Annotated in this window: 214 protein-coding genes and 6 tRNA genes (2 of these 220 running past the window's edge); 104 read left to right on the forward strand and 116 right to left on the reverse strand. The window is 64.3% G+C overall.

From position 1 onward, the window contains the following. The 13 genes in view from NDK18_RS10805 to NDK18_RS10865 are tightly spaced (at most 53 nt apart) and all read left to right on the forward strand, a layout consistent with a single transcriptional unit that may run on beyond the window. Positions 1-905, forward strand: partial view of an FAD-dependent oxidoreductase gene (locus NDK18_RS10805; protein ID WP_250627786.1) — the 3' portion only. Its footprint begins 478 nt before the window's first position; 905 of the gene's 1383 nt are visible here — the last part of the coding sequence; its start codon lies off the left edge, out of view; its stop codon occupies positions 903-905. After that, positions 892-1302, forward strand: coding sequence for a DUF3293 domain-containing protein (locus NDK18_RS10810; RefSeq protein ID WP_250623526.1), 411 nt, complete (start codon positions 892-894; stop codon positions 1300-1302). Before NDK18_RS10805 ends, NDK18_RS10810 begins: the two co-directional genes overlap by 14 nt. Before the next feature lie 48 nt (positions 1303-1350). Further along, positions 1351-1989 carry a cytochrome c biogenesis heme-transporting ATPase CcmA gene (gene ccmA, locus NDK18_RS10815; RefSeq protein WP_425600643.1) on the forward strand — a complete coding sequence of 213 codons (639 nt, stop codon included), beginning with the start codon at positions 1351-1353 and terminating at the stop codon, positions 1987-1989. Then, the gene (ccmB, locus tag NDK18_RS10820; RefSeq protein WP_250623529.1) at positions 1986-2669 is read left to right on the forward strand and encodes a heme exporter protein CcmB; all 684 of its coding nucleotides are present in this window, start codon (positions 1986-1988) and stop codon (positions 2667-2669) included. Before ccmA ends, ccmB begins: the two co-directional genes overlap by 4 nt. A 38-nt stretch (positions 2670-2707) precedes the next feature. Beyond that, entirely contained in the window at positions 2708-3463 is a 756-nt protein-coding gene (locus NDK18_RS10825; protein WP_250623531.1) for a heme ABC transporter permease, read from the forward strand. After that, complete coding sequence (gene ccmD / locus NDK18_RS10830) at positions 3460-3639, forward strand: heme exporter protein CcmD (RefSeq protein WP_250623532.1); 180 nt, start codon at positions 3460-3462, stop codon at positions 3637-3639. The genes NDK18_RS10825 and ccmD overlap by 4 nt, the downstream gene beginning before the upstream one ends. Beyond that, the gene (gene ccmE, locus NDK18_RS10835) at positions 3636-4103 is read left to right on the forward strand and encodes a cytochrome c maturation protein CcmE (protein WP_250623534.1); all 468 of its coding nucleotides are present in this window, start codon (positions 3636-3638) and stop codon (positions 4101-4103) included. The genes ccmD and ccmE overlap by 4 nt, the downstream gene beginning before the upstream one ends. Then, the gene (locus NDK18_RS10840; protein WP_250623535.1) at positions 4100-6064 is read left to right on the forward strand and encodes a heme lyase CcmF/NrfE family subunit; all 1965 of its coding nucleotides are present in this window, start codon (positions 4100-4102) and stop codon (positions 6062-6064) included. Before ccmE ends, NDK18_RS10840 begins: the two co-directional genes overlap by 4 nt. Next, on the forward strand, positions 6061-6603 hold the full coding sequence (locus tag NDK18_RS10845; protein ID WP_250623536.1) for a DsbE family thiol:disulfide interchange protein: 543 nt from the start codon (positions 6061-6063) through the stop codon (positions 6601-6603). Before NDK18_RS10840 ends, NDK18_RS10845 begins: the two co-directional genes overlap by 4 nt. Then, the gene (locus NDK18_RS10850; protein WP_425502719.1) at positions 6603-7052 is read left to right on the forward strand and encodes a cytochrome c-type biogenesis protein; all 450 of its coding nucleotides are present in this window, start codon (positions 6603-6605) and stop codon (positions 7050-7052) included. The genes NDK18_RS10845 and NDK18_RS10850 overlap by 1 nt, the downstream gene beginning before the upstream one ends. Then, entirely contained in the window at positions 7049-8083 is a 1035-nt protein-coding gene (locus NDK18_RS10855; RefSeq protein WP_250627789.1) for a tetratricopeptide repeat protein, read from the forward strand. The genes NDK18_RS10850 and NDK18_RS10855 overlap by 4 nt, the downstream gene beginning before the upstream one ends. Then, positions 8083-9180 (forward strand): homoserine O-acetyltransferase MetX, encoded by a 1098-nt coding sequence (gene metX, locus NDK18_RS10860; RefSeq protein WP_250627790.1) that lies wholly within the window; start codon positions 8083-8085, stop codon positions 9178-9180. The genes NDK18_RS10855 and metX overlap by 1 nt, the downstream gene beginning before the upstream one ends. Positions 9181-9233: 53 nt before the next feature. Continuing rightward, positions 9234-9812 carry a cysteine dioxygenase family protein gene (locus NDK18_RS10865; RefSeq protein ID WP_250623542.1) on the forward strand — a complete coding sequence of 193 codons (579 nt, stop codon included), beginning with the start codon at positions 9234-9236 and terminating at the stop codon, positions 9810-9812. Positions 9813-9840: 28 nt separating this feature from the next. Here the strand turns inward: NDK18_RS10865 and NDK18_RS10870 are convergent, their stop codons facing one another. After that, positions 9841-10329, reverse strand: coding sequence for a hypothetical protein (locus tag NDK18_RS10870; RefSeq protein ID WP_250627791.1), 489 nt, complete (start codon positions 10327-10329; stop codon positions 9841-9843). Between the two features lie 166 nt (positions 10330-10495). Between NDK18_RS10870 and NDK18_RS10875 the strand changes: the two genes are divergently transcribed. Continuing rightward, a tRNA-Leu gene (locus tag NDK18_RS10875) sits at positions 10496-10582 on the forward strand. Positions 10583-10866: 284 nt separating this feature from the next. Here the strand turns inward: NDK18_RS10875 and NDK18_RS10880 are convergent. Continuing rightward, positions 10867-11610, reverse strand: coding sequence for a class I SAM-dependent methyltransferase (locus tag NDK18_RS10880; protein ID WP_250627792.1), 744 nt, complete (start codon positions 11608-11610; stop codon positions 10867-10869). 300 nt (positions 11611-11910) lie between these two features. On the opposite strand from NDK18_RS10880, the gene NDK18_RS10885 reads away from it, so the two are divergent. The 3 genes from NDK18_RS10885 to NDK18_RS10895 all read left to right on the forward strand — a co-directional run bounded on the left by NDK18_RS10885 (position 11911) and on the right by NDK18_RS10895 (position 14154). Beyond that, positions 11911-12888 (forward strand): hypothetical protein, encoded by a 978-nt coding sequence (locus NDK18_RS10885; protein ID WP_250627793.1) that lies wholly within the window; start codon positions 11911-11913, stop codon positions 12886-12888. Positions 12889-12931: 43 nt separating this feature from the next. After that, the gene (locus NDK18_RS10890; protein WP_250623546.1) at positions 12932-13174 is read left to right on the forward strand and encodes a hypothetical protein; all 243 of its coding nucleotides are present in this window, start codon (positions 12932-12934) and stop codon (positions 13172-13174) included. A gap of 62 nt (positions 13175-13236) precedes the next feature. Beyond that, positions 13237-14154 carry a hypothetical protein gene (locus tag NDK18_RS10895; protein WP_250623547.1) on the forward strand — a complete coding sequence of 306 codons (918 nt, stop codon included), beginning with the start codon at positions 13237-13239 and terminating at the stop codon, positions 14152-14154. Positions 14155-14159: 5 nt separating this feature from the next. On the opposite strand, the gene NDK18_RS10900 is transcribed toward NDK18_RS10895, so the two are convergent. Further along, a complete protein-coding gene (locus NDK18_RS10900) occupies positions 14160-14954 on the reverse strand; it encodes an SDR family NAD(P)-dependent oxidoreductase (protein WP_250627794.1) in 795 nt (264 codons plus the stop codon). Positions 14955-15083: 129 nt separating this feature from the next. On the opposite strand from NDK18_RS10900, the gene tmk reads away from it, so the two are divergent. The 3 genes from tmk to NDK18_RS10915 all read left to right on the forward strand — a co-directional run bounded on the left by tmk (position 15084) and on the right by NDK18_RS10915 (position 17327). Continuing rightward, a complete protein-coding gene (tmk, locus tag NDK18_RS10905) occupies positions 15084-15761 on the forward strand; it encodes a dTMP kinase (protein WP_425600637.1) in 678 nt (225 codons plus the stop codon). A gap of 17 nt (positions 15762-15778) precedes the next feature. Further along, positions 15779-16864, forward strand: a complete 1086-nt coding sequence (locus tag NDK18_RS10910; protein WP_250627795.1) for a sensor histidine kinase — start codon at positions 15779-15781, stop codon at positions 16862-16864. A 226-nt stretch (positions 16865-17090) separates the two neighbouring features. Then, the gene (locus NDK18_RS10915; protein ID WP_250623552.1) at positions 17091-17327 is read left to right on the forward strand and encodes a hypothetical protein; all 237 of its coding nucleotides are present in this window, start codon (positions 17091-17093) and stop codon (positions 17325-17327) included. A gap of 6 nt (positions 17328-17333) precedes the next feature. Here the strand turns inward: NDK18_RS10915 and NDK18_RS10920 are convergent, their stop codons facing one another. Together NDK18_RS10920 and NDK18_RS10925 are read right to left on the reverse strand one after the other, a co-directional pair. Then, positions 17334-17624 (reverse strand): hypothetical protein, encoded by a 291-nt coding sequence (locus tag NDK18_RS10920; protein WP_250627796.1) that lies wholly within the window; start codon positions 17622-17624, stop codon positions 17334-17336. A 71-nt stretch (positions 17625-17695) separates the two neighbouring features. Continuing rightward, a complete protein-coding gene (locus NDK18_RS10925; RefSeq protein ID WP_250627797.1) occupies positions 17696-18880 on the reverse strand; it encodes a BaiN/RdsA family NAD(P)/FAD-dependent oxidoreductase in 1185 nt (394 codons plus the stop codon). A 70-nt stretch (positions 18881-18950) separates the two neighbouring features. On the opposite strand from NDK18_RS10925, the gene NDK18_RS10930 reads away from it, so the two are divergent. Then, positions 18951-19433: a YajQ family cyclic di-GMP-binding protein gene (locus NDK18_RS10930; protein ID WP_250623555.1), complete on the forward strand. Its 483-nt coding sequence runs from the start codon at positions 18951-18953 to the stop codon at positions 19431-19433. Here the strand turns inward: NDK18_RS10930 and NDK18_RS10935 are convergent. The 4 genes from NDK18_RS10935 to NDK18_RS10950 form a co-directional block, all read right to left on the reverse strand. Beyond that, on the reverse strand, positions 19430-22456 hold the full coding sequence (locus NDK18_RS10935) for a ligand-binding sensor domain-containing diguanylate cyclase (protein WP_250627798.1): 3027 nt from the start codon (positions 22454-22456) through the stop codon (positions 19430-19432). The genes NDK18_RS10930 and NDK18_RS10935 overlap by 4 nt on opposite strands. After that, positions 22443-23876 (reverse strand): putative bifunctional diguanylate cyclase/phosphodiesterase, encoded by a 1434-nt coding sequence (locus NDK18_RS10940; RefSeq protein WP_250623558.1) that lies wholly within the window; start codon positions 23874-23876, stop codon positions 22443-22445. The genes NDK18_RS10935 and NDK18_RS10940 overlap by 14 nt, the downstream gene beginning before the upstream one ends. A 73-nt stretch (positions 23877-23949) precedes the next feature. Beyond that, the gene (locus NDK18_RS10945) at positions 23950-26010 is read right to left on the reverse strand and encodes a S9 family peptidase (RefSeq protein ID WP_250623560.1); all 2061 of its coding nucleotides are present in this window, start codon (positions 26008-26010) and stop codon (positions 23950-23952) included. 66 nt (positions 26011-26076) lie between these two features. Beyond that, entirely contained in the window at positions 26077-26361 is a 285-nt protein-coding gene (locus tag NDK18_RS10950) for a GNAT family N-acetyltransferase (protein WP_250623562.1), read from the reverse strand. Between the two features lie 137 nt (positions 26362-26498). Here NDK18_RS10950 and NDK18_RS10955 point away from each other — a divergent pair, with 137 nt between their 5' ends. From NDK18_RS10955 to NDK18_RS10965, 3 genes are all read left to right on the forward strand, one after another. Then, complete coding sequence (locus tag NDK18_RS10955; protein WP_250623564.1) at positions 26499-27461, forward strand: CorA family divalent cation transporter; 963 nt, start codon at positions 26499-26501, stop codon at positions 27459-27461. Positions 27462-27469: 8 nt separating this feature from the next. Next, a complete protein-coding gene (locus NDK18_RS10960; RefSeq protein WP_250627799.1) occupies positions 27470-28414 on the forward strand; it encodes an oxygenase MpaB family protein in 945 nt (314 codons plus the stop codon). A gap of 183 nt (positions 28415-28597) precedes the next feature. Next, positions 28598-29671: a GGDEF domain-containing protein gene (locus tag NDK18_RS10965; protein ID WP_250627800.1), complete on the forward strand. Its 1074-nt coding sequence runs from the start codon at positions 28598-28600 to the stop codon at positions 29669-29671. Between the two features lie 11 nt (positions 29672-29682). On the opposite strand, the gene NDK18_RS10970 is transcribed toward NDK18_RS10965, so the two are convergent. From NDK18_RS10970 to NDK18_RS10990, 5 genes are all read right to left on the reverse strand, one after another. Further along, entirely contained in the window at positions 29683-31428 is a 1746-nt protein-coding gene (locus tag NDK18_RS10970; protein WP_250627801.1) for a DUF885 domain-containing protein, read from the reverse strand. 88 nt (positions 31429-31516) lie between these two features. Further along, entirely contained in the window at positions 31517-33073 is a 1557-nt protein-coding gene (locus NDK18_RS10975) for a protein adenylyltransferase SelO (RefSeq protein ID WP_250623571.1), read from the reverse strand. A gap of 38 nt (positions 33074-33111) precedes the next feature. Next, entirely contained in the window at positions 33112-33813 is a 702-nt protein-coding gene (locus NDK18_RS10980; RefSeq protein WP_250623572.1) for a pseudouridine synthase, read from the reverse strand. Beyond that, complete coding sequence (locus NDK18_RS10985; protein WP_250627802.1) at positions 33810-34859, reverse strand: class I SAM-dependent methyltransferase; 1050 nt, start codon at positions 34857-34859, stop codon at positions 33810-33812. Before NDK18_RS10985 ends, NDK18_RS10980 begins: the two co-directional genes overlap by 4 nt. After that, positions 34856-35791: a pseudouridine synthase gene (locus tag NDK18_RS10990; protein WP_250627803.1), complete on the reverse strand. Its 936-nt coding sequence runs from the start codon at positions 35789-35791 to the stop codon at positions 34856-34858. The genes NDK18_RS10985 and NDK18_RS10990 overlap by 4 nt, the downstream gene beginning before the upstream one ends. A 71-nt stretch (positions 35792-35862) precedes the next feature. On the opposite strand from NDK18_RS10990, the gene NDK18_RS10995 reads away from it, so the two are divergent. Both NDK18_RS10995 and NDK18_RS11000 read left to right on the forward strand, forming a co-directional pair. After that, positions 35863-36897: an HDOD domain-containing protein gene (locus NDK18_RS10995; protein WP_250623578.1), complete on the forward strand. Its 1035-nt coding sequence runs from the start codon at positions 35863-35865 to the stop codon at positions 36895-36897. Positions 36898-36945: 48 nt separating this feature from the next. After that, a complete protein-coding gene (locus NDK18_RS11000) occupies positions 36946-37377 on the forward strand; it encodes a barstar family protein (RefSeq protein WP_250623580.1) in 432 nt (143 codons plus the stop codon). On the opposite strand, the gene NDK18_RS11005 is transcribed toward NDK18_RS11000, so the two are convergent. Then, entirely contained in the window at positions 37366-38862 is a 1497-nt protein-coding gene (locus NDK18_RS11005; protein ID WP_250623582.1) for a S10 family peptidase, read from the reverse strand. The two genes, NDK18_RS11000 and NDK18_RS11005, sit on opposite strands and share 12 nt — an antisense overlap. Before the next feature lie 134 nt (positions 38863-38996). Between NDK18_RS11005 and NDK18_RS11010 the strand changes: the two genes are divergently transcribed. Next, the gene (locus tag NDK18_RS11010) at positions 38997-40928 is read left to right on the forward strand and encodes a CocE/NonD family hydrolase (protein WP_250623584.1); all 1932 of its coding nucleotides are present in this window, start codon (positions 38997-38999) and stop codon (positions 40926-40928) included. Between the two features lie 56 nt (positions 40929-40984). Further along, complete coding sequence (locus NDK18_RS11015; RefSeq protein WP_250623586.1) at positions 40985-41365, forward strand: DNA-binding transcriptional response regulator; 381 nt, start codon at positions 40985-40987, stop codon at positions 41363-41365. A gap of 11 nt (positions 41366-41376) precedes the next feature. On the opposite strand, the gene NDK18_RS11020 is transcribed toward NDK18_RS11015, so the two are convergent. After that, positions 41377-41453 (reverse strand) — tRNA-Arg (locus NDK18_RS11020). Between the two features lie 188 nt (positions 41454-41641). On the opposite strand from NDK18_RS11020, the gene NDK18_RS11025 reads away from it, so the two are divergent. The 6 genes from NDK18_RS11025 (at position 41642) to murB (ending at position 47719) form a co-directional block, all read left to right on the forward strand. Further along, positions 41642-42397: a class I SAM-dependent methyltransferase gene (locus tag NDK18_RS11025; protein ID WP_250623587.1), complete on the forward strand. Its 756-nt coding sequence runs from the start codon at positions 41642-41644 to the stop codon at positions 42395-42397. Between the two features lie 181 nt (positions 42398-42578). Then, on the forward strand, positions 42579-44114 hold the full coding sequence (amaB, locus tag NDK18_RS11030; RefSeq protein ID WP_250623588.1) for an L-piperidine-6-carboxylate dehydrogenase: 1536 nt from the start codon (positions 42579-42581) through the stop codon (positions 44112-44114). Then, positions 44114-44878: an SDR family NAD(P)-dependent oxidoreductase gene (locus tag NDK18_RS11035; protein ID WP_250627804.1), complete on the forward strand. Its 765-nt coding sequence runs from the start codon at positions 44114-44116 to the stop codon at positions 44876-44878. The genes amaB and NDK18_RS11035 overlap by 1 nt, the downstream gene beginning before the upstream one ends. A gap of 12 nt (positions 44879-44890) precedes the next feature. Beyond that, the gene (locus NDK18_RS11040; protein ID WP_250623590.1) at positions 44891-45652 is read left to right on the forward strand and encodes a class I SAM-dependent methyltransferase; all 762 of its coding nucleotides are present in this window, start codon (positions 44891-44893) and stop codon (positions 45650-45652) included. A gap of 4 nt (positions 45653-45656) precedes the next feature. After that, a complete protein-coding gene (locus NDK18_RS11045) occupies positions 45657-46679 on the forward strand; it encodes a quinone-dependent dihydroorotate dehydrogenase (RefSeq protein WP_250627805.1) in 1023 nt (340 codons plus the stop codon). After that, positions 46676-47719, forward strand: a complete 1044-nt coding sequence (gene murB, locus NDK18_RS11050; protein ID WP_250627806.1) for a UDP-N-acetylmuramate dehydrogenase — start codon at positions 46676-46678, stop codon at positions 47717-47719. Before NDK18_RS11045 ends, murB begins: the two co-directional genes overlap by 4 nt. 4 nt (positions 47720-47723) lie before the next feature. Here the strand turns inward: murB and NDK18_RS11055 are convergent, their stop codons facing one another. Further along, positions 47724-47918 carry a hypothetical protein gene (locus tag NDK18_RS11055; protein WP_250627807.1) on the reverse strand — a complete coding sequence of 65 codons (195 nt, stop codon included), beginning with the start codon at positions 47916-47918 and terminating at the stop codon, positions 47724-47726. A 91-nt stretch (positions 47919-48009) separates the two neighbouring features. On the opposite strand from NDK18_RS11055, the gene NDK18_RS11060 reads away from it, so the two are divergent. Both NDK18_RS11060 and ppk1 (NDK18_RS11065) read left to right on the forward strand, forming a co-directional pair. Then, the gene (locus NDK18_RS11060; RefSeq protein WP_250627808.1) at positions 48010-49353 is read left to right on the forward strand and encodes a cation:proton antiporter; all 1344 of its coding nucleotides are present in this window, start codon (positions 48010-48012) and stop codon (positions 49351-49353) included. 92 nt (positions 49354-49445) lie between these two features. Next, complete coding sequence (ppk1, locus tag NDK18_RS11065; protein WP_250627809.1) at positions 49446-51629, forward strand: polyphosphate kinase 1; 2184 nt, start codon at positions 49446-49448, stop codon at positions 51627-51629. Positions 51630-51636: 7 nt separating this feature from the next. Here the strand turns inward: ppk1 (NDK18_RS11065) and NDK18_RS11070 are convergent, their stop codons facing one another. Together NDK18_RS11070 and NDK18_RS11075 are read right to left on the reverse strand one after the other, a co-directional pair. After that, positions 51637-52131, reverse strand: coding sequence for a DUF6496 domain-containing protein (locus tag NDK18_RS11070; protein WP_250627810.1), 495 nt, complete (start codon positions 52129-52131; stop codon positions 51637-51639). Between the two features lie 65 nt (positions 52132-52196). Further along, complete coding sequence (locus NDK18_RS11075) at positions 52197-52868, reverse strand: HAD family hydrolase (protein ID WP_250627811.1); 672 nt, start codon at positions 52866-52868, stop codon at positions 52197-52199. Between the two features lie 99 nt (positions 52869-52967). Here NDK18_RS11075 and NDK18_RS11080 point away from each other — a divergent pair, with 99 nt between their 5' ends. The 4 genes from NDK18_RS11080 to NDK18_RS11095 all read left to right on the forward strand — a co-directional run bounded on the left by NDK18_RS11080 (position 52968) and on the right by NDK18_RS11095 (position 57341). Next, on the forward strand, positions 52968-54893 hold the full coding sequence (locus NDK18_RS11080; RefSeq protein ID WP_250623598.1) for a CocE/NonD family hydrolase: 1926 nt from the start codon (positions 52968-52970) through the stop codon (positions 54891-54893). 51 nt (positions 54894-54944) lie between these two features. Then, positions 54945-55334 (forward strand): hypothetical protein, encoded by a 390-nt coding sequence (locus tag NDK18_RS11085; protein WP_250623599.1) that lies wholly within the window; start codon positions 54945-54947, stop codon positions 55332-55334. A gap of 94 nt (positions 55335-55428) precedes the next feature. Continuing rightward, positions 55429-55845 (forward strand): hypothetical protein, encoded by a 417-nt coding sequence (locus NDK18_RS11090; RefSeq protein ID WP_250623600.1) that lies wholly within the window; start codon positions 55429-55431, stop codon positions 55843-55845. A gap of 227 nt (positions 55846-56072) precedes the next feature. After that, positions 56073-57341: a carbohydrate porin gene (locus tag NDK18_RS11095; protein ID WP_250627812.1), complete on the forward strand. Its 1269-nt coding sequence runs from the start codon at positions 56073-56075 to the stop codon at positions 57339-57341. A 7-nt stretch (positions 57342-57348) separates the two neighbouring features. On the opposite strand, the gene NDK18_RS11100 is transcribed toward NDK18_RS11095, so the two are convergent. From NDK18_RS11100 to NDK18_RS11110, 3 genes are all read right to left on the reverse strand, one after another. Beyond that, entirely contained in the window at positions 57349-57798 is a 450-nt protein-coding gene (locus NDK18_RS11100; protein ID WP_250627813.1) for a PaaI family thioesterase, read from the reverse strand. Positions 57799-57848: 50 nt separating this feature from the next. Beyond that, positions 57849-59366: a fumarate hydratase gene (locus NDK18_RS11105; RefSeq protein WP_250627814.1), complete on the reverse strand. Its 1518-nt coding sequence runs from the start codon at positions 59364-59366 to the stop codon at positions 57849-57851. Positions 59367-59461: 95 nt separating this feature from the next. Beyond that, entirely contained in the window at positions 59462-59869 is a 408-nt protein-coding gene (locus NDK18_RS11110; RefSeq protein WP_250627815.1) for a hypothetical protein, read from the reverse strand. A 164-nt stretch (positions 59870-60033) separates the two neighbouring features. Here NDK18_RS11110 and NDK18_RS11115 point away from each other — a divergent pair, with 164 nt between their 5' ends. After that, on the forward strand, positions 60034-60501 hold the full coding sequence (locus NDK18_RS11115; RefSeq protein ID WP_250627816.1) for a DUF1203 domain-containing protein: 468 nt from the start codon (positions 60034-60036) through the stop codon (positions 60499-60501). Here the strand turns inward: NDK18_RS11115 and NDK18_RS11120 are convergent. From NDK18_RS11120 to NDK18_RS11215, 20 genes are all read right to left on the reverse strand, one after another. Then, on the reverse strand, positions 60474-60800 hold the full coding sequence (locus tag NDK18_RS11120; protein ID WP_250627817.1) for a HigA family addiction module antitoxin: 327 nt from the start codon (positions 60798-60800) through the stop codon (positions 60474-60476). The two genes, NDK18_RS11115 and NDK18_RS11120, sit on opposite strands and share 28 nt — an antisense overlap. Before the next feature lie 9 nt (positions 60801-60809). Continuing rightward, the gene (locus tag NDK18_RS11125) at positions 60810-61091 is read right to left on the reverse strand and encodes a type II toxin-antitoxin system RelE/ParE family toxin (RefSeq protein ID WP_250627818.1); all 282 of its coding nucleotides are present in this window, start codon (positions 61089-61091) and stop codon (positions 60810-60812) included. 85 nt (positions 61092-61176) lie between these two features. Then, entirely contained in the window at positions 61177-61980 is an 804-nt protein-coding gene (locus NDK18_RS11130; RefSeq protein WP_250627819.1) for a DUF3014 domain-containing protein, read from the reverse strand. Positions 61981-62125: 145 nt separating this feature from the next. Further along, complete coding sequence (locus tag NDK18_RS11135) at positions 62126-62875, reverse strand: RelA/SpoT domain-containing protein (RefSeq protein ID WP_250627820.1); 750 nt, start codon at positions 62873-62875, stop codon at positions 62126-62128. Beyond that, positions 62872-63867, reverse strand: a complete 996-nt coding sequence (locus NDK18_RS11140; protein ID WP_250627821.1) for a ParA family protein — start codon at positions 63865-63867, stop codon at positions 62872-62874. Before NDK18_RS11140 ends, NDK18_RS11135 begins: the two co-directional genes overlap by 4 nt. Positions 63868-63881: 14 nt before the next feature. Then, the gene (locus NDK18_RS11145; protein WP_250627822.1) at positions 63882-64439 is read right to left on the reverse strand and encodes a hypothetical protein; all 558 of its coding nucleotides are present in this window, start codon (positions 64437-64439) and stop codon (positions 63882-63884) included. 48 nt (positions 64440-64487) lie between these two features. Beyond that, complete coding sequence (locus NDK18_RS11150) at positions 64488-67958, reverse strand: methylmalonyl-CoA mutase family protein (RefSeq protein ID WP_250627823.1); 3471 nt, start codon at positions 67956-67958, stop codon at positions 64488-64490. Between the two features lie 80 nt (positions 67959-68038). Beyond that, positions 68039-68971 carry a 5'-nucleotidase gene (locus NDK18_RS11155; RefSeq protein WP_250623608.1) on the reverse strand — a complete coding sequence of 311 codons (933 nt, stop codon included), beginning with the start codon at positions 68969-68971 and terminating at the stop codon, positions 68039-68041. Positions 68972-68982: 11 nt separating this feature from the next. After that, complete coding sequence (locus NDK18_RS11160) at positions 68983-69741, reverse strand: NAD kinase (RefSeq protein WP_250623609.1); 759 nt, start codon at positions 69739-69741, stop codon at positions 68983-68985. A 43-nt stretch (positions 69742-69784) separates the two neighbouring features. Beyond that, positions 69785-70495: a DNA repair protein RecO gene (gene recO, locus NDK18_RS11165; protein WP_250627824.1), complete on the reverse strand. Its 711-nt coding sequence runs from the start codon at positions 70493-70495 to the stop codon at positions 69785-69787. A 12-nt stretch (positions 70496-70507) separates the two neighbouring features. Next, a complete protein-coding gene (gene era / locus NDK18_RS11170; protein ID WP_250623611.1) occupies positions 70508-71437 on the reverse strand; it encodes a GTPase Era in 930 nt (309 codons plus the stop codon). Further along, a complete protein-coding gene (gene rnc, locus NDK18_RS11175; protein WP_250623612.1) occupies positions 71434-72087 on the reverse strand; it encodes a ribonuclease III in 654 nt (217 codons plus the stop codon). Before rnc ends, era begins: the two co-directional genes overlap by 4 nt. Before the next feature lie 7 nt (positions 72088-72094). After that, a complete protein-coding gene (locus NDK18_RS11180) occupies positions 72095-72475 on the reverse strand; it encodes a DUF4845 domain-containing protein (RefSeq protein WP_250623613.1) in 381 nt (126 codons plus the stop codon). A gap of 91 nt (positions 72476-72566) precedes the next feature. Further along, entirely contained in the window at positions 72567-73481 is a 915-nt protein-coding gene (gene lepB, locus NDK18_RS11185) for a signal peptidase I (RefSeq protein ID WP_250623614.1), read from the reverse strand. Between the two features lie 94 nt (positions 73482-73575). Beyond that, positions 73576-75366: a translation elongation factor 4 gene (lepA, locus tag NDK18_RS11190; RefSeq protein WP_250623615.1), complete on the reverse strand. Its 1791-nt coding sequence runs from the start codon at positions 75364-75366 to the stop codon at positions 73576-73578. A 128-nt stretch (positions 75367-75494) separates the two neighbouring features. Next, positions 75495-76934 carry a Do family serine endopeptidase gene (locus tag NDK18_RS11195; RefSeq protein ID WP_250627825.1) on the reverse strand — a complete coding sequence of 480 codons (1440 nt, stop codon included), beginning with the start codon at positions 76932-76934 and terminating at the stop codon, positions 75495-75497. Positions 76935-77078: 144 nt separating this feature from the next. Further along, positions 77079-77732 carry a sigma-E factor negative regulatory protein gene (locus NDK18_RS11200; protein ID WP_250627826.1) on the reverse strand — a complete coding sequence of 218 codons (654 nt, stop codon included), beginning with the start codon at positions 77730-77732 and terminating at the stop codon, positions 77079-77081. Continuing rightward, positions 77729-78325 carry an RNA polymerase sigma factor RpoE gene (gene rpoE, locus NDK18_RS11205; protein ID WP_250623618.1) on the reverse strand — a complete coding sequence of 199 codons (597 nt, stop codon included), beginning with the start codon at positions 78323-78325 and terminating at the stop codon, positions 77729-77731. The genes NDK18_RS11200 and rpoE overlap by 4 nt, the downstream gene beginning before the upstream one ends. A 150-nt stretch (positions 78326-78475) precedes the next feature. Then, positions 78476-80767, reverse strand: a complete 2292-nt coding sequence (locus NDK18_RS11210) for a putative bifunctional diguanylate cyclase/phosphodiesterase (RefSeq protein ID WP_250623619.1) — start codon at positions 80765-80767, stop codon at positions 78476-78478. Then, complete coding sequence (locus NDK18_RS11215; protein ID WP_250627827.1) at positions 80767-81240, reverse strand: hypothetical protein; 474 nt, start codon at positions 81238-81240, stop codon at positions 80767-80769. The genes NDK18_RS11210 and NDK18_RS11215 overlap by 1 nt, the downstream gene beginning before the upstream one ends. Positions 81241-81336: 96 nt before the next feature. Here NDK18_RS11215 and NDK18_RS11220 point away from each other — a divergent pair, with 96 nt between their 5' ends. Next, entirely contained in the window at positions 81337-83376 is a 2040-nt protein-coding gene (locus NDK18_RS11220) for a 3-hydroxyacyl-CoA dehydrogenase NAD-binding domain-containing protein (RefSeq protein WP_250627828.1), read from the forward strand. Positions 83377-83406: 30 nt separating this feature from the next. Here NDK18_RS11220 and NDK18_RS11225 read toward each other — a convergent pair whose 3' ends face one another. The 5 genes from NDK18_RS11225 to NDK18_RS11245 form a co-directional block, all read right to left on the reverse strand. Then, positions 83407-84030, reverse strand: a complete 624-nt coding sequence (locus NDK18_RS11225) for a DUF2058 domain-containing protein (RefSeq protein ID WP_250623621.1) — start codon at positions 84028-84030, stop codon at positions 83407-83409. 12 nt (positions 84031-84042) lie between these two features. Then, the gene (locus tag NDK18_RS11230; RefSeq protein WP_250623622.1) at positions 84043-84252 is read right to left on the reverse strand and encodes a SlyX family protein; all 210 of its coding nucleotides are present in this window, start codon (positions 84250-84252) and stop codon (positions 84043-84045) included. Beyond that, positions 84249-85592 carry a UDP-glucose dehydrogenase family protein gene (locus NDK18_RS11235; protein ID WP_250627829.1) on the reverse strand — a complete coding sequence of 448 codons (1344 nt, stop codon included), beginning with the start codon at positions 85590-85592 and terminating at the stop codon, positions 84249-84251. Before NDK18_RS11235 ends, NDK18_RS11230 begins: the two co-directional genes overlap by 4 nt. A 103-nt stretch (positions 85593-85695) precedes the next feature. Further along, positions 85696-86499: an FKBP-type peptidyl-prolyl cis-trans isomerase gene (locus NDK18_RS11240; protein WP_250623624.1), complete on the reverse strand. Its 804-nt coding sequence runs from the start codon at positions 86497-86499 to the stop codon at positions 85696-85698. 237 nt (positions 86500-86736) lie between these two features. Beyond that, the gene (locus tag NDK18_RS11245; protein ID WP_250623625.1) at positions 86737-88500 is read right to left on the reverse strand and encodes a cation:proton antiporter; all 1764 of its coding nucleotides are present in this window, start codon (positions 88498-88500) and stop codon (positions 86737-86739) included. 87 nt (positions 88501-88587) lie between these two features. Here NDK18_RS11245 and NDK18_RS11250 point away from each other — a divergent pair. The 3 genes from NDK18_RS11250 (at position 88588) to NDK18_RS11260 (ending at position 88887) form a co-directional block, all read left to right on the forward strand. Continuing rightward, a tRNA-Ala gene (locus NDK18_RS11250) sits at positions 88588-88663 on the forward strand. Positions 88664-88672: 9 nt separating this feature from the next. Further along, positions 88673-88748, forward strand: a tRNA-Glu gene (locus NDK18_RS11255). 62 nt (positions 88749-88810) lie between these two features. Next, positions 88811-88887 (forward strand) — tRNA-Asp (locus NDK18_RS11260). Between the two features lie 78 nt (positions 88888-88965). Here the strand turns inward: NDK18_RS11260 and NDK18_RS11265 are convergent. Together NDK18_RS11265 and ppsR are read right to left on the reverse strand one after the other, a co-directional pair. Beyond that, positions 88966-89445, reverse strand: a complete 480-nt coding sequence (locus NDK18_RS11265) for a DUF1249 domain-containing protein (protein WP_250623626.1) — start codon at positions 89443-89445, stop codon at positions 88966-88968. A gap of 17 nt (positions 89446-89462) precedes the next feature. Beyond that, entirely contained in the window at positions 89463-90278 is an 816-nt protein-coding gene (gene ppsR / locus NDK18_RS11270) for a posphoenolpyruvate synthetase regulatory kinase/phosphorylase PpsR (RefSeq protein WP_250623627.1), read from the reverse strand. 207 nt (positions 90279-90485) lie between these two features. Here ppsR and ppsA point away from each other — a divergent pair, with 207 nt between their 5' ends. After that, positions 90486-92858 carry a phosphoenolpyruvate synthase gene (gene ppsA / locus NDK18_RS11275; protein ID WP_250623628.1) on the forward strand — a complete coding sequence of 791 codons (2373 nt, stop codon included), beginning with the start codon at positions 90486-90488 and terminating at the stop codon, positions 92856-92858. A 45-nt stretch (positions 92859-92903) separates the two neighbouring features. On the opposite strand, the gene NDK18_RS11280 is transcribed toward ppsA, so the two are convergent. Both NDK18_RS11280 and NDK18_RS11285 read right to left on the reverse strand, forming a co-directional pair. Beyond that, a complete protein-coding gene (locus NDK18_RS11280) occupies positions 92904-93554 on the reverse strand; it encodes a protocatechuate 3,4-dioxygenase (protein ID WP_250627830.1) in 651 nt (216 codons plus the stop codon). A 141-nt stretch (positions 93555-93695) separates the two neighbouring features. Further along, entirely contained in the window at positions 93696-94439 is a 744-nt protein-coding gene (locus tag NDK18_RS11285; RefSeq protein WP_250623630.1) for an alpha/beta hydrolase, read from the reverse strand. A 145-nt stretch (positions 94440-94584) separates the two neighbouring features. Here NDK18_RS11285 and NDK18_RS11290 point away from each other — a divergent pair, with 145 nt between their 5' ends. Further along, complete coding sequence (locus tag NDK18_RS11290; RefSeq protein WP_250627831.1) at positions 94585-95460, forward strand: EamA family transporter; 876 nt, start codon at positions 94585-94587, stop codon at positions 95458-95460. Beyond that, positions 95457-96773 carry a hypothetical protein gene (locus NDK18_RS11295; protein WP_250627832.1) on the forward strand — a complete coding sequence of 439 codons (1317 nt, stop codon included), beginning with the start codon at positions 95457-95459 and terminating at the stop codon, positions 96771-96773. Before NDK18_RS11290 ends, NDK18_RS11295 begins: the two co-directional genes overlap by 4 nt. Here the strand turns inward: NDK18_RS11295 and NDK18_RS11300 are convergent. Next, positions 96752-98647 (reverse strand): glycoside hydrolase family 27 protein, encoded by a 1896-nt coding sequence (locus tag NDK18_RS11300; protein ID WP_250627833.1) that lies wholly within the window; start codon positions 98645-98647, stop codon positions 96752-96754. The two genes, NDK18_RS11295 and NDK18_RS11300, sit on opposite strands and share 22 nt — an antisense overlap. Before the next feature lie 158 nt (positions 98648-98805). Here NDK18_RS11300 and NDK18_RS11305 point away from each other — a divergent pair, with 158 nt between their 5' ends. The 3 genes from NDK18_RS11305 (at position 98806) to NDK18_RS11315 (ending at position 100853) form a co-directional block, all read left to right on the forward strand. Beyond that, a complete protein-coding gene (locus NDK18_RS11305) occupies positions 98806-99513 on the forward strand; it encodes a DUF4386 domain-containing protein (protein WP_250627834.1) in 708 nt (235 codons plus the stop codon). Between the two features lie 80 nt (positions 99514-99593). Beyond that, positions 99594-100427, forward strand: coding sequence for a hypothetical protein (locus tag NDK18_RS11310; RefSeq protein ID WP_250627835.1), 834 nt, complete (start codon positions 99594-99596; stop codon positions 100425-100427). A gap of 81 nt (positions 100428-100508) precedes the next feature. Continuing rightward, complete coding sequence (locus NDK18_RS11315; protein WP_250623636.1) at positions 100509-100853, forward strand: hypothetical protein; 345 nt, start codon at positions 100509-100511, stop codon at positions 100851-100853. Between the two features lie 7 nt (positions 100854-100860). Here the strand turns inward: NDK18_RS11315 and NDK18_RS11320 are convergent, their stop codons facing one another. The 3 genes from NDK18_RS11320 to NDK18_RS11330 are packed head-to-tail and all read right to left on the reverse strand — an operon-like array spanning position 100861 to position 103333. Then, the gene (locus tag NDK18_RS11320) at positions 100861-101625 is read right to left on the reverse strand and encodes a DeoR/GlpR family DNA-binding transcription regulator (protein ID WP_250623637.1); all 765 of its coding nucleotides are present in this window, start codon (positions 101623-101625) and stop codon (positions 100861-100863) included. Then, entirely contained in the window at positions 101622-102236 is a 615-nt protein-coding gene (locus NDK18_RS11325) for an HAD family hydrolase (RefSeq protein WP_250627836.1), read from the reverse strand. Before NDK18_RS11325 ends, NDK18_RS11320 begins: the two co-directional genes overlap by 4 nt. 11 nt (positions 102237-102247) lie before the next feature. Continuing rightward, entirely contained in the window at positions 102248-103333 is a 1086-nt protein-coding gene (locus NDK18_RS11330) for an MFS transporter (RefSeq protein WP_250633392.1), read from the reverse strand. 190 nt (positions 103334-103523) lie between these two features. Between NDK18_RS11330 and lexA the strand changes: the two genes are divergently transcribed. From lexA to NDK18_RS11365, 7 genes are all read left to right on the forward strand, one after another. Then, on the forward strand, positions 103524-104138 hold the full coding sequence (gene lexA, locus NDK18_RS11335; RefSeq protein ID WP_250623640.1) for a transcriptional repressor LexA: 615 nt from the start codon (positions 103524-103526) through the stop codon (positions 104136-104138). 4 nt (positions 104139-104142) lie between these two features. Beyond that, positions 104143-104796, forward strand: a complete 654-nt coding sequence (imuA, locus tag NDK18_RS11340; RefSeq protein ID WP_250623641.1) for a translesion DNA synthesis-associated protein ImuA — start codon at positions 104143-104145, stop codon at positions 104794-104796. 78 nt (positions 104797-104874) lie between these two features. Further along, entirely contained in the window at positions 104875-106284 is a 1410-nt protein-coding gene (locus tag NDK18_RS11345; protein ID WP_250627837.1) for a Y-family DNA polymerase, read from the forward strand. Next, a complete protein-coding gene (locus NDK18_RS11350) occupies positions 106281-109421 on the forward strand; it encodes an error-prone DNA polymerase (RefSeq protein ID WP_284692130.1) in 3141 nt (1046 codons plus the stop codon). The genes NDK18_RS11345 and NDK18_RS11350 overlap by 4 nt, the downstream gene beginning before the upstream one ends. Positions 109422-109589: 168 nt before the next feature. Then, positions 109590-109859, forward strand: a complete 270-nt coding sequence (locus NDK18_RS11355) for a hypothetical protein (RefSeq protein WP_250623643.1) — start codon at positions 109590-109592, stop codon at positions 109857-109859. 106 nt (positions 109860-109965) lie between these two features. Next, on the forward strand, positions 109966-110448 hold the full coding sequence (locus tag NDK18_RS11360) for a hypothetical protein (RefSeq protein WP_250627838.1): 483 nt from the start codon (positions 109966-109968) through the stop codon (positions 110446-110448). 4 nt (positions 110449-110452) lie between these two features. Further along, positions 110453-111238 (forward strand): glutaminyl-peptide cyclotransferase, encoded by a 786-nt coding sequence (locus tag NDK18_RS11365; protein ID WP_250623645.1) that lies wholly within the window; start codon positions 110453-110455, stop codon positions 111236-111238. On the opposite strand, the gene NDK18_RS11370 is transcribed toward NDK18_RS11365, so the two are convergent. Then, positions 111231-111443, reverse strand: a complete 213-nt coding sequence (locus NDK18_RS11370; protein WP_250623646.1) for an RNA-binding S4 domain-containing protein — start codon at positions 111441-111443, stop codon at positions 111231-111233. The genes NDK18_RS11365 and NDK18_RS11370 overlap by 8 nt on opposite strands. 74 nt (positions 111444-111517) lie before the next feature. On the opposite strand from NDK18_RS11370, the gene mobA reads away from it, so the two are divergent. Both mobA and NDK18_RS11380 read left to right on the forward strand, forming a co-directional pair. Next, complete coding sequence (mobA, locus tag NDK18_RS11375; protein ID WP_250623647.1) at positions 111518-112078, forward strand: molybdenum cofactor guanylyltransferase; 561 nt, start codon at positions 111518-111520, stop codon at positions 112076-112078. Further along, entirely contained in the window at positions 112075-112404 is a 330-nt protein-coding gene (locus tag NDK18_RS11380; protein WP_250627839.1) for a hypothetical protein, read from the forward strand. The genes mobA and NDK18_RS11380 overlap by 4 nt, the downstream gene beginning before the upstream one ends. Here the strand turns inward: NDK18_RS11380 and fdhD are convergent. Together fdhD and NDK18_RS11390 are read right to left on the reverse strand one after the other, a co-directional pair. Next, positions 112386-113237, reverse strand: coding sequence for a formate dehydrogenase accessory sulfurtransferase FdhD (fdhD, locus tag NDK18_RS11385; protein WP_425502800.1), 852 nt, complete (start codon positions 113235-113237; stop codon positions 112386-112388). The two genes, NDK18_RS11380 and fdhD, sit on opposite strands and share 19 nt — an antisense overlap. Next, positions 113203-115488 carry an FdhF/YdeP family oxidoreductase gene (locus tag NDK18_RS11390; protein WP_250627840.1) on the reverse strand — a complete coding sequence of 762 codons (2286 nt, stop codon included), beginning with the start codon at positions 115486-115488 and terminating at the stop codon, positions 113203-113205. The genes fdhD and NDK18_RS11390 overlap by 35 nt, the downstream gene beginning before the upstream one ends. Before the next feature lie 176 nt (positions 115489-115664). Between NDK18_RS11390 and NDK18_RS11395 the strand changes: the two genes are divergently transcribed. Both NDK18_RS11395 and NDK18_RS11400 read left to right on the forward strand, forming a co-directional pair. Further along, positions 115665-116369 carry a pirin family protein gene (locus NDK18_RS11395; protein WP_250623651.1) on the forward strand — a complete coding sequence of 235 codons (705 nt, stop codon included), beginning with the start codon at positions 115665-115667 and terminating at the stop codon, positions 116367-116369. Between the two features lie 110 nt (positions 116370-116479). Then, the gene (locus NDK18_RS11400; protein WP_250627841.1) at positions 116480-118528 is read left to right on the forward strand and encodes a M13 family metallopeptidase; all 2049 of its coding nucleotides are present in this window, start codon (positions 116480-116482) and stop codon (positions 118526-118528) included. Between the two features lie 16 nt (positions 118529-118544). On the opposite strand, the gene NDK18_RS11405 is transcribed toward NDK18_RS11400, so the two are convergent. Continuing rightward, a complete protein-coding gene (locus tag NDK18_RS11405) occupies positions 118545-119471 on the reverse strand; it encodes a LysR family transcriptional regulator (RefSeq protein ID WP_250627842.1) in 927 nt (308 codons plus the stop codon). Positions 119472-119582: 111 nt separating this feature from the next. Between NDK18_RS11405 and NDK18_RS11410 the strand changes: the two genes are divergently transcribed. From NDK18_RS11410 to NDK18_RS11435, 6 genes are read left to right on the forward strand one after another with little or no spacing between them, the layout of a single operon-like run. Then, complete coding sequence (locus NDK18_RS11410) at positions 119583-120800, forward strand: acyl-CoA dehydrogenase family protein (protein ID WP_250627843.1); 1218 nt, start codon at positions 119583-119585, stop codon at positions 120798-120800. Further along, positions 120797-121861: a phosphotransferase family protein gene (locus NDK18_RS11415; protein WP_250627844.1), complete on the forward strand. Its 1065-nt coding sequence runs from the start codon at positions 120797-120799 to the stop codon at positions 121859-121861. Before NDK18_RS11410 ends, NDK18_RS11415 begins: the two co-directional genes overlap by 4 nt. After that, positions 121861-122550 (forward strand): histidine phosphatase family protein, encoded by a 690-nt coding sequence (locus NDK18_RS11420; protein WP_250627845.1) that lies wholly within the window; start codon positions 121861-121863, stop codon positions 122548-122550. Before NDK18_RS11415 ends, NDK18_RS11420 begins: the two co-directional genes overlap by 1 nt. Before the next feature lie 13 nt (positions 122551-122563). After that, positions 122564-123331, forward strand: a complete 768-nt coding sequence (locus tag NDK18_RS11425; RefSeq protein ID WP_250623657.1) for an SDR family oxidoreductase — start codon at positions 122564-122566, stop codon at positions 123329-123331. 16 nt (positions 123332-123347) lie between these two features. Beyond that, positions 123348-124136: an SDR family oxidoreductase gene (locus tag NDK18_RS11430; protein ID WP_250623658.1), complete on the forward strand. Its 789-nt coding sequence runs from the start codon at positions 123348-123350 to the stop codon at positions 124134-124136. A gap of 10 nt (positions 124137-124146) precedes the next feature. Then, entirely contained in the window at positions 124147-125151 is a 1005-nt protein-coding gene (locus NDK18_RS11435) for an NADP-dependent oxidoreductase (RefSeq protein ID WP_250627846.1), read from the forward strand. Here the strand turns inward: NDK18_RS11435 and NDK18_RS11440 are convergent. Continuing rightward, positions 125135-126658, reverse strand: a complete 1524-nt coding sequence (locus tag NDK18_RS11440; protein ID WP_250627847.1) for an FAD-dependent monooxygenase — start codon at positions 126656-126658, stop codon at positions 125135-125137. The two genes, NDK18_RS11435 and NDK18_RS11440, sit on opposite strands and share 17 nt — an antisense overlap. Positions 126659-126787: 129 nt before the next feature. Further along, the gene (locus NDK18_RS11445) at positions 126788-127582 is read right to left on the reverse strand and encodes an alpha/beta hydrolase (protein WP_250627848.1); all 795 of its coding nucleotides are present in this window, start codon (positions 127580-127582) and stop codon (positions 126788-126790) included. 90 nt (positions 127583-127672) lie between these two features. Between NDK18_RS11445 and NDK18_RS11450 the strand changes: the two genes are divergently transcribed. Next, complete coding sequence (locus tag NDK18_RS11450; protein ID WP_250627849.1) at positions 127673-128242, forward strand: DJ-1/PfpI family protein; 570 nt, start codon at positions 127673-127675, stop codon at positions 128240-128242. Positions 128243-128291: 49 nt separating this feature from the next. Here NDK18_RS11450 and NDK18_RS11455 read toward each other — a convergent pair whose 3' ends face one another. Further along, positions 128292-128459: a hypothetical protein gene (locus NDK18_RS11455; protein ID WP_250623663.1), complete on the reverse strand. Its 168-nt coding sequence runs from the start codon at positions 128457-128459 to the stop codon at positions 128292-128294. Positions 128460-128591: 132 nt separating this feature from the next. Between NDK18_RS11455 and NDK18_RS11460 the strand changes: the two genes are divergently transcribed. Beyond that, positions 128592-129197 carry a DNA topology modulation protein gene (locus NDK18_RS11460; RefSeq protein ID WP_250627850.1) on the forward strand — a complete coding sequence of 202 codons (606 nt, stop codon included), beginning with the start codon at positions 128592-128594 and terminating at the stop codon, positions 129195-129197. Positions 129198-129227: 30 nt separating this feature from the next. After that, complete coding sequence (locus NDK18_RS11465) at positions 129228-130094, forward strand: ion channel (protein WP_250627851.1); 867 nt, start codon at positions 129228-129230, stop codon at positions 130092-130094. 8 nt (positions 130095-130102) lie between these two features. Here the strand turns inward: NDK18_RS11465 and NDK18_RS11470 are convergent, their stop codons facing one another. The 7 genes from NDK18_RS11470 to NDK18_RS11500 form a co-directional block, all read right to left on the reverse strand. Next, positions 130103-130534, reverse strand: a complete 432-nt coding sequence (locus NDK18_RS11470; protein WP_250623666.1) for a hypothetical protein — start codon at positions 130532-130534, stop codon at positions 130103-130105. Continuing rightward, on the reverse strand, positions 130531-131169 hold the full coding sequence (locus NDK18_RS11475; RefSeq protein ID WP_250627852.1) for a DUF5671 domain-containing protein: 639 nt from the start codon (positions 131167-131169) through the stop codon (positions 130531-130533). The genes NDK18_RS11470 and NDK18_RS11475 overlap by 4 nt, the downstream gene beginning before the upstream one ends. A 39-nt stretch (positions 131170-131208) precedes the next feature. Beyond that, positions 131209-131712 (reverse strand): L,D-transpeptidase family protein, encoded by a 504-nt coding sequence (locus NDK18_RS11480; RefSeq protein WP_250627853.1) that lies wholly within the window; start codon positions 131710-131712, stop codon positions 131209-131211. A 299-nt stretch (positions 131713-132011) separates the two neighbouring features. Continuing rightward, complete coding sequence (locus tag NDK18_RS11485; RefSeq protein ID WP_250627854.1) at positions 132012-134015, reverse strand: M48 family metallopeptidase; 2004 nt, start codon at positions 134013-134015, stop codon at positions 132012-132014. Positions 134016-134033: 18 nt separating this feature from the next. Then, on the reverse strand, positions 134034-134615 hold the full coding sequence (locus NDK18_RS11490; protein ID WP_250623670.1) for a LemA family protein: 582 nt from the start codon (positions 134613-134615) through the stop codon (positions 134034-134036). A gap of 66 nt (positions 134616-134681) precedes the next feature. Continuing rightward, positions 134682-134864, reverse strand: coding sequence for a DUF3606 domain-containing protein (locus NDK18_RS11495; RefSeq protein WP_250623671.1), 183 nt, complete (start codon positions 134862-134864; stop codon positions 134682-134684). A gap of 94 nt (positions 134865-134958) precedes the next feature. Next, complete coding sequence (locus NDK18_RS11500; protein WP_250627855.1) at positions 134959-137511, reverse strand: MGH1-like glycoside hydrolase domain-containing protein; 2553 nt, start codon at positions 137509-137511, stop codon at positions 134959-134961. Between the two features lie 222 nt (positions 137512-137733). On the opposite strand from NDK18_RS11500, the gene NDK18_RS11505 reads away from it, so the two are divergent. Next, complete coding sequence (locus NDK18_RS11505) at positions 137734-140769, forward strand: diguanylate cyclase domain-containing protein (protein ID WP_250623673.1); 3036 nt, start codon at positions 137734-137736, stop codon at positions 140767-140769. On the opposite strand, the gene NDK18_RS11510 is transcribed toward NDK18_RS11505, so the two are convergent. After that, a complete protein-coding gene (locus NDK18_RS11510) occupies positions 140766-141338 on the reverse strand; it encodes a hypothetical protein (RefSeq protein WP_250627856.1) in 573 nt (190 codons plus the stop codon). The two genes, NDK18_RS11505 and NDK18_RS11510, sit on opposite strands and share 4 nt — an antisense overlap. On the opposite strand from NDK18_RS11510, the gene NDK18_RS11515 reads away from it, so the two are divergent. Further along, on the forward strand, positions 141304-144003 hold the full coding sequence (locus tag NDK18_RS11515) for an alpha-L-rhamnosidase (protein WP_250627857.1): 2700 nt from the start codon (positions 141304-141306) through the stop codon (positions 144001-144003). The genes NDK18_RS11510 and NDK18_RS11515 overlap by 35 nt on opposite strands. On the opposite strand, the gene NDK18_RS11520 is transcribed toward NDK18_RS11515, so the two are convergent. The 6 genes from NDK18_RS11520 to NDK18_RS11545 all read right to left on the reverse strand — a co-directional run bounded on the left by NDK18_RS11520 (position 144000) and on the right by NDK18_RS11545 (position 150572). After that, a complete protein-coding gene (locus NDK18_RS11520; protein WP_250623676.1) occupies positions 144000-144182 on the reverse strand; it encodes a hypothetical protein in 183 nt (60 codons plus the stop codon). The two genes, NDK18_RS11515 and NDK18_RS11520, sit on opposite strands and share 4 nt — an antisense overlap. Before the next feature lie 242 nt (positions 144183-144424). Then, positions 144425-145282: a class I SAM-dependent methyltransferase gene (locus tag NDK18_RS11525; protein ID WP_250627858.1), complete on the reverse strand. Its 858-nt coding sequence runs from the start codon at positions 145280-145282 to the stop codon at positions 144425-144427. Next, positions 145279-146160, reverse strand: a complete 882-nt coding sequence (locus NDK18_RS11530) for an aldo/keto reductase family oxidoreductase (RefSeq protein WP_250627859.1) — start codon at positions 146158-146160, stop codon at positions 145279-145281. The genes NDK18_RS11525 and NDK18_RS11530 overlap by 4 nt, the downstream gene beginning before the upstream one ends. Before the next feature lie 97 nt (positions 146161-146257). Beyond that, complete coding sequence (locus tag NDK18_RS11535; protein WP_250627860.1) at positions 146258-147502, reverse strand: arsenic transporter; 1245 nt, start codon at positions 147500-147502, stop codon at positions 146258-146260. A gap of 4 nt (positions 147503-147506) precedes the next feature. Then, on the reverse strand, positions 147507-148460 hold the full coding sequence (pip, locus tag NDK18_RS11540) for a prolyl aminopeptidase (RefSeq protein WP_250623680.1): 954 nt from the start codon (positions 148458-148460) through the stop codon (positions 147507-147509). Positions 148461-148523: 63 nt separating this feature from the next. Next, complete coding sequence (locus NDK18_RS11545) at positions 148524-150572, reverse strand: glucosidase family protein (RefSeq protein ID WP_250627861.1); 2049 nt, start codon at positions 150570-150572, stop codon at positions 148524-148526. Between the two features lie 453 nt (positions 150573-151025). Between NDK18_RS11545 and NDK18_RS11550 the strand changes: the two genes are divergently transcribed. Next, positions 151026-154055: a TonB-dependent receptor gene (locus tag NDK18_RS11550; RefSeq protein WP_250623682.1), complete on the forward strand. Its 3030-nt coding sequence runs from the start codon at positions 151026-151028 to the stop codon at positions 154053-154055. A 79-nt stretch (positions 154056-154134) separates the two neighbouring features. Here NDK18_RS11550 and NDK18_RS11555 read toward each other — a convergent pair whose 3' ends face one another. Together NDK18_RS11555 and NDK18_RS11560 are read right to left on the reverse strand one after the other, a co-directional pair. Beyond that, positions 154135-154482 (reverse strand): ArsR/SmtB family transcription factor, encoded by a 348-nt coding sequence (locus NDK18_RS11555; RefSeq protein WP_250623683.1) that lies wholly within the window; start codon positions 154480-154482, stop codon positions 154135-154137. Then, positions 154466-154927, reverse strand: coding sequence for an SRPBCC family protein (locus tag NDK18_RS11560; RefSeq protein WP_250627862.1), 462 nt, complete (start codon positions 154925-154927; stop codon positions 154466-154468). Before NDK18_RS11560 ends, NDK18_RS11555 begins: the two co-directional genes overlap by 17 nt. Positions 154928-155059: 132 nt before the next feature. Here NDK18_RS11560 and NDK18_RS11565 point away from each other — a divergent pair, with 132 nt between their 5' ends. From NDK18_RS11565 to NDK18_RS11580, 4 genes are all read left to right on the forward strand, one after another. Then, positions 155060-156079 carry a TraB/GumN family protein gene (locus NDK18_RS11565; RefSeq protein WP_250623685.1) on the forward strand — a complete coding sequence of 340 codons (1020 nt, stop codon included), beginning with the start codon at positions 155060-155062 and terminating at the stop codon, positions 156077-156079. A gap of 10 nt (positions 156080-156089) precedes the next feature. After that, positions 156090-156719 (forward strand): DUF6348 family protein, encoded by a 630-nt coding sequence (locus NDK18_RS11570; protein WP_250627863.1) that lies wholly within the window; start codon positions 156090-156092, stop codon positions 156717-156719. A gap of 94 nt (positions 156720-156813) precedes the next feature. Beyond that, complete coding sequence (gene adh / locus NDK18_RS11575) at positions 156814-158334, forward strand: aldehyde dehydrogenase (protein ID WP_250623687.1); 1521 nt, start codon at positions 156814-156816, stop codon at positions 158332-158334. Positions 158335-158350: 16 nt separating this feature from the next. Continuing rightward, positions 158351-158740 (forward strand): DUF779 domain-containing protein, encoded by a 390-nt coding sequence (locus NDK18_RS11580; protein ID WP_250623688.1) that lies wholly within the window; start codon positions 158351-158353, stop codon positions 158738-158740. Here the strand turns inward: NDK18_RS11580 and NDK18_RS11585 are convergent. Together NDK18_RS11585 and NDK18_RS11590 are read right to left on the reverse strand one after the other, a co-directional pair. Beyond that, complete coding sequence (locus NDK18_RS11585; RefSeq protein WP_250623689.1) at positions 158737-159276, reverse strand: cytochrome b; 540 nt, start codon at positions 159274-159276, stop codon at positions 158737-158739. The two genes, NDK18_RS11580 and NDK18_RS11585, sit on opposite strands and share 4 nt — an antisense overlap. After that, entirely contained in the window at positions 159273-160358 is a 1086-nt protein-coding gene (locus NDK18_RS11590; RefSeq protein ID WP_250627864.1) for a catalase family peroxidase, read from the reverse strand. Before NDK18_RS11590 ends, NDK18_RS11585 begins: the two co-directional genes overlap by 4 nt. Positions 160359-160476: 118 nt before the next feature. Here NDK18_RS11590 and NDK18_RS11595 point away from each other — a divergent pair, with 118 nt between their 5' ends. Continuing rightward, positions 160477-161223, forward strand: a complete 747-nt coding sequence (locus tag NDK18_RS11595; protein WP_250627865.1) for a class I SAM-dependent methyltransferase — start codon at positions 160477-160479, stop codon at positions 161221-161223. Here NDK18_RS11595 and NDK18_RS11600 read toward each other — a convergent pair whose 3' ends face one another. The 12 genes from NDK18_RS11600 to NDK18_RS11655 all read right to left on the reverse strand — a co-directional run bounded on the left by NDK18_RS11600 (position 161224) and on the right by NDK18_RS11655 (position 175579). Continuing rightward, positions 161224-162306, reverse strand: a complete 1083-nt coding sequence (locus NDK18_RS11600) for a sulfate/molybdate ABC transporter ATP-binding protein (protein ID WP_250623692.1) — start codon at positions 162304-162306, stop codon at positions 161224-161226. Further along, positions 162303-163136, reverse strand: a complete 834-nt coding sequence (gene cysW, locus NDK18_RS11605; protein WP_250623693.1) for a sulfate ABC transporter permease subunit CysW — start codon at positions 163134-163136, stop codon at positions 162303-162305. The genes NDK18_RS11600 and cysW overlap by 4 nt, the downstream gene beginning before the upstream one ends. Beyond that, complete coding sequence (gene cysT, locus NDK18_RS11610; protein ID WP_250623694.1) at positions 163133-163954, reverse strand: sulfate ABC transporter permease subunit CysT; 822 nt, start codon at positions 163952-163954, stop codon at positions 163133-163135. The genes cysW and cysT overlap by 4 nt, the downstream gene beginning before the upstream one ends. After that, positions 163951-164961, reverse strand: a complete 1011-nt coding sequence (locus NDK18_RS11615; protein ID WP_425502698.1) for a sulfate ABC transporter substrate-binding protein — start codon at positions 164959-164961, stop codon at positions 163951-163953. The genes cysT and NDK18_RS11615 overlap by 4 nt, the downstream gene beginning before the upstream one ends. Positions 164962-165033: 72 nt before the next feature. Continuing rightward, a complete protein-coding gene (locus NDK18_RS11620) occupies positions 165034-167454 on the reverse strand; it encodes a GH92 family glycosyl hydrolase (protein WP_250627866.1) in 2421 nt (806 codons plus the stop codon). Positions 167455-167480: 26 nt separating this feature from the next. Continuing rightward, the gene (locus tag NDK18_RS11625; protein ID WP_250627867.1) at positions 167481-168914 is read right to left on the reverse strand and encodes a glycoside hydrolase family 125 protein; all 1434 of its coding nucleotides are present in this window, start codon (positions 168912-168914) and stop codon (positions 167481-167483) included. A 69-nt stretch (positions 168915-168983) separates the two neighbouring features. After that, a complete protein-coding gene (gene eutC / locus NDK18_RS11630) occupies positions 168984-169736 on the reverse strand; it encodes an ethanolamine ammonia-lyase subunit EutC (protein ID WP_250627868.1) in 753 nt (250 codons plus the stop codon). Further along, a complete protein-coding gene (locus NDK18_RS11635; RefSeq protein WP_250627869.1) occupies positions 169729-171114 on the reverse strand; it encodes an ethanolamine ammonia-lyase subunit EutB in 1386 nt (461 codons plus the stop codon). The genes eutC and NDK18_RS11635 overlap by 8 nt, the downstream gene beginning before the upstream one ends. Continuing rightward, complete coding sequence (locus tag NDK18_RS11640) at positions 171111-171881, reverse strand: DeoR/GlpR family DNA-binding transcription regulator (RefSeq protein ID WP_250623699.1); 771 nt, start codon at positions 171879-171881, stop codon at positions 171111-171113. Before NDK18_RS11640 ends, NDK18_RS11635 begins: the two co-directional genes overlap by 4 nt. Further along, positions 171871-173550, reverse strand: a complete 1680-nt coding sequence (locus NDK18_RS11645; RefSeq protein WP_250623700.1) for an ABC transporter permease subunit — start codon at positions 173548-173550, stop codon at positions 171871-171873. The genes NDK18_RS11640 and NDK18_RS11645 overlap by 11 nt, the downstream gene beginning before the upstream one ends. Continuing rightward, positions 173547-174578, reverse strand: coding sequence for an ABC transporter ATP-binding protein (locus tag NDK18_RS11650; RefSeq protein ID WP_250623701.1), 1032 nt, complete (start codon positions 174576-174578; stop codon positions 173547-173549). Before NDK18_RS11650 ends, NDK18_RS11645 begins: the two co-directional genes overlap by 4 nt. Positions 174579-174580: 2 nt before the next feature. Continuing rightward, entirely contained in the window at positions 174581-175579 is a 999-nt protein-coding gene (locus NDK18_RS11655) for an ABC transporter substrate-binding protein (RefSeq protein ID WP_250627870.1), read from the reverse strand. 163 nt (positions 175580-175742) lie between these two features. Between NDK18_RS11655 and hisN the strand changes: the two genes are divergently transcribed. Together hisN and NDK18_RS11665 are read left to right on the forward strand one after the other, a co-directional pair. Then, positions 175743-176546 carry a histidinol-phosphatase gene (gene hisN, locus NDK18_RS11660; protein WP_250623703.1) on the forward strand — a complete coding sequence of 268 codons (804 nt, stop codon included), beginning with the start codon at positions 175743-175745 and terminating at the stop codon, positions 176544-176546. Next, the gene (locus tag NDK18_RS11665; protein WP_250627871.1) at positions 176543-178630 is read left to right on the forward strand and encodes a phosphocholine-specific phospholipase C; all 2088 of its coding nucleotides are present in this window, start codon (positions 176543-176545) and stop codon (positions 178628-178630) included. The genes hisN and NDK18_RS11665 overlap by 4 nt, the downstream gene beginning before the upstream one ends. Before the next feature lie 8 nt (positions 178631-178638). Here NDK18_RS11665 and NDK18_RS11670 read toward each other — a convergent pair whose 3' ends face one another. Next, entirely contained in the window at positions 178639-180552 is a 1914-nt protein-coding gene (locus tag NDK18_RS11670) for a CocE/NonD family hydrolase (protein WP_250627872.1), read from the reverse strand. 139 nt (positions 180553-180691) lie between these two features. On the opposite strand from NDK18_RS11670, the gene NDK18_RS11675 reads away from it, so the two are divergent. Then, positions 180692-181501, forward strand: a complete 810-nt coding sequence (locus tag NDK18_RS11675) for a CHAD domain-containing protein (protein WP_250623706.1) — start codon at positions 180692-180694, stop codon at positions 181499-181501. Here the strand turns inward: NDK18_RS11675 and NDK18_RS11680 are convergent, their stop codons facing one another. Next, positions 181502-182107, reverse strand: coding sequence for a GIY-YIG nuclease family protein (locus tag NDK18_RS11680; protein WP_250627873.1), 606 nt, complete (start codon positions 182105-182107; stop codon positions 181502-181504). A 211-nt stretch (positions 182108-182318) separates the two neighbouring features. On the opposite strand from NDK18_RS11680, the gene NDK18_RS11685 reads away from it, so the two are divergent. Beyond that, complete coding sequence (locus NDK18_RS11685; protein ID WP_250627874.1) at positions 182319-182567, forward strand: DUF2188 domain-containing protein; 249 nt, start codon at positions 182319-182321, stop codon at positions 182565-182567. Positions 182568-182586: 19 nt separating this feature from the next. Here the strand turns inward: NDK18_RS11685 and NDK18_RS11690 are convergent, their stop codons facing one another. Then, positions 182587-183657: an NAD(P)H-dependent flavin oxidoreductase gene (locus NDK18_RS11690; protein WP_250627875.1), complete on the reverse strand. Its 1071-nt coding sequence runs from the start codon at positions 183655-183657 to the stop codon at positions 182587-182589. 38 nt (positions 183658-183695) lie between these two features. Continuing rightward, on the reverse strand, positions 183696-184538 hold the full coding sequence (locus NDK18_RS11695) for a methyltransferase (RefSeq protein ID WP_250627876.1): 843 nt from the start codon (positions 184536-184538) through the stop codon (positions 183696-183698). A 207-nt stretch (positions 184539-184745) separates the two neighbouring features. On the opposite strand from NDK18_RS11695, the gene NDK18_RS11700 reads away from it, so the two are divergent. Both NDK18_RS11700 and NDK18_RS11705 read left to right on the forward strand, forming a co-directional pair. Beyond that, positions 184746-185885, forward strand: a complete 1140-nt coding sequence (locus NDK18_RS11700; RefSeq protein WP_250627877.1) for an alpha/beta fold hydrolase — start codon at positions 184746-184748, stop codon at positions 185883-185885. An 84-nt stretch (positions 185886-185969) separates the two neighbouring features. Beyond that, on the forward strand, positions 185970-187568 hold the full coding sequence (locus NDK18_RS11705; protein WP_250627878.1) for a carboxylesterase/lipase family protein: 1599 nt from the start codon (positions 185970-185972) through the stop codon (positions 187566-187568). 6 nt (positions 187569-187574) lie between these two features. On the opposite strand, the gene NDK18_RS11710 is transcribed toward NDK18_RS11705, so the two are convergent. Continuing rightward, entirely contained in the window at positions 187575-188774 is a 1200-nt protein-coding gene (locus NDK18_RS11710; RefSeq protein ID WP_250627879.1) for an alpha/beta hydrolase-fold protein, read from the reverse strand. Positions 188775-188809: 35 nt separating this feature from the next. Then, positions 188810-189739, reverse strand: coding sequence for a LysR family transcriptional regulator (locus NDK18_RS11715; RefSeq protein ID WP_250627880.1), 930 nt, complete (start codon positions 189737-189739; stop codon positions 188810-188812). Between the two features lie 17 nt (positions 189740-189756). On the opposite strand from NDK18_RS11715, the gene NDK18_RS11720 reads away from it, so the two are divergent. The 3 genes from NDK18_RS11720 (at position 189757) to NDK18_RS11730 (ending at position 192040) form a co-directional block, all read left to right on the forward strand. Beyond that, the gene (locus NDK18_RS11720; protein WP_250627881.1) at positions 189757-190713 is read left to right on the forward strand and encodes an NmrA family NAD(P)-binding protein; all 957 of its coding nucleotides are present in this window, start codon (positions 189757-189759) and stop codon (positions 190711-190713) included. Positions 190714-190828: 115 nt separating this feature from the next. Next, positions 190829-191650, forward strand: a complete 822-nt coding sequence (locus NDK18_RS11725; protein ID WP_250627882.1) for an alpha/beta fold hydrolase — start codon at positions 190829-190831, stop codon at positions 191648-191650. A 48-nt stretch (positions 191651-191698) separates the two neighbouring features. Continuing rightward, a complete protein-coding gene (locus tag NDK18_RS11730; RefSeq protein WP_250627883.1) occupies positions 191699-192040 on the forward strand; it encodes a hypothetical protein in 342 nt (113 codons plus the stop codon). Between the two features lie 41 nt (positions 192041-192081). On the opposite strand, the gene NDK18_RS19345 is transcribed toward NDK18_RS11730, so the two are convergent. Further along, on the reverse strand, positions 192082-193239 hold the full coding sequence (locus NDK18_RS19345) for a pilin (protein ID WP_284692131.1): 1158 nt from the start codon (positions 193237-193239) through the stop codon (positions 192082-192084). A 401-nt stretch (positions 193240-193640) separates the two neighbouring features. Between NDK18_RS19345 and NDK18_RS11745 the strand changes: the two genes are divergently transcribed. Continuing rightward, entirely contained in the window at positions 193641-194345 is a 705-nt protein-coding gene (locus NDK18_RS11745; RefSeq protein WP_250627884.1) for a hypothetical protein, read from the forward strand. Between the two features lie 70 nt (positions 194346-194415). Here the strand turns inward: NDK18_RS11745 and NDK18_RS11750 are convergent, their stop codons facing one another. Next, entirely contained in the window at positions 194416-195012 is a 597-nt protein-coding gene (locus NDK18_RS11750) for a hypothetical protein (RefSeq protein ID WP_250623719.1), read from the reverse strand. A 253-nt stretch (positions 195013-195265) separates the two neighbouring features. On the opposite strand from NDK18_RS11750, the gene NDK18_RS11755 reads away from it, so the two are divergent. After that, positions 195266-195409: a hypothetical protein gene (locus NDK18_RS11755; protein ID WP_250623720.1), complete on the forward strand. Its 144-nt coding sequence runs from the start codon at positions 195266-195268 to the stop codon at positions 195407-195409. A 17-nt stretch (positions 195410-195426) separates the two neighbouring features. Here NDK18_RS11755 and NDK18_RS11760 read toward each other — a convergent pair whose 3' ends face one another. The 4 genes from NDK18_RS11760 to NDK18_RS11775 form a co-directional block, all read right to left on the reverse strand. Then, complete coding sequence (locus NDK18_RS11760) at positions 195427-195969, reverse strand: glyoxalase superfamily protein (RefSeq protein ID WP_250627885.1); 543 nt, start codon at positions 195967-195969, stop codon at positions 195427-195429. Positions 195970-196201: 232 nt separating this feature from the next. Then, positions 196202-197596 carry a tetratricopeptide repeat protein gene (locus NDK18_RS11765; protein ID WP_250627886.1) on the reverse strand — a complete coding sequence of 465 codons (1395 nt, stop codon included), beginning with the start codon at positions 197594-197596 and terminating at the stop codon, positions 196202-196204. 237 nt (positions 197597-197833) lie between these two features. After that, the gene (locus tag NDK18_RS11770) at positions 197834-198310 is read right to left on the reverse strand and encodes a hypothetical protein (protein ID WP_250627887.1); all 477 of its coding nucleotides are present in this window, start codon (positions 198308-198310) and stop codon (positions 197834-197836) included. A gap of 62 nt (positions 198311-198372) precedes the next feature. Beyond that, a complete protein-coding gene (locus NDK18_RS11775) occupies positions 198373-198678 on the reverse strand; it encodes a helix-turn-helix domain-containing protein (RefSeq protein WP_250623723.1) in 306 nt (101 codons plus the stop codon). Positions 198679-198880: 202 nt separating this feature from the next. On the opposite strand from NDK18_RS11775, the gene NDK18_RS11780 reads away from it, so the two are divergent. Both NDK18_RS11780 and NDK18_RS11785 read left to right on the forward strand, forming a co-directional pair. Further along, complete coding sequence (locus NDK18_RS11780; protein ID WP_250627888.1) at positions 198881-199789, forward strand: hypothetical protein; 909 nt, start codon at positions 198881-198883, stop codon at positions 199787-199789. A 95-nt stretch (positions 199790-199884) separates the two neighbouring features. Next, positions 199885-201306 (forward strand): sugar porter family MFS transporter, encoded by a 1422-nt coding sequence (locus tag NDK18_RS11785; RefSeq protein ID WP_250627889.1) that lies wholly within the window; start codon positions 199885-199887, stop codon positions 201304-201306. A gap of 7 nt (positions 201307-201313) precedes the next feature. On the opposite strand, the gene NDK18_RS11790 is transcribed toward NDK18_RS11785, so the two are convergent. The 4 genes from NDK18_RS11790 to tpiA all read right to left on the reverse strand — a co-directional run bounded on the left by NDK18_RS11790 (position 201314) and on the right by tpiA (position 203253). Continuing rightward, a complete protein-coding gene (locus NDK18_RS11790; RefSeq protein ID WP_250623726.1) occupies positions 201314-201685 on the reverse strand; it encodes a YciI family protein in 372 nt (123 codons plus the stop codon). A 256-nt stretch (positions 201686-201941) separates the two neighbouring features. Further along, positions 201942-202026: transfer RNA gene (locus NDK18_RS11795), tRNA-Leu, on the reverse strand. Positions 202027-202047: 21 nt separating this feature from the next. Further along, entirely contained in the window at positions 202048-202482 is a 435-nt protein-coding gene (secG, locus tag NDK18_RS11800) for a preprotein translocase subunit SecG (RefSeq protein ID WP_250623727.1), read from the reverse strand. A 21-nt stretch (positions 202483-202503) separates the two neighbouring features. Continuing rightward, positions 202504-203253 carry a triose-phosphate isomerase gene (tpiA, locus tag NDK18_RS11805; protein ID WP_250623728.1) on the reverse strand — a complete coding sequence of 250 codons (750 nt, stop codon included), beginning with the start codon at positions 203251-203253 and terminating at the stop codon, positions 202504-202506. A gap of 128 nt (positions 203254-203381) precedes the next feature. On the opposite strand from tpiA, the gene NDK18_RS11810 reads away from it, so the two are divergent. Next, positions 203382-205787: a DUF3772 domain-containing protein gene (locus tag NDK18_RS11810; protein WP_250623729.1), complete on the forward strand. Its 2406-nt coding sequence runs from the start codon at positions 203382-203384 to the stop codon at positions 205785-205787. A 356-nt stretch (positions 205788-206143) separates the two neighbouring features. Then, positions 206144-206479: a type II toxin-antitoxin system RelE/ParE family toxin gene (locus NDK18_RS19480; RefSeq protein WP_425600638.1), complete on the forward strand. Its 336-nt coding sequence runs from the start codon at positions 206144-206146 to the stop codon at positions 206477-206479. A 4-nt stretch (positions 206480-206483) separates the two neighbouring features. On the opposite strand, the gene NDK18_RS11815 is transcribed toward NDK18_RS19480, so the two are convergent. After that, positions 206484-208022 carry a serine hydrolase gene (locus NDK18_RS11815; RefSeq protein WP_425600639.1) on the reverse strand — a complete coding sequence of 513 codons (1539 nt, stop codon included), beginning with the start codon at positions 208020-208022 and terminating at the stop codon, positions 206484-206486. A 175-nt stretch (positions 208023-208197) separates the two neighbouring features. Continuing rightward, positions 208198-209103 (reverse strand): DMT family transporter, encoded by a 906-nt coding sequence (locus NDK18_RS11820; protein WP_250623732.1) that lies wholly within the window; start codon positions 209101-209103, stop codon positions 208198-208200. Positions 209104-209212: 109 nt separating this feature from the next. Between NDK18_RS11820 and NDK18_RS11825 the strand changes: the two genes are divergently transcribed. Continuing rightward, positions 209213-210076, forward strand: a complete 864-nt coding sequence (locus tag NDK18_RS11825) for a LysR substrate-binding domain-containing protein (RefSeq protein ID WP_250623733.1) — start codon at positions 209213-209215, stop codon at positions 210074-210076. Between the two features lie 6 nt (positions 210077-210082). On the opposite strand, the gene NDK18_RS11830 is transcribed toward NDK18_RS11825, so the two are convergent. Next, positions 210083-211912 (reverse strand): ABC transporter ATP-binding protein, encoded by a 1830-nt coding sequence (locus NDK18_RS11830; protein ID WP_250628034.1) that lies wholly within the window; start codon positions 211910-211912, stop codon positions 210083-210085. A gap of 79 nt (positions 211913-211991) precedes the next feature. On the opposite strand from NDK18_RS11830, the gene NDK18_RS11835 reads away from it, so the two are divergent. From NDK18_RS11835 to NDK18_RS11845, 3 genes are all read left to right on the forward strand, one after another. Continuing rightward, positions 211992-212804, forward strand: a complete 813-nt coding sequence (locus tag NDK18_RS11835; RefSeq protein ID WP_250627891.1) for a helix-turn-helix domain-containing protein — start codon at positions 211992-211994, stop codon at positions 212802-212804. Between the two features lie 67 nt (positions 212805-212871). After that, on the forward strand, positions 212872-213297 hold the full coding sequence (locus NDK18_RS11840; RefSeq protein ID WP_250623735.1) for a VOC family protein: 426 nt from the start codon (positions 212872-212874) through the stop codon (positions 213295-213297). 96 nt (positions 213298-213393) lie between these two features. Further along, positions 213394-213675: a DUF2845 domain-containing protein gene (locus NDK18_RS11845; protein WP_250623736.1), complete on the forward strand. Its 282-nt coding sequence runs from the start codon at positions 213394-213396 to the stop codon at positions 213673-213675. 6 nt (positions 213676-213681) lie between these two features. On the opposite strand, the gene NDK18_RS11850 is transcribed toward NDK18_RS11845, so the two are convergent. The 5 genes from NDK18_RS11850 to grxC form a co-directional block, all read right to left on the reverse strand. Then, on the reverse strand, positions 213682-214284 hold the full coding sequence (locus NDK18_RS11850) for a Pr6Pr family membrane protein (protein ID WP_250627892.1): 603 nt from the start codon (positions 214282-214284) through the stop codon (positions 213682-213684). Beyond that, positions 214281-216224 (reverse strand): M1 family metallopeptidase, encoded by a 1944-nt coding sequence (locus NDK18_RS11855; protein ID WP_250627893.1) that lies wholly within the window; start codon positions 216222-216224, stop codon positions 214281-214283. Before NDK18_RS11855 ends, NDK18_RS11850 begins: the two co-directional genes overlap by 4 nt. A 173-nt stretch (positions 216225-216397) precedes the next feature. Further along, on the reverse strand, positions 216398-217414 hold the full coding sequence (locus NDK18_RS11860) for an isocitrate dehydrogenase (protein ID WP_250627894.1): 1017 nt from the start codon (positions 217412-217414) through the stop codon (positions 216398-216400). Between the two features lie 127 nt (positions 217415-217541). Continuing rightward, the gene (locus NDK18_RS11865) at positions 217542-217925 is read right to left on the reverse strand and encodes a carboxymuconolactone decarboxylase family protein (protein ID WP_250623740.1); all 384 of its coding nucleotides are present in this window, start codon (positions 217923-217925) and stop codon (positions 217542-217544) included. Beyond that, the gene (grxC, locus tag NDK18_RS11870; protein WP_250623741.1) at positions 217925-218191 is read right to left on the reverse strand and encodes a glutaredoxin 3; all 267 of its coding nucleotides are present in this window, start codon (positions 218189-218191) and stop codon (positions 217925-217927) included. The genes NDK18_RS11865 and grxC overlap by 1 nt, the downstream gene beginning before the upstream one ends. 125 nt (positions 218192-218316) lie before the next feature. On the opposite strand from grxC, the gene NDK18_RS11875 reads away from it, so the two are divergent. From NDK18_RS11875 to NDK18_RS11900, 6 genes are all read left to right on the forward strand, one after another. Next, on the forward strand, positions 218317-220008 hold the full coding sequence (locus NDK18_RS11875) for a M48 family metalloprotease (RefSeq protein WP_250623742.1): 1692 nt from the start codon (positions 218317-218319) through the stop codon (positions 220006-220008). 115 nt (positions 220009-220123) lie between these two features. Continuing rightward, positions 220124-220813 carry a phosphate regulon transcriptional regulator PhoB gene (gene phoB / locus NDK18_RS11880; protein ID WP_250623743.1) on the forward strand — a complete coding sequence of 230 codons (690 nt, stop codon included), beginning with the start codon at positions 220124-220126 and terminating at the stop codon, positions 220811-220813. A 58-nt stretch (positions 220814-220871) separates the two neighbouring features. Further along, on the forward strand, positions 220872-222140 hold the full coding sequence (gene phoR, locus NDK18_RS11885; protein WP_250627895.1) for a phosphate regulon sensor histidine kinase PhoR: 1269 nt from the start codon (positions 220872-220874) through the stop codon (positions 222138-222140). Between the two features lie 89 nt (positions 222141-222229). Continuing rightward, positions 222230-224317, forward strand: a complete 2088-nt coding sequence (gene ppk1, locus NDK18_RS11890; protein WP_250623745.1) for a polyphosphate kinase 1 — start codon at positions 222230-222232, stop codon at positions 224315-224317. 55 nt (positions 224318-224372) lie between these two features. Next, a complete protein-coding gene (locus NDK18_RS11895; RefSeq protein WP_250628035.1) occupies positions 224373-225866 on the forward strand; it encodes a Ppx/GppA phosphatase family protein in 1494 nt (497 codons plus the stop codon). A 50-nt stretch (positions 225867-225916) separates the two neighbouring features. Next, positions 225917-226295, forward strand: the 5' portion of a protein-coding gene (locus NDK18_RS11900; RefSeq protein ID WP_250627896.1) for a peptidylprolyl isomerase. It continues 329 nt past the right edge of the window; only the first 379 of its 708 coding nucleotides appear in the window; the start codon lies at positions 225917-225919; its stop codon lies beyond the right edge, outside the window.

A 226295-nucleotide genomic window follows, 5' to 3' on the forward strand; every position in this document is an offset into this window, starting at 1 on the left:
AGGCCTCCGTGGTGATCGGCGCCGACGGCGCAGGCTCGGCGCTGCGCACCGCCATGGGCGACCTGGGCGAACGCATCCAGCCCCTTGGCCACGGCTACAGGGAACTGGAAATTCCCTCGTCGAAGGATCCGTCCGCGCCGTTCCGGATCGAGCCCAACGCCCTGCACATCTGGCCGCGGGGCGGCTACATGTGCATTGCGCTGCCCAACCGCGACGGCAGTTTCACCGTCACGCTTTTCCTGCCCGTGGACGGCGGCACACCAAGCTTCGCGCAGATCCGCCAGGCAGCCGATGCGCGCACGTTCTTCGCCCGCGAATTCCCCGATGCACTGGATCTGATGCCCGACTTCGACCAGGACTGGTCCGGGCATCCGATGGGCACGCTGGCAACGCTCTACCTGGATCGATGGCACCTGGGCGGCCGGGCCCTTTTGATCGGCGACGCAGCCCACGCCATCGTGCCCTTCCACGGCCAGGGCATGAACTGCGGCTTCGAAGACGCCGCCGCGCTCGCCCGCCTGCTGGGCCAACACCACGGCGACACTGTCGCCGCCTTCGCCGCCTTCCAGGCCGAGCGCAAGCCCAACGCCGATGCCATCGCCACCATGGCGCTGGAAAACTACATCGAGATGCGTGATTCGGTGGCCGACCCGCACTACCTGCGCAAGCGGGAACTGGGCAGCCTTCTGGCCGAACGCGCGCCGTCGCATTACATGCCACGCTATCGCATGGTTACCTTCACCCACCTGCCCTATGCCTATGCGCTCGAACGCGGCCTTGCGCAGGACACCCTGCTCGAGCAGTTGCTGAAGGGCCACGGCACGGTGTCGGAGGTGAACCTGGATGCCGCCGTGGCTACCCTGAAGGCCACCCTGCCCCCGCTGCCCGGCCATGGCCTTGGTTAATGCGCACGACACCGCGTATCGCCGCACGGACTACCGCGTGCGCCTGCCGCGCGGTGGCCATGCTTCGATCCGTGTCGACGCCCCGCTACCCCCGGAGCTCTCCGCCGTGATCGGCGAGGCCTGCTGGGCGATCATCACCGGCTGGAACCCGGGCTCCGTCAGGCAATCGCCGGAAGTGAACCGCGCCGCCCAGCGGCGCCTGCTGGGCCTGCTCAAGGCCGCCAGCCCCTCGGTGCTATGGCCCTCGGTAGGCGTGGGCAACCAGCTTTGGCGCGAAGCGAGCCTGTTCGTGGTGGGCATCGACGCCTGGCGGATCCTGGCCATCGCCGAGGCCTGCGGCCAGCACGCCATCGTCTGCGGCAAGGGCAAGGCCAGGCCGGCGTTGGCCTGGCTGTAGGCCCGCGACGGGCTGCCACATGGACGCCCACCCAAGGTTTTAAGGACAATCGCCCGACCTATGACCGCCCAAGCACCCCTGCTGCATGCCCGCGCCCTTTGCTTCTCCCGCCAGGAAGAGCGGGTGTTCGGCCCGCTGGATTTCGAGGTAGCCGCCGGCGACATCGTGCTGGTGGAAGGCGACAACGGCAGCGGCAAGACCACTTTGATGCGCATCCTCACCGGCATCCTGCACGCGGAGGAAGGCACCCTGGAACTGGAAGGCAAGCCGCTGCGCAATATCGACGCTGCCGGCCGCATCGTGTTCCTGGGCCACCAGCTGGGCCTGAAGGCCGATCTTTCGCCGCTTGAGAACCTGCGCGTGGCCGAAGGCCTCGCCGGCCGCCGTGAGGGCGCCGATGCCATGGCCGTGCTAGTCGAGGTGGGCCTGGCAGGGTATGAGGATGAACCGGTACGCCGGCTTTCCGCCGGCCAGAAGAAACGGGCCGCGCTGGCGCGGCTGATGCTGGTCCCGGCCACCATTTGGCTGCTGGACGAGCCCTATGCCAACCTCGACCGCGAGGGCATCGCCCTGGTCAACCGGCTGGTCCAGGCGCACGCCCAGCGCGGCGGCGCGGCGCTGGTGTCCAGCCACGGCACGGTCACCTTCCTTGGCGGCGCCCCGCGCGTCATCCGGATGCACACGTGACGGTCAGCACCGGCGCGGCCTGCGCCGCCCTCCTGCGCCGCGACCTGCTGCTGGCCTGGCGGAGGCGCGGCGACATTGCCATGCCGGTGCTCTATGCGGTGATCGTGGCCACGCTGTTTCCCTTCGCGCTTGGGCCTGAAGAGGCCCTTCTGCAGCGCATCGCCGGCGGGGTGATCCTGGTGACGGTGCTACTGGCCATGCTGCTGGCCCTGGACGCCATGTTCCGCGGCGACATCGAGGACGGCTCGCTCGAACAATTGTTGCTGGCACCGCAACCTCTGGCGCTGATGTTGGCAATAAGAATATTCGCGCACTGGATTACCACCGCCTTGCCGCTGATCATTATTTCCCCGTTGCTGGCGGGCATGCTGCACCTGCCCACGCCGGTGATGGGCGTGCTGGTGGTGGCGCTGCTGCTGGCCACGCCGCTGCTTAGCCTGATCGGCGCCATCCTGGTGGCGCTGACGGCCGGGACGAGGCGCTCTGGTATGCTTCTGGCGCTAATGCTGCTGCCCCTGTGCGTCCCCGTGGTGATCTTCGCCGCCGGCGCGGTGGCAGCTGCACAGCAAGGGCTGCCGTGGGTTGCGCCCATCGCCTGGCTGGGCGCCGCCCTGGTGCTGGCCTTGGTGCTGGCCCCCCTGGCCTGTGCCGCGGCGCTGCGCATTGCGCTGGACGCCTGACATGACCCCACGGCGAATCCCCCGCCTGAACGAGACACATGGCTAACTGGATCCCCACCTGGCTGCACCGCCTCGGCTCGCCGCCGACGTTCTATCGCTTTGCCGGCGCCGTGCGTCCGTGGGCCCTGGCGCTGGCCCTCATCACCGGGGCGATCGCCGCCTACGGCGGCCTGGTGCTGGCACCGGCCGACTACCAGCAGGGCGATGCCTACCGGATCATCTTCATCCACGTGCCCAGCGCCTGGATGAGCCTGTTCATCTATTTCGCCATGGGCGTGGCCGCGTTCATCGCGCTGGTATGGCGGATCAAGCTGGCCGAAGTGGTGGCGATGGAATCAGCGCCCATCGGCGCGGCCTTCACCTTCATCACCCTGGTGACCGGCTCCCTATGGGGCAAGCCGATGTGGGGTACGTGGTGGACATGGGACGCCCGGCTCACGTCCGAACTGGTGTTGCTGTTCCTGTACCTGGGCGTGATCGGCCTTTTCCACGCGTTCGAGGATCGGCGCCAGGGCGCACGCGCAGCAGCCTTCCTTGCGTTGATCGGCGTGGTGAACGTGCCCATCGTGCATTTTTCGGTGAACTGGTGGAACACCCTGCACCAGGGTTCCACCGTGCGCCTGCTGGGTCCTTCGCATATCGATGCGCGCATGCTGTGGCCGCTCTTGACGATGATGCTGGCCACCAAGTGCTACTACGTGGCGAGCCTGTTCGGCCGCGTCCGGGCCGACCTTGTCGCCATGGAAAGCGGCAAGGACTGGGTCAAGGCGCTGGCCGTGGAGGAAACGGCATGAGCCAGTTCCTGGACATGGGCGGTTATGCCTTCTACGTGTGGACCAGCTACGCGGTGTTCGCCGTGGTCCTCCTGGCCGACTACCTCGCACCGGTGCTTCGTCGCCGCCGCAACCTGCGCGATGTCCGCGCCCGCATGGCGCGCCAGGGCGCGCGCCGCCGGAATGAAAACGCATGAATCCCACCCGTAAGCGCCGCCTCACCATCGTCCTCTTGGTGGTGGTCGCCGCCGTCGCCGCGGTGGGGCTGGCCGTGTTCGCCTTGCAGCAGAACATGAACTACCTCTTCACCCCCAGCCAGGTGCAGGGCGGCCAGGCCACCCAGTACAAAAGCTTTCGACTGGGCGGGATGGTCAAGTCCGGCTCCATCCAGCGCGCAAGCGACTCGTTGAAGGTGAGCTTCATCGTGGTCGATGCGGACGGCGCGATGCCGGTGGAATACAACGGCATCCTTCCCGACCTCTTCCGTGACAACCAGTCGGTGATCGCCACCGGTTCCATGGACGGCGCCCGTTTCGTGGCCAGCGAAGTGCTGGCCAAGCACGATGAAACCTACATGCCCAAGGAACTGAAGGACGCCATGGCCAAGGCCCACAAGAACAAGGCCATCGACGAGAAAGCCGACATGGAGGCGGGCAAGTGATCCCCGAGCTTGGCCAGCTTGCGCTGATCCTTGCCATGCTGCTGGCGCTGGTGCAGGGCGTGGTGCCGGTGGTTGGCGCATGGCGTGGCAACAGCGCACTGATGTCGCTGGCGCGTCCGATGGCCGCGGGGCAGTTCGTTTTCGTGGCGCTGGCCATGGGCATCCTGGTCCACGCATTCCTCACCTTCGATTTCTCGGTGGGCTATGTGGCCGCCAATTCGAACCTCGCCCTGCCCTGGTACTACCGCATCACCGCGGTATGGGGCGCGCACGAAGGCTCGATGCTGCTGTGGGTATTCATCCTCAACGCCTGGACCTTGGCGCTGACGATCTTCAGCCGGCAGCTGCCCGAGGCCTTCGCCGCCCGCGTGCTTGGCGTGATGGGTTTCATCGGCCTGGGGTTCCTGGCCTTCATCGTATTCACCTCCAATCCCTTCCTGCGCGAACTGCCGATGCAGCCCGATGGCGCGGACCTCAACCCCGTGCTGCAGGACCCGGGCATGACCTTCCATCCGCCCGTGCTGTACATGGGCTATGTGGGGTTCTCGGTAGCGTTCGCCTTCTCCATCGCGGCGCTGCTTGGCGGTGAGCTGGAACAGGCCTGGGTGCGCTGGGCACGCCCGTGGACCAACGTGGCGTGGGCGTTCCTTTCCGCCGGCATCGTCGCCGGCAGCTGGTGGGCCTACGCGGAACTGGGCTGGGGCGGCTGGTGGTTCTGGGATCCGGTGGAGAACGCATCCTTCATGCCGTGGCTGGTGGGTGCAGCGCTGGTGCACGCGCAGGCCATCACCGAGAAGCGAGGCTCGCTACGGTCGTGGACGATCCTGCTGTCGCTGTTCGCCTTCTCGTTGTCGTTGCTGGGCACGTTCCTGGTGCGTTCGGGCGTGTTGACCTCGGTGCATTCGTTTGCCTCCGACCCGCGGCGCGGCCTGTACATCCTCGGATTCCTGGTGGTGGTGATCGGCGGCTCGCTGCTGCTGTATGCCGTGCGTGCACCGAAGGTGGCGGGCGGCCGCGCGTTCGCCGTCGTGTCACGCGAGACCGCCGTGCTGATCGGCAACCTGCTGCTTACCACCGCCGCCGCGATGGTGTTGCTGGGCACGTTGTTCCCGCTGCTCGGTGACGCGCTGAACCTGGGCAAGGTATCGGTGGGTCCGCCCTACTTCGGTTTCCTCTTCAACCTGCTGATGCTGCCGGTGGTATTGCTGCTGCCGTTCGGGCCTTACCTGCGCTGGGGCAAGGGCGATATCGGCGTACTCAAACCCGTCGCGCTGCGAGCGGGCCTGGCCGCCATCGTCTGCGCGGTGATCGCCTTCCTCTTTGTCGACGCGAAGCTCAAGGCCATCGCCGGTGTCGCCGGCGCGGTCTGGGCGTGCGTTGGCACGCTGCTGTACGTGATCAAGCGCTGGCGTGAAATGCCGCGCGGCCGCCGTTTCCCGGCGGAGATGGCAGGCATGTTGCTGGCCCATTTTGGCGTCGGCATTTTTGTCGCCGGCGTGATGCTTTCCGAATCGCTCAGCATCGAGCGCGACGTGCGCATGGAGCCGGGCAAGATCGTGCAGCTGGGAAGCTACGACTTCCGCTTCGACGGCGTGCGCGAAACCAGCGGCCCGAACTGGCGCGGCGACGAAGGCGTGGTGACGGTGATGAAGGACGGCGCGTTGGTGGCCAACCTGCACCCGCAGAAGCGCACGTATACGCGCGGCCAGGTGCAGACTGAATCCGCCATCGATGCGGGTATCTTCCGCGACATCTACGTGGCACTGGGCGAACCAATGGATGCGGGTAACCGCGAGGGTGCCTGGGCGCTGCGGCTGTACCAGAAACCCTTCATCCGCTGGATCTGGCTCGGCGGCCTGTTCATGATGCTCGGTGGCTTCGTGGCCGCTGGCGAGCGACGCTTCCGCACGCAAAAAACGCGCAGTGAAGCTGGTGCGACGGTAGCGGAGCCCGCTGCATGAGCCGCCTGCTGCCCTTCTTCGCTTTCCTTGCCCTGGTGGCGCTGTTCGGCTTCGGCATCTGGTGGAACACCCAGCACGACCAACGCGAGGTGCCCTCGCCATTGATCGGTCGGGCGGCGCCTGAGTTCCGCCTGCCGGTGCTGGACGATCCCAGCCGCACGGTGGCCAAGGCGGACCTCCTGGGCAAGCCGTACCTGTTGAATGTGTTCGGCAGCTGGTGCTTTGCCTGCGGCGAGGAACACCCGGTGCTGATGGCGCAAGGCAAGGCGCTGGGCGTGAAGCTGGTGGGTTACAACTACAAGGACGAGCCCGCTGCCGCGAAGGGCTGGCTCGCCGAGCACGGCAATCCGTACGATCTGGTGATCGCCGATGTCGAAGGCCGCACGGCGATTGATTTCGGCGTCTACGGCGCACCGGAGACGTTCCTGGTGGATGGCAAGGGCGTGATTCGCTACAAGCGCATCGGGCCGCTTACGCCGGACGTGATCGAACGCGAGCTCAAGCCCGCGTTGGCTGCGATCGCGAAGGAAGCGCCATGATGCGCCGCGTGATGCTGCTGCTGGTACTGCTGATGGCAACGACCGTCGCCGCCCAGGCGATCGATCCGCTGCCTTTCAAGGACCACGCCCAGGAAGTACGCTTCCAGCATCTCACTGCGCAGCTACGCTGCCTGGTGTGCCAGAACGAAAACCTCAACGACTCCAATGCCGAGCTCGCCCGCGACCTTCGCCACGAAGTGTTCGACTTGATGCAGCAGGGCAAGAACGACGAAGAGATCAAGGCCTGGCTGGTGGCGCGCTATTCGAAGTTCGTGCTTTACGATCCGCCGCTTGATACGGGCACGGCCCTGTTGTGGTTCGGACCGCTGCTGGTGCTTGTGCTTGGCGGCGTGGCGCTGGTGGTGCAGGTGCGGCGCCGCGCGCGTACCGCGGCCACGGAACCTGCGAACGCGGTGACCGAATCCAACGACAGTGGGGAAAACTGGTGAAGCCTGCGTTCTATGTGTGCGCCGCGATCATGCTCGCGGTGGCGCTGGCCCTCGTGCTTGTTCCCCTGATCCGCCGCGGCCGCCGTGAAGGACGCCCGGTGGGCGTGTTCGCGCTGGCATTGGCGCTGGCATTCGTTATTCCCGTCGCCACGGTTGGCCTGTACATGTTGGTGGGCACGCCGCAAACGCTCGATGGCGTGGCCAAGGCCGAGCCGCCGCCGAGCATCGACGAGGCAATGGCCGGCCTTAGCGCGCGACTGGCGCAGCATCCGGACGACCTGCAGGGCTGGCTGCTGATGGGCCAGGCACAGGGCATGCTTCACCAGTTCACGCAGGCACGCGATGCGTACGGGCACGCGCTGGACCTGGATGCAAGCAACGGCGTGGCGATGGTGGGCTGGGCCGAATCCGATTCACAATCGCGGCCTGATCATCTGATCGACGGCCGGGCGCGCGAGCTGCTGGACAAGGCCGTGCAGGTGGACGCCACCAACCAGCGCGCCCTGTGGTTGCTTGGCATCAGCGACTTCCAGCAAGGCCGCTACAAGGAAGCTTCGGCCACGTGGCGGAAGCTGCAACCCTTGCTTGATCCCAGTTCCAATGTGGCCGCCGCCGTCGAGCAGCAGATCGCCGCCGCGGATGCCAAGGCCAGCGGCAAGGCTGACGAACCCGCGGCCGGCGCCACGCCACCAGCGCTGGACGTGCAGGTCGCCGTGGCACCGGCCCTGAAGAGCAAGCTGGCCGCCGGAGACACGCTCTATGTCTACGCTCGTGCCGAAAACGGTCCGCCGATGCCGCTGGCGGTGGCGAAACTCGACGCCGGAAAACTACCCGCTTCGGTGGTATTGACCGACGGCATGGGCATGACACCGCAGTTCAAACTTTCGTCCGCGGAGCGCGTGTTCGTAGGCGCCCGCATCAGCAAGAGTGGCCAGGCGATCGCCCAACCAGGTGACCTGGAAGGCGACGCCGGGGTAGTGTCCACTTCTACCCGGGATCCGATCCGCATCAGTATCGACAAGGTTCATTGATGGGCGACGCACGCCGCTACCACCCGCTTCCCTCCCCCTTCCCGATGAAGCGTGGCGGTGAACTGCATGGCGCGCGCGTGGCGTTTGAAACCTGGGGCCAGCTTGACGAGGCGAAATCCAACGCCTTGTTGATCCTGACGGGCCTGTCACCGAGCGCCCACGCCACCTCGAACGACGAAGATCCGTCCGACGGTTGGTGGGAAGCGATGATCGGCCCCGGCCGCGCCATCGACACGTCGAAGTACTACGTGATCTGCGTCAATTCGCTGGGCAGCGACAAGGGCTCCACCTGCCCCGCCTCGATCGACCCTGCCACCGGCGAGGCGTATCGACTCACCTTCCCTGAGCTTTCGCTCGAGGACGTCGCCAACGCCGCGCACTCGGCGGTAAGCGCGCTGGGCATCACCCAGCTCGACTGCCTGGTTGGCTGCTCGATGGGCGGCATGAGCGCCCTGGCGTACATGGCGCTGCATCCGGGCAGCGCACGCCGGCACATCAGCGTGGATACCGCGCCGCAGGCGCAGCCCTTCGCCATCGCCATCCGCTCGCTGCAGCGCGAGGCGATCCGCCTTGATCCGAACTGGAACAACGGCCAGTACGACGACGACCACTACCCCGAACACGGCATGAGCATCGCCCGGAAGCTCGGCGTGATCACCTACCGCTCGGCGATGGAGTGGAACGGCCGCTTCGCGCGCATCCGGCTGGAACCGGAAGACCGCGAGGGCGAACCCTTCGGCTTCGAATTCCAGGTGGAGTCGTACCTGGAAGGCCACGCCCGCCGCTTCACCCGCACCTTCGACCCCAACAGCTACCTGTACCTGTCCCGCGCCAGCGACTGGTTCGACATCGCCGAGCACGGCCAGGGCAGCGTCGAAAAAGGCCTTGCCCGGATCAAGCTGGAAGAGGCCCTGGTGATCGGCGTCAGCACCGATATCCTGTTCCCACTGGAACAGCAGGAACAGATCGCCACGGGCCTGCGCAACACCGGTGTGCGGGTGGAATTCGTGGCGCTGGACTCCCCCCAGGGCCATGACGCCTTCCTGGTGGATATCGAGAACTACAGCCGGGCCATCGGCGGCTTCCTGGCCCGGTGAATTGCCGGTAATGGTATCATCGGCAACATGTTCCACCTGAGCGCGGTATCGCCATGATTGCCCTAGAATTTCCCGGTGCCCACAAGCTGATCGACGCCGTCGACGCAGCGGTCGCCAAGGGTGACACCCCGGCCATCACCGATGCCCTGCGCAAAACCCTGTGCCAGCTGATCCGCAGCCAGGAAGTAAAGCTTCCCGACTGCGTATTCGAGGCCGCCGGCGACCATTACGCCCGCCGCGAGCTCTACCGCAGCGAAGAATTCGGCTACAGCGTGGTCGCCATGACCTGGGGCCCCGGCCAGGGCACCGCCATACACGACCACGACGGCATGTGGTGCGTCGAGGGCGTGTGGAACGGCGCGCTGGAAATCACCCAGTACGAGCTGCTGGAAAAGCAGGACACCCGCTTCCACTTCCGCCCCGTCGGCACCATGGAAGCCGGCCCCGGCTCCGCCGGCAGCCTGATCCCGCCGCACGAATACCACACCATCCGCAACATCAGCACGGATGACATTGCGGTGAGCCTGCATATCTACTCTGGCCGCATGACGCACTGCGCGGTGTTCAGCCCGCTGGCGGATAGCTGGTACGAGCGTGGCGAGCGGCAGTTGGGGTTGGATCGGGTGCATTGATCTAGCGAGACTTTTCGCTCCGCTTGATTCACCCCAGACCCAGCGCGGCCTTCAGTAGCGGCGGTATCAATGGCGCCAGAATCGACGCCAGGCCCACGACTACCGCGGCCGTGACGTAGATCCTCGTCACGGAAACTTGTGTCACGGACAACCGCTCATCGAGCTTTTGGAAGCGGTCGTCGAATTTTTGGAAACGGTCGTCGAGCTTTTGAAAGCGATCGTCGATGTTTTGGAAACGCTCATCGAGCTTTTGAAAGCGATCGTCGATGCGGTCCAGCCGCCGTTCCACACGATCAAGGCGTGTGTCGTTGCGGTCGAATCGTTCGTGGATAGCTGCGAACTGCGCGTCGAGCCCGGTCATGCGGCCATCCATGTGCGCCACCTCGGCCCGCACTGTGCCTACGGCACGCATGATCTCGACGTAGATAGGCACGGCGTTGCCGCCGCTCTCGCGCGATGCATGGTCCCGAGCAGGCATGTGCCCCCCCGGAATCAAGGTGTCGTGGTCGATATCCATGGGGGGCCTCCTGACCGTATTGCCACCCATCTTTCCTTGGCCGAGGCCCAGAGACCATCAGGAAACAACCATCCGACAGGCAAGCCACCGCCATACCCAGGCTGGAATACCCAGGCAACAGCCGGGCTCGACCAGCGGCACGGATTGCCTCATAATTCGGCGCTTGGCCGGGATGGCGGAACTGGTAGACGCGGCGGACTCAAAATCCGTTTGTGGTGACACAGTGGGGGTTCGATTCCCCCTCCCGGCACCAGAACCCCGCATAGGATCTAGCTTTCCTGGGCATCGTTCGTAAATTCTACGTAACGACCAATCAGCGGGCCCCCTGACCAGGGGATTGAAAATTCCCATGTCGGCGGTTCGATTCCGTCCCCGGGCCACCAAAAACAAGTACTTTTCTCAATAGCTCAGACGTCCCGTCGATCACTTGTCCGGGATTTGTCCGGATTCCGTTTCGCGTCTCTGCAGCCACCGCGTGGCGTGCTTCATGGCCGTCTCGGACGAGTTGTACCGGAACAGCCGAGCCTGCTCGGTGCGTCACGCAGGTTTTGTGAAATACGCCCCTACGCGCCGTTCGCCCTGGAACGGGACAATAGAGTAGGCATCGAAGCCATCGTTCCTGTCCGTCTTGACGATAGACGTAGGATGGCCGAGCGCCTCCAGGGAATAAACGAGATGGTCCTCCACGAAGCGCATGAAGTACGGCTTCGCAGCATTCCGGCACATGTATGCCTTGTTGAAGGCGACAAGGAAGATGGAGAGGTCCGTGGGGCCGGACAGGTACTTGTAGGTAGCCGCCGGGATCTGAGGGTAAAGGTCGGTGTGGAAGTCATCGAGCGACAGGATGCCGAACGGGGACAGCATTTCCTCGCTCACCTTGAGATCGGACAGGATGGCCGAAAAGGTGTGCATGCCATCAACGTGGATGAAGCCAAGCCGGCGCAAATTGGACCGATGAAAGTCGGAGTGGTACAGGTCTTCGGAGAATCCCTCGATGAACTGCACGCCCCCGTTAATAGCAAGCAGAACTTTGCGGGTTTCCGGCAAAATCACCGGATCGATGACGGTAACCTTGTTCCCGTACTCGGCGCTGAAATTAGCCAGGATGCTGGCCGCCTTACCCTTAAAGGTGCCTATCTCGAGATAGTCGCAAGCCTTTCCGTCGGACCAAGACCAGCTTTCGTGTTGGGCCTCAAGGATGGTGCACCATATCGCCGCACTCACCTCCATCAACATACCGTCAATGCCCCGCTGAGTTTCCAACACTTTTGCCAGTTCCATGAAGACCCCCTAGCTGGAGATGAACAAATTACTCGTAGCTTCGGGGGTGTCAACAACTCCCTTCTAGGGAATTCGTCACCGCGTCATATCGCCAGCGCATTTGTCCGATGCTAGCAATGGTTGAGCCACGACGCTGGAGAATGATGCCATTGGCCGCCTTGGTGATGCCCCCTCCCGGCACCACAGATCAAGGGAATCGTCGAGTCGGGCGTAGGAAAACTACCCTTCCAGGGACTGCCCCTCGGTAGCATCGCCGGATGCCATGTATCTTTGGCACAAACCGGTTCGGGGGAGCCCTTCATGGCGGGACGCAGCGCGTTTTATCGGAACCGAAAACCAACGCTGCGATGGGTGCTTGCGATTGCGGCGGCCAGCCTGATCGTGGCATCGGCTACCTCGGCAGCGTCCAGCGCATACGTCCGGGAGTCACGAACAGTCCTCGTCGACGGTCACCGGGAGTTATGGCGGCTCGAATGGCGAGAGAAGCCCATTCCGGCCTGCGGGGCGGACGATGTGTATAGCGCCATTACCGTACCGTGTCAGGATTTTGCCTACGGAGAAGCCGGGGTGCTATGGCTGATTCGCCAACGCAACGGGCACGACATTGACCGGATGGACCTGACGCCGCTTTACCATGAATCAAGTTTATCGGGATATGACGGCGTGTTCGTCCTTCGGCATTGGCCCATGCGTATACGGGACATGAACCGGACCGATCGTGGCGATCCAACGCTTCTCGCTGACGTGGTAAGGCGAAAGCCCTACGTGGTGATGTCCCTGGCTGACTACGACCATGATGGCCGCGCTACTGAGTTCGTGGTCGAGGTCGACGATTTTCCCAGCGCAGAACGTTACGTCGCCATCGGAATTACGAAGAACGAGCCCCACTTGCACGCACTCTCCAGTGCCGCCCACCCTGGCGAACCGCTGTTTCTCAGCAAGGGCACGTGGGATGCACTAAAAGCCACGGGGAAGGCCAGCAATGTCATCGACTGGCCATGCGTCTTCGATCTTTGGGGCGGAAGCTATGCCGACGGCGCATCGGGGACACAGGTGGAAGCCAACCACGGGACGATTCGTGCGTGGGATCGAAACTACGCGTGCAATGGCAAAGGCCAATTGGGAAAGGGTGAGACTGGGGAGGAGTTAGTGCGTTCGTCCGCCCAATCGTTTTTATTTTCGGACGCGGCTTTTTTCACGCCACATGTAAACCGCAAACAACGCCATTTCGAATACATCCAACCGTTTCCACCGGCATATTCTTTTCGTAAGAATTAACGGTTAGCATGCGCCGAAGCCACACTCGTCGGTCACAGGGCACATGAAAGAAAACATCGCAGGCCTCACGCTGGTTTCCGGCGCGGGGAGTTTCACCGAGGGTGCCCGGACCCTTTGGCATGGCTACTGGAATCTTTTTACCACCGAGCCCGGCGGCCTGTTGACGCTGGTGGAACGCGGCCGCACGCCGGGTGATTTCCTGGGCCGCAACGAAGCGGAACTGGCCGGTCGCGAGGCAGGCGTTGCCGCGGTCGAACTCGCGGTGAGCCGCATCGCAGCGGCATAGACAAGGCGGCACGCCAAGGGTGCCTGCTAAGATTGCCGTTTGACCCGGCCAGCAGGACCCCCATGGCATCCCGACCCCCCTTCTTCGCCAAATGGGGCGAAGCTCGCGTCAAGGCGCGCCGGCTCAACAGGGAACTGGACCTGCTGCGCTTCAACCAGGGCGTGATCCTTTCGAAACTGGATCTGCCCAACGCGTCGCCGCGGCTTGCCGACCACGAGTTCAAGGTGTTTTCGCAGTTTGGCGAGGATGGCATCCTGCAATTCCTCACCCGCGTCGTGCCCATCGCCGAGCGAACGTTCATCGAGTTCGGCGTGGAGGATTTTTCCGAATCCAATTGCCGTTTCCTGATGCAGAAGGACAACTGGCGCGGATTCGTCATCGACGGCTCGGCCGACAACGTCAAGGCGATCCGCCGCGCGCCCGACTTCTGGCGGCATGACCTTGTCGCGAAGCAATCGTTTATCACCCGCGAGAACATCCAGGCCCTGCTTGCCGAAAGCGGCTTCGGCGCGGACCTTGGCGTGCTGTCCATCGATATCGATGGCAACGACTACCACGTGTGGCAAGCCATCGAGGCGTTCCGTCCGCGCATCGTGGCGTGCGAGTACAACAGCGTTTTCGGACCGGTCGATACCATCACCGTGCCCTACCAGGCCGACTTTCAGCGCACCACCGCGCACCATTCGAACATGTATTGGGGTGCATCCATTGCGGCGCTGGCGCATCTGGCCTCCACGAAGGGCTACAGCCTTGTCGGTGGCACCAGCACGGGCCTGAATGCCTTCTTCGTGCGCAACGATCTTGTCGACGGCAACCTGACCGTGTGCACGCCTGCCGAAGCCCACGTGGTATCCCTCTACCGGGAGAGCCGCGACGCCGAAGGCAAGCCGAACTGGCTATCAGGCGATGCACGCCTGAAGGCCATCGCGGGACTGCCGGTGATCGACGTGGTCACGGGTGACACGCGCCCACTGGCATAAGCAACTCAAACGATCGACCGCACCACCCCGCCATCCACACGCACCGCCGCACCAGTGGTCGCCGACGCCTGCTCGGAAGCCAGGTACACCGACATGGCAGCCACTTCGTCCACGGTGGCCAGCCGCTTGATCAGCGACGACGGCCGGTGCGTGGCGATGAAATCGCGCTCGACATCGGCCAGCGGGACGCCCGTCTCGCTGGCGATCTTGCCGAAGAAATCACCCACACCTTCCGAACGCGTGGGGCCAGGCAGCAGCGAGTTCACGGTGACGCCGGTGCCGGCCAGGTCCTCCGCCAGCCCGCGCGACACGGCCAGCTGCGCCGTCTTGGTCACCCCGTAATGGATCATTTCCGCCGGAATCTGCACGCCCGATTCGCTGGAAATGAACTGGATGCGGCCCCAGCCGCGTTTCTTCATACCCTGGGCGTAATGACGAGCCAGGCGCACGCCGCTCATCACGTTCACTTCGAAGAAATGCATCCAGTCCGCGTCGGTGATTTCGGCGAAGGCCTTCGGTTCGAAGATGCCCAGGTTGTTGACCAGGATGTCAGTTTCCGGGAAGGCGACAATCAGCTCCGCGGCGCCTTGCGCCGTACCCAGGTCGCCGGCGTGGCCTGCCAGGCTCGCCCTCGGATGCCTGGCACGGATCGAGGCCAGCGCCTCGTCCACACGCGCCTGGGTGCGGCCGGTGACCACGACATGGGCTCCGGAACCGGCAAGCCCGACGGCAATGGCAAGGCCTATGCCGGCGGTGGATCCTGAAACGATGGCGCTGCGGCCGCTAAGGTTGATGTGCATGGGCGTGGGGCTCCAGGTTCGAATGAAGACGTCATACCACTGTGGGGCCGCTTTTTCCGGATGGAATGCCCACCCCAGGGAATACCCATGCCGCGAAGTGCATTCGCGGGGCCGAGCGGATAAAGTTCGATGATGACCCAAGCTCAGATCCCCGGCGGCTTCGTGCTCGCCATCGAAGGCATCGACGGTGCCGGCAAGACCACCCTCGCCACCAGCCTCGGGGCCGTCCTGCAAAGCGTGGGCCTGGGCGTCACCATCGGCAAGGAACCCACTGCCGGCCCCTGGGGCACCAAGCTCCGGCAGTCGGCGATCGATGGGCGGCTCGATGCGGCGGAGGAACTGCGCTACCTGCTGCTCGATCGCCGCGAGCACGTCGAATCGGTGATCGCCCCGGCACTTGGGCGCGGCGAGGTGATGATCCTGGATCGCTACTATCCGTCCAACGTGGCCTACCAGGGCGCGGCTGGGCTCGATGTCCACGAACTACTGGCCGCGAACGACTTCGCGCCGAAACCCGACCTGCTGCTGGTACTCGACCTCGAACCCAGCGAAGGCCTGTCGCGCATCCACGCCCGAGGCGACAAGCCCAATCATTTCGAGGATGTCGACAACCTGGCCCGCTGCCGGGCCATTTTCCTTGCGCCAGACCTGCTCGATGCAACAGTCATCGACGCCAGCAACGATGCCGCCACGGTGCTCGCCGTGGCCCGCGAACTCACCTACCAGGCCGTGATCGGCAAGCTGGGCGAGCGTCCAGCCTGGGTCGAAGGCATTACCTCGCGCTCGACGGCATCACCACATACCTGACTGTAAAACCACTTCCCATGACGCACTCGCCCACACAACGGCTATCCAATAGTGCGCAGGGCGAGATGGCGCGCCGGCTGCGCGAACATGACTGGGCCGCCACGGCCTTGGGGCCGATCCACCGCTGGCCGGCGTCGTTGCGTACCGCCACGGCCATGTTGCTGGCGTCGCCGGCACCCATGGTGATGGTCTGGGGCAGCGAGTCCCGGCTGATCTACAACGACGGCTATGCCTTGTTCGCCGGCGATCGCCACCCGGTGCTGTTCGGCATGAACGTGCTCGAAGGCTGGCCGGAGGTCGCCGCATTCAATGCGGAGATCCTTCGCATTACCCGCAACGGCGAATCCATCAGCTATCGCGACTTCACCCTGCTGCTGTATCGCCACGGCAGGCAGGAACCGGAGACGGTGTACCTGGACCTCGATTACAGCCCTCTCTACGACGACGAAGGCGAACCCGCCGGCTTCATCGCCATTGTCATTGAGACCACCGCCCGCATCGCGGCCGAGCAGGCACGTGATACGGCCGAACAGCAACAGCAGGTATTGATCAACGAACTCAATCACCGGGTGAAGAACACCATGGCCGTGGTGCAGGCCATGGCCGCGCAAACCTTCCGTCGGCCGGGCGCCGACCGGGAGGCGGCCGACGTGTTCACTGCCCGCTTGATCGCGCTCTCGCGCGCCCAGGACGTGCTCACCCGCGCCTCGTGGGAGAGCGCAGGCGTTGGCGAGATCGTCGCCGGGCTCGCATGGCCGGTGGACGTGTCCGAGCGGATCCAGTGCCACGGGCCCGACGTACGCCTGGCGCCCCACCAGGCCGTGGCGCTGGGCATGGCCCTGCACGAACTGGCCACCAATGCGCTCAAGTACGGGGCCCTGAGCAACGATGGCGGCCAGGTGCACATCCAATGGCAGGTGGACGGCAACCACTGTGAAATCACCTGGCGCGAAGACGGCGGGCCGGCCGTGCAATTGCCCGGCCACCGCGGGTTCGGCACCCGTCTGATCGAACGCACCCTGGGCGACCAGTTGGGCGGTCAAACCAACTTGACCTTCGCCCCCGGGGGCGTGGTCTGCCAGATCAACCTGCCGGTCACCTGACGCAAGTTGTCGCGAATCGTCACTCCCTGACGTACGCTGCAGGCGTAAGAACGTGAAGGCCACGTGTAAATGCCGTCTGCAGGCCCTTTTTGTTAAGGCCTGGATTTTGCTTTGCTAAGTGAACCGCGTAAACGTTTGCGCGGCTTGTGGCCACGGTGGAGCGTGGTCCTTGCGACCCGATCGACGGGGCAGGTCTGGACGACCGCACCCCGGCTGGAAGTACACCATGTCCATGTCCCAGGCTCGTTCGCTGCACCGCACCGCCATTACCCTGGCAGCCTTAAGTACCCTGCTGGGGCTGGCCATCATGGCCGCCTCCACGTTCCACTTCCACAGCCACCTGCCAAGCGTCCTGCTGGCATGGCTGGGCGCATCGTTCGTCACAGGCGGCATGGTGGCCATTTCGCTGGCGCACGACAACGAGGGCTCGCTGCCCTCAACCGGCCATTATTACGACGCCTGAGGGGCCTTAAGCAGCTTTCCCGGCCTCGGCGGCTATCGCACCAGCGGCGGCCGAAGAAAAATGCAGTTCCAGCAGGGCTTCGTGCAGGCTGTCCAGCGACGTCACCTCGCTTTCCACCGCTTCGCCGCGGCTTGAGGGCGACACATGGACGAACGTCTTGCCGTCCTGGTAGGCGATGCCCTCGTCGTGCACCGTCTGCATGGTCAAAACCTTGTAGGTCGCGTCCTTCGAGCGGCGGATGGTGAGCTTGCGCCCTTCCCGTTCACCCTCGAATACCGTCGTCCATTCTGCTGCCATGGCTCTATCCGTTCCGCGCACGTAGCGTGCGGCGCCATTCTTGCCTCGGACAGGTCTAGCGATTGTTAAGGTCAGGCCACCTGACCGGCGGCGTGGCCCGAGGCCCAGGCCCACTGGAAGTTGTAGCCGCCCAAGTGGCCGGTGACATCAAGCACTTCGCCGATGAAATACAGGCCCGGTACCCGGCGGGACATCATGGTGGTGGAACTGATGCCATCGGTATCCACGCCCCCCAGCGTGACCTCCGCCGTGCGATAGCCTTCGGTGCCGCTGGCCACGATCGGCCAGGCCGCGAGGCGCTCGCCGATATCGCGCAATTCGGCATCTCGGTACTGGCGCATTGGGCGCGACCCGAAGAACAATTCGCACAGGCGCTGGGCCAGCCGCTTGGGCAGGCCATCGCCCAGCACGGTGCGCAATTCCGCCGCGCCACGCTCGTGTTGCTGATCGATCAACCACTGGGCGGGGTCGATGCCCGGCATCAGGTCCAGCAGCAATTCCCTGCCGGGTTCCCAGTAGGAAGAAATCTGCAGGATGGCGGGCCCACTCACGCCCCGATGGGTAAAGAGCACCGCTTCACCGAACGATGCCGAACCGCAGCTGGCCGAAGCTGGAAGTGCCACGCCGCTGAGGTCGGCATAGTGCTCCTGGTGCTTGCCGCTCAGGGTAAGCGGCACCAGGCCTGCGCGCAGCGGCAGCACATCGTGGCCGAACTGGCGTGCCAGGTCGTAGCCGAACGCCGTGGCGCCCATGGTGGGCACTGAAAGACCGCCGGTGGCCACCACCAGCGAGGCGCAGCGTACGTGACCCTGCGGCGTGTCCACCATGAAGCCATCGCCGTGGGCACGCACGTTGGATACCGGCACAGAGGTTTCCACGCGTGCCCCCCACCTCGCGCATTCGGCCAGCAACATCGCCACGATCTGCTTGGCCGAGTCGTCGCAGAACAGCTGGCCCGGGGTTTTTTCATGCCAGGCGATGCGATGCCGGTCGACCATGGCGATGAAGTCCCATGGCGTATAGCGCGCCAGGGCACTCTTGCAGAAATGCGGGTTGGCCGAGAGGTAATTGGCCGGCGTGGTTCCGGTATGGGTGAAATTGCAGCGGCCACCACCGGACATCAGGATCTTCTTGCCGGGCTTGTTGGCGTGGTCCAGTACCAGCACGCGCCGTCCGCGGGCTCCTGCGACGATGGCACACATCATGCCGGCCGCGCCCGCGCCGATCACCAGCACGTCATAGTCGCTCGTCGCCATCAGGCCATTATCGTCGACTCAGGGCGCGCTACCATACACGACCTGCCCCACGATGGATGACTTTCCTACCATGCCTTCCTTCGACGTCATTTCCGAAATCGACAAGCACGAACTGACCAACGCCGTCGACCAGGCCAACCGCGAGCTGTCGACCCGCTTCGACTTCCGCAACGTCGAGGCCAGCTTCGAGCTCGACGGCTTTGTGGTCAACCAGCGTGCCCCCAGCGACTTCCAGCTCGAGCAGATGCTCGACATCCTGCGCGCCCGCCTGGCGGCCCGGCAGATCGATGCCCGCGCGATGGACATCGGCGAGCCGGAAGTGAACCTCGGCGGTGCCCGGCGCAAGGTCACCCTCAAGCAGGGTATCGAGCAACCCATCGCCAAGAAGCTTATCGCCGCGATGAAAGAAGCCAAGCTCAAGGTCGAGGCGCAGATCAACGGCGACAAACTGCGCGTGAGCGGCAAGAAGCGCGACGACCTGCAGGCAGCGATGGCCATCTTGCGCAAGGTGGATATCGAACTACCGCTGCAGTTCGATAACTTCCGCGACTAGCCCTCGTCGATCTCGGTGCGGTTGCGGCCGGCGTGCTTGGCCGCGTATAGCGCATTGTCGGCGCGGCGCAGCATGCCATTGAGCGATTCCCCGCGCCGCCACACGGCGATGCCGGCACTGGCGGTCACCGTGATGCTGCGGCCACCATCCATGATGGTGCGTTCGGCCATGGCCTGGCGGATGCGTTCGGTCAGCTGGAATGCTCCCTCGGCATCGGTGCCCGGAAGGCAGATGATCAATTCTTCGCCGCCGTAGCGGCCGACCAGGTCCGAACCGCGGCAGAGCCGGGCGGTAAGGTCCATTGCGGCGCGGATCACCGCATCGCCCGCCAGGTGGCCGTAGGTATCGTTCACCACCTTGAAATTGTCCAGGTCGATCAGGACCATGCTCAGCGGCTTGTCCTGCACCTGCGCATCGGTCACCGCGCGGCCGGCCAGGTCAAGGAAGCGGCGCCGGTTGAAGGCACCGGTGAGTTCATCGGTGCCGGCAAGCCGGTCGAGTTGTTCGTTGGCTGCCTGCAGGTCGCGCGTGCGCGCATCCACCTCGTGCTGCAGCACCCTCGCCCGCCGCCGCAGGAACACCGTGCGCAACGCCGAAAGCCCAAGAACCACACCCAGCAAAGCGATCACCACCAGCAGGCGAGCCCACCAGGTTTCGTACCAGCGCGGCGCCACGGCCAGGGTCACGGCGGCATCGACGGTGCGCGAGGCGCCACCGATGGTGACGGCACGAAGATGCAAGGTGTAGTGGCCACCGGGAAGGTTGGTGTAAACCGCGGCGGCAGGATTGCCGCGGGCCACGTCCACCCAATCCTTGTCGAATCCCTCCAGGCGATACGCATAGTGCGTCTCGCCGGCCACGCCGTAGTCGAGCAGGGCAAAATCCACGCGCAAGCTGCGTGAATCGCTGTCCACTACGATGCTGCCGCCGGCGTCGGGCAGTTTGCCGTACGGAGTCTCCACGCCGCCCTGCAACACGCCGGTGACGGTGACGGCTTCGGCACCCTCGCGCGCCGGCGGCGCGTCGGGCAACACCACCGTCAGGCCACCGAGCCCTCCGAACAGCAGCTCGCCGTGAGGTCCCACGGCGGCTGACCGATGCTCGTAGCTGCCTACGCGCATGCCGTCGCGTGCGCCGAAGTTGGCCACTTTGAAATCAGCAGGGTCCACGAGCGCCAGCCCATGGGCGAGCGACGCCCAGGCGCGGTCGTGGCGATCGACCAGCACGGCGTCGACCTTTGCACTGGCAAGGCCTTCGGCCAGCCCCAGGTGATCGAAGCGCCACGGGCCTTTCGTCGTCCAGCGGTCGATCCAGGCTATGCCGCCATAAGTGGCGACCCAAAGCCGGCGCTTCGAATCCAGCGCCATCGAGCCGATGTAGTTCTGCGGCAAGCTGCCCGGTTGCGCCGGATCGTGGCGCAAGGTGAAGAAGTCAGCCTCGTTGTCCGGCCACACGCTGATGCCGTTGATCGTCGACAGCCACCATTGACCCTCCATGCGCGTAATGGCGCGCACGGTTTCCTTGCTGACGTTCGTCGCGGCGTAAGGCGGACGGCCAGAGCGAAGGTCGACACTGAAAAGACCATCGTAGGTGCCGGCAAGAAGCTGATCGCCCTCGCGGGCCATCGACAGGATGATCTGGCCGTCGAGCAGGGGCACCTGGCCGGTCTGCACCTGCAAGGTATCCGGATCGATGCGTGCGATTCCCTGGGAGCCTGCCAGGATCGCTCCATCCGGAGCCACCGCGAACGCCTGCACGTCGCGCTGGCCCTGGTCGCCGGGCACCCGCACGTGGCCCATGGTGCCGGCGCCGAGGTCCAGCACATCGATGTGGCCGGTACCCAGCCCCAGCCAGATGCGCCCGCGCGGATCCACGAACACGGTGTGCACATCAGGATCGGACAGCCCGAAAGCCTGGAACGGCGACGGCGGCACGGTGAAGATGCCCGTGGCCCGGGTGTCGTGGCGCGCCACGCCAAGTTCCGTCGCCACCCAGATATTGTCTGATCGATCACGCATCAACGCGCGCGTGGTGTTGCCCGGGATGGTGGAGGGCACCGATGCATCGTGGCCCAACAACCGCGCACGTCCGGTGGAGGGATTCCACGCCGCCACCCCCGCGCCGTCGCTGGCGAACCAGATATCGCCGTCGGGTGTATCGACGATGGAGCGGATCGTGCGCCGCCCCGTGATCGATTCGGAACCTGAAATACCCTCGACGAAATGCCACTGGCCTTGGCGATCGAGGTAAACAGAGCCGGATTCGCCACTACCGAACCATGTGCGGCCGGCCGCATCGCGGAAGATCGACCAGATCCGGTCGCCGATCACCGCATCCACCCGCGGGTCGGGAGCATGCACGCGCACGAAGGTCGTATGGCCTGCGGCACGACGGAACAGCCCGCGGTCGTTGCCGATCCACAGGTTGCCGGCTTCGTCCTGCAGCGCGGAAAAACTCCGTGCAGCGAATTCCGGGCGGCTTCCCGGCCCTTCGGGCACGCGTTCGATGTGCCCGTCGGCCGTGAGATGGTCGGTGCCGCCGTCGGTGACGATCCACCAACCCTGGGCGCGGTCGCTGGCCAGGGCAAAGATCTTGTCGTCCGAGGTACCGCCGGCGCCTACCGGAAAGCGATGGAAGCGATTGGTGGCGGCGTCGAACTCGACCAATCCACCAGCATTGGTCCCCAGCAACAGGTTGCCGTTGGACAGCGCCGCCATGCAGCGCACATAGGCGTCGGTCAGGCCGTCCGGCGCGTCGGGCTGTTCACCGAACTCGCGAAGCTGGCTGCCGTCGTAGCGCACCACCCCACCGAACGTTCCCATCCACACCACGCCGCGCGCATCCTGCACGAGGCTCGTGACTGTCGAATGCGGCAAGCCATCGGTAACGCTTAAGTTGTCAAACCAGACGGCGCGGAACGGACGCCAGGCATCGGTCAGTGCATCGGGCGTGGCCAGGCACGGGAAGGCCACCAGGCCCATGGCCAACGCCAGGACTTTGCCGAACCGCTTACGCCAGGCCACTGGCCAGTCGCTCCAGGTATCCGCCCACGGCCGCCGGCGGCATGGGATGGGCAAAGTAGAAGCCCTGCCCCACGTCGCATCCGAGATCGCGCAGCCAGTTGGCCTGGTCGGCGGTCTCCACACCCTCAGCCACCGTCTCCAGGCGCAGCTTGCGGGCAAGACGCACGATGGCTTCGGTGATTTGCCGGTCCGCATCGTTGTGCAGGCCACCGCGCACGAACGACTGGTCGATCTTGATCGTCCCCACCGGAAGCTCGCGCAGGTGTCCTAAATTCCAGAAGCCTGCACCAAAGTCGTCGATCAACAACGCGAAGCCTTGATCGCGAAGGGCATGCATCTGCCGCACCGATTCCTCCGGCTGCCGCATCTGGCTGGATTCAGTGAGCTCGAAACGAATGCGCGAAGGATCCACCGGGCTCAGGGCCACGATTGCAGCCAGCGATTCGACGAACGAGGGCCGGGTGAGTTCGTGCAGGGAAAGATTGATCGCCACGTAACTCACCGGCACGCCTTCGATGTCCCAGGCGGCCAGCTGGGCAAGTACGCGCCGCAGCACCGTTTCCCCCAGGGCATGGATCAAACCTGAGCGTTCGGCCACCGGCACGAACACCGTCGGGGGCACGTCGCCACGCGTTATGTGATTCCAGCGCGCCAATGCTTCCAGCCCGCGCACCTGGCCCGAGCGCAGGCAGCGCTTGGGCTGGTAGGCCACTTCGATGTCGTCCTGTTGCAAAGCCTGGCGCAGGTCCAGGGCCAGCGCCATGCGTTCGCGGGCGAGTTCATGCATGCCCTCGACGTAGAAGCGAAAGTCGGCCTTGCCAGTTTCCTTCACCGAATACATCGCCGCATCGGCGTTGCGCAGGAGGGTCTCCGCGTCATGGCCGTCCCGCGGGGCCACGGCCACGCCGATGCTGGGCGAAACGGCCAGCAACTCGCCACCCACCTGCACCGGCCGGGACACCAGGTCCAGCACCTTGCGGCAGATCCGGGAAAGGTTTTCCTCACCGCTGTAACGCCTGAGCACCACCACGAATTCATCGCCGCCGAAGCGGGCCACGATGTCGCGTTCGCGCACGCTCTGGCGCAACGAACGGCCCACGGCGCGCAGGAACAGGTCGCCGCCCTGGTGACCATGGATGTCATTGATGGCCTTGAAACCGTCAAGGTCGATGAACAGCACCGCCAGCGAGGGACGCTCGCCGGGGGCAAACATGCCGTTCAGTTCATGCATCACATAGGCCCGGTTGGGCAGGCCCGTGAGCGGATCGTGCCAGGCATGGAAGGCCATTCCCTTGCCCTTGCGCTTGCGATTGGCCCGCCGCCAGGCCACCAGGGCCAGCACCAGGGCGGCCGAACACACGGCCGCCAGCAGCATGCTGACGACCACGTGGCTTGCCGCCATGGAGGGAAACGATTGCATGGCGCCCACCGAAGCACGAAACGTGCCGACGCCCATCATCGTCCGTCCGGTGCAGCGGTCGCCCTGGCTTGACTCACTTGAGGTACTGGGTGAACCAATCCAGCGCCCGCTGCAGCACGTCGCGACGGTGCGCTTCGTCCTTGAAGGCATGGCCCTCGCCCGGATACACCACCAGGCGCGTCGGTACGCCCTGGGCACGCAGGGCATGCCAGAACTCGAACGACTGCGGCGCCGGGCATTCGGCGTCCCGGTCACCCACCACCACCAGGGTCGGGGTCTTGGCCTGCTTGATGTAGTTGATGGCCGAGCTCTTCGCGTACACCGCCGGGTCGTCGTAGACCGACGCCCCGAAGAACGGCGTCATCCACTGGTCAATGGAATTCTGGCCGTAGTAGCTCTGCCAGTTGGCGATGCCCGCCCCGGCCACAGCTGCCTTGAAGCGCTGGGTCTGGGTCACGGAGAACATGGTCATGAAGCCGCCGTAGCTCCAGCCGGTAAGGCCCAGCCGGCGGTCGTCCACGGGATGGTTCTTTTCGACTTCATCCACCCCTTTAAGGATGTCGCGCAAGTCGCCGTAGCCGAAGTCCTTGCGATTGGCCTGGACGAAGGCCTCACCCTGGCCATAGCTGCCGCGGGGATTGGGCATCAGCACGAAGTAGCCCAGGGCCGAAAGCGGCGCCGGGCCGAAACCGACGCCGGGCCAGCGCGGTACGACGGCGCTGCTGGGGCCGCCGTGCACCGAGACGATCATCGGGTAGCGCTTGTTCTTGTCGAACCCTGCCGGGAACAGCAGCCAGCCCTGCACCTTATGGCCTTCGTTCTCCCATTCGATGGATTCGGCCTTGCCCCAGACGGGCTTCAACCCGGCATTGATCGAAGTCACGGCGGTGGGTGCCCCGGCAAAACGCCGGTCGTCACCCAGGTGGGCGACGTAGACCTCTGGCGCCTGGGCGAAGGTGGACTGCACGAAGGTGGCAGTGCGCCCGGCGTCATCGAAGGCGACGGACATTTCCAGGCGACCGTCGCCGATATAGGCCTGGGCTTCGTAAAGCGCCGTCGGCTCGCCCAACGCACCGTCCTTCACGGGGTAGTCGACCAGGCGGCTGCCGCCACCGATGATCTCGGCCACCGTCAAACGGTCTGGCGCGGTCCATTCGATCCAGGCGGCGGTAGTGGTTGCACGGGGCGTGAGGTTGTGCGGCTCGCCACCGGTGCTGGGCACCAGATAGATATCGCCGCCGGTGGCGCCCTGGTCGCTCATCAGGCCGCCGATGAAGGCCACCTGCGACCCATCGGGGGAGAAACGCGGCACGGCCAGCTGCAAGCCTTTCAACTCGCCGGACAGCTTGGCGGTGTCGACGATGCTTACGGGTTTGGCGCCAGCGCGGGCTTCCTGGACATAGAGCTGGGCAATCCACCAGTTGTTGTCGCCCGGCGGCTGGGCGGCGGCATAGACCAGGCGCGCGCCCTTCGCGTCGAATGCGTATTCGTATACGTGCAGAGCGTCGGGCGTGAGCACCGACAGCGCGCCGGTGGCTGCGTCCACCTTGGCGACGTGCTGCACTTCAATGTCGTCGACGCCGATCTCGCCTGAAGGCGGCTTGGTCGCGGCCAGCGCACTGGCCTCGCGCGTGGCGCCGGGCACATACAGGAAACTGATCGACTTGCCATCGGCAAGCCAGGCCAGGTCGCTGGCCAGTCCCGCCAGGCGGGACACCTGGCGAGGTGTCTGCGAACCGGCGCCGGCGCTGACGAAGATGTCGCGGGTGGCAGGCTTGCCGTCGGCGCCCTTGCGGCCGGCGCAATCAGACAGGAAGGCCAGTTGCTTTGAGTCCGGCGACCAGCTCGGATCGGATTGCTGGCAACTGCCGGGCTTGGCCGTACCTACCGCCTTGGCATTACGACCGTCGATGTCGGCCACCTTCAGGGCCGGCTTGTCGTTGATCTCGGTTACATAGGCCAGATGCTTGCCGTCGGGCGAAATGGCGGTGGAACGAATGGCGTGCACCTGCCCCAGCGACTTCAACACCGCACCGATGCGCGGATCAGGCGTGGCGTCGGCGGCATACGCCTGGCACGAAACCAGGGCCATGGCAAAGGCGAGGCCCCAGGCGGGCGCTGCTCGGTAGGTCATCGTCGGTAATTCCCCATCAGTGGACCCGCCGACGCTAGCAGATTGCGCGTTCAGCGGCGCGTGGCATCAGGCCTGGAGGTCGGCGAATTCCGGGTGCCGCTCAATCCAGCCGGCCGCGTAACTGCAGGCGGGCGTCACTTTCCAGCCTTCACTGCGCGCGGCCTGGAAAGCGGCGAGCGTCAAGGCCCCGGCGATGCCGCGGCCGCCGACCACATCGGGCACGCCGGTATGCATGATGGTCATGATGTTTCCCGACAACTGGTAGTCCAGCACGCAGTGCGCCCCGTCCACGACGGCTTCGAAGACCTGTTCGCGGCGTTTGTGGACGATGTCGATCGTCGGTTTATCCATGACCAGCCCTCGTTCGCGTTTCGTGGATGTTCCAAAGCGTAGCGTGAAGGCCTTGCCACGACGAGTCGGCATGGCTGGACAGGCGCAGGCAGCGTCGCCAGCATAGGCCGGTCTCCTCGCCACCGGCGGCCCCTCCCATGCTCATCGTGCACTACAGCCGACAGTTACAAGCCGCCCAGGCTTGGCAGCCAGGCACCGTGATCGGCGACAACGCCTTGTGGTTCGACCTGATCGATCCCACCGACGACGAACGCAAGGCGGCGAGCAAAGCCAGCGGCATGGTGGTGCCCGAACGAGACGACCTCAACGGCCTAACCTTGAGCAGCCGCCACCGCGCAGGTTCCGACTCGCTGGAATTGAGCGTGCCTTACTTCGCCGCCGAGCACGACGACAAACCCGCAACGCCCATGGGCATCGTGGTGGGAAGCCAGGCCATCGTCACCGTCCGCTTCGCCCAGTCGCGCGCCTTCGACCTCTGCCAGGAGTGCGCGCGGGAGAAACCCTTCGACGGCAGCGGCGATGTGTTCACCACCCTGGTCGAATCCATCGTGGACCTGGCCGCAGAACGCATGCAGGAGGTCGCCGGCGACCTGCGCAAACTCTCCGCCCGGGTGTTTTCCACCAACCGCCTGGGCACGCCTGTCCTGCGCCGCTGCATGCTGGAAGTGGGCCGCCTGGAAAGCATCCAGACTCGCACGCGCACCTCGCTGCTGAGCATCCAGCGCATCGTCAGCTTCGTCCGCGCCAAGGAGCCGGCGTGGGCCGATGGCGACGAGCAGGGCCGGCTGCGCGTGGTCGACCACGACCTTCGCACGCTGGACGAATTCGACGACCAGCTGACCAACAAACTGCAGTTCCTGCTGGACGCGAGCCTGGGGTTCATCAACACCGACCAGAACCATGTGATGAAGGTGCTGACCGTGGTCTCCGTGGCCACCGTGCCACCGATCCTGCTGGCCGGCGTCTGGGGCATGAACTTCAAGCGAATGCCGGAACTGGACTGGACCTACGGCTATCCCCTGGCGCTGGCGACCATCGTCATATCGATCATCCTGCCCGTGCTGTGGTTCCGTTGGCGCGGCTGGCTGGCCGACGACTAGCCCACGCCATGTCCCTGCGCGATGCGCTCGTAGCTCCCGCCCATGGCGCCGTGCGCCGGTGGGTACTGCGTGCCTTTCCACGTGATCGGAAGGGCGGCATCGACTACGACCATCCTGAGGGCGACGCCGGGCTGTTCGGGCCTGACAGCGTCACCTGGCGCATCCACGGCGACTTCGCCGGGATGCTCTCCGGCGGCCTGTGCGCCCTGATGCTGCAAACCCTGCACCCCAGGGCGCTGGCCGGGGTCTGGGATCACTCCAACTTCCGCACCGACCTGATCGGCCGGTTGCGGCGGACCACGGCTTTCGTCGGCGGTACCACCTATGCGCCCACCATGGCGGCCCACCAGCTGGTGGATCGGGTCAAGGCCATCCACGGCAAGGTAAGCGGGACCACCGCCGACGGCACGGCCTACGCGGCGGACGACCCGGACCTGCTCACCTGGGTGCACGTCACGGAAATGTACAGTTTCCTGGCCGGCTACCGCCGCTACCGCCGCCACGACCTGTCCGCCGGCATCGCCGACCGCTACTACGACGAGACACGACGCGTGGCCCAGGCACTGGGCGCCCGGGACGTACCCAGCTCCGAGGCCGCGGTGGAGGCCTATTTCGCCGAGCGGCAGACAGAGCTGCGTTTTGACGAACGGTCCCGGGAAGTGCTCACCGTGCTTGCCGCGATCGAACTGCCGGTGCCCATGGCCGGGCTTTCGCGGGAACTGTTCCTGGGCGCCGGGGCCGCACTGCTGCCCGCCTGGGCTGTCGAAAAGCTCGGGCGGTCCCCGCGCCAGCGGGCCGAGGCCCAGTTTGCTGCGACCGCGCTGCGGGGCCTGGCCCCGGTGTTCCGCGGGGCGCTGTCCGAAGGGGTGGCCGCGCGTTCGTGCCGGCGCGTGGGCCGGTCGCCGCGACTGCTCGACCAGTGGCCGCCGGCCCTTCACGAAACAAGGAGTTAAAGTTCGCGCCGGAAGGGCCGATAGCCTCGCCAAGGGGTGCCACATCGACATCCCACGCGGTCAGGCCCATCGGCGAGCATGTCGACGGGGAGGAAGCCCGAGGATGTATTTCATCGTCCAAACACGCTTTTTCGGCGTCGCCACGGCGGCGACGCCCTGCCGCGTCCGCGCGGGGCAGGGCTGATGCGCGTGCCCTGGCAAGCCCTGCCCGATGGCCTGCCGCAAACACGGCTACTGGATTCGGTGGCCGAATTCACCGTGCACCGCGATATCGATGCCCTGGACCACAGCCTGGTGCTGTCGCTGGCCGAGCTGGTTGAAGCGACTTCCGTGGCGCTGTGCAAGCGCACCGACGAAACCGACAACGCACTGGAAATGATCGCCCTGTGCGTGCCTGATGAGCACAACAACCTCACCGTGGAAGCCATCTGCATGCCGGTGGTGGAAAGCTACTCGGCCGAGCTGGACATGGTGATCAGCGAACTGGAACCGCGCAGCATCGACAGTGGCGATGGCCTCTACACGTTGATCGTGCCTGTCCAGCGCGAGCAGCGCGCGATCGGCGCCCTGGTGATCCAGGCCGAGCGAAAGCTCGACGGCCTGGTGGCGCTGGTGGAGGGCTTCGCCCGCATCTATGCCAATTACACGGCCCTGCTCAACGAGAGCGAGCGCGACAAGCTTACCGGCCTGTTCAACCGCCGCACCTTCGAGCAGCGCCTGCAACGCCTGCTCAAGCGCCAGCGCATGCAGCGCGCCCGGGCTGCCGCGGAAGCAGCCGCCGGCGGCGAACGCCGCGTCGATGGCGAAGTGGGCCGGGTGTGGCTTGCCATCCTGGATATCGATCATTTCAAGCGGATCAACGACAACTTCGGCCATGTCTACGGCGATGAAGTGATCCTGCTGCTGGCGCAGATGATGCGCAGCTCCTTCCGCCAGACCGACGTCCTCTTCCGCTTCGGCGGCGAGGAATTCGTCGTGCTGCTGGGTTCGCTCGACGAGGCCACCGCGCGCGCGGCCCTGCAACGTTTCCGCGAGCGCGTGGCTACCCATGTATTCCCGCAGGTCGGGCATGTCACGGTGAGCATCGGCTACGCGAACATCGGCGAAAGCGATTATCCGGAAATCGTGCTGGACCGTGCCGACAAGGCGCTGTATTTCGCCAAGCAGAACGGCCGCAACTGCCTGCACGGCTACGAAGCGCTGGCCGCGACCGGCGCGCTGGCCCCGACCAGCGCGGGTTCGATCGACCTGTTCTAAAAGTGCCCGCGTTAAAGCGGAGCTGAGTCGTCATGCAGCATGGCCTTGCGAACGATCTTGATCGGCGCAAAACCCTGCTTCATGAAACCGTCGTGGAACGATTTGAGGTTGAAGGCGCTGCCTTCCTTCGCCGCCACGTCGGTGCGCAGCTTCAGGATCTCAAGCTTGCCGAGCGTGTAGTAGAGGTACGTGGGATCCGACGTGCCGCGCTTGGTTTCCACCGTACCCACGGCGTGCGACTGATAACCTTCCTTGACGAAGAAATCCACCGCCTGGTCGAAGGTCATCTGGCCGGTATGCATCTTGATGCCCACGATGAACCGCGCATTGCGAAGCAGCGCATCCTGCAGCTGGCCCAGCTTCAGCAGCTTCTGCTTCTTTTCGTCACCCGGGTACATGAACTTCGCCAGGCCCTCATCGAGCATCATCTGCTCGCTGTAGTGCGCCCAGCCTTCGGCATTGGTGGAGCAGCCGATGAGCTTGCGCACGCGGTCGGAAAGATCGTGCATCCACAGGAACTGCACATAGTGGCCGGGATAGGCTTCGTGCACGGCGACATTGTTGATCACCGGGTACGAAAGCTGGGTCATGAATTCATCGGTCTGCTTCTTGTCCCAGTTGGGCTCAGGCAAGGTGACATTGAAGAACGCCTCCTTGGCCACCTTCTCGTACGGCCCCGGGGTGTCCATCGAGGCAAACGTCGTGGCCCGCTCGAAGGGCGGGGTTTCCTCCACGATCGGCCGCACCGGGGTGGGAATGGTGACGATGCCCTTGTCGTTGATGAAGGCGATCAGCTTGTCGAAGGTGCCGCGGAAGGTGGGTAGCAATTCATCGCGCGTGGGATGATCGGCGCCAAGGTCGGCCAGCACCTGTTGCGGCGATTTGGACGGATCCAGCGATTTCGCCACGCGGGCGAATTCGGCCTGGTTGGCCCGCATGTCCTTCATGTCGATCTCGACCAGGCGGTCAAGCGGCGTGTCCACCATCTCATCGTACGCAAGCTTCTTGCGGAAGTTGGCCTCGCCGATGCGGAAGTCGCCCTTCGACCGGGGAAGCAGGTCGGTCTTCATCCAGGCCTGGTAGTCGTTGAGCGCCTTGATCACCGCGCCATTGGTGGCGGCGAACTGGGCCTTGAGCTCAGGATCCTTCGCATCCTTGAATGCCGCGGTCACATCATTGGTGAAGAACGAGACCAGGCCCGGCAGCTGCTCCAGGGCGATCTCGGTGTATATCTTCGGCGGGTTCTTAAGGTTGGCGCGCGCATCCACCGCCAGCACCCGGGGCATCGCCTTTTCGCGCTCGATCAGTACCCGCAGGCGCTCGTCGGGGCTGGCAAAGCTGCGCGACATCAGGTTGAAGGCGCTGCTGGTGATGCCGCTGGAATAGAAATCGGGGTTTTTCTCCCAGGGGCGAATATTTTCAAGGGTAAGCAGCGAGGAGCGGATGCTTCCCAACAGCAGTTCACGATCGCCCTTGGCATCGTCTGACAACGTCGCCGGATCCACCGCGGCCACCTGGGCTTCCCACGATTTCAGCGCCTTGACCTGCGCATCCACGCCAGCACGGGAATAGTCCTCCAGCTTGCCATCGTATTGATGGATGCCGGTGGGCGTGGCCGCGCTCGGGTTGTTGGGGAAGTAGTAGGTATCGAAGTAGCTGTCGGCGAGTTTGCCCAGGTCCGCATCAGTGGCGGCGGCGAGGGTGGGCAGCGACAGCGCGATGCAGGCGGCAAGGATCAGGGCAGGACGACGGATCACTTCAGACGCTCCGGGGAGGGATGGGTGGCGGCCGATGCTGCACCTTGCACCCGCCCCTCCGCAAGGGCCCGCGGTATGACTTCTGGGCTTAGCTGCTGCAGGAAAGCATCGAGCACCCCGCGCGCGAACGGGCCCAGTCGGGGCGGCGGCGGGCGAAGGCCTCATGGCCGGGCTGGTCGTCGTAAGGGCGCGACATCACCCGGGCCAGGTCGTGTACGCCGCCGAAGTCGCCTTCGCTTGCGCGATCGATGGCTTCCTGTGCCAGGTAATTGCGAAGGACATAGCGCGGGTTGTGCGTGCGCATCCGTTCGTGCCGCTCCAGCGGCGCCAGGGTGTCGCGCCCTACCCTTTGCGCGTAGTCGGCAAGCCACGAGACCAAGGCGGGCCTGTTCGAAGCACGCAGGCCCTCATCGTAAAACGCTTCGGCAAAGATCGCCGGATCCGGCGCCGCGGGGTCGAGGTCCATCAGCGTGCGGAAGAAGATCGTCATGTCCACCGAGGTCTCCTGCATCCATGCCTGCAGGCGCGCCATCAGCGCCATGTCGTCGTCATTGGCTTCGCCAAGCCCCAGCTTGCCAGCCACGTTCACGCGATCGGCCGCTTCGTAGGCGCGGACGAAACGGTCAAGGCCCACCTGCAACGGCACCGCATCGCCGAACAGCGGCGACAGCGCCCCAGCGAGCCGCGAAAGATTCCAGTAGGCCACCGCCGGCTGCTGGCCGAAACGATAGCGCCGGCGCCCGGCGTCGGTGGTGTTGGGCGTCCAGTCCGGATCGTAATCGTCGATCCAGCCGTAGGGGCCGTAGTCGATGGTCAGGCCCAGGATCGACATGTTGTCGGTGTTCATCACGCCGTGGACGAAGCCCACGCGCATCCATTGCGCCACCGTCGTCGCGGTGGCGGCGCAGATTTCGTCGAACCAGCTGGCGCGACGCTCGGTAAGGTCTTCGATGCCGGCGAGCGCAGGGAAGTCGCGCGCAATGCAGAAATCCACCAGCCGTTCGAGCAGGCCGATGTCCCCGCGCGACGCGGGCAACTCGAAATTCCCGAAGCGCAGGAACGAGGGCGCCACCCGGCAGACGATGGCACCCGCCTCGTCGCGGGGATGACCGTCGTAGAACATGTCGCGCACCACCATGTCACCGGTGGTGACCAGCGACAGCGCACGCGTGGTGGGCACGCCCAGGTGATGCATCGCCTCGCTGCAGAGGAATTCCCGGATCGAAGAACGCAGCACCGCGCGGCCATCGGCGCCTCGCGAGTACGGCGTGGGCCCGGCGCCTTTCAGCTGCAACTCGTGGCGACCGCCGTCCTCGCCCACCACCTCGCCCAGGGTGATGGCGCGGCCGTCGCCCAGTTGTCCCGCCCAGGTACCGAACTGATGGCCGCCGTAATTGGCGGCGTACGGCTGCATGCCGGCCAGCAGCCGGTTGCCTGACAGCACTTGGGCCAGGTCAGGATCGTCCGGATCCAAACCGACCCGCTTGGCCAGCTCGTCGGTGAGCGCCACCAGGCGTGGCGCCGCCACTGGCGTCGGTGTCACGTTCGAGTACAGCGCACCATGCACCTGGCGTGTCGCCGGGCCGGGCTCAGGGTCGCCCGGCATGTCACGGACGAAGGCATTGTCGAAGGAAAGGAAGGCCATGGGCCTATAGTGGCGCCTTTGGCGGCTCGGACAAGGCTTCAGCCGGCGAATACACGCGCCATGTCGCCAGGGTCCAGCGCACGCCATGCGCCCGGCGCGAGGCCGTCCAACCCCAGGCCGCCCACCGCGACACGGCCCAGCGCATCCACGTGGTTGCCGGTGGCCGCGAACATGCGGCGCACCTGGTGGTAGCGTCCCTCGGTGATGGTGAGCCGGGCCTGCCGGGGGCCGAGCACCTCGAGCACGGCCGGCAGCAGCGGGGTGTCCTCGCCCTCCAGCATCATCGCGCCGCTCGCGAAAAGCGCAGCTTCATCACCCTTCAGGTCCTCGGCGAGCATCGCCTCGTAAACCTTCCGCATGTGCGCTTTGGGCGAAATGATCCGGTGCAGCAGTGCACCGTCGTCGGTCATCAACAACAGGCCGCTGGTCTCGCGGTCCAGGCGACCCACCGTGGACAGCACGGGACTGCGCAATTTGAATCGCGGCGGCAGCAGGTCATACACGATGCGTCCCGGATCGCGCGTGGAACAGGTATAGCCAGTGGGCTTGTTCAGCATCAACACCAGACCCGCGGGTGGATCCAGCGACTCGCCATCGATCAGGATGTCGTCATGGCCGACCTTGTCGTCGGCATACAGCACCTCGCCGGCAGCGTCGGTGATCCGGCCTTCCCGGAACATGCCCGCCACCTCTTTGCGGCTTCCGTAGCCCAAGTTGCCGATCAACCGCACCAACCTCATCGACGCACTCCCTTCGCTGCGAATACCTTGAAACCGTCGCGGTCGGCCAGCACGCGAACCTGCTCGAAGCGACGGGTGAATGTTGCCTCGTAAGGCAAGTGGCGGTTGGCGACGACAAAGCATTGCCCATCCGCCGATAGCGAGTCGGCCGCCGCATCGATGAATGCCTGCCCCAGCTCCGGACGGTCCGAACGCCCCTGGTGGAAGGGCGGATTGCTCACGATAATGTTGTATCGCCCCGGCAGGCCCGTCGTGACGTCATGCCAGTGCACGTGTACCTGGGCTTCGCCGGCATGGGCAGCGAGGTTTTCGCGCAGGGGCTCAAGCGCCCTGCCCTCCGCTTCGAAGGCATGCAGTTCGCGCACGTCTTTGTAGCGGTCCAGTACCCCGCAGCTCAAGAAACCGAAGCCGGCGCCGAGGTCGGCCACCACGCCGCGGATATCCTCAGGCAGCACCGAGAGCAACAGCGCCGAAGCCGGGTCCACGCGGTCCCAGGCAAAAAGGCCCGGACGGCTTAAGAAACGCCCATCCAGTACCGCGCGCGTGGCGTCCAGAAGCCGCCACTGCGCGGCAAGCGATGCATCCACCCCGCCGCCGGTGGCCCAGAACACGCGGCATTTGTTCTTCGTCAGCGACTGCGTGGCGCCGAACAAGCGGGTGAAATCATCCTGGCCCGAGCGCGCGCCTTCGGCATTGGCAAGCGCCGCCACCACCATGCCGTCGTTGCCGGCCAATACCGCGGCGCGGGAAAACAACGCCCGCGCCTCGTCGCGCTGGCGCGGTGGCGTTACCAGTACAAGGGGGTAGTGGCCGTGCGCTCCATTGACGTCGAAGCCATCGCGCTCGAGCTGGTTGGCGAACGGACGGAAGGTTTGTTCCATCGACCACGCCTTGCGACCGAAACGCCGCAGCGGTACGCAGGCACGGGCACGCAGGAAGGCCACGCGGTCGTCGGCGGGCCACGCCAGCGATCCCGCCTCGAAGGGCAGGAACAGCGTGTCCAGGGCGGCAGCGGTGGAGGAATCCAGGACGTTGGCAGCGTTCACGGCGACGGCGGCGGTGGCGGACCTTCTAGTGTACTTCCACGCGGGTCGAGCTTCAGCGACAGGCGGCTTTCGAACCGGCGCGACTCACCGGTAAACGGGTCGACGAAAGCCAGCGAACGGGCCAGCAACTGAAGCGGACGGCTGTAGTCGTCATCGATCTGGAGAAGTTCCGGATACCACGGATCGTTCTTGATCGGCGCGCCGAGCGACGCCATCTGGACCCGCAACTGGTGTTTGCGCCCGGTGCGAGGTGCCAGCTCGTAAAGCCAATGCTCTGCGCCCGTGACGATGGCCCGAACGGTGGTGAAGCTGTTCGCCGGTCCATCCACCTGGCGCATGCGGAAGAACGGCTCGCCCGCTTCGATGCGCGTGGACAGCTCCAGCGGCAGCCCCGTGCCGGGCAGCGCGGGCGCCACGGCTTCGTAGTGCTTGCGCACATGGTGGCCGCGGAACAGTTCCGTCCACGCGTGGCGGTCTTCCTTGCGCACGGAAAACATCACCAGGCCCGCGGTGAGTCGATCGATGCGATGCAGCGGTGCCAGTGCTTCGATCCCCGTGCGCTCCACCAGGCGATGCAGCAGGCATTGGCGTACGAAGCGGCCGGCAGGCACGACGGGCAGGAAATGGGGCTTGTCCACCACCAGCAAGCGGTCGTCCTGGTAAACGATGGATTCGTCGAACGGCACCACGGGTTCGCCGGGCACATCGCGGAAGTAACTGAGGCGTGTGCCCACGCGGTACGGGGCATCCACGGCCATGGGGCTGCCGTCGTCGCCGAGCACGCGGCCTGAGGCCATGCGTTCGTGCCAGGTAGCGCGGTCGACGCGCGGGAAGGCATCGACCAGGCAGTCGAGCACGGTAGCCCACGATCCGGGCGGCAACTGGAAGCGGCTGGGCCTTGATGGGGGCACGGCAGGGGCAACGGTATCCACGTAGGGTCAATGTTACCGGCAATGCCTTATGCTAATCCCATGGCGAGGGGCGCCAGGCGAAGGTCGGCATCATGATCAATTTCTTCAGGCGATGGTTCGGCGGCGGCGCGACAGCGCCCGCAACGCCGCTGCCCGCGTCCCGGGGCGATGAGCCGGCGCAATGGCCCGAAGGCACCACGCCGCCCTGGCAGTCCAGCGACCTGGACCTCATCTTCAACCGCCTCGCCCTGGGGGTAGCCCCGGCCGAGGACGACACGCTCACCACCAACGAACAAGCCGCGCTGCGTCACCTGCGAGACCAGCTCAACGGCGATCACTTCGACCCGAAGTCCCTGCCCCGCCTGCCGGCGCTGGTGCCGCAGTTGCTGCGCTCCTTGCGCAGCAACGATGTCGGCAGCGCGGCGCTTGCCGCGCAGATCGGCAAGGATCCGGTGCTGGTGGGCGAGATCGTGCGCGTTTGCAACAGCGCCATGTTCCGGGGCTCCGGGACCATCGACAGCCTGCAGCAGGGCGTGATGCTGCTCGGCCAGGATGGCCTGCGCCGCGTGGTGATGCAGCTGGTGATGCGGCCGATCCTGCAACTGGACACCACGCCGATGGGGGTGATCGCCGGCCAGGCATTCTGGTCGCACGCCGAGCGCTGCGCACAGGCTACGCTCCTGCTCGGTCGCGGCGCGGTGGATTCGTTCGAGGCCTATCTTGCCGGGACCGTCTGCAATACCGGTGCGGTCGCCGTGGTGCGCATGCTCGACCAGCGGCATTATCTTGAAGACGACGCCCACTCGGCGCGCTTCATCCAGGCCTTCGCGCAGCTGTCCCGCCGCGTGGCGGTCACCACGGCCCGCCACTGGGACTTTCCCGATCGCGTCGTCCAGGCCCTGACCGAGCGCGCGGGCCACGAAGGGCAGCAATATTCCCCGCTGGGGCGGGCCCTGCGAGTGGCCGACCGCCTGGCCATGCTGGATATGCTGAGCGACCGCCAGTTGGCCGAGAGCGACGCCGTGCTGGCCGACGCCGACGCCCACGGCTATACAGCGGAGCAGATGCTGGCCGTCCGGAGTCAACTGCAACGTGCTTTTGCGACCGACCACTCAGTAAGCGCCTGATCGACGCGGCAACCTGAACGCGGTTGAGCGGCTCGCACGAGGTGCCCCATGAACATCCCCCTCGAAGATTTCGACCTGCGCGACACCATGCAGGCCGGTACCTATATCGTTGATCCCACCGACATGGACCGCCTCGCGGCCGATGGCGCCGCGGCGCGGCTGCATATCGCCCGGGTCGACCTCGCCCAGTGCCGCGACAAGGCCTGCCTGCTCAAACGCCTGTCAGGCGCGCTGGGCTTCGATCCTGCACGCGGCAGCAACTGGGATGCCCTGCAGTCCCAGCTGCACGACTTAGGCTGGCTCGACGGCGACGGCTACGTGGTGCTGCTGGACCACAGCGACGAGATCCAGGGCGCCGCCGAGGACGACCTGGACGACGCCCTGGACATCTTCGACGAGGCCGGGGAATTCTGGCGCTCGCGCAAGGTGCCGTTCTGGACCTTCATGGCCATGAGCACCTCGCGCGTCTCAGTGGCTTGAATACATCGCGCGGACATCTTCGCGCATGGCTTGCTGGCTGTCGGGGCGGCTATAGAACATGTGGCCGCCGGGATATTCCTTGACCTGGACCCGGGTGGCATCGTTCATTGCCGGCATCTGGTCCACGGTAAGCACCGAGCCCATGAAGGGGCAGGAAAGATCGTCCCAGCCGTGCACGATCAGCACGCGCAGCTTGGGGTCGATCGCCACCGCCTCGCGCAGTTGTTCCACCGAACCCTTGCGCAGTTCATCGCCACCGTCCCAGAGCTTGTTCACGTCGTAACTCAAGGCGTTGTAGCGCGCATCGACCTTCCAGCCCACGGTGCGGGTGACGAAATCCACCATCGCCGTGGTGGTCGGGGCGATGATCGAATCCAGGATCGGGTCGTTGTTGCGCTGGGTGGGATCGAAGGGGAACGGGTCGAAGCTGGTCACGTTCGAATCGTAGCGGCTGCCGAGTTTTCCTTCCGCGCGGTAGACCTCGCGCAGGAAGGCCTGGGTTTCCAGGCGGCCGCCCGCGCGGCGCACGAATACCGGGTCAAGCCCGGTCATCTGGGTCACCTTCTGGATCATCCGCTCGGTGCCCTCGGGATCCGTGCGTCCGCGCATCAGCGTGGTGGCATATTCCCCGCGGGTATATTCAATCACGTCATGCATGCTCTGGGCGTTGAGCTTGTTCTCGCGCTCCAGATGGGATGCGGCGATCGACGGCAAGGTCATCATCCAGGGCATCGGCGAGACATCGCCGTTGTCGTTCATGGTGGGATTCAAATACGGCGATACCAGCACCACGCCGTTCATCGCCACGCCCAACTGCGTCTGCAGGTAGTGGGTGACGCGCGGGCCACGGAAGCCACCGTAGCTTTCACCCACCAGGTACTTGCGCGAGTTCATGCGGTGGTTGTGCAGCAACCAGTCGTAGATCACCCGCGACAGGTAGTGGATGTCGGCTTCGGTTTCGTAGAACTGCTTCTTCGCTTCCGCCTCGGGCACGCGCGAGCGGCTGAAACCCGTGCCCACCGGATCGATGAAGACAAGATCGGTGAAGTCAAGCCAGGTACCGGCGTTGTCCACCAGGGTGGCGGGGTCGGAGGAACTGTCGTCCTGCAGGCCGAAACGCACGCGCTTGGGGCCGATCGCACCGAGGTTCAGGTACACCGACGCAGCGCCCGGGCCGCCGTTCATGGCGAAGGTCACCGGACGGTCCTTGCCGTCCACCGTATAGGCGGTGAACACCACGTCGGCGATGGTCTTGCCGTTGTCGTCGCGCACCGGCAGCGTTCCCACGGTCACCGTATAGGACAATGTCTTGCCATCCACATGGGTGGATTGCTTCACGTGGGCATCGGGCGGGAGATCCTTCAACACCGGCTGATCCTTGGCGGCCTTGTCGTCGGCGGGTTTGTCGCCGTCGGCAAAGGCAGGCACATGGACCAGGCTGGTGGCGGCCAGCAGCAATGCGGCCAGGGTCGCGCGTCGGATCATCGTCAATTCCCCGGAAGATTAATCCCCGAGCATACGCAAGTTAGGCGGCGGGCGGAGTGTGTAGGAAGACATGGTGTCGTGACTTCCGGCAGGGGCTTACATTCGAGGACTCCCTCATATCCCGTGGACCGCCCATGACCCCGCGTCGCCTGCTGCTTGCCGCGCTTATCGCTTCCGCCGTGACCGGATCCCTGGCCCAGGCCCAGACCGCCCCCCTGACGCCGGATATTCCCGCCGCAAAGTGGAACGCGCCCACCGCCAACCAGGATTACACCAAGACCGAAGTGATGATCCCGATGCGTGACGGCGTGAAGCTGCACACGGTGATCGTGGTGCCCAAGGGCGCCACCCACGCGCCGATCGTGCTCACACGAACGCCGTACAACGCCAGCATGCGCGCCGAGCGCACCGAAGCCTCCGATACGATGATCAACGAGCTACCGCTGTCGGACGAGGATTTCGTCAAGTCCGGCTATATCCGCGTGTACCAGGACATCCGTGGCAAGTACGGCTCGGAAGGTGATTACGTGATGACCCGCCCGCTGCGCGGGCCGCTGAACTCCAGCGAGGTCGACCACTCCACCGATGCCTACGACACCATTGACTGGCTGGTGAAGAACGTCAAGGGCAACAACGGCAAGGTCGGCATGGTGGGGTCTTCCTACGAAGGCTTTACCGTGGTGATGGCACTGGTGAACCCGCATCCGGCGCTTAAAGTGGCCGCGCCGCAAAGCCCAATGGTCGATGGCTGGATGGGCGATGACTGGTTCCATTACGGCGCCTTCCGCCAGCCCAACGTCGACTACATCGCAGGGCAGACCACCGCGCGCGGCAAGGGCACGGAGGCGCCGCGCAGCGGCAACGATGACTACATCAATTTCCTGCGCGCAGGATCGGCCGGCGACTATGCGCGGCAATCGGGCATCGACAGCCTCCCCTACTGGAAGAAGTTGTCCGAACACCCAAGCTACGACGCCTATTGGCAGGGCCAGGCCCTGGACAAGGTGATGGCCTCGATCAAGCCTACGATTCCCACGCTGTGGGAACAGGGCCTGTGGGACCAGGAAGACATGTGGGGCGCGATCCACAGCTACCAGGCGATCGAACCGCACGACAAGAACAACAACCTCAACTACCTGGTGATGGGCCCCTGGCGGCACAGCCAGATCAACGGCGACGGATTCAGCCTCGGCCCCCTGCTATGGAACGGCGACACCGCGCAGCAGTACCGCCACGACATCTTGAAGCCCTTCTTCGACCAGTACCTGCTCGATGGTGCACCCAAGGCCGACATCAGCCCGGTGACGATCTACAACACCGGCGAGAACCACTGGGATCATTTCAAGAAGTGGCCACTGTCGTGCGATGCCGGCTGTGCTTCGAAGTCGAAGCCGCTGTACCTGGCGCCGGGCGAGAAGCTCTCGTTCGGAGCACCAGCAGCCGGCGGCCCAGGCTATGAGGAATATGTCTCGGACCCGGCCAAGCCCGTGCCGTACCTGCCACGCCCGATCAAGTTCTCCGACCGCAAGTCGTGGACCACCTGGCTGGTGCACGACCAGCGTTTCGTGGACGGCCGGCCGGATGTGCTGAGCTTCACCACCGAGGCGCTGACCGAGCCGCTGCGCATCAGCGGCGTGCCGGAAGTGAACCTTTACGCCTCCACCAGCGGTACCGATAGCGACTGGGTGGTCAAGTTGATCGACGTCTATCCCGACACCGTGGCAGGCACGCCGGAGATGAGCGGCTACGAACTACCGGTATCGCTGGATATCTTCCGTGGCCGGTATCGCGAGAGCTTCTCCGATCCCAAGCCGATCGCGGCCAATCAGCCGCTTCTGTACAAATTCGCCCTGCCCACCACCAACCACGTGTTCCAGCCGGGCCACCGGATCATGGTTCAGGTGCAGTCGAGCCTGTTCCCGCTGTACGACCGCAACCCGCAAACCTACGTGCCGAATATCTTCTTCGCCAAGCCTGCGGACTACCAGAAGGCCACCCAGCGGGTTTATACCGCCCCGGGCACGGCCAGTTTCATCGACCTGCCGGTGACGCAGGTCAAGCAGTAACCGCCCAGGCCCTCAAATTCCCGTCGCTGAAACCCCGGCGACGGGAATTCTTGCGTATGCTTCCCTCCATGAAGCCCGCCCCCTGCGCCCTGGTCGTCGATCGTTCCTCAATGGTGGCGGAAACCGTCGCCATGGCGCTGGAAATGATGGGTTATCGCAGCGAATCGGCCACCAGCTTCCGCGAGGCCAGGCGTCTGTTCCAGACGATGCCCGCGCTGACCCTCCTGATCGCCCATGCCGACGTCGCCGATGAGCGCGCCGGGGGGCGCTTGCTCCATCTTGCCCGGGCGCATCGCGCGGACCTGCCGGTGATCGTCATCTCCTCGCGCTCCCGCCAGGAGCTTCCGCCGGTGCCCGACGACGTGATCTTCCTGCGCAAGCCCTTCGACCGGTCGGAACTGGTGGACGCCATCGCCAAGGCGCGTGCTGCGACGTGATGAGAGAGAAGTGGTGGCCCCGGCGGGGTTCGAACCCACAACCTCACCCTTAGGAGGGGTGCGCGCTATCCAATTGTGCCACGGGGCCGCGAGGCGGCAAGGATACCCGACAGGGCCCTGGCGACGGAAGGCGAGTGCCTGAAGACGGCGCCGCTTAGCCGTTCCGGCACATGCCTGGAGGCTGCGTTTGCTGCAACGATCAGGATACGCCCGACCCCGATGTCGATGCGACCTTGGTTCCTTAGGCCGGGCGTCCATCCATGCGAGGGACTCATCATGCGCGCCTTGTGGTCGACCGGTTTCGTTATCGCTGCCCTGTGCGTTTCACGCCTCACCGCGGCTTCGGACATCAAACCCTACCTCGCCTCAGCGCTTGCCGACCCGGCACGGGCCGCCGACACCAAGGACGATGCCCGGCGCAAACCGGGCCCGATGCTTGCGTTTTCCGGGGTGAAGCCTGGCGACAAGGTCGTGGACCTGATTCCAGGCGGAGGCTATTTCACCCGCATCCTGTCCAAGGCGGTCGGTGACAAGGGCCACGTATTCGTGGTGTGGCCGAACGAGTACGCCAAGGAATCGCACCCGGATCCTGAAAACAGCAAAAAGCTTGCGGCGACACCCGGCTACGGCAACATCACCGTGCTCGAGCAGCCGGCCGCGGCCTTTTCCACGCCCGAACCGGTGGACATGGTGCTGACGGTTCAGAACTACCACGACTATCCGGATGTGTTCATGGGCAAGGTCGATCCTGTGGCCCTCGACCGTGCCGTGTTCAAGTCGCTCAAGCCCGGCGGCATCTTCCTGGTGGTCGACCACGTGGCGGCGGCGGGCTCCGGCCTTCGCGACACCGACACCTTGCACCGCGTGGATCCTGCCATCGTCAAGAAGGAACTGGCCGAGGCCGGGTTCGAGTTCGTGGGCGAAAGCGACGCGCTGCGCAACCCGGCGGACGACCACACCAAGAAGGTGTTCGATCCCGCGATCCGCGGCCATACGGACCAGTTCATCTACAAGTTCCGGCGCCCGAAATAAGCCACAACTCAAGGCCCGCCAATGACTTGGCTGGGGCCGGAACGGTCGGGCGGGTTAGGGGTCGGAGTATTCACCCCGACCCCGCTTGGGGGCCTGGCGGCGGGCTCCAGGTCGCGCTTTGCTAGAATCGCGGTTTTGGCGGCCTGCATGCGGGTTGCCCCAAGTAACCGCAGGAGTTGTCATGTCCGCTGCAATCCTCAAGGCCCTTTCCCTTTCTGCCGTGGAATCGGGTTCGTACCTGGGCCAGGGCGAATGGTCCAAGACCACCGACGCCGGCAAGCTGGAACCGGTGAACCCTGCCACCGGTGAGGTCATCGCTGCCGTCCACGCCACTGGCAAGGCCGATTACGAAACCATCATCGAGCGCGCGCAGGCCGCCTACGCCATCTGGCGCACCACGCCCGCGCCGCGTCGCGGCGAAGCGGTGCGCATCTGTGGCGAAGCCCTGCGCAAGCACAAGGACGCCTTAGGCTCGCTGGTGGCGCTTGAGATGGGCAAGATCAAGCCCGAAGGCGACGGTGAAGTGCAGGAGATGATCGACATCGCCGACTTCGCCGTGGGCCAGAGCCGCATGCTCTACGGCTACACCATGCATTCGGAGCGCCCGGGCCACCGCATGTACGAACAGTGGCACCCGATCGGCCTGGTCGGCGTGGTCAGCGCCTTCAACTTCCCTGTCGCCGTGTGGGCGTGGAATGCGTTCCTCGCCGCCATCTGCGGTGATATCACCATCTGGAAGCCGTCGCCGCGCACGCCGCTGTCGGCCATCGCCACGATGAAGATCGTCAACGAAGCCCTGCGCGATGCAGGCTTCCCCGACATCTTCTTCCTGTTCAACGATGCCGGTACCGAGCTTGCCCAGACCTTCGTCGACGACCGCCGCATCCCGTTGGTGAGCTTTACCGGTTCCACCAAGGTCGGCCGCATGGTCGGCGAGCGCGTGGCCAAGCGCATGGGCCGCAGCCTGCTGGAACTGGGCGGCAACAACGCCATCATCGTGGACGAAAGCGCGGACCTTAAGCTTGCGATCCCGGCCATCGTTTTCGGCGCCGTGGGCACCGCCGGCCAGCGCTGCACCTCCACGCGTCGCGTGTTCGTGCACCAATCGATCCACGACGATGTGCTCGCTTCGCTGACCCGCGCCTACGGCCAGCTCGAATCGAAGATCGGCGACCCCACCCTCTCCACCACGCTGATGGGTCCGCTCAACAGCCCCGAGGGCGTGAAGGCCTATCTGGACGCCATCGAGAAGGCCAAGGCGGCCGGTGGCAAGGTGGTGACGGGCGGCAAGGCATTGACCGACCGCAAGGGTAACTTCGTGTTGCCGACGATCATCACGGGCCTCTCCAACAGCGATGACATCGTGCAGGCGGAAACCTTCGCGCCGATCCTGTACGTGATGCCGTTCAAGGATCTCGACGACGCCGTCGCGCTGCAGAACGCCGTGCCCCAGGGGCTTTCGTCCGCCATCTTCACCCGCGATCTCAAAGCCGCCGAGAAGTATCTCTCCGCTGGCGGTTCCGATTGCGGCATCGCCAACGTCAACATCGGCACCTCCGGCGCCGAGATCGGCGGCGCCTTCGGTGGCGAGAAGGAAACCGGCGGCGGTCGCGAATCCGGTTCCGATGCCTGGAAGGTGTACATGCGCCGCCAGACCAACACCATCAACTACTCCGACGCACTGCCGCTGGCCCAGGGCATCAAGTTCGAGTTCTGATGACATCGCCCGTGTTCGAAGCTCTCGACTTCACCGGCCGCCGCGTGGCGGTGGCCGGTGGCAGTCGCGGCATCGGCCGGGCCATGGTGCTGGCATTTGCCCACGCGGGCGCGCAGGTTTCCGTCTGTGCCCGCGGCAGGCCCGCACTGGACGAACTGGCGGCGGAAGTACCCGGCAAGATCCACGCCCACGCCGCCGACCTCGCCAGCGATACCTCGATCAAGGCATGGATCGACGATGCCGGCCACGCGATGGGTGGCATCGACATCCTGGTCAACAACGCCACCGGGTACGGCATGGCGGATGACGAAGACGGCTGGGCGCAAAGCATCGGCGTGGATGTGATGGCAGCCGTACGCGCCAGCCGCCATGCCCTGCCCTGGCTGCGCAAGGCATCGTCAGCGTGCATCATCACCACCGCGTCGATCGCCGCCCTGCACGCCAGCCCGCACAGTGCGCCGTACGCCGCGGCCAAGGCAGCGGTGATGCAGTACACCACCTCCCAGGCGCTGTCGCTTGCCGTCGACGGAATCCGTGTCAACGCTATCGCGCCCGGCTCCATCGCCTTTGCCGATGGCATCTGGGAACGGCGTGAGCGCGAAGCTCCCGAACTTTACGCACGCACCCTGGCCAAGATCCCCTTCGGTCGTTTCGGCAAGCCCGAAGAGATCGCCAACGTGGCGCTGTTCCTGGCCTCGCCGCTGGCCGGCTGGATCACCGGACAGACCCTCGTCGTCGATGGCGGCCAGATTCTTACCGGCTGAAGGAACCTGATCATGACCGACGTTACCGAACGCTTCTCCGACCGCGTCGCCAACTACGTTCGCTTTCGTCCTGACTATCCGACGGCCTTGCCGCAATGGCTTGCCGAACACGCCGGCATGGCGCCCGATGCCTTGATCGCCGACGTCGGCGCGGGCACCGGCATCACCTCGAAGATGCTGCTCGACGCCGGCCGCCGCGTGGTGGCGGTGGAACCGAACGCGCCGATGCGCGAGGCCGCCGTCGCCTGGCTTGGGGATGAGCCGGGCTTCCAGGCCGTCGATGGCCGTGCCGAAGCAACCACGCTCGCCGATCGCAGCGTCGACGGCGTGATCGCCGGCCAGGCCTTTCACTGGTTCAACCCGGATGCCACGCGAGCGGAGTTCGCCCGCATCGTGCGTCCGGGCGGGTTCGTCGCCTTGTTCTGGAACAGTCGCCGGCTTACCGGTACGCCGTTCCTGGAAGGCTACGAAAAACTTCTCCATGACTACGGCGTGGACTACGCCAGCGTCGCTGAGCGCTATGCCGACGACGATGCCATGCAGGATTACTTCGGCGACAGCATGATCGGTAAGGCCAGCTTCCCCCACGGCCAACGCCTGGACTACAGCGCACTGGAAGGACGGCTGCTATCGTCCTCCTACGTGCCCCAGGCCGGGACCCCGACCCACGCGCCGATGCTCCAGGCATTGCGCAAGCTCTTCGACACGACGTCCACCGATGGCCGTGTGGATTTCGACTACGACACCCGCGTCTACGCCGGACGGATCGCCTGAACTGATGTATTCCTTCGCCCGCCCCCTGTTGTTCGCCCTGGACGCTGAAACCGCGCATCGCGCCACCTTGTATGCGCTGGGCGTGGCCGAACGCAGCAACCTGATGAAGTACGTCGCGCAACCGCCGGCCCCGTTGCCGGTGCATGCCTTCGGCATCGACTTCCCGAACCCGGTGGGCCTGGCCGCGGGCCTGGACAAGAACGGCGATCACATCGACGCGCTGGGTGCGCTGGGCTTCGGCTTCATCGAGATCGGCACCGTCACGCCGCGCCCCCAGGAAGGCAATCCCCGGCCACGCATGTTCCGCCTGCCCGCGCATGAGGCGGTGATCAACCGCATGGGCTTCAACAACGACGGCATCGATGCGCTGGTGCGCAACGTCGGCAAGTCCACTTACCGCGGCGTGCTGGGCATCAATATCGGCAAGAACAAGGACACGCCCAACGAGCGCGCGGTGGACGACTACCGGCTGTGCCTCGAGCGGGCATGGCCACTGGCGTCGTACATCACGGTAAATATCTCCTCGCCCAATACCCGCGGCCTGCGCGACCTGCAGGACGAAGAAACGCTGCGCCGTTTCATTGGCGAGCTGCGCGAAACGCAAGAACGCCTGGCTTCCACCGGCAAGCGCAAACCGATGCTGCTGAAGATCGCTCCGGACCTTGCCGACGCCGAACTCGACGGCATGGCCGAGGTACTGCTGGCCAGCGGCATCGACGGCGTGATCTGCACCAACACCACGGTATCGCGCGAAGGCATCGATGGCGAGCATGCCCAGGAAGCGGGCGGCCTTTCCGGCGCACCGCTCTTCACCAGTTCCACCACCGTCCTTCGTGGCATGCATGAGCGCCTGGGTGGACGCATCGCCATCGTCGGCGTCGGCGGCATCACCGAAGGCGCCCAGGCGGCGGAGAAGATCGCCGCCGGTGCCAGCCTCGTCCAGTTGTATTCTGGGATGGTCTACCGCGGCCCTTCGCTCATCGGCGAATGCGTCGAGGAAATCCGCCGCCAGGGGAACCCGGCATGATCGAGCCGCTGACCGACCTTGGCGGATTCGCCCTGGCCAGCAACGCCACCCTGGCTGGCCGCAACACGCTTCGCGTGGATGCCCGCGCCAACCTGCTGGTGGAAGTGCGCGATCCGACGAAGCTCCCGGAGGTGCTGGCCTATCCCGCCGTCGCGCAAGGACCGGTGTTCGTCTTGGGCGAAGGCAGCAATGTGTTGTTCACCGGCGACTACCGCGGCACGGTGCTGGTGATGGCCACGCAGGGCGTGGAAGTGTTCGACCGGGACGACCACGTGTTGTTGCGGGTAGCGGCTGGCGAACGCTGGGACGACTTCGTACGCTGGTCGCTGGGCAAGGGTTATGCGGGGCTCGAAAACCTGATCATGATCCCGGGCACCGTGGGCGCCGCGCCGATCCAGAATATCGGCGCCTATGGCGTGGAAGTGGGCGAATTCATCGACAGCATCGAAGCCTATGACAGGCAGGCCCAGGCATTCGTGACACTTGACCGCCATGCCTGTGCGTTCTCGTATCGCAATTCCACCATGAAGCACCAGCCTGATCGCTGGATCATCGTCGCGGTGACCTTTGCCCTGCCCCGCACGCCGCGGCTGCGGCTGGACTACGCCGGGATCGGCGAGGAACTCACCGCCATGGGCGTGGAAAAACCCGCACCTTTCCATATTGCCGAGGCCGTTGTGCGGCTTCGCTCACGCAAGCTGCCGGACCCGGCTGTCATCGGCAATGCCGGCAGCTTCTTCAAGAATCCGATCGTCAGTGCCGCACAGGCACAGGCGTTGCAGCTGGCCCACCCGGGCCTGCCGGCGTGGCCGCATGCCGGTGGTACGGCCAAGCTCTCCGCCGCGTGGCTGATCGAGGCGGCGGGCCTGAAAGGCCATCGCGACGGTGACGCGGGCATTTCCGGACGGCACGCGCTCGTGCTGGTGAACCATGGCAAGGCATCGGGGCCGCAGTTGCTGGCCTTTGCGCGAAAGGTGCAGGCGGCCGTGGCGACACGGTTCGGCGTCCAGCTGGAGCCGGAGCCGGTTTTCGCGGGCTAAAGGCTTACTGCCCGCCCACGGATGCCTGCAATGCCGCGGCAAGGCCGGCATCGCCGCTGACGATATCCTTCCAGGCCAGCTCCACCCCCTTGCGACGCCCCTTCTCGGTGAGTTTCAGCCCGCCGGGGTCGATGGTGAGCGTGTAGACGACGTCGCCGACGGCGAGTTCGCGCTTGAGTGGTTTGTCCAGGGGTGTCATGGGCTGGTCCTCGCGTAGCTTCGAACGTATGCCTAGGCTTCATCCCCGGACGTGAAAGATCGGTCCAACCATCCTGCATTAGGGCCACATCATGGACTTCCTCGGCTGGACCGCTGCCGTTGGCGTCCTGCTCCTGGCCATGTCGCTTGCCTCGGGCTTGATCCAGCGCGGCCCGATCACCTCGTTCGGGCTGTTCCTGGCGGCTGGCATCATCGCCGGACCCTGGGGGCTGGACATCGTTCGCGTCGATATCTCCGGCCATGTGACTTGGCTTGGCCATGTCACCGAGATGGCGCTGGTAGCGTCGCTGTTCATCACCGGCCTGAAGCTGCGCCTGCCCTTTAGCGATATCGGCTGGCGCCTGGCCTGGCGCCTGGCCTTCCCGGCCATGGTGCTGACGGTGGCGGGGCTGGCATGGCTGGTCCATGCCTGGCTTGGATTTCCCTGGCCGCTGGCACTGGCATTGGCCGCCATCCTGGCGCCCACCGATCCGGTTCTGGCCAGCCTGATTTCGGTGGACGACGCCAGCGACGACGACAACCTCCGGGTGTCGCTATCGGGCGAGGCGGGCCTGAACGACGGTTCCGCCATGCCCGTGCTGCTGTTGGCCATGGCCCTGCTTGCCCCGAACTCGGCCAGTCCCTGGGCGCGCTGGTTTGCGGTGGATGTGCTGTGGGGGCTATTCGCCGGCGTCGCCATCGGGTTTGCCATCGGCTGGTGCGTGGGTCTCATCGGCGCACGGCTGAAGAGCTTGCAGAAGGACATTGCCCCCAGCGATTTCCTCGCTCTCGCCCTGATGGCGCTTTCCTACGCCGCGGCCCAGTCCGTCTCGGCGTCGGGGTTCCTGGCAGCCTTCGCCGCGGGCGTGGGTTTGCGGCGTGCGGAGTTGTACGTGGTGGAACGCCACCCCCACTCCTCCACGCAAAATGACGATGACGAACACCCTCCGGCCGAGGTGTTGGTCAACCCCAACCGCCGGCACGTCCAGGACGCAGGCGATCCGGCCGAATCGGTGGGGTGGGTGGTAAGCGACGCGCTCAGTTTCGGCGACACGGTGGAGAGGTTGATCGCCGCCGGCCTGGTATTCCTTCTCGGCGCAGCGCTGGCGCCGCGGATCGACCTGGTCGGCCTAGGCCTGGCCCTGGCTTTATTCGTGGTCATCCGTCCGGCAGCGGTGTGGATCGCCACGATGGGCTCGGGCGCGCCCAGACCACGGCGCCTGCTGTTCGGCTGGCTGGGGATACGCGGCATCGGTAGCGTCAACTACCTTGCCTACGCCCTCACCCATGGCTTGCAGGAGCCGGCCGCGGGGCGGATCGCGGACCTGACCGTTACCGTGGTGGTGGCCAGCATCGTGCTGCACGGGGTAACGGTGACGCCGCTGCTGAACTGGCGGCAGGCCAGGCTTGATTCGAGAGAGGCAAGAAAGCCCTGAGAGGTCTAGTCTAGAAAGCCAGCCCGCCGTGTCACAAATCCGTCAGCCAGCATGCCTTAAGGTGATCAGTGACCAAAGGATCGGAGCGTCGCTTGAATCCAGCTACCCAGACCACGCCCGACACGGACGAGGCCCCCGCATCACAGGCGGGAAAACCGGCAGCCACGTCAGGGCTTGAAGCGGCTCCCGCGCCCGCGGCGCCGGTGGACCTGTCCCTTCCCGAGCTCTACATCCATCGCGAACTGTCGCAACTGCAGTTCAACATCCGCGTGCTCGAACAGGCTGTGGATGAATCCAAGCCGCTGCTCGAACGGCTGAAGTTCCTGCTGATCTTCTCCAGCAACATGGACGAGTTCTTCGAGATCCGCGTGGCGGGCCTGAAGCAGCAGATCGCCTTCGACCACGAATTGATCGGCGCCGACGGCATCAGTCCCAAGCGGGCGCTGGCGGAGATTTCCGAACTGGCGCACAAGGTGATCGAGCGCCAATACCGCATCTTGACCGAGCAGATCATGCCGGCCCTGGCTGAGCGCAAGATCCGCATCGTCCGCCGTGCGAGTTGGACCAACAAGCAGAAGCTTTGGGTGCGCCGTTTCTTCCGCCAGGAAGTGGCGCCGTTGGTGACGCCGATCGGACTGGATCCCACCCACCCCTTCCCACGCCTGGTCAACAAGAGCCTTAACTTCATCGTCGAGCTGGAAGGCGTGGACGCCTTCGGCCGTGATTCGGGCCTGGCCATTGTCCCGGCGCCGCGCATCCTGCCGCGTATCATCAAGTTGCCCGATGAGGTCAACGTCGACGGCGACAACTTCATCCTGCTCTCCTCGATCATCCACGCCCATGCCGAGGAACTCTTCCCGGGCATGAAGGTGCTCGGCTGCTACCAGTTCCGCCTTACCCGCAATGCCGACCTCTCCATCGACGCCGACGAAGTGGACGACCTCGCCCGCGCGCTGCGCGGCGAGCTTTCATCGCGCCGTTTCGGCGACGCGGTGCGCTTGGAAGTGGCCGACAATTGCCCGCGGCCGCTGACCGACTACCTGCTCAAGCAGTTCGCGCTGGGCCCGGATGAACTTTACGAGGTGAACGGCCCGGTGAACCTGGCGCGCTTGTTCTCCATCGCAGCGCTGCCTGAGTTCGCTCGCCTGCAGTACCCGACCTTCGTGCCCTCGTTGCCGAAGGTGCTGCGCGCCGGCGCGGACATCTTCCAGGCGATCGCCGCCCACGACATCCTGCTGCTGCATCCCTACGAGTCGTTCACCCCCGTGGTGGACCTGCTGCGCCAGGCGGCGAAGGATCCGCTGGTGCTGACCATCAAGCAGACGCTGTACCGCAGTGGCGCCACGTCGGAAATCGTCGATGCCCTGGTGGAAGCGGCACGTGCCGGCAAGGAAGTGACCGCGGTGGTGGAACTGCGTGCGCGCTTCGACGAGGAATCGAACCTGTCGCTGGCGTCGCGCCTGCAGACGGCCGGCGCCATCGTGATCTATGGCGTGGTGGGGGTGAAGACCCACGCCAAGATGATGCTGGTGCAGCGCCGCGAGAACGGCCAGCTGGTGCGCTACGCCCACCTGGGTACCGGCAATTACCACACCGGCAATGCACGCCTGTACACCGACTACAGCCTGCTCACCTCCGACGAAGCCCTTTGCGAGGACGTCCACCGGCTCTTCAGCGAACTCACCGGCATGGGCAAGGTGCTGCGCATGAAGCGCCTGCTGCGCGCGCCGTTTACCCTGAAAAAGACCCTACTGGACCTGATTTCCGCCGAGACCGGCCGCGCGGCGGCAGGCGCACCGGCGCAGATCGTCATCAAGGTCAATGCCATCACCGACCCGAAGGTCATCCGCGCACTCTACCGGGCCTCGATCGCGGGCGTGAAGGTCGACCTCATCGTGCGCGGCATGTGCTGCCTGCGCCCCGGCGTGCCCGGCATCTCGCAGAACATCCGCGTACGCAGCATCGTCGGCCGCTTCCTGGAGCACAGCCGGGCCTACTGGTTCCACAACGCCGGAGAACCCCTGCTGTACCTGGCCAGCGCCGACCTGATGGAGCGCAACCTCGACCGGCGCGTGGAAACCGGTTTTCCCATCGAGGGGAAAAAGCTGCAGCAGCGGGTGAAGAAGGAACTGGACATGTACATGGCCGACAACGCCAACGCCTGGATCCTGCAGGCTGACGGTTCCTATGTACACGCCACCGCATCCCAGCCGCCCCGCGATGTGCAGATGCAGCTGCTGGAGAAGCTCTCAGCCGCTCCAGCACAGCCCAGTTGACGACCGCTTAGCGGGCGGCGCGCTTGCGTGCCGCCTTCTTGGCAGCGGCCTTTCGCACGGCCGGGCCCTTGGTACGCGCAGCCTTCTTCGCAGCGGCGCTCCGTGCCGATGCGGGTCGCTTGCGCGCAGCGGCCTTGCCCTGGCGCGACAACGCCGTCTTGCTGGCCGCGGCGCTGCCTTCGCGCTTGAGCGCTTTCTTCGTTGCCGTCGACCGCTTGGCCGAAGTCTTCTTCGCCGCGCCCTTGCGATGGGAAGCGGCGGTGTCCTGCACGGCTTTCTTCTTCGTCGCCTTGCTCGCGGTTTTCTTCACCGGCGCCTTGACGCCGGCGCGTCGCGCCTTGGACAAGCCGATGGCGATGGCCTGCTTGGCCGAACTGGCACCATGCTTGCCTTCGCGGATGTGTTCGATTTCCTCGTGGACGTATTCACCGGCCTGGGTACTGGCGGACTTCCCAGCGCGCTTGTCGGCACGGGCGCGGTCTGTGGTCTTCTTCTCGGGCATGGCGGATGCTCCGTGGCTGGCAGTGGCCGCCATGCTCCGCGCCGGCACGTGAACCGGACGGCAAGTCAGTGTCCATGCAAGGCGAGCGCGCGCTCCACATCGTGCAGGGTTTCAACCACGCGCGCGCTGCCGGCGAGCACATCAAGGTCCGGCTCGAGCAGGTCCGGCACCATCACCGTGATCATTCCTGCAGCCAGCGCCGCGCGTACGCCGTTGTGTGAGTCCTCCAGCGCCAGGCAGCGATCGGGCGGCACGCCAAGACGTTTGGCGGCCAGCAGGTAGGGATCGGGTGCGGGCTTGCCGTGCTCGTAGTCGCCCGCGGCGACGATGGCGTCGAAGCGGTCGGTGAGCCCATGCGCCGCCAGGTGATGCTCGGCCGCAGCATGCGAGGAGGAAGTTGCAATGGCCCGAGGCAGTCCGAGGCGATCGAGCGTGTCGAGCAATTCCAGGACGCCGGCCTTCACCGCCAGCTGCGTGTCGAGCATCGCAGCGAACCGGTTGTTCGCGGCGTCCCACAAGCCGTCGACGTCGGTGCCCGGCCCCAGTTCCTCAAGCACCAGCTCGCGGGCCCGCGGGCCGTGCAGGCCGATCAGGCGCAGGTACAGATCCATCGGCATGGCCACGCCGCGCTCGCTGGAGGCGGCCATCATGGCGTCGCGGTAAAGCGTTTCGGTGTCGAAGATCAGGCCGTCCATGTCGAAGACCACGGCGGCGGGGAGGAAATCCAAGGTCAGCATGCTACGGCCCATGGGATATGCAAACGCAGGATTTTACCCCTAGGCAGCCCGCCGGGGCGTCGCTAGAGTGGGTCAAACCGTCGATAGGGGTTCCATCACATGCTTCGCACCTCGCGTTTTTCGTGGCGCCTTGCCGCGCTCATCGCCCTTGCCCTGTCCAGTGCCGCCGTGGCCCAGGAGGCCACCGCGCCGCAATACCCGAACTACCCTTCGGAAACCCCCGCCACGTTCAAGCAGAGCAGCGAGGGCTTCGACTACGAACGGCGCGAGGTGATGATCCCCATGCGCGATGGAGTCAAGCTGCATACGGTGATCCTGGTGCCCAAGGGCGCCCACCACGCCGGCATCCTGCTTACCCGCACGCCCTACGACGCCGATGAACTGACCACCCATGGCCATACCGGCAACCTCGGCGCCACCTTGAACGGCTACGACAATGCGCCCGATGTGATCGTCCAGGACGGCTACATCCGCGTGGTCCAGGACATCCGCGGCAAGTACGGTTCGGAAGGCGACTACGTGATGAACCGGCCGCTGCACGGCCCGCAGAACCCCACGCCGATCGATGAATCAACCGACACCTACGACACCATCGACTATCTGGTGAAGAACATCCCCGAGTCCAATGGACGCGTGGGCACCATCGGTATTTCCTACGATGGCTTCGAGCCGCTGATGTCGCTGGTGAATCCGCATCCGGCGCTGAAGGTTGCCGTGCCGATGAACCCGATGGTCGATGGCTGGATGGGTGACGACTGGTTCCACAACGGCGCCTTCCGCGCGCAGAACCTGCCGTACATCCTTGAACAGACGGCCAGCCGCAAGAACGAGATCAAGTTCAGTTCCTCCGTGCACGACGAGTACGACCTGTACCTGCGTGCCGGTGCCACCGGCGAGATGGCGCGCCGCTATGGCCTGGAGCAGGTCGGCTTCTGGCAAAAGCTCGTTGCCCATCCCGCCTACGACAGCTTCTGGAGCGACCAGGCGGTGGACAAGGTGCTGGCGGGCCAGCCGCTGAAGGTGCCCACCATGCTGGTGCACTCGCTATGGGACCAGGAAGACATCTATGGCGCGATCGCCGTGTACAAGGCGATCAAGCCCAAGGACACCGGCAACGACAAGGTGTTCCTGGTGATGGGTCCCTGGCACCACGGCCAGGAGATCGAGAACGCCAGTTCGCTTGGCGCGGTGCAGTTCGGTTCGGACACGGGCCTGTACTTCCGCCAGAAGATCCTGCGTCCGTTCCTGGCGCATTACCTGAAGGATGACGCGCCGGCCAACCCGGTGGCACCGGTCACAGCCTATGAAACCGGCAGCAACGTGTGGCGCACTTTCCGCCAGTGGCCGGTGGCAACGCAGGCTCGGGCGCTTTACTTAGGTGGCGACGGCAAGCTCGGCTTCGCCAGGCCCTCGGGCGAGGCCTACCAGGAATACGTTTCCGATCCAGCCAAGCCCGTGCCCTTCCGCGCCCGGCCGATCCAGCCGGTGGGTTACGACCCGGGGCAAACCTGGTCCGAATGGCTGGTGGATGACCAGCGCGAGGCCTCAGGCCGCCCTGACGTGGTTTCCTGGACATCCGACGTACTCACCCAGCCGCTGGTGATCCGTGGCCAGCCCGTGGTACACCTGCGCGCCAGCACCACCGGCACGGACAGCGACTGGGTGGTCAAGCTGATCGACGTCTATCCGGACATGGAACCGATGGACGCGGCGATGGGCGGCTACCAGTTGATGATCGCCGGTGACATCCTGCGCGGCCGCTACCGCGAGGGGTTCACCGTGGCCAAGCCCATCAAGGCCGGCGCGCCGCTGGATTACAGCTTCGAGCTGCCCACCACCGACCACGTGTTCCTGCCAGGCCACCGCCTGATGGTGCAGGTGCAGTCCAGCTGGTTCCCGCTGTACGACCGCAACCCGCAGACCTACGTGGACAACATCTTCTTCGCCAAGCCCGGCGACTACAAAAAGGCCACTCAGCGCATCTTCGGCGACAGCCATGTGGACCTTCCCGTAACCAGTAATTAATGGGAAACGGGCCAGCGGTCACGCTGGCCCGTTCGTTGCATCACCGGCGGCATGCATCGATCCCATCAACACCGCCAAGGCACCGAACTCCCCATCCATGCGGCGCGCCCGCACGCCTGCCGGGAAATCGTCGCGCGACGCCTGCACGGCACGGACGCAATTGCACGAAAAGTGACGCTTGGCGGCATCCTTTTCTTCGCCGTGACGGCCTTGGCTTGGATGGCCTGGTTGTCGCCGGTGGTGGATACCGCACGGCGGATGGGGTTCTCGCTCGACTGGCTCCTGCGCGTGCAGCAGGCGTCGCTCGGCAGCGCCGACAGCTTCAACATCATTGCCGCCGTCGCGGTCGTGTGCGGCGTGGTGTTCGTCGTCTGGTCCGGCTATGTGCGCCACATCCTCGCGGCGCGAAAAACCGCCCCGGGTAAGCCGACCGGCGAATAAATACGTTTTCGCAAAAGCATGATGCATGCATGGGCCGTGTCAACGCGCCCGGCGTGCACGCGTTTGATCTCCCACCACTACCGGAGAGCAAACCATGTCCAAGACCCTCCCCCTCGTCGCCAGCCTGCTGATCGCCTTCGGCGTGTCGGGCGCCGCCATCGCCCAGGACACGCCGGATGCTGCGCAGCCTGCCGGCGCCATGCAGGGCCACCGCCAGCCTGATCCCGAGCACCAGGCCCAGCGCCTGACAAAGATGCTGAACCTGACACCGGATCAGTCGAACAAGATCGCCGCAATCCTGCAGCAGCGGCAACAGCAGTTCGCCGCGCTGAAGTCCGACAGCAGCGCCGACCCGATGGCCCAGCGCCAGAAGACGCGCGACCTGATGAAGTCGTCGCAGTCGCAGATCGATGCCGTGCTCACCGATGCGCAGCGCCAGCAGTGGCAGGCCATGCGGGAAAAGATGCGCCAGAAGTGGCAGGACAAGAAGTCGTCGAGCGACCAGGGCTAAAGCACTTTTTGCAAGCGGCGGATCACCCTCCCCAGACGGAGGTGATCCGCCGGCTCCATGCAGTCCTTGGGATCGCTTGATCCGGTCCGTATCGAATTTGTCGTAAAAGTCTCCTTTCAGCTATTTGCAGGCTGGACAAGGCGCGCTTTCTGGACGACGGTTCATTGTCCGGGCGACACCGCCCTCGACGCGCAACGGATGCGCGCCAGCATGTGCAAGGAGCACCCATGCGTTTGATTCCGCTCGCCGGCCGCCTGGCCATGGCGTCCATGCTCGCCCCCGCCGCGGCCCTGGCCGACGTTGCCGATGAAACCCTTACCGGTGACTGGAACGGCACGCGCACGCGCCTGGCCGATCGCGGCGTGGCGTTCTCGTTCAACTACACCGCGGAAGCGGCGCGCAACTACAGCGGCGGCGACCGCCTGCGCAACCGCATCAGCGGCCAGCTCGGCCTGCTTGCCGATGTCGACCTCAACAAGCTTTACGGCCTGCACGATGCGGAGGTCCGTCTGGCCATCACCCACCGCGCCGGCCGTAACCTGAGCGACGATACCCAGCTGGGCGTGTTGCAGCAGGTGCAGGAAGTGTATGGACGCGGCCAGACCTGGCGGCTTACGCAGCTGTGGTTCCGCCAGGCTTATTTCGATCAGGCACTGTCGGTGAAGTTCGGTCGGGTTACTGTTGGCGAGGACTTCGCCGCCTTCGACTGTGCATTCCAGAACCTCACCTTCTGCGGTTCGCAACCGGGCAACCTGGTAGGCAACTACTGGTACAACTGGCCGGTCAGCCAGTGGGGACTGGTGCTCACGGCGAAAGCGGGTGCAAGCACCTATGTGAGGGTTGGTGCTTACCAGGTGAACCCGGCGTACCTGCAGAACCGCAACGCGCTGAAAATAAACAATCCCGCCGGCACCACCGGCGCACTGATCCCGTTGGAATTCGGCATCAAGCCCGTCTTCGATGAAGAACGCGATGGCAGCTACAAGTTCGGCGTCTGGTATGACACGTCACGTCACAATGATGTTTACGCCGACATCAATGGTGAATCGCAGGCGCTGAGCGGCCTGCCCTTTGATCGGCGCCGTGGCGCGCACGGCGCCTACGTGAACTTCGAACAGCAGGTGTCGACCAACGTGCGGTTGTTCCTCAACGCCACGCAGGCCGACCGCCGTACCAGCACGACCGATCGCCAACTCTCCATCGGCAGCAGCTGGGGCGCACCGTTCGCCTCCCGGCCGCTGGACGACATCGGCTTTGCGGTGGGCACGACACACGTGAACGGCCGCGTGATCCGCCGCCAGCGCCAGCTCAACGGCTTGTTGCCCGTGCATGCGCCGGTGGGCGGCTACGAAGGCGTGGCGGAGCTCTACTACACCTACCGCCCTACCGGCTGGCTAATGCTTCGCCCCAACGTGCAGTACATCAAGCATCCCGGCGGCTCGTCGCTAAACGACAACGCCACCGTGCTCGGATTGAAGTTCAACGTGGACGTCTAACCGAAGGTTAGCGCTGGATCACCAGCAGGGTGGAGGTAGCGGAGGCATACAGCTTGCCGTCGTCGCCCACCAGGCGCCCTTCGGCGAAGGCTGCGCGGCGCCCGATGGTCACCACCCTGCCCTCGGCGCGGACACGGCCTGAGTCGCGCGTGAGGGCCTTGTGGTAGGCCACCTTCAGTTCCAGCGTGGTGTACGCCTGGTCGGCGGCAAGCTTGCTGTGCACGGCGCAGCCGCAGGATGAATCAAGCAAGGTGGCTGCATAGCCACCGTGGATCATGCCGATGGGGTTGTAGGCGTGGTCGCCGGGGATGCCGGCGAATACCGCGAAGCCTTCGTCCACCTCGACCAGGTCGAAGTCCAGCGAGATCGCGATGCCTGGCCGCTGGCCAGACGCCATCAGGGCCTTCAATTGTTCAAGGCCAGTAAGGCCCGGCCCGATTTCATCAGCCAGTGACATGACGGCCATCTCCATTTTGGATGACGACCATCATACAACCCATGGCCTGCTTATTCCACGACCACGGGAATCTTGCCGATGCGCGATTGCCATTCGCGCGGGCCGGTCTTGTGCACCGAGCTTCCCGTGCTGTCCACGGCCACCGTCACCGGCATGTCGACCACGTCGAACTCGTAGATCGCCTCCATGCCCAGGTCCTCGAAGGCCACCGTACGCGAGGCCTTGATCGCCTTGGACACCAGATAGGCGGCGCCGCCGACGGCCATCAGGTACACCGCCTTGTTGTCGCGGATGGCCTCGATGCCCGCGGGGCCGCGCTCGGCCTTGCCGACCATCCCCAGCAGGCCCGTGGCCTCCAGCATCTGGCGGGTGAATTTGTCCATGCGCGTGGCGGTGGTGGGGCCAGCGGGGCCGACCACTTCATCACGCACGGGGTCGACCGGTCCCACGTAGTAGATGAAGCGATTGGTGAAATCCACCGGCAGTGTCTCGCCACGGTTGAGCATGTCCACCATGCGCTTGTGCGCGGCGTCACGGCCGGTAAGCAGCTTGCCGTTGAGGAGCAGCACTTCGCCCGGCTTCCACGCGGCCACTTCCTCGCGGGTCACGGTGTCAAGGTTCACCCGGCGCCCCTTGGAGGCGTCGTAGGTGAGCTTGGGCCAGTCTTCGAGCGACGGCGGATCCAGCGCGACGGGGCCGGAACCGTCCAGTACGAAATGCGCGTGGCGGGTCGCCGCGCAATTGGGGATCATCGCCACAGGCAGGTTCGCGGCGTGGGTAGGATAGTCCTTGACCTTGATGTCGAGCACGGTGGTGAGGCCACCCAGGCCCTGGGCGCCGATGCCCAGCGCATTGACCTTCTCGTAGAGCTCCAGGCGCAATTCCTCGGCGCGGTTGGAAGCACCGCGGGCGATCAGGTCGGTGATGTCGATCGGCTCCATCAGCGCTTCCTTGGCCAACAGCATGGCCTTCTCGGCGGTGCCGCCGATGCCGATGCCCAGCATGCCCGGCGGGCACCAGCCGGCGCCCATGGTGGGGACCGTCTTGATCACCCAGTCGACGATCGAATCGGACGGGTTCAACATCGCGAACTTGGATTTCGCCTCCGAGCCACCGCCCTTGGCGGCGACGATCACGTCCAGCTTGTTGCCTGGCACCACCGACACGTTCACCACCGCCGGCGTGTTGTCGCGGGTATTGCTGCGCTTGCCGGCGGGATCGGCCAGCACCGAGGCGCGCAGCTTGTTGTCCGGGTCGTTGTAGGCGCGGCGCACGCCCTCGTTGCACATGTCTTCCACGCCCATGGTGGCGTCTTCCCAGCGCACGTCCATGCCGATCTTCAGGAACACCGTGACGATGCCGGTGTCCTGGCAGATCGGCCGGTGGCCTTCGGCGCACATGCGCGAGTTGATCAGGATCTGGGCGATGGCATCCCGGGCTGCCGGCGATTCCTCGCGCTCGTAGGCGGCGGCGAGGTTCTTGATGTAATCCACCGGGTGGTAATAGGAAATGTACTGCAGGGCGTCGGCAACGCTCTGGATGAGGTCTTCCTGCTTGATCGAGGTCATGGCTGGGCGGCTGGCTTTGACGGCAAAGTAGCCATTTTAGCCCACCTGCGGCCAGCGCAGGCCGCATGGGAACGCCGTTGAAGCCGCCCGGGCGCCTAGCCCAGCCCGTGGCAGGCGGTGTCGTCGCGGGCGAAGGCCATGGCTACCAGCTGGTCGTCGGCGGATACGGCGTAGCGTTCTTCCACCAGCAGCGGGCAACCGCGGAAATCGAATTCCATGAAGTCCGCATGGGCATGTGGCGGTGCATCGTTGCGCAGGGTGATGGTGGCGCCATGGCGCTCCCACTGCCCTTGCGAGGCATTGCCTTCGCAGGTGGGGCAATCGCCCCGTGCCACGTACCGGCCTGAATCGAGCAGGCGGAGGGTAAAGGCGTTGGGCGCCTTGCGATGCCAGCCGGTGCCGGCCTGTTGCCAGGGGTCCAGGTGCGGGAGGACCAACGGCGCCACGATCACCAGCAGGGCGAGCACGCAAGCCACCGTGTCACGGAGGGTGCGATCACGCATGCGTGGCCTTTGAGTGTTCATTCCGCCGCGATCCTAGCGCCGCCAGGCTGCTCGCGTCGACCGGCCGGAAGTCACGATGCGGCGGATTCGACCGCAAGCCGCCGATAGGCCGGGCCTCCGCACGGCGAGATGCTTTGCACACCCACCCCACAGGCATCGCCTCCATGTCCTACCGCGTATCCGGCCTTGACCCCGCCCCATTCCTCCACCTCTACCACCTTTCCGACGAGGCCCTGCGTGAGCACCGTGCCGTTCGCTATGTGGCCGGGACCACCGGCGGCTTCCCCGATCGCGTTGAACTGCGCGATGCGCGCCCCGGCGAGTCATTGCTGCTGGTGAACTACGAACACCAGCCGGCCGATACGCCCTACCGTTCGCGCCATGCCGTGTTCGTGCTGGAGGGCGCCACCACCGCGGCGACGTTCTACGACGAGATTCCCCTGCTGTTCCGCAAGCGGATGATGTCGCTCCGTGCCTTCACCACGCAGGACATGCTGCACGACGCCAAGGTCATGCTGGGCGACGCCATGGAACCGACCGTGCAGGAATGGCTGGCCGACGACCGCGTGGCCTACATCCATGCCCACTATGCGGGGCCGGGTTGCTACGCCGGGCGCATCGACCGCGCGTGACGCCCGCTTCCGAGCGTAAGGCATACGACGCGATGGATGGCCCTGCCAATCGAACGGTGGGCCTCCTCCAGGTCGAAGTCTGACTGAAGGCCGATCCAGAACTGCTCACTGTTCCCCAGGGCACGCGCCAGTCGAACGGCCGTGTCGGCCGTGATGCCGCGCTTGCCGAGAACGATTTCATTGATTCGCCGCGGTGGCACGTCCATCGCCCGTGCCAGCGCGTTCTGGCTGATCGCGAGGGGTTCGAGGAACTCATGGAACAGAACCTCGCCGGGATGAACATTGGGAAGACGTGCCATATCCGAGCCTCAGTGATAGTCGACGATGACTACGTCGTACGCATCGCCATCACTCCAACGGAAACAAATGCGCCACTGGATGTTGATACGTATGCTGTAGAGCCCTGCCAGATCGCCGACAAGGCGTTCAAGTCGGTTGGCTGGTGGAATGCGCAGATCGTCAAGGTTTGCCGCGTTATGCAACATTCGCAGTTTTCGCCGGGCAACCGCCTGGATCCCGGATGGAAGACGTCGTGACGCCCGGCCATCCCAAATGCTTGCCGCTTCCTTGTCGGCAAAACTGCGAATCATGGTGCCGACTATAACGCATCGCGTTATATAACGGAAGTCGTTACAGAAGAGTCCGACGACTTCGGCCTAACGCCATGGCTGCGGATCAACGAGGCCGGGCGGCCGTGATCGCGTCGCGAAGCTCGCGGAGCTTTGCCTTGACCTTCGCTTCCCCGTCCGGCCCCTGCCGGATCAGGATCTTCTGGCCGACGGAGGCGGATTGAAGCTGAGGGTCGGCGAAGACGTAATGCCCACGATCCTGCGTCACGGCTATCGGTCCTTTCGGCTCCGGTGCGGCGAGCATGTCGTCGATCGCGAATACGAGGCGGTCGTTGAAGTAACCGTCGGGATAGCCCAGTTCCTTATAGGCCTGCTGGAACAGCGGGTAGAAGCGGACGTACCAGGCCGCGGCCGCACGAGGGTTCACGTGTTCGACCACGGCCATGTAGCGCGCGTAGCGGGCTTCGTTCTTCGGATCGATGTTGCCGTCGCTGGACACCAGGAATTTCCCGCCGGCCGTCTTCACCGGCAGCAGCCGGGTGGCCAGGGAATGGCGCGGCAGCGCATCCACCGTGGCAACGATACGGCCGATCACCTGCTCGCGCAGGAGCAGGCCATCGAGGTTGCCGATGCCGGCAAGATCGGACAGGCCCTCAGCAGCGAGGGTATCGCTGTCGCTCAAGAGGGGAAGCGGGGCCGAGGACGGTGACGCCGGGCCTGCCTCGCCGATCGGGTGTTGAATGACAGGACTCGAGGGCGTGGAGGATGCTGGCGCGGGCGGTGGCAGAGCTGCCACCGGCGTGGGCTCTGGCGCCATCGCCTTGCGCCAGAACCAGTAGCCACCGGCACCCACCGCCACCAGGGCGATGACGGCCAGGATCCAGGAAAACACCGGGGTGCGTTGTGCCATCACGCTGCCTTTATTGCCGAACTATCCCCCTTCGACCCCTTAAACAGGTAGGAGGTTCCCTACCCACTTCATAATCCTTACTAGCTGCTTGAACACACTCGCGGCGCGAGATGACTGCAGTTAGCACCGGCGTCGCTGCAAGCGGTTATTTAGCTTTCCTACTAGAACGCGAAGAGATCTTCGTCGCATCACCTTCTGGAATTCCTGAAGAAAGGAAAATCGAATCAACAAGTCGACTAGCACTTGAAGTGACGCGTGCCAAAACTTTTATTTGCTCTCGACATACTTCGTGAGGAGATTCATGCGGATAGTTGATCGAATGATCCACTTCGCCCCAAAGCTCCTCAGCCAGTGTCCGAACTTGAATCTCGCACGTAAGTTTTGTCTCCAAATTTGGAGAGATTACGTAGTGCACGCTTGTGTACATTTTTGGGCTCTTGATCGACTTTATCCCTATTTTCTCGTAATACTCCCTATATTCATCATCCCAAGTACGAGCCTTCGGCATCTCGACAACCTCATACCGGAATTCCCTAAAAAGATCAATTAATCGCTGGTTTATCTCTACAATCTGCTGACGATGGAGATGCAATATCCGAAATCCAGCCAAGTCATTAATCTTAGAAAAAAGATTTTCTTGTGTAATTAAAAACCTCTTGTTCTTAGTTTTCGCTTCGAGCATCTTTCGTCGCAACTTGTCGCGCAGATGGTCCGGGTCTTTCACACGCCAACGCACAGAGTGAACTAGCCCAAGAAGCTCAGCTGAATTTTGGATGGCCACCCGAAACTGCTCCAGCATTGCCTCGACAAGGTTCTTGTTTTCAACATAGTGATTAACGAGTGAATCAATGAGTTTTAGATCCGCCCTATTCAAAGCTATAGGCCGACCGCTCATGGTCCCCACCCCGCAATTCGGCTCTCGACTTTTTCTGCAAATTTCGCAAATGCTATCTTCGCTTCATTCATCAACGCCCCATTCCCGCCATCAACAGCAAAGATTGGGAGACCTTGATTTTGGGCGGTAATCGCCAGAGTTGCGAAATCCTTGATCTGCCCCAGATTGAAGCTAGTTACCGCTCCCATCGCCAAAGATGGGTCTGCATCACGAAGCACGGACACTATGTCGCTGTAGCTTCTTTTTTCTAATTCTCGAGCGTATTCTTTGTGGCTCTTGGTTAACTCACCACCATACATTCGGAATCGCTGCAACACATAACCGAGGTATTTTGGCCGTCCTGGTAACAATGGAACGCTTGACGGCGCAAGACGCGAAACGATATCCCAGTCTCGGAGCCAATTGACCATTGTGTGGCCCAAGGTGCGAAGCGCCCTTGTAGAAAAAAAATCGCAAGCAGCCGGGACGATGAAGTAATCGCACCCAAGAAGAATTGCGCGATTCAGTGGCCCAATGTTAGGCCCTACGTCGAAAAGAATGTAGTCAGCATCAATTCTATCCGCGGCTTTTAGCGCGAGCGAATGTAGTGCGGAAGTTTCGTTAAATCCGCGGACTTTCCGCTGCAAGCAATCAAGCCAAGATTGCTGCAATGAAACCTCAAACTCAGAAAGGCGAATGTCTCCAGGCAGCAAATAGAGACGTTCAGATCGCTCGATGGGCGGTATGTCCGCAAGCTTTCCGGTTTCTAGCAATGGTCGTATTGCAGACCAAATGGTGCGTCCTTTCGAGGTTTCCGATTGATCTAGTAGGTTATCGACAACATCAGGATCAATTAGGTAGGACGTCAAGTTGCACTGTGGATCAGAATCCACCAGCAAAACTTTTTTATTCCTCGCGATCAGCGAAAATGCCAAATTGACGGTAAGTGTTGTTTTACCTACGCCCCCCTTGTGATTGAACAGAGCGAGACAGATCGGTGTTTTTCGCGGCATGTTCGCGTCCTTGTTTACGCAGATCGTCGCGTGCGCGGCTTCCGTGCTAGACGCTTATTTTTGGAATTCGAAAGAGATTCTTTCGCAGCGTCTCGATCTGGAAGCAACTCGACGTACTTCTCCCCAATCGCGCTCAACTGCTTGTTGCCCTTCGTCGAAGGGACCAAGAGTCCGCGAGCGCGTGCATTATCCACCGCAACTGAGGCGCTAGAAAATTTCGGTTGCGCCGCGTCAACATTTAACGAACTGATGTCTATAGTCTTGAAATGAGGTGTGCCCTTGTAATGGGTGAGGTAGTACGCCAGGCAGGCGACACGCTCGACATCTGTTACCGGCTGCTTCTCCCGCAAAAAATCTTTTGCAGACATCGTCCTGTCGGTAGAAAAGCTAGATTCGCCGGCGGGATTAGCTACCGCAATTATCGGCGATTCAACTCTTTGAAGCGGATGGTTAGGACCTGGATGTTGCATTCCTAAGAAGGCACTAACTGAAGCCAAAACGCGCCTTTGCGACTCGTCGTCGAGCGCCCTTAAAGTCGCAACAATGGTTGAAAGCGCTTCTACATCATCCATTTACACACCCCTTGAGATAGGCTCTCGTCACAACTCTATCTTAACCTATTACATATTTCTCCTATATTCCCCGCCCACGTCATACAGCGCGTGGCTGATCTGGCCGAGTGAGTTGTATTTCACCGCGTCGATCAGCTGCTCGAACACGTTGCGGCGGTCACGCGCCGTGGCCTGCAGGGTGCGCAGGCTTTCCGGGGCCAGCGCGTTGCGTGCACTACCATAGCGATGGACATTATCGATCTGCTGGCCTTTCTCACCCTCGGTGGAACGGATCAGCTCGATCTCGGTGGCGATCTCGCCGCCGTGGTCCTTGGGCAGGAAGGTGTTGACGCCGATCAGGGGCAGCGAACCGTCGTGCTTCTTCTGCTCGTAGTACATGGACTCTTCCTGGATCTTGCCGCGCTGGTACATGGTGTCCATGGCGCCGAGCACGCCACCGCGCTCACTGATGGCCTCGAACTCCTTGTAGACGGCCTCTTCGACCAGATCGGTCAATGCATCGACCACATAACTGCCCTGCCACGGGTTCTCATTGAAGTTCAGGCCCAGCTCGCGGTTGATGATCAGCTGGATCGCCACGGCGCGGCGCACGCTTTCTTCCGTGGGCGTGGTGATGGCCTCGTCGTAGGCATTGGTATGCAGCGAATTGCAATTGTCGAACAACGCGTACAACGCCTGCAGGGTGGTGCGGATGTCATTGAACTGGATCTCCTGCGCATGCAGCGAACGGCCGGAGGTCTGGATGTGGTACTTCAGCATCTGGCTGCGCGCGCTGGCGCCGTAGCGCTCGCGCATGGCGCGGGCCCAGATGCGCCGTGCCACGCGGCCGATCACGGTGTACTCCGGGTCCATGCCGTTGGAGAAGAAGAACGAAAGGTTGGCGGCGAAGTCGTCCACCTTCATGCCACGGGCGAGGTAGTACTCGACGATGGTGAAGCCGTTGGACAGGGTAAAGGCCAGCTGGCTGATCGGGTTGGCCCCGGCTTCGGCGATGTGATAGCCCGAGATCGATACGGAATAGAAATTCCGCACCTTGTGATCGACGAAGTACTGCTGGATGTCGCCCATCATGCGTAGGGCGAACTCGGTGGAGAAGATACAGGTGTTCTGCGCCTGGTCTTCCTTCAGGATGTCCGCCTGCACCGTGCCGCGTACCGTGGCCAGCGTATAGGCCTTGATTCGCGCATAGTTTTCGGCATCCACCACTTCCTGGCCCGACACACCCAACAGGCCCAGGCCGAGGCCATCGTTGCCCTGGGGCAACCCGCCGAAATATTCAGGACGCCCGCCCTGCGGGTACAGCTGCGCGATACGCTCCTTGGCCGCATCCCAACGGGAAGGTTCCTCGTTAAGGTACTTCTCCACGTTCTGGTCGATAGCCGTGTTCATGAACATGGCAAGGATGATCGGTGCCGGACCGTTGATGGTCATGGATACCGATGTGGTCGGCGCGGACAGATCGAAGCCGGAATACAGCTTCTTCATGTCGTCAAGCGTGGCGATGGACACGCCGGAGTTGCCGATCTTGCCGTAGATGTCCGGACGCGGAGCGGGATCTTCACCGTACAGGGTGACCGAGTCGAAGGCCGTGGAAAGACGCGCCGCGCCGCCGTCGAGCGAGAGATAATGGAAGCGGCGGTTGGTGCGCTCGGGCGTGCCTTCGCCGGCGAACATACGGGTGGGGTCTTCGCCCGCACGGCGATACGGGAACACGCCGCCGGTATACGGATAGCCGCCGGGCAGGTTCTCTCGCATCAGGAACGACAGCAGTTCGCCCCAGTCCTTCGACTTCGGCGGCGACACCTTGGGAATCTTCTGGTGGCTGAGCGAGGTGCGGTAGTTCTCCACGCGGATGACTTTCTCGCGCACCTGGTATTCGTTGAATTCCGCCGTGACCGACGCGTACCGCGCCGGCCATTCGCGCAGCAAGCCCACGGCCTCGGCCGAGAGTTCGCGCACCGCTTCGTTGTAGCGCTGGCGAAGGGTAAGCATGCTGCGATCGACACCCGCAGCCTTGGGCGATACCGCATCGTGGTCGTAAAGATCCAGCGCGCGGGGGAGTTCCTCTTCGCCGATGTCCTTGAGCGATTCGAAGTAATGCTGCGCCTTGCTGGCGGCCTCGGCCTCGCGGGTGATCGAGCCATTGATGCCGCGCCCCTGCTCGGCGATCTCGGCCAGGTAGCGCACGCGATTGCCCGGGATCAGCACGGTGGCGCGCGGTTCCTTTAGGGTGGTGTCAAGCGTGGGCGTCCAGCGATCGGCGGGAAGGCTGAGTTTGTTTCGCAGCAGGCGGCACAGGTTCGAGAACATCCAGGTAACGCCTGGATCGTTGAACTGGCTGGCAATGGACGGATACACCGGGACGTCCGCATCGGCCAGGGCGAAGGCATTGCGGTTGCGCTTCCACTGCTTGCGCACATCACGCAGGGCGTCTTCGGCGCCGCGCTTGTCGAACTTGTTCAGCACGATCAGCTCGGCGAAGTCGATCATGTCGATCTTCTCCAGCTGGCTGGCCGCGCCGTACTCGCTGGTCATCACATACACGGGGAAGTCGACCAGGTCGACGATTTCCGAATCGCTCTGGCCGATGCCGGCGGTTTCCACGATCACCAGGTCGTAGGCCTGGCTCTTCAGGAAGTTGATGCAATCGTGGAGCATCTCGTTCACCGCCGCGTGCTGGCGGCGCGTGGCCATCGAACGCATGTACACGCGTTCTGAACGAAGGGAATTCATCCGGATGCGGTCGCCCAGCAGGGCGCCACCGCTGCGGCGGCGGGTGGGGTCCACCGCCAGCACCGCGATGCGCATCTGGGGGAAGGCGTGCAGGAAGCGCAGCAGGAGCTCATCGACCACGCTTGATTTACCCGCGCCACCGGTGCCGGTAAGGCCCAGTACCGGGGTCTTGCGACCGGCCAGCTCCCACTCCTTGCGCAGGCGCGCAAGCTCGCCTTCGGAGTACATGCCCTCTTCGATCGCCGTCAGCGTGGCGCCGATGGATATCTCGTCACTCACCTTCGCTTCGGCGGGATGTTCCTTCACCGCGTTGGCGCGTTCATCGGCCGCGGCACGGGTGCGCTTGACCACGTCCTCGATCATTTCCACCAGGCCCAGCTTCATGCCGTCGTTCGGGTGGTAGATGCGCTCCACGCCGTAGGCTTGCAGCTCGCGGATTTCCTCAGGAGTGATGGTGCCACCGCCACCGCCGAACACGCGGATGTGCGCCGCGCCACGTTCGCGCAACATGTCCACCATGTACTTGAAGTACTCCACGTGGCCGCCCTGGTAGGACGACAGCGCAATGGCGTCGGCGTCTTCCTGCAGGGCTGCACGGACGACGTCCTCCACCGAACGGTTATGACCCAGGTGGATCACCTCGGCGCCCTGCGCCTGGATGATGCGGCGCATGATGTTGATCGCCGCGTCGTGGCCGTCGAACAGGCTCGCCGCGGTGACAAAACGCAGCGGGGCGCGTTCACCGCGGGCGTCACTGGCGGGAACATGCTTGGGCTGGGTGCTCATGGGTACTCCGGGTACGGCAGCGTGCGGGGAGCGGCCATTGTACCGGGGGGCCCGTGATCGGCCTGTTGCAGTGCAAAAAACTAGGGGTTGGAGATACCGTGCGGCACGTGGCCGGTGGCTACGTGGCGGCGCGCGGATTCCACGTTGGCCGGGGAATCATCGAAAAAGATGTCAGCGCCGAAGGCTTCCAGGAAGGGCCCCTTGTCGCGTCCACCCAGGAACAGCGCCTCGTCGATGCGCACGCCCCACCTGCGAAGGGTAAGGATGACGCGCTTGTGCGCTGGCGCCGAGCGGGCGGTGACCAACGCCGTGCGGATGGGGGAATCCTCCGCCGGAAAGGCCGCCTGCAGCCGGTGCAAGGCCGAAAGGAACCCCCGGAACGGGCCGCCAGAGAGGGGTTCGGCCCAACGCTCGCTTTCGTTGCGGTGGAAGGCTTCGATGCCCTCCTCTCGCGACACGCGTTCACCTTCGTCGCCAAAGATCACCGCATCGCCGTCGAAGGCAATGCGCAATTGCTCGCTCGAACGCGGCTGCGCAGTGGACGGCAGGATGGTGGCGGCGGCAACACCCGCGCGCAACGCGCGGCCGACGTCCTCGGGATTGGCCGACAGGAAAAGATCGGCGCGGAACGGCGCGATGTAGTCGGAAGTGGGCGCACCGCTGGTGAACGCCGCGCGGCTGATTTCCAGCCCGTAGTGCTGGATCGCGTTGAAGATGCGCAGCCCCGTGTCGCCGGAATTGCGCGACAGCAGGATCACTTCCACCGGCGGCACGTCGCCGGCCAGGCGGTTCAGGCCCAGGAGCTTCTGTACCAGCGGAAAGGCCACGCCAGGTTCGAGCAGTTCATCTTCCTTTTCGATCTGGAACTGGCGGTAAGCGTCCAGCCCCTCGCGTTCGAAGAGCTCGTGGCTGTTTCCCATGTCGAACAGCGCGCGCGAGGAAATGGCCACCACCAGGCGGTTGTCGCCGGCAGCTTCCCTCGCGTGGGCGTTGGTTTCGGGCGGCTGGGACACGGCTATGGCTCCTAAAGCGCGAACTGCTCGTCGAGGATACGCTGCTGCAGGTTGTGTTCCGGATCGAAGAGCAAACGCACGCCGTGCCTGCGCGACTGGCGAATCTGAACGCTTTGTACGTCGCGCACTTCATGGAAGTCGGCGGTGGCGCTGACCGGCCGTTTGTTGGGGTCTTTGACGGTGAAACCGACACGAGAGGCATGCGGCAAGATGGCGCCTCGCCAGCGGCGCGGACGGAAAGGGCTGATCGGCGTGAGCGCCAGCACGTTGGCATCGAGCGGCAGGATCGGCCCGTGCGCGGAGAAATTGTAGGCAGTGGACCCGGCTGGCGTGGACAACAATATGCCGTCGCAGACGAGCTCGTCGAGCTTCACCAGGTCGTCGATGCGAACCTGCAGGTGCGCTGCCTGGTTGGTCTGGCGGATCAAGGACACTTCGTTGAAGGCCAATGCCTTGTGCTCTTGTCCGTTGATGCAGGTGCAGGTCATTTCCAACGGATGCAGGATCGCCGGGTGCGCGCGTTCGATGCGCTCGACGAGGTCGGGAAGCTCATGGCGATTCATCAGGAAACCGACTTTGCCCAGTTTCATGCCGTAAACGGGCACGCCCAGCGAGCGGGCGTCGTGCAGGGCGCGCAGCATGAAGCCATCGCCACCCAACGCCACCACGGTCTCGGCCTCGGCCAGGGGAACGTCGCCGTAGAGCTCTACCAGTGCTTCGCGGGCCTTGCGGGCGATGGGGGTATTGCTGGCAACGAACGATAGGCGCATGGGTGAACAGATCACGGGCCGGAAAGCCTGAAGCTTACCCCAATCATCGGCGCACGCCGCCCTGCCCCAACACCGTCCACGCCCGCAGTTCGCCGCCTCCGAGGTGGAAAGTGATCACCTGGCGCATCAGCCGGCGCAGCGCGGCGAGCCCCGCTGCATCCGGGCAGCGATCGGCGGCGAGGTCCAGGAGGTCACGCCCCTGCACGGTGTGCGGTTCGTTGGGGCGCGCAGGCACCGCACCCAGTTCCGGTTCGTAGCGATAGCTGCCTCCGGAAACCAGGGGTTCACCGCTATCGCCTTCAAATTCCAGCGCCAGTGCATACCCCAGAGCATCGAGCAGGTCGCGTTCGAAGCGCCGCAGGGTCCAGCCTACCGGCTCGCCATCAGCCAGCCGCCGCAAGGTGCTGCCATAGGCGTCGAACACGGCAGGCTGCGGATCGTGGCGCGCTGTCAGGCGCACGACGAGCTCGTTGAGGTACAGGCCCGACATCAGCGCATCGCCCACCAGCCGCATCGGCAGGCCGATGGGCTCGGCGGCGCGCAGCGTGGCCAGTTCACCGCGGAGCAGAAAGTCCAGCGCGATTGGCTGGAAGGGTTCGAGCTGCGAACGCTGCAACTTGGCCCGCTCCCTGCGCACCCCGCGGGCAACAACGCCGATGCGGCCGTGATCGCGGGTCAGGCATTCGAGCAGCAGCGATGTCTCGCGATACGGCCGCCCATGCATCACGAACGTCGGTTGCTGGTCGATGCGCATGGCGCTTAAGACTTACTCGTAGCCGAAGCGCTTGAGTGCGTTCTCGTCGTCGGCCCAGCCCTCGCGCACCTTCACCCAGAGCTTCAGGAACACCTTGCGTTCGAAAATGCTTTCCATGGCCTTGCGCGCGGCACTGCCGATGGCCTTGAGCTGCGCGCCGCCATGGCCGATGACGATCGCCTTCTGCCCGTCGCGCTCGACCCAGATCACCGCATGGATTTCCGCCACGCCGTCTTCGCGGTCGACGAATTGCTCGATCTCCACCGTGGTGGCATAAGGCAATTCCTGGTCGAGCCGGCGCATCAGCTGTTCGCGGACCATCTCGGAGGCTAAGAATCGCTCGCTGCGGTCGGTAATTTCGTCCTCGCCGTACACCGGCGGCGCCTGGGGCAGTCGCGCGATCAGGCTGCGCTCGAGTTCTTCCAGGCCCTTGCGCTTCAGTGCACTGACGTAGTGCACCTCGTCGAAGGCATGTTTGGACGTGAGATCGGCGACGAACGGCAGCATCGCCGCCTTGTCCTTGGCGAGGTCGACCTTGTTGATCACCAGGATGCGCGGCGCCGATTGCTCGGACAAAACCGCGTGCACGGCAGAATCTTCGTCCGTCCAGCGATTGGCCTCGATCACCTGCACGCCGACGTCAACATCTGACATGGCTGACCGCGCGGTGCGGTTGATGCTGCGGTTCATCGCCCGCTTCGCGCCGCGATGCAGGCCCGGGGTGTCGACATACAGGATCTGCCCTGCCGGTCGCGTGGCGATGCCCAGGATGCGGTGGCGCGTGGTCTGCGGACGCGGGCTCACGGCCGACAGGCGAAAACCCACCAAGGCGTTGAGCAAGGTGGACTTGCCCACGTTCGGCCGGCCAGCCAGCGCCACGAAGCCGCAGCGGTAATCGGCGGATACGACAGGTTCGGTCTCGATGGTGGGTTCTTCGTTCATGCGGTTTGCTCCAGCAGGCGAGCCAGCACGGCCTCGGCGGCTTCCTGTTCGGCAGCCCGGCGGCTGCCACCGCGTCCTTCGACGCGGCATGTGATGGGGTCGGCGATCGTGCAGCTGACATCGAATGTCTTGGCGTGGTCTTCGCCGTGGCTGTCGATCAATTCATACGCGGGAAGGGGCAAGCCCCTACCCTGCAGCCACTCCTGCAGCCTCGTCTTGGCGTCCTTGCTCGACCGCGATAAGGCGGCCACCTGGTCGGCGAAAAGACCTCGCACAACCTCGCGGCAGGCATCGAAGCCGGCGTCCAGGTAGATGGCCGCGATCAGCGCCTCGAATGCATCGGCGAGAATCGACTCGCGGCGGAAGCCGCCACTTTTGAGTTCACCAGGGCCAAGCTTCAGGTCGTCGCCGATCTCGAGCGATTTGGCCACCACCGCCAGCGCCTGCCCATTCACCATCTGGGCACGCAGGCGCGAGAGCTCGCCCTCGCTGGCCTTGGGATGCGCCTGGTAAAGCATCTCGGCCACCATCGAGCCCAACAGGGCATCGCCGAGGAACTCAAGCCGCTCGTTGTTGGGACGTCCGGCGCTGCGGTGGGTCAGCGCCAGCTGGGCCAGCGCCGGGTCGGCGAAACGATGCAGCGGCTTCACACCTTCCTCATTGCGTGACGTCACCCGCGAGCGGCTTGGAGGTCTCGAAATGCAGGAGCAGCGAGATGTTGTACATGAACGGGATGATCTTGTCGTACTCCACGTGCAGCGTGGCCGCATTGCCCTGGCGCTGCACGGTGATGTCCTTCGGCTTGATGGTGGCGTCGTCCACGTACTGGAAGTTCATCTTGAACATGAGATCGCGACGGATGTCGTCGAGCGTCTTGCCCGAGGTGCCAGCGGCGCCGATCTGGGTCATCGCCTTCTGCACGCCCATGAATTCCGTGTAGGCAGGTACCAGCTTCATCGCCGCGTAGGCGAAGAACCCGACTACGGCCAGGATGATGATGAAACCGACCAGCGTGACGCCTGATTGCCTGCCCTTCATGACTGTCTTCCCCCGAAGAATCGATTGTGAGCCGGCGCCCGTGGCGCGCCGGCGGGCAAAGCATAACCGCTCCGCGCCCACGCCGGATGGATCAATGGATCACCCGGCCCATGCGCGGGAAGTCCAGCCAGGGGAAATCCAGGCCCTTATAGCTCAGCCAGACGACGAACGCCTTGCCCACCAGGTTCTTCTCGGGCATGCAGCCCCACCAGCGGCTGTCGGTGCTGTTGTAGCGGTTGTCGCCCATCACGATATAGCAGCCTTGCGGCACGACCGTGGGGACGTCGCCGTTGGGGATGTCGTGCGGGATGTTGTAGGCGGGCATCAGCGCGATGCGGTGGTCCACCCCAGGCAAGCCGGCCGAACCTGGCAAGTGCTCGGTCCAGACAGTGGCCCCGTTGGCCAGCATCAGGCTGTCCTCGGTCAGGCGCGGATCGCCCTCGTACGGGCCGATCGCGTCGTCCACCACACGCTCGCCGTTGATGTAGAGCTCACTGCCGCGCGACTCGATGCGGTCGCCCGGAAGCCCGATCACGCGCTTGATCCAGTTCTGGTTGGGTACCGGCATATGCGGGTCTTCGCAGCTCTGGTCGCCGCTGCGCAGCACCTGGCCATCGACCTTGCAGATATAGCCTGGGAAGCGGAACACCACCACGTCGCCGCGGCGCGGCTCGCCGATGGCCACGAGCTTGTTGTTGAAGGCCGGCATGCGCAGGCCGTAAGCGAACTTGTTGACCAGGATGAAGTCACCCACGTTCAACGTGGGCATCATCGAGCCTGACGGAATGCGGAAGGGCTCGGCCACGAACGAACGCAGCAGCAGCACGATCAGGATCACCGGGAACAGCGAACGGGCCCAGTCGGTGGGCCAGGGATCGACCAGCGGCTCGCCGGAGGCTTCGCTCCGGGCTTTGCGTCCCTTGAACAGGAACAGGCGGTCGAAAGCCCAGACCACGCCGAACAGCGCCGTCAGGCCAAGGAGGATCGCCGCAAAATCGAATTCCATGCCTACTCCATCGGTAAGGCCGCCGCTCCCGGGCCGGCCAACAAGGCCGCACGGTACCACCGGCGACCAGCTTGCGAATACGTGACCTTCGGGGTTATTTGTCCGTCCGGAGCACCGCCAGGAAGGCTTCCTGGGGGATCTCCACGCTGCCGACCTGCTTCATGCGTTTCTTGCCTTCCTTCTGTTTTTCCAGCAGTTTTTTCTTGCGCGAGACGTCGCCGCCATAGCATTTGGCCAGCACGTTCTTTCGTAGCGCCTTCACCGTGGAGCGGGCGATCACCTGGGCGCCGACGGCGGCCTGGATCGCCACGTCGAACTGCTGGCGGGGGATCAGGTCTTTCATCCGTTCCACCAGTTCGCGGCCGCGGCGGTCGGCATGCGAACGGTGCACGATGAGGCTCAAGGCATCGACCCGGTCACCGTTGATCAATACATCCACGCGCACGAAGGGACCTGCGTCGAAGCGCTCCATGTGGTAGTCCATCGACGCATAGCCGCGCGAGACGGATTTCAACCGGTCGAAGAAATCCAGCACCACTTCGGCCAGCGGGATCTCGTAGGTCACCTGCACCTGCGTTGCCAGGTAGTGGATCGAACGCTGCACGCCGCGCTTTTCCTCGCACAGCGTGATCACGTTGCCCACGTAGGCCTGCGGGGTAAGGATGCTGGCCACGATGATCGGCTCGCGGATCTCCTGGATCTGCGGGATCGGCGGCAGCTTCGATGGGTTATCCAACGCCAGGATGCTGCCGTCGGTCTTGAGCACCTCGTACACCACCGTGGGCGCGGTGGAGATGAGGTTGAGGTCGTATTCTCGTTCCAGGCGCTCCTGCACGATTTCCATGTGCAGCATGCCCAGGAAGCCGCAACGGAAGCCGAAGCCCATGGCCTCGGAGCTTTCCGGCTCGAAGAACATCGACGCGTCGTTGAGGCGCAGCTTGTCCAGCGCCTCGCGAAGCGCAGGGTAGTCATCCGCCGACACCGGGAAGAGGCCAGCGAAGACGCGCGGCTGCATGGTCTGGAAACCCGGCAGAGGGTGGTCAGCCGGCTTGCTGGCAAGGGTAAGCGTGTCGCCCACCGGCGCGCCGTGGACGTCCTTGATCGAGGCGTTGATCCAGCCCACCTCGCCCGCGCCAAGCTTTTCGAGCTTCTTCAGCTTCGGGGTGAACACGCCGACGTCGTCGACCAGGTGCACGCGACCGGTGGACATCACCAGTATCTTGTCACCGGCCTTGATTTCGCCCTGCATCACGCGCACCAGGGACACCACGCCCAGGTAATTGTCGAACCACGAATCGATGATCAAGGCCTGCAGGCGATCGGTATCGCGCGGCTTGGGCGGCGGGATGCGGGCGATGATCGCCTCGAGCACCTCCACCACGTTGAGGCCGGTTTTGGCACTGATCGAGATGGCGTCGCTGGCATCGATGCCGATCACCGCCTCGATCTCGCCCTTGACCTTCTCGATGTCGGCGGTGGGCAGGTCGATCTTGTTCAGCACCGGCACCACTTCCAGGCCCTGCTCGATCGCGGTGTAGCAGTTGGCCACCGACTGCGCTTCCACGCCCTGGGCGGCATCGACCACCAGCAAGGCGCCCTCGCAGGCAGCCAGCGAGCGGCTTACCTCGTAGGAGAAGTCCACGTGACCCGGGGTATCGATGAAGTTGAGCTGGTAGGTTTTTCCGTCGCGCGCCGTGTACGGCAACGACACCGACTGCGCCTTGATGGTGATGCCGCGCTCGCGCTCGATGGGATTGTTGTCCAGCACCTGGGCTTCCATCTCGCGTTCGGACAGGCCACCGCATATCTGGATGATGCGATCGGCAAGCGTGGACTTGCCATGGTCGATGTGGGCAATGATGGAGAAATTGCGAATGAGATCCATGGAGCGCCGATGCCTGGGATGCCCGTCCCCGCGACGCGGGCGACGTGGCGCCGCAAACCCGAGGGGTCTGCGACGCGCAAACGGCGATTATCGCACGGAAGGGCCACCCCACGGGCGGTCCAGAGGGTCTAAGGCATGGTAAGGGGGATGAACTGGGTGGCGTCGTCGCGACGCACCAGCAGCAGGGCGGTATCGCCCGACTTCAGCCCTCGGGCGGCTTCGGCAAAGGCCGCCGCCGTGCCCACGCGGGTCTGGTTGACCATCAGCACCATGTCGCCGGGCTGCAAGCCGGCCGCCTGGGCCGCCTTGCCGGTGACGTTCTTGATGGCTACGCCTTCGCCCGCGCCGAGGCCGGCGTCCTTCCGTTCGCTGGCCGAAAGATCGGTCACTTCCAGCCCAAGCGCCTTGCCTGAAGCAGCGCCCGGCAGCTTGCCGGTGCCGGCCTCGGCGCTCGCCAGCGCGTCGCCATCCCGCGGCAATTCGCCGACCGTGGCCTCGACGGTTTGTTTCTTGCCGTCGCGCAGGATGCCGACCTTGGCCAGCGTGCCGGGCTTGGTGCTGGCCACCAGGGGCGGCAGATCCGAAGCCTGGCCGATGGCCTGGCCATTGAACGACAGGATGATGTCGCCATAGCGCAGGCCCGCCTTGGCCGCCCCGCTTCCAGGGGTGACGTTGGCCACGGCCGCGCCGACGCCCGAATCGAGCTTCCAGGCCTTGACCATGTCGTCGGTGACCACGCCCACCTGCACGCCCAGCATGCCGCGGGTCACGTAGCCCTTCTGCTTGATCTGCTGCACCGCGTCCATCGCCACGTCGATGGGGATGGAGAACGCCACGCCCTGGTAACCGCCGGTGCTGGAATAAATCTGCGAGTTGACGCCCACCACCTTGCCCGCCAGATCGAACAACGGGCCGCCGGAATTGCCGCGGTTGATGGGGACGTCGGTCTGGATGAACGAGGTATAGGGCTGGTCGCGGCTGCCCAGGTTACGGCCCACGGCACTGACGATGCCCTGGGTTACCGTGTAGTCGAAACCAAATGGCGAGCCGATGGCCAGCACCCATTGACCGGCCTTGAGCGCACGCGAATCGCCGATGGCGACGGTCGGAAGGCTGCCTGCGTTTACCTTGAGCAGGGCGATGTCGTATTTCGGATCGGCCCCGACCACCTTGGCATCGAGCGTGCGGCGATCCTGCAGGCGCACAGTGACGGTATCGGCGTCTTCCACCACGTGGTTGTTGGTGATCACGTAGCCGTCGGCGGAGATGATGAACCCCGAGCCCAGCGAGGTGCTTTGCTGTTCTTCCGGAGAGGGCATCATCGGCATGCCGAAGAAGCGGCGCAGCAATTCCTGCTGGTCATCGGGCATCTGCTGAGCCATGCGCGGCTTGGTGCGCTGGCTCTTGCCCTTGCCGGTGTACTTCGCTTCCACGTGCACCACGGCACCTGCATTCTTTTCGACGATGCCGGTGAAGTCCGGCAAGGATGCTGCCGGTTGCGCGTAAACCGCACCCGTGGAAAGGCAAAGCGCCGCTGCCAGGAGCCAGCGCCGGGTCATAAAGGTCATCCGATTCCTCCTTAACTTGGGTCTTTCGTACCGATTACCTGCCGCGTTTACCTGGCGGCTGGCTTTTTCAATGGACGGGTTTTGTAGGGCGCCAGGGAACCTGGCGCGGCCGGGGCGGACGGGTGTCCACCCCGGCGGGTTGTTCTATCGCGCCTGCGCGCGCTGCTGGGGAATCGCCTGCGCCGGCACGACGGGGCTGAGCAGGATCATGTAGCGAGCGTCGTTGGCACTGATGGCACCGTTGAACTGCACCGGCTGCAGGGGCTGCACCTGGTACTGGCTTACCTGCTGCGGGTAGCTGGCCATCGGCGAACCACTGCCGTAGGCCGCCTGCTGGGTCAGACGTGAGGCGACATTACCCGACAACCACTGTGGCGCCGCCGCCGGGCTGCTGCCGACATCGGCCACGGAGGCATCCGCGGAAGTGACGTGGGTGGCGGCCACCGGGGCCGCGGTATCCGGACGACGTCCCGCCGGCTGGGAGACCATCAGCGCGGCCACGGCAACACCCGCGGCGATCGCGCCGCCGGCGGACCAGTGCAGCCAGTGCCGGCGGCGCGGGGCCACGGCCACGAGGGGCGCCTGGTCGATCGCGGCCATCACCCTGGCTGCGAATCCGGCCGACGCCAACTGCCCGGGCACCTGCCCGCGCAAGCCATCGCCGGCAAGGTGGAAGCGGTCCCACGCGTCGCGCAGGGCCTGGTCGTGGTCCAGCCGTCGCATCAGGAATCGAAGTTCCTGTGCCGACAACTGGCCATCCGCCGCGGCGGAGAGGTTTTCCAGGTTGCTTTCACTCATGTTCGGTAGTCCTCGCGGGTATCCAGCACGGGCCGCAGTTTTTCGTCGATTGCTTCACGGGCGCGGAAGATCCGCGACCGTACGGTGCCGATCGGGCACCCCATCTTTTCGGCGATTTCATCGTAGCTGAGGCCGTCGACCTCACGCAGGGTGATCGCCACCCGCAATTCCTCGGGCAAGGCTTGGACAGTAGAAAAAACCGTTTGTTCCACCTGCTGGCGCATCAATTCACGTTCAGGTGTCGCACTTTCGTGAAGACGCCCGGCGCCTGGGCCATGGACTGCGTCTTCCACGGCGATGTCGTCGGTAGGTGGGCGGCGGCCCATGGCCACCAGGTGGTTCTTGGCGGTATTGACCGCGATCTTGTACAGCCAGGTATAGAACGCACTTTCGCCGCGGAACGCCGGCAGCGCCTTCCAGGCGCGCACGAACGACTCCTGGGCGATGTCCTCGCATTCGGACCAGTCGCGCACATAGCGTGAGATGAGCGCGACCAAGCGATGCTGATACTTGCGCACCAGCAGGTCGAACGCACGGCGGTCGCCTGCCTGGACGCGCTCGACCAGTGCCTGGTCAACTTCGTTTTCGCCCATCGGGGGCCCTCTCCTTTAATGGTTGCCGCGGGGCCTTCGCGGGTGGACGGCTGCGCCTTCGACCACCCGGCCGGCGGCAAGTTCACTTGCGCGCAGATTCCAAGGCAGGACGAATCCCCACTAACGCAGATGGGGCCGTCACGGTTGTCATCAAGCATGGTCAACCGGTGCCAGGCCGCCGGCAAGTATGCGCGCGCGCTCGTTAAGGAGCTTGTCGAAGGCAAGTTGGGGCAGCGGCCGGCAGAACAGGTATCCCTGCAATTCGTCGCAGCCGTTGGCCCGGAGGAAGTCCAGGTGCTGTTCGATTTCCACGCCCTCGGCTACCACGCCGCGCTTGAGGCGGTGGGCCATGTCGATGGTGGCGCGGACGATGGCTTCGTCGTCGGGATCCACGCCGATATTGCGCACGAAGCTCTGGTCGATCTTGATCCGATCAGCGGGAAGGCGGCGCAGGTAGTCCAGCGATGCCGCCCCCGTGCCGAAATCATCGATGGCGATGCGGCAGCCCAGCGCATGCAGCGCATCAAGGCTCTCCACCAGGTTCGGCACGGTCTTCACGCTGATGCTCTCGGTGACCTCCAGTTCCAGATGCTGTGGATCGAAGCCCGTCTCAGCGAGGATATCGGCCACCGTCTCCACCAGGCTCGGTTGCATCAACTGCACCGCGGAGAGGTTCACGCCCAGGCGCAGGTTGAAGCCATGGGCTTCCTGCCAGGCCCGCGCATGGATGCACGCGGTGCGCAGCACCCAGGCGCCAATGGAGACGATCAGTCCGCTGGCCTCAGCCAGCGGGATGAAGAACGCCGGACTGATCGTGCCCAGTTCCGGATGCTCCCAGCGCACCAGTGCCTCCATGCCGACGATGTCCTCGCTGTCGGCGCGCACCTGGGGTTGGTAGTACACGCGCAATTCGTTGTTGCGTTCGGCATGGCGCAACTTTGATTTAAGCGCCACGTGCTGTTGCTGCATGGTGTCCGGATTGGAGGCGTACACCTGGAAGTTGTTGCGGCCAAGGCTCTTGGCGCCGTACATGGCTTCGTCGGCATGGCGCAGGAGCATTTCCGAGTCGGATGCATCGTCGGGGAAGAAGCTCACGCCGATGGAGGCGGTGATCTGCAGTTCCGAGCCGTCGCCCAGCATCAGCGGTGATTCCATCACCTGGACGATCTTCTCGGCAATGCGCAGGACGTCGTCACGCTTGATGATGTGGCGGAGGATCACCGTGAACTCGTCACCGGCGTAGCGCGCCACGGTATCGGAGGCGCGTACGTTCGATTGCAGCCGGCGCGCCACCGCGGCCAGCACGAGGTCGCCGGTGGCATGGCCCAGGGAATCGTTGATGGACTTGAAGCGGTCCAGGTCCACGAACATCACCGCAAAACATTCGCCTGTGCGATGGGCTTCGCGGATGTTGGTATCGAGCCTGTCATTGAACAGCAAGCGGTTGGGCAATGCCGTCACGGCATCGAGCAGGCCCCGTGCGCGCCCCTGCTCACGGGCTGCGCGAAGCTCCAGGGCGCTGGCGAAGCGGTTGGCCCCGGTGCGCAGGGCCGCCTCCATGGTCGCGGCATCGGCGACCGGCTCGCGTCGTCCGGCCACCAGCGCGCCCAAGACCACCCGACGCTCGTCCATCAGCGGCAGGGCCGCGTAGGCACCGAGCTCGAGAGTCTGGACAAGGGCATCGCTACCCAGCCCCCGGACGCTTTCCAGTGCGACCACCGCATCCCCACGCAGGGCCACTTTCAGCAACCCCTGTTGCGTGGCCGATGGGCCTTCGGCGGGCAGGTTCGGCGCGCAGAAACGTGCCAGCTCCACGGGCTCCTCGTGCTCGGGCTGAAAAGCCCACAGGGACACCACGTCGAACTCGAGGGTGTTGGCCACCGTAGCCACGCCGTCGGCCAGGCCCGCGTCGTCGCTGGAGCAACCGGCCAGGGCCGCCACCATCGACAGCGCGCGTGACGCAAGGTCGTGGCGGGCCAAGGCAGGCACCGTGACGGACGCCGGTGCAGCCGCCACCGGACTTTCCTGTGCAACGGCAGCCGGGGTGGCGGCCGCAGATGTCGTTGCGTCGCCGATGCTGCGCGTAGCGCGGGGCAGCAGTTCACTGCGGATGGAGGCGCGCCGCAGCCAGTCGTTGAATACCGGCGCCAGGAGGCGCGTATCCATGGCCGCGGTATCGTCGACCACGGCGATCATGGGGGTATCGCGGTAGGCCGGGCGCGAGCGCAGCGCGTGGGCGAAACCGAGCACGCGGCCCGGGTCGGCCTCGAGCGCCAGCACGACCAGGGCAAGCGGAGGCTCGTCCAGCAACAACGACTCGGCCTGCGCCACGTCCCGGGCGGCGAGGATCGGGCGGAAGCCCACATGGTCGAACGCATCGAACATGTCACGGCGCACGTCGCGCTGCGCGGCAAGGATAAGGACGCCGGGAAAATCGGGCATCAGGTGACCCAGCGCCCATCGCGCAACCGCAGGCCCGCAGCGCGCGGCTGGGTGGCCATGTGCACCAGGACGTCGTCGAGAGACTCGGACAGCGAGGGGGCCCCGCCCAGCAGGATCACGCGGCGCACCGGCTGGGCCGGCAACCGGGCGACCTGCCGCAGCAGATGGGCGTCCTGCGCGCCCACCAGGGCCGGCGGCGTCACCAGGTAGATGCCAAAGTGCAGGCTTTGCAGGATATAACGCAGCACGTCGCCCACGCGGGGGCAACCGGGTACCCGCGTGCTGGCCTCGCGCAGGCTCACCAGGCCGTCCTCCGGACGCCAGCGGTACATCGATTGCCCGCTGCGCCGGGCGATAGCGGCGAAGCGCGTCACCAGGCCCTCGACGTCGTCGACGTCCAGCCAGACGAGCGGCCCCTCCCCCTCGAGCACGCGGTCGAGGATGTCGTTTCCAGCCTGGGTATCAATGGACATAATCGGTCAACCGTACGCCAGCGAACGTTCGTCTCGCAATAGCTCTTGCGCGGAGGTAAGGTGTGCCGACTCATTATCGACCCGGCGCCGTACGATATGTTCGAAGGATTACGCTTTAAACACTGGCACGCCAGCGAAGACGACAAGGGAGTGATCTTGCTCGCCCTGGACCGCGAAGGCGCAAGCGTCAATGCGCTCTCGCGCGCCGTGCTCGATGAACTTGCCGACATTGTCGAGCGACTGGCCATCGACAATCCTCCCGGCGTGGTCATCCATTCGTCCAAACCGTCGGGCTTCGCCGTGGGCGCCGACATCAAGGAGTTCGTCACCTACGCCGACGCCGGCACGGTGCAGGAAAACATCGAAAATGGCCAGCGCGTCTACGAAAGCCTGGCGCGCCTGCCCTGCCCGACCATCGCCGCCATCCACGGCGCGTGCATGGGCGGCGGCACGGAACTGGCGCTGGCGTGCCGCTACCGCATCGCCGCCGACGACGACACGACGAAGATCGGCCTGCCCGAGGTGATGCTGGGCATCTTTCCCGGCTGGGGCGGCAGCGCCCGCCTGCCACGCTTGATCGGTGCGCCCGAGGCCCTGCAGGCGATGCTCACCGGCAAGCCCTTCAACGCCCGGCGGGCGAAGGCCGTGGGCCTGGTCGATCGCCTGGCCAAGCCGGAAGAGCTCCTTGCCGAGGCGCGGCATTTCATTCGCCGCCCGACACCCCGGCCGTTCGCGCAGCGAGCGAAGGCCTGGGCCACCAATACCTGGCTGGCGCGGCAGATCATCGCGCCGATGGTGCGCAAGCAGACCGCCGCCAAGGTGCGCAAGGAGCACTATCCGGCACCTTTCGCCCTGATCGACGCCTGGCAGCGCGGCGGCAGCGATATCAACCAGCGACTGAAGCTGGAAGCCCGCGGCGTCGTCAAGCTGGCGCAGACCCCCACCGCACGCAACCTCATCCGCATCTTCCTGCTACAGGAACGCCTCAAGGGACTGGCCGGCAAGGCCGAGCACGGTATCGAACGCGTCCATGTGGTGGGCGCGGGGGTCATGGGGGGCGACATCGCAGCCTGGGCGGCTCTCAAGGGGTTCGAGGTCACGCTGCAGGACCGCGAGATGAAGTTCATTGAACCTGCGATCACGCGGGCCCAGGCGATGTTCGAAAAACGCCTGAAGTCGCCGGCCAAGGTGGATGCCGCGATGGGGCGGCTGAAGGCCGACGTCGAAGGGGCGGGAGCGGCGAAGGCCGACCTGGCCATCGAGGCCATCTTCGAAAATGCGCAGGCCAAGCAGGCGCTTTACGCCACCATCGAACCGCAATTCAAGGCGGACGAACTCCTGGCCACCAATACGTCATCGATCCCGCTGGACGAACTGCGCGGCAAGCTGGCTGCGCCGCAACGCTTCATGGGCCTGCACTTCTTCAACCCCGTGGCGCAGATGCCGCTGGTGGAACTGGTGCGCCACGACGCCCTCGATGCGGCATCGGAGAAGCGCGGCCTTGCCTTCATCAAGGCCCTGGGCAAGCTTCCGGTGCCGGTAAAAGGCACCCCGGGGTTCCTGGTCAACCGCATCCTCATGCCGTACCTGCTCGAGGCCATGCGCCTTTACAACGAAGGCGTGCCCGGCCCGGTGCTCGACCGCGAGGCCAAGCGCTTCGGCATGCCGATGGGACCGATCGAACTGGCCGATACCGTGGGCCTTGATGTGTGCGCCTCGGTCGGCGCGGAGCTTGCGCCGTTCCTGGGGCTTGAGTTGCCGCAAGGGCTTGAAGCGAAGATCCAGGACGGCAGGCGCGGCAAGAAGGATGGCCAGGGCCTGTTCACCTGGGTCGATGGCAAGCCGCAGAAACCGCAGGTGGACGAGAACTACACCACGCCGCCCGACCTCATCGACCGCATGATCCTGCCGATGGTGAACGAAGCCGTCGCCTGCCTGCACGAGCGCGTGGTGGACGACGAGGATCTGCTCGATGCCGGCGTGATCTTCGGTACCGGTTTCGCACCCTTCCGTGGCGGTCCGATCGCCTATGCCCGCAGCGAGGGCGTGGACATAGTGCGTGAACGCCTGCAGAAGCTCGCCCAGCGTTACGGCGAACGCTTCATGCCCAAGGCGGGCTGGGACGAATTGGGCTGATATCAGCGCCGCCTCGGCGGCGCCGATCCACTACCACATCAGATCGTCGGGCACGCCGTCGTCTGCCTCGGCGGTCTCGCCGGACCCGACCAACAGCGCCACCTGCCCCGGTGCGAGTGTCGCCACTTCATCGACGATCGCGCGCGGCAGCAGCAGATAGCGGCCGCCATGCTGCACCACGCCCAACTCACCGGCGTTCAGCGCCACCAGTTGGGCGGCATCGACATAGAGGCGGCGGATCTTCTCGCCGTAGGTGAAGTGGCGCACCTGGTCGGCATCGGGCTTGTTCAGCGCCTTGCCTTCCACCAGCGACTGCAGCTTGCGCTTGCGCTCCTTGCGCAAGCGCGCCTCTTCGGCGGCCTCGGTCTCGGCCTTGCGGCGCTCGGTGGCCTCCGCCTGAGCGCGGATGGCGTAGGCCTTGGCCAGGTCCATCTCGCCCGAAGACGGTGGACGCGCGCCCTGCGGCCGGTTGGCCTGTCCGCGGTTGTCTTGACCGCCTTTGGCATTGCCGCGCTGATCAGGCCGGCCCTTGCCGGCGTTCGCGCCAGCTGGACGCGGCTTGCGCGGCACCTGCGTCTGCTGCTGGCGCTTTTCTTCGTGGACCTGTTTGACGATGCCGCTCTTGAGCAGCTGATCGCGCAGTGATTCAGCCATGGAACACTCGGTTTAGTAGTGCGGGGGCGGCGGCTCGGAGTGCGGATCGGAGGGTGCCGACGACCGCACTGAAGCCAGTTCCGCGCGAAGTTCGCGCACGGCACGCTCAAGGGCGGCCAGGCGCTGGGATTGCTCGATGTCCGCGCTGGCCAGGCCTTGCACTGCCTCGTCGACGAACGACAGGCGTACCTCCAGCTCGTCCAGGCGCGGCTCGTGACTCATGATGAAGCTCGCAGGCTACGTCCGCGGCCGATGCCGTAGTAAGCAAGCCCGGCATCCTCGACGGCGGTCGGCTCGTACAGATTGCGGCCATCGAACACTACCTGCGCCGACAACGCATCGCGCATACGGCTGAAGTCCGGCGCGCGGAAGGCCTTCCATTCGGTGACGATGGCCAGTGCATCGGCGCCCTGCAGCGCATCGTACATGCCCTTGCACAACACCAGGTCGTCGCGCTCGCCGTAAATGCGCGCGGTCTCTTCGCGCGCTTCTGGATCGTAGGCGCGCACTTTCGCACCTGCCTTCCACAAGGCTTCGATCAGCGTGCGGCTGGGCGCTTCGCGCATGTCATCGGTGTTGGGCTTGAACGCCAGGCCCCATACGCCGATGGTGCGGCCTGCGAGCTTGCCGTCGAAATGCTGGTTGATCAGTTCGAACAGGCGCGACTTCTGCCGTGCGTTGACGCTTTCCACCGCGCCGAGGAGTTCAGCGGTGTAGCCGTGTTCCTTCGCCGTGCGCTCGAGCGCCTGGACGTCCTTGGGAAAGCACGAACCGCCGTAGCCGGTGCCTGGATAGATGAAATGGTAGCCGATGCGCGGATCCGAACCGATGCCCTCTCGCACGCGCTCGATGTCGGCGCCCACGCGCTCAGCCACGTTGGCCAGCTCGTTCATGAAGCTGATCTTCGTGGCGAGCATGGCGTTGGCGGCGTATTTGGTGAGCTCGGCCGAACGCGTGTCCATCAGCACCAGGCGGTCGTGGTTGCGATTGAACGGCTTGTACAACTTGCGCATGGCATTGACGGCACGTTCGCTGGAACTGCCGATGATGATGCGGTCGGGCTTCATGCAGTCTTCGACCGCATCGCCTTCCTTAAGGAATTCCGGATTGGAGACCACGTCGAATTCGACCGAGGCGCCGCGCTCGGCGAGCGATGCCGTAATGGCTTCGCGCACGCGGTCGGCGGTGCCTACCGGCACGGTGGATTTGTCCACCACCACCGCGTAACGGCCCAGGTTCTGGCCAATGGTCCGGGCCACGGTCAGCACGTAGCGAAGATCGGCGCTGCCGTCTTCGTCCGGCGGCGTGCCTACGGCAATGAAGATGAGGTCGCCGTGCGCGACGGCGCTGACGGCATCGGTGGTGAAGTCCAGGCGGCCGCCGGCATGGTTGCGCAACACCATCGGTTCCAGGCCCGGCTCGTAGATCGGGATGCGGCCGTTCTTCAGGCCCTCGATCTTGGCTTCATCTACATCGACGCAGACGACGTCGTTGCCCATTTCAGCAAGACAGGTACCCGTGACCAGACCGACGTAACCGGTACCGAAGATAGTGACTTTCATCGTGGGAGAGAACCGCTGCTGGGGAATGGTCGATTGTAAAAGAAACGGGGCGCGGAATAATCCGCGCCCCGTCACGCATCGCTTTCCCTAAAAGGGCGTTTTATCAGCCACCACCGGCCGGCTTGCCAGCGCCACCCGGACCGCCCGGGCCACCAGCCGGCGTCGGGCCGGTCTTGACCAGTTCGACGTCGAAGATGATCGTGGCGTTCGGCGGGAAGCCGTTTTCCGGCTGCGCGCCATAGGCGATGGTGGAGGGGATGAACAGCTTGTACTGGCCACCCACCTGCATCAGCTGCAGGCCCTCGCGGAAGCCCGGGATCACCGCGGCAAGCGGGATCTGGGTCGGACCCGGTTCCTTGTGGTCGGCCGAGGAATCGAACTTCTCGCCGTTGACGAAGGTGCCGGTGTAGTTGATCGCGACCGTATCGTTCGGACCCGGACGGGCGCCCGTGCCAGCCTTGACCACCTGGTACTGCAGGCCCGACGCCGTGACCTTCACGCCAGCGGCGCTCTTGTTCTTGGCAAGGAAGGCGTCGCCTTCGCTCTTGTTCTTGGCGGCGACCTGGTTGTACTCGACCTCGGCCTTGGCCTTGAGGTTGGCCACGAACGCGTCGCGGACCGTCTTGGCCTCAGCTTCGGTCATGGTCGGCTTCTGGCCGGAGAGCGCGGACTGCACGGCGCGCGCAACGGTGGCCGGATCGATTTCGTTACGGACCAGCGGCGGCAGCTGGCTGGCCATGTCCCAACCCACGACATAGCTGGCCTTGGTCTTGTCCACGGCAGCCGGGGCCGCGGCAGGAGCGGCGGAGGCCTTGCCCTTGGCAGCCTGGGCATGTGCGCCCGCGGTCATGCCAAGCGCAACAGCCAGCGCGGCGGCCGTCATCGTGGGGCGCAAAAAGTGCTTCATCGAGAACTCCCTCATAACGTGGAAAGCCGGCACGGGCCGGTGGTGCCTCCCCTATGGAGACAGAAACGCCATTGTGCGGGGCTTGGACGGCCTTGGCAACGGCGCGCTCGATGGACACCGTTTGGACGGAAAGGTTCAGTGTCCAGCGCCATGAAAGCTGCAGGAAAGCCTTCTTTTTGGCGCATCTACCGCAAAAGTATCCTGTAGGGGCTGGTAGCCGAAGGAGTTTTTCCCGGCTTAGTGGTCGTCCGGCGGCGGCGGCGGCTTCTCCAGGGTATCCCTGATCGCCGCCTGCAACCGTGCGTGAACCTGAACGAGCAATCGCCAAAAAAGCCAGGTAAGCAGGCCCACGATCACCACGATCACCAGCGCTACCTCGCGCGGCGGAAGGATGGTGGAAGCCAGCACCGCCACCAGCACGCCCTGCGCCAGCATCACGCCCAGTGGCACCAGGCGGCCCAACGTGGTGCGCACGGCCACGTTGCGCGAGCCGCCCACATGCTGCGGCACGCCAAGCTCGGCCAGCAACATGCCCAATGCCTCGGCCTTGCGGTAGGCAGCCACGATCATCGGCAATGACACCAGCGCCGCCAGCGACCACATCACGCTGCGCCGCGTGTCGGGATCGGCCACCCATTCACGCAGGAAACCGCGCCGGTAGAAGAACGCCATGGCGATGAACACCGACACCACCAGCAACGTATTGATCACCACGTGCCAGACCAGCCGGCGCACCATCTTCATCACCATGGCGCGTTGTCCGCCGGGCGAGCCCACGCCGTTGACCCAACCGGTATAGGTGGACATCACCTCCATCATCCGGCGCGGCGCAGATCGCTCCAGCAAGCTGGCCAGTGGCTCGGACAGGCGGATCAGGTAAGGGGTAAGGAACGTGGTGAGCGCCGATACCGCCACGGCTACCGGATAGAGGAAATCGCTGGTCACCTTGAGGGTAAGCCCGAGCGAGGCGATCACGAACGAGAATTCGCCGATCTGCGCCAGGCCCATGCCCACGCGCAGCGACGTGCGCCCGCCATTGCCGCCGACGAAGGCGCCGAAACTGCAGGTGATCACCTTCCCCACCACCACCACCACCGTCAACACGCCGATGGGCAGTGCGTATTTCAGCAACAGCGAGGGGTCGATCAACATGCCGATGGCGACGAAAAACAAGGCGCTGAACATGTCGCGCACCGGCATCACGATGCGTTCGATGCGGGCCACGCTGCGCGATTCAGCCACCAGAGCGCCCACCAGGAAGGCTCCCAGGGCCACGCTGTAACCCATTTCGCTGGCCAGCAGGCAGAAACCGAAGCAGATGCCCAAAACCGCCACCAGCAAGACGTCGTTACGGCTCACCCGTGCGATGTAATCCACCACCCGCGGCACCAGCAGCAGGCCCACCACTAGTGAGACCACCAGGAACAGGGTGAGCTTGCCGATCGCGCCGAACGCCTGGCCGGCCTCCAGGTCCCCGGTGTTGGCGATGCCTGAAAGAATCGCCATCAGCACCACGGCCAGCACGTCCTCCACGATGAGAATGCCGAACATCAACTGGGCAAAACGCTCGCGCTTGAAGTTCTGCTCTTCCAGCGCCTTCATGATGATGGTGGTGGAAGAAATGGACAGCATCGCGCCCAGGAACAACGAGTCCATCGCCCGCCAGCCGAACAGCCGGCCGATCTCGTAGCCCAGCCACACCATCAGCGCGATCTCACCGGCCGCTGCAACCAGCGCCGTCGACCCCACCTTGCGCAGCTTGCGCAGGCTGAATTCCAGCCCCAAGGCAAACATCAGCATGATCATGCCGAGTTCGGCGAGGGTGCGGATGGTGTTCTGATCGTGGATGAAGATCACCGGCAGCGTGTACGGCCCGATCACCACGCCGGCGATGATGTAACCGAGCACCACGGGCTGTCGCAGGCGCTGGAAGATCACCGTGGTGAGCCCGGCGACCAGCATCACGGTTGCGAGATCCTGGATGAATTGAAGGGCGTGCATGGGCACAGCCTAACTGGTCGAAAAATTTTGTTTACAAAAGCTTGACGGAATCGGGACCCGGCCCTATTCTTTGCGGCTTCCAGCGGCGGGGCCATAGCTCAGCTGGGAGAGCGCCTGCATGGCATGCAGGAGGTCGGCGGTTCGATCCCGCCTGGCTCCACCAACTCTATACGTCCCCATCGTCTAGAGGCCTAGGACACAACCCTTTCACGGTTGCGACCGGGGTTCGAATCCCCGTGGGGACGCCACTTTCCAGGCCATCGGAAGTGGATACAAGTTGGACGTTCGCTGGAAGAAAGGCAACAAATGCGGAGCGGTAGTTCAGTCGGTTAGAATGCTGGCCTGTCACGCCGGAGGTCGCGGGTTCGAGTCCCGTCCGCTCCGCCACTGTTGTACTAAAGGACCCGCCCTCGGCGGGTTTTTTATTGGGTGAAATCCGCCCCTCCCCTAGCGTGGACGGGGATTTCAGGCCTCGGCGTCTTCATCGGCGACCCGTTCCAGGGTGCCGATGGAATGGCCCTGCTCAGCCAGGTATTCCAGCCAGCGGGTGAGGAACCCGTTCATCGACAGGCGATGCTGCAGCACGGTGTGGGCCGGGGGAAACGGGCCCAGCACCTGCCAGAGGTGGCGGCCGGGGTGGCAATGCAGCGCCTCGGCGACATGGGCGTCGGTATACATGCGCAACTGGGCCGACGGCGATGGCTGGCCCGTTTCGGCGTCGACGAAGGCGTAGGTAAGTTCCAGCTCAACCGTGTAAGGGTGTTTTTCCTGGATCTTCAGGCGCACGTCCAGGCCATCGTCCACGCTCGACACGTATTCCCCCGCCGCCAGCTTGTGGGGGGCGAACAGCCGCACCAGCCGATGGTAGTTCTCGGCGTACAGGCCCATCAGGTATTCGAAGCGACCTGGCAGGAGGGATTCGGGGCGGTCGAGGACAGCGCTCATGGAAAGCTTAAGTTCTCCTAGTACATGTGTCGTTCGATACCCAGGTGTTCGAAGATCTTGCTGGATATCTCTTCGATCGAGGTATGCGTAGTGTTTAGCACGGGGATGTTCTCCCGTCGCATCAATTTATCTGCTTGCGCAAGCTCCCACTGACACTGCTTGAGCGTGGCGTACTTGCTTCCCGGGCGGCGCTGCTCGCGGATCTGCGCCAGGCGCATCGGGTCGATGGTCAGGCCGAACAGGCGGCTGCGGTACGGCTTCAGCCGCGAGGGCAGCTCCAGCTTGTCCAGGTCGTCGTCGGTGAGGGGATAATTGGCGGCGCACACGCCGTAATGCAAGGCCATGTACAGGCAGGTAGGGGTTTTGCCCGAACGGGACACGCCCACCAGCACCACGTCCGATTCGTTGTAGTTCACATCCAGCCCATCGTCGTGGGCCAGGGCGTAGTTGGTGGCATTGATGCGCGCTTCGTAGCGGTCGAAATCCACCAGGCCGTGCGAGCGGTTCACCGCGCCCGATCGCTTGGCGCCCAGTTCGTCCTCCAGGGGCTCCATGAAGGGCGCGAACACGTCCATCATCAGCGCCCCGCTTTCGGCCACGATGTCGCAAAGCCGCCGGTCGGCCATGGTGTTGACCACGATCGGCCGCTGCCCCTCCTGGGCATACTTCGTCTTGATGCGCAGGGCCGCCGCCTCCGCTTTGATCGCATCGTCGACGAACGGCAATCGATGGGTATCGAAATGCACCCCCTCGAACTGGGCCAGGATGCTGTTCCCGATGGTTTCGGCGGTAATGCCGGTGGAATCGGAAATGAAGAAGACAGTTCGGCGCATGGCGGTGCTTGGCGTCCTTCAGGCGGCTTTGGCTGCACGATAGCGCAGCCACCGGCATGCTGCGACACCCCGCAAACCCGGACGTAAGCGTTTACGTGAACGGTGCCTTCGGCGCATCCTTGTCTGATGGGCCCACGGCCTCCCACAATAGCGAGCTAACTGCGGCGCTTTCGCGTCCCACCGTTTCCAAAACTCGAGGATGTTCCATTGAGCGATCTGGTGCTTTGGCTCGATGCCCTGCGCATGAGCGACCTGGGCAAGGTGGGCGGAAAGAATGCCTCCCTTGGGGAAATGATCGGCAACCTGTCGAAGCTGGGGGTTTCGGTACCCGGCGGCTTCGCCACTACCGCGGACGCCTTCCAGGCGTACCTGGAAAAAAGCGGCCTGGCCAAACGCATCCAGGACCGCCTGGAACACCTGGACGTCGACAACGTCGATGAGCTGGTCAAGGGCGGCAAGGAAATCCGCGGCTGGATCGTCGATACCGCCCTGCCCGCCGAACTCGAGCAGGCCATCCGCGACGCGTACGTCAAGCTGTGCAAGGACGCAGGCGCCGCCGATATCGCGGTGGCCGTGCGTTCGTCGGCGACCGCCGAAGACCTCCCCGACGCTTCCTTCGCCGGCCAGCAGGAAACCTTCCTGAACGTGGTCGGCATCGACGACGTACTGCACAAGGTGAAGGAAGTCTTCGCCTCGCTGTACAACGACCGCGCCATCGCCTATCGCGTGCACCAGGGCTTCAAGCACGAGGACGTCTTCCTGTCCGCCGGCGTGCAGCTGATGGTGCGCTCGGATGTAGGCGCCTCGGGCGTGCTGTTCACCCTCGACACCGAATCGGGTTTCCGTGACGTGGTGTTCGTCACCGGCAGCTATGGCCTGGGCGAGATGGTCGTGCAGGGTGCGGTGAACCCCGACGAGTTCTACGTATTCAAGCCCACGCTCAACCAGGGCAAGCCCGCGGTGCTGCGCCGCAATCTCGGCGCCAAGCAGCAGCGCATGGTGTATTCCGACAAACCCGGCGAGCGCGTGCGCATCGAGGAAACCCCGGCAGCGGATCGCCAGCGCTTCTGCATCAACGACGAGGAGCTCCAAGAGCTTTCGCGCCAGGCGCTCACTATCGAAAAGCACTACCAGCGCCCGATGGACATCGAATGGGCGAAGGACGGAAACACCGGCAAGCTGTACATCGTGCAGGCGCGCCCGGAAACCGTGAAGTCACGCTCGCATGCCACCACGCTCGAGCGCTTCCAGCTGGGCGAGCGCGGCAAGGTGCTGGTGGAAGGCCGCGCCATCGGCCAGAAGATCGGCGCCGGCAAGGCGCGCGTGATCCGCTCCCTGGCCGACATGAACAAGGTGCAGGCCGGTGACGTGCTGGTGGCCGACATGACCGACCCCGACTGGGAGCCGGTAATGAAGCGCGCCGCCGCCATTGTCACCAACCGCGGTGGCCGTACCTGCCACGCGGCGATCATCGCCCGCGAACTGGGCGTGCCGGCGGTGGTCGGTTGCGGCAACGCGCTGGAATCCATTCCCGACGGCGCGGAAGTCACCGTGTCGTGCGCTGAAGGCGACACCGGCAGCATCTACGAGGGCATCTTGAAGTTCGAGAAGATCTCGGCCGACCTCGGCGCCATGCCCGAGGCTCCGCTGAAGATCATGATGAACGTGGCCAACCCCGAGCGCGCCTTCGACTTCGGCATGCTGCCGAACGCCGGCATCGGCCTGGCGCGCCTTGAGATGATCATCGCCAGCCACATCGGCGTACATCCGAAGGCCCTGCTGGAATACGCCAAGCAGGACAAGGACATCAAGGCAAAGATCGACGAGCGCATCGCCGGGTACAAGGATCCGGTCAGTTTCTACGTCGACCGCCTCGCCGAAGGCATTTCAACCATCGCCGCCTCGGTGTATCCCAAGCCCGTGATCACGCGCCTGTCGGATTTCAAATCCAACGAGTACGCGGGTCTGCTCGGCGGCGCGCGCTACGAGCCGCACGAAGAGAACCCCATGATCGGCTACCGCGGTGCCAGCCGTTATGTCGATGAAGGCTTCGCAGCGTCCTTCGCGCTGGAATGCCAGGCTGTCAAATACGTGCGCGAAACGATGGGCCTGGACAATGTCTGGGTGATGATTCCCTTCGTGCGCACACTCGATGAAGGCCGCAAGGTGATCGAGGTGCTGCGCAAGAACGGCCTGGTGCAGGGCGAGCACGACCTGAAGGTGATCATGATGTGCGAGGTGCCGTCCAACGCGCTGTTGGCCGACGAGTTCCTCGACATCTTCGATGGCTTCTCGATCGGTTCGAACGACCTGACCCAGCTCACCCTGGGACTGGACCGCGACTCGAGCATCGTGGCCAACCTCTTTGACGAACGCGACCCGGCGGTGAAGAAGCTGCTGGCCATGGCCATCAGCACCGCCAAGGCCAAGGGCAAGTACATCGGCATCTGCGGCCAGGGCCCGTCCGACCACCCGGATCTTGCCGAGTGGCTGATGGACCAGGGCATCGAGAGCGTGTCGCTGAACCCGGATACGGTGGTTGACACCTGGCTGCGGCTGGCGAAGAAGAAAGCTGGCTGATGGCAGTGCCCCCGCGCGCCATGCGCGGGGGCTTTCACGACCAGGCTAGCCGGTCGCCAACACGATATCGAACATTGCATCAAGCGAGGCCGCGTCCTTGAACGAAGGCGTGAGAGCCACCGTGCAGCCTGCCTGTTCCTCGGCTGTCAAAGCCTGGTAGATCAGGTCCGTATCGTTGAGCGGTTCATCGGCGAAATACAGCTGTGTCACCAGGCGATCAACCTTGCCGCGAACATCGAAATGGATGTGCGGCGTGCGCGTCCAGTCCGACGTCGCAGGATAGGCTCCAGGCTTGATGGTCTTGAAGGCAAAACGCCCCAGCACGTCGGTCCGGACCTGGCTGTAACCCTGGAATGCGGGATCGGTGGGCGCGCCGGTATTGGTATCGCTTTTGTGGTCGTAGCGGCCGTGTGTATTGGCCTGCCAGATTTCCACGACCGCCCGACTCACGGGCTTGCCTTTGGCATCCAGGACGCGGCCTGAAAGATTGAGCACTTGGCCGAGTGCGCGTCCGGGCCGACCTCGCACGAAGGTGAGGTCGGCATCTTCGTCAAACGGGCGCGCGACCGGATAGAACGGCCCTATCACCTGCTCGACGGTCGGCGAAGCCGCCGCAGCGACGCCGGCGACAAGGGAACCGCCGGCGGCAACTGAATAACGCAACAGATCGCGTCGGGTAATGACTCGGGAAGACATGCAGGGATCCTTCGTGGCATTCGCTGCCCAATGCAGCAACTGCCATGACACCACCCCATGAACAAGCCCAATGAACGCATTGGCCGCTATCGAATGTCAGCGCCTGCTGGCCATGCGCGAATCTGCGTCCGATAACCCAAGTCAGAATACCTTCCCCAGGAATTGCAGCACGGCAGTCCAGTTCGCTTCCGCGCCCGCCTGGTTTCGCACCGGAAGCAGCGTGGACGATCCGTGGACCCCGCCCGATTTGGGAATGTATTGCACCTTCGTCGCCGACGGCGACTGGCTGATGATGGCGCGTGCGGCATTGATCTCGTCAGGCGAGTTCGCCGAGGTGACAAACACCGGCACCGTGACCTTCTTCGCTGCGCTGCCGATCATCGTCTTGTCGTCGAAATACTCGCCCGGCGAGAACGCCAGCACGGCCTTCACCATGTCCGGATGCTCCGCCGCAACGACGAATACCAGCGAGGAGGAATAACTGCTGCCCCAGATGGCGATGGGCAGCTTCTGCGCCGCGCCCCAGGCCAGCGCGGCTTCCAGGTCCGGCTTGGCCTCCAGGTAGCCTGCGGATTTGGGCAGCGCCGCCACCGTTTCGTTGGTGCCGAAGAGTTCTCCACCGGACCGCTGGTCAATCGCCATCGCGCTATAACCGGCCGATACCAGCCGCGGCGCGATAGATGCGTACTCGCCCTTGCCGGAACCGGCCTGGTGGAACAGCAGGATCAAGGCCTTGGGATGAGGCGCCTTGTAATACACGCCATGGATCACCATGCCGTCGGCGGCCTTCAAGGTGATGGGTTCGACATCGTCGGCAGCGATGGCGGGGGCGATGACGGCGATGCACAGGCATGCCGCAGCCACTATCCGGGTCAGGTAACGCATGGCATGAACCTCCTTCACTTGTCGATCTTGGGATGCTCCTTATACCCCGCATGCCCTGCTGCCCCCAAGGTCTGCTGACGCTCGCTGTCAGCAGACCTTGCAAGGAGTGATGTCGCAAGGGGTACTAATGGTTAAAGTGCAATCAATGACCCAGTCCCGCTCCCTCCTCCTCCCCGCCGCCGCCGTGCTTGGTTCGATCACTTCACTGTGCATCGGCACCTCGTTCGCCAAGAAGCTGTTCCCGTTGGTGGGAGCGGAGGGTACCTCGGCCCTGCGCGTGGGCTTTTCGGCCATCGTGCTTCTGCTGTTCTGGCGCCCCTGGCGCTGGCCGCTCAGCCGGCGCGATGCGGGCGCCGTGGTCCGCTACGGCCTCACTCTGGGCGTGATGAACCTGCTGTTCTACATGGCACTTCGAACGATACCGTTCGGCATTGCAGTGGCGATCGAGTTCAGCGGGCCCCTGGCCGTGGCGATGTACGCATCGCGTCGCCCGATCGATTTCCTCTGGTTGGCCTTCGCCATCGCGGGCCTGGCCATGCTGCTGCCGTTGGCCCACGACGCGGCCCTGGATAGAACCGGCGTGATGCTCGCCATGGGCGCAGCCGTGTGCTGGGCGCTTTACATCCTTTTCGGCAAGCAGGCCGGCCACCTGCACGCCGGGCACTCGGTGTCGTTGGGAATGGTGGCCGCCAGCCTGGTAGTGGTGCCCTTCGGCGTGGCGCATGCCGGTGCCGCCCTGCTGGACTGGAAGATCCTTGCCGCGGGCCTTGGGGTGGCCATCATTTCCAGCGCCATCCCGATGTCGCTGGAAATGATGGCGTTGAAGCGCCTTCCCAGCGAGACCTTCGGCATCCTGGTCAGCCTGGAACCCGCGGTGGCCTCGCTGCTGGCGATGTTCCTGCTAGGCGAGCTGCTGCATGGCATGCAATGGCTAGCCATCGGCTGCATCGTCATGGCATCGATCGGCAGCACCATCACGGCAAAGCGGGTGGTGCCGCGCGCAGTTGAGGCCGCCGGATGAAGAGAGAGGCCGCGTGGATGGCGTGGCTCCCGCGAGCGTTGCTGCCGATCATGGCGATGACTTATCCGGTCGTTGCCGCACCCGCAGCTATGGTGACGCTCGGTGCGCACGTGGCCAAGTACGATGCCGCGGGTCATCTGTTGCCTTGGACGCCATGGGGCCAGGCGCTGGACCTGGAGATGCGCTTCTATGCCACGGCGCCCCGGGAACATGGCTATCCGGTGTTCGTCACCACCACCTTCCTGGATGGCAACTGGCATCCCATCGCCGCGCGACCGGACACCATCCCGGCAACCCAGAATGGCATGGGCATCATCTCGTACCTGAAGTGGCGGCGGTTCCGCGGCAACCGCGACCCCTGGCTACTGGCGACAGCACGCTCGATGGGCGACTACATCCTCGATCAGGATCTCACGCCAGACGAAGGCAAATATCCGCGCTTTCCGCATTCCACCGGCCATCGCGGCCAGTTCCCGCAACCATCCGACAGCGGAGCGCAGTCGGACCACCCGTACGAGATCCAGCCAGACAAGGGCGCCATCGCCGGCTACGCGCTGATGCTGCTGGGTGACGCCACGGGCCATGCACGCTACACCGATGCTGCCCTGCACATCGCAGTCGTCCTTGCCGCCAACCAGCAACCGGGCGATGCCACCCATTCGCCCTGGCCGTTCCGCGCCGATCACCGCACGGGCGCTGCGCGTGGCGACATGTCGGGTGACATGGTCTACCCGCTACGCCTCTACGACGGCCTCATCGAGCGTGGCCACGGCGAATTCAAGGCGCCGCGCGATGCGCTGTGGCGGTGGATCAAGTCCGTCCAGATACCCAGTGCAAGGGGCAACGGCATGGCCTTCGCCCAATTCTTCGAGGACCACGACAACCCCGCCAACCGGACGGCATGGGGGCCCTTGAACCTGGCGCGCTACCTGCTGGAGAAGAAGAAAGCGCTCGACCCCGACTGGCTGGCCGATGCTGGAACCCTCGTGATGTTCGTGCGCCGCGAGTTCACCCATGTCGAAGGTGGCGTGCGCGTATGCCACGAGCAGGACGAGGACCACGACGCCTGGGGCGGCATCAACTCGACCTATGGCGCAGTGCTGGCGATGTACGCGAAGGCGACCCATTCGCCATCGCTGGCTGCCGAGGCCCGCGATGCGCTGACCTTCACCCAATACGCCATCGACGACCATGGCCGCCCGATGGACCTGCCGAAGAACCAGGCCATCGGCGGTTGGCAGGAAGATGCCCACACCGACGTGGTGCACAACTTCGTCGATGCGATGGACGCCTATCCCGCGTGGGAACGCTGAGCAGCGCCTGGCGGAGCGACGCGAAGCAGATACACGCCGTGCCTTGGAACGTTGACGGCGACCGACCCTGCCCTGGCGGCAATCGCCTGGTGCGACCAGAGGTCGCGAATTTCGCGGAGCTCCGCCTTGCCCATGCCAGGCACCGTGGTCAGGTCGAACCTCGTGTGTACCTCGCCGTCGCCACGGTTGAAGAAACCGATCACCATCGAACCGTCGTTCATCGGCCGCGCGATCACGTCCAGGTCGCCGACAGCGTCGATACGATACGGATGCTTAGGAGTCGGTTCCTGGTCGATGGCGATCACCTCGCGGTTGAGCAGGATCGATTTCGTCTCATCCGTCATACCACGCAGGTCGTTGCCCGCCAATAGCGGCGCGGAGAGCATCGCCCACAGACTCATATGCGTCCGGTATTCATCCGCGGTCATGCCGCCGTTACCCACCTCGAGCATGTCCGGGTCGTTCCAGTGGCCGGGCTTGCTGGCATCGACGACGGCCAGCTGGGCGAAACCGATGCGCTCCATCGAGGTCCAGTTGTCTTCGATGTCCTGCGTGGTGCGCCAGAGGTTGGCGCCGGTGGCCTGGCCCCAGGTCCAGGGATTGAAGTCGCCGCCCTGGGAAAGGCTGTAGACGATGGGCCGGCCAGCTTTCGCCAGCGCCTGGCCCATCTTCTGGAACGTGCCTTGCTGGTTGGCCAGGGTAAGCGGGTAGACATCATTGGCACCGCAGTAGTCGTATTTCAGGAAGTCGACGCCCCAGGCCGCGTAGGTTTTCGCGTCCTGCAATTCGTGGCCGTAGCTGCCTGCAAATTTCGCGCACGTCGTGGGGCCCGGCGAGGAGTAGATGCCGAGCTTGAGTCCCTTGCCGTGCACGTAGTCGGCAAGCGCCTTCATGTCGGGGAATTTCTCGTTCGACTGGATATTCCCCGAAGCGTCGCGGTTGCCTTCCCAGGTATCGTCGATATTCACGTATACATAGCCCGCATCGCGCATGCCCGTGGCAACGATGGCATCGGCCATGGCACGTACGTCGGCATCGGTGATGCGGCCAGCGAAATGGTTCCAGCTGTTCCAGCCCATCGGCGGCGTGCGGGCCAGGCCGTTGTCAGGCAGGTCGCGTACCGGTGGCACGGGCAATGCATCCGGTGGCAACGCGCGAGGAGCGGGTAACGCATCCGCCCTCGCCTGCCCGGCCGGCAGCATGGCGTCGTTGCCAAGCTTGTAGACCGTGTCGAAGAGGTCGCGCGCTGGCCCGTCCCCGGGGACGCGGGTATAGCCACCGATCGTCTTTTCGGTGCCGCCGTCCTTGAGTTTCACATAGGCGACGCTATGCGGCGCCACGGGCTGCGGTGGCTTGTCGTCATGGATAAGCGCGCCCGAGGCATCCCGTCGTGCGGGCCGGCCCTCCTCGTCGAGCGGCCAGACAGCATTGGCCAGGCAAGTCAGTTGCTCCACCTGCGCGGGCGTGAGCGTACGCCGGATCATGGCGAAGTCGACGGGGAGGTCCGGTGCCGGCAGCAAGTGCACCATGCGCGCATCGCCGGGAACGAAGGGCCACGTGGCCCTGAAGTCGGCCGACTTCACCTGGCAGGCGACGGCCTGGTACAGGCGGCCGCGGTCCAGGTCGATCGATGTCGTCTTCGTGCAGCCCCAGCCCCATGTCGAAGCAACCAGTGCATGCTTCGCGGGCATGGCATCGTCGGGGAATTTGCCGGTGAAGCTATCGTTTGAATGCCCCGTATCGACGAAGGGTCGAGGCACCCCGCCGAATGCGGTTCCTTTGCATGCCGCGGAGGCGGCGGCGACCGATGGCACCACCACCATCAGGGCAGCGACGGCAAGACCGCGCCACGAAGCATTGCTTTTGCGATCCATCGGAATTTCCTGACCCAAGCTGCCTTGATCATAACAATGCGGGCGGGATCGTTCGCGACGGCCGTACTGCCTGGCGGCGTGTTCAACGGGCGCGTGGCTTGCCGAGCCATCGTTTGCGTCCTATAACGATGGCGGGGCATGAATGGAAGGGGCAGTCCATGACATCGATCAAGCGGGATGCACGGGTGGCAGGCTTCATCTATTTGCTGCTTGCGCTAACTGGCCCATTCCGGCTGATGTACATCCCAGAAAAGCTGTTTGTACACGGTAATGCCGCCGCCACGGCGGCGAACGTTACGGCACATGAGTCACTCTTCCGATGGGGCATCGCCGTCGATGTGCTGGTCGCCGCGATCAGCGTGTTTGTCATCCTGGCGCTGTATCGTCTGTTCAAGCCCGTGACCAAGTCCATCGCGCTGTGCCTGCTCGTATTGGGGCTGATGAACACCCCGCTCTACATGGCTACCCTGGTCACCGATATCGGCACCCTGGCCGTAGTGACGGGCAGCGATGTGCTGACTGCATTCAGCGCACCGCAGCGCGATAGCCTGATTTCGATGTTCATCCGCATGCATGGGCTATCGGTAACGGCTTCGGAAACTTTCTGGGGCCTGTGGCTACTGCCGCTGGCCATCCTGGTGTTCCGCTCTGGCTTCCTGCCCCGGTTCCTTGGCGTGTGGCTGGCGCTCAATGGCGTGGCCTATATCGTGGTAAGCATGACGGGCTTGCTGTGGCCATCGGTAGGCGACCTGTTGTCGGATTGGGCCTTCCCTTTCCTGTTTGGCGAGATCGCCTTCCTTCTCTGGCTTCTGGTCGTCGGCGCGCGCCCGAAGGTTGGCGCATCCGGAACACCGATGGCCGGGTGATCAACCGTGCAGGAAGTCAGGCAGACGCCATGATCCATCTTCTCTAGCATTGGCACGACATCTTCCACCCAAGGACACCCATGTTCCTGCGCGCACTTGTGCTCGTGTCTTGTCTGTCGTGTTGCGTTGGCGCCTATGCCACCGAACATCCGGTTGAAATCCCGTTGACCGCATACCTGGGCGTGCTTCCCTCGTTGAAAGTGGATGTCGTTGGCAAGCCAGCCACATTCCTGTTCGACACCGCCGGTGGCCTGACGGTAGTGACGCCCGATACGGCCAAGGCTTTGGGATGCCAGCCCTGGGGACAAATGACGGGCTTTCGCATGCGCGGCGATCGTCTGGACACACCGCGCTGCGAAGACGTGCGACTGTCCCTGCCGGCCATGGGACTACGGGTGGAATCGGCAGGTGTATGGGATTTCTCCGCGTTGATGCCCAAGGATGCGCCGCCCCTGGCGGGATCCATCGCGCTCGATGCCTTCGCCGATCGCGCCATCACGCTCGACCTGACGGCCGGCAAGCTGATCATCGAGACACCGCGAAGCCTTGCCGATCGCGTCAAGTCGGCAAAAGAAGTACCCATGCGGATCAGCCGCGAGGTCGGCGGACGCACGGTCACGCCCCTCGTAGGGGTCGATACGCCCAAGGGGCGCCTGTGGATGGAGCTCGATTGCGGCAGCGACGGCAATGTCATCGTCAATCGCCCGCTTGCCACGGCGCTGGGGCTCGATCCCGCCGCCAAGGGCAAGCAACCGCTAACCGCCAGCCTGGGCGGCATGCCGTTGAAGGCCAATGCGCAGATCATGGATCTGGTCATCGACGGAAACATCGGCGTGCCGGTGCTCAAGCAATGGGTGATTACCCTGGATCTACCGCACCAGCGTCTGTGGCTGGCGCCCAGGCACCAGGACTAAGCGCACAACCGCAACACCAGCCAGCAACAAGAGGAAAGAGTCATGGGGCGGTCGTACAAGAATCATCGATGGAGGCGCTTCTTGTTGGCGAGCATGCTGGCAGTATTGCCGGCCGGCATTGCCTTTGCGGACATCCGCCCAGCCTCCCCTGGCCTGCCGACGAAAATCTACGCTGTGATCTTTCAGGCCACGACCAACGCCGCGGGGAAAGTGCAGTCATTGCAAGTGTCCAAGGTGATCGACCCGACCACGGGGACGACGGACGCCGTGGATGTGCGCGTGCCGGCCGCCTACGTCGATGCGGCTCGGGCCATGCTTGCGAAGAAGACATATCCGGATGGAGAGAAAACGTTCTACACGTATACTTTCTACGATCCGATGCATCCCACCGTGGCAGACATCGACCCACGCAAGGTCAAGCCCTGACATGTCATCAGGCCAGGAGGATGTTGATTCCTGTCCCGGAGAAGCGGTCCAGCGCCGCGGAAGCTTCAGTCACCAGGTGCGTCACGGCGTCGATGCCGGCAGTGAGGTGCGTGGCCGCCGCCTGGAGCTTTTCCGCCGTGGCCACGGCGACCATCTCGCCGCTGGCCCCGATCATCGCCTGCTTCAGCAGGTTTTCTTCATCGTCAAAGGTCCACAGGCCGTTGCGTGCGTCCAGTGCACAGACACCGGGGAAGCAGACGTCGGCGCGAATGCCGCGAGCCTGCGCGACGGCCTGGGCACCGATCGTACCGCCGATGTGATGATGCAGGCGGCCGCCCAGTAGCAGCACGTCGAAACCAGGACGACCCAGCAGCGCATTGGCCACGTCCGGGGCGTTGGTGATCACCGTAAGGTCCTGGCGTTCGGGCAGCGCCAGGGCAATCTGCGTGTTGGTGGAACCGGCATCGATGAAGAGGATCTGCCCCGGCGACACCAGCGATACCGCAGCGCGTGCCAGCGCCTGCTTGCGGGCGATGTGCTGGGCATCGCGCTGGCGCAGCGGGGCGAAGTTGGCTGCCAGCAGCGCGCCGCCGTACACGCGCTTGCACTGGCCGGCGGCTGCCAGTTCACGCAGGTCGCGGCGGATGGAATCCTCCGAGACGCGGAATTCGGCGGCGAGTTCCGCCGCCACCACGCGGCCATCGCGCTGCAGGCGCTCGACGATCAACTGCGCGCGCTCACGGGGCAGCGTGGTATCGGCTACGCGGTTCATGCGCGCTCCTTGAGCAGCCCCAGGCCGACCAATTCCTTGCGCAGGCAATTCGCATCGGTGAAGTGGATCGCATGCAGGCCGAGCTTTGCCGCCGCCTCGATGTTGGCCCGATTGTCGTCGATGAACACCACGCGTTCGGCAGGCAAATTGAAGCGATCGAGCAGGCGCTGGAAAATGCGTGGATCGGGCTTGGCCATGCCCTCCTCGCCCGACACCAGGATGCCATCGAAAAGGTCGAATTCCCGATGCATGGAACGGGCGATGGGGAAGGTTTCCTGTGACCAGTTGGTAAGGCCGTACAACGGCGCATCGGCATCTTTCAGTTCATGCAGCACGGCGACGGTTTCCGGGATGGTGCCGGCCAGGGTTTCCGGCCAGCGCTCGCGGTAGGCGCGGATCAGCGCCTCGTGCTCGGGATGGCGCTGCACCAGTTCGGCGATGGCTTCATTCCACGGGCGGCCGGCATCCTGCTTCGCGTTCCACGCATCGGTGGTGACATCGCGCAGGAAGGCTTCCATGTCCTCTTCGCGTTCGAAGAGCTTGCGATACAGGTAACGCGGGTTCCAGTCGAACAGCACCCCGCCGAAATCGAAGACGACGATGTCGCGCATGGCCGCCCCCATCACCGGCGTGCCATGGGTGCGAGTGCCGCCACGCCCAGCAGCAATACGGCGATGGCCGACAGCGCCAATGGCAGGCTGGTGGCATGTGCGGCATAGCCGATGGCGGCGGGACCGGTGAGCATGCCGGCATAGCCGAGCGTGGTGACGGTGGCGATGGCGATGCCCGGTGCGCTGCCGCCCTGGCGGCCAGCGGCGCTGAAGAGCACCGGCACGATGTTGGCCGCGCCCATGCCCACCAGCAGGAAACCGAACAGGCTGCTGCCTGCCCATGGCAGGCAGGTGGCGATGAAGAAACCCAGCGAGGCGGTTACCGCGCCCCAGCGCACCATGTTCACAGCGCCGAACCGGCGCACGAGGAAATCACCCGAAAGCCTGCCCACCGCCATGGTGATGGAAAACGCCGCGTAACCCAGGCCCGCCATGTCGAAGTCCACCTGGCGCGAGGAGCGCAGGAACACCGCGCTCCAGTCCAGCATCGCACCTTCCGCCAGGAAGGAAATGCAGCACAGCACGCCCAGCAGGATGACCGCGGTGGACGGCCAGGCGAAGATCGAGTGTTTCTTCGCGTCCTCTGCCTGCACGTGCTCGAGGAAATTCTTCCATTGGCTCACCGTAAGTATCGCCAGCACCACCGCCAGCACCACCGCGCAGGCCAGCAACGGCGCGCCGGCCGCCAGCAGCAGGCTCATCCCTGCCGAGCCCACCAGGCCGCCGGTGCTGAACAGGCCATGGAAGCCCGACATGATGCCACCGCCGCTCATGCGCTCGACGTCCACCGCGTGGGCGTTCATCGCCACGTCCACCACGCCGTGCGAGGCACCGAAGCAGAACAAGGCGATGGCCAGCATCCACGCCGTGGGCGCCAGGGTGAGCCAGGGCAGGAACAGGCAGACCGACAACGCGGCGATACCGATCACCCGGCGGTTGCCGAAGCGATGGGACAGGAAGCCGGCCAGCGGCATCGAGGCCAGCGAACCGCAGCCCATGGCCAGCAGCACCGTACCCAGATGCGCCTCGTCCAGGCCGAGCCTGGTCTTGGCGAAAGGCACCATCGGCGCCCAGCAGGACAAGGAGATACCGGACATCAGGAAGATCAACCGGGTAGCCAGCCTGGCTCGTGGCAGGGAGGCATTCCCTTCTGATTCAATGGATTGGGATGACATATTCGACGAATCCGGCAAAAGCAGAACGAGCAACATAATAAAACATCGTGCATAAACGTGCAAAACAAAAAGATCGATTGACAGCCGCCACAGGATGCGTACATTTGTACGCATGTCCTTCAAACCCCTCTCCGACCGTCAGCAGCAAACCCTGGTCTTCATCAGGGAATACCTGCGCGAGCAAGGGTTGCCGCCCACATTGCGCGAGATCGCCGAGGCCATGGGTTTCTCCAGCCACAGCTCGGCGCAAACCTGCATCGAGTCGCTGGTGCGCAAGGGTGAACTGGAGCGCTCGCCGCAGCATCGCGGCCTGCGCCTGCCCGAGGGGCTGGCCAGCTTCCGCGAAAACGAATTGCCGCTGATCGGCCGCGTGGCCGCGGGCTCGCCGATCCTTGCCGCCGAGAACATCGAATCCCAGTTGGAAGTGGATCCGGCCCTGTTCCGCCCGCGCGCCGATTACCTCCTGCGCGTGGTGGGCCTGTCCATGCGCGACGTCGGCATCTTAGATGGCGACTACCTGGCCGTGCACCGCACCGCCACGGCGGACGACGGCCAGATCGTCGTGGCCCGCCTGGATGAAGACGTCACCGTCAAGCGCTTGAAGCGCACGCGCGACCGCATCGTCCTGCTACCTGAAAACCCCGACTTTGAACCGATCGAAGTCGATCCCAGTCGTCACGCCTTCGCCATCGAAGGCCGTTACGTCGGCATCATCCGCCGGAGTTGACGCCATGAGCGCCATTGCAGCTGAAGTCCAGCAGTCCATTGCCACCCCCTCGCTTGCCCAGGTGCTCGAGCACCCGGGCATCTGGCGGCGTTCGTCGCAGCACCAGCCCACGGTGCGCGCCATCTCCACCGGCATGCCCTCGCTCGATGCCCGCCTGCCTGGCGGTGGCTGGCCACTGGGTGCGCTGTCGGAAATCCTTTTCGAGAACGACGGCCTGGGCGAACTGGAACTGTTGATGCCCACGCTGGCCGCAATGACCCGCGAACACCGCAGGGTGATCTTCGTGGCTCCGCCCTACCAGCCTTACGCCCCGGCCCTGCAGGCGGCGGGAGTCGACCTCCGCTTCCTGCACGAGATCCACGCCACGCCCACCGAGGCGGCCTGGAGCATGGAGCAGTGCCTGCGCTCAGGTTGCTGCGCCGCCGTGGTCGGCTGGCTGCCCGACATCGATTACCGCAGCCTGCGCCGCCTGCAGCTGGCCGCCGAAACTGGTGATGCCTGCGCCGTGCTCTACCGCTCGGCCGTGCATGCCGCGCAAACGAGCCCAGCCGCGCTTCGCCTGAAGGTATCCAACAGCAACGAGGCCACCTATGTGGACGTCATCAAATCGCGTGGCCTGATGCAGGGCGTAACGCCGCCCATGCGCATGCGCGCGTAGGACCACGACCGCGGCCGGGGTCAGGATATTTATCCTGACCCCCAACACCGAAACACTGCAACACCATCGGATGTCGTCATGCTCTGGGCTTGTTTGCGTTTTCCCGGGCTGGCGTTCGCCGCTGCTTTCGCTGCGCTGCCGGAAGATGTACCTGGCGCGCTGCTCGAGGACAACGCCCGTCGCCGCACCGTCGCCATCGTTAATCCTGCTGCGCAGAAACTGGGCGTGCAGCGCGGGCAAACCGTGGCGGCGGCGCGGGCGTTGTGTCCCAGCCTTGTCGTGCGTGCGCGCGACAAGGCCGCCGAGGCCGGTTTACTGGCCGAGCTTGCCGCCTGGTGCTACCAGTTCAGCGGCCACATCAGCATGGCGCCACCGCAATGCCTGTTGCTGGAGGCCGGCGCGAGCCTGCGCCTGTTCGATGGCTGGAGTGCGTTGTCGGGAAAACTGAAGCAAGGGCTTGCCGCCCTGGGCCATGTCCATGCGCTGGCAGCCGCACCCTGCCCAGCCGCCGCCTGGGTACTGGCGGCAAGCTTCGACGGTTGCGTGGTGCAACACCCCGAGCAGATGCTTCGCCTGCTCAACGACATCGCGCTGTCACGTAGCGGCCTGCCGGCGAAAAGTGTCCAGGCCCTGCGCTCGATGGGCTTCCGCCGCCTGCGCGAGGTATTCGCCCTGCCCCGCCCGGAACTTACCCGACGCATCGGCCGCGAAGGCATGCATTGGCTCGACCGCCTGCGTGGCCATGCCAGCGAAGCGATCCCCGCCTGGCAGCCACCGGCCACCTTCTTCCAGCGCATCGAGTTCGACGCGGAACTGGAAGGCAGCGAACCGCTGATGTTCCCTCTGCGCCGCATGACCCAGGCCCTGGCCAACATGCTGGCCGCCCGCGACGGCGGCGTGCAGTTGTTCCGTCTGCGGCTTGAACACACGCGTGTTTCCTTCACCGAAATTCCCGTCGGCATGGCGGCGCCGCAACGCGAGGCCGCGCGCCTGTTCGAACTGGCGCGCACGCGGGTGGAGCGAAGCACCCTGCATGCGCCGGTCCGCGCCATCGAGATCCACGCCGAACAACTGCCCACCTTCCGGCCGCCGTTGCGCGACCTGTTCGATCCGGTGCGCGGCGAAGGCCTGGACTGGAGCGCGCTGGACGAACGCCTGCGCGCGCGCATGGGCGAATCGGCCTTGCGGCAACTGTCCGCCGTGGCCGACCACCGGCCTGAACGCGCCTGGCGCCATGGCGATGGCTCCACACCGCCACTGGCCGACCTGCGTCCACGGCCCTTGTGGTTGCTGCATCGCCCACGTCCGATGCGCCCCACGCCCGCGCGCGTGCTGGCGGGCCCCGAACGTATCGAGAGCGGATGGTGGGACGGCGGCGACCTGCGCCGCGACTACTACATCGTGGGCACGCGGCAAGGCCAGCGTGCCTGGGCCTACCTGCCAGCCGGCAGCCACGATGGCTGGATGCTGCACGGGTGGTTCGCATGAAGGGGCGGATGGCCGGCAATGACGACGTGGTACCCGACTACGCCGAGCTCCATGCGCTGAGTGATTTTTCCTTCCAGCGTGGCGCCTCCAGCGCACGCAAGCTGTTCGACCGCGCGCGTGCGCTCGGTTACCAGGCGCTGGCGATCACCGATGAATGCTCGCTGGCGGGCATTGTCCGCGCATGGGAGGCGGCCAAGGACGGCGATTGCCGTTTGATCGTGGGCAGCGAGATCCGCCTCCACGATGGGCCGGTGCTGGTGCTGCTGGTGGAAAACCACGCCGGCTATAGCGCGTTATGCCAACTGATTACCAAGGGGCGGCGCGCTGCCCCGAAAGGGGAATATCGGCTGGGCATGGCGGACATGCAAGGCCTTGGCGAAGGCTTGTGCGTGCTGTGGGCACCTGGCCCGCTGCATGGCAGCGAAGCCGCCCGGCGGGAGGTCCATGGCGCCTGGGTGGCACGTACGTTCGCCGGTCGCGCGTGGATTGCCGTGGAACTGCATCGCGGCCCCGACGATGATGCGGAACTCGATGCCCTGCGCGCGCTGGGCGAACGCCATAGCCTGCCCTGCGTCGCCAGCGGCGATGTGCACATGCATATCCGCCAGCGACGCGCGTTGCACGACGTGCTTACCGCCATCCGCATCAACACGCCGGTGGCCGAGGCTGGCCATGCCTTGTTCCCCAATGGCGAACGCCACCTGCGCAAGCGCGAGGTACTGGGCCGCATCTACCCACCCGACCTCCTGGCCGAATCCACGTGTATCGCCGCGCGCTGCCTGTTCCGCATGGACGATCTGAATTATGTCTATCCGCGCGAGCTGGTGCCCGAAGGCAGTACGCCCGCCCAGCACCTGCGCAACCTCACCCAGATGCACATGGGCGGCCGCTGGCCAGACGGCGTGCCCGAGAAAATCGCCGCCACCATCGAGCGCGAACTGGCGCTGATCGCGGAGCTTGAATACGAAGCCTTCTTCCTGACTGTCTACGACATCGTCCGCTTCGCACGAAGCAAGGACATTTTATGCCAGGGCCGCGGCTCGGCCGCCAATTCGGTGGTGTGCTATTGCCTGGGCATCACGGAAGTGGATCCGGCAAACGCCGGGCTGCTGTTCGAACGTTTCATCTCGTCCGAACGCAAGGAACCACCGGACATCGACGTCGACTTCGAGCACGAGCGGCGCGAGGAAGTGATCCAGTATATCTACGGCAAGTACGGCCGCGAACGGACGGCGCTGGCAGCCACGGTGATCACCTACCGCAGCAAGAGCGCCGCGCGGGACGTCGGCCGCGCGCTGGGCTTGAGCGAGGACCAGCTCGACCAATTGAGCCACGCCTATTCCCACGCGCATGGTGACGTCGACATCGGCCTTCGCCTGCGCGAACGCGGTTTCGACACCTCAAGCCGCACCATGCGCCAACTGGTGGGCCTGGTAGCGGAACTGCACGGCATGCCCAGGCATCTTTCCCAGCACGTGGGCGGTTTCGTCATCGCCGACCAGCCGCTTTATTCCCTGGTGCCGGTGGAGAACGCCGCCATGGACGACCGCACGGTGATCCAGTGGGACAAGGACGACCTGGAATCCATGCGCCTGCTGAAAGTCGACTGCCTGGCCCTTGGCATGCTCACTTGCCTGCGCAAATGCCTGGACCTCCTGCGCGAACACCGTGGCGTCTCTTATGGTCGCATGGCCGATATTCCCATCGGGGATGAAGCCACCTACCGCATGATCCGCGCCGCCGACACCATAGGCGTGTTCCAGATCGAATCGCGTGCGCAGATGAGCATGCTGCCGCGGCTTAAGCCGAAGGATTACTACGACCTGGTGGTGCAGGTCGCCATCGTGCGCCCCGGGCCGATCCAGGGCGGCATGGTGCACCCTTACTTGAAACGCCGCTCGGGCGAGGAAGCAACGGACTACCCTTCCGATAAAGTCCGCGAAGTACTCGAACGCACCCTGGGCGTGCCGATCTTCCAGGAACAGGTGATGCGCCTGCTGATGGTGGCGGCCAACTTCAGCGCAGGCGAGGCCGACCACCTGCGACGTTCGATGGCGGCGTGGAAGCGCCACGGCGGCCTGGAGCACTTCGAAGAGCGCATCTTCAAGGGCTTTGCCGAAAACGATTATTCCCCGGAGTACGCCGCGCGGATCTACAGCCAGATCCAGGGCTTTGGCAGCTATGGTTTTCCCGAGTCGCACGCGGCCGGTTTCGCCTTGCTGGCGTATATCTCCTCGTACATCAAATGCCACCACCCGGAAGTGTTCACCTGTGCGCTGCTCAACAGCCAGCCGATGGGTTTCTATGCGCCGGCGCAGCTGGTGCATGACCTGCGCCGGCAGGGTTTCGAAGTGCGCCCACCGGACGTCACCGCCAGCACGTGGGATTGCAGCCTGGAACCGCTGCATGCGCGCGATGCCGGCAACCCGAAGGCGAAGCTTGCCTTGCGCCTGGGCTTGCGCATGGTCAGCGGCCTTTCTTCCGATGTGGCCCAGCGGGTGAGCGATGCGCGCAGGCACGCCCCCTTCGGCAACCTCGACGACCTCTGTCGCCGTGCGGCCCTCGGTCGTGGCGAACGCGAGCGGCTGGCCGATGCCGGCGCGCTGCGCACGCTCAGCGGCCATCGCCACCGCGCCCGCTGGGAAAGCGCCGGCATCGAACGCGACCTGCCGATGCTCGGCACCACCGGCGAGGAACGCGCGATCCTGCGGCCACCGACCGTGGCGGAGACCGTGTTCGCCGACTACGCCACGCAAAGCTTGTCGCTCACGGCCCATCCCCTGAGCCTGGTGCGCGGGCAATTGCGCCGCCGCCGCGCCTGCGTAGCCAGCCAGCTGCTGTCGATGGAACACGGGCGGTGGATCCGCCATGCCGGGCTGGTCACGGTGCGCCAGCGGCCGGCAACGGCCAGCGGCATTACCTTCCTTACCCTCGAAGACGAGACCGGCCAGGTGAATGTGGTGGTGCGCCGCGACATTGCCGAACGGCAGCGCGAGATATTCCTTGGAGCGGTATTGATGGCCGTGGACGGTGAACTGCAGGCCGTGGAAGGCGTGCGCCATCTCATTGCAAGGCGGTTACACGATTATGGCGATCTTCTGCCTGGGTTCAGCGCGGTGTCGCGCGACTTCCATTGAACGCGAATTGACGCACCGCAGCGAAACCGGTCACGGTCGATTCACGCAAAACTTTGCGTAATGGTGCGCGGCCCTTCCCGGTCTTGGACAAAGCCACACGACGATGCGCATTCGCGCCAACGCATCCTTACCACCCCATCCGGCGCTTACCATCGAGGGTAAACCACCATGCGTACCAAGATCTGTCTTTCGCTGATGCTCTGCGGCCTTACTGCCACCGGCATGGCCATGGCGCAGCAGTCCACGCCCACCAGCAGCAGCACAGCCGGTTCCATGTCCAGCGGTTCGATGTCGAATGATTCGATGAAGAGTGGCTCGAGCATGTCGAGCGATTCGATGGCCCACAGCTCCACCGCCGCAAGCGGCAAGAAAATGCACCATAAGAAAAAGGCAGCCTCGTCCAGCGATACGCCGGCTGCAAGCAGCACCTCGAAGTAAGCCAACCGCGGCTGACCGAAAAGGCGCCTTCGGGCGCCTTTTCCATGCCTGGAGGACGGGAAATCAAGTAGGCTTCTGCGCTTCCCACGCTGTTTCGGAAATACTCATGAAGCGCCTGCCCGTCATCGTCGCCTTGGCCCTGCTGGCCACGGCCTGCCACCGCCACGCGGTGCGCGAAGACACCGCCCCGGCTGCCCCGACGACGGCACCGGCCCCGACCGCCCCGCTGGCCTCCGTTGCAGCGCCGGCCACGCCAGCGGTCGCGGCTTCCGTGCCCGCCGATACCCACATGACCCTGGTCGCCAGGCGCGGCGACATCGCCCTGGAAAACCTCAAGTGCGGCGAATTCGTCTCGCGCATCAACCGCGATTCGAAAACTCATACGGCCGAGATCCAGACCATGCTGACCTGGCTCTTTGGCTATGCCAGCGCCAGGAACGGCATCGGCACCATCCGCACCAGTGCAGCGGGCCCCTTCGTGGACGAGCTCACCGCCGACTGCCAGACCGATCCTTCGCAGCCGTTGCTGCCGGTGGCGGTGAAGGCCGCGGCGATCGCCGTGAACGCCCCGATCTCCGACGGACGCTAGCACCATGCGCCTGGCCTGCCTTGCCGCGGTACTGCTCGCCGCCATCTTCATCGTGCTCCCCCGCCCCGTCGATGCGGCGGACCTGCCCATCTACGACTACCAGGTGGTGCATGCGTATCCGCACGACGCCGGCGCCTTCACCGAGGGCCTGTTCTACAAGGACGGGTTCCTCTACGAAAGCACCGGCCTTGCCGGACATTCGTCGATACGCAAGGTCGACCTTGCCACCGGCGAGGTCATACGTAGCGTGCAAGTACCCTCGAAGTATTTTGGCGAGGGCATCGTCGACTGGGGCAAGGAACTGATCAGCCTTACCTACCAGACGGAAGTGGGCTTCGTCCGCGACTTCGACACCTTCGCGGTGAAGAAGGAATTCCACTATGTGGGCGAAGGCTGGGCCCTCACCCGCGACGACAAGCGTATCTACATGAGCGACGGCACGGCGGACATCCGCGTGCTCAACCCCACCACCCTCAACGAAGAGCGGCGCATCCACGTCACCTTGAACGGCAAGCCCGTTACCTACGTCAACGAACTTGAGTGGGTGAAGGGGCAGATCTACGCCAACGTGTGGCAGACCACCTGGATCCTGCGCATCGACCCGGCCACCGGCAATGTGGTGGGCGTGATCGATCTGAAAGGCCTGAAGCCCGCCGATACTTCCGACGATACCGATGCGGTGGCCAACGGCATCGCCTACGACGGGAAGGGCGACCGGCTGTTCGTCACCGGCAAGAACTGGACGAAGCTCTTCGAGATCCGCCTGAAGGAACGCCCGGCGGCTAAATGACCTCGATGCGCATGTCGCCCAGGGTCACCAGCTGGCCCCGACGGACCTTGTACGTCTTGCGCAACTCCTGCACGCCGTCCACCGAGACATCGCCGGAGGCCACGATGGCCTTGCCGGCGCCGCCCGAGTCGCACAGGCCGGAGAGCTTCAACAGCAGGTTGAGCTCGACGTAATCGCCTTCCACTTCAAATTTGATCGTTTCCATCGGCACATCATAGCGCCCTTACGGTAACAATCATGCGACTGCGCTACGCTTGCGGGCATGATCAAAGTGCTGCCATGAGCCTGCGCGCCGCCCTGGTACTGGCGGGAGGGCAATCCAAACGCATGGGCCGTGACAAGGCCATGCTGCCCTGGCACGGACGCCCGCTACTGGATCACATGATCGGCCTGGCACGCGAGGCCGGCATCGACCATGTCTATGTCAGCGGCAATCGGCCCGGCTATCGGTCGATCCCCGACCTTGAACCCGGGCTTGGCCCCCTGGGCGGCCTCGCCAGTGCCGCGGCCGCGCTACCGGACGGCCGCCTGCTGGTGCTTGCCGTGGACATGCCGCGGCTCACACCCAGCCTGCTGCGCGCGCTGATGGACAATGACACCCACGGGCGCGCCCATGACGGTTGCGTGTGCCACGAGGGTGCGCCGCTGCCAATGGTGCTGGTACTGCGCGGCGACACGCGCACGGCGATGGCCGATTGCCTGGCCGCGGGCGGCCGCGGGGCATCGATACGCGCACTGCAACAGCGCATCGGCACACACGTGCTGGCAACGACGCCTGCGATCGGGCTGATGCTTGCCAACGTCAATACCCCGGCTGAGTGGGAGGCCCTCTCGTCATGAGGATCCAGCTCCAGGAGCAATCGTTGCGGCTACGCGTGGACGAAGATGAGTTCAAAGCCCTGCTCGAGGGCAGCGTGCTCGATGCAGCCACGGCGGTGGGGCGTGCTTTCCGCCTGGCTTTCCGACTGGCCCCTGGCGATGTCGCCGCCATCGATGGAACAGCCACCGCCTGCACCATCACCCTTCCCCGGCAGGATATCGCAGCGCTGGCCTCGCGCCTGCCCAGCCGTGACGGTCTGTCGTTCGACATCGATGGCCTGGCCGTGCTGTTCGACGTGGACGTGCGCGATAGCGTGCGCCGTCGTCGTCAGCGCGACCGCGGCTGAGTGCGCCGTACCCGCTGGCCGCCTGAGTACACCACGTGGCGACCCGGGCGGGCGAACCCGACCAGGGTGACCTCGCAACTCTTCGCCAGCTGCACGGCCAGCGCGGTGGGCGCCGATATCGCCACCAGTATGGCGATGCGCGCGGATGCTGACTTGGTCACCATCTCGTAGCTGGCACGGCTGGTCACCACGGCGAAGCCGCGGGACACATCCACTGACATTCGCGCCATGGCGCCGGTGAGCTTGTCCAGGGCGTTGTGCCGGCCCACGTCCTCCCGCACCAGGGAAATCTCGCCCTGCTCATTGGCCCAGGCGGCGGCGTGGACAGCGCCACTGACGATGTTCATCGGCTGGCGTTCGCGCAACATGCCCAGGGCGCGCTCGATCGCCCCGTCGTCGATGATGGGGCCGCCCTTCACCGGCTCTGGCTGGCGGACGACGTCCTCGAGCAGGCGCGAACCACAGATGCCGCAGCCACTGCGGCCGGGCATCGGCCGCTCGCCTTGTGCACGCGCCGAGGCGTCGGCGACGATGTCCAGGGTGATGCCCTCGAAGTGCTCGCGCACATGGATGTCATCTATCTGGGCACCTTCGGCCAGCAAGCCTTCGCTGGCGGCGAATCCCCAGGCGAAGTCTTCCAGGTCCATGGGCGTTGCCATCATCACGGCAAATGCCTGGCCGTTCACGCTGACCTGAACCGGCACTTCATCGGCCAGCCAGTCGTGGTCCATCGAGGCTTCGCCACGCTCCACCCGCAGCACTTCGCGCCGCGACGCGCCGCGGCGGTCGACGGCGTCCTCAGGCGGCACGGGTATCGCTGGCCCGGGCGGCATGCAACGTTACCGCCACCGACTTGTACGCCGGCGTCCCCGACTTCGCGTCATGGTTCTCCAGTGCCACCAGGGCATTCCCCTCGGGGAAGTACATGGCCACCGAACCCCTGGCGATGTCATAGCTAACGGCGACGAAACCGCGTACTTCGCGCTCGGCGTGCTGGCCCGCTTCGGCGCCCAGTGCCACCACGTCGATCCGGTCACCGTGCTTCAGGCCGCGGGCGGCGAGATCCTCGGGGTTCACGAACACCACGTCGCGACGGCCGGTGACGCCGCGGTAGCGATCGTTCAAACCGTAGATGGTGGTGTTGTATTGGTCGTGCGAGCGAATGGTGGTCAGCAGCAAGGTGTCGCCACCACGTACCAGGCCGTCCTCGTGCAGGCCGCGCGCCACCAGGAAATGCGCGCGCTTGTCTTCCGTCACCCAGTTGCGCTCGGACGCTGCGATGTAAAGGCGGAAACCGCCCGGCTCGCGGATCCGCTGGTTGAAATCCTCGAAGATGGGAAAGACCGATTCGATGCCATCGCGGATGCGATCGTAGTCGGCCACCATGCCTTCCCAGTCCACCTTTGAATTGGCAAGCGTGGCCCGGGCGATGCCCGCGACGATTGCAGGCTCGGACTTCAAGAACTCCGACGCGGGCTTCAGGCTGCCCTGCGAGGCATGCACCATCGACATGGAGTCTTCCACCGTCACCGACTGCATGCCGGTGGCCTGCTCATCCGCCTCGGTGCGCCCAAGGCACGGCAGGATGATCGACTCCCGCGCCAGGATCAGGTGCGAGCGGTTGAGCTTGGTGGCGATGTGCACGGCAAGGTCGAGCTTGCGCATGGCAGCGAAGCTGGCCTCGGGATCGGACATCGCCACGGCAAGGTTGCCGCCGAGGGAAATCATCGCCTTCGAGCGCCCGTCGCGGATGGCCTGGATGGCCGCTACCGCATCGTGCCCATGGGTCGCTGGCGCCTTGAACCCATAGGTGCGTTCGATGCCGTCGATCAGTGCCTGGTTGGGTTTCTCGGTGATGCCGACGGTGCGATCGCCCTGCACGTTGGAGTGGCCACGCAGGGGCGCGATGCCCGCACCCTCTTTGCCGACATTGCCACGCAGCAGCATGAGGTTGGCGATCTGCTGCACATTCTCGGTACCGTGCTTGTGCTGGGTGATGCCCATGCCATAGCAGACGATCACGCGCTGGGCATTGGCGTAGATATCGGCGGCCACCTCGATATCGGCACGGCTCACGCCGCTGACCGTCTCGATGTCGTCCCAGCGCGTGGCCGCGATGTCGGCGGCAAGCGCTTCGAAGCCGCTGGTGTGCTCGCTGATGAACGCCTTGTCGGCAAGGTCCCGCTCGAGCAGCGATTTCATCATGCCCTTGAGCATGGCCACGTCGCCGCCGATCTTCACCTTGTAGTAAGTGGAAGCGATCGGCGTGGATTTTCCGGTGAGCATTTCGGAGGGGTGCTGGGGCGAGGTGAAACGCTCAAGCCCGCGTTCGGGCATCGGGTTCATCACCACGATCGGCACGTTGCGCAGGCTGCATTCGCGCAAGGTGGTGAGCATGCGCGGGTGGTTGGTACCCGGATTGTGGCCAATGCAGAAAATAGCATCGCAGTGGTCGAAGTCTTCCAGCGTTACGGTGCCCTTGCCCACGCCGATGGATTCGGGCAGGCCGACGCTGGTGGCCTCGTGGCACATGTTGGAGCAATCGGGGAAATTATTCGTACCGAACTCGCGCACGAACAGCTGGTACAGGAACGCCGCCTCGTTCGAGGCGCGGCCGGAAGTGTAGAACTCGGCCATGTCCGGATCAGGCAGTGCCCGCAGCGCCTTGCCTATGCGCGCGAAGGCGTCGTCCCAGCTCACTTCGCGATAGGTGTCGGTGGCGGCGTCGTATGCCATCGGGTGGGTCAGGCGCCCCAGGCCTTCGAGGGCGTAATCGGAGAGATTCCACAGCTGGCTCACCGGGTTCGCCGCGAAGAACCCAGGCTTTGCCCGCTTGCCGGTGGCCTCCCACGACACGGCCTTGGCTCCGTTTTCGCAAAACTCGAAGCTGGACGTGTGCTTGGGATCGGGCCAGGCGCAACCCGGGCAGTCGAACCCGGTCGGCTGGTTCATCTTTGTCAGGGCCACCGATTCCCGGCCCACGGCCATTTGCCCGGCCAGGGCCGAGGCCACGGCGCGCAACGCTCCCCAGCCGCCCGCCGGCCTGTCGTACGGCTCGATGCCCTTGACCTTCTTGTCGTTCACGAGCGCTCCTGCTGCCTATGGACGAATGCTACCTCTTGCGCCCGCCGACGGGGATTGGGACCAGGGCGAAAATCATGATTGGTATCGAATTGGAAACGATCGGTACGATTTTTGCCATCTACCGACTTATTGTCCGCACGAGGAAAATAGCACCCATCAACCAAGGAGTTCCCGCCATGCTTACCCTGCGTCGTTCCGAAGACCGCGGCCACGCCAACCACGGGTGGCTCGATTCCCACCATAGCTTCTCGTTCGCCGAGTACCGCGACGACGATCACGTGCACTTCGGCCCGCTGCGCGTCATCAACGAAGACCGCATCGAAGCCGGCACCGGTTTCGGCGCGCACCCGCACCGGGATATGGAAATCATCAGCTACGTGCTGGAGGGCGAACTGGCCCACGAGGATTCCATGGGCAACAAGGTGGTGATCCGCCCGGGCGAAGTGCAGCGCATGAGCGCGGGCACGGGCGTGGTGCACTCCGAACGCAACAACGCCAACGGCAAAACCCACTTCCTGCAGATCTGGGTGATACCCGAGCGCGCGGGCTTGAAGCCCGGTTACGAGCAGAAGGAATTTCCCGATAGCGACAAGCGCGGCAGGCTGCGCCTGGTCGGCAGCCGTGATGGTGCTGAGGGTTCAGTGGTGGTGCACCAGGACATCCGGCTCTACGCCGGGCTCATCGACGGCGCCGAGGAGGCAAGCCTTGCCGTCGCTGCGGGCCGCATCGTCTACGTGCACGTGGTGCGCGGCGCGCTGGACGTGAACGGCACGGCGGTGCGCGCCGGTGATGCGGTAATGATGCGCGAGGAATCGGTAGTGAAGCTCGACCACGGCGACCACGCCGAAGTGCTGGTGTTCGACCTGCCTGCCTTCGACTGACCGGCACGCCCAGGCCGGCGGGGCAACGCTTCACCCCTCCCAAAGGTCATGGTCCCCGCGGCACCCCGCGGGGACTATCTTTCACGGACCCTTCTCAAGGACGTGCCGCCATGACCGCCACCCGCTGGCTTCTTGCCACCGCCATCCTCGCTGCCCTGGCCTCCCCCGCCATGGCCCAGAACAAACCCTCGGGCATCGACCTTGCCGGCATGGACAAGTCAGTCAAGCCCGGGGACGACTTCGACGGTTATGCCAGCGGCACCTGGCGCAAGACCGCAGTGATTCCGGCCGACCGGGCCAGCACCGGCATCTTCCTGCAGGTGTTCGAGAAGGCCGAAAAGCGCAACGCGGAGTTGATCCGCGATGCGGGCAAGGGCAATCCCCCAGCCAACAGCGACGCACGCCTGATCGCCGATTACTACGCTGCCTTCATGGACGAGGCGGCGATCGAGAAGAACGGCCTGGCACCCCTGAAGCCCAGCTTCGACCAGATCGATGCCATCGCTTCGGTGAAGGATCTCTCCCGCGTGCTGGGCGACGGCCTGCGCGCCGACGTGGACCCGATCAACGCCACCAACCTTGATACCGAGAACCTGTTCGGCCTGTGGGTAGCGCAGGGCCTGGAAGACCCCGATCACGCCATGCCCTACCTGCTGCAGGGCGGCCTTGGGATGCCCAACCGGGATTATTACCTGGGCAAGGACAAGGCCATGGCCGATGCACGCACGGCCTACCAGACCTATATCGCCGCCATCCTGAAGCAGGCCGGCACGCCCGATGCCGAGGCGAAAGCCAAGGCCATCTTCGACCTGGAAACCAAAATCGCCACGGCGCAGGAAAGCATCGTGGACAGCGAGGACATCCACAAGGCGAACAACCCGTGGCCCACGGCTGAATTTGCCAGCAAGGCCCCAGGCATCGACTGGGCCGCGTACTTCGGCGCCGCGCACCTGGACAAGGCCAAGACCATCAACGTCTGGCAGCCGGGTACGGTGCACGACGTATCGGCACTGGTGGCGAGCCAGCCGCTGCAAACCTGGAAGGATTACCTCCGCTTCCATGCCATCAACCACAGCGCGGGCCTGTTGCCCAAGGCATACAACGACCTGAGCTTCGGCTTCTACGGCACCGTGCTTTCGGGCACTCCCAAGCAGCGCGACCGCTACAAGCGCGGCATCAGCCGGGTCAACGCCGATCTGGGCGACGCTGTGGGCAAGGTGTACGTGAAGCGTTATTTCCCAGCCTCGTCCAAGGCCGAAGTACAGCAGATGGTGAAGAACATCATCGCCGCCTTCGCCGACCGCGTGGACTCGCTCGACTGGATGACGCCGGCCACGCGTGCAAAAGCAAAGGCCAAGCTCGATACCCTCGTCGTCGGCGTGGGCTACCCGGAAACCTGGCGCGACTATTCCAGGCTGAAGATCTCTCCCACCGATCCCGTGGGTAACAGCTTGCACGCCGAACGCTATGAGACGGCGCATCAGTTGGCCAAGCTCGATGCCAAGGTCGACCGCAACGAATGGTGGATGACCCCGCAGACGGTGAACGCGGTGAACCTGCCGCTGCAGAACGCGCTCAATTTCCCGGCGGCCATCCTCGAGGCGCCGTTCTTTGATCCGAAGGCGGACGCGGCCACCAACTACGGTTCGATCGGCGCGGTGATCGGCCATGAGATCAGCCACAGCTTCGACAACACGGGCGCGGAATTCGATGCGCAAGGCCGCCTGGCCAACTGGTGGACGCCCGCCGACGAAGCCCACTTCAAGGCCGCAGGCCAGAAGCTGGCGGATCAATACAGCCAGTACGAAGCCCTGCCCGGCCTGCACGTGAACGGCCAGCAGACACTGGGCGAGAATATCGCCGACGTCTCGGGCCTGACCATCGCGCTGGCCGCGTACCACAAGTCCCTGGGTGGCAAGCCCGCGCCGGTGATCGACGGCCTGACCGGCGATGAGCGCTTCTTCCTGGCGTTCGCACAATCGTGGCGCACCAAGACCCGCGAAGCGGCGCTGCGCGCGCAGGTGATCGGCGATGGCCACGCGCCAGGCGAGTTCCGTGCCCAGACCGTGCGCAACCTCGATGGCTGGTACGACGCGTTCAAGCCGCAGCCGGGGCAGAAGCTTTACCTGGATCCGAACCAGCGAGTGAAGATCTGGTAACAGGTTGAGGGTAAGGTCATGCCGCCTCGCGCGGCATGGCCGCCAACACCGCTTCAGAAAGTACACCGCGGAACCAGGCATGGGCGCGATCGCCCTGCTTGGATTCGTGCCAGTACATGCGCACCGGGATGGGTTTGAGCCGGATCGGCAGCGGATGCAGCGATATCGGCAAGCTGCCGGACACGCTCAGGGCATAAGACCGCGGCATGGTCAGCAACAGATCGCTATCGGCCGCGATTTGTGCTGCTGAAAAGTAGTGCTGGCAACTGAGCACGATTTGACGGAACCGGCCGTCCTGCCCCAGCAGTACATCCAGTGCGGCCGGCTCGCCGAACGGCGACACCGCCACATGCCTGGCAGCCAGGTAATCCGCTTTGCGCAATGCCGCGCCATCGAGCGGATGCCCACGCCGCATCACCACCGCCAGGCCTTCATCGACCAGGTGCTCATTCACCACGTGTGCGCCCACCTTCAGCGAGCGGTCGATCACAAGATCAATGCTGCCGGCCATCAGCTCACGCTCCACGTCACCGGCCGGGACGCGCCGGCTGGCGATGCGCACCTGCGGCGCCTCGCGTTCGAGCCGCGGCAACAGGCGCGGAAAGACGATGGACTCCAGGATGTCACGGAAGCCCACGGTGAATTCCATCTGCAGGCGCGAAGGTTCGAACCCCGCCTGCCGGCGCGTGGTGTCCTGCAGGCCCTTAAGGTGCAGGCGGACGTCCTCGATGATCGCCCGCGCCTGGTCGGTGGGCACCACGCGATTTCCCTGCCTGACGAATAGCGGATCGTCGAAGTGCTCGCGCAGCCGGTTCAGGGCGTGGGTGACCGCCGGCTGGGTCAGGTGCAGCGCCCGCGCTGCCGCGCCGATGCCGCCTTCGGCGTGGATGGCGTCCAGCACCCGGAAAAGATTCAGGTCAATACGCTTGTCGTTGCGGGGCATGGCATGCACATTACTTCAATTTATGATCACGCATAAAGCACATTCATTTTACTGATTCCATACGTTGGCGTACGCTCGGGGTTCTGCCTGTGAATCCAAGGATCGTGCACGATGGACTTCGCCCCTTCGGCCCACAGCCAGGAGCTCGGCGGGAAACTCGCCCGTTTCATGGCGGACGAGATTCTCCCAGCGGAGAAAGGCTGGTTCGAATCGTTGAACGGCAGCGCCGACTGGCGCACCTGGCGCCAACCTGCGGTGATGGAAGACCTCAAGGAGCGCGCCCGCGCCGCGGGTCTATGGAACCTGTTCCTGCCCGAGGACGAAGACGGCTTGTCCAACCAGGACTACGCACCCCTGGCCGAGATCATGGGCCACTCGTTCATCGCCCCGGAAGTGTTCAACTGCAACGCTCCCGATACCGGCAACATGGAAGTGCTGCTGCGTTATGGATCGGCCGAACAGAAGGAGCGCTGGCTCGAGCCGCTGCTGGCCGGCCGCATCCGTTCGGCCTTCTGCATGACCGAACCGGATGTCGCTTCCTCCGATGCCACCAACATGCGCGCCACGGCCACGCCTGATGGCGACGAGATCGTGCTCAACGGCAGCAAATGGTGGTCCACGGGCATTGGCCATCCGCATTGCAAGGTGGCGATCTTCATGGGGCTCACCGACCCCGACGCCGATCCGCACCACCGGCACTCCATGGTGCTGTGCCCGCTCGACGCACCGGGTGTCACCGTCGAACGCATGCTGCCGGTGTTCGGCAGCTACGACGAACCCTCAGGCCATGGCCAGGTGCGCTTCGACCACGTGCGCGTGCCGGCGTCGAACGTGATCCTTGGCCCAGGCCGCGGCTTCGAGATCGCCCAGGGACGGCTGGGGCCGGGCCGTATCCACCATTGCATGCGCGCCATCGGCGCGGCCGAGCGCGCGCTTGGCCTGCTGTGCACGCGGGCGCTGTCGCGCCAGGCGTTCGGCAAGCCGCTGGCAGCGCTCGGCGGCAACGGCGACATCATCGCGGACCTGCGCATCGCCATCGAACAGGCACGCCTGCTCACCTTGAAGGCTGCCTGGACGATCGACACCCAGGGCATCAAGGCGGCATTGAGCCTTGTTTCCCAGATCAAGGTGATCGTGCCTGCGGTTGCGCAAAAGGCCGCCGATGCCGCGATCCAGATCCACGGCGCGGCCGGCCTGTCCGATGATTTCCCGCTGGCCGCGCTCTATGCCCATGCGCGCGTGCTGCGCCTGGCCGACGGCCCCGACGAAGTGCACCGCGCGGTGATCGCACGGCAGGAACTGAAGATGCAGAAGGAGAAGGCATCGTGACGGCAGCGACCGACCAGGCGCGGCCCGTTCGCGAGGAAGACCAGCTCGATGTCGCGGCGCTGGACGCTTTTCTGAAGAAACACATCGATGGCCTCGGTGGCTCGCCCACGCTGGAACAATTCCCCGGTGGCGCATCGAACCTTACGTACCTCGTTGGCTGGGGAAGCCGGCAAGTGGTGCTGCGCACCGCGCCGAGGGGCGCCAAAGCCGCTTCCGCACACGACATGCTGCGCGAGGCGCGGGTGATGGCCGCGGTGGGCAAGCACTATCCCTACGTTCCGTCGATCCTTGCGGTCTGCGAGGACAATACCGTCATCGGCCGTCCGTTCTTCGCCATGGAACCTATCCACGGCGTGATCCTGCGTAAGGACATGCCCAATGCTCTGGGCCTGGACGCCGAACGCACGCGCGAGCTCTGCCACGGTTTCATCGACCGCCTGGTGGATCTGCATGCCGTCGACACCAGCGACGCGGACATCACCTCGCTTGGCCGCGGCGAGGGCTACGTGGAGCGGCAGGTCACTGGATGGGCGCAGCGCTGGCGCCAGGCGCTCACCGAAGGCACCGATCCGGGTGAAGACATCATTGCCTGGCTCGAAGCCAACCGCGCGGCGGACGTCGCCTCCTGCGTGATCCACAACGACTTCCGCTTCGACAACGTGGTGCTGGACCCTGACGACCCGCTGCGCATCATCGGCGTGCTCGATTGGGAACTGGCCACGGTAGGCGACCCTTTGATGGACCTGGGCTCGTCGCTGGCCTATTGGGTGCAGGCCGACGACGATGCAACGTTCCAGGCATTCCGGCTGCAGCCCTCGAACGCCCCGGGCATGCTCACGCGGAACGAAGTGGTGGCCTATTACACCGAACGCACCGGTCGCCGGATCGACGACTTCCGCTTCTACGAAGTATTCGGCCTGTTCCGCCTGATGGTGATCATTCAGCAGATCTACCGCCGCTTCGCGCTGGGCCAGACCACCAATCCCCGCTTCAAGGGATTTGGCCAGGCCGCGGCCTACATGGGCCAGCGCTGCCGCAAGCTGATGGAGCAAGGCCGCTGATGGGCAGCATCATCCTGATCCGCCATGGCCAGGCCAGCTTCGGTGCAGCCGATTACGACCGGCTTTCCCCACGCGGAGAAGAACAATCGGTGTTGCTGGGCCGATGGCTGGCACGCACGCACGGCAAACCCGACCGCGTACTGGCCGGCAGCATGCAGCGACACCACCGCACCGCATCGCTATGCCTGGAGGCGGCCGGTGTCGACATGGCGTTCGAGGTCGACCCGGGCCTGGATGAACTCAACCACGAGGAGATCCTTCGCCGGCACCGGCCCGATCTTCCTGATGAGGCCACCCTGCAGGCGGAGTTGCGCGCTCAGCCCGATCCGCACAAGGCCTTCCAGGCACTCTTCAGCCAGGCCATCGCCGGATGGGTTGGCGCCGGCAGCGAGGCCGCCCACGATGAAACCTGGCCGATGTTTCGCGAACGCGTGCTTGGCGCGTTGAAAAACCTTGCCGGAAGCGGAGCGCAGGCTACCTGGGTGTTCACTTCCGGTGGCCCGATCGCCGTCATGGTGCAGTCGCTGCTGCAGACGCCGGAGGAAAACACCTTTAGCCTGGCCTATCCGCTGATCAACACCAGCCTCACCACCTTGCGCACTGTGCGCGGCGTGCCGACCTTCTTCAGCTACAACAACGTTCCCCATCTCCAGGACGCCGGCGACGCCGCGCTCCTCACCCATCGCTAGACAAGGCATACGCATGAGCCAGGATCCTTTCGACCTTTCCGGCAAGATCGCCCTCGTCACCGGTGCCAGCCGCGGCATCGGCGAGGAAATCGCCCGACTGTTCGCCGCGCGCGGCGCGCATGTCATCGTCTCCAGCCGCAAACAGGCCGATTGCCAAACCGTGGTGGACGCGATCACCGCCGATGGCGGCAAGGCCGAGGCCCTGGCCTGCCACATCGGCGAGATGGACCAGGTCCGCGCGCTGTATTGGGCCATCGAGGAAAAACACGGCCGCCTGGACATCCTGGTGAACAACGCCGCCACCAACCCGTTCTTCGGCCACATTACCGACACCGACGAAGCCGTGTTCGCCAAGACGGTGGACGTGAACATCCGAGGCTATTTCTTCATGTCGTCGCTGGGCGCCAAGCTGATGGCAAAAAATGGTGGCGGCGCCATCGTCAACGTGGCCTCGGTGAATGGCGTGGTCCCGGGCGTTGGGCAGGGCATCTACTCCATCACCAAGGCCGCGGTGATCTCCATGACCAAGGCCTTCGCCGTGGAATGCGCCGAACAGGGCGTTCGTTGCAATGCCCTCCTGCCGGGCCTGACCGACACCAAATTCGCATCGGTGCTGGTCAATACGCCGGCCATCCTGAAGCAAGCGATGGCACACGTGCCGATGCGCCGTGTCGCGCAGCCCTCGGAAATGGCCGGCGCCGCGCTGTACCTGGCGTCCAACGCCGCCTCATACACCACCGGCGCGATCCTCAACGTCGATGGCGGTTATCTCTCGGTCTGAATCAGGAACCAAAAGCATGAGCACGAACCATCCGGGCCGTCTGCAAGGCAAGAAGGCTTTCATCACCGGTGCCGCCGGCGGCCTTGGCAAGGCCATGGCGCAGATGTTCGCGCGGCAAGGTGCCAAGGTATTCGTTACCGATCTCGACGCCGCGGCCATCGCGTCGGTGGCCGCGGAAATCAACCAGGAAGCCGGCAGCACCGTGGCATGGGCGGCCACGCAGGATGTGCGCGACGAAGCGCGCTGGCTCGCCGTGCTCGACGAAGCCGCCACGGCCATGGGTGGCATCTCGGTGCTGGTCAATAACGCCGGCATCGGCGCACTTGGCGGCGTGGAAGCGCTTGAACCGAAAGACTGGCGCCGCGTGATGGACATCAACGTGGAAGCGGTTTACCTCGGCTGCAAGCACGCCATGAAATTCCTGAAGGAAAACGCCCCGGCGTCGATCGTGAACATCTCCTCGCTGGCCGCGCACAAGGTCGATCCCAACTACACCGTCTACAACACCTCCAAGGCCGCCGTGGCCATGCTCAGCAAATCGATCGCGGTGGACTGCGCCAAGCAGAAGGTGGATATCCGCTGCAATTCCATCCACCCGGCCTTCATCCGCACCGGCATCGTGGAACCGTTCTTCAAGGCAATGGGCGAAGAAGAAGCCACCAAGAAACTGATCCGCGGCGTACCCATGGCACGACTGGGCGACCCGGACGACGTGGCCTATGCCGCCGTCTACCTCGCCTCGAATGAAAGCCGTTTTGTCACCGCCGCCGAAATGCTCATCGACGGCGGCGCCGCTGCTGTCTGAAGGAATAAACATGACCGTGCAACGCCAGCTCCTGCTCAAGTCCCGTCCCGAGGGCCTCGTCAAGAAGTCCAACTTCGACCTGGTCGAACACGCCCTGCCCGCGCTCGAAGATGGCCAGGTGCACGTGAAGGTGCTCTACATTTCCATGGACCCGACCAACCGTGTGTGGATGAGCGACATCCCGCAGTACATGCCGCCGGTGGCCATCGGTGAAGTGATGCGCGCAGGTGGCCTCGGCCGCGTGGTGGCCTCGAAGAACGAACGCTTCGCCGAAGGCGACCTGGTGCAAGGCTTGCTGAATTGGCAGGACCACGCCATCCTCGATGCCTCCCAGGCCAAGGAATTGGTCAAGCTGCCGAAGTCGCCGCTACCATTGCCCACCCTGCTCGGCGCATGCGGCCTGTCGGGCATCACCGCCTATTACGGCTTGACCGACATCACCCCCGTGCAGCCCGGCGAGACCATCGTCATCTCCGCTGCCGCGGGATCGGTCGGTTCGATCGCCGGCCAGATCGCCAAGATCATGGGCGCCCGCGTGGTCGGCATCGCCGGCGGCCCGGAAAAGTGCAAGTACCTCACCGAAACCCTCGGCTTCGACGCCGCCGTCGACTACAAGGCGGCTGACTTCAAGCAGCAGTTGAAAGCCGCCACACCCGATGGCGTGCACGTGAACTTCGAGAACGTCGGTGGCGAGGTGATGCGTGCGGTGCTCTCGCGCATGGTGATCGGCGGTCGTGTGGCGCTATGCGGTCTGATTTCCGGCTACACCGGCGAGAAGAAGCCCAGCGACGACTTTTCGATCATGATCGTCAAGCGGCTCACCGTGAAAGGCTTCCTTGCCTTTGATTACCGCAAGACGAAGGAAGCCGTGCAGGCGATTGCCGGATGGATCTTGGAAGGGAAATTGAAGACCGAGGAAACGATTGCCGAGGGGTTGGAGAATGCGCCTGAGGTGCTCAATCGGTTGTTTGATGGGTCGCATACCGGGAAGCTACTCCTCAAGGTGCAGGACTAGCGAAACCCGACGTGGTGAATGGCCGCAAGGAGCCTAGTAGATCCGGAACTCCCGCCGCGGTCGCACTTCCGACGAGGTAGGAGTCGGGCCTTATCAGGTAAACCAGGCCCTCCTCGAACGCACCACCCGGCACCGCGCTCGCGGCAATAACCCACTCTTGCAGCGCCGCCGGAACCTCCGCGGCTTCGGCGCCAACCGTCAGCAAGACGAATCGCCCTGATCGCAGCACCGCATAAAGCCGCGTCGCGGCGCCCTGGGAGGCCACGGCCACATCCGGTACGCGATTTCCCTTGGGCAACCGATGGGCCACCGAGTTATGCAGCGCACCCAGGTCGCTGTGGTGGTAGGAAAGGTCAAGCTCGGCCAACTGGTCCACCAGTCGCTGCTGGACGATCGACAGGTCGCCCAGCGCGCCCACCGCTACATTACGAAGCTTCTGAAGGAACGGATTACCCACCGTCGCCACGTGCGTCAGCACGCTGGCATTACGCAGCACCTGGTCGCCGATGGCGCTGCGCTCTTGTGAATACGTAGCCAGGAGCTTCGTGCCGGCTTGTCCATTGACTGCCATAGCGATCTTCCAGGCCAGGTTGAAGGCGTCCTGCATACCTGTGTTCATACCCTGCCCGCCCGCGGGACTATGGATATGCGCGGCATCGCCCACGAGGAAGCACCTGCCCTTGGTGTAATCGTGGACCTTGCGCTCGTTGATGCGGAAACGGCTCAACCAGAACGGATCGTGTGCACGCAAGCCGCCGGGCCCGCGCTCGTCCAGTACTGTCTGCACGCGATCAAGCGGCAACGGCACCGACACATCGCCCTCATCAGCCGGGACGTCCGCGATCACGCGGTAACGGTTGCCCACGATGGGAAAGATCGCCAGCACGCCGTGCCGTGTCCAGATGATTACGATTTCATCAGGCGCGACGTCACCATCAAGCATGAGGTCGGCCAGTATCCACCCGGATGGTTCCGCCGATCCGGTGAACTCGGCGCCAATGCCCTTGCGCACCACGCTATGCGCACCATCGCAGCCGGCGAGATACGCCACGCGCACTTCCTCGACATTTCCGTCCTGGCCCAGCAGCTTTGCTGTTACCGCATCGCCATCATCGATGAACGACTGAAGCTCGGTGTTCCTCTCCACATGGACGCCATGCGAGCCAAGCTGCTCTTCCAGCACGCGCTCGGTTTCACTTTGCGGGATCATCAGTGCGTAAGGAAAGCTGCTCTTGGCTAGATCGAAATTCGCCTGCAGAAGGGTTTTTCCGTCCGACATGATCCGTACCCGACGCCCCTGCATGCCCGCGTCGAGGAAGGATTTGACGCATCCTTCGATGTCGAACAATTCCAGCGTCCGTGGCCACATCACCAAGGCCTTGGATTTGTCGGTCCGGCTGGGCGATTTGTCGACGATGCGGACCTTTACACCCTGGCGGGATAGCGCAAGCGCCAATGTCATGCCGACGGGGCCCGCTCCCGCGATCAATATCTGAGTGTTATCCATGCACGGCCTCGTCTTGTTGGCTAGGCCCCTATTACTACACTCGGCAAGCGTTATTCGTCGAGGGCCATCGGAGCCTGGAATTCGAAAGCACTACGTGTGCTTGCTGCGTGAAGTTCAGCGCCAGAGTATTTATGCGCCTTGCCTCACGAAGCTGCACAGCTCAGGCATCTCCCATATTCCATTATGCGTGCTATCCACATGCCACCAAGGTGAGGGTGGCCTCGGCAATGCAGCAGCAAGGGCTCGTGTTCGTTCGGCGGCAATGATTTCGTCGTGATCGGCCTGCAGGAACGCCACGGGGAGATCGCCGAGTTTCGCCGCCGCGCTGGCGCTGTCATACCTGTCGCTGATCAGCCACTTCACCGGCCAGCTTGGTAGATAGTCCTGCGCCACCAGGTCCATGCGGTCATAAGGCGTTACCAGAAGGAGTTTGTCCGGCCGCGCCTGCACCGCCACCTGGATCGCAACACCGGTGCCCAGGCTCACACCAATGATGCCGACATGACGATGTGCCTGCTGGGCCTGTCGAACCAGGGCAACGCCGTCCTCCACCATATCCTTCTCGCCAGGCCGTCCCTCCTGCCCTTCGTAGCCACGGTAAGGCACCAGGTAGATTGCACGCTCCGTACAGCCCTGCCAGGCACGACCCACTGGCGGCAGCGCCAGCCCGTTCCCGCCGAACACCACCCAGGCATCGGCCGCTTCCGGCCGGACGATCCAGCCCCGGAGTACCGCATCAGGGCGCTTGAGCACCTCGGTTCCCCAGGCCTCGGTCTGCGGCGGCGCCGGGTACAGCAGGCTGCGCTCCACGTCGTGCAGGATCAAGCCGATCACCACCATGGCAAGCAGGACGGTAAGCAGCAGCGCGATCGTGCGCTCGCCGAACCAAAGGCGGCGGCGCCGACGAACCGGCGGAGTCGGCATGACATCCATTCAGTCCCCTGGTCGGTAGCTACAATTTCGATATTCTTCCGGTTCCCCAACGGATTCAATGCCCCGCGCCTGGAGACCCCCATGACCACCATCGTCACCATCCTTACCGACGACTACGCCGACTGGGAAACCGCCCTGCTCAATGCCGGTGCGCGCAGTTACTTCAAGATCGATACACGCTTCGCCACACCCGGCGGCAAGCCGGTGGTATCGGCAGGCGGCCTTAAAATCACGCCGGACCTGGCAGTGGAGGATATTGATCCAACGGCCATCGACGCGCTGATCGTCAACGGCGGCACGGCTTGGACAAGGCCCGATGCACCTGATATCAGCCAGGCATTGAAAGCGGCACGATCGGCCGGAAAAACGGTGGCGGGGATCTGCGATGGCACCGTGGCGATGGCCCGTGCAGGACTGCTCGACGACGTCGACCACACATCCAATTCGCCCGACAACCTGCCGCCGACGGGCTACAAGGGTGCATCCCGGTATAAGGACCAGCCCGAAGCCGTGGTCGATGGCAAGATCGTTACGGCCTCCGGCGCGGCACCGGTGACCTTCATGGCCGCCGTACTGGAAACGCTTGGCCTTCGTACGCCGGACCTCGATGCGTATCTGGCGATCTATGGAGCCGAACATAGAAAGTCGTAGGGGCGGTTGATGGCATATGTCGATAAAACCCAATTTTTTCGACATATGGTCAGGACATGCGGAAGGTCTGCTTCTTCAACAAGGGAGCGAACATCTCCGGACGGGGCGTATCGAGGCAGGCCCAGATGCAGCCTTCCAGGGCCGCCTCCATCCGGGCGGAAGCTTCCATGACCTGGCCGATCAGGGCCTGGCGTTCGGTGTTATCGGGGAAAGCCATCCGCGGCATCGGCGATGTCTTTAGTAACGGTCGCAGATTCCCGGCTCAAAATGTCGCAAACTATGCTCAAAAGTCGGCGGGGTCCTTCAGGGGTCCGATCCGCCGGACAGGGGACTTAAGGAGAACACCTGCATGAAGCGCGTCCTGATCGTGGGTTCCGGTGGAGCCGGCAAGTCGGCGTTCGCACGTCGCCTGGCCAGCGAACTGAATCTGCCGCTGATCCACCTCGATGCCCATTATTGGCTGCCGAACTGGACGGAACCGACTAAGAACGCCTGGTCCACCACGGTGGCACGCCTGCTGTCGGAAGACGCCTGGGTGATGGACGGCAACTACGGCGGCACCCTGGAACGCCGCATTGCCGCCTGCGACACGGTGGTATTCCTCGACATGCCCCGCCTGCTCTGCCTGTGGCGCGTGCTTCGCCGCTGGTGGCAGTACCGGGGGCACGTGCGGCCGGATATTGGCGCAGAGGGGTGCAAGGAGCGGCTGGACCTGTCATTCGTATGGTGGATCCTGACCTACCCCGGCACGCGTCGTCCGGCGCTGATGCAGCAGCTCGATGCCACGCGGGGCGCCAAACGGGTGGTAGTGCTCTCCTCCAAGCGGGAGGTCGAGGACTTCCTGAGCTCACTGTCAGAATCCCCTGAAGTCGACCTCGTCTATCCCCGACCGCCGTCAGCCAGCATGCTTGCCGACCTCCCTGACATCGTCGACACGGTCTCTTCAGGTCCCTGACCGCCCCGGCGAACGTTGCATACTAGGCTCATGCCCTCCCTCAAACGTCCCCATCGGCAGCGCATCGACCTCGGCGGCTTCCTCGCTTTCAAGGTCGGCGGCCCGCATCCGCTAAGCGATCTTTATTACCGCACGATGGAAATGACCTGGCCGAGTTTCGTCGGCCTGGTCACCCTGGTGTTCATCGGCATCAACGTCGTGTTTGGCGCGATATACGCCTCCTTCCCCGGCGCCATCGCCAATGCTGCACCGCACTCCTTTGCCGACGGCTTTTTCTTCTCGGTGGAAACCCTGGCCACCGTGGGCTACGGCAACATGGCGCCAGCCAGTCATCTGGGGCACTCGATCGCCGCATGCGAGATCCTGCTGGGCCTGTTCTTCACCGCCGCCAACACCGGCCTGATCTTCGCCCGCTTCGCGCGACCGCGCGCCAGCATCGTCTTCAGCAAGGTCGCGGTGGTTGGCCTCTACCGCGGCGAACCGGCACTGATGGTGCGCATGGCGTCGATCCGCACGCGTCCGCTGGCCGACGTCACCGCCCAGCTGTCATGGCTGCAGCGCGTGGACGAACCCAACGGCGGCACCTACCGGCGCCTGGTGGAACTGCCGCTGGTCCATTCGCACAACCCGATGCTCAGCCTGTCGTGGACGCTCGTTCACCTTTTGGAGCCCGGCAGCGAACTGCTCAAGGCACTGCTGGGCAACGACCGTTTCATCCTGGCGGCAATGGTGGGCGGCCTGGACACCCTGCTGGCAACGCAGTCACTGGGAGGCCACAGCTACGGTCGCAAGGACGTTCTCATCGACCACCAGTTCGCCGACGTGGTGACCGATGTAGAAGGTATCCTGCACCTGGATTTGCGGCGGTTGCACGAGACAAGAGCGCTGGACGCCTAGATCAACACCTACTCAGTCGCTGGTTTGACCGGGCGATCGAAACAGAAACGCCCTGCTGGATGTTTCCACTCCGCTCCACGCGGGAATACGTAGAGACCAGATCGGTCCGTATCCTCCGATGCGGCATCAAACGTGGCGCACAATCGAAACGACTCAGGACCGGTGACGCTGTATTCGAAAGGTTGGCCGCTTACCGGATCAAGCCAGTCGACGCTATTCGGATCAACTTCGGCCAGTGTCGATGGCATCGTCTTCTTCGTCGCATACCGCAACACGACCATGCTATGGAGTGAATAAATCTGCCCGACGCGAGCGCTGTCCAGGCGCAAGGCTCGTTGATGGGATGGCGGACCCATGGCCCAAAGACCAAGGGCAACGGCAATGACCATCGCAACCGTCACTCCCGCGGCAAGCGCGCGAACACCCTTGCGTTCGCTCATGGCACGCGCTCATCCTGGCGAAGATCCCATAAGTAGTAGCCGAAGACGACGATGGCTATCACGCCTGCCACGATCACTTTCAACACGAAGCGCGTGGTGGCTTCGCCGCCCAGCACGCCGTCGACCAAGGTGATCAGATCGATGATCAGGGAAACCGCCGCGACGAACAGCGTGAGATAAGTGAGCCAACGCCGTACCACCGATTGGCGCAGTGCCGGTTGTCGCGCCACATCGCGCCCGATCTTGATCGACATCAGCATGAATACCGGGAACGCAACAAGAAGCGTCGCCACTGACCAGCGTACCGTGGTGGTGAACACTATGCCGCGAAGCTGCGCTGGGTCCGGAAAGGCCCGATTGATCAGCTCAAAAACAAGGCTGCCAAGGTGGAATGCGCTCATGTAGAGCGTAGTGAACAGCACGAGGTAGAGGAACGCGTCGCGAGCCGACAAGTACGGCCGTGGCTGCGGTACCGGCACCATGAAGTTGACGTCCGCATAAGCAGAAAGTGCGCTTCGCGTTTGTTCCGGCGCCCATCCGGCATCGGCCAGGGCCTTGCCGATCTGATCCCGCGTCGCACCCTTTTCGAGGGCGGTGCGAACGAACTGCTCGAGGTCTTGCGTGCTGCTTGCCATGCAATGAATTCCTTTTGGGCAGTGGGTTGAACACGGGGCCTAAGGGCGAATTTCTACCACGGTACCGACTTTGACACGTGCCCAGATCTCCTCGATCTGCGCATTGGTCACGGCGATGCACCCGGCAGTCCAGTCACGTGTTCGTTGCAAGGGTCCGACCCAATCAAAACCCGGGCCAAGGCCGTGGATCATGATGTCACCGCCCGGGTCCACTCCCGCTGCCTTCGCCCGCGCGCGATCGGCGGCGTTGGGATACGACACGTGCAGGGAGAGATGGAACTTGCTGGCGGCGTTGCGCGAGTCGATGACGTAGGTGCCTTCAGGCGTTTTGCCGTCGCCCTGTTTTCGCTTGGGACCTACTGGATTCGGGCCAAGCGATACGTGATACGTCTTGATCACGCGACCATGGCTTAGCAGGGAAAGCGTGTGATCGGCCTTCTTGACCACAATGCGGTCAACGACTTCCGCTGACGGCGCATTGGTCGATCCCACCCACGCTGGCGTGAGGGCCAGGCAAACCGGCATGACCCATGCCAGCTTCAACGTGTCGACTCCAGTTCCCGCTCGCGATCCTTCGCCAGTTCCTCGTCCGGCGGAAAGAAATACCAATCCTGGTGTGGTGACGCCTGCTTGCAGGAAAGACACTGCGTGCGGCTCCAGAAGTGGCCGCAACCAGGACAGCAACCCGCCGTCCAGAAGGTATTCCATGAAGTGAAGCACCCCGAACCCGGCTCGCCGGGTGCACAGACCCAGCGACTATCCGCCTTCGGCACCCACTCGCACAAAGGACATCGAATCACCGGTTCCTTGGCCACGTCCGTGTCGTTCCTTGAGGTTTGGAATCAGGCCAAAGCGGGAAGCGGGCAATGCAAGGTGGCGCAGATCACCCGCAGCAGTTCCGCTTCCACGCGTCGCAATGTGCCGTCGGCCATGACCACGCTGGTAAGGCCGCGCACCATGAGCTCCTTCGACATCGGCGCCAGGCGGTCAAGTTCGGCGAGCGCGGCGTCCAGCGCGCCCTGCCAGTCATCCGGCGGCGGCGCATAAGCGGAGGTATCACCAGCCAGCGCCTCGTTCATACCCGCCTGCCAGGCCTTGCGTGCGGCCAGCGGGTCATCGTTGCCGAACTGCGCCACCACGGCGCAGACCAGGGCAAAACTGCCGCGCGCGGCGGCAAGTTTGCCGGTCCCCGGCAGGGGAATACCCCGCGGGTTCAGTGCCTCGGACAGTTGCACCGTCACCAGCTTTACCAGGCAGTATTCATCCAGGTCCACCTGGCCATCGGCGTGCGCCATCTGGTTCAGTGCATTGATCAACACGGTGATCGCGCGACTGGACCACCGCCTCAGTGCAGGGAAGGCAAGCGAGGCGATCGGCAGGCGCTGGCTGGGATCAAGCGCCCGCACCATCGGTTCCACCGCCAACACTTCGGCGCGCGGCTCGTTGCCGCCGATGCTGTCGATGATCTTCAGCTGTGCCTCGCGCTGGGGGCCGTTGCCCAGCGCCATGGCCAACAGTACCGCCTGCGCCTTCTCCGAATTTCGCACGGCCTGGCGCAGGTCATCCGGAAGACCCTTGCGGATCGCCTCGGCACGCTGCAGGTCGGACGCATCGGCCGAGCCCACTTGCGCCGCCACCGCGGCGGGGGCATCGGCTTGCGAGGCCAGGCCCGCACCGGCGGCGATCATCACGCCGGGAATATTCAGCGGCGAGCGCGGATCGGTGACGCCGGGGATCGGCAGCACCGGTGCTGAACCGCCCTGCCCCCTTACCGCGTCCCACGGCGAACGATGCGATCCCGTCGGCACCGGCGGCGGTTCATCAGCTTGCCGGTACAGCGGTTCCGGTGGCGGCTCACGCTCCAGCGCCTGGGCATCGAATTCAGGCTCCAGCGCACGGATACGGTCGTAGATCGGCGGGTGCGTGGCGAACAACGAATTGAAACGCCCGGCCTCGCCGAACAGCATGTGCGCCACTTCCTGTGCGTTGGCGCGCTGCAGACGCGAGCCCTCCTCGGCGCGGGCGATCTTCTTCAGTGCACCGGCAATGCCGGCGGTCTGGCGGGTGAACTGCACCGCCGAAGCATCGGCCAGGCTTTCACGTGAGCGCGCCACCGCAGCCTGGATCAACCGGGCAAAGAAATAGCCGATCCATCCGGCCACCACCAGCGCCAGGCCCACCAGCACGATGCCATTGTTGTCGCGCTTGCGCCCGGCGCCCGGACCCCACCAAAGGATCTGGCGGCCGATGATGGTAAGCACCAAGATGCCGAACAGCAGGCCCATCAGCTTGATGTTCAGGCGCATATCGCCATTGATCACGTGCGAGAATTCGTGCGCGATCACGCCTTGCAATTCATCACGGGTAAGCATGGCCAGCGCGCCACGCGTAACGCAAACGGCTGCATCCGTGGGCGCATAGCCCGCGGCGAACGCATTGATGCCCATTTCTTCTTCCATGATGAAGATGTCGGGCATCGGCACGCCGGCGGCGATGGCCACTTCTTCGATCACATTGCGCAGGCGGCGCAGGTCCGGATCGTTGGTATCGGGCGGGATCTGCCGTGCGCCCATCTGCAAGGCCACGGCCGAGCCGCCACCGCGCAGGCTTGCCATGCGGAACAGCGTGGCGCCGGCGATCACCGCCAGCACCGCCGCCGAACTCATCACCAGGAGGCCCACCGACGACTGCACCACCTGGCCATCTTCCGGCGTGCGGCGGTGACCCCAGGCAAACCACACCACGGCATCGACCACGAAGACGATGCCGAGGATGGCAAGCACGAACAGGAACACCAGGCGGCGGCTGGTGCCGCGCATCCGTGCCTGCTGGGCGAAGAAATCCATGCCTGGACGGCCGGGGGCTTAGGTGAAGGAGACCTTCGGTGCCTCGCGGGCGGCGGGGTTTTCCAGCGCCAGCGGTTCGGCGGCCGGGAAGCCACCGGCCAGCAGCGAGCCCGGGAAGGTCTCGCGGCGGTTGTTGTAGTTCATCACCGAGTCGTTATAGGCCTGGCGGGAGAAGGCGACGCGGTTCTCGGTGGAGGTGAGCTCCTCGGACAACTGCATCATCGTGGTGTTGGCCTTGAGGTCCGGATAGGCCTCGCTGAGCGCAAACAACCGGCCCAGGCCCTGCGTCAGCGAATTCTCGGTGGCGGAGAGGTTCTGCATGGCGGCGGGATCGCCGGGGTTGGCCTTGGCCGCGGCCAGGCCCGAAACCGCGGCATTACGTGCCTGGATCACTTCTTCCAGGGTGCCACGCTCGTGGGCCAGGTAGCCCTTGGCCACTTCCACCAGGTTGGGGATGAGGTCGTGCCGTCGGGTGAGCTGCACGTCGATCTGGGCGAAGGCGTTCTTGTAACCGTTCTTCGCGGTGACGAGCCCGTTGTAGATGGATACCGCGTACGCAACCAGCGCGACGACGATAACCAGGAGGATGATCGTTACCATGGCTTGCCCCTCGCGGCGTGTCCCCCACGCCTGTCGCGGCGAGCATAGCGCATCGGCTGTTACGTATCAGGGGGTTTCCGGCAGGGACCGCCGGGCGGGTTCGGCCAGCAGCATGCCGATCGAAGCGGCTTCGTGGGTTCCGAGTTCTTCAGCGGCCTGGCGCAGGTCATGGGGGCTGCAGCAGAACGCGCCGCACCAATAGGCCACGGCCGTATCGTCGTTGAAGTCGATGTGCTTGCTGTTGCCCACTGCGCACCCTCCGTGGGGCCGCCGACACACGCAGCCCAGTTTACCCGTGGCCGGGAAAAACACTGCCAGAATTCACCCCCTTAAGGCTCGTCCGCTACCCGTCAGGGACGAGGCGAACGACCAGACTGACGTGGCGGTAGCCGGACCGGCCCGACGGCTTCGGCGTGATGTCGAAGCTGTCAGCAGTCACGCGGCGCACCTGGGCCCCATCAGTCGTCGGAATTATGCCCGGGGCGCGTATACGAATCGTGGAGGCGGTCGAATCGGTGACATCGGCCTCGATGGTGAGGACGGACGATGCCAGGTGGACCCGGGTGACCTTCGCGCCATGACTTGAATCGCCTGGAACCAGGACCGCGCGAGGCACCCCGATGTCGACGCCGCCCTCGAACTTAAGGTCCACGCGGGTGGCGCCCTTCGCGGCGTCGACGCTCAGTGAGGCATGGGCATCGATGCCATGGTCCGCCACCGTGGCCTGGACGGCCTTGCCGTCCACCGTCGCGCCGACGAGGTGTGCGCCGAGAGGAAGCTGGGGTGAGAAGGCGATGCGCACCGGCGAGCCGGTATTGTCGATGTCGAAGGCAAAGCCCTTGGCCGTCCGGGACATGTGGATACCGAGCTTGCCACCCGGGACGGGAATATTGTCCGCTCCAACGTAGTCCCATGCCGCTGGCAGGTGCGGGGAAAAACTTACCGACTGGCCAGCGGGGAAAGAGAGGCCGAGCAGGCCATCCACCGCCATCGTCAGCACACCCGACGACGACCACGTCTGCTCGGGCACGGACTCCACCTGTTGATGCCAGATGTCGCCCGCCGCCACTTCATGGATGTGTCCCGGGGAATCGAGCCGGTTCCAGGCCACCAGGGCATCGAACATGGCCGATGCCGTCCACGGGCGATGGGACGCCCAGTAGGCCGTGGCTACGTGCGCCGTGTGGATGGCCCAGACGCTGCCATTGGCATAGGAATTGGGATCGGCACCAGGCGTGGACTGCGGGATGTTGCGCATGCCCCAGTCGGTCTGGAAATCGGCCGTCGCCAGTTGGTCCAGGATCGCGTTTTCCTGTTCGGGGGAAAGCACGTGCAGGTCGATCAACGACATCGCGCCGGATCCGCGCGCATGCACAGGCTTACCTGCAGGCGTGTAGGCGTCGATCCAGGCCCCGCCCACCCAATAGCGCTTGAGTACCCCCGCGCGCGCCTGTTCGGCAGCGGCGGCGGCGCGGGTGGCGTCATCGGCATGGCCGGTCACCGAGGCAAGGTGTGCGAAGGCCCCGGCGGCTTGCTGCCAGGCGATGGAGAGGGAGAGCTCGTCGCCAAGTTTGTCTTGTTCGTTGTGGCCTTCCTTGCCGGCCGGAATCCGGGGATACCCGCCGCTGCCAACCAGGCTTGCGCCGTAGGCATAGGCCTGAGCGAGCGCATCGTAATGCTCGCTGGCAAAGCCCGTGTCGCCGGAGGCACGCACATAGCGATCCACGGCGGAAAGGAACTGATAGGTGATGTCCACGTGCACGAACATGTACGGGTAGCGGCTCCAGTCGATCAGGCCCGCGCTCTGGCTCATCTCGTGCCAGATCATTCCGGTTTTCTCATCGCGGTGCTTGAGGATGAACTGAAGTTCCTCCCGCGCCCGGGCGTAGCGTCCGGTGGCAATCATCGCGTCGTTGGCGATCAGTCCGTCGCCGGCGAAATACCATTCGTATTGCGCGCGCCGTGCCTCACGCGACGGCCCGAATCCCGCCACGAACCCGCAGCCGAGCTGAGGATTGCAAGCCCAGGCCTGGTCGAGCGCGATAGCTGCCCACGACAGCATGCTGTTGACCTCATCATCGGGGGTGGTGATACGGATGCCCCCGTCGATCACCTCGGCCACGTGCTTGTGTTGCGCAGCTTCCGCGGCAGGCAATGACGACAACAGCGATCGCAGGGCCAAACCCGCATCGGCATTGCCCGACTCAAGCATGCCGAAGGCCAGCCGTGCATCGTGGCCATCCTTGCCGCCGGCCTTGAGCGACACGCGCAGTTGGCGTCCGCTGTTCGATTCCAGCGCATTGTTCGACGGCGTGTCGTGCGCGTCGATATCCAGCGAACCGACGAAAGCCCCATAGCGCATGGAAGGCTCGAACAGCACATACGCCGAGCTCTTCTCATCCCACTTCACTGATTGCCCGCCGATCCCGCCTGGCCACATGAGATCAAGCACGGGATTGAAGCTCACCACGATGTCCAACGGATGCGGGCTTTGCACGCTATAGGTGACTACGGCGGCGGCCGCATCGCGAGGCACGAACAATTTTTCGCGGACGACATAATCCGTAGCAACATACGTACGGGTGATGCCGTTAGGCGCGTAGTCGATCCCGCGCAGCAGGTTGGCGCCGTCCACCAGGCTCACCGAACCTTCGTGGCGAAAACTCACCTGCAATCCGCCGACGATCTGGAAGGGGAAGGCAAACACTTCCAGGCCCCCGCCGTTCAGGCCCTGGATCAGGGCGCGCTGGCCGTGCACGGCCAGGAATCGTTCGTGGCCGGTGGCGTCACTGTGGATGGCAAGGCGGGCCGCCGGGTCATCCTGCGCCAGGGCAGTCACCGACACGAGGGCAAGTGCCAGGCACCCGTTCCGGAAGAAGCGATTACCCAAAGCCATGCCTATTCCCCTACGATTGCCATCCCCATCTATAATAGAATGAGCAAGTTACGCAAGACTCTCAAACGAGATACTGCAAGATCTTGTGAACTCGGGCATGCTCCGCGCATGCGCGCACGCCATTGGGGAGACCCGCGTTGCGCCAAACAGGGGACAGCCGGCGCATCCGGCTTCATACAGCCAGATGAGATTTAAGACCGGATGGTGAAGCGGTGGGGCGTTGTGTTGGCGACGATGGGCCTGTGCATGGCGGCCCTGGTGCCGCCAGCGGCATGGGCCGAACAATCGATTGCGCGCAGTTGGGGACGTTGGCACGACGCCGATTTCGAACACCTGACCGTCGAGCGTGGCCTGCCCCATCCCACCACCACGGCGCTGGCCCAGAACGCGCGCGGGTTGGTCTGGATCGGTACCGTGGGCGGACTTGCCCGGTACGACGGCTACCGCACGCAGGTGTTTCGCCAGGACGACGACAGCCCCGACAGCCTGCCCGACAACTACGTGCGCAACCTGCTGCCATTGTCCGATGGCGGCCTGCTGATAGGCACCAATAGCGGCGGTCTTGCGCGCTTCGATCCGGCCACCAACCGGTTCTTGCGCTATGACAGCTCATCTGCCACCGGCACCGGCGCGCGCATCTTCGGCATGGCGCCGGACCATGACGGTGGCTTCTGGATCGCCTCGCAGGACGGCCTTTCGCACCTGCATGCGGACCTCACCACGCTCGAGCAGGCACCGCCGGAGCTGAACGCGCAGCTCAAGGCAGACGCCAAGACGTTCTCGGTGCTTGAAGACAGCCGAGGCAATGTCTGGCTCGGCACCAACAGCGGCCTGTTCGTGCGGCGCGCCGGCCAGGTAGCCTTCGGCCGCTTCATCGCCAGCAACGACACCGGCGCTGCCACGCTCGCCAACGATATCTGGGCCATCGACGAAGACCGCACCGGCCGGATCTGGTTCGGCAGCGGTTCGCAAGGCGTGGTGTACCTCGATGCCAAGGGCGAGATCCACGCGCCGGAAGCCTTGTCGGCCGAGAGTGAACAGATCCAGCGCCGCACCGTGCGCGCCATCGTGGAGTTGCCCGACGGTCGCATCTGGGTGGCCACTGACGGCGCCGGCATCGCCTCCTTCAACCCCGACACCGGGGAAGCGATCGATATCCGTCACAACCGCGCCGAGCCCGCATCGATCGGGGGCAACATCGTGCGCGCCATGCTGGTGGACCGCACCGGTGGCATCTGGGCCGCGACCGAATCGGGCGCGTCACGCCACGACACCCGTGCACCAAGCGTCTATACGCTGGACGGCAGCGTGATCCTTCCCGGCAGCAGCATGGACGCGGACGAGAACGTCCGCAGCCTGTTCACCGACAACGCCGGCACGGTGTGGCTGGGCTTCAACCAGGGGCGCGTGGTTGGCGTGGACCCGGCCACCGGCCGAATCCGCAACACCACGCTTGGCGGTGGGCAGGCAGGACAGGACGTCAAAGCCATCGCCGGCCTGCCCGATGGACGGCTGGTGCTTGGAGCCCGCGGGCTGGTGACGATGGACCCGGCGACGCTCAAAGCCACCCCGTACCACGTGCCCGAACTCGATACCCGCCCGATCCTGTCCCTGTGTCCCTGCCAGGGCGGGTTGCTGGTGGGTACGTATGACGGGCTTTACCGCTTGCGCGATGGCCACCCGGCACAACTGTTCCGGCATGACGCCAAGGACCCGCGCAGCCTGGCCGATAACCAGGTGCGCAACCTGGTGCCGATGGCCGACGGCAGCGTGTGGGCCGCCACCACCAACGGCATCAGCATCCTGCGCAGGGATGCGTCGGCCTTCGAGAACGTTCAGAACATGGCGGCCGACGACGCCAGCCTGCCGCAGGACTACGTCGGCTCCATCGTCACGGCCAACCATCGCGTCTGGATCGGCACTTACGGCGGCATCGGCGTCGCCCAGTTGATCGAAAACCAGGCCCCGCATGGTTTCTCCGCGATCACCCAGAAGGACGGGCTGGGCAGCGACAACGTCTCGTCCTTGCTGGCCGACCGCCGAGGCCGAATCTGGGCTGCCACGGCCAATGGCCTGACAGTGTATGACCCGGCCACCAAACAGGCGCAGGCGCTGGGACTTCGCGATGGCTACCGCACGCGATTCTTCAACCACCGCACTGCGGGACTGGGTCCGGCAGGCGAACTGTTGTTCGGCGGCATCGGTGGCCTCACGGTGGTGGACGCCGACGCCGACTCGCGCCACCAGAGCGGAGGCGTGCAGGCACCATTGACCATCACCTCGCTGATCGTCAACGAACACGAACGCCCCTTTGCCACGCTGCCGCGCAATGGCTCAGCCCTGGCGCTGGACGCCGATACGCGAACGATGCGGGCCGGCTTTGCCCTGCTCGACTTCGCTGCAACCGGCGACATGCGCTACAGCTACCGCCTGGAAGGTTTCGAGGACGGCTGGATCCCGGTTGAACCGGGTGTACCGCCAACGGCGGTCTATACCAACCTACCCGGCGGCCACTACACGCTGCACTTGCGCGTGGCCATCACCGGCCTGCACTCGCAGGTGATCGAATCGACCGTACCGATCAATGTGGAACCGCGTGGCTTCGAACGATGGCGGTGGCGGATAGCAGCCATCGTGGCGATGCTGCTGCTGTTCTGGCTGGCCTTGCGCGTGCGCACGCGCTTCCTGCGCGGCCGTGCCCGACATCTGGCTGCACTGGTGGAAACCCGCACGGCAGACCTGCAGGCCGCCAACGACCGCCTGGACCACTTGGCCAACGTGGATGAGCTCACCGGCCTTGCCAACCGCCGCGCGATCATGCGCGCGCTTGAAGATGCCTGCGCGCGCAGCCACCAGGACGGCTCGCCCGTGTCGCTGCTGATGCTCGACCTCGACCGCTTCAAGGCCCTGAACGATCGCCACGGCCATCAGGCCGGCGACGAGGTGCTCCGTCGCGTTGCCGATGCGGTAACCGCCATCTGCCGTGACGGCGACCGGGTGGGCCGTTACGGCGGCGAGGAAATCATGGTGGTGCTGGCTCAGACCGATGGCGCGGCGGCGCAAAGCATGGCCGAGCGCTGCCGCGTGGTCGTCGAACAGCTCGATATTCCCTATGGCGACCGCCACCTGCGGCTTACCACCAGCGCCGGCGTCGCGACGCTCACTGAAGGCGAAGCCGCCGCCGCGCTCATTTCCCGCGCGGACGAGGCGATGTACCGCGCCAAGCGCGCGGGACGCAACCGGGTGATCGTGGGTTAGAGAGTTTTGCTGTCGGTCGGATCGGTAGCGACCTGGGAAGCGCGCGCATTCGCCTCCCACGGTTTGTGACAGTTGTAGATCAGGAATCCCCCGACCACCGTGCCCACGGGAAAAAGAAAGAGATAGAAAATCCCGGCTACCAGCGATAGCACGCGTGATGAGTCGGTGGCGTGCGACGAACCGATCGCCAGATAGATATGCCCGGCACAAATCGCCGCAAGAACAAGCAATATCTGGACCCACTGCTCCGTGGGTCGATGCGTCTGCCCGAACAACAGCTCGTACGCATTGAACACCAGGAAAATCGCCACGAACGCGGCCATCATGCGGTGGACTGTCCAAACGTAGCGGTAATTCTTCGTTACCGGCACGATTTTCCCCCTGAGAATAAGCGTCGCCCCCGGCAACCCGGCCAAGCATACGCCGACACCTACGTCAGGCAAGGGGTTAGCTGGAAGTCGTTGACGCATCGGGCCAATGCCATGATTGTAGGGAGTTCCGGTTCCTGGATGTTCCCGCATGAAATCACCGACGATGCGAATTTCGTTCCTCCTGCTGGTGATGGCCACGGCGATCGCGTTGGTCGGCTGCGTGCGCCCGGCATCGACGCAGGGCGACCTCACGGTTACCTCGTTGCGAACGAACGATCTGGACAATCCTCTTGCCGTGCCGACATCCAGGCTGCTGTTCAGCTGGAAGACCACCGCCACTGGTCGGGCAGTGACACAAACAGGCTGGCAGATCCGCATGGCACGCGATGCCGGCGCCCTGGTATCCGCGCCGGCCTGGGATTCCGGGTGGGTCACCTCCAGCGAACAAGTGATGGTGCCTTATGCGGGACCGTCCCTTGACGATGCGGCGTCCTACGCCTGGCAGGTACGCATACGCGATAACAAGGGACGCATTTCTGCGTGGAGCCAGCCTGCTTCATTCGAAACTGACCTGGGCTCCATCCGTTGGCAGGCCAGCTGGATCGGCGCTGCAGCGCCCAAGGCCGACAGTGCCATTTTCCGTAGAGGCTTCGATCTGCCGGCCAGGCCCGTGCGTGCACGCTTGTATGTGACGGCACTGGGTGTCTATCGCATGTTCCTTAACGGTGAGCGCACCGATGCCGATTATCTCGCACCTGGCTGGACCGACTACAACAAACGCATCCAGTACCAGACCTACGACGTAACGAGCCTGGTACACGAAGGCCGCAACGTGCTGGCGGCGATGCTGGGTCCGGGTTGGTACGCCGGTAACATCGCCAGCTTCGGCCCGCACAAATACGGCGTTTCCCCGCTGCTGTCGGCCCGGCTGCGGCTGGACTTTGCCGATGGAAAGTCGTCCTGGGTGGATACCGACGGTACCTGGTTGACCGCGCCGGGTCCCTTCCGCCAGGCCGACATCATCATGGGCGAGACCTATGACGCTGCGGGATTGCCTGCGCACTGGAACCTTGCCGACGCTCCGTCCGATGGCTGGCAAGCGGTACGAGTCGCCAACCGGGAAGGCCGGGACGATTTGCTCCATGCACAGTCCGATGAGCCCGTGCGCGTCACCGCTGAGCGGGCAGTCAAACTGCTCGCCCGCCAGCCAACGCCCGGTGCATTGATCTACGACCTGGGCCAGAACATGGTGGGCGTGGTGCGTCTGCAGGTAAACGCGCGTGCCGGCCAGGACATCCGCCTGCGCTATGGCGAGGTGCTGAACCCCGACGGTTCGCTCTATACGGCGAACCTTCGCACGGCCAGGGCCACCGACCATTACCTTCCCGCCGTCGACGGCTATCAGACGTACACGCCAACCTTCACCTACCACGGCTTTCGCTATGTAGAAATCACCGGACTCACCTCAGCGACGGACGTCACATCGCTGACCGGCCTGGTGGTGGGCAGCGACCTGCGGCGCACCGGCACATTCGAAGTGGGCCATGCGATGCTCACGCAACTGCAAAGCAACATCACCTGGGGTGCGCGCGGGAACTTTGTCTCCATACCCACCGACACTCCGGCGCGTGATGAGCGCCTGGGCTGGGCCGGCGATATCAACGTGTTCGCGCCCACGGCAAGCTTCAACCAGGACACGCTCAATTTCCTATCGAAGTGGCTTCGCGACCTGCGCGATGCGCAAACCCCTGACGATAACTACCCCGGCGTCGCACCCAATCCACCGAACATCGAAAGCGGCAGCGGCTGGTCCGATGCCGGCATCACCGTGCCCTACACGCTATGGATGGCTTACGGTGACAAACGCGTGATCAACGACGGCTACGAATCGATGAAGCGATTCATGGCGCGCATCGAGGCCATGGCAGGACCGGAAGGGCGGCGCGTGCACGGCCCGTGGGGCGACTGGCTGCACCTGGACGACCCGACACCACCGGACCTTCTCGGCACGGCCTACCTTGCCTACGATGCGCAGCTGATGACCCGGATGGCCTCGGCCATCGGCCGCAACGACGATGCCGCCTACTACGCCGCACTGGTCAATCGGCTGCGTGGCCTCTTCAAGCAGCATTACCTGCACGATGACGGCACGCTCGGCAGCAACAGCCAGACAGGCTACGCCATGGCCATCGGCATGGGGCTGGTCGAGCCGTCGGCAGCCGGCGATGCACTGGCGCGGGCCGTGGCCGCACGCCACGATCACCTATCGACAGGTTTCCTCGGCACGCCCTGGCTGTTGCCGGCACTCTCGGCCAGCGGCCACGACGACCTGGCCTATCGCCTGCTGCTCAACCGCGACTACCCCTCTTGGGGTTACGAGGTAGCCAACGGCGCCACCACGATGTGGGAGCGCTGGAATTCCCTCAAGCCCGACGGCACGTTCGGCGACGTGTCGATGAATTCATTCAACCACTACGCCTACGGCGCCGTGGGCGACTGGATGTATCGCAACATCGCCGGCATTGCGCCCGCAGCACCGGGTTATCGCAGCATCACTATTGCGCCTCGCATCGGCGGTGGTCTTGCCTCCGGCGGAGGCAAGCTTGATTCGCCGTATGGCGACATCGTCACCTCCTGGCATGTGGATGCAGGGATATTGGAGCTGGATGTCACGGTTCCCGTGAACACCACCGCGAATGTGGTCATTCCCTCGTCCGATGCATCGAAGGTGACCGAGGGCGGCAAAGCGCTTGACGCGATCGACGGCGCGGGTGCCGTCACCCACGACGGCCACGGCACCCATGTCACGATCGGATCCGGAAGATACATGTTCCGTGCACCGTATACCGCACCGGCGCCTTAGTCGTCCGTATACCAGTGGCGGAGCAATGCTCCGGATGAAGCGTCGCGCCGCCACACGCAATGCAGGCCACTGCGACGCAGTCCATCACTGCGCGAACCCCGGCTTGCCGGCACGGTGATACGGATGGCGGCAGGCGCTGCAGCGGCGAATGCCACCAGGGAAAGGAAGATCTTGAACATGGCTCACCTCCAGGCCGCGGCCCAGGGGCGAGCGGGTTATGCGCGAGGCGACCCGCCCGCGCCTTGCGCGCGGACATTCACTTGAAGGGCGATCGCGAACGAAAAGTTCGTGACCGCCTGTCGACTCGGATAACTATCCATGGGTTCCACTTGGGAGTAAGGCCGGCCAGTTGGACGGCGTGAGAATCGTAAGCCTGCTACGCAGGCAGGGTCAACCAAAAAAGGCGTAAAAAAATGCAGGGCTAAGGCTCCACGGCGATTGTGCCGACCACCAGGGTAAAGCTCTGCAGGAAATGAAAATCCGGTCGACGAAGCGCGAAGTCTGGATGGAGCGGATCGCATAGGCGCATCAGCTCTTCATAGTCGGTCTTTGCCAGATAAGGCTCCAACCGGGACCCCCAGGTGTCCCGGAAGATCGTTTCCGCCAGGTAGGCTTCATCCTCTGCTCGCAAGGGCGCTACCCGTTCGATCATGAAGGTGCGCGCGCTCACATCGCGCAATCCGGCTTTGCGCAAGAGGCCCACGATGGCGCGAACATCCGTCAGGTCCCGTTCGTCGAGCTGGTATCGATCACGGTAATACTGGCGTACCGCCTCGTTGACCAGGCGCTCGAGCCTTGAGTCCCAGGCAAAATACATGTCCGGCAGCAGCGAACTCTGGCCCAGCGCGATGCGGCCACCCGGGCGAAGCAGCAAACCTAAGGCATCGATACCCGCCGTCGGAGAGCGCAGGTGATTGATGACGTTGACCGACCAGGCCAGGTCGAAGCTTGCAGGCACCAGTGGCGCCTCCAGCATGTTCGCCTGCAGTACCAGCGCCACGTCTTCTGGAGTAACGCTGCGAGCCGCCCGGACATGGGATGTCGCCAGGTCCATGCCGATGACTGCTCCTCCGGGTGCCACCTCGGCGGCAAGCCATGCCAGTGCTTCACCCGTGCCGCAGCCAGCGTCCAGGACCCGCATGCCCGGTTTCAGCGCCAGGCTCGCGATGGCCTGGCGAAGCTCAGGTGCAGCGAAGGCGTTGAAGAGCTTCAGCTTCCTGCTGTAGTCGCGGGTCGAGGTATCACCAAGTAATCCCGAAGGCGTGGCCGGACTATTCATGGGCCGCTTGCGGGCTGAAAGATGTCTTCCAGCTCGGCCAGGACATCGTCAGCAAGCACCAACTCGGCGGCCGCGAGGTTTTCCTTCAGGTGCCCGGACGACGATGTACCGGGAATCAGAAGGATATTGGGCGCGCGCGCAAGCAGCCATGCAAGGGCGACCTGCATGACAGTGGCGTCGAGCCTTTGTGCGACGGCGGACAAGGTTCCGGACTGCAGCGGGGTAAAACCGCCGAGCGGGAAGAAGGGAACATAAGCAATGCCCTTCTGGCCAAGCTCGTCGATGAGGGCGTCATCGTGGCGATGCACAAGGTTGTAGTGGTTCTGCACGCAGACCACGTCGGCGATGCGCTGCGCCTGTGCCACCTGCGCTGAGGTTGCGTTGCTGAGGCCAAGGTGGCGAATCAATCCCTGCCTCTGAAGCTCTGCCAGGGCCGTGAACTGCGGCTCGATTGATCCTTCGCTCGGCTTTTGCACATCTCCCATGATGCGCAGATTGACGACATCGAGCACATCCAGGCCGAGGTTGCGCAGATTGTCATGCACCGCGCTCGTGAGTTCAGCGGGGCTTTGCGCTGGGTTCCATGACGCATCGGCACCGCGCACCACACCAACCTTGGTCACGATCACCAGGTTCTGCGCGTAGGGATGTAGTGCTTCGTAGATCAGCTGGTTGGTGACGTGAGGGCCGTAAAAGTCGCTGGTGTCGATGTGATCCACGCCAGAGGCCACCGCCTCCCGAAGCACCGCAAGCGCTGCATTGCGGTCTCTCGGCGGCCCGAATACATGGGGGCCTGCCAACTGCATGGCGCCGTAGCCCAGTCGGGTCACGTTACGGTCGCCCAGCGGGAAAGTACCCGATTGCTTAAGGTTGGTCATGAAGCCTCCAGGAAAAGTGCCAGCGGAATGTTGCCAGCACTAGATCGAGGTCGCCAGTGCACGAACCGCGCTCATGCCCCGGCGGCGCCATGCCGCTTCACACCAACAGCAGCGCCCCTACTGAAAGCACCAGCGCCGGCAGCATCACCACGACGCCCACTTTCAGGAACGCAAAGAAACCGACGTCCGCACCTTCACGACGGATGGCATTGAGCCAGAGGATGGTGGCAAGCGAACCTGTGATGGACAGATTCGGGCCCAGGTCCACGCCTACCAGCGTCGCGTTCACCACGTTCTGCGATACCTGCGCCTTGGCCAGGGTGGCGCTGGCGACCAGCCCCACCGGCAGATTATTGGCAAGATTGCTTGCCAGCGCCGTGGCCCCGGCGGCGAACCAGGCCGCCGCTGCATCCCCGTGAGCGGCAACGTCATGGATGGCCCGGGCCAGCGCATCGATCACGCCGGTATGGACGAGTGTTTCCACCAGCACGAACAACCCCGCCACCAGGGGCAATACGCTCCAGGACATCTGGCCCATCATGGCAACGGGGCTCTCGCGTTTGCGCAGGCAAACCATCGAAGCCACCAGCACACCCATCGCGGCGGTGGGCAGTCCCAACGCGCCATCGCAGGCAGACACCACCATCAGCACGATGGCGGTAGCCACGGTACCCGCCAGCGCCAGCCTGCCGTTGCCCGACAACCGGGGAACGTCGACCTTCGCCTCGCAGACGCCGACCAGCTTCGAACGCTGCGTGGCGTAAAGGCATACGAAGGTCACCACGATCGACACCACCGAGGCCACGCCGAAGCTCTTCAGCCATGTCCACAACGGCGGCACGTGACTGCCATAAAGCACGATGTTGGCAGGGTTGGAAATCGGCAGGATAAAACTGGCGGCGTTGGCGATGAAGGCGCAGATAAACAGAAGCGGCAGCGGCGCGGCGCCTGCACGCCGCGCCACGGCGAACACCGCGGGCGTAAGCACCACCGCCGTAGCATCGTTGGACAGGAACGTGGTGGTCACCACGCCTGCCAGGTACACCAGGACGAACAATCGCCGCGGCGACCCCCGCGCGTGGTTCACCGCGAATGCCGCGATCCAGTCGAACAATCCTTCGCGCCGACCCACTTCTGACAGCAACATCATGCCCGTCAGGAAAAGATAGACGTCCATGCCCTTCATCACTGCCGTGCCACCGGCGGCCAGCGGGATCAGGCCGAGCGCCAGCACCAGCACGGCGCCACCCACCGCCCATACGGCTTCAGGCCACTTGAACGGACGGATGATCACACCGGCCGTGGCCAGGGCCACGATGGTCCACGCCAGCAGCGACGACATCCGGTTAGGCCAGGCGCCCGGCTAACGCGTCGGTGGCTTCCACCAGCGCATCGACGATGGCCGGGTCGCCCGCACTATGCCCTGCCAGCACCACGCGCAAGCTTGCCTCGGGCCAGGCCTTCGACAGGTCGTATGCGCTCTTCATCGGACAGATGATGTCGTAGCGGCCCTGCACGATGGTGGCGGGGATCTGGCGGATGCGATCGATGTCGCGCAGTAGCTGGCCCGGTTCCAGGAACAACTGGTGGCGGAAATAGTGCGCCTCGGCACGGGCCACGCTCAACGACACAAACGGTTCTTCGAAGTGACCGGCTTCTTCCGGATCGTGCACAAGCGTGGTGCTGCCGCCTTCCCAGTAGCCCCATGCCTTCGCCGCGGCCAAGCGTACCGATTCATCGTCGCTGTCCAGGCGTCGCCAGTACGCATCGATCATGTTGCCGCGCTCGGCCTCGGGGATATGCGCCAGGTAGGTTTCCCAGCGCTCGGGGAAAATCCAATGCGCGCCGCCGTCGAGCTCGTTGAACCAGCGCACTTCGCCGGGACGGCCCAGAAAGATGCCGCGCAGCACCAGGCCCAGCACGCGATCGGGATGGGCCTGCGCATAGGCCAGTGACAGCGTCGAACCCCACGAGCCGCCAAATACCGCCCAGCGGGAAATACCAAGATGCCCACGGATCGCTTCCATGTCGGCGACCAGATGGGCGGTGGTGTTGCCCTGCATCTCCGCATGGGGCGTGGACTTCCCTGCCCCGCGCTGGTCGAACAACACGATGTGGTAACGCGCCGGGTCGAAGTAGCGGCGGTGGTTGGGCGATACGCCTGCCCCGGGGCCTCCATGCACGAACAACACCGGCAGGCCGTCGGGGTTGCCGCACTCCTCCACATGCAATTCGTGGATGTCGTCGGCGCGCAGCCTGAACGTGCGATACGGTTCGATCTCTGGATACAGTTCGCGCACGGGAATCCTACCTTGGGTACTGCGCGAGCATAGCGACGCCATGCATCGGCGGGAAGGGCAAGCTCAACCCGGGCAAGCCACCTTAGGTTCGGGCGCGGGCCTGGGGATGGCAAGGAATACCGTGCTCCATAGCTGGGCGGCGTTGGACTCATCGGCATCCGCGCCGCTGGCACCGAAGGCGGCAACCTGGTACTTGCCCTGCGCATGTCGCCAGGACCAAAGTTCCGAGCTTTGCACGCTCGCCGTGGCGTCGATGGCCTTCCACAGGCAGGTTTGCGCGGCGCGCAGATGGCTGCGCGTAGTGGCGGGAATATCGTGGCGCTCGAGCTGGCGTGCCAAGCCCGCCGCCGTCAGTGCCTGCTGCCACGACCAGATCACCGTGCCGTGGTAGGCGCCGGAGCCGAAGCGCGACTGCACATCGCCCTCGGCGAAGGCGGGGTTGGCTACCAGCATGCCCACCGGCGTCATCAGGCCCGCGGGGAACGGCCGGTTGATCACCGCCGCCATGGTATCGAGCTGATCGCCTGAGGGCTTGCCGAACAAAAGCGCAAAGCCTTCGTCGCTGTTCTGCACGGCGATCGGGTTACCCTGCGCATCCAGCGACAAAGCGTGGAAGGTGATGCCCTTCGCATCCACCGCGGCCAATGCCGCGGTCGCCGGCACCTTCACCGTGTTGGCATAGGCTTCGATCGCCTTCCTGGCCGCATCGGCATCGATGTGGGTGACGAACAGCGGCGCGGCCTTCATCTGCCACACCTGGGCCATCGAGGCCAGGCTCGATAGCACGGCCTTGTCTTCCGGCTTGATGTAGGGAGCGAGCAGCCCGCTTCGATACAGCTCGCTGGCCGAGGCCAGGGCTTCGGGTACCAGGATCGCATTCACATCGTAGGGATAGCGGCCACCGCCAAGCCCGTCGTTGCTGTCACGCCATTCGCCCACCGGAACGCCGGGCTTCAAGCTCACCAGATTCGTTTTGACCGGCGACTTCGCGAACGCCTGGGCCTGCGCGGCAATGAAGCGGATGTTGCGCATCACCGCGTCGCCCGCCCGCTCGCTGCCCACGGTGCCGGCAAGGAACGCCTTCGCGCGGGGCCGGCCGCGCGCATCGTCCAGCAACCATGCACGCGCCACCGGCACGAACAGGTAATCGCTGTCGATCATCTTGTAGTCGTACACGGGGGAACTGGCTGCGTTATCGCCCTGCTTGCGATGGTCGATGATGGCGAATTCGCCGATATCTTCCTCGTGTGCCACTTCGCCCTGGGGTGACAGTCGCTCAAGCACTGAGCGCAGACCCGTTTCCACCGCCGCCGGCTGCAGCGCCGGCATCAACAGCCGCACCGACATCAATGTGTCGCGGCCGAAATAGGTGTCGAAGCGCCAGGAACCTGCGAGGTATTTTTCCTTGTAGCTCAAATATTCAAGCGCCGCACGCGCACCCGCATCGGGCAACGAGCGATCGTTGAGCAGTGCATTGCCGGACACGGGAGTCAGCGGCGTCTCGCCAGTCAAGGCAGTAAATGCCAGCGTGACCACGCCATCGGGGCCGGGAGTAAAGGAACCGTTGCCAAGCGTGCCGTGCACGACCTTTACCACCAGGGAATAACCCGGGGCGCCGTCCAGCCGATCGCGCGACCAGGTGATCGAATCGCCACCCACCGTGGGCGTGGCCACCACTTCCGCCGGTTGCGTCCCCAAGCCTTGGTAGTCACGCAGCACGCGCACACTGGAGAGCACTGCCTGCTTCGGCACCAGATGATCGGCCCGGATGCTGGCCTGGAAGCTGACACCGTGCAGCGGTCGGCCCTTGGCGTCATTCATCGTCACCAGCGTGGCAGGCGCGGACATGGACCATTCCGCCGGCTTGCCCAGCGGCTTGAACCACAGGCCCACTCCGCTATTGCCCGCCGGGAAGGCCACGATCAGCCTCGGGTCGTTTCCGTTGCGCAGCACGATATGCGCGGCGACGTCCCCCTGGCGGACGAAACTGTTGAGGTTCAGGCCTTCGACCCTGGCAAAGCCGGTGTCGGCCGCGGCCAGTGATGTCCCAGCCATCCCGGCCAGCGCCAGCGCGCCCACCCACATCCAGCCCTTGCCCGCGCTCGCCATCATCCATCGCCCCGTCGCTTCGTAAGACCGCTAGTCAAGCACAAGTGGGCGAGCCAGGGCCAACCAAGCGCCCTGGCCGTCAACCGCGTGAAGCATGCCCAGGGCACCATCGGCGGCAGGTGTGTTGAATCTTGGAATCGCGGCTTACGCACAAATTGCCACGAGATGCGTCTACGGGCCGCGCAGCATGCCGATTTTCCCGCTTATTCAGATTCGCTAGCGTCACCTCGTGACAAACCCATGACGAAAATCGAAATATTCCAGTGGACGAGAGTACCCATATCTGCAAATATCCTCAAAACGCCACACAACGGGGTGCGGCGTCCACGGCGTCCAGGATGCCGTCCAAGGGGAGTCGCATTGGCCACCACACCACCAACGAGCGATCCCAAGCCCGCCTTTGTTTTCGCGCCCGTGCCTTAGCTCGCCCCCGATAACCTTCCCCTGGAAAAGCCCATGTACGCGACCACCGGATATCGCAACGCAGCTCTTCGCAAAACCCTGCTCGCCGCCGCCCTCGCCGCCTCCTTCAGCGGAGTCATCCATGCGCAGGCCACCTCGGGCCGCATCTCGGGCCAGGCACCCCTGGCCGCGAACGAAACCGTCCTGATCGAAGGCGCCAACGGCCTGACCCGCGAAGTGCCGGTCGATGCCAAGGGGCGCTACGTGGCCGACGCCCTGCCCCTGACCACGTACAAGGTGTCGCTGCGGGTTGGCGGCAATACGGTGGATTCGCGCGATAACGTCACCTTGCGCGTGGGCATCGCCACCGACGTTTCCTTCGCCAGCAGCGCGCCGTCCAATACCGGCGCACAGGATCTGTCGGCGGTCACGGTGTCGGCCAACGCGCTGCCCAAGATCGACGTCACCAGCGTCAGCTCCAGCACCATCATCACCTCGCAGGACCTGGCCAAGCTGCCGCTGGGCCGCAGTGCCGAAGCGGTCGCCCTGCTCGCCCCCGGCACCGTGCCGGGCAGCACCTATTTCAAGAACGCCCTCGGTGGCTCGGTCGTCTCGTTTGCCGGTTCCTCGGTGACCGAGAACGCGTACTACGTCAATGGCCTCAATACCACCGATCCCCTCAGCGGCTTCGGCGGTATTTCCCTGCCCTACGGCGCGATCGACCAGCAGGAAGTACTCAGTGGCGGCTATTCGGCCGCTTATGGCCGATCCGACGGCGGCGTGATCAGCCAGGTCGGCAAGAGCGGTACGAACGAGTGGCATGCCGGCGCGCAGGTGCTATGGGCGCCGGCCTTTGCACAAAGCGACGCACGCGACATCCGTTACCTGCATGGTGGCGATGAGAAAGGCACGATCTTCCAGCGCAACGCGCAGAACAAGCAGTGGGTGACCACCGTCGACGGCTACGCCGGCGGCCCGTTGATCAAGGACAAGCTGTTCATCTTCGCAGCCGTCGAAGCCCAGCGCACCGAAGGAAATACGGTGGGTTCGCGCAACAGCCCGTACGACACCCAGTACCGCTACGAAGATCCGAAAGGTTACGTAAAGCTCAACTGGAACATCAACCAGAGCAACATCCTGGAACTCACCGGCCTGTCGCAGACCCACCGCTCCACGGGGTCGAAGTACAACTACGACTACGACACGCTGTCCAACGGAGACTACGCCAGCGGCGATGAGACGCTCAAGACCAGCGCGCGGATCTGGGTGGGCAAGTTCACCAGCTACATCACCGACAACCTCACGCTGACCGCGATGTATGGCAAGTCCAAGATCAGCTACTACAACGAGCCGATCGATTCGGGCGTCACCGGACCCTTCATCGGCGGAGCCGACCAGCAAAACCCGGCGCTGACCGGCGGCCGCGTCATCACCAACGGCCAGACCCTCGACACCGTGGACAATCCCGACCACAAGTCGAGCAACCGCAACCTGCGGGTGGACCTGAACTACAAGCTCGGCGACCACTCGATCACCGCGGGCATCGATAACCAGGATTCGAAGGACATCCAAGACGGCACGACCATCGGCGGCGATGGATACGAGCTTTGGTACGCGCACGGCGACGCGAACAAGAACATCAGCGATAACCCCTACGTGGGCATGCCGGGCAACTACCCGGGCGGCCAGACCGGTTACTACGTCTACACCCGTCACTACAACACGCTGGCCACGGTGGCGGTGAAGCAGCGCGCCCAATACGTGGAGGACAACTGGCAGGTCAACGACCGCCTGCTGCTGTCACTCGGCGTGCGCAACGACCAGTTCACCAACTACAACCCGTTCGGCGTGGCATACCTTCGCCTGACCAAACCACAATGGGCGCCCCGCCTGGGCTTCAGCTGGGACGTGAACGGCGATTCCTCGTTGAAGGTGTACGGCAACGCCGGCCGTTACTTCCTTGCCATGCCTGCAAGCGTGGCGTTACGCACGGCCTCAGGCTCCCTGGCCGTGAACGAGTACTACACCTATACCGGTATCGCCGCCGATGGCACGCCCACCGGCCTCACCCCCGTCGCTTCCGCCACGGGTGGCGGCGTGTCTCCAAACGGGGAATATGGCCAGGCGCCCGATCCCAAGACGGTTTCGGCCAAGAACATCCATTCCGAATCGCAGGACGAATTCATCCTCGGCTTCGACAAGCAGTTGAACGACGCCTATGTGTGGGGCATGAAGGCGACCGTGCGGCACCTGAACAATGCGCTGGATGACGTGTGCGACAACGGCGCGATCAGCCGTGCCGCCGCAGCCCAGGGCGCGGACCTTGCCAACGTCACGATCGGCAGTTGCTACCTTTCCAATCCGGGACGCGCCAACGTCTACCAGCTCAAGTCCGCCGACGGCGGCTACACCGATGTCACCGTCACCAACAAGGATTTCGGCTTCAGCCACTTGAAGCGCAACTACTACGGACTGGACACCTACCTGTCGCACCCCTTCGACGGCACCTGGAGCGGGAAGATCGACTACCTGTATTCGCGCAGCTACGGCAATACCGAGGGCCAGGTGCGCTCGGACGTCGGCCAGGGAAGCGTATCCGCATCACGCGACTGGGATTACGAAACGCTGATGGAATATGCCAACGGGTATCTGGCCAACGATCGCAAGCACGTGCTCAAGTTCTACGGCTCCTACCAGGTGGCCGCGGAGTGGATGCTCTCGGCCAACGTCACCGTGGCCTCGGGCACGCCGCGCGAATGCCTGGGCCTGTACGGCACGGGGCAGACCGATCCCTCCGGTTATGGCAGCTACTACCATTACTGCGACGGCCAGCCGACGCGGCCGGGCGACAAGGGCCGCAATCCCTGGCAGGAGAATATCGACCTGTCGGCCGAATACCGCCCGGAGTGGGCCGGCAAGAAGCTCGCGTTCAACGCCACGATATTCAACGTGCTCAACCAGCAGCGCGCCAACCAGATCGATCCGGTGTACGGCACGACCACCACGGTGAAGGACAGCTACCAGCGCGTCATCAGCTATCAGACGCCGCGTTACTTCCGCTTTGGCGTGACGTACGACTTCTAACCGCTTTAAGTGTTTCCCCCGGCCCTTCCGCGTCCGTCCCCTGTAGGCGCGGAGGGGCTGCTTTTTTGGAAGCCAGGTTTCAGTCTTCGACTATTCGCTTCAGGCGCAACAAGGCGTCGTCCCACTGCCGGGCGACGTGGTCGAGCGAACGGCGCGCCTCCTCCAGGCGGGAAGGCGCAAATTCCCACATCCTTTCGCGCCCGGCCTTCACGTCATTGACCAATCCGGCTTCGGCCAGGACCAGCAGGTGTTTGGTCACGCCCTGCCGGGTGATCTGCGAACCTTCGGTGAGCTGCGCGATGGACATGGCGCCGCCTGCGCACAGTAATGCCACCAGCCGCAGGCGGGCCTCGTCGCCCAGCGCGGCGAAAACCGGTGCTGAACGTTGCAGGCTGCCCTGCAGCTGTGGCTTAGTGCGTGGCGACATGGCGCTGGATGTTCCCCATCTGCTCTTCCCACCCATGGCTGTTCATGCGGAAGGCTTCGGCGCGCCGTTCAACGGGAATGGCATCGAATCCCGATTCCACCACGCGCAGCAGGGTTCCGCCCGGCGAATCTTCCAGCTCGAACATAACGAGCGTGGTGGGTTCATCGTCGTAGTTCTTTTCCGGATCCACCGCGTAAGGATGCCAGCGGAAACCAAACCGGCGTTCCGGCTCGATGCAGGCGACGAGGAATTCGAATTTCAAGTGTTCGTAACCCGGGATCGTGATGCGCCCCCTGGCAGGCTCGCCCTCGACGAACGCCTCGCCCTGCAGCGCGACGCCGAACCATTCCCCGAATGCCTTCGGCTGGATAAGCGCCTGCCACACCCGTGAACGCGGGGCCGTCAGCTGGATCTGTCGCTCGACGCGATCGGTATCTTCAGTCATATGCCACCTCCTGGTTGCATATCTATACCGCTCATGATCACTTAATGCAACCTTTTAGTTGCCCAATGGGAACGCGACCGGTTGACACCGTTTCGTGGTATCAATCGAAGGGTCTTGCCGCCGGACCGCACCATGCGCCTTCGATCCATTGCCCTGCTCGCCCTTGTTCTCGCCTTGCCGGCGGTAGCCCAGGACCAACCCCAGCAGGCAACCAACCTGGAAGCCATCACCGTCCAGGGCCAGCAGCCGGGCCCCGGCCTGTGGAAGGTCACCAAGAACCAGCACACCATGTGGATCCTGGGCCTGGTGGCGCCCCTGCCCAGGGACATCCAGTGGCACTCGGCCGACGTGGAGAACGCGGTGGCCAATTCGCAGGTGGTACTGCAGCCGCCGTCGATGTCGCTCAAGCCCAAGGTGGGCTGGTTCGGCAAGCTGATGTTGCTGCCCACGCTGATCGACGCCCGCGACCAGCCCGACGACGGCAACCTCAAGGACGCCGTGCCTGCCAGCGATTACGCCCTCTGGCTGAAGCTGAAGGAGGAGTACATCGGCAAGAACAAAAAGATCGAAAACTACCGGCCGATCTTCGCGGCATTGAAGCTCTATAACGAAGCGGTGAAGGGTATTGGCCTGCGCCAGAAGACCAACATCGCCGGCACCGTCGACGACCTTGCCAAGACCCACGGCGTGCAAGTGCAGCAGGTGCAGTACGAAGTGGAGATCGCCGAGCCGCGCGCGGCGGTGAAGCAGTTCAAGGCCTCCACCCTCGACGACGTAAAATGCTTTCACCAGACGCTGGACAACATCGACAAGCGGCTGGGCACGCTTACCGTGCGCGCCAACGCCTGGGCCACCGGGGACGTGCCGGCGCTACGCAAGTACCTGGTGCAGGATCGCTGGGACATCTGCCTGAACACCGTGGCCGAGGCCGGCATCGCCAAACGGTTGGGTATCAACGACATGCTCACCAAGCTCCGCACCTTGTGGCTGTCCTACGCCATCCAGGCCATCACCAACCACAGGCAGAGCTTCGCGATGCTTCCGATGGAAGACCTCATCGACCCGAATGGTTCGCTCTCGGAGTTGCGCAAGCGCGGTTATACCGTGACCGCGCCCGATGACGACGATGCCACCACCCCGACCAGCCCTTGAGGAGCCCGCCATGAACGGACCGGCCCTGGCCTCGCGCCTGCGGGAAATGTTTGCCAGCCACGACGTGGAGTTGGAAGACGACGAAGAAGACTGGCTGGTGACCGATGGCGATTTTCCCGCCATCCGCGCCACCTGGCACGCCGGCCGCGGCGACGAGCCCGGCCACCTGGACATCGACGTGGTGCCGGCCGAGGAGCGCACGATCGAGTTGTCCTATCCCGGCTACGGCGAGCGCGGCTGCCGAGACGCGCTGGATGATTTCGAGCGGCAGGCGCTGTATCCGTTGCTCGCCGCCTGCTGGTATGTCACCGATGATCGCAAGCTCGATGTTGGCAGCTTTGACAGCGGCCTGAACACCTGGGACGTGTTCTCCGGCAAGCCGGGCCTGCGTGGCGTGGCCGATATTCCTGCCAGTGTGCGCGATGCCGTGCATGCTGCGTTGCGCACTCAATCGCTCACCGCGGAACTGCACTGGGTCAACCTGTTCCACGCCCGCGACGCCGACGGCAACGAACGCGCCCTGGCTACGCTGGACAACCAGCCATGGGGCGCGGGTGTCACCGCCTTGTCATCGGGGGACTGGCCGCAGGCCGAGAACTCCGCGCGGTGGCTGCTGCTGGTGGACGTTCGCGACTATTAAGAAATCGTGCAGCGTTGCCGATGGTGCGGCGCGGAACGTAGTGCAGCGACGACGGGCGTAGGATGGATTTCCCTTGCCCCCGAAGGACGCCGCCATGACCAAGCTCGAACAACACCATCTGGAAACCCACGTGCCCTTCAAGGCACGCTACGGCAATTTCATCGGCGGCAAGTGGGTGGAGCCCGCCGGGGGACGTTATTTCGAAAACATCACCCCGGTCACCGGCAAAGCCTTCTGCGAAATTCCCCGTTCAGATAAAGACGACATCGAGGCTGCACTCGATGCCGCGCACGCGGCCAAGGATGCATGGGGCCGAACCTCGGTGGCCGACCGCGCGCGCATCCTGAACCTGATCGCCGACCGCATGGAGGCGAACCTGGAGATGCTCGCCCATGCCGAGACCTGGGACAACGGCAAGCCGCTGCGCGAAACGCTGGCCGCGGACCTCCCCCTGGCGGTCGACCATTTCCGCTACTTCGCTTCCTGCATCCGTGCGCAGGAAGGCTCCATCGGCGAAATCGACCAAGACACGGTGAGCTACCAGATCCACGAACCCCTGGGCGTGGTGGGACAGATCATCCCGTGGAACTTCCCGCTGCTGATGGCCACGTGGAAAATGGCGCCCGCCCTTGCCGCGGGCAATTGCGTGGTACTCAAGCCCGCCGAGCAGACACCGGTCAGCATCCTGGTGTGGGCGGAACTGGTGGGCGACCTGTTGCCACCGGGCGTACTGAACATCGTCAACGGCTTCGGGCTTGAAGCGGGCAAGCCGCTGGCTTCGAATCCGCGCATCGCCAAGATCGCCTTCACCGGCGAGACCACCACAGGCCGGCTGATCATGCAGTATGCCAGCCAGAACCTCATCCCCGTGACCCTGGAACTGGGCGGCAAGTCGCCAAATATCTTCTTCGCCGATGTCATGGACCACGACGATGCCTTCTTCGACAAGGCGCTGGAAGGCTTCGCGATGTTCGCCCTGAACCAGGGCGAGGTGTGCACCTGCCCCAGCCGTGCATTGATCCAGGAGTCGATCTACGACGCCTTCATCGAACGCGCGGTCGATCGGGTGAAGAAGATCAAGATGGGCAATCCCTTCGACAAATCCACCATGATCGGTGCGCAGGCTTCCAGTGAACAGATGGAAAAAATACTCTCCTACATCGACATCGGCAAACAGGAGGGCGCGCAGGTGCTTACCGGCGGCGGCCGCGCCAGCCACGATGGTGATCTGAAGGACGGCTATTACATCGAGCCCACGGTATTCAAGGGCCACAACAAGATGCGCATCTTCCAGGAGGAAATCTTCGGCCCGGTGCTTTCGGTCACCACGTTCAAGGATCAGGACGAAGCCCTTTCCATCGCCAACGATACGCTCTATGGCCTGGGCGCAGGCGTCTGGAGCCGCGAAGCCAACACCTGCTACCGAATGGGCCGCGGGATCCAGGCAGGCCGCGTGTGGACCAACTGCTATCACGCGTACCCCGCCCACGCGGCCTTCGGTGGTTACAAGCAATCGGGCATCGGCCGCGAGACGCACAAGATGATGCTCGACCATTACCAGCAGACGAAGAACCTCCTGGTGAGCTACTCGCCCAACAAGCTTGGATTCTTCTAAGGGGGAATTCCAACCGATGGACAGCACCGTCGCCGAACAGGTCATTGCCACGCCCGCCGCGGAAGCCTTGATCGAATCGCTGCGCCAGCGGCACGGCCCGGTGCTGTTCCATCAGTCCGGTGGCTGTTGCGACGGTTCCTCGCCGATGTGCTATCCGCAGGACGACTTCATCGTCGGCGACCGCGATGTTCGGCTCGGCGAGATTGCCGGCGCGCCGTTCTACATCAGCCCATCGCAATTTGAGTACTGGAAGCACACCCAGCTCATCATCGACGTCGTGCCTGGACGCGGTGGCATGTTCTCGCTGGAGAATGGCGAAGGGGTGAGGTTCCTCACCCGCTCGCGCCTGTTCGGCGACGACGAGGTCAATAGCCTCATCGCCGCCGGACGCTTCGGCAAGGCTTAACCCGCCGGGTTCTTGCCGAACAACATGCTGGCCAGCACGCCATCCTTGCGTACCAGGTGGTGGAACAGCGCCGCACCAAGATGGGCCAGGTAGGTGAAGAACAGCAGGTAGGCACCAAACCCGTGCGCGTCGCGCAGGAAAGTGTAGAGCGCCAGATTGTGCGGGGCGATCGGCGGCAGGTGCACGTGCGGTGCAAGCTGGATCGGATATCCCGCCGCCGATAGCGTCGACCAGCCCAGCAGCGGCAGGAAGAACATCAACGCGTACAGCAGCCAGTGCGAGAGCGTGGCTGCATGGCGCATCCAGGCCGGCATGTCCGCAGGCAACGGCGGCGGCTTGTGGACCAGGCGCACGATCAGCCGGATGATCACCAGCACGAAGATGGTGAAACCCAGCGGCTTGTGGATGGCAAAAAGCCACTCGTGGGTGCGGCTGACCGTCGACACCATGCCGGCACCGATGAACAGCATCGCGATCACCAGCACCGCCATCAGCCAGTGCAGGATACGGGCGGGAAGCCAGAAGCGCTCGGTCATGGCTTGTGCTCCGTGGCAAAACTAGGATGCGGGCCTTCCGCAGCGCGGCGGCGGAACGAGGATGAATACACAGCCGAGCGCGCGGCAAGCAGGGGATCGTCCGAGCCCTTGATGCCGGTAGGTAACGCCAATGGGTCGAAGTTGATGTCACGGCAGGGACCTTCGTCCTCGGTGATGAGGTGATCGATGGTCAGTCGGCCGACCTTGACCGATTCACGATCCTCAGGCCACTGCACGGTGGCGTCGTCTGTCTTGTCACCCGGGGCAGCCAGCTGGATCGACATGTCCCAGGTGAGCGGGCCTGCGGCGGCGCGCTTGATGAGGTCGTCGAAAAGGAAGTCGCGGGGCATCTTCTCCAGGTTGCCCTTGTCCATCCACTCAGGCGTTGCCGTGGGATCGAGCGACCACCTGACAAAGCGCGTCTGGCCGTCGCCGCCGACGAAACGGAATGCATTGATCGAGTAATACCGCGTATTGACGAAGCTCGACGCCAGCGGCTGTTCCTTCAGGTAGTTGATGAAGGCCACCGTCTCCGGATGGGCGGCCATGTATGGCCCCACCTTGGCCGGGTCCGGCTTTCCATCGGCAACGGGCGACGTGGCCTCGAGGAACGCCATGAACGCCTTGGGCGTGGCCACGGGAAACACGGCGGTGGAATCCATTGCGGTGCGCCAGACCTCGCCGTTGGGGGCGGTGATCGACAAGGCGATGGCGCGGAACACCAGGCGGCCGTCGGGTGAGTCGGGCATGCCGCCACCGGTGGAGAAGCGCCCGATCACGCGGGATTCCCCCTGGGCGAACACATTGGCCACCGAAAGCCGCGTGCCCTGCCCGTTGCCGTCGAAATGGCCGGTAAAACAGTAGCCCTTGGTATGGGCCCGGCGAAAACCCTCATGCAAGCCGTCGTGCACCTGCAGCGCGTCGGCAATCTTGCCAGGCCCCAGGCGGCCACCGAACCATCCGCCAGCCCAGGCAAACAGCAGCAGGACGACACCGACGACGGCGGCAATGAGCGCCGCGGCACCCTTGTTCCGGCTTAACTGGCCGATGATGGAATTCGGATCTTGGGGATTTTGAGCCATGGGGATGCCTTTGCGATAAACCGTGTAAGCAGAACCGGCCTGGACCGGTTTCATTGCATGGACGGGAGGATCGCGCGCATGATGCGCTCGGCCGTTCCCACCCCACGAGGAACCATCGATGAAGACAAAAGCCCTGCTTGCCGCGTTGATTCTGGCGGTTCCCACCGCCTACGCCGCCACGCCCTCTGCCTATGTATCTACTGCCGTGCAATCGTCTGCGCGCCCGGCCGAAGATACCGCGCGCGATGCTGCCCGCCATCCGGCGGAACTGGTCGCCTTCGCCGGCATCAAGCCAGGCGACACCGTGGCTGACCTCATGCCCGGTGGCGGTTACTTTACGCGCATTTTCAGCGGCGTGGTGGGGGCCAACGGCCATGTCTATGCTGTGGTTCCTTCCGAATTCGTCCAGAAGAACCCCAAGGCCACCGACAAGGTCACAGCCCTTGCCGCGGAGAAGGATTTCACCAATGTGAGCGTGGTGACGGCACCGCTGGCCGGCATCGCCACCGACAAACCGCTTGACGTGGCCTGGACCAGCGACAACTACCACGACGCCACCGGTTTCTTCGGCAAGGACCAGGCCCTGGCCATGGACAAGGCCGTCTTCAAGGCGCTCAAGCCCGGCGGCGTGTTCATCGTGATCGACCATGTCGCGCAGACTGGCAGCGGCGACAGCGCCACCACCACCTTGCACCGCATCGATCCGGCCCTGGTACTTGAGCAGGCCAAGGCCGCCGGATTCACCCTGGAAGGAAAATCACAGGTGCTGGCCAACGCCGCCGACACCCACGAGAAGAAAGTGTTCGACGAAACCATCCGGGGCCACACCGATCAGTTCGTCTTCAAGTTCCGCAAGCCCAAGTAATCAAGGCCCGGCGCCGGCCTGCCACGACCACCGTGCGTTTTCGCCGGCGAACAGTACCGAGCGCGCAGGTGACACACTCACCTGCGCGCCCACGGCAAGGTTCCGCCGTGCCAGGTCCTCGCTGGCGACATCCGCCTCCAGCGTGCCCACGCCGCTCACGTCCAGGTCCAGGTGGGCGATGCTGCCTGCAAGATAGACATGCCGAACCACTCCCTGCCACGGCGCGTCCTGTGCTCCGATTTCCAGGTGCTCAGGCCTGATGTACGCCGTGGCATGAGGATAGTGGCCGTGCCAAGGTTCGTCCCGTGGCACCCAGCCGGCGGCGCTTAAGCCCCCCGTGCCGCGCCGCATCGCCACCCGGTTTACCCGCCCGATGAATTCGCACACGAACGGCGTAGCGGGCTCGAAATAGACTTCCTCGGGCGTGCCGACCTGCTCTATCACACCGTTGTTCATCACCGCGACGCGATCGGCCAGTTCCAGGGCTTCTTCCTGGTCGTGCGTTACCAGCACGGTGCTGAGCCCCAACTCTTCCTGCAATTCGCGTAGCCAGCGGCGCAGGCCCGTGCGCACCTGGGCATCGAGCGCGCCGAAGGGTTCGTCCAGCAACAATAATTGCGGCTCCACCGCCAGCGCGCGTGCCAGCGCCACCCGCTGCCGCTGGCCACCGGACAGCTGCGCGGGATAACGATTGCCAAAGCCATCCAGTCGCACTCGTAAAAGCAGTTCAGACACGCGCGAAGCGATCTGTGCACGTTTAGGCCGCAGGCGCCACGGTCGCACGCGCAATCCAAAGGCGATGTTCTCGGCCACCGTCATGTGCCGGAACAGCGCGTAGTGCTGGAACACCAGGCCGACACGGCGCTTGCGGGCGTCGGTAGCGAGAAAATCATCGCCATCGAGCGACACCGTGCCCACGTCGGGATAGTCCAGGCCCGCCAGGATACGCAGCAAGGTGGTCTTGCCGGAGCCTGAAGGTCCAAGCAAGGCTACGAACTCGCCGGGTTTTACCTCGAGGCTTACCTGGGCAAGCGCCACCGTATCGCCGAAGCGCCGGCCGATGGATTGGATGGACAGCGTCATCGGTGGATGCCTCCCGCTGCCAGCTCATGGCGATAACGCCATTCCATCAGCGCCTTGAAAGCAAGCGTCAACACCGCGAGCAAGGCCAGCAATGATGCCACGGCAAACGCGCCGACATAGTCGTATTCGTTGTAGCGCATTTCCACTTCCAGCGGCATGGTGGTGGTGAGGTTGCGGATATGGCCCGAGACCACCGACACCGCGCCGAACTCGCCCATGGCGCGGGCGTTGCAAAGCAATACGCCATACAAAAGCGCCCAGCGGATGTTGGGCAAGGTGACACGGAAGAACATCTGCCAGCTGCCCGCGCCCAGCACCCTGGCCGCCTCTTCTTCCTCGCTGCCCTGTGCCTGCATCAACGGGATAAGTTCGCGCGCAATGAACGGCAAGGTTATGAACACCGTGGCCAGCACCAGGCCCGGCACGGCGAAAATCACGCCCAGGTTCCGTTCGATCAGCCATGGGCCGAACCAGCCCTGGGCGCCGAACAGCAGCACGAAGGCCATGCCCGATATCACCGGCGATACCGAGAACGGCAGGTCGATAAACGCTCCGAGCAACGCCTTGCCGCGAAACTCGAAACGCGCCATCAGCCATGCCGCCGTCACGCCGAACACCATGTTCACCGGCACCGCGATCACCGCCACCAGCAGCGTAAGCCAGATCGCCGACCGGGCCTCGGCCTGGTGGAATACGCGGGTGAACGCATGCAGGCCTTGCTTGAAGGCCTCCGAGAACACCACGGCCAGCGGCAACAGCAGGAACACCGTGAGCACGGCCACGCTCGTGAGGATCATCAGCACGCGCACCACCGATGCCCGGGTTGTCATCGCGGCAGCTCCCAGCGGCGGCTTGCACGCTGCACCAGCGATACCAGCAGCAATAGCAACAGCGACAACACCAGCATGGCCACGCCCAATGCCGCGGCACCCGCGTAGTTGAATTCCTCGAGTTTCTCCACGATCAGCAGCGGTGTGATTTCCGACAACCTGGGAATATTCCCGGCAATGAAGATCACCGAACCGTACTCACCTACCGCCCGGGCCAGGGCCAGGCCGAACCCGGTCAACAATGTCGGCAGCAGCAGCGGTAACACCACGCGGAAGAACACCTGCCAGCGCGTGGCGCCCAGGCTTGCCGCGGCCTCTTCGACCTCGCGCTCCATCGACTCGAGCACCGGTTGCAGGGTGCGCACGACAAACGGGAAGCCGACGAACACCATCGCCACCACGACACCGAGGGGCGCGTAGGCCACCTTGATGCCCATCGGCACCAGGTAGCGCCCCAGCCAGCCCTCGGGGGCGTAGATCGCCGTCAGTGCGATACCCGCCACCGCCGTGGGCAAGGCAAAGGGAAGGTCCACCAGCGCATCGAACAGGCGCCGTCCGGGAAACCTGTGCCGCACCAGCACCCACGCCACCAGCAATCCGGCGAGCACATTCACCGCCGCGGCAAGCATGGCGCCGCCGAAGCTCAGGCGCAGCGCGGCGAGCGTCCGTGGCGAAGAAAGCAGCGCCCACCAACCCGACGGCGCAAGCGCGCTGGACTTGAACACCAGCGCCGCCAGCGGCAGCAGGACGATCAAGCCGAGCCATGCCATCACGTAACCCAGCGACAGGCCGAAGCCGGGCAGCACGCGCCGCTTCATGGTTTGTCTCCCCGGCCCGGGCCGACCTGATCGAACAAGCCGCCATCGGCGAAGAACTTCTTTTGCGCCGCCTTCCAGTTGCCTGCGATGTCGGCAATGGTGAAGGTATTCACATCGGGGAATTCGCCCTTGTGACGCGCCGCCACCTCGGGCAGGCGCGGCCGGTAGAAGTGGCTTGCACCAATCTCCTGCCCTTCGGGGGAATAAAGAAACGCCAGGTAGGCTTCCGCGGCCTTGCGCGTGCCGTGGATGTCGACATTGGCATCCACCACCGCCACGGGTGGTTCGGCCAGGATCGACACCGACGGAATCACGATCTGGATCTTGTCGTCGCCGATGCTCTTGCGCGCCAGCAGCGCCTCGCTTTCCCAGGCGATCAGCACGTCGCCGATGCCGCGCTGGGCGAAGGTGTTGGTGGCGCCGCGCGCACCGGTATCGAGCACCGGCACGTGGCGGAACAACTGCGCCATGTAATCGCGGGCGCTCTCGTCGCTGCCACCCGGCAAGCGCCGCGCATAACCCCATGCGGCCAGGAAGTTCCAGCGCGCCCCACCGGAGGTACGCGGGTTGGGCGTGATCACGCTGACGCCGGGGCGAATGAGGTCGGGCCAGTCGTGGATCTGCTTGGGGTTCCCCTTGCGCACCACGAAAACGATGGTGGACGTATAAGGCGATGCGTTATACGGAAAGCGTTTCTGCCAATCCTTCGACACCAGCCCTCGGTCGGCCAGCATGTCCACGTCATAGGCCAACGCCAGCGTGACGACATCGGCAGGCAGGCCCTCGGCCACCGACCGCGCCTGCTTGCCGGAGCCGCCGTGGGACATGCCCACGGTCATCGCCTTGCCCGTCTTCTCCCGCCAATCGCGGGCGAAGGCGGCGTCGATGTCGCGGAACAGCTCGCGCGTGGGGTCGTAGGAAACGTTGAGCAGCTGCGAGGAGGGCCCGTGCGCGGAGCACGAGCCCAACAACAGCAGGAATGCCAACAACGCGAAGAGCCTTGCCAAGCAGCGTCTCCTGAACACCCCGCGGCGCGGCAGCCTACCTTAGCAAACCTCGCGGCGATGCAGCAAAGACGTCTAGCCCTCCAGTTTCATCGAAGGCGGACGGGCTGTCGGCGACACGCCGAAAGCCTTGTTGGGCTTGGGTCCAAGCGTGAAGACCAGGCTGCCACCGGCGGCAATCTCGGCGTGGCTGATCCAGTTGCGATCATGCGGCTTGCCGTTCCAGCTCACCGATTGCACATATATGTTCTGCGGAGAATTGCCCTTCGCTTCCACTACCAGCTTCTTGCCGTCGGCCAGTTCCACTTCCGCGCGGTGCACCAGGGGGCTGCCCAACACGTAATTGGCGCTTACCGGATCCACCGCGTAAAGCCCCAGTGAAGACAGCAGGTACCACGCCGATACCTGGCCGCAGTCGTCGTTGCCTGCCTCGCCGTCGGGCTTGTCGTCGTACATGTTGTCCAGCAGCCAGCGCACGCGATGCTGTGTTTTCCATGGCTGGCCGGCGTAGGCATAGAGCCAGGCCACGTGGTGGCTGGGCTCATTGCCATGCGCGTACTGACCCACCATGCCGGCGATATCCGGCGGCGCGTCGGCCGGAAGCTCGGGGCTCGAATTGAACAAGGCATCGAGCTTGGCCACGAAGGCTTCGTCACCGCCGAAATCCTGGATATAGGCGTGCAGGTCGTGCTGGTTCAGGAACGTCGCCTGCCAGGCATTGGACTCGGTGAAATCACGCCACTTTTTCGAATGACCCATGCCGCGCGGATCGAAGGGCTCCGCCCAGCTGCCATCGGCGAGTTTGGGCCGTACGAAGGTCTTGGACTTATCGAACACATGCCGGTAGTTGCGCGAGCGCTTCATCAGCGCCGTGCGCTCGTCTTCCTTGCCTACCGCGTGGGCCAGTTCCGCCATCGCCCAGTCGTCGTAGGCATATTCGAGCGTCTTGCTGACCGACTCATCGATCTTGTCCGCCGGGATGAAGCCCAAGTCGCGGTAGAACCTCAGGCCGCGGTAGTCGTCGTCCATCGCGCGCTTGCGGAACGATGGCCACGCGGCTTCGAAATCGATGCCCTTGAAACCCTTGGCGTGGGCCTCGGCCAGCACCGGCGCTGAATGGTAGCCCGTCATCGTGCCCGTTTCGCGCGCGTAGAGCGGCCACACCGGCGGCCCCGCCGGACTCTGCGCCGCCATGCGGATCAGGTCGTTGCAAAGATCGGGCACGCGGTGCGGCTGTACCAGGGTAAACAACGGATGCAGCGCGCGGTAGGTATCCCACAGCGAGTATTCGGTGTACGTCTGCGCACCGGCGGGCAACTGGTGAATTTCAAGATCCATGCCGCGGTATTTCCCGTCGACGTCGCCGAACAGGGTCGGTGCGATCAGGCTGTGGTAGAACGCGGTGTAGAAGATACGCTGGTGGCGTTCGTTGATGGCATCGATCTTCAGGCGCGACAGCTCGCGCTCCCAGGCCATGCTTGCCGCCTCGCGCGTGCCGTCGAAATCCCATCCGGGCATTTCGGCATTGAGGTTGGCCAGCGCACCTTCCGCGCTCACTGCCGACAGGCCCACCTTCACCAGGATCTGCTCGCCTGCCTCGGCCTTGAAGTGCGCCGCGCATTTGATCTTCTTGCCATGCGCCGTCTTCACCGCGCTGCCGGCCGCATCGTCGACGAACACTTCGCAACGATCGAAGGGGCGTGAGAATTTCAGCGCGAAATAAACATGCCTTCCCTTGGCCCAGCTCTGCACGATGCGACCGCCGGTGAACGTGTCGTTGCCTACCACGGCAAGGTCCGCCGAAGTCACTGGCGGCGGCGTGGATGGGTTGTCCTGCATGGCGTGGAAAAGATCGACCAGGATGTGGCTATCGCCGGCATTGGCGAAGGTGTAGCGATGCACGCCCACGCGCGCGGTGGCGGTAAGTTCCGCGGTCACCGCGCGGTCGCGCAGTAGCACCCGGTAATAGCCAGGCTCGGCGCTTTCGTCCGCGTGGGTGAATGCCGCGCGGTAGCCCTTGGGACCACCCGTCGGCGATACCGCATCGGGCTCTGCACCGGCCGGACGCGGCGTGTCGAAGCGCGAGGCGTAACGCGTGATGGGATGGTCCGGGTTGCCCGGTTCCGTCTTCACTTCGCCGACATTGGGCATCACCAGGAAATCGAGCAGGTCGCCGCAACCGGTACCGGTGAGGTGGGTGTGCGAGAAGCCCATGATCGAGCCATCGTCCTGGTGATAACCCGACGACTGGTCCCACAGCGCGTTGTAGGTATCCGGGCTCAACTGCACCATGCCGAACGGCATCGTGGCGCCGGGATACGTATGACCATGGCCACCGGTACCGATGAACACATCGACGTGGCGCGTGAACTGGCGCGGCGCCTTGCCACCGGCACCGAGCGCGGCCAATGCATCGGCGCGCCAGCGCGGCATGCCGGCAAGGCCAACGGCACCGGCCAGCAGGGAGGTCTTCAGGAACGCTCGACGGGAACTCATGGTTATTCTGTACTCCGTGGAAGGGTTCAGGCCAGCAGCGCGGGGCGCTCGCGGGCCAGTTTGAGGATCAATTCACCGAACAGGGTATTGGCCCAGGCAAACCACGCGCGCGTGAATTTGGCAGGGTTGTCCTGGTCGAAGGATTCGTGCATGAAACCGGTGCCCGCGTGGGTGGTCTTGAGCCACTTCAGGCACTGGCGGATCTCGCCGTCGTCACTGCTGGACAGCGCCCGTACGATGATCGACATCGGCCAGATCAGGCGCATGCCCTGGTGCGGGCCGCCGATACCGCTGGCTGCGGTGCCCTTGAAGAAATACGGGTTGTCTTCGCTCCAGGCGCGCTTGCGCGTGGCCTGGTAAAGCGGATCATCCTGATTGCAACAACCAAGATAGGCCAGGCTCAGCAAACCCGGCGCGTTGGCATCGTCCATGAACAACTGGTTGCCAAAGCCGTCCACCTCGTAAGCCCATACCTTGCCGGTGGATGTCTGCATGGTTCCGTACATCGCAAGCGCCCGGTCTACTTCGTCGGCCAGCGACTTGCATTCGTTGGCGAAGGCGGCATCGTGCGCCACCGCATGGGCCATCTCGGCCAGCTGCCGCAGGCTTGTCACGGCAAACAGGTTCGAAGGAACGAGGTACGGCAGGATGCAGGCGTCGTCGGACGGGCGGAACATCGAGTGGATCAAACCCACCGGACGCGATGGATTGCCATACCCGCTTAGCGGCACCGATTCGGTGGTGATCGGCGAGGCGCGCTGGAACGTGTATGGCCCCTGGTCATGCTTGCGTTGCTGCTCGCGCATGGTAGCCACCGCGAGCTTCGCGGCTTTGAGCCATGTAGTGTCGAACGGCGTGGCATCGCCCGTGGCCTTCCAGTAGCCGTGCGCCAGGCGTATGGGATAACACAGCGAATCGAGCTCGTACTTTCGCTCGCCCACGCCAGGCTTCATCGTGGTGATGTCCGACCCGCTCCACGTCAACGGCTTGGAGGACGGATCGTGCAGGAAGGCATTGGCGTAGGGATCAAGCAGGATGCAGCGGGCCTGGCGGTGGATCACGCCCTGCACCAGCCGCGCCAGCGGCTTGTCGTCTTTAAGAAAAGCCAGGTAAGGCCACACCTGTGCGGAGGAATCGCGAAGCCACATGGCGTCGATGTCGCCGGTGATCACGAAGGTATCGGGCTTGCCGTCAGCCGTACCCAGTTTCACCGTGGTGTCCAGGCTGTTGGGCAGGCAGTTTTCGAATAGCCAGGCCAGTTCCGGGTCGCCGATGCGCTTCTTCGTTTCGACGATGGCCGTCTCTACGGCCAACGAGGTGAAGCAACGGTCAGCTTTGGCCGGGCGCCGGCTGGTGAAGCCAGAGGCTGGAGGCGCTGCTGCGGCAAGGGCGAGCGGCGGTGCCATGCTGGCAAGGGTACCCATGGCGCCCCACTTGAGCACCTCGCGTCGTGTCGTCATGCGTTATTCCCTGCGGTGGTCAGGCACATACCAGCGTGACCGTAACGCGGCTGGGCAAAAGATGCCAGCCTATGCACCGGGCAACCCCGGGGGCGCGTCGCTGTCGTCTTTAAGCGCGATGCCGCTGATGCCACGCGCGAGTGACTGGGTAATGAGGTAACCCAGCGTTGCCGCCGCGCTGGCATAGCCAAGGCCCGCCGGACGGATGTTGGACACGCAATTTCGCTCGGCATCGGTGCGTCCCACGCGCGGCCCGTAGGTAAGGTAAGCGGCCATGCTATCGGACGATGACAAGCCAGGACGCTCGCCGATCAGCACCACAACAAGTTTCGCCTGCAACAAATGGCCCACTTCGTCGCCCAGCGCTACGCGTGCCTGGGTGGCAAGCACGGTGGGTCCGACGGCAAGGCCGGCAAGGCGCGGGCGCAAGACATCGAGCAGGGGCAAGGCGTGTTCCGTGGCGAGCGCGGAAAGACCATCGGCGATCACGAAGACCACATCGCACGACCGTGCCTTCGACTCCAGGTATTGGCGCCCGGCATCGTCCAGGTGCCGGCCAAGGTCCGGACGCAACAGATATTCCCGGCGGTCGGAAGCCGCGCTTCGCACGATCAGTGCGTGTTGTCCGCGTTCGGCAAGCACATCGGCCAGGTGCTGGGTGTCGAATGGCAGGTGCACCGCGTCTCGCGCGCGGGCGTGGTCCACGCCAAAGGCCAGGGAATCGGCCGTAGACACCGACGTGCCCACGCGCCCTGTGCCGATGCGGGCCGGTGTGAGTTCACGCAGCTCTTGCCACAACCGTGTGATGGTGCGGTCAGTCATGGGCGATCCACCGTTTGGCATCGTCAAGGAGTCGATGGCGGCCGCCATCGTCGGGAAGGCGCTGGTCGTTGCGAATGCCCATGGCATCGAGCCAAGCCTGGAATTCCGGCGCGGCTTTCAGCCCCAGCACGTCGCGTACATAGAGCGCATCGTGGAACGAGGTGCTCTGGTAATTAAGCATCACGTCGTCGGCGCCGGGCACGCCCATGATGAAATTCACTCCCGCGACGCCCAACAATGTAAGCAGCGTATCCATGTCGTCCTGGTCGGCTTCTGCATGGTTGGTGTAGCAAATGTCGCAGCCCATCGGCAGCCCCAGCAACTTGGCGCAGAAGTGGTCCTCAAGACCCGCACGGATGATCTGCTTGCCGTCGTAAAGGTATTCAGGCCCGATGAAGCCCACCACGGTGTTGACCAGCAGCGGTTGGTAGCGGCGCGCCACCGCGTAGGCACGGGCCTCGCAGGTCTGCTGGTCCATGCCGTGATGAGCGCTGGCCGACAGCGCGCTACCCTGCCCCGTCTCGAAGTACATGAGGTTTTGCCCGACATTTCCGCGGCGGAGCGATTTGCCGGCGTCATGGGCTTCGTCGAGCAGTGCCAGCGATACGCCGAAACTTTCGTTGGCGGCCTGCGTGCCGGCGATGGACTGGAAAACCAGGTCCACCGGCGCCCCACGCTCGATCGCACGCAAGGTGTTGGTGACATGCGTGAGCACGCACGACTGCGTGGGCACATCGTAGCGCTGGCGGAATTCATCGAGCATGACCAGCATGTCGATGACGCTTGAAAGCGAATCGCCTGCCGGATTGATGCCGATCACCGCGTCGCCGCTGCCGTACATCAGGCCATCGATCATCGAGGCAGCGATACCGGCAATGCTGTCGGTGGGATGATTCGGCTGCAGGCGCGTGGACATGTGGCCAGGCAATCCCAGCGTGTTGCGAAATGCCGTGGTCACGCGGCGACGGCTGGCCACCTGGATCAATTCCTGGTTGCGCATCAGCTTGCTCACTGCCGCGACCATCTCAGGCGTCAGTCCCGCCGCCACCGCGGTGAGCGCATCGCCATCGGCCTGGAGCAGCCACTCGCGCAATTCACCGACCGTCAGGTGCGACACCGGCGCGAAGGCAGCGCTGTCGTGCCCATCGATGATCAACCGGGTGACTTCGTCGTCCTCGTAAGGCACGAGGGCTTCGCCCAGGAAGCGAGCCAGCGGCACATCGGCCAGCACGATGCGCGCGGCCATGCGTTCCTGCTCATCCTCCGCCGCCACACCGGCCAGCACGTCGCCCGAACGCAACGGGCTGGCCCTGGCCAGCACCGTACGCAAGCCATCGAAGACATGCATGCGCCCGGCGATGGCGGTGCGCAGGCTCATGCCAGTTCCACGCTCCCCACCAGTTTTGCCACGGCACCCATGCCCGCGGCCTTCCCGGCACGGCGGTTGGTCACCAGCACGTCGATATCCTTTGGCGTGCAATAGCCGATGCGGCTGCGTACGCCGATCTTGGCGTAGTCGGCCGCTATCAATACCTGCTTCGCGTGCGCGGCCATGGCGCGGGCAACCTCGGCTTCCTCGCCCAGGAAACTGGTAGCTCCCGCGATGGCATCCACGCCCACCGGCGACAGGATGGCCAGGTCCGGCTGGAAGCGTGATATCTCGGCCACGCAGGCCGCTCCGTAGGTATGGCCTACCGCGGCGCCGAACTCACCGCCGAGCAAGTGCACGCGATTGCGGCCCGGGGCGTCCCCGGAACCCGCCAGGCGCCTGGCCACATCTACCGAGTTGGTGATCACCGTCAAACCCATGTGCGCGGACAGGGCCTCGGCGATCAACGAGGTGGTGCTTCCGGCATCCATGAAAAGGGTCTGGCCGTGTTCGACCAGGGTGGCTACCTTGCGCGCGATCGCGCGCTTCTCGCGCACGCGTGTTTCCGCGCGCACATCGATCGGAGGCTCACCCTCTTCCACCAGCACCGCACCGCCGTGTACGCGGCGGATATCGCCCAGCGCCTCCAGTTCCACCAGGTCACGGCGGACGGTTTCGCGCGATACGTCCAGCTCCGCCACGATGCGTTCAACCGAAACATGCCCGTTTACCTTCAGCATGCCCCGGATCAGGCGATAGCGATCTTCATGCCACATGTCGACTCCTTTTGACCATCTTCGAGGCGCGTGCCGCGGCCAGGCGCATTGCCGCCACCGCCAGGCCCGTCACCACCATCACGCAGGTGGCATACGCCGCCGCCTGCGATACCGAACCATTCATGTCCAGCTGCATCACCGCCACGGCGGCCAGGTTCAGCGCCGGTGTCACCAGGAACACCACGCCCGACAAGGTCACCATCGAGCGCATGAAAAGAAAGAAGAACACCGACGCCAGGGTGGGTGCCGCGTACGGCAACACCACCTCGCCAATGCGGCGGGCAGTACCTGCGCCAAGGCACTGTGCCACTTCTTCCAGCGCCGCGGGAACGTTGCGCAGGCCCGCTACCATCGCAAGATACCCTTGCGCGTGGTAGTGGTAGAAGTTGCACGCCACGAGGATCGCGATCGAGCCGTACAACCAGCCCGATAACGGCCCGTCGTTGAAGGCCACCAGGTAGCCGATGCCCAGTACCAGGCCCGGAACGGCTGCCGGCAGCAGCGCCAGGAAACTGCTCACGGCCGCAAGCGGTCCACTCATGCGCCGCTGGGCCAGGGCCAGGCTGAACAGCAGCGCCGTACCCACCAGCGCCGCGAGCAGCGAAACCTGAAGCGACGTCACGATGGGGGCGAAACCATCAGCAAGGTTCACGTGGTAATTGGCCAGGGTCACACCCAGCTTGTAAGGCCAAAGGCGGGCGAAGCTTGCATAGACCACGATCGCCGTGGTGGCGAGGATGGGAGCCAGGGCCACGAAGGCAACCAGGCCAAGCCCAACATCACGGGCAATATTGCGTGGCGCCTGCACCACCATCGCACCATCGGCCACGCGCCCGCTACGTCGCGCAACCATGCGTTCGACGGCGATCGACAGCACGGCCGGCAGCAGCAGCACCGTGCCGATCGCCGCACCCAGTCCGAAGTCCAGTTGCCCTGCCACCGCGGCATAGATCTCCGTGGCCAGCACCCGGTAGCGCCCGCCGATGACGATGGCATTGCCGAAATCGGTCACCGTGACCGTGAACACCACGAAGGCCGCGGCCACCAGCGCATAGCGGCATTGCGGAAGGGTGATGTCCAGGAACTGTCGCCAGCGCGAGGCGCCCAGTACCTCGGCTCCGTCGTAGTAGCGGCGGTCGGTGCCTGCAAGGCTGGAAGAGACGATCAGCACGACCTGCGGCAAGCCATAGCAGGCATTGGCGAAAACGAGCCCCCAGAAGCCGTAGAGATCGAAATTCCAGCCAGTTACCTGGTGCACCAGCCCCGCACGGCCCAGCAGGAAGATGATACCCAGGGCCTGCACCAGCGACGGAGAAAGGATCGGCAGCAGCAGGGCAAAGCGCATCACGGCCTTGCCCGGGAGGCGCGAGCGGTGCAGCGCGAAGGCCACGGCGAACCCCGCCGATACGCTGATGGCCGTCACCGTGGCCCCCATCGCCAGGCTGTGCCATCCGGCCTGCAATATCCGCGGTGACCCAAGCAACGCGGCGTAGCGGGCAAACGTCCATGCATGATCGTCACCGGTGATGCTACGCAGCACGATCAACGCCAGCGGCCACGCAACGAACACCAGCAAACCCAATAACGGCAGCGTGGCCAAGGCGACGAATACCGCCCGCCAGGCACCCTCGCGCCGCACGGGAGCCAGTGACCAGGTGGCCGTATTCACGCCGCTACCCACGTGCTGCGCGATGGATCCAGCCAGACGCTCATGGCATCGCCCGGCGCCGGCGTGCGTGAGGGATGCATGTCTGCGAGCAGCGACTTGCCGTGCCACTGCGCCGTGACCCGAGCCACGGAACCTAGGAATTGCACATCCACCACACGCGCATCGCCTGCGGGGTCCACATCCAGGCGAACGTCTTCGGGGCGCACGCAGGCCTCGAAGGCCGTCTCCGCGCCGCTGGGACGGTCTTCGAGCAACGCCGGTGCGTGCTCGCGCACGAACGTGGTATCGAGCAAGGTGGCCGCGCCAATGAAGCTGGCGACGAACCGCGTGCGCGGTCGCGCGTAGATCTCCCGCGGCGTGCCGACCTGCTCGATGCGGCCCTCGTTCATGCACGCCACGCGATCGGCCAGCACCAGCGCTTCTTCCTGGTCGTGGGTCACCATGATCGTGGGTATGCGCAGGCGCCGCTGCAGTGCATGCACTTCGCCGCGCAACTGCACGCGCACACGGGCATCGAGCGCCGAGAATGGCTCGTCCAGCAGCAGCACCGCCGGATTCACCGCCAACGCGCGCGCCATGGCCACGCGCTGCTGCTGGCCACCGGACAACTGCCAGGGCAAACGGCCGGCATGGCCTGCCATGCCGGTCATGCCGAGCAGCTCGTCCACGCGGCTGGACACCGCATGCCCGCTGGCTCCGCGGATGCGCATGCCATAACCGACATTCTGCGCCACCGTCATGTATGGAAACAGGGAATACGACTGGAACACGATGCCGAAACCGCGCTCGCGCGCCGGTACGCCGGCAAGGTCGCGCCCGCCCAATCGCACCGTGCCGGTGCCAGGCTCCTCAAGGCCGGCGATGATGCGCAGCAAGGTGGTCTTGCCACAACCGCTCGGTCCCAACAGGCAGATGAATTCACCCGCCTGCGCCTGCAGGGAAATATCGTGCAACACCGCTACGCCGTCGAACGACTTACCCAGGGAGTCGACGGAAAGCTTCGCGGCATCGGCGTGGACGGCATCCATGCTCAGTGATCCTCCAGTGTCTTGAAGCGCGCGATGATGGCCGAACGCTCGCGCGCGGCCATGCGGAAGTCCACTGGCGCCAGTCGCGCATCGAGGTCGGGGGGAAGACCCATCTGCACCTGGCGCGCATCGGGCTTGCTGCCCGGTACCGTCACGATGGTCTTGAAGCGGGCATAGATGCGCGCGGCATCGGGCGAGGCAAGGTAGTCGAGGAAGCGCGTGGCCGCGGCTTTATTCTTCGACGCCTTCATGATCGCGGAGCCTTCCAGTTCATAGCCAACATTATCCGATGGCACCACCATGGTCACCGGGTATCCGGCATCGATCGACTGCAGCGCCACGAACGCCAGCGACACGCCGATGGCATATTCCCCGGTGCGGGCAAGCTTGCAGGGACTCGAGCCCGACGGCGTGTACTGCGCCACGTTCTCACCGATCTTTCCCAGCAGCGCCCAGCCGCGTTCGCCCATCAGCTGGGTGATCGCCGACACCTGCATGAAACCCACCCCCGAGGACGCCGCATCGGGCATCACTACTTCGCCGCGGTAGACCGGCTTTGCCAGGTCCTGCCAAGTCCTGGGCATCGGCAGATGGCGCGACGCCAATGCCTCGGTGTTGACGCAGAACGCGGTGACGTAACCCGTCGGCGCATACCAGGTGGCATCGCGGTATCGCGCCGGCATCGCATCGATGCGGGGCGATGAAAGGGGAGCCAACAACCCTGCCAGGCGGGGATCGAGCAGGCTCGACACGGCCTGGCCCCATACCACGTCGTTGCGCGGGGCCGCGGACTCGGCCAACAAGCGCGCAGCGAGGTCGCCCGTGGACAGGCGCATGACGTTGATGGTGAGGTCGGGCAGCGCCTTGTGCGCGCCTTCCAGATAGGCGGCTATCTCGTCTTCCTCCAAGGCTGAGTAGACGGTGAGCGTCTGGGCGCGTAGCGTGGCCGGGGCCAGCAGGCAAAGGAAGAAAATCCCAGTGATCGTGCCGCGGATGCCCATCGAAGACCTGCCCAGGACGGCCGCCGTGGCCGTAGTGGATTTGTAACACGCCAATGTGGCAATTTGTGGACTATTGCCAAAATTGGGCGAAGATCTGGCAAACCGCCCGCCCGGATGTCATCATGACTGCTGGCAAGGAAAAAAGCCCCCGGAGCACCCATCGATGTCAAACCTTCGCCGAGGCGCCGCCCCGGATGCCGTGACGGCGCCTGGCATGGCCGCCTTCGCCGGCCACCTGGCCGATCTAGCCCGCGAGATCTCGCTCTCCGCCTTCCGGCGCGACCTGCACGTACAGCATAAAGCCGACGACAGCCCAGTGACGGCCATCGATCGCAGCATCGAAGCCATGATCCGGCGCGAGATCGCCACCGCCTTCCCCGACCACGGCATCCTGGGCGAGGAACACGGCCGCGCCCATCTGGACGCCGAGCATGTCTGGGTGGTGGATCCGATCGACGGCACACGCAGCTTCATTTCCGGCTGGCCGCTATGGGGAACGCTGATTGCCCTGCTCCACCATGGCAAGCCGGTGCTGGGGTTGGTGGACATTCCCTTCCTGGACGAGCGCTGGACCGGTGCACCCGGCCAGGCCACGCTCTACAACGGCCGGCCCGTGCAAACGCGCGACTGCCGCACGTTGGCCGATGCCACCGTGTATTGCACGTCGCCGGACATATTTACGCCCGACGAGCGCGCAGCCTTCGAGCGCGTTACCGCCGCGGCGCAGACCCGCCGTTTTGGCGGCGATTGCTACAGTTACGCGATGCTGGCCTCAGGCCACCTCGATGCCGTGGTCGAAGCGCAGTTGCAACCCTATGACTACCTTTCGCTGGCGCCCGTGATCGAGGGTGCCGGCGGCGTGATCACCGGCTGGCACGGCGAGCCGCTGGGCATGGAGGGCAGCGGCCGCGTAGTGGCTGCTGCCACCCCGGAGCTGCACCGCCAGATACTGGAAAAACTCGCGTGACCGATCACGGCCGCCGCCGGTTCCTATCGGCGTCGGCCGCAGCCGCGGCAGCGGCCATGCTGCCGCCGGCCATCGCACGGGCCCTGGCCATCCCCGCCCGGCGCAGCACCGGCAGCATCTCCGATGTACGCCACGTGGTGATCCTGATGCAGGAGAACCGCTCTTTCGATCACTACTTTGGATTGATGCGCGGCGTACGTGGCTTCGGCGATCCGCGCCCGCTGCTGTTTCCCGACGGCAGCCCGGTGTGGCGCCAGCCGGCGGCGAGCATCCGCAGCAAACTCTACAAGCCGCGCGGCATGGCACCCGACACCACCCACGTGTGGCCGTTCCCGATGGATCCGCGTCGCCATGGCGAGCATCTGCCCGGCACCGACCATGGCTGGAGCAGCGGTCACCTGGCCTGGAACCAGGGACGCTACGACAGCTGGGTGACGCAGAAGCAGGACCCGCTGACCATGGGCTACCTGCGCCCGGACGAAGTGGCCTACCACCATGCGCTGGCCCATGCCTTCACCATCTGTGACGCCAACTTCGCCTCGGCGATGTCCGATACCGCGATCAACCGCATGTACCTGTTCTCCGGCACCGCCGATCCGCGCAATCGCCTAGGGCCACGCGGCAATGGCCCGGGCATCGAGGAGCGGCCGAAGAAGAACGGCTACGGCTGGACCACCTACCCAGAGCGCCTCGAGCGCGCGGGTGTGAGCTGGCAGCTCTACCAGGGCGGCACGGGCGATCCTGGCGATCCCACCGACAACTTCACCGATAACTCGCTGGAATTCTTTGCCGCCTTCCAGGTGGCCGAGGGCGCCGATCCGAACGGTGCGCTGGTGCGCAAGGGCGTGACCAATCGCAGCCTGCGCCAGTTCCGTGCCGATGTGCTGGCTGATCGCCTGCCGGCGGTGTCGTATGTGGTGGCACCGTTCAAGTACAGCGAGCATCCCGACGCCAGCCCGAGCGACGGCGCCCTCTACATCGATCGCGTGCTCGAGGCGCTCACGGCCAATCCGGATGTGTGGGCCGGCACCGTGTTCATCGTCAATTACGACGAAAACGACGGCCTGTTCGACCACATCGTGCCGCCGATGCCGCCGCGATCGAGCCAGCAAGGCGCCCATGGCCTGCTGTCTGCATCGCTGCTCGAAGGCCTCGACGATGAGTTCCTGGACCTTGACCGTTTTCCCAAGGCAAAGAATCCGTTGATCCCGGAAGCCGATCCGGGCGGCGAACAGCCAGTAGGTCTGGGCACGCGGGTGCCGATGATCATCGCCTCGCCGTGGACGTCCGGTGGCTGGGTCTGCTCGCAGGTATTCGATCACACGTCGGTGCTGCGTTTCCTTGAAAAGCGCTTCGGCGTGGCCGAACCCAACATCAGCCCATGGCGCAGGTCGGTCTGCGGCGACCTGACCGCTGCGTTCGATTTCGCCGCCACACCAGCGCCGGCACCTCGTCTGGGCAGGCCCAAGGCCTTGGTCACGTCGAAGGAGCCGGTGGTGGTGCGCGACGGCGGCCTGCCAGGACAACCCAAGGGCACGCGCCCCTCACGCGCGCTGCCCTATGCCTTCGACGTGCAGATGCGACGCGACGGCGATCGTGTGCTTTTGGACTTCAGCAACACCGGCGATGCAGGTGTCGCGTTCTACGTCTACGACCATACCCGCGCGGGTGATGCACCTCGCCGCTATGCATTGGCGGCCGGCGATCGATTCACCGACTACTTCGATGGTCCGCAGCATGCGCTTATTGTGCATGGGCCCAATGGCTTCCTGCGGGAATTTCGCGGCGACGACAATGGGCCTTCCATAAGCTCAACGGTCGACGGCATGAGGCTATCGATATCGATCACACCTGGCGCCGCCGATGCCGCCGCAACGTTCAATGTCCGCGAAGCCTATCTGGACGAAGGAAGGAAGATCGACCTGGCCGATGGCGCGACGCAGACGCTCACCTGGGACCTCATGCCATCGCACGGCTGGCACGATGTGTCGGTAAGCGACGACCGCAGCGTGCTTTGGCGCGCGGCCGGTCGAGTGGAGAGTGGCCGCCCTGGCGTAAGCGATCCGCGCATCGGCATGGCCTGAAGCCCCGGTTATTTACCGGCATTCGTTCCCATGGAAACCACCGGCAGGTCGATGCGGCTTTCAGCGCCCGGCCCGTGCCATACCGTCTGCGTGGCACGGCGATAGTCAGCCGGCTTGGCATTGAAAATATTATCGACGTACGTTTGTGGGTTGCGATCGTAAAGCGGGAACCAGCTGGACTGCACCTGCACCATGATGCGGTGCCCGGGCAGGAATACGTGGTTGGACGTGGGCAGCGCGAAGGTATATTCCTGCGGCGTGTTGGCCGGGATCGGCTTTGGCTTGTCCAGCCCTTGCCGGTAGCGCCCGCGGAAGATGTCCCCTGCCACCATCAACTGGAAGCCGCCCATCTCCGGCTGCGCTGCCACCTGGCCGGGATAGACATCGATCAGCTTGACCACCCAGTCGCTGTCGGTACCGGAGGTCGACGCCACCAGATGCGCCACGGGCGAGCCCGCGATCGCCACCGGCGCATCGAGCATGTCGGTGGTGAAGGTAAGCACGTCGGTACGGTCGGAGAACATCCGCTGGTCGGTGGTGAGCCAATGCCGCCAGGGATCGCCCGAGGCATGTACCGGGCGCGGCACGAACGGCACGGGCTTGGCAGGATCGGAAACATACTGGTCGCCGCCCTTTTCCTTTGGCTTGGCGAAGGAAAGCGATGAGCCGGCGCCCAGGTACAACGGACGTTCGCAAGCGCCCTCGCAACCGGGCCAGGATGGAAGTTTCTGCCAACGGTTGCTGCCGGTCTGGTAGGCGGTGACCGGCGCGATCGATACGTTCGGTGCATCGTCCTTGAGATAGCGCGCAAGGAACGGCCGCAGCACGTCCTGGCGGAAGGACAACCCGGTGTCGCTGCCGAATTTCACGGCGCCAAGGCTACTGGCTTCGCCGATTTCCTGGCCGTGATGCCAGGGCCCGATCACCAGGAACACCATGTCGTTGCCTGTGTCCTTGGGTTTGATCGCCCGGTACACGGCCATCGCACCGTAGATGTCTTCCTGGTCCCATAGCGAGTGCACCAACATCGTGGGCACCTTCAACGGCTCCTTGGCCAGCAGCTTGTCCAGGGCCTGGTCCTGCCAGAACGCGTCGTAGGCGGGATGGGCCACGATCTTCCGCCAGAAGCCCAACTGGTCCATGCCGTGGGCGCGGGCGATATCGCCGGCCGAACCTCCAGACAGGTAGGAGGCGTAGTCGTCGAAGTCGTTGGTGAACCAACCTTCGCCCTCGCCGCGCACCGACTGGTGATCCAGGATGTAGGCCAGCATGGTCTGGCGGAAGGCGCCGTTGTGGAACCAATCGTCCCCGCGCCAGCCGTCCACCATCGGGTTCATCGGCACCGACACCTTCAGCGCCGGGTGCGGGTTCACCAGCGCCATCAGTGGCTCGAAGCCATCGTAGGAAATGCCCAGCGTGCCGACCTTGCCGTTGGATTCGGGGACGTTCTTCACCAACCAGTCGATGGTGTCGTAGGTATCGGTGGACTCATCCACCGGCGTGGGATTTTGCGGCCCGCGCAGCGGCCGGTTCATGACGAAATCCCCTTCCGAGGCATATTTGCCGCGGATGTCCTGCAGCACGCGGATGTAGCCGTCCTGCACGATGATGTCGGCAGCGTTGTCGTAGCCGGCCAGCACCATCTCCAGGCTGCCGCTCACCGCGCGGCTGGCCATGGCCGATGCGCTGTAAGGCGTGCGCGTTAGTAGCATCGCCGCGCGTTTGGCGCCCTTGGGCACCAGGATCACCGTATGCAGTTTCGCGCCGTCGCGCATGGGGATCATCACGTCGCGCTTTTCAAAATCCATGCCCTGGGTGGGGGCAACGAAGTGCGCCGGCGTTTCGTCGGGCAGCGCGCTGTACTGGGTCGCCTGCAGCGAAGTGGCGGCAAGGCCGAGGGCGAGCAATAGCAGGCGGCGCATGGCTTGACTCCAGTAGACGTGCGAGCATCGTGTGGTATTTTGGGCACAGTTGCAATTCTGTGGCGTTACCTGTTCATGACACGGCGCCCATCGCGCTGGATATTGATTGAACCCGCAGGCGAGTTGATAGACTGGGTGGATGTCCGATCACGACGTGACACCAGTAGCCCAGGCACTGGCGGCCATTGCCGATGCGCAATGCCGGGCGGCGATGCGCGCGCTGGGCAACGTGGAAGACCGGCACGACGGCGTGCACCAGGCGCGCAAGGCAATCCGCCGCCTCCGTGCCACCTTGATCCTTTGCCGCAAGGCCTTCGGCGACGCGCTGCTGCCCGTCGACCGCGACCTGCAGCGCCTGGCATCGAGCCTTTCCTCGCTGCGCGATGCCCAGGCCGTGATCGGCACGGCGGAGAAACTCGCCACCGACGGGCACGATGAATGGCTTGCCGTGGCCGATGCACTACGGCGCCGGCGCGACACCCTGCTGGACGATGCGCTGGCCAAGGACCCGGGGTTCAAGCGACGCTGCCATCAGTTGCGCGCGGCCCGCCAGGCCATCTCGGCGCTGCCATGGTCGCAATTGCGCGCGAAAACCTTGCGCAAGGCCTGGGAGAAGACAACCAGCAAGGTCGATGAGCTGGCCGAAGAACATGCCGCAAGGCCCACGGCCGCCAGCCTGCATCGCTGGCGCCGCCGCGTACGTCGCCAGCGCCTGCAACTGGAAACCCTGCGCAAGCTGCACAAGAAGGTCGGGCCGCACGCTGCCGCGCATCTCCCGCACAAGGGAAAAACGCTGCACGAATTGACGAAGCTGGCCGAGCAACTGGGATTCCGCCAGGACCTGCAGGTATTGCGCTCCGCCCTGGTGCAAGTGGCCGACCCGGCCCGCCTGCCCCATCTGCGCGGCCGCATCCGCGACGAGCTCAAACCCGGTAGCCGCGGCGGCTGATCACCCGCCGCCAAACCGGTACCAGCGCGCCACCTCGGCGCTGACATGGGCGTCCACCGCAAGCCCGATGCGGTCACACATATCCAGGGTGTCCACCAGCACGCGCTCAACCTCCGCGGCATCGGCCCCATGTGCCCGGGCGTCCCGGGCCATGTCATGCAGGCGGCTGGACCAGTCATAGAGCGCGTCCGCCCGCTGCCGGATGCGATCAAGCAACCAGGGCCGTAACGGCGCCGCTACCTCGTGGCCACCCTCGGCAGCCAATTGCGCCGCCAGCGCGTGGACACCAGGAGACACCCCGCGATACCACTCGGTTTTCCCCGCCGCGGCTTCGCGAACCACCAGGGGCGCCACGCAACGGTCCGGGCTAAATTCCTCGATCAGGGCACGCTCGATCCGGCGTGCCTCCTTCACGTAGTCCACGGCCACCAGCATGCCCCGGTCAAGATCGAAGAAATCGAAGAAGCGACGGTGCAGGTCGTTGAAACGCGTGAAGGGATCCCGGGAGAAACCCACCTTCAGCACGTCTTCGTCGCGGCAGGGCAGCACGTAAACATAGGCGCGTCCGCGCGAGGCGAAGCGGGGATGGCCGGGATCGGATTCCATGCTTGTGAATTCTAGGACCGGATGCGTCGTGGACTGAACAAACCCATGACGCGGTGCACATTGCACCGGGGTGAATCTCCCTCCATGATGCCCGCCGGGGAGGGACGTGATGACCGATGTTCATGCACATGATGCCGATGCTCACGCAGATCCGGCGCCAGCAAACACATCAAGGCATTACGGTGTATCAACATCGCAAATAGTTGCACCGATGGTCATCTACGAAATTCCCTTCGAACCGGCGGATTCCGCCGACTGGCACGTGGACATATCCACGGACGGCCGCAGGAACTTCGACTCCCGCCAGGCTGCCCTTGCCTTTGCCCGCGAGTCGGCAAAGGCTCGCGAAGTGAAATCCGGCGTTACCGCCTGCATCTGCATCCAGGGTGGTGACGGGCGCTGGCGCAGCTTCGATCCACAATTGGACCCTATCGTGCCCGGCGCGGATATCCTTGGCTGACGTTGGAACCGCGGCGCCCCTAAGCGGCGGCCAGCTCCACCTCAAGCGCACTCATCAACGCAGCCGTCGACATGGCCCGGGCCAAGGGCGCACCCTGCCCAGCCCATTGCGCGCCATATCCGCCCTCCCCGGCCGCGCGCGCCAACGCATGCAGCGCCTTGCCCGCATCGTATGTCCTGGGATAGTCGGGAATATCCGCGTCCGGAACACCCGCGCCCAGCGCGGTGAACCGATTGGCCAGGCAGCGTGCCGGCCGGCCGGAAACGGCACGCGTCATCACCGTGTGATGCGCGGCATCGCCCAGAAGGCTCTCCCGGTAGGCGGCATCAGCCAGCGATTCATCGCAAGCGACGAAGGCCGTGCCCAGTTGCGCGGCCACCGCACCGAGCTCCAATGCAGCCTTGATCCCCGCACCGTCCATGATGCCGCCTGAAGCAACCACGGGTTTGTCCAGACGCCGCACCAGCGTGCGCACCAGGGCCATCATCCCCAGTTCGTCGTCCACCGCATCGGGATCGAACATGCCCCGATGGCCGCCGGCCTCGTAACCCTGCGCGACGATCACGTCGATGGGCGTCTCGGCAATGCTTCGTGCCTCGGCAAGGCTGGTGGCCGAGGCCATCAACACGATGCCGGCCTCGTGCAGCGCCTTCAGCTTGCCCTCATCGGGAATACCAAAATGAAAGCTCACCACGGCAGGCTTCGTCTCCAGCAGCATGGCAAGCATGTCGTCATCCACCTGGAAGCTGCGGTAGATCTCGGCCAGCCGTGCGGGCGGGTTGCCACCGAAACGCGCGAACTCAGGTTCAAGGTGCTTAAGCCACGCCGCTTCCACATCGGCCCGCTCGCGCGCCGGCTGGTGGACGAACAGGTTGACGTTGAGGGCACGGCCGGATCGTTGGACGAAGTCGTCGATGGCAGCGCGGGCCGTCCGGGCTGTCATCGCACCGACGCCGAGCGAACCGAGCCCACCGGCTTCGGCCACGGCCGCGGCCATGGCTGGCGTGGAGACGCCGGCCATCGGCGCCTGGATGATCGGCAGGCGCATGCCAAGCCGTTCGAGGATCAGGGAAGGCAGGAAGGCGAGCATCCCCCATGGTGCTACAAAAGTGGCCGCATACCCAAGCGCTAGCGCCGGTGGAACACGCAAACGCCGTTCTCGCCTGGTCCATCCCTGGACTCCAGCCATGGCTCTGCACCGACGCGCGATGTGCACGGGCCGAAGGTGACAATGCGCAGCGGTCGGTCCCTGGCTTCATCAGCCAGACGGGCAAGTGCCTCGTCCATGACCGCGCCCTTGAAGGGTGTGTAGAGGTAGAACACCGTGCCTGCGGAAAGATCAGCCGCGCGGGCGTCGCCGTGCACGAACGATACGCCGTGCAGGTTTAGTGCCTGGGCCGTTTCGCGCGCCCGCTCCATAAGCTGCGCCTGCACCTCGATGCCGATGGTGCGAATGCCGGTAAGGATGTTCACCAGCATCGGCACGTGGCCCAGGCCCGAGCCAAGATCCACCAGCGTGTCGCCCGGCCCCGAAGCCAGTTTGTCGATCATCGCCACCACGTGCCGGACCGGCGTGGGCTGGTAGAACACCATGTCCTGGCCCGGTGCCGTACCGCTGTCGTGGACGTTGGCGAAGTCGAACATGCCGGCCACCAGCGCATCGGCATGGTCGTAGCTATCGGAGGGCGCGCCAGCACCGCCAAGCTTGTCAAACCATGCGCGCAGGCAAGCTGCGCCTTCACCACGGATAACCGCGTTGCGAATATCGGCACAGACGCGCGCGTTGGCATCTTCGAGCGCATCCAACAGGCTGCGCGCCCGGACATGCAGGCGTTCGGGATTATTTTCGCCATCGGGCGAATCAGGCATCAATAGTTCATCGAGCCGATCGATCATGTCCACGCGATCGGCAAACCGATGGTCTTCCAGCAGCGTCGAATCAAGCTCAAGTTGTTCAAGCAAGGCAAGCATGGCGTGGCAGGTGCCGGAGGAATCTTCTCGTGCAGGCGGCCAACGATACCCGGTCGACGGCATGCGACACCGTGCCGGAAGTCCGATGGCATGCCGTCCGCGGACAGCGCCCAATGTCCGCGGTCGGCCCAGCCTTGCCTGCGGGCGGCGAAATACGCCATGGCATGCAGGTTGCAGTGGCCCTACCACTCCAAAGGAATTATCCCCATGCCTGGTTTGCTTCGTCCCCTGCCGTTTGTGTTTATCGCGATCATGGCAGCCCTGCCCGCGCTCGCACTGGCCGACCCACCCTTCACCCAGCAGACCGCCCGCGACATCATCGCCGCGTCGCACAAGGTGGTGAGTCCGCACGGCGTGCAGGAACTGAAAACGATCGACGTCAACGGCACCAAGCAGTGGATCTCGGTGCGCGGCAACGATACCCGCAACCCGATCCTGCTGTTCATCCATGGCGGACCGGCATCGCCCGACATGCCGCTGTCCTATACCTTCCAGCAACCGTGGGAAGATTTCTTCACCGTGGTGCAGTGGGACCAGCGCGGCGCGGGCAAGACCTACCGTGCCAACGATCCAAAGGCCATCGAGGCCGGCATGACGGTCGAACAAATGACCAGCGACGCCACGGCCGTGGTGCAGTACCTGCGCAAGACCTACGGCAAGCGCAAGATCTTCGTGATCGGCCATTCCTGGGGCAGCATTCTTGGCCTGAACCTGGCGCACCAGCATCCGGAACTGCTCTACGCCTATATCGGCGTGGGCCAGATGATCGACATGCCCAAGAACGAGGCCGAGGTCTACCGCTTCGCCATGGAGCAGGCCAAGTCGCACCAAAACCAGAAGGCCATCGACGCGCTCAAGGCGCTGGGTACCTACCCCAACCCCTCGCGGCCCGTCACCCTGCAGGAGATCGGCGTGGTTCGCCAGTGGTCGAGCGCGTACGGCGGCCTGACCTTCGGCCGCGATGGATTCAACTACGACGCCGATGCCTGGCAGCTGGCGCCCGAGTACGACGACGAAGACATCAGCGCCATCGGCAAGGGCAGCAAGTTCTCGCTCGACCACCTGCTTCCGCTGCTCATGAACTATCGCTTCGCCAATGGCATGACGTTCGAGTGCCCGGTATTCCTGTTTGAGGGACGGCACGACGAGACGGTGCCGGAGAATATCGCTGCGGACTGGTTCAAGACGGTCAAGGCGCCGGCGAAGGAACTGGTGTGGTTCGAAGATTCCGCGCACATGGTGATGCAGGAGCAATCCGGTCGCTTCCTTGATCACCTGGTGCACGACGCGCGGCCCTATGCGGTCGAGGCCGGCGACGCAGCCCCCGCGGATATCGTGGAGCATTGAGCCAACCATGGTGTGAGCGATGTCCTGCCACAGGAGCCGGCCAGGGGTTACCCTTGGTCGGTCTCCCGAACGCAAGGCACGACGATGGCGAAGGCATGGGTTCCGCTCGGGCTGTTCCTGGTACTGGCTGTCACCGTTACCGATAGCCGGGCTGCAAGCCCTACGGCGGCCACGGCCAGCGGCCAGCTGGCGGGCAAATCTGCCACCGTCGAGGGCGTGGCGCTGGATGAATTCCTCGGCATTCCCTTCGCCGCCCCGCCTGTGGGCGCACTGCGCTGGAAGCCACCGCAACCTGCCCCTGCCTGGCAGGGTGTGCGCCAGGCCCAGGCCTTCGGTGCGCAGTGCATGCAGCTGGGCTTGTACGACGACATGATGTTCCGCTCCAAAGGCATGGCCGAGGACTGCCTGTTCCTCAATGTATGGGCGCCGGCCGCGCACACCGGCGGCAAGCTGCCTGTACTCGTGTACTTCTACGGTGGTGGCTTCAACGCCGGCGACGGCTCAGAGAAGCGCTACGACGGCGCCAGCATGGCCACGCGGGGCATCGTTACCGTTACGGTGAATTACCGTCTGGGCGTGTTCGGGTTCCTGGCCCATCCCGCGCTCACCGCCGAGTCACCCGAGCATGCCTCGGGCAACTACGGCCTGCTGGACCAGACGGCAGCGCTGCAATGGGTCAAGGCCAACATCGCCGCATTCGGCGGCGATCCTGCGCAGGTCACCATCGCCGGCGAATCGGCCGGCTCCATGTCGGTCAGCGGGCACATGGCATCGAAGCTGTCGCGCGGCTTGTTCGCCAGGGCCATCGGCGAGAGCGGTGCCATGTTCGCACCGCTCGCGCCCCCCGACCGTGCCGCAGGCGAAGCCCTGACCGAACTGTTCGCAACCGCCATTGGAAAGCCTTCCATCGCTGAACTTCGCGCCATGTCCGCCAAGGAACTGCTCGAAGCCACACGCATACAAAAGAACTTCCACTTCGGTCCGATCATTGACGGACGATTCCTCACCCAGTCGCCCGAAAAAACATTCCAGACCCACCAGCAGACCGACGTGCCGTTGCTGCTCGGCTCCAATTCGCAGGAAGGCGCCTGCGCGGAGCTGCTGAACGACTCTCCGCCAAGCGCGAAAAACTATCGCCAGTATGTAACGTCACGCTTCGGCGCGAGCGCCGGGAAGGTCCTTGCCCAGTATCCTGCCAACAGCGATGCACAGGCACTGCAGTCGTGCACGGACCTGGCCACGGACCTCCACATCGCCCATTCCACCTGGCGCTGGATGGCATGGCAGCATCGCAACGGCAAGGCGCCGGTGTGGTTCTACTACTACGCGCAACCACGTCCGGCCACGCGCAAGCCTGTACCTGGTCAACGCCCCGATGCGGGTGCGGTGCACAGCGCCGAGATCGAATACGCACTGGGCAATCTCGACGGCAACCTGGTCTACGCATGGACAGATGCCGACCGCACCACCTCGCACGTGATGCAGTCGTATTTCGCCAATTTCATCATTCATGGCGATCCCAACGGCAAGGGCCTGCCCGCGTGGCCGGCAGTGGCCGAACAGGGCGGCGGCCTGCTGCGGCAAACCATCGACGCGCACACGCGCACGGAAGTGGACCCCCACTCGGCACGACACGCCGCGCTGCAATCAGTGATCGAAGAAGAGGCGAAGTCGGAGCAATGAGTGCTTTCAGCGCTTGTCGCGGAACAGCAGCGGCGCGAACTCGTGCAGGTCGCGCCGCCAGGTAAGCCACTCGTGGGCCGTTCCAGGCGACTGGTAAAAGCGGTGAGCAATACCCGCCTTGTCCAATGCCGCGTGGAAATGCAGCGCCGGATCGTGGATGAACGGCTCTTCCTCAGTGCCGATGCCCAGCCACAACAGGTGAAAGCGCTTGGCGAAAGCGGCAGGGTCGGCGAATGCCCCGTAAAAGTCCTTCTTCGTATCGATATCAAGCTGGCCACCGAAGAACTCGATCGGTGCGCTGCTGAAAATACCCAGGTACGAGAAGCGATCAGGATGGCGAAGGGCCAGGGGCACCGCCAGCATGCCGCCCATCGACAACCCGGCCAGCGCACGGTGGTCGCGGTCGGTGAGCGTGCGGAATGAGCTGTCGATCGAAGGGATGAGGTCGCGCGTGACGACATCGCCGAAGGTGTCGGCCAGCTCATGGATAGAGCGATTGCGGGCTTCCGGATCCTTCGGGAGCTTGTTCGTGTCGACGTCCACGCTTCCGGCACGCGTGGCGTAGTCGTTGTCCATCACCAGGATCATCGGTACCGCGCGGCCCTCGGCGATCAGGTTGTCCATGATGAAGTTGGCCCGGCCCTGCCGGCTCCAGCCGGTTTCGTCCTCGCCCGCACCGTGCTGGAGATACAGAACCGGATAACGCGTATTTTTCGTGTCGTAGCCAGGCGGCGTGTAGACCATCGCACGTCGCCACGCTCCCGTGACGGACGAGCGATACCAATGCTCGCGCACCTGGCCGTGCGGCACGTTCCGCGGCAGGTAGTAGTCCACGCCTTTCTCCGGCACTTCGATGCCGCTGGCGTCGTAGAGCGCGCCGAAGAACGCATGGCTGCCCAGGTCGTTGGCCTTCATGCCATCGACCCAGAAGTTGTAATAGTGGAATCCCGGCACGACGGGCGGCGTGGTCAAGGTCCAGGTGCCATCGGCCCCCTTGGCAAGATCCATTTTCGGATGGCCCCACATCTCTACCTGCACGGTACGGGCCGCGGGCGCCACCAGCTGGAATTGCACGCGTGAGTCTGCGGATACGCGGGGGTACTGCGACCCATACACGTTGGTGGGCGCGGGCTTGAAATCGCCGGCATCCTGCGCCGGGCTTGCCCAGGACATAGCCACGCCCAGTACGGCCAAGCCAAGGTGCATGCAGCAGCTACGGAACCGGTTGGAAATCATTGCCGTCAGTCTCCCTGCAGATCGATGGTGTCGCCCTGCCCCACCAGCGCAAGGCAGAAATCGATGAAGGCTCGCACCTTCGCCGGCGGATGCCTTCGCGAAGGATAGAACGCGTGGAGCGGAAATACTTCGCCGGGCCAGTCCGGGAAAAGTTCGACCAGCCGGCCTTCGGCAAGCAGCGGTTGCATGCCAAGCGCCAGCACCTGGGTAATCCCGACACCGGCCAGGCATGCCTCGAGCTTGGCGCCCACATCGGTAAACAATAACGAGAACGGCACGGCCACGGGCAGCACCTTGCCTTTGCGATGGAATTCCCACGGGAAGGGACGCCCCGACGATGCGTCGCGATACTGGATGCAGCGATGCTGCAGCAGATCCTGCGGGCGCTTGGGACATCCATGCCGTTCAAGGTAAGCCGGCGAGGCCACGGTAAGCACGCGCGTGGAAAGAAGCCGGCGCGTCACCAGGTTCGACGACGCCGGCTCGCCGAATCGCACGGCCACGTCGATGCCATCGGCGATCAGGTCACCGACGTCCTCGTGTGTCTGCACTTCAATGTCGAGTTCGGGATACAACGCCAGTAGTTCGCCGATCCGGGGCGCCAGCACGACGCGCGAGAAAAGCCCATCGGCGCGCACCCGCAAATGGCCACGTACCCGACCGGACGCGCCACCAGCGTGTTCGGCAGCCGCCTGGATGCCGGCCAACAGGGGGGCCACCTCTTCATAAAAGCGTTCGCCCTCGGCGGTGGCGCGCACCGCGCGCGTGGTCCGGTGCAGCAGACGCACCCCCACTCGCTGCTCGAGCCTCGCCACCGCGCGGCTGACGCCCGACGAGGTCATGTCCAGCACGACTGCCGCGCGCGCAAAACTGCCGCTTTCCACCACCGCCAGGAATACGCTGGCGCCATTGAGCAGCCGGTTATCGGTTTGCATATTGGTGACTTTTTGTCATGGATATCGTGATCTTGATGATCTTCAGTTCGCCACGGACCCATCGTAACCTGTTGCCCACTCTCCTACGCAAGGCATTCCCCATGTACGCCATCACCGGTATTACTGGCCAAGTCGGCAGCGCCCTGGCCAACCAGCTTCTCAATCGGGGCGCCGCCGTACGCGCCGTCGTGCGCAACGCCGCCAAGGCCCAACCCTGGGCCGCGCGTGGCTGCGAACTGGCCGTGGCCGACATTGCCGACACCGATGCCCTGGCGAAAGCCTTCAGCGGTACCGAAGGCGTGTTCGTGCTGATTCCGCCCAACTTCGACCCGTCACCGGGATTTCCGGATCTCTACCCCGTCATCGCCAGCCTGGTTCGCGCGATCGACATCGCGCGGCCACCGAAGGTGGTGTTGCTGTCCACCATCGGGGCACAGGCGCAAGAATCGAATCTGTTGAGTCAGTTGGGCGTGGTGGAGCACGCATTCAGGCACCTGCCCGTCCCGGTGGCGTTCCTGCGTGCAGCCTGGTTCATGGAAAATGCGGCGTGGGATGTAGCCAGCGCGCGCGATCAAGGCATGCTGCACAGCTTCCTACAGCCGCTGGACAAACCCGTACCCATGGTCGCTACGCGTGATATTGCCCAGGTCGCGGCCGAGTTGTTGCACGACACGTGGGACGGTGTGCGCATCGTCGAGCTGGAAGGGCCACGGCGCGTTTCGCCGAACGACCTGGCCCAGGCATTCGCCAGTGCGACAGGCCGTGAAGTGAAGCCCGCGGTGGTGCCGCGCGACACTTGGGAAGCCACTTTTGCAGAGCAAGGCATGCGCTATCCCACGCCGCGGGCACGCATGATCGACGGCTTCAACGAGGAATGGATCGCCTTCGAAGGTACCGCTACGCAGGTGCGCAAGGGACCAACCTCCGTGCAGGCCGTGATCGACGTGCTGGTTGCCGGCCCAGCCCACGCCTAGCGGGGCGCCCTATCTGGCTGATGGTCGAATTGTCGCGATGGTGAAAGCATGATGTCGTAGCGTGCTGGGGGCCATTGCCGCGGGCATGCCGCGGCGCCTTAAGAGGGACACACTCATGCGCAGCATCACCACCACCGACGGCACCGAGATCTTCTACAAGGACTGGGGCACGGGCCAGCCGATCGTCTTCCACCATGGCTGGCCGCTTTGCGCGGACGACTGGGACGCGCAGATGCTGTTTTTCCTGCACCAGGGCTACCGCGTGATCGCCCACGACCGGCGCGGCCACGGGCGCTCCACGCAGACAGACACCGGCAACGACATGGACACCTATGCGGCCGACGTCGCCGCCCTGGTGAAACATCTGGACCTGCGCGATGCCATCCACGTAGGCCACTCCACCGGTGGTGGCGAGGTTGCCCGCTACGTGGCGAAGCATGGCGCCGGACGGGTAGCCAAGGCGGCGCTGATCGGCGCGGTCCCGCCGGTGATGGTCAAAAGCGAAAGCAACCCCGGCGGCCTTCCGCTGGCGGTGTTCGACGATTTCCGTGCCCAGCTCGCCGCCAATCGCGCCCAGTTCTACAAGGAAGTGCCCTTCCCCTTCTACGGCTACAACCGCGATGGCGCGAAGCCATCGGAAGGCATCATGGGCAACTGGTGGCGCCAGGGCATGATCGGCGGCGCCAAGGCGCACTACGACTGCATCAAGGCATTTTCGGAAACGGATTTTACCGACGACCTGAAAAACATCGACGTGCCGGTGCTTGTGCTGCACGGCGACGACGACCAGATCGTTCCCATCGCCGACTCCGCGCTGTTATCGGCGAAACTCCTCAAGCACGCTACGCTGAAGGTGTACAAGGGCTATCCGCATGGCATGTGCACCACGCACGCGGACGTGATCAACGCCGATTTACTGGCATTCTTCCGTAGCTGAAAAAGTCGGGTCGGCTCCGGCCCATGGCGCGATACCAGGGGGCAGGCGATGCGCTGGAAAAAGACCGACCTCGACCCGGACCTCTGCCGGCACATCTTCAGCGCATCGGCCGGCATGGTGGGCGTGTGCCTGACGGTGATCAGCCTGTTGCGCATCGTGATCACGCTGCGCAACGTGGACACCCTGGCCGACGACTTCGTCGCCTTCGATGCCCTGCTGTTCCTGATCGCCTTCTTTTCGTCCTACTTCGCGCTGCGGGCAAGCACGCGACAACGCATGCTTCGCGTTGAACGCGTAGCTGACGTAACGTTCACCCTGGCTATTTGCGGCATGGTGTTCGTGGCCATCTTCATCACCTATGCCATCGCCACGGTAACGACCAAGACATAAGCCGCCGGGCGCTTAAAGGCCCGGCGGCGGACCATCGTCCGTCAGGACCGGCAGGACAGCGGAAGGTATTTGACCTCCACCGTGTTGTCCGCGTTGCACTTCCAGGTGATCTGGCCGCCGGACGCTGTGGGCGCCAGCTGCAAGTACCTGCCGCGCAGGTGCATGTTCGCAGCCGCCTGGTCGTAGTGGATGAAGATGCGGCCTTGCACCACCTGTATGCCCGAGACATAACGACCGTGGATGTCGGTGGTTTCGGCAATGCCGGCGGCCGTGTTGTCCGCGGGCATGCGGCCGTTGCGGTTGTAGTACTCCGCCACGGCGGCCTTCGCACCATCGGACAGCAACAGGCCTTCAGTCACCTGGGAGCGAATGGTGTAGTCCTGATATGCGGGTATCGCGATGGCCGCCAGGATCGCCGGTAACGGAAAGCACAGCCATAGGCACCAGATCAGACCCTTTGCGGCGCGCGGATAGCTCGAGCCGGTGTGCTTGAAGGCTTCCACCCAGGTGAGCTGGCTTTGCATGTAGAACATCGGGAAGAAGAACAGCGTGATGCCACCGATTTCAGGCGATGCGCCATAACTGGGCAATGCCCGTTTCATCGATGCCGCCATGGCGAAGTAGCCCACGATGTAGACAATGACGCTGGCAAGCATGACCAGAAAGCCAAAAAGAGCCATTCCAGAACCATTCCCGCCTGCCGCGTGGCCTCCGCTGCCCACGATGAAGAAACCGACCACATAAAGCACGATGCTCACGACGAGATACGTCGCGCCGTTGCTGGACGCATCGATCTTCTTCACCCAGTTGGCCTGGATAAACTGCCACACCAACCCGAAGAGATTGAGCGTAACGACGCAAAGCAGCACCACGACGAACCAGTGCATCGCCGGCGGCGATGGCAGTGCACGACGACGATCCGTGGCAGATTGCCGCCCCAGGTCATCGAAACCACTGCGTCCCGAATGGGCCGACATCGGCGGCAAATCCCCACCGAAGGGAGGAGGAGGCGGTGGCGCCGCGGCTGGCCCCAGGTCGATCACCTGGTCCAGCGGCAACCACTCGGCCATGCCCGTGCGCCATGCCAGGGTAGCGCGCGCCACCTTGCCCTCGGCCACCCATTGGCGGAGCAGACCCGGTTCGTAGGGCCCGAATTTCTCGCCGTCGCGCGTGAGCCAGACAGAAACACCGTCATTCATGGGTCGAGCCTCTCGCGCCGGGATGCAGCCGGCTGCCGGCCGCGACCGGCCAGCCCAGGTATTTTTGCTTGCAAGTGAATTCCCCTTTTGCCGACGCTGTCCGTTACGTCACGATGCCGCGCGCCATCCTGAGCATCGCCCCTGGACCCATCATGCCAAGCCCGTGGCCTCGGCGGCAATCGATCGCAATATATTGCGGGTAGGCCAGAAGACCGACCGTCGGAAAAACGCTGGCGCGATGGAGATTTATTTTGTAAGAATGCGCCAGCGCGATGGTCGGGGGGCTCGTCGCGCCCGTGCCGCATGGACATGCCGCACGCCTGAATCAAGCTTCCGGATTCGTAGCAAGCCTTGGCCCCGGGCCACGCGCTTGCGCGCGCGTGGTCCAACCAGGGGGAAATATGCATCGCATCGTAGTGAAGGGAATCGTGCTCGCTTCAGTTGTCGGGCTTTCGGCGTGCGCCACCATCGTCGGCGGCCGTTACCAGCAGGTGTCCATCCAGGCCCCGGCAGGCAGTAGCGCTGTCATCGTCGGCTCCACCTGCAACGTGCACAACGACAAGGGCAGCGTAAACGTGACCGCACCGGGCAATGCCCTGGTCCACCGCTCATCGGAGCCGCTGAACGTGCATTGCGTGCGCAATGGCCAGGAAGTGGCATCGGGAGTCTACTCAGCGCACCTGCGAGGGATGTTCTGGGGCAACATCATCTTCGGCGGCGCGATCGGCATGATCGTGGACCTGAGCGACAGCGCTGCGCGTCACTATCCGAAAGAGCTCACGCTCAACCAGGTGCAGTCTTCGATGGGCTCGATGTCAGTGGTCGGTGGTGCACCGGGGATGATGGCTGCGGCGACACCAGGCAGCTCCGATGCCGGCACGAGCGATGTCGCGCCGCAGGCGGGTGGACCGGCAAGCCTCGATCCGCGCGTGAGCGTGCCAATGTTCCGTGCCGCCCAGGACGTGGCCTCTGTCGCGCAATGCGACCGCCTGGTCCGCGTCGAGCAGATCGACGGCGATCACGGTTCGTTCTTCAGCCAGTGTCCCGCCGGTCGCAAAGTACTGCACATCGAGTGCACCGCCAGCCACTGCGAACCGCAGGGCTGATTCGCCGGTTTCGCCGGCCAAATGTCGGCGCATGGAGGCCCGGGTGTACCCGGGCCTCTTTCTTTGGCGCCTAGTTGGCCGCCGTCCGTTGCATCTTTCCCTGCGCTTGAAGGTCGTGTACGAAATTCAGCACCGCGTCCTCCACCGCTTGCATGAACGCCATGTCCGGCGACATGTAGGGACCGGGAACAGGCGGCGCGGCATTGCCGATCGAGGTAAGAATGCCGTCGTGCAAAGTCGCCTGGTACCGGGTGACACCGGCGACCTTGTAGGTCATGTTGAATTCGTAGAGGTCATTGATCACCGAGCCCGCGGCGCCGAAGGTCAGGCCAGTGCCGAAGCCCTTCGCCCGCGCAGCACCGAGGTCGGCGACGTTGTTCACCGCCACCGTCAGCGTGGCATCACTCGATGCGCCGGGAACGAAAGCTCCCGTGCCGCGCAGCACGCGCTCCACTGACGTCTTCACCATGGCATCGACCGAAGGCTTCGGCGTGCCGTTAACGGCAAAGGACGCATCCACACTTACAGGCACCGGCGCATCGGCGTGCTGGATCGACTGGTAGGTGGCATGCCGGTATTGCGGATCGGCGACCGATTTCATGCTCAGGCAGCCACACAGCCCAAACGACACCATGCCGCACAAGGCGGCATTCCATAGCATCTTCATAGATTTTCCCCTGTCCATGACTGGCGGGCGCCGCTGGCGGCGTCCCGGGCAAGACAGTACATCACGCGTGGCAGGGATGGCAGAGGCCACCACCCCGGCCATATGGCCTAGCATGCCAGGCCGCGAGGTTCGACTGATGACTTCCGGGACTTCTCCGGCGCGCATGGGAGAAACCCGGCGCCGTTGCGGGCGCCGGGACCCTGCGGTACTAATGTCGACAGGGAAACGGCCCAGGTCAGGAAAGGAACACGCTGTGTTCGACGACAACGACCTTCCAGGTAGCGACGACGACGGCGGCTGGGCCGATTGGATCGATATCGGCTCAAGTCCCACCACCAGTTGGGTAGTGTTCCTCGTCCTACTAGGCTTACTGGCCTTCCTCTACTTCGCTCACTAGATCAAAACTGGACACGCTCACCCGGCTTCGCTGCGCTCCTGACTGAAGCGGATGCGGTTGCCGAACGGGTCGTAGACTTGCATCACATCGGCCCAGGGATGCGAATCGATACCTGGGCGGCCGTAGTTGTAGTTCTTCTCGCTAAGTTCGCGATGGAAATCGCGCAGGCCACGCATGGGCACATACACATTTGAGCCGGGACTTGCATCGCCGTGATGTTCGGACAAATGCAGGAACATTCCGGCGCGGGAAATACCCATGTATAGCGGCATTCCCGGCTCGAAGCGATGCTCAAAGTCAACGGTGAAACCTAGAAAATCAAGGTAGAACTCGCGCGATTTGGCCTCGTCGAACGTGCGCAGGATGGGAATGGTTCGATTGAAGGCAATGGCTTGCATGGGCGCCCCGTCAAGCCGGGCCGCCGCGACGTTCCAGTTGTCGTGGCCCAACTGCGCGGCTACCAGTTCAAGCGCAATGGCATGGGGAATATCGATCTCGCGCGACGCCAATCCGGAACGCAAGCGCTTGGCCATGGCTTTGGCCTGGTCGATGCTGGTCATGGAAAATCCTCCGATGTCCGGCAGATGAGATGTCGGTGCCCACGTTGCCGACCCATCCGCCGATCGTAAGGATCGAAAGAGAGGTTTACCGCGATGCTTTCACCGTGCCTTTGACAGGATGCGGGCGGCGGGCAGCATCGGCCCTGGGGGAAAGACTACGCCCGATACAGAGCCGATTTCAAGTGAGCCGGACTGAAGGCCTCAAGTCCCGATAGCCTGCAGCAACTGACACCTATGGCGAGCGCATCGCCCGCATTTGTGCCACCGCACCTTGTTGACTGGGATCATTACCGAATCTGGCGACAAAATCGGAGATTGTCTGATCCAACCCGTCACGAGGCTGACCCTTCTGGATGGTCGCTCGGAGTAACCATCCTTGAGGGTCGTCGGGGTGCAGCTGAATCAGGCGATCGGCCATCGACCATCCCTTGTCCCAATCGTGAGCCGAACGAATGTAGAGATTCCCGAGCGTGGACAAGGTCCAGGCATCCGATGGATTTAGACGCAGGGCTTCTTGATAATCGTCGACGGCTCGAACGAAGTTGCCGGTCGACTGATATGCGTAGCCACGCACATCGAAAGCATTTTCATCCTGTGGGGCGATGGCAACGAGCGCATTGCCTTCCTCGATCGCCCATTCGGGCTGGCCCATCGTTGGAAGATCATAGGCACGACCTTCACGCTGGGCCATCTGGTCTGGAGCGAAGCGAAGGACTTCAGAACGATAGATAACAGACAACACCGATAAGTTTTGTTTTTTTGCGCCCCACCCAGCACTCATCAACATGTTGACCGTCGCGCCTTCCGCGAATACCTGCCGATAGATCTTCACCACGTCAGCGGGAGAACAATCGCAGCTCTCAACGTATTCCTCTCCGCCACTCGCCTGCGAAACTAGAAGTTTCATCAACGGATTCTTGTCTGCCTGACGTTGCGCGCTGGCGATGAGCCGCTGCATGTCCTCGATTTCGCCTCCCCATTTGGGTTGGGCCATCCAAACGAGGCGCGCGTAGATACCGTAGTTCGATGGATCCACCGCAAGCCCGCGCTCGGCAGCACTCGATGCGTATGCCTTGTCGCTGCCCAAAGTGGCCGCGGTGATCATCGCGCCGTAGGCAGCAGTAAGCTTCGGCTGAAGCGCGACTGCGCGGTCCAGATCGGCGCGCGCCAGCTCCAACAGTTGTCCCATCGATTGAAACGAGTCATGCGACGTCTTGGAAGCCGAGTTGCTGCCACGTGCCTGCTGCGCCATTTGCACGTAGGCCGTGCCGCTGGCCGCCAAGGCAAAAGGGCTCGTCGGCGACTGCCGCTTCCACGAATCCATAAGGGCCCGGAATTCTTCAGATCCATTCTTGAAATCAAGGTTGTAGGTTCGATCGAGCTTGCCTTGCGCGCCAGGTTGCGACAGTTGCTCGTCCATGACCTTCGACAAGCGTTTGTCCAGTTCTGCCGCGTGCCCGCTCTGTATGAGACGCTGCACGTCTTTCGGGGTTACAGCAGGATCGAATTGATACTGGCAGTAAGCCGCAATCGTGGCTTTGGGCCAATCGAGGGTCGGTGGATCCGGATACTTTAGGCAACGTTGCAACGGATCAGCGACGGCTTCTGCCTGGCGAGCCGCATTCAAGAATTGAGTTAACTGGTTATCACTAATGGGCCGAGAGATGAAAGCGTCCAGAGGCGGAAGTCGTTTGGAATCCGGACTTGGAACCGTATCAACTGGGCGACTGGCCCCAGGCTGCCGAGAGCAAGACAAACAAAAAACAGAAAGAAATGCTGCGGCTACGCATAGGCTACGCGCACGTGGTGTCATGTTTTGAACCCCCATAAATCGTTTAAACCGCAGCACTTCGTATCCGTCCGGCTACCAAGTCAGCGAAGTGAAGACGCGGAAGCGGCGATGGTAATCGTTGGGGATGAGGCCCTGGCTTATCTCAATGGTGTACCCGCATCCGGACGGCATGGTGCCGGTGTAGTGGAAGGCCTGGGACTCATAAAGGCCGGGCGGCGAGCCAAGTTCCTCCCATTTCCCGCTATCCATAAGCAGTTTGGCGTAGCTGCGCCTGAGCGCCGTGATCTGGTTGAGGTCCATCAGGCTGAACCAAAGTGTGCAGTAGCGGTTTGAGCACCGATAGCCATCGATCCCCACGCCCTCGGGCAGCGGTACCGCCTCGGGCCAGCCGTTCGGGTGCCCAACGACCTTGCTGCCGACACTTGTCAGGCGCTGGCTGGCCGGGACATGTGTGTCTGCATCGGGTTTCGCCGATGCGGAGGCTGCCAGCGCGTACAGCACAGTCGCCATCACCAGGGCCAGTCGGCCCCTCCCTTGATATCGATTCATCCGTTTTCCCCTGTAGAAGTCATCCGATGCACGGACCGGCTATTTCGACCGGCTGTCCTTTCTTACTTCGGCCGGGCCGCCCTCTTCCGCCCATCTACCTCCCGGGGCTTCGCATAGGCGGGATCTGCCAGCCGGCGCTCGAATTCCTTGATCAGCGCGGGCAAGGTCGTGCCCGTGGCATGGCACCAATCCCGTACCTGGACCGTATCAAGACGCCGAATGCCGCGCTCAGCTTCACTCGCATAAGTCTGCGTCATACCCAGGGCTTCGACCAGCTCCATCTGGGTCAGCTTTGAGCGCAGTCGTGCATCCCGCAACAGGCCGGCAAAGATCAGGTTCTCGGTTCTGTAGAGCGTCTTTCCAGCCACAACCTTGCCCCGGGGATGCAATGTGGCACAAAACCTATATCCGAGTCCCGTTTAGTTGATCTTCATTTAAATGATTTACGTTTATGCATTAATGTGCCGCCCCACAGTGAGAGCACAAGGCCGGCGCATGTGGGTCCGAGCTAGAAACCGAAGGCGGAACTTAGGCAAGAACCTCGTCCCCCCATGTTGAAAGGAATCAAACATGCCAACCGACACCCTCATCACTCTCAGCGTCGCCGTCGCCGGGCTTATTGCCTTTGCCGTCTTTATGGGACGCTGGGAGAAGGCAATCAAAGCAGGCATGGCTACTGCTGACCACTTCCGGGTGAAGGGGCTTGAAGCGAGCATCGACCGTGCACGCCATGAAGTGCACATCTTCGTGGAAGCGCACGACCGATTTTTCCGCGCGCCCTTGGGCCACCTTGTCGCCGAACACACGGTAGAGACCGTTACGCTGGCTCACGAAAAGCGCCCCAGGAGCCGCTGCAGGATTGCCCTGACCTCGAAGCGACGGAGGCTGTTGGCCACGGGGAGCTATATAGCGTGCCGTGACTGGGCAGAGACGGTGTGGACCGCCGTAGAAACGGGGAAGACCTGGGTGCAGCTTCGGGCCGTCCGCTTGCCCGCTTATTACGCTCAGCACTGGGCCGACTGGGAAGAAGGACAAACCAATGTCCTGACCGACCGCATGAACGTTCCCCTGCCAAACGACAAGGCGCATGCGTTCAAACTATGGCTGGACCACCACAAGCGGGAGCTCTTCCCCGACCCCGCAGTCGCCCGCGCAACATGGGACCAGACATGTGCGGAACTGCTCCGAGCGTGCCAGCAACAGCGCGATCATCACGGAAACGCTGCCGGAGCTTTTGAAACCTGGTCGTTCTCCGCCCAGCCCTCGATCTCCTATCTTGTGATAGAGGCCGATGGTGCAACCTATTGGGCAGCGGGTGATGCACCGATGCTCGAACCGGTTGAGAGGCCCCAATTCAAGGCAGGCGGAGGCAGGCTGGTCGTCGTCTCCGGTGGCGACAACCGATCATTTCCCCTGCCGAAGGACCGCTTGATACATCTGCGTGCGTTGCAGCACAGGAGTGCTTTCCACATCGTTTGAGCTTGCGGAAAGACTACGCTCGCAAGGGGCCGCTTTCTCGGAACCGGGAATTCATCGTATGGTGTCCCGGCTGGCTACCAACCTGAGAGACATGCATGCACGCAGCCACTCCGGCATCAACGGACACGTCCACCGTCGCGCCTACCGGCCTTGTCATCGGCATCGCGGTGATCGCTGCACTGGGCGGCCTGCTGTTCGGTTACGACACCGGCATCATCGGCGTGGCCCTGCTGGGCCTGGGCCGACAGTTCGCGCTGGACGACACCACCAAGCAGCTGGTCACCGGCGCCATCATCTTCGGCGCATTGTTTGGTTGCCTGGCCAGCGGCCCCTTCTCCGACCGGCTGGGACGGCGGCGGATGATCATCTTCATCGGCACGCTGTTCGCCCTGGGCTCCGTGGCATCGGCGCTGGCTCCCAGTGTGGGTTGGCTGATCGCCGCGCGACTATTGCTGGGTTTGTCGGCCGGCAGCGCCACGCAGATCATTCCCGTTTATATCGCCGAGGTTGCGCCCTCGAAGGACCGCGGCAAGATGGTGGTGCTGTTCCAGTTCATGGTGGTGTTCGGCATCACCGTGGCGTATTTCACCGGCTTCGTGCTGGACGAGCACTGGCGGACGATGTTCGGCCTGGGCGTGGTACCCGCCATCGTGCTGCTGGCGGGGATGATCTTCCTGCCCGAGAGCCCGCGGTGGCTCGTGGCCGAGCACCGCAACGACGAGGCGATGAAAATACTCCAGCGCATCCGCGGTTCGGCCGACGCGGCCCGCGCCGAAATCGCCGAAATCCAGACCGTGGCGCAGAAAGAACCCACGGCCCACTGGAAGGACCTGGCCAAGCCTTGGATTCGCCCCGCTATCGTGGTCGGCGCCGGCATTTCGATGTTCTCGCAGATCACCGGCAACAACGCACTGATCTACTACGCCCCCACCATCCTGACCAAGGCGGGATTCTCCGACCGCGCCGCCGTGCTCGGCACCGGCGCAAGCACCGTGCTGCTGGTGGTGATGACTGTCATCGGCAGTGTGCTGGTGGACAGGATAGGCCGTCGCACCTACCTGCTATGGATGATCCCAGGCTCCATCATCGCCCTGGTACTGATGGGATGGCTGTTCCAGGGATCGGGCCCCACCACCGACTTCAGCCGGGGCCTGACGGTGGCCTGCCTGGCCGCGTACATGATGCTCAACTGCGGCAGTTTCGGCGTGTGCATCTGGCTGATCAATGCCGAGGTGTACCCGCTGTTCGTGCGCGGCAAGGGTGCGGGCGTGGGAGCGTTCAGCCATTGGATCTTCGATCTGCTGGTATCGCTCACTACTCTGTCGCTGGTGACCTGGCTGGGCGCCACGCACACCTTCTGGCTGTACGCGGCGATATCCGTGGTAGCCCTGGCCTTCGTCTACTTTCTGGTGCCGGAAACCATGGGCAAGAGCCTGGAGCGCATCGAGCATGAGCTCCGGGAACACCGCTTTTATCCGTATCAGCAACGGGGCTTGCCGGTGGACCATCAGCGCTAGCGGCGTTTCATTCGCCCAGAAAGAAATCGATGGGGATAAGCTCGACGGCCCAGCCGCTTTCTTCGCCCAGCGTGGCGGCGGGATGCATGGATGCGATGCGCAACGCCTCGTCACGGCTGTCCGCCTCGATAATGAACAGGCCGCCCACCACTTCCTTCGACTCGGTGTAGGGCCCATCAGTGACCTGCGTCTTGCCGCCGCGCGGCCGCAGCGTCCGCCAGGTGTCCAGATCGCCAAGCGACGCGGAAACCAGCACCTTGCCGGTAGCGCGCATCTTCTCGTCCAATGCTGGGCATTGGCTCACCAATGCCTTGACGTCATCCGGCGCCATCGCAGCGAATTTTTCCGGGGTGAAGTAGGCCAAGCCGAGGTATTTCATGGGCGATCCTTTTGGATGGGATATTCAGACGACGAAGCTGGTGATCGGAAATCGACATTACCCGGGAAAGTTTTTCGCGGATCTCGCCGGCCTGTCCGCTGCGAATCTGATTTGTTCGAATCTGCCGGAGTAGCGTGCGGACCCAGACAATGGACCGCCGAACGCCATCGGATGAGCGGGCAATAAAAAAAACCCGCCAGATTGGCGGGTTTTTCTTAGTCTTTCTGGTCCGTGTTGGACTTTTCGGACTATATATTGGTGCCCAAGAGGGGACTCGAACCCCTACAGTTTTCACCGCTACCACCTCAAGGTAGTGCGTCTACCAATTCCGCCACCTGGGCTAAACTTTTCGAACCGCTATTTTACTTCTTTGCGGGCTCCTGGGAAGCCGGCGGGACGTCCTTTTGCGCAGGTGCGGCGTTAGGTACGTCGGAGTTGTTGTTGACCGGTGCCGGGTTGACCGGCTTGGGCACGTCGTTCACTGCCTTGGCGGCATTGGTGGACGTGGCCGCTGCCGGCGTGGCGCCGCCCATCAGGCCGAGATCAGCCGTGGGTAGGGGCGCAGTGCCGCGACCGAGGTAGATACCCATGCCGAGGCTAAGCAGGAAGAACAGGGTAGCCAGCACACCCGTGGCGCGGGTCATGAAGCTGGCCGAGCCGCGCGCACCGAACACGGTGGACGAGGCGCCGCCGCCGAAGCCGGAACCGGCATCCGCACCGGCACCACGCTGCAGCAGGATCAGGACGATCATGGCCGCGGCAATCAGGATGTAGAAGACGCTGAAGATAATGAACATAGTTGCTCTTGCCGGTCGCGCTTAGCGCGCCGCGGCGCAAATCGCCAGGAAGTCGGAGGCGGCCAGGGAAGCACCGCCGATCAGCCCACCGTCCACGTCCGGCTGCGCGAACAACTCGGCCGCATTGGCCGGTTTGACGCTGCCACCGTATAGGACCCGGGTGAGACCGGCGATATTAGCATCCTCACGCGCCAGTTGGCTACGGATGAATGCATGTACTTCCTGGGCCTGGGCGGGGGTGGCTACCTTGCCGGTGCCGATGGCCCAGACCGGCTCGTAGGCCAGCACGGCGTTTTCGAAGGTGGCGATGCCGTTGGCCCGGATCACCGCGTGGATCTGCTCGCCGATCACTTCCTCCACCCGGCCCGCCTCGCGTTCGGCCAGGGTCTCGCCGACGCAGAGAATGGGGGTAAGGCCCGATTTCTGCGCCGAGTCAAACTTGCGCGCCAGCATGTCGTTGGTTTCGGCGTGATATTCCCGGCGCTCGGAATGCCCCACCAGCACCCAACGGGCGCCCACGTCATGGAGCATGTCGGCCGAGACATCGCCGGTGAAGGCGCCGCTGCCGTCGCGCTCGGCCAGGTCCTGGGCGCCGACCATCAGGGCTGAGCCCTCGCACAGCCGCACCACCTCGCTGATATACACGCTGGGTGGGCACAGGATGATCTCCGGGCCGCCGGGACTGGCCGCGAGGATCTGGCCGACCAGTTCCCGGGCCATGGCGCGCGAACCGTGCATCTTCCAGTTTCCGGCAACGACTTTCCTGCGCATGGCCAGCATCCTGCGGGTTCAAAGGGGCCGAGGATAGCCTTAGGTCCAGGCCACGTCACCTTCACTCGATCTAAGCAAGGTTCAGCCCCGCAATTGACCTCACCGTCGCTGGCTTCGATCATCCCCCGATGCATTTACGAAAATCCCTGCTTGCTTCGCTCCTCTTCCTGGCCACGGCTACCGCCCTGGCCCAGGACGTCCCTGCCTCGAGCAGCTCCGCCCCCGCCACGCCCGACCAGTTGCTGGACCAGGCCCGCGGCCAGGTGGACGAGATCAACAAGGCGCTCAAGGGTGGCGACCTGAAGGAAAACGCCGATATCGAGGACCTGCGGAGCAAAGCTTCCCAGGCCCAGGCGGATGCCCAGCAGGCTACCCAGGCGCTGGTGCCTCAAGTGGAAGCGGTGACCCAGCGCCTTACCGACTACGGCCCCCCTCCCGCCAAGGGCGCCACCGAACCGCCCGACGTCGCCGCCGCCCGGCGCGACCTGCAAAAGCAGCACGACGCCCTCGACGCACAAGTGAAGCTGGCGCGGGACACCGCCACGCAATCGACGCAGTTGGCCACCCAGTTGGTGAACATCAAGCGCCAGCAGTTCCAGTCGCGGCTGGCCAGCCGTTCGGCCTCTCCCCTGACCCGGGAATTCTGGACGGGGGCCGCCGATACCTTCACCCGCGACCGCGCCTTGCTGCGCCAGCTAGGCAGCGACATCAGCGACGACATGCACACGCTGATGACACCCCCCAACCGCACGCCCTTCATCGGCTTCGCCCTGGCAGGCCTGTTGCTGGTGACGGTAGTGCGCTGGCTGATCGAGCGCACGGTATTCCGCCTCACTACCAACCGCGTGCCGGCGGGCAAGCTGCGCCGTTCGTCGATGGCGCTGGGCATCTCGCTGGTGGCAACGCTTACCACGGGTTTCGGCGCGTTGCTGTTCTCGCTGGGCATGACCTGGCACAAGGCCATCTCCGACGACGTCACGGCGCTCGCACACCACTTCGTCACGGTTGTGTTCTACGTGGCCTTCATCGCCGGCGTATCCCGCGCCCTGCTTTCGCGCAAGCGTCCGTCGTGGCGGTTGCCCCACCTGTCGGACGACCTGGTGGAGAAGATCTGGTACCTGCCGCGGCTCATCGCGATAGCGGGCTTCATCATGATCTTCGGCTATCGCGTGAACACCACGATCGGCGTGAGCGTGGATGCCACGGCGATGCTCAATTGCTTCAGCGCGCTCTTGATCAGCGGCCTGATCGGTTTCGGGCTGGTGCAGCTGGCGCGTGCACACCGGGTACCCGCGGAGGGCGGCACGCTTCCACCACCCCGGCCGGTGTGGGCGAACCTGTTGATCATGGCGGCGTCCATCGCCGTGGTGATCACCTGGATCGCCGCCCTGCTCGGTTATGTGAGCCTTGCCGTGACCATGGCCGTGCAGATGGTCTGGGTCGGCATGGTGGGTTCGGGCGTGTTCCTGTTGACGCATCTGGCCGACGATCTCTTCGATACGCTGCTTTCGTCCAAGAGCCGCCTGGGGCAGCGCGCGGTGCACGCGCTGGGTATCGAGCCTAACAAGCTCGACCAGCTATCGGTACTGGCCGCCGGCATTGCGCGCGTGGTGCTGTTCCTGGCCGGTCTGTCGGTGGCCACGCAGCTCTTTGGCACGGGCCCCAGCGACATCGTCGCCTTCACCAGCCGGTTTACCCATGACATCGCGCTGGGCAATGAGCTGAAGATCAAGCCCGGCAACATCATCAATGCGATCTTCGCCTTCATCATCGGCATGATCGTGGTGCGGGTGTTGAAGCGCTGGATGGAAGACAAGCTGCTTCCCCAGACGTCGATCGACGTGGGCATGCGCAGTTCCATCACCACCTTGCTCGGTTACCTGGGCGGCGTGATCGTGTTCGCCATGGCCATGCTCACGCTGGGCCTGTCGGTGGCCAATGTGACCTGGGTGGCCAGCGCGCTGTCGGTGGGTATCGGCTTCGGCCTGCAGGCGATCGTCTCGAACTTCATCTCCGGATTGATCCTGCTGGTGGAGCGTCCGGTGAAGGTGGGCGACTGGGTGGTACTGGACGATGCCGAGGGCGACATCCGCCGCATCAACGTGCGCGCCACGGAGATCCGCGTGGCCGATCAATCAACCGTGATCGTGCCCAATTCGTTCCTGATCACCAAGACCGTACGCAACATGACCCTGGCCAACCCGCAGGGGCGCGTGCTGATCAAGCTGCCGATGCCGCTGGATACCGACGCCGGCAACGCGCGGGACCTGATGCTCACCGCCATGCGCGAGCACTCGTTGGTACTGGACACCCCAGCGCCGACGGTCACCCTGGACAGCGTGGACCATACGGCGATGAACTTCGTCGCCACTTGTTTCGTCGATGGACCACGTGCCGCCGGCGGGGTGAAAAGCGACCTGCTGTTCGAGATCCTGAAGCGCCTGCGCGATGCGGCGATACCCTTGATCCGGCCGCAGGACATGGTGATTCGTGGCGGTGCTATGCCTGATGCTGCCGGCGAAAGCACGCCATGATGATAATTTAGAGATCAGTCCTACGCGAATTCCAGACAGTTACGATTTCTAGTGATGCTTGATCGATGACAAAATCCAGATACCCACGATCATCGAAGCGAGGCAACCGCGTGCTTTCCTGCCATGTCCAGACCTGCGTGCCTGAAACCCCATCCACGGCCGAGCTTTCGCCCGATGAAAAAAAGCGGCTCGACTACTTTCGTGCTGAGATACAGAAGGGCATAGATTCCGCGGATGCTGGCCACGTGGTGAGATTTACATCAGCCAAGGACATGCAGGCATACCTTGATCGTTTAATCGCTGATGCGATAGCGCATGCGAAGGCAGAAAGATCGCTTAAGTAGACCGCTCTCCCCATGTCGACATGGACCGTCGGCCTCACCAACGAAGCATCGGACGATGTAGATGAAATCGCTCGATGGACGTTCCATCGGTTCGGTCATTTCCTGTCACGCGCTTACACTCAAGCCCTCACGCGAGTGCTTGCTGATCTTGTCACCGGGCCTTGGCATCCCGGGGTTCAGCGACTTGATGTCAGATCGGAATTGTTCTCGATTCATATGGCACGACACCACCGTCGAGCACGCCATCTGGTCATCTTTCGCGTCGTAAGCCATGAAAGTCGCTCAATCGAGGTCCTTCGCATACTTCACGACGCGATGAATATCAAGAATCACCTCTTACCGAGGTAGCCACTCACTTGACCGGCGTAAGCCGCAGATCCTGGAAGTCGAAACTGAAATCGGTCAGCGACGATGCCGGCTCCATCCTCACCTCGCGAATATTGCCGTCCACGCCCAGGTTGAAGGTGACAAACGCATCGCCATTGAGCGATCGGTCGTCCCACTTCACCAGGAAAGTGTCATGCGACCAGGGCTCCATGGCACCAGTAAGCTGGGCTGTCTTGCTGAAGGTCATGCGCAACTTGCCGCCCTTCTCCGCCACCTGGACATCGCCGTACCAGGGGTCGCGATAGGTGCCGGCGTATTTCGCCAGCGCCAGCGACGGCTTGGATGACTTGTCCCGCGCCTCCACGTGCTTCTTCCAGCCTTCGTCGGCATTGCCTTCGGTCTTCTTGACCGCCGTGTCGTACGCGGCGGTCCAGTCCTTCTTCGGCGCATCCATGTAAGCATCGAGCGCGCGCATGGTCACCGCCTGGAAAGCGGCGCCGCTTTCTGCGTTGGTCAACACCACCACACCGAGCTTCAAATCGGGCACCAGGGTCACGCGCGATACCTGGCCGGGCCAGCCGCCGGTATGCCAGACAAGCTTGTGGCCGCGGTAGTCGGAAACGAACCAGCCCTCACCGTAGCCCGAGAAATTCGGCTTGGCGGCGGCAAGCTCCGGCACCACCGGATCGTTCACCGGGATCGGGGTGAGCAGCGACCACATTTCTTTCTGACGCTCGGCACTGAACAGGCGCTTCTCTTTACCCTGCGCATCCTTGCCGATCACGCCGCCATCGAGCTGCACGCGCATCCAGATGGCAAGGTCGTGCACCGAGGAATAGATGCCGCCGGCGCCCGAATTGTTATCCCAGGCCATCGGTTCCACCGGCTTCAATTCCTTGAAGTTGAACTTGGCATGGCCCACGGCAACGTCGTCGTCGCCCTTGATCGAATGGAAATTGGGCTTGGTTTCGGTCATTCCCAAAGGCTGGAAGATGCGGGAGCTGACGAAGTCGGACCACGACTGTCCGGACACCTTCTCGATCACCAGGCCTGCCACCGCGAAGAGGATGTTGTCGTAGGCATAAGCACTGCGGAAACTGTTGGTGATCGGCACGTAGCGCAGGCGCTCGGCCACTTCCTTCGTGCTGTAGCTGGTGGCGGGCCAGTACAGCAGGTCGCCCGCGCCAAGGCTCAGGCCGCTGCGGTGCGCCAGCAGGTCGCGGATGCGCATCTCACGCGTTACGTAGGGATCGGACATCTGGAACCACGGCAGGCGATCCACCACGCGGTCGCTCATGTCGATCTTTTTCTCATCGGCAAGGATCGACAGCGCCGCCGCCGTGAACGCCTTGGTATTCGATGCGATGGCGAACATGGTGTGCGCATCCACCAGCGCCGGCGAGCCCAGCTTGCGTACGCCTGAGCCCTGCTCCAGCACCACCTGGCCATCCTTGATGATGGCAACGCCAATGCCTGGGACGTCGAACGTCTTGCGCACGTTGTCCACGTAGGCATCGAAATCGGCAAGCTGGGCGGGACGCGTGGCCGACGCCTGCGTTGCCACCGACGACGAGGCAGCCGGGGCTGCCTGGAAGGCGAACGACGCCAGCGGGGCGGCGAGGGCAAGCGCGGCTGCAACGTGCACGGCAAGGCGGTGGCGAATCATGCGGGCGTCCCCTTTGACTACAAAGGGCGCCACTATAGCCATGCCTTGAGGACCGGCGCCATGCGCCGATGGTTTACCCGCGCTTCTGGCTGAAGACCACGCTGCCCAGGATCACAACGCCGGCTACCGCCATGGTGACGGTCAGCGCCTCGCCCAGGAACAACCAGGCCCAGGCAACGCCGAACAACGGCACCAGGTAGGTTGCCACCGAGGCGCGAGGCGCACCGATGCGCTGGATCAGGCGGAAGTAGAAAGCGTAGGCCAGGCCCGTGCTGAGGATGCCCAGCGCGGCGGCGCAGGCCCAGGAGTGCATCGGGATGGGCGTGGAGGGCCAGGTGAAGATCGCCAGGGGGGCGGTCAGGATGGCGGCGCACAACAGCGTGCCGGCGGCCACTGCGATGGGCGGCAGGTCGCTCAAGTAGCGCTTGACGATGTTGCCGCCCAGGCCATAACAGAACGATGCCGCCGCACCGGCCAAGGCCGCCGGCGCCACGTTGTCCCCTGCCGTGCGGCCACTGGCCAGCACGACGACGCCCGAGAACCCCACCAGCAGCGCCAGTGCCTTGCGCGGGCCGATCTTTTCACCGAAGGCAACGAAGGCAACCAGCGAGGAGAACAGCACCGTGGCGCTATTGGCGATGGCGCCGATGCCCGCTGGTGCGCGTTCGGCGCCCCAGGCGAACAGGGCAAACGGCGCTGCGGCGCTGATCAGTCCGGCGATAAACAACTTGCCCACGTGGGCCAGAGTGATGCGGCTGCGCACCTTCCACAGGAACGGCAACAAGATCGCCGCACCCAGCACCAGGCGCGTCAGCACCAGCGGGAACGGCCCGAAGTCGTTCGCGGCGATGCGCATGAACAGGAACGAGCCGCCCCAGATTGCGCCAAGCAGGGTGAGTTCCACCGGGGTGCGCCAGTCCCGCACCGGGGTGTCGAGGGCGGAGGGGACAACAGGGACGCTGGGGGCAGCCGTGGTCATGACGAAGCTCACTTGTGGCTATGTGCCATTTTCGCAAATACAGAGGCGCAGACAAGCGCAAGATTCTTGTTCCACACACGAGTATGATTTGTGTCTGGAGGAATTCCCGATGCGTTCTGCCCTGTTGCCTGCCCTGGCGGCGTTTGCTTCTGCGGCGCGCCACCAGAATTTCGCCCATGCTGCGGAGGAGCTGCACCTGACGGCCAGTGCCGTTAGCCATCATGTGCGCAAGCTCGAGGCCACCCTGGGGGTCTCGTTGTTCCAGCGCCATGCGCGCGGTGTGGCGCTTACGCCCGAGGGACGCCTCCTGGCCGACGCCACGGGCTCCGCCCTGGCCGACATCGACGGCGTGCTCGATGGCCTGCGCCGCCACCGCCGGGACAGCACCCTGCGCGTTACCGCCCTGCCCTCATTCTCCAGCCGCTGGCTGATGCCGCGCATCGCCGACTTCGTGGCGGCGCATCCGCATATCCACGTGGCCATCGATACCGACCGCACCCTGGTGCGTTTCGACGAAGGCGGCCCTGACATCGGCATCCGCTATGGCATGGGCCAGTGGCAGGGGCTGGTATCGCGCTTCCTGATGGACGAAACCCTCCAGGCCATGGCTTCGCCGGCGGTGGCTGCGACCGTGAAGACGCCAGCGGACGTGGCCAACCTGCCGCTGGTGACCGACATCGCCCCGGAAGGCTGGCGCGAATGGTTCCGCGCTGCGGGCCTCAAGCCACCCCACTCGCCGCGCATCCACACCATCAACGATTCGAGCGACGGCCTGATCGCCGCCAGCCACGGCCTGGGTGTCATCCTGGCGCGCAGCCGCCTGGCGACAAGCCACTTGGCCGACGGCAGCCTGGTAGCCCTGCCGGGCCCGGAAATGCCGGCGCGCTACGCGTACTACGTGGTGCATTCCGCCCACCGGGCGCCGAGTCCGGCGGCGTTGGCCTTCATGGCGTGGATCGAACGGCAGGTGTAGCCGGGGTTACTCCACCCCGACGAAGCCACCGGTCTGGTGCGCCCACAGGCGCGCATACAGCCCACCGCTTTCCACCAGCTGCGCGTGGGTGCCGGTTTCCACCACCTTGCCCTGCTCCATCACGATCAGGCGGTCCATGCGCGCGATGGTGGACAGGCGATGGGCGATGGCGATAACCGTCTTGCCTTCCATCAGCGTTTCCAGGCTCTCCTGGATCGCCGCTTCCGCTTCGGAATCCAGGGCGGAGGTCGCTTCGTCGAGCACCAGGATCGGCGCGTCCTTCAGCAGCACGCGCGCGATGGCGATACGCTGGCGCTGGCCGCCGGACAGTTTCACGCCACGCTCGCCGACGTGGGCGTCGTAGCCGGTGCGGCCTTCGCCATCGTTCAAGTTGGGAATGAATTCATCGGCGCGCGCCTTGCGCACGGCCTCGCGCACTTGCGCCTCGGTGGCGTCGGGGCGGCCGTAAAGGATGTTGTCGCGGATGGAACGATGCAGCAGCGAGGTATCCTGGGTCACCACGCCGATCTGCGAGCGCAGGCTTTCCTGCTCGACGCGGGCGATGTCCTGGCCATCGATCAGGATATGTCCGCTTTCCAGGTCGTACAGGCGCAGCAATACGTTGACCGTGGTCGACTTGCCGGCGCCGGACGGCCCAACCAGGCCGATTTTCTCGCCAGGCCGGATATCAAGGTCCAGGCCTTCGATCACCCCGTCCTGCTTGCCGTAGTGGAAGCTCACGCGTTCAAACCGGATGCCACCGTGGGTAACGTGCAGCGGCACTGCGTCCGCGCGGTCGACTACCGTGCGCTCCTGCGCGATGGTGGTGATGCCGTCCTGCACGGTGCCGACGTCCTCGAAGATGCCGTTGACCACCCACATGATCCAGCCGGACATGTTGTTGATACGGATCACCAGGCCCACCGCCAGCGCCACCTCGCCCACCGATACCGCGCCACGCACCCACAGCCACAAGGCCAGGCCCGTGGTGGTGGCGATCAGGAAGCCGTTGAGCGTGGTGATGGATGCATCCATCGAGGTAACCATGCGCGAGGAGCGCTGGATCTTCCCGGTGAGTTCGTCCAGGGCTTCCTTCGCATAGCCTTCCTCGCGATGGGTGTGGGCGAACAGCTTGAGCGTAAGCACGTTGCTGTAGCCGTCGACGATGCGTCCCATGAGCTTCGACCGCGCCTCCGACGCGCGCCAGGAACGCTCCTTCACCCGCGGCACGAAGAACCGCAGCATGGCTACATAGAAGGCGATCCACACCACCAGGGGGATCGCAAGCCACACGTCGGCGCGGGCGAACAGGTAGATGGCGGTGCCTGCGTAAACCGTGACATACCAGATGGCGTCGACCACCTGCACCGCCGAGGTACGCAGCGAAGCGCCCGTCTGCAGGATGCGCTGGGCGATGCGGCCGGCAAAATCGTTCTGGAAGAAACCCAGGCTCTGCTTCAGCACATAGCGATGGTGCTGCCAGCGCATCATGTTGGTGAAGCCCGGGGTGAGCGTCTGGTTGACCAGAAGATCGTGCAGGAAGATGAAGAGCGGACGCAGTACCAGCGTCACCAGCGCCATCCACGCCAGGCTGCCGCCGTGGACGCGGAAGAAATCTTTCGCCGGGGTCTTGCCGGCCATGTCGACGATGCGGCCCAGGAAGTCGAACAGCGCCACTTCCACGAAGGCCACCAGCAGGCCCAGCACCAGCGCTACAGCAAATATCTTCCATACCTGGCGCAGGTAATACACATAGAAGCGCACGACGGTCTTCGGCGGCACCTGGTCGGGCGCCTCGCGGAAGATGTCGATCAGGGATTCGAACCAGCGGAACATTGACGCCATTGTAACTGCCCCGGGAAGCCCGGCGGGGTATTCTCGGACCGGAGAAGCCGTCCACAGGACATGCGTGCCCATGGGTTTCCTTCGCATCACCCCGCCGCCGCCGCTGGCTGCCCTGGTCGAGGCGATCTGGGACTGGGACCTCCCGGCCCCGGGGCACGCGTTCGACCGTATCCTGCCGCTGCCCACCGCTTCGCTGATCATCAACCTGGCCCAGGACGAAACACGCCTCTACGCCAGCGAAGATGCACCCTGCACGCGCCTGCCCGGCAGCGTGATCTCCGGGCCCTTCACAGGCAGCTTCGTCATCGATACGGCCGAGCAGGTACGGGTGATGGGGGTGAATTTCCGCCCGGGTGGCGCATGGCCCCTGTTCGGCACCGACCTTGATGCCCTGGCCGACCGGGACACCCCGCTCGATGCGGTAGCAGGACCCACGGCCGTTGCCCTGCGCGAGCGCCTGTTGCATGAACCCTCCCCCGCCGTGCGCGTGGCGCTGGTGCAGTCGTGGCTTGAGTCACGGCTGGGGCGCGTGCAGCTGGATGCGGCGGTAATGGCCGCCACGGGCATGCTTGATCTGGACCCGGCATGGGCGCGCATCAGCGACATCGTGCGGACGACCGGGCTGTCATCGCAGCGGTTGGGTTTGCTGTTCCGACGCCAGGTTGGGCTCACGCCCAAACGTTATGCGCGGCTGCGACGCTTCCATGGTGTGATCGACGCGATCGGCATAGAGCGCCCATTCGAGTGGGCCAACGTCGCCGTCGACGGCGGCTACGCCGACCAGGCCCACTTAGTTCATGAGTTCCGGCACTTCGCCGGCATGACGCCGGGTGAGTATCTTCGCCGCCGCGGCCCACACTCGCGCCACGTACCGCTGGACTGACCGGGAAAATTTACAAGAACGTACCTGGCTTCCCGACTAGCCTTGAGCTATCCATCAGGAGACGACCATGCCCAGCACCATCATTCCCGGCCTGCGCTACCGCGATGCCCACGCCGCCATCGATTTCCTCTGCAAGGCCTTCGGCTTCAATCGCCATGCCGTGTACGAGGCAGACGACGGCAGCGTGATGCATGCCCAGCTCACCTATGGCGCAGGGATGATCATGCTCGGCTCCGTGCGCAAGGACGATTCGCTCTATAGCCGGTTATCGGTACAGCCCGATGAAATCGACGGCCGGGAAACGCAATGTGCCTGCGTCACCGTGACCGACTGCCGCACCCACTACGAGCACGCCAAGGCGGCCGGCGCGCGCATCGTCGATGAGTACGAGGAAAAGCCCTATGGCGGTGCCGGTTATGCCGCGGCCGATCCCGAGGGCCACATCTGGTGGTTCGGCAGCTACGACCCCTGGGCGGAGCCTGCTGCGAACTAAACGCATCCACTGACACGACGCAACGGCGAAAGCTGACGGCAACATGTTCAACGTCATGATGGGATGTCCGTCCTCCCATGCCGAAGGAACGCGTCCGTGTACCTGCCAAGATTGTTCAGCCTGGTGTTGCTTCTGGCCAGCGTCGTGCCCACCGTGGCCAACGCCGCGCAAAGTGTCCGGTTCGGATCGGCCCTGATCGTGGTGGGCGATACCGAGGCCAAGGTATTGGCTGTCGCGGGCAAGCCGGCAGCGCGCTCGGCCATCAAGGCAACGCGAACCCAGTACCAGGGTTCGCGCCTGCAATTCATCGAAGGCAACCGGACCATCATCATCGACATACGCGATGGCAAGGTCACGCGTATCGACCACAAGGGTTAGCGCCTGTCAGGCTCGCGCTGGCAATGCCCGGTCGACGGCAACGAGCACCAGGCCCAGTACCGCAAAGAGCACGCCTATCCCCAGGCAGTTCAGCGCCACCTGCGCCGCACCAAGCCGGCCTACGTCCACGAAGGGATAGGGGTACTCGCCCGTCGCCGCACCACGTGCAACGGTCCAGCCCAGGTACACCGCCGGGAACACCAGCCAACGCAGCGCATCACCCCAGGCCAGTCGCCGATGGGGCGCCAGCACGAGCCAGGCCAGGACATAAGCCACCGGCACCGCATGGTGCAGCAGCTCGTCGGCCACCTTCTGCGCGCCCGTGGGCGACCATAGCGACGCCAGGATGATCGAATAGATCGCCCCGGTTACCGTGATATACAACGCCGCCGCGCCACGCCAGCGCGGCCGGGCGTGACCCGTCGCGACGGCGACACACACCCCGGCCACCAGCATGTTGCTGAGGATGGTGAAGAAGCTTACGAAGCGCAGCACGATTGCCGCCGTGCTGCCCTCGCCGGTTTGCAGGATCAACACCAGCTGCAATACCACCGCCACGCCGGCCAGCAGCGCCAGCAAACCGCCGACAATACGGTCGGCGGCGTTCATCGGCGTGCCGGGAACACGTTGTTGGAGCGGTCGCGGTCGGGCAGCTTGTGATCCGGATCGATGGTGGCGCTGCGAATGGGCTTGTCGCCGGGTACCAGCACATCGAACGTCACATGCTGCTGCCAGGTTTCCACCGGCACGCGAATCGATGTGCTGCTGCCGTCGGTGAAGTCCACCTTCAGCGTGGAAGGCATCACCAGCTTGTCGTGGTTGGCAATACCCACCGAATGCTTGCCCGCGTCGATGCCGGTCACGGCAAGGTCCAACTGCCAGTTCTGCTCGAACCACCCGCGCCAGAACCAGCCCAGGTCTTCGCCGGTCTCGCTTTCCATCAGGCGGAAGAAGTCCGACGGCGAAGGATGCTTGTAGGCCCATGCGGCAATGTACTTGCGGAAAGCCGGGTCGAAACGCTCAGGTCCGATAATTTCCTCGCGCAACAGCACCAGGCCCAGCGCTGCCTTGAAGTACGTGGCCGGATGGCGGTATTTCTCCTTGACCATGTCCGCGCCCATCAGCAGCGGCGGGGCCTCCTTGTCCGCCAGGAGCGGCAGGATTTCATCCACCGGATTGCCTCCCTTGGGCGCGTATTCACCGTCGCGCTTGGGCGCAAATTCCCCGTGATTGAAGTTGTCGGCCTCGTAGACGTCGATGAACGTGTTGAAACCCTCGTCCATCCACGCATCGCGGCGCTCGTTGCTGCCCACGATCATCGGGAACCAGGTGTGGCCGATCTCATGCGCGGTGACCATCTGCAACGGCTTGGCCGGCGCTTTCATCGGGTCGAAGACGATGCCGGGGTATTCCATGCCGCTGGCCGCCGAGCCACCCTCGTTGATCGCCACGGGATACGGATACGGGTACCACTGGCGCGAGAAATACTCCACCGACGATTTCATGAACTCGGTGCTGCGATTCCACAGCGCAGGCGTGGCGCTCTCCACCGGATACACGCTCATCGCCAGCGCCGTCTTGCCTTGCGGCAGGTTGATGCGCGCGGCGTCCCACACATAGGCCGTGGAGGCACCAAAGGCGACGTCGCGCGTATTGGCCATCTTGAAGTGCCAGGTAAGCGTGCCCGACTGCTTCGGACGGCTTGACGGCTGGGTCACTTCCTCCGGCGTGCGGATCATCACCGTCGCATCGCTTAGCTTCGCCTTGGCAAGGCGTTCACGCTGGGCAGTGGTAAGCACCTCCTCCGGGTTCTGCAGCTCGCCTGAGCCGGCGACGATCATGTTCCAGGGCACGGTGATGAAGTAGTCGAAATTCCCGTACTCGAGATAGAACTCGCTGTTGAGATAGGGCGCGGTGTCCCACCCGCGCAGGTCGTCGTACACCGCCATGCGCGGGTACCACTGCGCCATCTCGTAGATGTTGCCGTTCTTGCTGGGATCGAAGCCTGTGCGGCCGCCGAAATTGCCTGGCAGCACGTAGTTGTAGTCGATGATGATCTTGAGCTTGCCACCACGCGCCTTCAGTGCCTCGGGAAGCACCAGTTGCATGCGTGTATCGGCGATGACGTACTTGACGTTCTTTGCGCCATGGCCATCATCCACTTTTACCGAAGTGAAGCGGTAGCCATCGGTATGCTGGGAGGTTGCGCGTCCGGAGGTGAAGTTCCCGCGGGCGTCCTCGCGGAAGCGGTTCTGTTCCACCTGCAGCCAGAGCACGTCGAGCGCCTCGGGGCTGTTGTTGGTGTAGTCGATGGCGACCTTGCCATCGAGCGTGTTGGCCACCGGATCAAGCGTGGCGCGAATCTGGTAATCGGCGCGGTTCTGCCAGAACGCATGCCCCGGCACGCCGGCGGGCGAACGCGTTTCACCGGGCGGATTCGGGTAGATGAAGGGCGCGAAGGCCTCGCGCGGATCGTAGGTTGAAGTCTGTGCCTGCGCGGCACCGGCCAGGACGATGGCCGCGGTCGCGGCGGAAAGGATGCGCTTCATGGGACCCCGGACCTGTTGGCAAGGTCACGAGAATAACCCGCCGCGGGAGTTTCCCGCGGGGGTCCTAAGTCATGTACGTCGACGCCCCCTTGGGCACTGGCCGCAGAAAATTACGCCGCCAGCGGGGATGGGGTCAGGGTAATGACTCTGACCCCCAATGAACCGCCGATGGATTACGCCGTGGCGCGGATGCGCTCGACGATGGCGTCGGCGAATGTTTCCGTGCTGCCCGTGCCGCCGATGTCCGGCGTGACACGGTCGCGCGCTTCCATGGTGTCGCGGATCGCCTGGCGGACGCGCGCACCCTTGGCCACCATGTCCAGGTGGTCGAGCATGTCGGCCGCGGCCAGCAACAGGGCGCAGGGGTTGGCGATGTTCTTGCCGGCGATGTCCGGTGCCGAACCGTGCACGGCTTCGAAGATGGCCGCGCCCTTGCCGATGTTCGCACCCGGTGCCAGGCCCAGGCCGCCGACGAGGCCGGCGCAAAGGTCGGAGAGGATGTCGCCGAACAGGTTGGTGGTGACGATCACATCGAACTGATACGGGTTCATCACCAACTGCATGCAGGTGTTGTCCACGATCATCTCGTTGAACTCGATGTCGGCGTATTCCTTGGCCACTTCACGCGCAACGTTCAGGAACAGGCCCGACGACGTCTTCATGATGTTGGCCTTGTGCACGGCCGTGATCTTCTTGCGGCCCTTGCTGCGTGCCATCTCGAAGGCATAACGCACGATGCGCTCGGAGCCCTTGCGGGTGTTGCGGATGATCGACTGCGCCACCTGGCCGTCTTCGGACAGCGTCTGGCCTTCGGCCAGGTACGCGCCCTCGGTGTTCTCGCGCACCGTGATGATGTCGATGTTCTCGTAGCGCGCCTTGGTGCCGGGGAAGCTGATCGCCGGACGCACGTTCGCGTAGAGGTCGAAGTGGCGGCGGAGCGTGACGTTGATCGAAGTGAAGCCACCGCCGATCGGGGTGGTGAGCGGACCCTTCAGTGCCACGGTGTGCTTGGTGATGAGGTCGATGGTGGCCTGGGGCAGCAGGTCGCCGTGCTTTTCCAGGGCGACCACGCCGGCGTCGGCGAACTCATACGACAGGCCGCAGTCGAGGGCGTCGATCACGCGCAGCGTGGCGTTCATGATCTCCGGGCCGATACCGTCGCCGGGGATCACGGCAATCGTCTTGCTCATGGGGGAACTCCTTGGAGATGGCGGGGCCTTCTGGCGCCTGCCCGGGGAATGAAATCAGCCAATTATCGGCGATTTCGCCCTCATCTCACAAGGGAATGGCCACTCAGGGCCTCTTGGGGCCCAACCCTCAGGCGTGATCGGCGCAGGCCGCCGCGTCGCCTTCGCCAGCTTCCAGCGTGTCCAGGAAATCCACGCCACGGCGCAGATGGGGAATGACGATGGAACCGCCCACCACCAGGCCCACGCTGAACACCTCGAAGAATTCCTCGCGGTTCACCCCGGCTTCCTTGCACTGGGCAACGTGGTAGCTGATGCAGTCGTCGCAACGCAGCACCAGCGATGCCACCAGGCCCAGCATTTCCTTGGTTTTCACGTCCAGGGCGCCGGCACGGTAGGTCTGGGTATCCAGGGCGAAGAAACGGCGTATCACCTGGTTGTCCTGCCCCAGGATGCGCTCGTTCATCCGCTCGCGGAACTCGGTAAATTCCTTGACCCGCTCGTTCCCGGACATCAGGCAGCACCAAGCAACTGCGACAACTTGCCGCTACGGTCGGCGGCCACCAGGTCGTCGAACCCGCCCACGTGATTCTCGCCGATGAAGATCTGCGGCACCGTGCGTCGGCCGCCGCTGCGGGCCAGCATGTCGTCCCGCTGCGCGGGGTCGGTATCGATGCGAATTTCCTTCCACTCCAGGCTCTTGGACTTCAAGAGATTCTTCGCCGCCACGCAATAGGGGCAGACGGCGGTCGAGTAGATGGTGATGTCAGGCTGGCTCATACAGGTTCCAGTGAAGGCTATGGCGCAAAGATAGGGGCAAACGGGGTCCGGACAATAGCCCGGGCTGGGAACCGGACAGCCTGGGGAAAGGTCCAAGGGGGTTGCCCAGTGCTAATGTTCCAGCCATGAAAAAGGGATTTACCCGCCTCTTAGCCTTCCTGCTCGCCGCTGGCATCACCTGCCTTGCCAGCGCCCAGGACGACGTGCGCCTGCCGGAGCTTGGAAGTTCCGCCGATGCCCTGGTGAGCCCCCAGGAACAGGACGACTACGGCAACCAGCAAATGCGCCAGATGCGCGCCCTGGGCCTGGTGGTCGACGATGCCTTGCTGGAGAGCTGGCTGCAGGACATCGGCTACCGGCTGGTGGCGGCCAGCGCCAAGCCCAAGCAGAAGTACACCTTCTTCATGGTCAAGGACGACGACATCAACGCGTTCGCCCTGCCCGGCGGCTATATCGCGGTAAACACCGGGCTTGTCACCATCACCCGCAGCGAAAGCGAACTGGCTGGCGTGATGGCGCACGAAATCGGCCACATTACCCAGAACCACCTGGTACGTGCCTTCGAGGAATCGAAGAAGGCAGGCCCCATGATGGCGCTCGTGCTGCTGGGCGCGGTGGCCGCGGGCGCCGGTGCGCATAGCGGCGACGCCCTGCCCGCCGTGCTGATGGGCGGCCAGGGATTGATCATGCAAAAGCAGATCAATTTCACCCGCGCCGACGAAACCGAGGCCGACCGCACCGGCATCCAGACCCTTGCCAACGCCGGCTACGATCCGAACGCGATGGCCAGTTTCTTCGAGCGCATGAGCGACGCGATGCGCGCCGGCCAGGGTGAATCCATTTACAGCCTGCCGGAACTGCTGCAAAGCCATCCGGTGACAGCCAACCGCATCAGCGATGCAAAGGCCCGCGCCAAGGCGCTGGTCGACCAACAGGCGAAGCGGCCGGCCACGGCCACGCTCGATCCAAAGTCCTGGAACAAGGCCACCGCGCCCATTCCGTTCGTGACTGATCCCACGCGCATCGTCATAAGCCGGCGCGGCAACGGCAACGGCGACACCGGCATCTACGCGCTGATGCGCGAACGCGCCCGCGTGCTCAGCGGCGACGCCGGGCGGCAGGCCACCCTGTATGCACAAAACATGGACCGGCCCGGCTTTGATACCCCGGCCAATCACTATGGCCTGGCGCTGGCCCTTACCCGCAGCAGCCGGCCCCAGCAGGCCCAGGCCGAATTGAGGCCACTGCTGGCCAAAGCGCCCGACGACATCGTCCTGCGCCTGGCCATGGCCGACGCCCTGCGCGTGGGCGAGGAGCGTGCGGACGCCCTGCGCATCTACGCGGATCTGCACGAGCGCAGCCCAAAGAACCGCGCGGTGGCGATCGACTACGGCAATGCCCTGGTAACGGGCGGCGGCAAGGCCGATGGTGGCAAGGCCGCGGCCATGCTCAAACCCTTGCTGGACGACAGCGACGATGCCGAGCTGTACCGAGCGTTCGCCCGCGCCAGCGAGCTCTCAGGCGACACCGTGCGCGGCCAGGAAGCCTACGCCGACGCTGCGGCGCTCTCGGGACGGCCGTTCGACGCCATGGAGCAATACAAGCGGCTTCTGGACCGGCCGAACCTGGATTTCTACGAGCGCTCGCGAATCCAGGCGCGTATCGCCGACCTCACGCCCGTCGTGCTGGAACTGCGCAAGCGGAAGATTCCCACCGAAGACAACCCTGACGGACGCCGCGATCAGTTGGGCGAAACCGGCAAAAAGCCCAACCAAGCCTGCATGGGGAACTTCTGCCTGGGCGCCGGCGCACAGTAGCGGTGGGGAAACAATGACAGCATCGGGACGGATTTTTCGTAAATGTCATCGTGATGTAACAAAATCCCGCTGCAATCTCCGCGTCACACCCCACCTTAACTAAGGCGCCTCCCGCGTGCACAAGCGCATCCTGATCGTCGAAGACGAAGCCTCGATACGCGACATGGTCGCCTTCGCCCTGCGCAAGGCCGGCATGGACGCTGTCCATGCCGCCGATGCCCGAGCGGCGCAGATGGCCATCTCCGAACGCGTGCCCGACCTCATCCTGCTCGACTGGATGTTGCCGGGCATGAGCGGCCTGGAATTGGCCCGACGCCTCCGCAAGGAAGAACTCAGCCGCGAGATCCCGATCATCATGCTCACCGCGCGCGGCGAGGAGATGGATCGGGTGAACGGCCTGGAAGCCGGCGTGGACGACTATGTCATCAAGCCTTTTTCCACCCGCGAGCTGGTCGCGCGGATCAAGGCGGTGCTTCGCCGGAGCCAGGGCGACGACGGCACCGGCATGGTGGAGATCGGCGGCCTGCGCATCGACGGCCCGGCGCATCGCGTCTACGCCGCCGAAGAACCGGTGCCGATCGGCCCCACCGAATACCGCCTGCTGTTCTTCTTCATGACCCACCCTGAGCGCGTGTACTCGCGCGCCCAGTTGCTCGACCACGTGTGGGGCGGCAGCGTCTACGTGGAAGAACGCACCGTCGATGTTCACATCCGCCGCCTGCGCAAGACACTGGAACCCTGGAAGCTGGACGACATGGTGCAGACCGTGCGCGGCGCCGGCTACCGGTTTTCGGCCAGCCCCTGACAAAAGGCGCGCGGTCCAAGCTATGGTGACGGCTTGATGTCCGTCCACTGGAGCACCGATGCGCCTTGACCGAACTTCCCGCCGGGCACTCCTGCTGGCCGCCGCCGGCCTGGTGGCCGGTGTGGTGGTGGGTTGGGCGACGGGAAATGCGCTGATTGGCGTGAGCATTGTCGCGTTGTCGCAATTCGTCGCACTGCTGTCTTCGATCCGTCATCGAACCGATCCCATCATGGCCACGCCTCGCCAAACGACCGACCCCAGGCATGACCGTCTGATGACACGCTCCCGCCGTATTGCTTCCCAACTGCGCGACCTGCGCAGTGCCGCCGGCAGCCTGCCCGACGCCGTCGTATTGATGGACCAGGCCCAGCACGTGCGATGGTTCAACCACGCCGCCGAAGACCTCCTGGGCCTGCGCCGGCCCACCGATCGCGGCCGCATCCTCAGTGAGTGCCTGCAGGCGACCGATCTGGCCAAGTGGCTGATCGACGGAGGGCGCGAGCCCCTGAACGACGTCACCGCCCCGGGCCACGCGAACCGGCACATCTCCGCCACCTTGCTGCCGTTCGGCAGCCGCCAGCGCCTGTTGCTGGTGCGCGACATCAGCCACATGACCCGCCTGGAGCAGATCCGCCGCGACTTCGTCGCCAACGTCTCGCACGAACTGCGCACGCCGCTGACGGTCATCCACGGCTATCTTGAACTGCTTGATCCCGAAGACGTTCCGGAGCTTGCGCCGGTGCTGGGGGAGATGCGCGTGCAGTCGCGCCGCATGGGGCAGATCGTCGAAGACCTGCTCACGCTCTCGCGCCTGGAAACCCAGGACCGTATCGCCGACGAGCGCGTAACGATCGAACCACTGCTGGCCACCCTGCGCCGCGAAGCCGAAGCACTGAGCCAGGGCAGGCACCGGATCACCCTCACCCATACTGCCGCCACCGACCTGCTCGGCTCATCGAAAGACCTGCACAGCGCGTTCTCCAACCTGGTGAGCAATGCCGTGCGCTACACACCCACCGGAGGCCGCATCGACATCCGCTTCGAGCCGCATGCCGCCGGGGTGATCTTCTCGGTGGCCGATTCAGGCTACGGCATCCCGGCCACCCACCTGGCGCGGCTGACCGAGCGGTTCTACCGCGTGTCGTCCAGCCGCTCGCGCGATAGCGGCGGTACGGGGCTGGGCCTGTCCATCGTCAAGCACGTGCTGAACCTGCACCACGCCCGCCTGCAGATCGAAAGCGAACCGGGCAAGGGCTCGACCTTCTCGGCGATCTTCGGTGCCGAGCGGCTGCTGGTGCCGGGCGGCGAAGAAAGCCTGGCCAGCTAAAGCCATCGGCCGGCGCCATGGCGCGCCGTCCCTTGCAAGCCTCCGCCGCATCTTCCATCCTCGACCGATCGCCAGGCCACCGTCAGCCCATGCCACGATCGCGTACACCCGCCGCCCCGGCACTCGATGCTCCCGCGCTTTACCTCAATCGCGAGCTGGCGGCACTGGAATTCAACTTCCGCGTACTGGCCCAGGCGCAGGACCCGGCAGTGCCGCTGCTCGAACGGCTGCGCTACCTTGCCATCGTCTGCAGCAACCTGGATGAATTCTTCGAAGTGCGCGTGGCGGTGCTCAAGCACCAGCACGCGCTAAACGCGCATCTGCCCGGGGCCGACGGCCTGGGCTCGGGCGAGATCCTCTCCCGCATCCGCGAACGCACGCTTACCCTGGTGGACTCCCAATACGAGACCTGGCAGGCGCACCTGCGCCCGGCGCTGGCCGCCGAGGGCATCGGATTCCGCGTCCGGGACGAATGGAACGAGAAACAGCGCCGCTGGCTCCAGGGGTATTTCCAGAACGAGATCATGCCGGTGCTCTCGCCCCTGGGCCTGGATCCGGCGCATCCGTTCCCGCGCATCCTCAACAAGACGCTGAACATCGCCGTGGTGCTGGAGGGCCGGGACGCCTTCGGCCGCGAAGGCCACATGGCTCTGGTGCGCGCACCACGTTCACTGCCGCGCCTGATCCGCCTCCCCGATGAAGTCGGCGATGGCGGCATCGATTTCGTCTTCCTGGCCGAAGTGCTGCACGCTTTCGCCGACGAGATGTTCCCCGGCTTCAAGGTCAAGGGCTCGTACCAGTTCCGCGTCACCCGCAACGGCGAACTGGTAGTGGAAGAAGCGGAGGTCGAGAACCTGGCCAGCGCGCTGACCGAGGAACTGATCGGCCGAGGCTACGCGCGACCGGTACGGCTGCAGGTCGGCGCCGATTGCCCGCGCGCGATCACGCAGATGCTGATCCACAATTTCCAGCTGGAAGAACAGGACGTCTACCGCTGCGACGGCCCGGTGAACCTGATCCGCCTGGAAACCGTCTACGACCTCATCGATCGACCGGAACTTAAATTCCCGCGCTTCATACCCAAGCTCAACACCACCATCTGCAAGGATGGCAAGCCGTTCGAACTGCTCAGCCAGCGGGACATCCTCCTGCACCATCCCTTCGAGTCGTTCGCATCGGTGGTGGAACTGCTCCGCCAGGCTACCGAAGATGCCGGCGTACTGGCGATCAAGCAGACGCTTTACCGCGCCGGCAAGGATTCCCCGCTGGTGGACCTGCTGGTGGAAGCCGCACGCAACGGCAAAGATGTGACCGTGGTGGTGGAGCTTCGCGCGCGTTTCGACGAGGAAGCCAATATCGGGCTGGCCACGCGGCTGCAGGAGGCCGGCGTGCAGGTGGTGTATGGCGTGGTGGGCTACAAGACCCACGCCAAGATGTTGTTGATCATACGCCGCGAGGGCGACAAGCTCCGCCGTTATGTGCATCTGTCCACCGGCAACTACCACCAGGGCAACAGCCGCGGCTACACCGACATCGGCCTGATGACCTCCAACGAGGACGTCGGGCAGGACGTCCACAAGATCTTCCAGCAGCTCTCGGGCCTGGGTCCGATGATCGCGCTCAAGCAGTTGTTGCATTCACCCTTCACCCTGTACAGCTCGGTGATGGACAAAATCGAACGCGAGATCGTCCACGCCCGCGAAGGCCGTGGTGGGCGCATCATGGCCAAGCTCAACGCCTTGAACGAGGCGCAGGTGGTGAAGGCGCTTTACCGCGCCTCGATGGCGGGCGTGCAGGTGGACCTGGTGATCCGCGGAGCATGTACCCTGCGCCCCGGCGTGAAGGGAGTTTCCGAGAACATCCGCGTGCGTTCCATCGTCGGCCGTTTCCTCGAACACAGCCGCATCTATTGGTTCGGCAATGCCGGCGAGCCTGAGATCTACACCGCCAGCGCCGACTGGATGGAGCGCAACCTCCGCCGGCGTATCGAAATTGCCGTGCCGATCCTGGATCCCGAACTGGCGGCGCGCGTGTACCAGGAAACCCTCGACAACTATCTTCGCGACAACACCCAGGCCTGGTTGTTGGGCGCCGATGGCCATTACACGCGCAGCGAACCGGGCGACGACGCGCCGCACAATGCGCAGCAATACCTGTTGGAGAAGCTTTGTGGGTAAGGCATATCGTGGCGACGCGTCGGCCGCGCGCACGGCAGCGGCGGCCAGGCCGCAGATCGCCGAAGGTGAAGTACTGGCGGCGATCGACCTGGGCTCGAACAGCTTCCACATGGTGGTGGCCCGGTTCGAGCATGGCGAACCCCGGGTGATCGATCGCCTTCGCGATACGGTGCGCATGGCGGCGGGCCTGCGCGCCGATGGAACCCTCGACGCCGGCCATCGTGCCGCTGCGCTTGCAAGCCTTGCCCGCTTCGGCCAGCGCATCGCGGGCCTTCCCGGCGCCCGCGTGCGGGCCGTCGCCACCAATACCGTACGCCGCCTGGCATCGCCGCACGCCTTCCTTGCCGCGGCCGAAGTGGCGTTGGGCACGCCCGTGGAAATCGTCTCCGGCCGCGAGGAGGGCCGTCTGATTTTCCTGGGCGCCGCGCACGACCTGCCTGTGTCGCGCGACAACCGGCTGGTGATCGATGTCGGCGGCGGCAGCACCGAATTCATCATCGGGCGGCATATCTCCCCCGAATACACCGAGAGCGTGCAGGTCGGTTGCATCGCCTCCACCTTGCGCTTCTTCCCCGGTGGCAAGATCACGCGTAAACGCTGGCAGCGCGCGCGCCGCGAGATCGGCGTGCTGCTGCAACAGTTCGCCGAGGAATATCGCGAAGCAGGCTGGGCCAATGCCTATGGTTCGTCGGGCACCGCCAAGGCGATCGGTGCCGTGGCCCAGGCCATGGGCCTGACGGACGACGCCATCACCCCGGCGGCGCTTGCAGGCATCCGCGAGGCGATGCTGGCGCAAGGCTCGATCCAGGCACTGAAGCTGCCGGGCCTGGCCGAAGACCGCACTGGCGTGTTCGCCGGCGGCGTGGTGATCTTCGAAGCCGCTTTCGAAGCCCTGGGCATCACCGGCCTGCAAGTATGCGCAAGCTCCATGCGCGAGGGCCTGCTTTGGGACCTCATCGGCCGCGCCGGTGGCAGCGACCCGCGTGCCGGCAGCATCGATGCGCTGGCCGCGCGCTATGGCGTGGACCGGGCGCACATGCGCCGCGTGGAAACCACGGCGCTGGCCCTGTTCGACCAGGTCGCCAAGGCATGGAAGCTCGACACCGAAGCCCGCGAATGGCTGTCGTGGGCCGGCCGCGTGCACGAACTGGGCCTGGCCATCGCCCACAGCCAGCACCATCGCCACGGCGGCTACATCCTTCGCAATGCAGACCTGGCCGGTTTCTCGCGGCAGGAACAACAGCTCCTGGCCGCCATCGTCGAATGCCACCGGCGCAAGCCCGACAAGGCCCTGCTGATGGCACTGCCCACGCGGCATCGTGCGCTGGCCCGCTACGCCACCGCACTGTTGCGACTGGCCGTGCTGTTCCGCCGCTCGCGCCGCGCCGAGCCGATGCCACCGCTGAAGCTTGCCGCCACCCGTACCAAGCTGCGCCTGGCGCTGCCCGCCGAATGGCTCGACGAACACCCGTTGACCGAGGCAGACCTCGAGCAGGAAAAGGGCCCGATGGCCGATCTGGGCCTGGAACTTGAACTGATCACCTACTGACCGCCGCCGGGGCGGGCGCGCGATCCGGCCGGCGGCGGTATCATGTGCCGATGACCCGATACCTGGCTGCCTTCGCCCTACTCGTCCTCCCGGCCCTGGCCCTCGGCCAGGCGGCCAAGCCCGAAGCGGCCGCCGCCGAGGCGCATCCGAGGGTGGTGTTGCACACAAGCCAGGGCGAGATCACGCTGGAACTGTTCCCGGACAAGGCCCCCAAGAGCGTGGCCAATTTCCTGCAGTACGTGCGCGACGACTTCTACGCCGGCACCGTGTTCCATCGCGCCGTCAACGGCTACCTTGTACAGGGCGGCATCTACACCCGCGACCTGCAGCAAAAGCGCACTCGTGCTGCCATCGCCAGCGAGGCGGACAACGGCCTGTCCAACCTCCGTGGCACGGTCGCCGTGGCCCGCGGCGCGGACCCGGCCTCTG

Source organism: Pinirhizobacter soli, assembly GCF_015905305.1.
Lineage (GTDB): Bacteria > Pseudomonadota > Gammaproteobacteria > Xanthomonadales > Rhodanobacteraceae > Pinirhizobacter > Pinirhizobacter soli.

What these genes read in the sequence shown, in the direction of transcription:
- NDK18_RS11325 (WP_250627836.1), bottom strand. Translation starts at nt 102,236, where the DNA reads ATGCGCGACATCGTCGTCTTCGATTTCGGCGGGGTGCTGTTCGACTGG.
- NDK18_RS11705 (WP_250627878.1), top strand. Translation starts at nt 185,970, where the DNA reads ATGGCGAAGGCATGGGTTCCGCTCGGGCTGTTCCTGGTACTGGCTGTC.
- NDK18_RS11055 (WP_250627807.1), bottom strand. Translation starts at nt 47,918, where the DNA reads ATGACACCCCTGGACAAACCACTCAAGCGCGAACTCGCCGTCGGCGAC.
- NDK18_RS11240 (WP_250623624.1), bottom strand. Translation starts at nt 86,499, where the DNA reads ATGAAGCACTTTTTGCGCCCCACGATGACGGCCGCCGCGCTGGCTGTT.
- lepB (WP_250623614.1), bottom strand. Translation starts at nt 73,481, where the DNA reads ATGGAATTCGATTTTGCGGCGATCCTCCTTGGCCTGACGGCGCTGTTC.
- NDK18_RS11725 (WP_250627882.1), top strand. Translation starts at nt 190,829, where the DNA reads ATGCGCAGCATCACCACCACCGACGGCACCGAGATCTTCTACAAGGAC.
- NDK18_RS11140 (WP_250627821.1), bottom strand. Translation starts at nt 63,867, where the DNA reads ATGCCGCGAAAAACACCGATCTGTCTCGCTCTGTTCAATCACAAGGGG.
- NDK18_RS10845 (WP_250623536.1), top strand. Translation starts at nt 6,061, where the DNA reads ATGAGCCGCCTGCTGCCCTTCTTCGCTTTCCTTGCCCTGGTGGCGCTG.
- NDK18_RS11655 (WP_250627870.1), bottom strand. Translation starts at nt 175,579, where the DNA reads ATGGGCATCCGCGGCACGATCACTGGGATTTTCTTCCTTTGCCTGCTG.
- NDK18_RS10870 (WP_250627791.1), bottom strand. Translation starts at nt 10,329, where the DNA reads ATGGATATCGACCACGACACCTTGATTCCGGGGGGGCACATGCCTGCT.
- NDK18_RS11550 (WP_250623682.1), top strand. Translation starts at nt 151,026, where the DNA reads ATGTACGCGACCACCGGATATCGCAACGCAGCTCTTCGCAAAACCCTG.
- NDK18_RS10955 (WP_250623564.1), top strand. Translation starts at nt 26,499, where the DNA reads ATGCTCATCGTGCACTACAGCCGACAGTTACAAGCCGCCCAGGCTTGG.
- NDK18_RS11230 (WP_250623622.1), bottom strand. Translation starts at nt 84,252, where the DNA reads ATGAGTCACGAGCCGCGCCTGGACGAGCTGGAGGTACGCCTGTCGTTC.
- tmk (WP_425600637.1), top strand. Translation starts at nt 15,084, where the DNA reads ATGATGACCCAAGCTCAGATCCCCGGCGGCTTCGTGCTCGCCATCGAA.
- NDK18_RS11670 (WP_250627872.1), bottom strand. Translation starts at nt 180,552, where the DNA reads ATGCGCCGCCTGCTATTGCTCGCCCTCGGCCTTGCCGCCACTTCGCTG.
- NDK18_RS11840 (WP_250623735.1), top strand. Translation starts at nt 212,872, where the DNA reads ATGCCCAGCACCATCATTCCCGGCCTGCGCTACCGCGATGCCCACGCC.
- NDK18_RS11370 (WP_250623646.1), bottom strand. Translation starts at nt 111,443, where the DNA reads ATGGAAACGATCAAATTTGAAGTGGAAGGCGATTACGTCGAGCTCAAC.
- NDK18_RS10930 (WP_250623555.1), top strand. Translation starts at nt 18,951, where the DNA reads ATGCCTTCCTTCGACGTCATTTCCGAAATCGACAAGCACGAACTGACC.
- NDK18_RS10895 (WP_250623547.1), top strand. Translation starts at nt 13,237, where the DNA reads ATGGCATCCCGACCCCCCTTCTTCGCCAAATGGGGCGAAGCTCGCGTC.
- NDK18_RS11865 (WP_250623740.1), bottom strand. Translation starts at nt 217,925, where the DNA reads ATGTCCGGGAACGAGCGGGTCAAGGAATTTACCGAGTTCCGCGAGCGG.
- NDK18_RS11195 (WP_250627825.1), bottom strand. Translation starts at nt 76,934, where the DNA reads ATGACCTTTATGACCCGGCGCTGGCTCCTGGCAGCGGCGCTTTGCCTT.
- NDK18_RS10925 (WP_250627797.1), bottom strand. Translation starts at nt 18,880, where the DNA reads ATGGCGACGAGCGACTATGACGTGCTGGTGATCGGCGCGGGCGCGGCC.
- cysT (WP_250623694.1), bottom strand. Translation starts at nt 163,954, where the DNA reads ATGAAGCGGCGCGTGCTGCCCGGCTTCGGCCTGTCGCTGGGTTACGTG.
- NDK18_RS11555 (WP_250623683.1), bottom strand. Translation starts at nt 154,482, where the DNA reads ATGTCGCCACGCACTAAGCCACAGCTGCAGGGCAGCCTGCAACGTTCA.
- NDK18_RS11820 (WP_250623732.1), bottom strand. Translation starts at nt 209,103, where the DNA reads ATGACCACGGCTGCCCCCAGCGTCCCTGTTGTCCCCTCCGCCCTCGAC.
- NDK18_RS10950 (WP_250623562.1), bottom strand. Translation starts at nt 26,361, where the DNA reads ATGGATAAACCGACGATCGACATCGTCCACAAACGCCGCGAACAGGTC.
- NDK18_RS11475 (WP_250627852.1), bottom strand. Translation starts at nt 131,169, where the DNA reads ATGGCAAGCAGCACGCAAGACCTCGAGCAGTTCGTTCGCACCGCCCTC.
- NDK18_RS11730 (WP_250627883.1), top strand. Translation starts at nt 191,699, where the DNA reads ATGCGCTGGAAAAAGACCGACCTCGACCCGGACCTCTGCCGGCACATC.
- NDK18_RS11790 (WP_250623726.1), bottom strand. Translation starts at nt 201,685, where the DNA reads ATGAAATACCTCGGCTTGGCCTACTTCACCCCGGAAAAATTCGCTGCG.
- NDK18_RS19345 (WP_284692131.1), bottom strand. Translation starts at nt 193,239, where the DNA reads ATGAATGACGGTGTTTCTGTCTGGCTCACGCGCGACGGCGAGAAATTC.
- NDK18_RS11450 (WP_250627849.1), top strand. Translation starts at nt 127,673, where the DNA reads ATGACCACCATCGTCACCATCCTTACCGACGACTACGCCGACTGGGAA.
- NDK18_RS10890 (WP_250623546.1), top strand. Translation starts at nt 12,932, where the DNA reads ATGAAAGAAAACATCGCAGGCCTCACGCTGGTTTCCGGCGCGGGGAGT.
- NDK18_RS11290 (WP_250627831.1), top strand. Translation starts at nt 94,585, where the DNA reads ATGACCCAGTCCCGCTCCCTCCTCCTCCCCGCCGCCGCCGTGCTTGGT.
- NDK18_RS11490 (WP_250623670.1), bottom strand. Translation starts at nt 134,615, where the DNA reads ATGGTAACGATCATCCTCCTGGTTATCGTCGTCGCGCTGGTTGCGTAC.
- NDK18_RS10920 (WP_250627796.1), bottom strand. Translation starts at nt 17,624, where the DNA reads ATGGCAGCAGAATGGACGACGGTATTCGAGGGTGAACGGGAAGGGCGC.
- NDK18_RS11210 (WP_250623619.1), bottom strand. Translation starts at nt 80,767, where the DNA reads ATGCCCGATTTTCCCGGCGTCCTTATCCTTGCCGCGCAGCGCGACGTG.
- NDK18_RS10865 (WP_250623542.1), top strand. Translation starts at nt 9,234, where the DNA reads ATGATTGCCCTAGAATTTCCCGGTGCCCACAAGCTGATCGACGCCGTC.
- NDK18_RS10975 (WP_250623571.1), bottom strand. Translation starts at nt 33,073, where the DNA reads ATGGCCTTCCTTTCCTTCGACAATGCCTTCGTCCGTGACATGCCGGGC.
- NDK18_RS11160 (WP_250623609.1), bottom strand. Translation starts at nt 69,741, where the DNA reads ATGCGCCTATCGTTCGTTGCCAGCAATACCCCCATCGCCCGCAAGGCC.
- NDK18_RS11235 (WP_250627829.1), bottom strand. Translation starts at nt 85,592, where the DNA reads ATGAAAGTCACTATCTTCGGTACCGGTTACGTCGGTCTGGTCACGGGT.
- NDK18_RS11405 (WP_250627842.1), bottom strand. Translation starts at nt 119,471, where the DNA reads ATGCCCCGCAACGACAAGCGTATTGACCTGAATCTTTTCCGGGTGCTG.
- NDK18_RS11785 (WP_250627889.1), top strand. Translation starts at nt 199,885, where the DNA reads ATGCACGCAGCCACTCCGGCATCAACGGACACGTCCACCGTCGCGCCT.
- NDK18_RS11180 (WP_250623613.1), bottom strand. Translation starts at nt 72,475, where the DNA reads ATGAAGGGCAGGCAATCAGGCGTCACGCTGGTCGGTTTCATCATCATC.
- NDK18_RS11695 (WP_250627876.1), bottom strand. Translation starts at nt 184,538, where the DNA reads ATGCTTGCCTTGCTTGAACAACTTGAGCTTGATTCGACGCTGCTGGAA.
- NDK18_RS11085 (WP_250623599.1), top strand. Translation starts at nt 54,945, where the DNA reads ATGCATCGATCCCATCAACACCGCCAAGGCACCGAACTCCCCATCCAT.
- NDK18_RS11485 (WP_250627854.1), bottom strand. Translation starts at nt 134,015, where the DNA reads ATGGATTTCTTCGCCCAGCAGGCACGGATGCGCGGCACCAGCCGCCGC.
- NDK18_RS10915 (WP_250623552.1), top strand. Translation starts at nt 17,091, where the DNA reads ATGTCCATGTCCCAGGCTCGTTCGCTGCACCGCACCGCCATTACCCTG.
- NDK18_RS11360 (WP_250627838.1), top strand. Translation starts at nt 109,966, where the DNA reads ATGAAGCGCCTGCCCGTCATCGTCGCCTTGGCCCTGCTGGCCACGGCC.
- NDK18_RS11620 (WP_250627866.1), bottom strand. Translation starts at nt 167,454, where the DNA reads ATGAGTTCCCGTCGAGCGTTCCTGAAGACCTCCCTGCTGGCCGGTGCC.
- NDK18_RS11530 (WP_250627859.1), bottom strand. Translation starts at nt 146,160, where the DNA reads ATGACCAACCTTAAGCAATCGGGTACTTTCCCGCTGGGCGACCGTAAC.
- NDK18_RS11525 (WP_250627858.1), bottom strand. Translation starts at nt 145,282, where the DNA reads ATGAATAGTCCGGCCACGCCTTCGGGATTACTTGGTGATACCTCGACC.
- NDK18_RS11470 (WP_250623666.1), bottom strand. Translation starts at nt 130,534, where the DNA reads ATGAGCGAACGCAAGGGTGTTCGCGCGCTTGCCGCGGGAGTGACGGTT.
- NDK18_RS11015 (WP_250623586.1), top strand. Translation starts at nt 40,985, where the DNA reads ATGCTTCCCTCCATGAAGCCCGCCCCCTGCGCCCTGGTCGTCGATCGT.
- NDK18_RS11635 (WP_250627869.1), bottom strand. Translation starts at nt 171,114, where the DNA reads ATGAGCCTGCGCACCGCCATCGCCGGGCGCATGCATGTCTTCGATGGC.
- NDK18_RS11135 (WP_250627820.1), bottom strand. Translation starts at nt 62,875, where the DNA reads ATGAGCGGTCGGCCTATAGCTTTGAATAGGGCGGATCTAAAACTCATT.
- NDK18_RS11720 (WP_250627881.1), top strand. Translation starts at nt 189,757, where the DNA reads ATGGATATCGTGATCTTGATGATCTTCAGTTCGCCACGGACCCATCGT.
- NDK18_RS11770 (WP_250627887.1), bottom strand. Translation starts at nt 198,310, where the DNA reads ATGAATCGATATCAAGGGAGGGGCCGACTGGCCCTGGTGATGGCGACT.
- NDK18_RS10945 (WP_250623560.1), bottom strand. Translation starts at nt 26,010, where the DNA reads ATGACCTACCGAGCAGCGCCCGCCTGGGGCCTCGCCTTTGCCATGGCC.
- NDK18_RS11700 (WP_250627877.1), top strand. Translation starts at nt 184,746, where the DNA reads ATGCCTGGTTTGCTTCGTCCCCTGCCGTTTGTGTTTATCGCGATCATG.
- eutC (WP_250627868.1), bottom strand. Translation starts at nt 169,736, where the DNA reads ATGACTGACCGCACCATCACACGGTTGTGGCAAGAGCTGCGTGAACTC.
- NDK18_RS11410 (WP_250627843.1), top strand. Translation starts at nt 119,583, where the DNA reads ATGGACTTCGCCCCTTCGGCCCACAGCCAGGAGCTCGGCGGGAAACTC.
- NDK18_RS11040 (WP_250623590.1), top strand. Translation starts at nt 44,891, where the DNA reads ATGACCGACGTTACCGAACGCTTCTCCGACCGCGTCGCCAACTACGTT.
- NDK18_RS11535 (WP_250627860.1), bottom strand. Translation starts at nt 147,502, where the DNA reads ATGTCGTCGCTGCTGGCGTGGACCATCGTGGCCCTGGCCACGGCCGGT.
- ppsR (WP_250623627.1), bottom strand. Translation starts at nt 90,278, where the DNA reads ATGCGCCGAACTGTCTTCTTCATTTCCGATTCCACCGGCATTACCGCC.
- NDK18_RS10810 (WP_250623526.1), top strand. Translation starts at nt 892, where the DNA reads ATGGCCTTGGTTAATGCGCACGACACCGCGTATCGCCGCACGGACTAC.
- NDK18_RS11345 (WP_250627837.1), top strand. Translation starts at nt 104,875, where the DNA reads ATGCTCTGGGCTTGTTTGCGTTTTCCCGGGCTGGCGTTCGCCGCTGCT.
- NDK18_RS11715 (WP_250627880.1), bottom strand. Translation starts at nt 189,739, where the DNA reads ATGCAAACCGATAACCGGCTGCTCAATGGCGCCAGCGTATTCCTGGCG.
- NDK18_RS11625 (WP_250627867.1), bottom strand. Translation starts at nt 168,914, where the DNA reads ATGACGACACGACGCGAGGTGCTCAAGTGGGGCGCCATGGGTACCCTT.
- imuA (WP_250623641.1), top strand. Translation starts at nt 104,143, where the DNA reads ATGAGCGCCATTGCAGCTGAAGTCCAGCAGTCCATTGCCACCCCCTCG.
- NDK18_RS11440 (WP_250627847.1), bottom strand. Translation starts at nt 126,658, where the DNA reads ATGGATAACACTCAGATATTGATCGCGGGAGCGGGCCCCGTCGGCATG.
- ccmE (WP_250623534.1), top strand. Translation starts at nt 3,636, where the DNA reads ATGAATCCCACCCGTAAGCGCCGCCTCACCATCGTCCTCTTGGTGGTG.
- NDK18_RS10910 (WP_250627795.1), top strand. Translation starts at nt 15,779, where the DNA reads ATGACGCACTCGCCCACACAACGGCTATCCAATAGTGCGCAGGGCGAG.
- NDK18_RS11430 (WP_250623658.1), top strand. Translation starts at nt 123,348, where the DNA reads ATGAGCACGAACCATCCGGGCCGTCTGCAAGGCAAGAAGGCTTTCATC.
- NDK18_RS11215 (WP_250627827.1), bottom strand. Translation starts at nt 81,240, where the DNA reads ATGTCCATTGATACCCAGGCTGGAAACGACATCCTCGACCGCGTGCTC.
- era (WP_250623611.1), bottom strand. Translation starts at nt 71,437, where the DNA reads ATGAACGAAGAACCCACCATCGAGACCGAACCTGTCGTATCCGCCGAT.
- NDK18_RS11090 (WP_250623600.1), top strand. Translation starts at nt 55,429, where the DNA reads ATGTCCAAGACCCTCCCCCTCGTCGCCAGCCTGCTGATCGCCTTCGGC.
- NDK18_RS11010 (WP_250623584.1), top strand. Translation starts at nt 38,997, where the DNA reads ATGACCCCGCGTCGCCTGCTGCTTGCCGCGCTTATCGCTTCCGCCGTG.
- rpoE (WP_250623618.1), bottom strand. Translation starts at nt 78,325, where the DNA reads ATGGGCGAAAACGAAGTTGACCAGGCACTGGTCGAGCGCGTCCAGGCA.
- NDK18_RS11285 (WP_250623630.1), bottom strand. Translation starts at nt 94,439, where the DNA reads ATGCGTTACCTGACCCGGATAGTGGCTGCGGCATGCCTGTGCATCGCC.
- NDK18_RS11875 (WP_250623742.1), top strand. Translation starts at nt 218,317, where the DNA reads ATGAAAAAGGGATTTACCCGCCTCTTAGCCTTCCTGCTCGCCGCTGGC.
- NDK18_RS11750 (WP_250623719.1), bottom strand. Translation starts at nt 195,012, where the DNA reads ATGAAGATGCTATGGAATGCCGCCTTGTGCGGCATGGTGTCGTTTGGG.
- NDK18_RS10900 (WP_250627794.1), bottom strand. Translation starts at nt 14,954, where the DNA reads ATGCACATCAACCTTAGCGGCCGCAGCGCCATCGTTTCAGGATCCACC.
- NDK18_RS11300 (WP_250627833.1), bottom strand. Translation starts at nt 98,647, where the DNA reads ATGGATCGCAAAAGCAATGCTTCGTGGCGCGGTCTTGCCGTCGCTGCC.
- amaB (WP_250623588.1), top strand. Translation starts at nt 42,579, where the DNA reads ATGTCCGCTGCAATCCTCAAGGCCCTTTCCCTTTCTGCCGTGGAATCG.
- recO (WP_250627824.1), bottom strand. Translation starts at nt 70,495, where the DNA reads ATGCGCATCGACCAGCAACCGACGTTCGTGATGCATGGGCGGCCGTAT.
- NDK18_RS11000 (WP_250623580.1), top strand. Translation starts at nt 36,946, where the DNA reads ATGAACATCCCCCTCGAAGATTTCGACCTGCGCGACACCATGCAGGCC.
- NDK18_RS11570 (WP_250627863.1), top strand. Translation starts at nt 156,090, where the DNA reads ATGAACGGACCGGCCCTGGCCTCGCGCCTGCGGGAAATGTTTGCCAGC.
- NDK18_RS11125 (WP_250627818.1), bottom strand. Translation starts at nt 61,091, where the DNA reads ATGATTCGCAGTTTTGCCGACAAGGAAGCGGCAAGCATTTGGGATGGC.
- ccmD (WP_250623532.1), top strand. Translation starts at nt 3,460, where the DNA reads ATGAGCCAGTTCCTGGACATGGGCGGTTATGCCTTCTACGTGTGGACC.
- NDK18_RS11600 (WP_250623692.1), bottom strand. Translation starts at nt 162,306, where the DNA reads ATGACGCTGTCCATCCAATCCATCGGCCGGCGCTTCGGCGATACGGTG.
- NDK18_RS11120 (WP_250627817.1), bottom strand. Translation starts at nt 60,800, where the DNA reads ATGGCACGTCTTCCCAATGTTCATCCCGGCGAGGTTCTGTTCCATGAG.
- NDK18_RS11565 (WP_250623685.1), top strand. Translation starts at nt 155,060, where the DNA reads ATGCGCCTTCGATCCATTGCCCTGCTCGCCCTTGTTCTCGCCTTGCCG.
- NDK18_RS10940 (WP_250623558.1), bottom strand. Translation starts at nt 23,876, where the DNA reads ATGCAATCGTTTCCCTCCATGGCGGCAAGCCACGTGGTCGTCAGCATG.
- hisN (WP_250623703.1), top strand. Translation starts at nt 175,743, where the DNA reads ATGTCAAACCTTCGCCGAGGCGCCGCCCCGGATGCCGTGACGGCGCCT.
- NDK18_RS11145 (WP_250627822.1), bottom strand. Translation starts at nt 64,439, where the DNA reads ATGGATGATGTAGAAGCGCTTTCAACCATTGTTGCGACTTTAAGGGCG.
- NDK18_RS10965 (WP_250627800.1), top strand. Translation starts at nt 28,598, where the DNA reads ATGCGCGTGCCCTGGCAAGCCCTGCCCGATGGCCTGCCGCAAACACGG.
- grxC (WP_250623741.1), bottom strand. Translation starts at nt 218,191, where the DNA reads ATGAGCCAGCCTGACATCACCATCTACTCGACCGCCGTCTGCCCCTAT.
- mobA (WP_250623647.1), top strand. Translation starts at nt 111,518, where the DNA reads ATGAGCCTGCGCGCCGCCCTGGTACTGGCGGGAGGGCAATCCAAACGC.
- NDK18_RS11760 (WP_250627885.1), bottom strand. Translation starts at nt 195,969, where the DNA reads ATGACCAGCATCGACCAGGCCAAAGCCATGGCCAAGCGCTTGCGTTCC.
- NDK18_RS11025 (WP_250623587.1), top strand. Translation starts at nt 41,642, where the DNA reads ATGCGCGCCTTGTGGTCGACCGGTTTCGTTATCGCTGCCCTGTGCGTT.
- NDK18_RS11690 (WP_250627875.1), bottom strand. Translation starts at nt 183,657, where the DNA reads ATGCTCGCCTTCCTGCCTTCCCTGATCCTCGAACGGCTTGGCATGCGC.
- NDK18_RS11295 (WP_250627832.1), top strand. Translation starts at nt 95,457, where the DNA reads ATGAAGAGAGAGGCCGCGTGGATGGCGTGGCTCCCGCGAGCGTTGCTG.
- NDK18_RS11855 (WP_250627893.1), bottom strand. Translation starts at nt 216,224, where the DNA reads ATGAAGCGCATCCTTTCCGCCGCGACCGCGGCCATCGTCCTGGCCGGT.
- NDK18_RS11080 (WP_250623598.1), top strand. Translation starts at nt 52,968, where the DNA reads ATGCTTCGCACCTCGCGTTTTTCGTGGCGCCTTGCCGCGCTCATCGCC.
- NDK18_RS11100 (WP_250627813.1), bottom strand. Translation starts at nt 57,798, where the DNA reads ATGTCACTGGCTGATGAAATCGGGCCGGGCCTTACTGGCCTTGAACAA.
- NDK18_RS11365 (WP_250623645.1), top strand. Translation starts at nt 110,453, where the DNA reads ATGCGCCTGGCCTGCCTTGCCGCGGTACTGCTCGCCGCCATCTTCATC.
- NDK18_RS11070 (WP_250627810.1), bottom strand. Translation starts at nt 52,131, where the DNA reads ATGCCCGAGAAGAAGACCACAGACCGCGCCCGTGCCGACAAGCGCGCT.
- NDK18_RS11590 (WP_250627864.1), bottom strand. Translation starts at nt 160,358, where the DNA reads ATGGCTCAAAATCCCCAAGATCCGAATTCCATCATCGGCCAGTTAAGC.
- NDK18_RS11045 (WP_250627805.1), top strand. Translation starts at nt 45,657, where the DNA reads ATGTATTCCTTCGCCCGCCCCCTGTTGTTCGCCCTGGACGCTGAAACC.
- NDK18_RS11425 (WP_250623657.1), top strand. Translation starts at nt 122,564, where the DNA reads ATGAGCCAGGATCCTTTCGACCTTTCCGGCAAGATCGCCCTCGTCACC.
- NDK18_RS11810 (WP_250623729.1), top strand. Translation starts at nt 203,382, where the DNA reads ATGCATTTACGAAAATCCCTGCTTGCTTCGCTCCTCTTCCTGGCCACG.
- NDK18_RS11580 (WP_250623688.1), top strand. Translation starts at nt 158,351, where the DNA reads ATGGACAGCACCGTCGCCGAACAGGTCATTGCCACGCCCGCCGCGGAA.
- NDK18_RS11105 (WP_250627814.1), bottom strand. Translation starts at nt 59,366, where the DNA reads ATGACCTCGATCAAGCAGGAAGACCTCATCCAGAGCGTTGCCGACGCC.
- NDK18_RS10995 (WP_250623578.1), top strand. Translation starts at nt 35,863, where the DNA reads ATGATCAATTTCTTCAGGCGATGGTTCGGCGGCGGCGCGACAGCGCCC.
- NDK18_RS11320 (WP_250623637.1), bottom strand. Translation starts at nt 101,625, where the DNA reads ATGAACCGCGTAGCCGATACCACGCTGCCCCGTGAGCGCGCGCAGTTG.
- NDK18_RS11435 (WP_250627846.1), top strand. Translation starts at nt 124,147, where the DNA reads ATGACCGTGCAACGCCAGCTCCTGCTCAAGTCCCGTCCCGAGGGCCTC.
- phoR (WP_250627895.1), top strand. Translation starts at nt 220,872, where the DNA reads ATGCGCCTTGACCGAACTTCCCGCCGGGCACTCCTGCTGGCCGCCGCC.
- NDK18_RS11380 (WP_250627839.1), top strand. Translation starts at nt 112,075, where the DNA reads ATGAGGATCCAGCTCCAGGAGCAATCGTTGCGGCTACGCGTGGACGAA.
- NDK18_RS11130 (WP_250627819.1), bottom strand. Translation starts at nt 61,980, where the DNA reads ATGGCACAACGCACCCCGGTGTTTTCCTGGATCCTGGCCGTCATCGCC.
- NDK18_RS11265 (WP_250623626.1), bottom strand. Translation starts at nt 89,445, where the DNA reads ATGAGCGCTGTCCTCGACCGCCCCGAATCCCTCCTGCCAGGTCGCTTC.
- NDK18_RS11305 (WP_250627834.1), top strand. Translation starts at nt 98,806, where the DNA reads ATGACATCGATCAAGCGGGATGCACGGGTGGCAGGCTTCATCTATTTG.
- NDK18_RS11115 (WP_250627816.1), top strand. Translation starts at nt 60,034, where the DNA reads ATGTCCTACCGCGTATCCGGCCTTGACCCCGCCCCATTCCTCCACCTC.
- NDK18_RS11860 (WP_250627894.1), bottom strand. Translation starts at nt 217,414, where the DNA reads ATGAGCAAGACGATTGCCGTGATCCCCGGCGACGGTATCGGCCCGGAG.
- metX (WP_250627790.1), top strand. Translation starts at nt 8,083, where the DNA reads ATGGGCGACGCACGCCGCTACCACCCGCTTCCCTCCCCCTTCCCGATG.
- NDK18_RS11350 (WP_284692130.1), top strand. Translation starts at nt 106,281, where the DNA reads ATGAAGGGGCGGATGGCCGGCAATGACGACGTGGTACCCGACTACGCC.
- NDK18_RS11400 (WP_250627841.1), top strand. Translation starts at nt 116,480, where the DNA reads ATGACCGCCACCCGCTGGCTTCTTGCCACCGCCATCCTCGCTGCCCTG.
- NDK18_RS11095 (WP_250627812.1), top strand. Translation starts at nt 56,073, where the DNA reads ATGCGTTTGATTCCGCTCGCCGGCCGCCTGGCCATGGCGTCCATGCTC.
- secG (WP_250623727.1), bottom strand. Translation starts at nt 202,482, where the DNA reads ATGTTCATTATCTTCAGCGTCTTCTACATCCTGATTGCCGCGGCCATG.
- NDK18_RS10880 (WP_250627792.1), bottom strand. Translation starts at nt 11,610, where the DNA reads ATGGAACTGGCAAAAGTGTTGGAAACTCAGCGGGGCATTGACGGTATG.
- NDK18_RS11520 (WP_250623676.1), bottom strand. Translation starts at nt 144,182, where the DNA reads ATGTTCAAGATCTTCCTTTCCCTGGTGGCATTCGCCGCTGCAGCGCCT.
- NDK18_RS10980 (WP_250623572.1), bottom strand. Translation starts at nt 33,813, where the DNA reads ATGAGGTTGGTGCGGTTGATCGGCAACTTGGGCTACGGAAGCCGCAAA.
- NDK18_RS11780 (WP_250627888.1), top strand. Translation starts at nt 198,881, where the DNA reads ATGCCAACCGACACCCTCATCACTCTCAGCGTCGCCGTCGCCGGGCTT.
- lexA (WP_250623640.1), top strand. Translation starts at nt 103,524, where the DNA reads ATGTCCTTCAAACCCCTCTCCGACCGTCAGCAGCAAACCCTGGTCTTC.
- NDK18_RS11150 (WP_250627823.1), bottom strand. Translation starts at nt 67,958, where the DNA reads ATGAGCACCCAGCCCAAGCATGTTCCCGCCAGTGACGCCCGCGGTGAA.
- NDK18_RS11200 (WP_250627826.1), bottom strand. Translation starts at nt 77,732, where the DNA reads ATGAGTGAAAGCAACCTGGAAAACCTCTCCGCCGCGGCGGATGGCCAG.
- NDK18_RS11830 (WP_250628034.1), bottom strand. Translation starts at nt 211,912, where the DNA reads ATGTTCCGCTGGTTCGAATCCCTGATCGACATCTTCCGCGAGGCGCCC.
- NDK18_RS11280 (WP_250627830.1), bottom strand. Translation starts at nt 93,554, where the DNA reads ATGTCTTCCCGAGTCATTACCCGACGCGATCTGTTGCGTTATTCAGTT.
- NDK18_RS11710 (WP_250627879.1), bottom strand. Translation starts at nt 188,774, where the DNA reads ATGCACCTTGGCTTGGCCGTACTGGGCGTGGCTATGTCCTGGGCAAGC.
- NDK18_RS10850 (WP_425502719.1), top strand. Translation starts at nt 6,603, where the DNA reads ATGCGCCGCGTGATGCTGCTGCTGGTACTGCTGATGGCAACGACCGTC.
- NDK18_RS11500 (WP_250627855.1), bottom strand. Translation starts at nt 137,511, where the DNA reads ATGGCTTTGGGTAATCGCTTCTTCCGGAACGGGTGCCTGGCACTTGCC.
- ppk1 (WP_250623745.1), top strand. Translation starts at nt 222,230, where the DNA reads ATGCCACGATCGCGTACACCCGCCGCCCCGGCACTCGATGCTCCCGCG.
- NDK18_RS11585 (WP_250623689.1), bottom strand. Translation starts at nt 159,276, where the DNA reads ATGACCGAGCGCTTCTGGCTTCCCGCCCGTATCCTGCACTGGCTGATG.
- NDK18_RS11355 (WP_250623643.1), top strand. Translation starts at nt 109,590, where the DNA reads ATGCGTACCAAGATCTGTCTTTCGCTGATGCTCTGCGGCCTTACTGCC.
- NDK18_RS11075 (WP_250627811.1), bottom strand. Translation starts at nt 52,868, where the DNA reads ATGCTGACCTTGGATTTCCTCCCCGCCGCCGTGGTCTTCGACATGGAC.
- NDK18_RS11850 (WP_250627892.1), bottom strand. Translation starts at nt 214,284, where the DNA reads ATGAACGCCGCCGACCGTATTGTCGGCGGTTTGCTGGCGCTGCTGGCC.
- NDK18_RS11640 (WP_250623699.1), bottom strand. Translation starts at nt 171,881, where the DNA reads ATGTGGCATGAAGATCGCTATCGCCTGATCCGGGGCATGCTGAAGGTA.
- NDK18_RS11675 (WP_250623706.1), top strand. Translation starts at nt 180,692, where the DNA reads ATGTCCGATCACGACGTGACACCAGTAGCCCAGGCACTGGCGGCCATT.
- NDK18_RS11245 (WP_250623625.1), bottom strand. Translation starts at nt 88,500, where the DNA reads ATGCACGCCCTTCAATTCATCCAGGATCTCGCAACCGTGATGCTGGTC.
- tpiA (WP_250623728.1), bottom strand. Translation starts at nt 203,253, where the DNA reads ATGCGCAGGAAAGTCGTTGCCGGAAACTGGAAGATGCACGGTTCGCGC.
- NDK18_RS11060 (WP_250627808.1), top strand. Translation starts at nt 48,010, where the DNA reads ATGGACTTCCTCGGCTGGACCGCTGCCGTTGGCGTCCTGCTCCTGGCC.
- cysW (WP_250623693.1), bottom strand. Translation starts at nt 163,136, where the DNA reads ATGACAACCCGGGCATCGGTGGTGCGCGTGCTGATGATCCTCACGAGC.
- NDK18_RS11595 (WP_250627865.1), top strand. Translation starts at nt 160,477, where the DNA reads ATGAAGACAAAAGCCCTGCTTGCCGCGTTGATTCTGGCGGTTCCCACC.
- NDK18_RS10960 (WP_250627799.1), top strand. Translation starts at nt 27,470, where the DNA reads ATGTCCCTGCGCGATGCGCTCGTAGCTCCCGCCCATGGCGCCGTGCGC.
- NDK18_RS11035 (WP_250627804.1), top strand. Translation starts at nt 44,114, where the DNA reads ATGACATCGCCCGTGTTCGAAGCTCTCGACTTCACCGGCCGCCGCGTG.
- NDK18_RS11650 (WP_250623701.1), bottom strand. Translation starts at nt 174,578, where the DNA reads ATGGATGCCGTCCACGCCGATGCCGCGAAGCTTTCCGTCGACTCCCTG.
- NDK18_RS11560 (WP_250627862.1), bottom strand. Translation starts at nt 154,927, where the DNA reads ATGACTGAAGATACCGATCGCGTCGAGCGACAGATCCAGCTGACGGCC.
- NDK18_RS11825 (WP_250623733.1), top strand. Translation starts at nt 209,213, where the DNA reads ATGCGTTCTGCCCTGTTGCCTGCCCTGGCGGCGTTTGCTTCTGCGGCG.
- adh (WP_250623687.1), top strand. Translation starts at nt 156,814, where the DNA reads ATGACCAAGCTCGAACAACACCATCTGGAAACCCACGTGCCCTTCAAG.
- NDK18_RS11395 (WP_250623651.1), top strand. Translation starts at nt 115,665, where the DNA reads ATGCTTACCCTGCGTCGTTCCGAAGACCGCGGCCACGCCAACCACGGG.
- murB (WP_250627806.1), top strand. Translation starts at nt 46,676, where the DNA reads ATGATCGAGCCGCTGACCGACCTTGGCGGATTCGCCCTGGCCAGCAAC.
- NDK18_RS11460 (WP_250627850.1), top strand. Translation starts at nt 128,592, where the DNA reads ATGAAGCGCGTCCTGATCGTGGGTTCCGGTGGAGCCGGCAAGTCGGCG.
- NDK18_RS11005 (WP_250623582.1), bottom strand. Translation starts at nt 38,862, where the DNA reads ATGATCCGACGCGCGACCCTGGCCGCATTGCTGCTGGCCGCCACCAGC.
- NDK18_RS11445 (WP_250627848.1), bottom strand. Translation starts at nt 127,582, where the DNA reads ATGCCGACTCCGCCGGTTCGTCGGCGCCGCCGCCTTTGGTTCGGCGAG.
- NDK18_RS11330 (WP_250633392.1), bottom strand. Translation starts at nt 103,333, where the DNA reads ATGTCCGGTATCTCCTTGTCCTGCTGGGCGCCGATGGTGCCTTTCGCC.
- NDK18_RS11685 (WP_250627874.1), top strand. Translation starts at nt 182,319, where the DNA reads ATGGTCATCTACGAAATTCCCTTCGAACCGGCGGATTCCGCCGACTGG.
- NDK18_RS11745 (WP_250627884.1), top strand. Translation starts at nt 193,641, where the DNA reads ATGCATCGCATCGTAGTGAAGGGAATCGTGCTCGCTTCAGTTGTCGGG.
- NDK18_RS11110 (WP_250627815.1), bottom strand. Translation starts at nt 59,869, where the DNA reads ATGCGTGATCGCACCCTCCGTGACACGGTGGCTTGCGTGCTCGCCCTG.
- NDK18_RS19480 (WP_425600638.1), top strand. Translation starts at nt 206,144, where the DNA reads ATGTCGACATGGACCGTCGGCCTCACCAACGAAGCATCGGACGATGTA.
- fdhD (WP_425502800.1), bottom strand. Translation starts at nt 113,237, where the DNA reads ATGCCGCCCGGGCCAGCGATACCCGTGCCGCCTGAGGACGCCGTCGAC.
- NDK18_RS11545 (WP_250627861.1), bottom strand. Translation starts at nt 150,572, where the DNA reads ATGATGGCGAGCGCGGGCAAGGGCTGGATGTGGGTGGGCGCGCTGGCG.
- NDK18_RS11420 (WP_250627845.1), top strand. Translation starts at nt 121,861, where the DNA reads ATGGGCAGCATCATCCTGATCCGCCATGGCCAGGCCAGCTTCGGTGCA.
- lepA (WP_250623615.1), bottom strand. Translation starts at nt 75,366, where the DNA reads ATGGATCTCATTCGCAATTTCTCCATCATTGCCCACATCGACCATGGC.
- NDK18_RS11225 (WP_250623621.1), bottom strand. Translation starts at nt 84,030, where the DNA reads ATGGCTGAATCACTGCGCGATCAGCTGCTCAAGAGCGGCATCGTCAAA.
- NDK18_RS11220 (WP_250627828.1), top strand. Translation starts at nt 81,337, where the DNA reads ATGTTCGAAGGATTACGCTTTAAACACTGGCACGCCAGCGAAGACGAC.
- NDK18_RS11310 (WP_250627835.1), top strand. Translation starts at nt 99,594, where the DNA reads ATGTTCCTGCGCGCACTTGTGCTCGTGTCTTGTCTGTCGTGTTGCGTT.
- NDK18_RS10825 (WP_250623531.1), top strand. Translation starts at nt 2,708, where the DNA reads ATGGCTAACTGGATCCCCACCTGGCTGCACCGCCTCGGCTCGCCGCCG.
- NDK18_RS11835 (WP_250627891.1), top strand. Translation starts at nt 211,992, where the DNA reads ATGGGTTTCCTTCGCATCACCCCGCCGCCGCCGCTGGCTGCCCTGGTC.
- NDK18_RS11465 (WP_250627851.1), top strand. Translation starts at nt 129,228, where the DNA reads ATGCCCTCCCTCAAACGTCCCCATCGGCAGCGCATCGACCTCGGCGGC.
- NDK18_RS11455 (WP_250623663.1), bottom strand. Translation starts at nt 128,459, where the DNA reads ATGGCTTTCCCCGATAACACCGAACGCCAGGCCCTGATCGGCCAGGTC.
- NDK18_RS11515 (WP_250627857.1), top strand. Translation starts at nt 141,304, where the DNA reads ATGCGAATTTCGTTCCTCCTGCTGGTGATGGCCACGGCGATCGCGTTG.
- NDK18_RS10885 (WP_250627793.1), top strand. Translation starts at nt 11,911, where the DNA reads ATGGCGGGACGCAGCGCGTTTTATCGGAACCGAAAACCAACGCTGCGA.
- NDK18_RS11680 (WP_250627873.1), bottom strand. Translation starts at nt 182,107, where the DNA reads ATGGAATCCGATCCCGGCCATCCCCGCTTCGCCTCGCGCGGACGCGCC.